The sequence below is a fragment of the Fibrobacter sp. UWH9 genome, from assembly GCF_900129715.1.
Taxonomy (GTDB): domain Bacteria; phylum Fibrobacterota; class Fibrobacteria; order Fibrobacterales; family Fibrobacteraceae; genus Fibrobacter.
Genome location: NZ_FQWP01000002.1, coordinates 173,014 through 369,314 on the forward strand (window position 1 = coordinate 173,014; position 196,301 = coordinate 369,314).

Sequence of the window (196,301 nt, forward strand, 5' to 3'; positions counted from 1 at the left end):
ACCAGAGTAATCCCCGGCATTGCCCGGAGTAATGGAATGCTGAATGCCTTCCCAGTCAGCAACCACAAAACCGTCAAAGCCAAGTTCCGTTTTCAGCCAACCTGTAAGGCGCAGGGAATCCACATGCTGATGGACACCGCGGATAGTATTGAAGCTGGCCATCACACTTTGGGCACCCTGTTCTACAGCAGCAATGTAAGGCGGCAAATGGGTTTTACGAATCTGGGCGTCAGTAGCCTTAACGTCGCCGCGATCCCATCCCTTGGCCGTACCACCGTCACCAATAAAATGTTTGATGGTTCCAGTAACACGCCATTCTGCGTCAAAATGATCCCCCTGCAAACCGCGAAGGTATGCGGAACCCAGTTCAATGGCCAATTCCGGCTTTTCGCCAAAGCCTTCGTAAGTACGGCCCCAACGTTCATCCTGAGGAACGCTCAAGGCAGGAGCGAAATTGTAGTCAATGTGAGCCGCCCACATTTCTTCTGCGGTAGCCTGGCCAATACGACGAACCAGGGCAGAATCTCGAGTAGCGCCAAGACCAATGTTATGAGGATAAACCGTGCCATTAATAAGGTCAGCGGCACCATGAACGCAATCCTTTCCATAAGTCACGGGAATCTTCTGAGCCCAGGCATTCTTGTAGAATTCAGCAGCGTAAGCGCCACCGCCCTGCAAGGCAGAACCGCAAATGCTGTTACCGCATTTTACATTTGGAACCATGGCCTGGGTCATCTGGGCAATCATGTCATCGATGGTCATGCCAGACATCAAAGTGTCAATCTGGTCTTCGATGGGATCGCGTTTCAAAATAATCTTGGCCGGGTTCTTGGGATCGACGACAGCGGCCACAGACAAAGTTTCCGGCAAGAAACCGGTCTTGCGGACAATCAAAACCTGAGGATCGGCAACCTTGTCCTTGATAGTGAACTTACCCTTAGCATTGGAAAGGGTGCGGGCATCGGGTAAAAGATTGGGCAAGGTCTTAATGCTAACCACAGCATCCTTAATGGGAGCTCCCGATTCATCAAATACAGAACCTTGAACAGCAGCGTTGGCTGCTGTGCTCAAAAACAAGGTAATAGCAGCAGAAAGGAGACGATTTTTCTTCATATCCTAAATTTAAGCAAAATCAGGTCTAAATTCACTAAAAATACACCAAATCAAGTGTACAATTGAAAACAAGTGAATCGACGTTCCATTTTTTGGGTATATTGTATAAAAAGGTGTAATTATGGGATGTTTGAAGAATTGGTTATTTGGCGGATTAGTGTTCGCTCTTTGCGGCACGTCCTTTGCAGACATTGTCTATCAGGGAAAGCGAGTTCAAGCTTGGCCCGACGAAGCAATCACAAAGTTTGACAACTCGCGAGGTGCCTGGAAAAATTCAGGGACGACAAGCGTGATGTTTGCTCCACCAATGGAAAAAAGCCACTACTCCTCCCCCAAGGGCAAAATCTACGGGCTTACCCTGCTGGTGGACTTTTCAGATCAAGTCGCCCCTGTCACCAAGGAAGAAATTTCCGACTGGCTGAACAAGGAAGGTTTCAATCGTGACGGTTGTAACGGTTCTGTCCGTGATTACTATCTGGATGTCTCCAATGGCCAACTGGATTTTACCAACGAAGTCTTCGGCTGGTACCGAGCCAAGTATCCCAAGTCTTATTACGAAGAACTGGAAGGATATTCCGGTTCCGATGTTTTGGTCAAGGAAATATTCGAGTACTTCGATTCCCAAGTGGATTACTCCCGCTACGACAACGACAAAGACGGCATTACCGAAGCCATCAATATCGTGTACGCTGGTCCCGGTCTAACATGGGGACAGGGACTTTGGCCTCACGCCGGCTGGTCCAACGAAATTCGCGACGGCGTCCGCCTGCAAAAGCACCAGATGACCGACATGCCGGGCAAATTTTCCATCTATGTTTTCATTCATGAAAATGGACACATGGTCTTTGGCTGGCCCGACCTTTACTGGTACGGCGACTACTGCACCATGGGCAACCGCGCAAACGACTGGAATCCGGTTGCAATCAACGATTTCTACCGCGCAGACCAAGGCTGGATTCCCTTTGTAGATGTAACCGCAGAAGATCTCGGCAAGATTTCTACAACTGCAGGGGAACAGTGTTACCGCTTCAAGAACCCCGCCCGTCCCGACAAGGAAGGCTTTGTCTGGTCCTACGTTAAAAACGATGGACGAAACAAATCGCTGACAGGCAGCGGCATTCTGATGCAGCACTACGACTTTTCCATCTCTGGGAATTCTGCCGCAGATAAACTGGGGCTGCGAATTGTACACGCAGATTCCAAGGGCAACAGCAGCGATCCCGAAAACGACCAGTGGCCCTCTCCCGGCAGCAGAACCAGCGCATTCTTTAATGCTACAAATTCCTACAGTGCATTTTCAGATGCGCTCTACCCGGCAATCCGCTGGTACAGTGGCGCAGAAACTGGGCTGAAATTCACGGACGTCAGTGTTAGCGGAAACAGCCTCAGTTTCTGCCTCGGTGGCGATTGCACCGATTACAATGCAGAACCTTTCGTAGAAACCGAAATTACCCTCGCCACCGAATTGCCCATCAGCGACAGCTACGCCCCTGTGACCGTCGATTTGCAGGGAGCAAAGGTCGCCGAAGCTCTCGGAATTGCACAAAACGAAATTGCAACCAAGGCTAGTTTCTACGCCGTTGAACCCGATGGTTACCTGAACAGCGAAACCACCGGCGAAGGCACCGGCCACTGGTTTGATACCAAGGGCGCCGTTGCCCAGTGGAATACAAACGGCCCCAGTATCGTATTCTCCAACGTGAATCTCAACACCATGACTACCAAGGTTGGACACATGCCTAACCTGGTAAAGCCGGGTGACACCTTCACCATCAAGCAAGCCTTAGTCTACAAAAACAAGCAGGTGACATTCACAATTACCATAAAAATTCCCGTCGAAGAAACCGGCAGCGATTCTGGCGAAAATTCTGGCAAGGATTCTACAGTTGTTTCAGACTCCAGCACCACAGCCATCGCCCAGCTTCGCCACAATTCTCTGGATTTGTCCGATGCCACAATCCAGTACTTTGACATGAACGGAAACGCCCTAAAGGCTTCCCCCAAGCAGGCCGGCGTCTACCTAATGCGCGTAACAAAAAACGGAAAGGCACTGCGCCAATCCGTCATTCGAATCCGTTAATCCACCAATTCAAAGAACATTAAAAAAGGGCCGCACCAGCGACCCTTTTCAAGTTCGTAACGACAGTGCCGGCTACTTCTTGATGGCCGCCAGGAAGTCCTTTAGGCGCTGGTCCTTGGGATTGTCAAAGATTTCAGCAGGGGTGCCATCTTCCTTGATAATACCGTCAGCAAAGAACAGCACGCGATTAGCCACTTCGCGGGCAAAGCCCATTTCATGAGTCACTACCAGCATGGTCATGCCGGATTGAGCCAAGTCCTTCATAATCTTCAGAACTTCACCCACCATTTCAGGGTCCAAAGCACTGGTGGGTTCATCGAACAAGATGGCTTCGGGATTCATGGCGGCGGCGCGGGCAATAGCCACACGCTGCTGCTGGCCACCAGAAAGCTGAGCGGGATAATGATCCCCACGATCAGCCAAGCCAACACGTTCCAACAATTCATTGGCAAGTTTTTCCCCTTCAGCCTTAGTCACACGACCAAGCTTTACAGGAGCAAACATGATGTTTTCCAAGGCAGTCATATTCTTGAACAGGTTGAACTGCTGGAACACCATGCCTACACGGGCGCGGATAGTGGGCTTGGAAATCTTCTTGTCCAAAATGCTCTTGCCGTCCAGCAGAATATCGCCACTAGTAGGCTTTTCCAGCAAATTCAGTTGACGCAGGAAAGTGGACTTACCGCAACCGGAAGGTCCGATAATGGCCACCACGTCACCCTTATGAAATTCAACATTGATATTCTTCAGGATCTGCTTTTCGCCGTAAGACTTACAAAGATCCTTCACTTCGATCATTACTTGCTTTTCACTCATTGTCGCACCTCCTTAACGTTCGTTCTTCTTCAGTCTCTGTTCAAGACGGGAGACGCAAGCGGAAAGGCCTGCCACGATGATGAAGTAAACGATAGCCACAGAAATCAACGGGAACATGGCTTCGTAAGTCAAACTACGGATAATGTCGCCGCCGCGGGTTAAGTCAGTCAAACCGATGTAGCCGCAAATAGAAGTTTCCTTGATGAGGGAAATAAATTCGTTAGTCAAAGCCGGCAGAGAATTCTTGAATGCCTGGGGATAAACTACATGGATCATCACAGTTCTGAACTTCAGACCAAGACTGCGGCCAGCTTCAATCTGCCCCGGATCCACAGCCTTAATGCCACCGCGGATAATTTCAGAAACGTAGGCACCGGAATTAATACCGAAAGCGATAATCGCCACCAGCAGCTTATTCACGTTCACAGAAGCAAACACGATGTAGTAAATAATCAACAGTTGGACCATCATAGGCGTACCGCGAATCACTGCCAGGTAAGCCTTGCAAATCCAGTTGCCAATCTTGCACTTGCCGTTAAACTCGTGGTTCACGCGGACCATGGCCACAATGAAACCAATCAAAATACCGAGAAGTGCGGCACAGAAAGAAATCACCAAAGTATTGCGGAGACCTTCGCCAATATACTTCCAGCGGTTATCCTTGATGAAGTTCTTGTGGAACTTTTCGCCAAAACTTTCCTGGGAGGCTTCCACTTCGCCAGTACGGACCAGAATCACCACCTTGTTGTCCACCAGCTTATCGGTGAAGTTAATGGACTTCTTACGTTCTTCCGTAACGGTAAAACCAGAAAGACCAATGTCTGCCTTGCCAGAACTTACTGCATTAATGACCGCATCAAATTCAATGTCCTGGATTTCCAGCACGCGGCCCATCTTATCGGCCAGGTAGTAAGCCAACTCGATTTCAAGACCGACGATGAATTCACCTTCATGATATTCATAAGGCGGGAACTGGGCGTTGGTAGCCAGCACCAGAGGCTTTCCTTCCTTCACCTTCTGGGCATAATGGTAAGAACCGGTGCCGCCAATATATGTAGCCATCAAGGAATCAAAAATGCCGTTTTCATGCATTTCCTTCAAAGCCAAATTGAAGGTATCCAGCAAGCCCTCATTACCCTTGGCAATAACACCTGCGTAGGTTTCCTCAACGAAAGCTTCATCCAAAACACGGAGAGTGGGATTCTGCTTCACAAAGAAAATAGCCGGCTGATCATCCAGAAGAACAGCATCAATCTTGCCCTGCTTCAAAGCCTGAACTGCATCGGCCAACTTGGTGAAACGTTCCACATCGATCTTGGCGGTATCGCCACCATATTCAGAGGCGTAAATATCGGCAGTATTACCAATCTGCACACCCACCTTCTTATGACCAAGATCGCTAACTGCAAAAACCTTATTGTCAAGTTCGCTAGCCTTAACATCGCTGCGAACCATGACGACCACCTTATTATCCACCAGCTTGTCGGTAAAGTTAATGGACTTCTTGCGTTCCTCAGTAACAGTGAAACCAGACAAGCCAAGGTCAGCCTTGCCAGAACTTACCGCATTGATTACAGCATCAAATTCAATGTCCTGGATTTCCAGCACGCGACCCATCTTATCGGCCAGGTAATAAGCCAACTCGATTTCAAGACCGACGATGAATTCACCTTCGTGATATTCGTAAGGCGGGAACTGGGCGTTGGTAGCCAGCACCAGAGGCTTTCCTTCCTTCACCTTCTGGGTGTAATGGTAAGAACCGGTACCGCCGATATAAGTAGCCATCAAGGAATCGAAAATGCCGTTTTCATGCATTTCCTTCAACACCAGATTGAAGGTGTCCAAAAGACCTTCATTACCCTTGGCAATAACGCCAGCGTAAGTTTCCTCGACAAAAGTCTCTTCCAGAATGCGGAGGGTGGGATTCTGCTTCACAAAGAAAATTGCCGGCTGGTCATCCAGAAGAACAGCGTCAATCTTGCCCTGCTTCAAAGCCTGGACAGCATCAGCCAACTTGGTGAAACGTTCCACATCGATCTTGGCGGTATCGCCACCATATTCAGAGGCGTAAATATCGGCAGTATTACCAATCTGCACACCCACCTTCTTGTGGGCCAAGTCGGAAACCTTGTGCACGCGGTTTGCCAAGGCATCGTCACCACCAGCCGAGCAGCCCATAAAAGCCACAGAAGAAATGGCCAAGGCAAGGGCCACCACCATCTTAAAAGCGTTACGAACCATAATCCGATTCCTATGAAAAAAATAACGCCTCAAATATAAGTAATAAGAACAGTCTTCTTTATTTATTTGATGGACGTATAATTTAAAAACGCTAACTAGAATAAAAACATCCAAAAACATTTGGGAAAAAAACGTTTGTTTTCTACATTTGGTGCCGCTAAAAAGAAGGGACGCACTTATGGATCTGAACGAAGATGAAAAGTTTCAGCTAGAATGGATCATGAACCACCGCATGGAAGACAAGGACAAGGCTCGCCAGCAGGCAGAAGAAGCTGAGCTTGCCTCTCGCCCCCAGACCCGCGGCCCCCGCGGCAAGAAAATGCGCCGCAGCCCCTCCAGCTGGGATCTTCCCGTCCCCGAAGACGAAATCGACCTCCACGGAATGACCTCCGACGAAGCAGCAGCAGCCGTAGAGCGCCGCATCGATGACCTGCTCATTGCCGGTCTCAGCGTCCTCCGAGTCATCCACGGCGGCGGAAACCCCGAATACGGCAACGTCAAGCATATTATCGACCGCAAGGCCCGTTCCGAATGGAGCAACCGCATTACCCTCTACAAGGTAGAACCCGACAACGCAGGTTCCAGCATCATAAAACTAGGCAAACCCACCCCAAAACTCAACTCAAAAGGCAAGCCCAGGGCAAAAAAATGATTTTTTTACCCTAAACCCCTTTAAAAAGTTCCTGACACATTCTATATTTGGTCTCACCAAAACGGAATATAGCTCAGTCTGGTAGAGCGCTTGCTTCGGGAGCAAGAGGTCGTGAGTTCGAATCTCGCTATTCCGACTAGAACGAAGAAGACCACTCAAAGAGTGGTCTTCTTCGTTTTTATGACCGAGGTGAAGCGTCAGAGGCTACGAAGTAGCCTCATCTCGCGCTGTCCCCCCGAAGACGTAGCCTCATCTCGCGCCGTTCAGTTAGCAGTCCACCCCTACTTCACGCATCTCACAGAAAATCCGAATTCCTTGGGTTTGCTCATATACCCAAAGGCCATGCTCTTGCTGGTCAGATACCACACACGGGCACTCCCCGGAGCAATCCCTTCCAGCTTATCGTCGCTGCTCCAGAAAAAGGCAAACTTCATCATATTGCCATAAGTCTCATCGTCAAAACGATTCCCCGCCGGCATGGCACTAAACTTTAGAGTATCGTTCCCATTGGTATCGCCATTCCAGCCGTAATCCGTCTTTAGCAGGTAGCCTGCGTTAAAGTCGGCACCGGCCGCAGTCCACAAGCTTTCAAAATCTTCATGAGTTGGCAGACGGAAGCCTGCGGGGCAGGCCTTCTGAGCAGCCTCCCAAGTATACAAGCGTCCATAAGCCATGCACTGATCTTCTTCATCCTTGTAGCAGAAACTGCCCTCGGTCTTAAAATTCAGGTTGTCGGCCATCCATACGCGGTTATCCACCGTAATGGTGCGGTAGCTCTGCTTATCCCGCTTATCCTTGATTTCATTTTTCTTTGCCTTTGGGGCGGCAAAAGATGTTCCCACAAGCATAAGGCAAATCACGCCTACGACAAATCCACGAAATTTCATACTGAACCTTAAAAAATTAGACTTTCAAGTCCCTCAAATTTACCTAATAAAACAGCACCTGGCTTCCGGCGCTTCCTTATTTCCAAAACGTCTTTCGGGATTGGGGCAATGCTGTTCCGAGCCGTCGGGCAAAATCCACAATTCTTCTGCAAAGGGGCAAGTTCCCGCCTCAAGAGAATATCCGCGGGCGTTCTCGCCAGAGGTCAAGGCAAATACACTACCCTCGTTTCTCAGCGAACTCCCGCACATTCTGCAGCAATTTAAAATGTATTCCCGCAGTTCGCCTACACTCCGGTCCAGCTCAAATTCACGCCGCAACAGAACATCGGCCTCACTCAGGAAAACCACCATATTCCACTTGATCCGTTCAACGCCAATAACGGTCGCCCAGGCAATCAATTCGGGAATCATCATCAGATTTTTTTGATGTAACGTCACCTGAATCGAAACGGAGGCCGCCTTAGGCAAGCCCTGCCGAATTTTCAACAGACGTTCCACATTCCGCTTCCAGCCATCAAAGCATTCCGAAGCAAGACTGCTAACCTTGATATCGCTGCAACCCTGCAGCAAGCGGATCATGTTGGCGTTTTCATTCCACATTCCAGGAAAGGTCCCGTTTGTGGTCAAGTTCATGGGCACCCCCAGGGAACCGCACAATTCCAGCAGGTCCTCAAAGCGGGAATAAAGCAAGGGCTCGCCCATGGTGCTGGGAATTACTTCTCGTAAAATCCGTTTGCCGTTTTCATCCTGCGTCAACCCATATTTTTCAATGGCCGCCTTGGCCACGTCAAAAGGCATCTCCCCGGTAATTCCAGAAATTTCACCGAAGGTCGCCCTCCGCTGATACAGGAAACACAGGGGGCAGCGCAAATTGCAGACGTCCGGATTAGTCAGCAGGGTTATGCGACGAACGGCAACCAAAGCTGAATCCTAGCGGTTTTCCCTAAGGTACTTGATAGCAGCCATTGCAGCGCGAGCGCCTTCGCCCACAGCCACAGAAACCTGCAAGATGCCGCCGGTGCAATCGCCAGCCGCATAAAGCCCAGGAATCGTGGTCTGCAGATCTTCGTCCAGCACAAGCTTGCCCTGGTCAAAAGCGGCGCCAGCCTTCAAAGCCAGATCCGTTGCATTGGCACTTCCCAGCGCAACGAACAAGCCGTCAAATTCAGCGGTGGAGTCATCGTCAAAAACGACACCCTTAAAGGAACCTTCTCCAGTTAGACCTTTCAATTTGCGGTCAACCACCTTCACATTTTCAGGGAAGTTTGCCGTCAGGGGAACCCCATTGGTCAGAAGGGTCACGGAATTCACCACGTTCAAAAGTTCCATGGTTTCGTGCAGGGCATACTCGCCGCTTCCCATGACAGCCACGTTTTTCTGTCTGTAGAAAAAGGCATCGCACACTGCGCAATAGCTTACGCCATGACCTTCCATTTCGGCCATTCCCGGCAGGGGCTGTTTCTTGCGGGCAGCGCCTGTGGCCATGATACAGACCTTTCCGCGATACTCGCCGTTCAAGCCCGTGGCCACAAATTCGGAACCGTTGAACATCAGGTCGGTCACTTCATCTTCGGCAATTTTGGCACCCAGATCCAGCGCCTGTTTTTTACCAACCTGGAGCAATTCTTCACCGGTCAGAGGTTTCTCCAAACCGTAATAATTTTGTATCAAATGAGCCTTTCCAAGGGCCCCACTATCCTTGCCCACCAGTTGAACATCCAGACCTGCACGCAGGGCATACAGGGAAGCGGACACACCAGCCGGGCCATAACCCAAAATCAATACATCAGACATAATACCTCTCATTTTTCTATCCATAATTTATTTATTTTGAAATAAAGTTTTTGTTTTACTTCAGTAGGATAGGACGATGGAACGTAATAAACCTAGAGACATGTTTGTAGAGGCAGGCTACGGCCCAAACTTTGCAAGGCAGCTTATACAGAATGCCTATAGCAAGCTCTTTGAAGGCGATCCCATTGACGAACGAATCTGCTTCGATGCTTCCGACGACATGAGTTACATCATCGACATCGGACACGACGATATCCGCTCCGAAGGTATGGGTTACGGCATGTTCATTGCCGCACTCACCGGTCACGAAAAACAGTTCGACAAACTGTGGAACTTCACCAAACGTTACGTCCGAAACAACAGCGGTCCCCACGTCGGTTATTTCTCATGGCAGCTGTCCACCATGAACTTCGGCATGATCGACCCCGGTTCCTCCCCCAGCGCTGAACAGTATTTCGCCATTTCACTTTTGATCGCCGCCGAAAAATTCGGACGCCCCGACCTTAAGGATGAAGCCGTCGACTTGATCAACTGGCTCATTCACAAACCCCATTGCGAAAACGTGGGCCCCATCATCGACCCGAACCAGAAGATGATTCGCTTCTCTCCGGTAGACGGAAACGACTTTACCAATCCCAGCTACCACGCCCCCGCTTTCTACCAGGCTTTTGCCGAGGCCTCTGGCGACGACACCTGGCTGACCATCGCTGAAAACAGCCGACAGTTCCTCAAGAAGGCCGCCCACTTTGAAACAGGCCTCTATGCCGACTACACCGAATACGACGGAACACCGGTATCCAAGCCCTGGCATACCGAAGCCAACTGCTACAGCGGCGACGCCTGGCGTGCGGCGTTGAATTTGAGCTTAGACTATGCGCTGTTCAATGGCGATCCAAGCGAAAAGGACATTTGCGAACGCCAGCTGTTCTACTTCGAAAGCAGGAGACCTTACCTGTCCGACTACGCAGTCGACGGCGGAGACTACCCTCGTCGCGGGCGCCCTGCCACCCCAGGTCTAATTGCCATGAATGCGGCCGCCACTCAAGTTCTCAATTCCGGCGATTCCCTGATCAAGCCCTTTGTAAAAGACTTGGCAGCCCTGTCCGTCCCCTTTAGATTTTGGCGTTACTACGACGGCATGCTCTACATGATTGGCCTGTTAGCCACCGCCGGAAAAATTTCATTTTAAGAAATGAGAAAAATCGAGACAAGTAAAAATCAAACAAAAAAAAGGGAGTTAGAATGAACATCAAGAGAATCGCTTGCGTTGCAATCGCTTCGGCACTCTTTTCCATTGGCCTTACAGCATGTGGTGACGACATCCGCGTAGAGAAATATCCTAGCGGTAAGGTTCGCACCGAAACCACCTACGTCAACGACAAGAAGCAGGGACCAGAAAGAGAATTCTACGAGAACGGCAACCTCAAGCGCGAAGTCAGTTACGTCAACGACCGCAAGCAGGGCATTTCAAAGGAATACTACGACGACGGCTCCCTGCAGGCCGAATACAACTACGAAGACGGCTATATCGATGGTATGGTTGTACGTTACCACAAGAACGGAAACGTATCGTCCAAGGCCGAATACAAACAAAATAAGCAAGTTGCATTCGGGGAATACTTTAACGAAAAAGGCGAACCTCTCACAAGCGGAAGCTATAAGGACCCTCGTGATGGTTACGCCTACGAATGGATTCGCATCGGTTCTCAGCTCTGGGTTGCCGAAAACATGAACTACGCAACAGCCAGCGGTTCCGTCTGCGCCCAGTGCAATCATTGGGGCCGCCTCTACAATTTCGAAAACGCCAAGAAGGCATGCCTTGATGGCTTCCACCTCCCCACCAAGGAAGAATGGAACATCCTGTTGACCTACGCCGGCACCGGCAGCAAGGTTGGCACCGCCCTTAAGGCTGGCTACGGCTGGGATCCGCTGAAGGGTACCGGCATCTACGGCAACGGCAAGGACGAGCTGGGATTCGGCGCCAAGGCTGGTGGCGGACATTTCGCCAAGAGCGACGTTCCCATGAAGGATCGCAAGTTCGAAGGAGCCGGTCAAAAGGCTTACTTCTGGGTTTCTAACGGCGAAGTGGTGGTTCTCTTCCACGACAAGGATACCGCCAAGTTCGAAAAGTTCAACCCCGAACACGGCGCAAGCCTCCGTTGCATCAAGGATTAAACCTAACGAAATTCCTGAAACGATTTTTACTCCTGGATTTATCCAGGAGTTTTTTTTGACACTAAAATGTCAATTTGAAAATTTAGATTTTGAAAGAACGTTACAAGGAGGATCGTCTTTATGGAAATTGCAGCAATCATCATCGGCTTAATCATCGGTGTATTCCTGGGAATAACCATCGGGATCTTGATTTCAAAAAGTAAGCAGGCGGTCCTGCAAACCAAATTGGAAGCAGCCCATCAGCTGAGAACGCAATCCCTTCAAGATCAGCAGATCCGATTCGACGAAACCATCGCCAAAGTCCAGGAACAGCTTAAATCCACCACCAACGAAATGCTGAAACAGCGCCAAAAGGAATTCTCAGAATCTAGCGGCCAAAGCATAGAACAGATCGTCACCCCCCTCAAGGAATCCATCAAAAAGATGGAGCAGGCCATGAATAATTCCGCCAGGGAACAGTTTCAGCTGGGAGGAATTCTAAAGAATCAAATCGAGAACGCCATAAAAATGAGCGAATCTGCAAAGGCAAGCGCCGAAGAACTGAGCCGGGTTTTCAAGCACGATTCCAAGATTCAGGGCGACTGGGGCGAAACCGTCCTCAGCAATCTTCTGGATGGACAGGGTGCCCATTACGACACACAGGAAACCCTCCGCGACGCCCAGGGTAATCTCATCAAGACTGAAGATGGCCGCAGTTTACGCCCCGATGTCATCCTCCATCTCGATCACAAGCGAGACGTCATTATCGACTCCAAGGTTTCCATGACCGCCTTCATGAATTACGTCAACGCAGAAACCGATGATGAGCGCAACGCAGCCCTTACAGCCCACATAGCAAGCCTCAAGAAACATGTAGACGAATTGGCCAAGAAGGATTATTCCTCCTACGTCAAACCGCCCAAGGTAAAAATGGACTATGTCATCATGTTTGTCCCTCATTCCGCAGCCCTGTGGACCGCATTGAACGCCTCCCCCACCCTCTGGAGCGAAGCCATGGCCAAGCGGGTCTACATCGTTGACGAACAGACTCTCTACGCCGCCCTCCGTATCATTGACCTGACCTGGACTCAAATCGCCCAGGCTCAGAATCACGAAAAGGTCTACGAACTAGCCAACGAAATGATCGATCGCGTAGGTCAGTTCATGAAAAAATACCAAGCCCTGGGAAGCGCATTGGCTAATGCACAAAAGGCATTTGATGATGGCGAAAAGAAGCTGGCTCCAACAGGTCAGAGCGTTCTTACCACATGCGGAAAACTCATCAAGCTAGGGGCAAAGCAAAGCGAAAAGAACCCCATCCCGGAGCTGGTAGACATAGAAGACGCCCTAACAGAAATCCAATAAAAAAAAGAAACCCTCGATCAAATGTCGAAGGTTTCTTTTTGCAATTAGAAATTACGCGATGTATTCCTGCATGTAATTTCTGTAGCCGGAGGTTTTATCCCTCTGACGAACGACAGAAATTTCTCTGAGTGTACGCGCTGTGTTCCTGCGTGTAATTTCTGTAGCCGGAGGTTTTATCCCTCTGACGAACGACAGAAATTACGTTGTATATTCAGCGTTGATCTTCACATAGTCATAGCTCAAGTCGCAAGTAAATGCGCTAGCGCTTGCATGACCAATGTTCAGTACCAAAGTCACCTTGTATTCGCGCTGACGGACAACAGCGTGGAGTGCATCCTGCTTTTCCTTAGACAGAATCACCGGACGGCCACCATCCAGAACCTGAACGTCACCGAAGAACAGGTCGGTATGTTCTGCAATCATGTTGCAGCCGCTGGAACCAGCAGAGCTCAGGATACGGCCCCAGTTGGGGTCTTCACCGAACATGGCGCACTTGGCCAGGTTGCTGGTACCGATGAAACGAGCCATCTTCAAAGCTTCTTCGTGAGATTCAGCCTTTTCGATGCAAAGTTCAATAAGCTTGGTCGCACCTTCACCGTCGCGGACAATGTCCTTTGCCAGGGACTTCATCACCAGCATCAGAGCGGCGCGGAATTCACCCTGTTCAGAAAGGGAAAGATCTTCGTACTTGAGACCGCTCATGCCGTTTGCCAGCATAATGCAAGTATCGTTGGTGCTGGTATCGCCGTCAACGGTAATGGCGTTGAAGGAGTCTGCAATGTTTGCACGGAATTCAGCAAAGAAATCAATGGGCAGAGCCAAGTCAGTGGTAATGAAAGCCAGCATGGTAGCCATGTTGGGGTGAATCATGCCACTACCCTTGCAAGCACCGCCGATAGTCACCACACCCTTTTCGGTCTGGATTTCAACGGCATGGGACTTCAGAGCAAGGTCGGTAGTCAAAATAGCACGGCCAAATTCTTCGGAAGCATCAGCATGAAGACCTTCAACCAGGCGAGGAATACCGGCTTCAATCTTATCCATGGGCATCAGGTGGCCAATGACACCAGTACTGCAGACAAGAACGCTCTTGGGAGTGAGCTTCAGAGCTTCTTCGGTAAGGGTAGCCATGCGTTCTGCATCAGCCAGACCCTGTTCACCAGTACAGGCGTTGGCGTTACCGCTGTTCACGATAACAGCAGTAGCAAAGTGAGCATGTTCCAGTGCAGCCTTATCGTACTGAACCGGAGCGGCCTTCACCTTATTGGTTGTGAAAACTGCAAAGCAACGGGCAGCCTTTTCGCTCTTGAGCAGGGCCATATCCGCATTGCCGCTAGCCTTGATGCCAGCGCAAATACCAGAAGCGGTAAAGCCCTTGGGGGAGCAGACGCCGCCTTTTTCCAACACAGTGTACATAGTGTCTCCTATTGTTTTTACGCGCTAAATATACAACAAAAAAAGCGACTAAACTAGACCTTTCCTAGCATTGCCCCCTAAAAAAATTCTAATTTAAGGCCATGGCAAAAACACCCTGTACTCAAGAAACATACGACAAGCTGGTTGAACGTTACAATTTCCTTAAAAAGACGGAACGTCCCCGCGTTGTCGACGAAATGGAAGAAGCCCGCAAGCAGGGCGACCTGAGCGAAAACGCAGAATATCACGCCGCCAAGGAAATGCTGGCACATATCGATTCTGAACTTCCCAGACTGGAACAGCAGATTGCTGATTCCATCATCATCGAATTTGACGCGAACTCCGACACCGTCCGTTTTGGCGCCACCGTTACCGCAAAGAACCTGGCAACCAAGAAGGAAGTCGCCTACCAGCTGGTAAGCCCCGAAGGCGTCGACCCCATGAACGGCAAGATCAGCTTCAAGAGCCCCATGGGTTCCGCATTCATGGGCAAGAAGAAGGGCGACATCGTCGAAGTCGTTACCCCCAAGGGTAAGAACCGTTTCGAAATAGTCGACTTCAAGTAAGCGCTATGATTGTAGCCCTCATCGGCAAAGACCAGTTTTCCAAGGACCAGCAGGTAGAACAATTCCTGCAGGATGCCCTTGGCGAAAACAAGGATGACCCGCTGTCTAAGCAGGTCGTGTTCGCTACCGATACCAACATATCCTCTGTAGCAAACGTCATCATGGAATGCTGCGGTACGGTGTCTATGTTCGCACCGGAACAGGCCGTCGTTGTCCGCAACGCCGAAGCCATGAAAGCCGATGACACAAAGACTTTGGCCCGCTGGCTGAAAGACGCTCCCGAGTGCAAGCTGTTGCTTGACTTTGGCGAACTCAAGGCCAGCACAGAACTTTACAAGGTTCTTGCCAAGGTGGGCAAAGTCGAAAAGTACGAAGAACCCAAGCAGTACAATATGCAGAAGTGGATCGCTACAATGGTTCCGGCCCACTTCAAGAAGCCTATTGAACCCGCTGCAAGCCAGTATCTGGCCGACGCCCTTGGCACCAACACCAAGCTAGTTAGCGAAGAACTGGAAAAGGTTCTGCTGTACCAACCGGATTGCACCAAGATCACATACGATCTCGTAAAACTGCTAATCATGCCCCAACGAGAAATTCCGCCCTATGAGTTGCAGAATTTCTTTGGAATGCGAGACGCCAACGGTTACACTAAAAAGCTCCACGAAATCCTCTACGGCGGAGGCGATGCCATCCAGGTCGTCAACTCCCTTTACAAGCATGCCGTGGACCTTCTGAACTTCATGTCCCTTACCGCAAAAGGCATGAGCCAGGCAGAAGCAGCCCAGGCCATCGGCAAGAACGAATACGTTTTCGTAAAGCAGGGGAACGCCGCTGCCTGCTGCACCCGATGGGGCAAGGCCAACCTCTGCAGAGCCATCCGCAGACTGGCAGACCTGAGCTACGAATTCAAGAGTTCCAGCTGGACCGTTATCAGCCAGGAACTGGCCTTGGCCGCCCTGGTCGTCCGTTAAGCTACACTCAGTTTAACGTCCTAATTCCGCAATAATTTCCCACATTTTTTAAGCAAAAAGGCTCCGCAAAAGCGGAGCCTCTGTCATACTGTTTTACAAGGCGTTATTCCCAGTCATCTTCATCTGCAGGAGCCGGAGCTTCAGGAGCAGAAGCCGGTTCGTCCATCAGAGATTCTTCGACCGGTTCATCCACAACAGTTTCTACCGGAGAGGGCTGAGGAGCGCTCTGCTGAGCTGCGGGAGCGGCCTGCGGCTGGGCAGGAGCTTCAGCAGGCTGAGCCTGAGGAGCGGGCTGAGCCACCGGCTGTGCTACGGGAGCGGGCTGGGCGGCCGGCTGTGCAGCAGGAGCTGCCTGAGGAGCCTGAGACAGATCCACATTGCCAATGTAGTTGCGAATGATTCTCGGAGTAACGAAGATTACCAGGTCCTTCTTCACGACGGACTTACGAGAATACTTGAAGAGGTTACCCAGCAGCGGAATATCCTTCAGGAACGGAATACCACGTTCAGATTCCTGAGTTTCGTTACGGGTCAAACCACCGATTACCACAGTTTCACCGTCAGCCACAACGACCTTGGTTTCAGCTTCCTGGGTGCTAATCACAACTTCACCCTTGGAGTCATAATCGTAGGAGTTGTTTTCGGGATGGAGGTCAAGCAAAATGCGGTTGTCGCCAGAAACGTGAGGAGTAACAGTCAGCTTGATACCAGTTTCCACCATCTGGGTAGAAGATTCACCGCTGTTATCGATAACGCGGATAGAAACCTTATCACCCATGAAGACCTTAGCTTCGGTATTATCCAAGGTAGAAACCTGGGGGCTAGCGAGAACTTCGGTAGAAGCGTCACCCATAAGGTTGCTGATTGCAATCTGGAGGTTATTATCCAAGAGGCTAGCAGTAATAGCACCGGAACCAGAACCCACAGCCGGAGAAGAACCGTTGGGGAAAGACTGGATAACGGCACTGGTACGAGAAGCACCGGCAGCACTACCAGTTGCAGCGGCTGCGGTACCCGGAGTAAGAGCGGTGTTACCCATGGTAGCAGTCCAGTCCACACCAAGTTCGCGGGCCTTTTCGCTGTTCACCACGACCAGCTTAGCGGTAATCATGATCTGCAGGGTTTCAACATCAAGTTCTTCCAGAGCCTTTTCCATCTGATCAATCTTGGTATCGGTATCGTAGACGATAATGGAATTGGTACGTTCGACCGTGGTAATACGGCCACGGTTAGACTTCATGCTTTCAAGCACCTTGACCAGTTCGTCAGCCTTGGCATGATGAACCTGGAAGTTCTTTCGGACCAGAGGAGCATTCTGTTCAGCCTGAGCTTCTTCATCGGCAATCTTCTTCTGTTTTGCCTGATAGGTAGCCAAGCGCTGAATGGTAATGTACTTATCCTGAATGACCCAGGTCAGATCATTCATGCTGCAGATAATGTCCAGAGTTTCCTGCCAAGTCTTCTTGGTGACGCGAAGGCTTGTCTTACCCTTTACATCGGGAGCCAGCAAAATGTCCACACCGGCAATAACGGAAACAGAACGGAATATGGCTTCATAGTCCATGTTCACGAAATTGAAATCATACAATTTCTTGTTCGGAGCAACAGAACCTTCGGCAGGGGCACTCCAAGATGTTGCGATACCGGCAACAAGAAGAAGAACAGTCAGAATTTTTGTCAACTTTTTCATTACTATTTACCCCCAAACTTATCGGGAAGGCCCATGGAGTAGCGACGGCTCACCCCGAATTCCTGAATCAGGAAGAGAACGTCAGTTTGTGTAATTTTCAAGACTTTACCATTAAGGATCTTATCGCCTTCCTTAATAGTGTAGGAAATAGCAGGATTCTTGGTTTCAACAAGAATTGCCATCGGAACGTCAGATTCCCAAATAATACCAACCAGTTCAACCTGGTCAATATTGATACCTTCTTCTACAAGGCCCTTAATTTCGACGAAGGGATCTCGACGACCAAAGGAGCTATAGGTAACGCGATCTTCATACAGACCATCAAGCTGGCTACCAGGAACAGTACCGGGATTTTCACCATCACTGCCACGATCCTTATCGACCTGCTTAAGACGCTCCATCTGTACAGCAGACAGTTCATCAAAGAAACTTACTGCACGGCGGTTCACATAACCGATACGATTACCGAACTGCACCTTGCGATACAGACCAGTCATATCTAGGCTAACCAGGCGGTCACCAAAAATGAGACGCTGAAGAACCTGAGCATTTTCGTTAGGTGCAGCGTAGAATTCAATTTCATCGGCAACAACGATCAATTCGCGAACGACAGGACGAAGGTGGAATGTCTGGGAACCAGAAACAATCTTCTTGCTATCCTTTTCCAGCTTCTTCACGAAAGTTTCAAAGTTAGGCTTTTCTTCGTTGGCCTTCATCCAGTCACGAATGAAGATACCTGTGGGCTGAGCAGACCAGAAGATAAATCCATCCTTCTTGACAGCAGTTTCAGCAGCCTGAAGAATCAAGGCGCCATCCTGCACCAATACCACCGGGTTCACACCAGTCTGCAACTGAATCTTGATGCCATTAGCACCCCAGGTAACGGACTTCACCAGGGAACCGGCACCAATCTTGAACACAGGGGATTTCTGAGGACCAGGCAGTCCAACGGTAATGGCGAAAGCCTTGTCCGGATTAGAAACGTTCTTGATATTGATCGGAGTTTCGGTAACCAGACGGAACTGTTCCATACCCGAACCAATCAAGACGGTCATTTCCTTGATGCCAGGGAGAAGGGCAGATATTGCACCGCCTTCCTTAATAGCCTTGTCCAGCAGTTTCTGCTGTTCGGCAACAAGCTTTTCCTGTTCCTTGGCAGCCTTTTCGGCAGCCTTCTTGTCAAGGAGAGCCTGCTTTTCGGCAGCCTTCTTTTCTTCGGCAAGACGCTTCTTTTCTTCAAGGGCGGCCTTAGCAGCAGCCTTCTTATCCAAGGCGGCCTGCTTTTCAGCAGCCTTTCTTTCGGCAAGAGTCATCTTCTCGTTAGCCTTCTTCTCGTCAGCCAAGCGCTTCTTTTCTTCAAGGGCAGCCTTTTCTGCAGCTTTCTTGTCAAGAGCGGCCTGCTTGTCTGCAGCCTTCTTACGTTCAGCAAAAAGCTTAGACAGAACCCAGGACTTACCGCCCTTATTCTTGAACTTAACCAGGAAGCTGGACTTGTCCAGAGAAATATCGTTCTTGTCAGAAGAAATGGAATTACCAACAGAAAGTTCAATTTTCAAGAAATTGGTTCCGCGGAAATTCTCTCTGTATACACGCATGGCCTTCACGAACTTGGAATCGGCATCCACATCGTAGGTACCTTCACCAAGGGCAAAGCTCGTTTCAGAAAAACCAAAAGTCAGTTTCTTACCGGCGGCATCATACTTCTGATAAAACGTCGGCAGATTCTTGTCGGATGCAAAGGCAAATACCATCTGGCAGCCCTTACCATCGCAAGCAAAACGAACATCCTTAATCTGCGCAGCATAACTAGCCGCAGCGGCTACTAGGAACAAAACAAGGAATTTCAGCTTCATCATCTTCCCACCTTCTTGGATGTATAAGTGGTCAGGTTAAAAGACACGGACATGGTAATAGGAGTCCAGCCATGGGATTCAGCCTTTTGGATTTCCGCAGCAATTCCAGAATAGCGATTCAATCTCAGGTTAGTGATTGTCGTAGGATAGTTGAAGTTTGCAATTTCCGCAAACAGGTATCCCAACATATGATAACCCGAGTTGACAGCGATGGAATAACGGTTCTCGATATAATGTTCTCGTTCAGAACGGCCTTCCGGATTAAACTTCTGAATCTGGACGCCAGAACTGCGGAGCACTGAATACAGGTCCTGCAGTCGGAGAGGGACCTTTTCCTCTTCGGGGAACATTTCCTTCAGCTTTTCAAAATCCTTTTCTGCCTGGACAAGCATCATTTCCAATTCCTGGACACGATGCCTCTTGGCATTGATTTTGTCTAGTTCGGACTGGGCTGTGTTCAATTCGCTTTCAAGGTTACTACGATCCTTGACAAACGGATTCCACACGTAGTCATAGACATAATACCCGGCCAAAAGCAAAATTGCAATAATCGCAATGGCGTATATGTTCTTTTTATCTTTAAAATCAATATTACCCATACTAGCCCTCCCCTGCGCCAAGGTTTCTATTCAAGACAACCTTGATAGTAAAGTTATAGGCTTCTTCACCATCTACCTTAGTGGTAGAAATAGTCACCAGGGAAACATTCTGGACACTGACCTGCTTTTCCAACTTTACCATGTATTCGGCAACTTCAGAAAAGTCATAAGTCATACCCTTCATTTCGAGGTCATATTCACCCATCTGACCAATACTGGTCACCCACATGTTGGGCGGCAAGACAGAGGAGATGTTCTCGAAAAGAACGATCCAGCGTTTTTTGCTAACCTGAATAGACTTCAGTGCGTTGATTTTCGTGTTGACGACACCCTGCTTTTGTTCAAGATCGCTGATCTTTGTAAGCAACGGACGTTCACGTTCAACTTCGCTCTTGACTCTAGCAACTTCACTCTGCAAGGCAGTTATCGTTTCGGTAGTAAACGTGTAAAGCATGCCAATACACACAAATGCTGCGATCAGGAGCAACGTCGGCCAGATAACACGTCGGTCGGTCAGCCAAGTGAAATCTTTCTGCTTCTTGCGATATTCCGGAGGAAGCAAGTTAATAGAAATGGCCAAGGCATTTCTTGTGGGTTCTTTTTTCTTAGACGCCATTAGAACTTCCTCATAGCCAAGCCCAACGCAGGAGCATAGATGTTAGACAACGCAACCGAAATACCGTTCGCTCCAAAAATCTTGGCATCGCATTCAGCCAGTCGGAAAGGATTAACGGTATCGGTTTCTACACCAGAACGTTCAGCAACAAATTCTTTAAGGCCCGGAATAGCGGCACCGCCGCCACCCAGTAATATTTTATTCAAAGACTTAGAATCTTCAGAAGAAGAGAAGTAACGAATACCAATCTCGATCTGGGCCATCAGGTCTTCGTAGGCAAGTTTCAGGGCTGCTTCCACTTCGGCTTCAGAGAATCCATCCACAATAGCCAGATCGCCCTTGTCAAAGATTTCGTGGCACTTTTCAGCATCGATATCCAGGTTCATGCAAGTCTTGCTGATCACCATGTCCAGCGAACCGCCGGCCATGGAACGCATTGAATGGAACTTGCCATCCTGGAAGAATGCCACACTCATTTTCTTTTCGCCGATATTGAAGATTGCCACGGTAGACTCGGCATCGGCAGGATTCATCGTAACGGTATAGGCATTCAGGAGGCCGAAAATATCCACATCCATAGCGGAAAGCTTTACGCCCTTTCGAATAAAGAACTTTGCCCAGGAGTCCAGAAGTCCGCTCTTGGCTGCAACGACGTTCGCCTTGACATCTTCATTTTCACGGGAATAGACTTCGTAGTCAATCACGTTATCCTGATCATCGAAGGGCGGACGGGACTGTGCAGTCTGAAGAATAATGGCGGCTTCATTACCGTTCTTGGGAACCTTGGCAGACAAATGGTCAACCAGCACGCCACCGGCACCGGCACCGCAATTCACAGAAACGACAACATCACAGGAATCGTCGATAGGATGACGCAGCAAAAGCTTGTTCAAGGCTTCGCCAACGCCCTTCGCGCCAGAATTCGATTCATTCTTTTCGGCGGATTCGGCATTTTCTTCTGCCGCGACAATTTCGCCATTGACGATAGCACCATCCGGCACCCGTTCTAGGTCGGCATCCACCACAATCTTGCCACCGCGAGAATTGTGCAAGACTTTGACCAGTTTGATGCTGTAATGGCCAACATCAATCCCGACAGTCTCGCGCTCACCGCGAATTTTTGCAATCAGTCCTAAAGCCAAAATAAACTCCGATTGGAAACAATACCTTGTAAATTCTACCTTTATAAGAGGTAAATGTCAAGCAGCTTTTCAGCTAACTCATTGAAAATTAAGTAGTTACGCACTCTTTTCTGCATTCTCCGACTCTTTTTTCAACTTATTTACCTCAAACAGATACTGGAGAACCCTCTCCTGGGTCCAACCAAAAGCACCTGTAAAGGAAGCCGTTAAACAGTTATATTCCGGATAATCCTTGTTCCGACGTCCCAAATTACGTCTTATCTCCACATCCACAATTTCTTCGCCAAAGCTAGGCAGGTCAAACCTTAGACGCACCTGCTGGCCCGAAAAACAGTCAGAAGGAAGGCCCAACATAATACCACCAGCAGACAAATCCAAGAGCATTCCGCCACAAGCAGTACCGTCAAGGAAAGTCGCCTCAACAGGAATCTCAACCGGTTCACGAGCCCAACGACGAAGCTGTTTCTTATCGAGCACAGACGAGTGAGGTAGAATCAATCGCCCGGGAATACAGGAGCGCACCACCAGGTTGGTCGAGTAAACGGCATCATCGGGCCTAGTCCAACGGACCAGGACTTCTCTTTCAACAAAGTATTCCGCAGGGCCGCAACTACCATCGTAAGAAATAGCCCAATCTCGTTCATTCCTTGCAACAATCATGGAATGCTTGAACACCGACCCTTCTTCAAGATAAAGATCGATGCGGTCGCCAACATTAAACTGTCTTGTAGAACAAACTTGCGTCAATGAATTCGACGCCGTAAAATCCATTTTTTTTCGAATGCTTTCTACGGCGGCTACAGTTTCATCGCGAACGGTAAACACATCACGAAAGTCATAGAAATTCGTTACCGCAGCTTCAAAAAGTCCAGACGAATTAAGAACCGCATCCTTATTTTCAAAGGATGAAGCTCTAACCAGTTTCTCTAAAGTCCGGCGCTCCTTGTCTGTGAGTCCAAAGGCTTTCACCTTTTCATCGAACTCATTCGCCCCGAAAATTTCTTCGTTTTCTCGGCGATAATTGATGCGATGGATTTCCAACAGCACCAACAAGATAAGCACCAGGACTACGACAAACGCAATCCAGACTAATTGAATCGGTAAAATCATTCAGTCCACACACCACCGATGTAGGAGCCGATGATAGTCGCAGGAACTTCCTTGCCAAGGAGCGGCGTGTTGCAGACATGGCCAGCAATTTCAGAAGCCTTCACCACGTGAGACTTTTCGGAAAGTACAACCAAGTTCACACGCTTTGCGTCCGGTTCTACGCCAGCAATCTTTGCCGGAGCGGTAGAAAGAAGTTCAATAGTCTTAACTTCTCCAAGACGGGCCACCAGTTCCTTCCAGATGGCGGGCAGGGCCACTTCCAGAGAAACTGCGCCAGGCAGGGAATCTTCGAAGTTCACATCCTTATCCTGATGGAGGATCGGAGTGTGATTCATGCTGATGGCGTTAACGGTACCGTCGGCAAGACCAGCCCACAGGGCTTCGCGGTCTGTGGCGGCGCGGAACGGCGGCAGCACATGGTAAGCAGAATCCAGAGTAGTCAGGATGGAATCGTCAAACATCAGATGATAGATGTTCACGTCGCAGGTTACGTCGATGCCCTTCTTACGAGCGTCGCGGATCAGGTCCAGAGTTTCGCCGCAAGTCACCTGCTTGAAGTGAACGGGAACCTGCAGGAAGCGGGCCAGTTCCAGAACGGTGTAAGCGGAAATGGTTTCTGCAATACGGGGAATGCCCTTCATGCCAAGCATGTCGGAGTAAGCCCCTTCGTGAACGCAACCGCTCTTGCGCAAAGTCTTGTCCATGGGCTGGAAGAAGAAACGCTTGCCGGTCATCTTGCCGTATTCCATGGCGAGACGCATAAAGCGGGTAGACGGAATGCTTGCGTTACCATCGCCGAAGCCAGCCACGCCACATACATCCAGTTCTTCGGAACCTTCAGCCAGTTCCATCATTTCAGCCAAATGATCGCTGCCGAATTCAATGCTATAGGCGCCAAGAACAGCAAACTTCAGGTCCTTGCCTGCCAGACGGTTTTCAAGAGCGGCCAGCTTTTCGCTGTCATCCACCGGGTTGGCAGCACTTTCATAGAGGGCTCCGTAGAAGCCACCCTTACGCATAGCATTGATACCATCCTTGATGGTATAGACGTCATCGCGGAGCGGTTCCTGGAAATCCACACCCAGAGCAAACAGGGCGGGAATGGCAAGAGCGCCTTCGCAATCCACAACAGCGGCAGGTTCACTTGCGTTATCGAAATAATTCTTGTCGGCAAGATAGCCATCGGCAATGGCCACCTTATCGTTCATCACGAACTGCTTGCCGTCCCACATGCGGACGTTCTTCAAAACAACATTATTCATAACATTAGGCTTGTTCATTTGCGCGACCTCCAGCCAACAGGAAGAGTACGGCCATACGGACAGCAACGCCGTTGGTCACCTGATCAAGAATTACGGAATGTTCACCATCGGCGATGTCGGAATCCAGTTCCACGCCACGATTGATGGGACCCGGATGCATAATGATCACCTTGTCCTTACAGCAGGCAAGAACTTCTTCCGTGATACCGAAGAAGTTGCGGTATTCACGCATGCTGGGGAGAAGAGCGTCATCCATACGTTCCTTCTGGAGACGCAGGGCGATAACAGCATCGGCATCCTGAACAGCCTTCTTTACGTCAGTTTCCCAGCTGACGGAGCCAGCCAGTTCGGGATACTGGAGAAGTTCAGTATTGCGGGGAACCAGAGTGGAAGGGCCGCAAAGGGTGACATGGGCACCCATGGTGGTCATACCCCAAATGTTGGAACGGGCCACACGGCTATGGCGGATATCACCGATAATCGCCACCTTCTTGCCTTCAAGTGTACCCAGCTTTTCTTCGATGGTCAACATGTCCAGCAAGCCCTGTGTGGGATGTTCGTGGGCGCCATCGCCAGCATTCACGACAATTGCATTGCTATGGTCTGCCAGGAACTTGGGAACGCCAGTACCCTTATGACGGACAACCACGATATCGATCTTCATGGATTCGATATTGCGGAGGGTGTCCACCAGAGTTTCACCCTTCTTCACACTGGAGCTTGCAGTAGTGAAGTTCACAGTGTCAGCGGACAGACGCTTTTCGGCCAACTCAAAACTGGTGCGGGTACGGGTGCTGTTTTCGAAGAACAGGTTCACCACGGTAAGACCGCGAAGGCTGGGCACCTTCTTGACGGGGCGTTCCAGAATTTCACGGAACTGTTTTGCATTATCCAAAATGGTGCGAATGTCCTGCTTGGACACGCCCTGGAGCCCGAACAAATGCTTGATTTGCAAAGCGCTCACTTTAAGCCTCCACTTCTACGAGAGTAACAGAATTTTCTTGGTCAATAGGTTCAATCTTTACGCGGACTTCCTGATTCTGGGCGGTTTCCACAGCCAGGCCCACGCAATCCGGAGCAATGGGAAGTTCACGGTGGCCACGGTCCACCAGCACACAGAGACGAATTGCAGCAGGACGACCCAGGTCCAGAATAGCACGCATGGCAGCCAAGGTAGACCTGCCAGTATAAAGAACATCGTCTACCAGGATAACGGTCTTGCCTTCCACGGAGGCAGGCATTTCGGTAACGCGCATTTCGGTGGAAACGTGGTTGCGGAAATGGAAGTCATCACGGTAGAAAGTAGCGTCCAGGCTACCGAATGCGACAGGGCTACCAAACTTGGCATCCAGACGGGCCTTCAGCTTCTTGGCCAGGGGAATGCCACGACTAGCCATACCGAGAATCACCAGATTGTCGGCGGCAGGATGGATCTTTGCGATCTTTGCAGCCATCTCGTCCAGGGCAAATTCCATGGCCTGGGCAGACAGCAGTTCACGAATAATCTTGCAGTTGTCTTTCATAATATTAGTAAACAGTGGTTAGTAGACAGTGGTCAGTTTTTCGCGGTTCTGTAATGACATTCTTACCAGCCACTAAACACTAACCACTAATCACTTTTTTTATGAAATTAGCATTTTCGTGAGGTTTTGGCGGGTTTTATAAGAGAAAGTAGGGATAAAAACAATCCTAGACAAGGCACACGCAATTTTACCTGCATTTTGCGTCGGTTTGCTTGAATTTATACTTGCATTTTCAGTCATTTTATTTAATTTTATACTTGCACTTTACGTCATCATTTTTTCATTGAAAAGGATTAAAATGCTCAAAAGAAAAGCCTACAGCGCTCTCCTAGAATGGAAAAACACCTGCCAAGGTTCAACGGCCATGCTAGTCAACGGAGCTAGGCGTGTGGGCAAAAGTTTCCTTATCAAGGAATTCGTCAAAAACGAGTATAAATCCCACATTTTCATTGATTTTTCCAACGCGCCCAAAAGCGTCATTGACATTTTTGAACATAACACCGACGATTTCAACCTTTTCTTTAGCAAGCTTTCTGTCATCTATGGCGTTCAGTTATTTGAGCGACAGTCCGCTTTTGTATTTGACGAAGTACAATTTTACCCTAGAGCCAGGCAAATAATCAAGCACCTTGTTGCAGACGGCAGATACGACTATTTGGAAAGCGGTTCCCTGATTTCGCTTAGGCAAAATGTCAAAGACATTCTCATCCCCTCCGAAGAGGATTCCATCAATTTGTACCCTATGGATTTTGAGGAATTCCTTTGGGCCGATGGTGACGAGGTCAGCTACCCATTCTTAAAGATGTGCTTTGAAAAGCGGATGCCGCTAGGGCCCGCCCTTCACAGAAAAATGCTTAACAGATTTCAAGAGTACATGTTGGTTGGCGGTATGCCGCAATCAGTCCTCGCCTATCAAGAAACCCATGACTTTGCCAAGGTTGACTCCATAAAAAGAAAAATTCTAAAACTTTATCGCGATGACGTTCCAAAATTCGCCAAGGGCTACGAATCAAAGGTTCTTTCTGTCTTTGACAACATTCCCGGGCAGCTTTCTAAAAAGGAAAAACGTTACAAATTTGCAAGCCTCAAGCAAAATAGTCGTTTCAAGACCTACGAAAATGCATTTACCTGGCTCAACGAGGCTATGATAGCGAACTCTTGTTTCAACGCAACAGACCCCAATGTAGGCCTTGCCTTAAGCGCAGATGTGGCAACTCAAAAATGCTACATGGCGGACACTGGTTTACTAGTTACACAGACCTTCATGGAAAAGTCTTATACAAGCAACGAGTTATATCGGGCAATCCTTTTCGACAAGCTGGATATAAACGAAGGCATGCTCATGGAAAACATCGTTGCGCAAATGCTTGTCGCAAACGGACACAAACTTTACTTTTATTCAAGATCAGATTCCGCAAACCGAAAAAACAACATCGAAATCGATTTTCTGCTTAGAACCCAAATTGGTCTCAAGGAAAAGATCTGCCCCATCGAGGTCAAGTCCGGCAGTTACAAGCAGCATGTTTCCCTGGACAAGTTCTGGGGCAAGTTCCACAAGAACCTGACTCCCCCCTACATCCTGTACACCAAGGATCTTGAAGTCCGCAAAACGGACTACGGAGAAATCTTACACCTGCCGCTATATATGGCAGGATTGATTTAACAAAACAACTTTTGTACCAACAACACGCAACATATTGCGCATTCATTGACAAAACCTGTGCGTTTTTGTATTTTGAAACCAAATTAAGCAACATATTGCACATTATGGACAAAATTTTTGAAAATTTGCAAAAACGGCGGGAGTCCCTTGGGTTAAGCCAGAGGGATCTTTCGGAAATGTCCGGAGTTTCACTGCGGACCATCAACGCCATCGAAAACGGCGGCGCAAACCCGTCCATCGAGGTACTTTGCAAGCTTGCGGAACAGCAGGGATTGAAACTTTCCTTAACAGAGAGAGTCGTCAATGGTTAAGCAGGCATCGGTTTTCTGCAACGGCTTTCTAGCCGGGGCCTTGACCAAGACTAGGGACAGTTTCATTTTCACTTACGACGAAATCTACCTTGCGTCCAGGCGCCCTGCCATTGCACTGACATTGCCTAAGCGACAGGAGCCTTACAAGTCCAAAGAGCTTTTCCCGTTTTTTGAGGGTTTGCTGCCTGAGGGCGAAAACCGCAAACTTTACTGCATGTCCTTGAAGATAGACCCCAGGGATTCCTACAGGCTGTTGCTGAAACTTGCGGGAAAGGAAACCATCGGCGCCATCACCGTGATGGAGGACGTATGACAGGCGCCACCTCCCCCACCATGCAGAACCGTTGCCACAGCTGTCTCAAGGAGACACCGCGAGATTTTTGCCCTGCCTGCGCCAAGCAGCTCTTTGGCGTAAAGAAGTTTAACGCCACGCTGGATTTTTCCTTACCCGAAATCAAATCCAACAAAGGTTCCATTCGTAGGATTTCCATTTCTGGCGCACAGCCCAAGTTTTCGCTAATGGTGAACGAAGGCCGGCTGGAGCCTACCGAAAATGGCGGCACCTTCATCTTAAAGCCCGCGGTAGAAGGACTGTTCGACAACACAAAAGACATGCCCGCCAACGAGCACCTGACCATGCAAATGGCCCGACAGATTTTCAAGATTGACGCAGCAGACAATGCGCTAGTTTATCTTAAAGACGGCACACCCGCCTACATCACCAAGCGATTCGATGTTCTACCCGACGGCAACAGGATCTGCCAGGAAGACTTTGCCCAGGTGGCAGGCCTTACCCCAGGCGAAAAAGGTTCCAACTACAAGTACGACTTTAGCTATCAGCAAATCGCCGACCTGCTGAAGCGATATGTAAGCACCTACCCTACCGACGTTGAAAAATATTTCAGGCTGATTCTGTTCAACTACTTGGTCTGTAACGGCGACGCCCACGTCAAGAACTTTTCCATCTACTCCCCAAATGCGGATGGGGTTTACAAACTGACTCCCGCCTACGATTTACTGAACACATCTCTACATGTTCAGGAACTTGGCCGAACCGCGCTTGAACTTTTTGTGGATGACTTTGAAACAGAATTTTTCAAAGCCAACGGTTTTTACGGCAAGCCGGACTTTATGGAACTGGCCCGCCGCATTGGCATCAAGGAAATCCGGGCAGAACGCTTCATTGCAGAAACTTGCAGCCATTTAAGGGAAATGGACGCAATGATAGACCGAAGTTATCTAAGCAAGCAAGGAAAAGCGCTGTTCAAGGCGCAGGTGGAGGACCGGGCGAAGGCTCTGGGTATCTAGTTGGATAGCGAATTAATTCGTTTTGCCATCATCCAAATGCCGTCCCTAGGGTCTCCCTTTTCATTTACCAAAAGATGAAAACGGAAAGACAATCCGCATCGACAAGGAAATCGACTTTGTGGTGAACCGCGGAAATTTCCAGTGCTACATCCAATCCGCCTTCCGCATGGACGACGAAAGAAAGATTGCCTCGGAACTGGCTCCGTACAAGGCCGTCGGAAACTCCTTCAAGAAAATCATGGTAACAAGGTTCGAAGCCTCCCCCTGGTACGATGACAACGGAATCTACCACATTGGACTAGCCGACTTTTTATTAGCCAGCGACGAACTTTTCTCGTAGAAAAACACCCCAGGGGTTTGTGCCTCTGGGGTATCAATATCAAGGATTTGCCGTTGCCGGGATGGCGGGGACGCTTCGCAGCCCCCTCGTTTTCTGAGCCTTGAATTTTTTCCAGTCGGTCATGATCTATATCGAGGACAATCTTGTTAATCCGTTCATCCCCAAGGAGACTCCCTATGAGCGAGCGCATTTGATTATTACGCTCCACTTTTTTTCACGTTGCCACTGTTTATAAGCCCTCCTGGCACCGTAAATAGCAAGGCCGACACCCGCGATTTGGGCACCTTCCGCTATATTCGAAATTAAAGAAAAATCCATATTTTTTTCCCAAGTCAATACATCCGCTCACACAAACGTAAACAAAGAAAAACAATGCCAAGTATTTTTGCCGAAATCGGCAAAAAATGGGAGCATATTCGGAAATTTCTTCTTTTTATATATATATTGCGTAAAAAGCAACCTTTGGACCCCATTTCGGACCAGGATTGCCGCGCCTGCGGCACGCAATGACGTTTGAGGGTTCCAAAACAATAATCCACAGGAGATTTCCATGGCTTTTAATCAGCTGGACAAGCCCCAGGCAGGCGAAACCATCGCCATTATGACCACCAACCACGGCGTGATGAAGCTGCGTCTTTTCGAAGAACGTGTCGGCGAATGCGCTACCAACTTCATTGAACTGGCCAAGCAGGGCAAGTACGATGGCGCTCCGTTCCATCGTATCATCTCTGGCTTCATGATCCAGGGCGGCGACTTCACCAACCGTAACGGTACCGGTGGCCACGCTGCAGGCGGTCCGGGCACCACCATCGGCGACAAGTACGATCCGTGCCTCACCCACATGCGCGGCGCTCTCAGCTGGGCAAAGACCATGATGCCCCACTCCATCGGTTCCCAGTTCTTCATCGTCCACGGCGAAGACGTGCACTTCCTGGACCATCCGGCAAACGGCGGCCCTGCAGAGGGTTACTCCGTGTTCGGCCAGCTCTACGAAGGCTTCGAAGTTCTGGATGAAATCGCCGGCGTTAAGACCGACCGTCGTGACGCACCGTATGAAGACGTGATTATCGAATCCGTGAAGATCGAGAAAGCGTAAAGCGGAAAGGATAAAGGTTAAAGGACGCAGGGTAAAACCTGCGTTTTTTTTGCATTCACTTATGTTTTCTCATAATTCGTAATTCATAATTGCAAAAAAAATCAAATTTTTTTTGCATTCCCCCTTGACAACTTCAAAATAATTTTCAATATTTGGCGTACCCGAATGGGGTTATAGCTCAGTTGGTAGAGCGCCTGCATGGCATGCAGGAGGTCAGGAGTTCGAATCTCCTTAGCTCCACTAAAAAAGACTCGCAGAAATGCGGGTCTTTTTCTTTTATACCACATTCGATGTTTACCGGGAGAAACGGATTTTCCACCATCCCTCCCCTACGCCTGTTGCAGTCATTGTAGCAAATTTGTATCTTTCCTGTCACTATGAATAAGGTTAGGTTAACGACAAACAATTTTCTGAGAGGAGCCCTGGTCCTTGCGGCCGCGCTACTCCCCATCCACGCATTCGCCGAAGAATGCAACGAAGAAACCATGGACGCCTTCGCCTACGAAGATTGCGTCAAGGAGCAGCAGGGAATCTCCGTCAATAACGAAGATTTCAGCAGCACCGCCGCCCTGAAGGCCGAAAAGGAAGAAAGGGAAGCCGCCGCCAACAAGGTCGAACCTAAATACAATCCTTTTGGACGGGACGCCTACTTGACTTCAAGTTTCGGTGAAAATCGCGGAACCCGTTACCATGCCGGTCTGGATTACTCCACCCAGATGGAAGAAGGCTGGCCCATCTACGCCCCCGAAGACGGCGTGGTCAAGGAACTGAAGGTCTCCCCCTTCGGCTACGGCAAGGCCATGTACTTCCAGGGTCGTAGCGGCAAGACCTGGGTATTCGCCCACCAGAGCAGCTTCGGCGTGTTGGACGACCTGGTATCCAAGCAGCAGTACGCCACAAAGAAGAATGATGTAACCGTCAGACCGGGAACCGCATACAAGAAGGGCGACGTCCTGACCTATTCCGGAAGCACCGGCATCGGCAACCCCCATCTTCATATCGAAACCCGCCTGGACAACGACCGCGTCATCAACCCGGCACTGTCCAACATCGAATTTTCGGACACCATCGCCCCCCAGATTTTCGGCGCCGCCGTCTGGCAGGACAATGAATTGGCATTCACCGCCCCCGAAGCCATCGAAAAGGGCTGCATTGTCACCCCGGTCAAGAACGAATTCAGCCTGAATCTGGCGGTAAAGATCGCTGACTACAGCCGCACTCCCAAAGAAAATCCCATGTCAGTCCGCCGCATCACCATGTGGCGTTACGACGAAAAGATTTTCGACGAACGTCTGGATACCTTGCGTTTCAGCCGCATGACCAATATCCGCAATCAGCTCCTCTGGACAGAAGAGGCGGACACCGCAGGCGACTGGCATTACATCAACGCAAAGATTGCCCCCCTTTCCACCTACACCATGGAAATCGAGGACTTTGCAGGAAACGTCACCAAGAAGAAATTCAGCTTCCGTTCCAAGTGCAAGGACAATCGAGATTTGCAGTTGACAAAGACTCAGACAACGCCGCTGTTCACGGCCATTGCCCGCCCCATGATCGACTTCTTTAACTGCAAGAACGGCATGCAGTTCTCCGCCATCGGAAAGGACGGTGTCATCGCAGAAGACCTGTGCAAAGTCTTTGAACACAAGCCTATCGCATTGGCCAAGGTGGTAGACACCTACCCCAACATGACCACCATCCACTATTCCGCAAGCGCTTCTCAGTCTGGCGATGGCAAGGCTGTTGACGAAGACATCCAGCTGTTCACCTACAAGAAATACCAGACCAGCATCAACTGGAATACCAAGCTGGGCAACGTAGCAATCAGCCAGAAGATTTCCGGCATTCCCGTTGCAGGCGATACCGCCATCCGCGTCTTGGCAGTCACCCGCAACCACACCGACAGCCTGGACTTCATCGAATTCCACCCCAAGGGATTGCAGCTGAAGAACTGGAACGTCTGTATCGAAAACCCCGACAATTCCGCTCCGCTCTACTGGCTGGGCGAAACCAGCCGCAACTGGTTCATTTTCAGCAAGCAGAACAAGGGCAAGAAGCGCTGCGCCAGCGCCAATGAACTTCGCGACATTGCCAACATCGACAATCCCGACGCACCCACTCTGGGCTTCCCCTACTGGGCCGACATGATCATCAGCGGCACCCGCCAGACAGCCCTCAGGATTCCCCTGATGTATAAGTACGACGGCATTGAATCCGGCAACGATATCACCGTCAAGGCAGGTAACAAGTGGATCGCAGTCGAATACGATTCCGAACCTCGCGAAATCGTCCTGGAAAGCGAAAAGCTCCCCGACGCCGGCGAAGACATCACCATCCAGATCAAGGATGAAGCCGGTCACAAGGCCAGCTACACCATCACGATTCCCGGAATGTAACGTAGCGACCATCGCAAAGTTAAACCTATAAAAGACCTCTCCGGAGGTCTTTTTTGCATTGTAAAGCACTACAACGTTTTTCATTAGAGCAATCATTTTTCCATTGGCAAACCACCCGCCAACAGCATATATTTTCCGTACACGTTTAGGGAATTATAAAGGAGCCTAAAATGAATATCAAGGGAATCTCTTCTATCGTCGCACTGGCTGCAACTTTCGGACTTGTAGCTTGTGGCGATTCATCCACCTCATCCTCTGCAGAAGAACCTGAAGTTTCAAGTTCCAGCGTCGAACCTGCGGAAGACCCGAACCAGCCCACTTCCTCTGCAGACGCAACCGACCCGGCATCTTCTGCTGCAGAAGCAGATACTCCGGCATCTTCCGCCACTCAGGCCGAAGAAAACCCGAACGAAAACAACAAGGACGAAGGCAATAAGGGCGACAACCCCATTGGGGACTTTGACCCAAGCACTCTCGACTCCCTCTTCAACAACATCGATACCACGGGCTGGGGCGACTTCGCAAACCAGTTCGAAAATATGCCGGAATGCACCGCCGCCAATGAAGGCGAAACCACCTCCACGACCATGATGGGCATGGAAATAACATACGTCTGCAAGGACGGCCAATGGGGCATCGATAACTCCTGCACCGAGGGCGCAACCCAGGAAATGATGGGATTTTCGATGGTCTGCAAGGACGGCGAATGGCAACAAGGCGATAACTCCTGCACCGAAGAAGGCGCCACCAAGGAAGTGGACACCGGCCTGGGCATGAGCTTCACCTACGTCTGCAAGGATGGCGAATGGACCATGGACTTGAGCGGCTGGGGATTCGGCGGTGACGGCGACAACAGCGGCTTTAACTGGGGCGAAGGCTCCTGGGGCGGATTCGGTGGCGGTGACGCAGAAGTCACCCCGGTTGTGGATCCCGCAGAATAAAAAAGTCTGACATTAAGAAAAGGCCTCGTTTTTTGAACGAGGTCTTTTTTTGCGGGAAATTATCGCTAGATCCTTCGATGCCTTACGGCATCTCAGGACGACACCTAAAGGCGATCTTTAGGTGGGAGCGAGGCCGTTCGCGGTTTATTTAGCAGCAGCAGTCAGCAGCTTAGTAATGGCGCTGACGTATTCTGCCGGGTTGGGCAGCGGGCTACCTTCAGCCAAGAGAGCCTGACCGTAGAGAGCCTTGGGCCAATCACCCAGATCAGAACCTGCTTCAGCCTTAGCCTTCAGCATTTCGCAGATGGGGTGCGTCGGGTTGATTTCCAGAATGCGCTTGGACTTAGGCACGTTGGCCTGGCCCATGGCCTTCATCATGCGTTCCATCTGGGCGCTCATAGCGTCGTCGCTGGTGACGAGGCAGCAGGGGCTGTCCTTCAGACGGCTAGATACGCGGACTTCCTTGATGTCTTCGTCCAGAACCTTCTGGAGGTTTTCGCAAAGACCCTTGAAGAGGCCCTTGTTTTCTTCTTCAGCCTTCTTTTCTTCGACCGTCTTTTCGAAGTCCACATCACCGCGGGAAACGTCGTGGAACTTCTTGTCGCCGAATTCCATCAGAGAAGACATCATGAATTCATCAATGCCATCGCTCATGAGAAGCACTTCGTAGCCCTTGGCCTTGAAAGCCTCCAGCATGGGGTTAGACTTCACGGCGTTCTTGTCGCCAATGAGGTAGTAGATTTCCTTCTGGCCTTCCGGCATGCGGTCCACATATTCCTGGAGGCTAACAAGCTTGCCTTCTTCGGTCTTGGTGCTTTCAAAGCGGAGCAGCTTCTTCAGTTCATCAAGATGTTCCCAGTTCATGTAGAAGCCTTCCTTCAGAACCATGCCCAGTTCCTTCCACCAGGCAGTGTACTTATCGGCTTCCTTGTCGGCCATGTTCTGCAGAGCGTCAAGAACCTTCTTGATCACATGCTTACGGATGTTGGTGACAATCTTATTGGACTGCAAAATTTCGCGGCTCACGTTCAGCGGCAAGTCCTCGGATTCCACCACACCGCGGACAAAGCGGAGCCAAGGCGGCAAGAGGTCCTTGCAGTCGTCCATGATGAACGTCTTCTTCACATAGAGCTTCAGACCATGGAGAGCATCGTTCTGCCAAATGTTGTAGGGAGCCTTAGACGGAATGTACACCAAGCTCCAGAATTCCAGGGAACCTTCGGCGTGGCTGTGGCTCCAGCAAGCGGGTTCGCCACCATCGTGACCGATGACCTTGTAGAATTCCTTGTATTCTTCTTCCTTCACTTCCTTTTCGGACTGACGCCAGAGAGCAGTCTTGTCGTTAAGACGTTCTTCTTCCTTGACTTCAATTTCGCCCTTGTCGTTCTTGGTTGCTTCCGGGTGGAAGTAAATACCGTAGTTCACAAAGCCGCTGTACTTCTTGACGATGTCCTTGATCTTCCATTCGCTGGTGAAGTCTTCAGCGTCTTCGTCGTCCTTCAGGTACAAGGTAATCTTGGTACCCACTTCGTTACGGGGGCATTCGGAAATTTCAAATTCGCCGGTACCTTCGGAGCTCCACAGGTAGCCCTGGGTTTCGCCAGCCTTCAAGGTCAACACTTCAACCTTCTTGGCCACCATGAAGATGGAGTAGAAGCCCACACCGAACTGACCGATGAGATCCACGCTGGACTTATCGGAATCCTTCAGGTTCTTGATGAAGTTCTTGGTGCCGGAACGGGCGATGGTGCCCAGGCAGTTGATCAAGTCTTCCTTGTTCATGCCGATACCGTTATCGGTAATGGTCAGCTTCTTCTGCTCCTTGTTTACATCAATATCGATGCGGAGCTGGGTACCATTGGGCAAAAGGCTTGCATCGGAGAGGGACAGGAAGCGGCGCTTGTCCAGTGCGTCTGCAGCGTTGGAAACCAGTTCACGAAGGAAGATTTCCTTGTTGCTGTAAAGGGAATTGATCATCAAGTTCAGCATGTCGCGAACTTCAGTTTGGAACTCCATTTTTTCAGTTGCCATTTTTATCTCCTAGTAGGTCGCACTTCGTGCTTTCAGCACGCTTCGCTTTCAGGTGTGAGGTCGGGGCAGTGCCCCTCTCAGGCCTTAAGTCAGCGTCGTCTTCGTTCACGAAGGCTCTATGTTAAATTTTCAAACGCTATCGCTTGTTCAAAGTTTCATTTTGAAACAAAACTGCCGTTTTTCTTTGTTTTCGCAGGTACAATTGCAAGAACCGTGCCAAGATTAGCAGAAAGCGGAAAGGAGAAAGGATAAAGAAAAAAGGCCGCCGATGAAGCGGTCCTTTTCGCGATTCCCCGCACTTGCGAGGGCCTTGCAGCAAACTACTTAATAAAAATCAATCCCAAGATACCGGCAGCCCACAGGTAGTAGCTGAAGTAGTGGAACTTACCCTTCTGTACAAAAGCCATGAGCCACTTCAGGGCGATAACGCCGAAGATGAAGGCAACGACCATGCCCACCAGAAGTTCCGGAGTAAAGCCGCTGGCATCGGCGCAGGCCAAGGCCTTTTCGGGCTTTTCGATAGCATAGCGTGCTACGGTTTCGGGATCCTGGCACTTCACCCACTTGATCACATCCAGGAGGGCTGCGCCACCTACGGCGGGGATGCTCATGAGGAAGCTGAACTCGCCGGCATACTTGCGGTTGACGCCCAGGAAAATCATGCCACTGATGGTAGAACCGCTACGGCTGATACCCGGGATGCAGGCGATTCCCTGAACCACGCCGGTCACCAGAGCGCGCCACCAGTTCATCTGGACTCCTTCGCATTCCGGATGCTTACTGCCGGTCTTACCCCACTGGGAAACGAACAGCAAGGTAGCTGTCACCAGCAAGGCGCAGCAAACGGCGCGGGGATTTTCAAACAGGCTTTCCAGAGGCTTCTTGAAACCGATGCCGATAATAGCAGTAGGAATGGAGGCCAGCACGATGTAGCCCACTTCCTTCAACTGAGTCTTGTCGCGGCGGATGCAACCTACGATCATGTCCACAATCTTCTTGCGGAACACGACGAAAATGGAAAGGAGAGTTCCTGCGTGAAGCATGATGTCAAAGAACATGCCCGCTTCTTCCATGCCCAGCAATTCCTTGCCGAGAACCAGGTGACCCGAACTAGAGATAGGGAGAAATTCTGCGAGGCCCTGCAACAGGCCTAAAATGATAGATTCAATCATGGACGGAAATATAGTTTTTATTATCTTAGAGCCATGGCCGCAAAAAAATTTCTTCTGTGCTTTCACGATTTTAGCGTCTGGAACTACCAGACCGTCATGCCGATTCTAGAAGACTTAAAGGAATTCGTCGGCGCCCCATTCAGCGTACTGGTCATTCCCGACACTGAAAACACAGAAGAGCCCGCAACCGCAGGCTTCAAGGCAGCACTCGCCCAACTAAAAGACGAAGGCTTCGAGCTTGCCCTCCACGGCTTTAAGCATAAGGCCGAATTCAGCCAAGGCAGAAGCTACGCCGGTCTTGCCGCCATGTCCATGACCAACCGCGAGGCGGAATTTGCCGGTCTGAGCGAATTTGAATCCAGCAGACTTCTGCAACAAGGCCTCGCCGCATGGAACAATCTATTTGAAACCGCGTCGGGCACCCCGACCAAACCGATCGCTTTCGTGCCGCCCACCTGGTGGAGCAACAAGTACCTACACCTGCAGGTCCGCGGCGAAGGCATGCTCTACGAAGACCGATTCTCCTTGACCAACAAGAAGGGCAAGCGCTACGCCTCCCCCGTGGCAAGCTTTGCAGGCATCCCCGACTTTGCCGTAAACCCCATGTTCAACCTAGGCGAATTTTTCACAAAGATTCCCGCCGGAATTTTGCGAATTGCGTTGCACCCCACAGACTTCCCAACTCACCAAGCCCGTATAAAGCACTTGATCCGAGCCGCTCTAGGAAATGGACGGGTTTTAACGCGATACGAGAACCTCTAATTTTTTATTAAAAAATATAACGTAAAGAAGGTGGCTTGCAAAGCCACCTTTTTCTTCTGCCTAAACCCAAATTGGGCACTTCCCGGGCACTTCTTGGACACTTCAGAAACGAAAAAAGCCCTGCAACCTAGACGGTTACAGGGCTCAAAGTCAGATTAGACTACTTGCACTCTACGAGTGCAGTAATCTGCACCTCGGTCATGCGAACACAAGTGCTCGCGCGACGCTCGGTTTACGATTACTTGACTTCGAAGTAGTAGGTCTGCAGAGTCTTGCCGTCCTGAGACAGCTGGATGATCTGCTTGCCTGCGGGCAGGTTGCCCTTGACTTCGAACAAGTTTTCAGCCTTGTATTCAACAGTCAGAGCAGTGCTCTTGGACTTGTCAACAAAGAGACCGTTCTTTTCGTCGGCGCCAAAACCCTTACAGTCAGCGTGGTCAGCAATCTTGCCTTCAACAGCGGCGAAAGCAGTAGCAACCAGCGGAGAGGTAACGGAGCTTGCGTTCACATAGTAAACGTCAAGTGCGCTGCCCATGGCCAACGGAGCGGGAAGGTTAGAAACCTTAACAGCCTTAGCCGGCTTCTTCTTCTTGTCCTTCTTGCCAGGAACCTTGCCAGCATCGGTATCGATGGGCATGGTCAGACGATAACCAGCAACAGATTCGTTACAGGTGGTAGAGTAGATCACCCACTGGTTTTCAATCTTTTCGGGACCTTCGGTGGTACCAGTCTTGTACAGACCCGGCTTAACCTGATCGCTGTATTCATACAGGGTCACGGAAATGTTCGGGTTTTCGTCGGCGGTAGCAATGCGTTGCTGGCCGAGGATGTACTTAGAACGACGAGCCTTGATCAGGTAGCTGCCAACGGGAACCTTTTCAAACTTGAACTTACCTTCCTTCAGTTCACCCTTGTACGGATACTTGGGATTCTGGGTACCGTAGATGGTAGAGTCCATCCAAACGGTGGGCATTTCGATAGCCTTGCCAGTAAACGGATCAAGGACAACACCTTCGATGGTGCCAGTCTTTTCGCAACCGGTCATTGCCATGGCAATGAGAGCAGCGGCGCAAATTGTGAGTTGCTTCTTCATAACAATCCTAGTTGAGTTTATTGATAAATCTTATGGTGCTGCAAAATTAAAAAAGCCTCCCTTTGTTTGGAAGGGAGGCAGCGGAACAAGTCCAATTATTCAGCGTCAGCTGCCGGGCGTTCTGCCTTGCGAGTCTTGCGCTTTGCACCAGTGATGTTGCCGGCGAAACGCTTGTTGAAGCGATCGATACGGCCAGCGGTATCCACGCGATGCTGCTTACCAGTCCAGAACGGATGGGTATCTGCAGTAATTTCGAGAGAGATCACACTGTACTCTACACCATCGATAGTCTTCTTTTCGGCGGAAGACTTCGTGGAGCGGGTGATATATTCTTTACCCGTATTCGCATCGACGAACACGACCGGTTGATAGTTAGGGTGGATACCTTCTTTCATTGTATAACTTCCTGTGAAGTAGTTGTTTAGAGAACCTAAATTTAGATGTTTTTCGCCATTTTGGCAAGGGAAATTAGTATTTTTGAACCCATGAAACGATTTTTTACAGGTATTTTGCTGGCAGGATCCGCCTTTTTCGTAACCGCAAACATGGTTGCCTGCGGAAATGACACCCCCATCGCCAAAATCATCGTCATTAACCAGAAGATGCCCCTAGTGGAGTGGCCCGACAGCACATACATCGCTAACCTGGAAGAAATCCTGTCACAGGAGCCGGTCAAACAGAAAAAAGAGGCCGAAGCCAACATTTCCATGAACACTTTCAAGGCTCCCGTGTTCCAGTTGCCAGGTTCAGTCACCGGCAAGAAGGAACCCAAAAAGGGTTTCGCAAACCAGGTTGCCAAGAATTCCGCCAAGAAGAACAACAACGTCTTCGCCAATAGCCAGAGCGCCGGCGCCGAGAACTTCGCCAACAAGTTCAGCGAAGCCCTCTCCAAGTTGCAGTCCGACCCGTCTAACTCCAGCCTTTACAAGACCGTTACCGCAGCCGACGGCGACGATTTGTTCAAGCTTCTCAAGAAGACCTATGGTGCCGGAGTCCAGAACCTCCCCCGCTTCTACGTACTTTCGGCCCTGCAGTCAGTAAACGCAGGCGTCGCATTGGAACACCTGAACGCAGGCGACAAAGTCAGAGTCCCGAAGATTTAGAGGGCGGAGCCTGCGGCTCCTTTCAGCAGTGAGTTTTCAGTTGTGAGCTATGAGTTTTTATAGTCGCGCCGGAGGCGCCTGGCTTATTAATTCGTAGAAGGCTTGCGGGCGAATGCCGCAAGCCTTCTTTGCTTTAATCTTTTAGTTCTTTGCTCTCTTACAGCACGCCCTTGGAACTGGGAACGCCTTTCACGTTGCGAGAGGGAGCCACAGCCATAGCCACGGAACGGGCAAATGCCTTGAAGATGCTTTCGAGGCAATGGTGGTTGTCGTTACCATAGAACAGTTCCACATGCAGATTCATACGAGCATTTTCGGCAAGACTCTTGAAGAAATGTTCGAACATGCTAGCTTCGATACCACCGGCGGTAGGACCAGGGAGCTTCACATTCCACACGAAACCGATGCGGTTGCTAAAGTCAATGCAAACGCGGCTCAATGCTTCGTCCATGGGAACAAAGTAAAAACCATAGCGTTCAATACCCTTCTTGTCGCCCAGGCATTCAACCAGTGCCTGACCAAGAACAATGGCGATATCTTCCATGCTGTGGTGCATGTCCACTTCGACGTCACCCTTGCAGGTCAAATCCAGGTGGAAACCACCATGGCACTGGAACAGATTCAGCATGTGATCCAGGAAGCCATTACCGGAACTAATCTTGCCGTGGGTGCAATCGTCCAGGTTCAAAGTCAAGGTGATGTCAGTTTCGTTAGTCTTTCTAGAAATAGAGGAAGTACGCATAGGAATCCTTTACTTTACGATTCTGCCACCAAACACGCGGAAACGGGTCACGCGGCCAAACTTCATTTCGGGCAGGGCCGTTTCAACGCCATTCAGATACATCTTGGCAATAGCCTTGGGATCGCCAATGGTAACGCACAAGGTATCAGTAGTATTGTAGACCATCTTGACACCGGCGCGGGAAATGTTGGCTTCCTTCAGGAAGGCGTTATCGCTTTCACGACGCTTGAGGCCAACCCAGGAAAGGGATTCACCGGAACCCACCAGCAGGAAGTTGGTCTTCTTGGTCTTGGGGGCCTTAGCTTCTTCTGCAGCGGTCTCTTCAACCTTAGCCGAATCAGTCTTGGAATCAGAAGAGATAAAGATGGTTGCAGAGGCGGGCAGGTCAGACTTCTTTACAGCTTCGTCAACAACAGCCTGACTTACAACATTTGTCTTTTCGGTAGAATCAACAGCAGCGGAATCCTTCTGCAGGGAATCAGCGGGAATCACCTCGGCACCATCAGGAATTTCCTGAGAATCGGTGGTGTCTTCAACCACGACTGCAGTAGCCGGTGCCGGAGAAGAAGCCTGCTCGGCAAGAGCTTCCAAATCAAGGAAACGAGAGGCGACTAGGAATGCCAGTACGAGCAAAAGAATAGCGATAGGCACGGCCTTACTCTTTTTCCTGGTTTCCGCTTCAGTCACCGGAGCAATTCTCTTTCCGTCAGAAACATCGGCAAAATCATTGCTCAGCTTGGCACCGCTTTCGGCAGCATAGCTAGACAAAACCTGGGCGGAATCCAAATTCAACTTAACGCTAATGGAATTCAAATAACCGCGTACATAGGCAGCCACCGGGAAAGCCTTCCAGTCGCCGGCTTCAATAGACTTCACATAAGACACAGCCACCTTGGTAGCTGCAGAAAGCTCTTCAACAGACATGCCGCGAGATTCACGAACTCGCGCAATATATTCGCCCAGACGTTCTTCAGGTCTCTTTTCTTCAACGTTCATAGACTTCTCTACACCTCAACCTTCAAATCACTCAACATCTGCAAGGTCCGCGCCACAGGCAGACCCACAACGTTGTAATAACATCCGTTAATACCTTGTATAAGTCGGGCGCCTGCAGTCTGAATACCATAAGCACCAGCCTTATCCATAGGGTCTCTAGAATTTACATATTCTTGAAGCTCTTGTAATGTGTTGTTTCTAAAAACAACCTCTGTTTCCTCTTCAGATGCCGCAAGAAGCTTTCCATCACGAGCGATAGCCACCCCGGTAATCACCTTATGGCCACGACCGTTCAACTTTGACAACATATCAAGAGCATCCGCCTCGCTCTTCGGCTTTCCAAGAGGAACCCCATCAAGGAACACCAAAGTATCAAAGCCAAGCACCACCGCCCCCCTTTCCATACGGGAAACCGCAAGGGCCTTGATGGTCGCATTTTCCCTGGGGAATTCCAGAGGATTGGTAGATTTGGGATTTTCCTCTTCGTTGGAAACCACCACACGAAAATCTACACCGATCAGCTTCAGAATTTCAGAACGGCGGGGAGAACCGCTACCTAGCACAATCTGACTTTTCATATAAACTTACCAAACAGTTATTTTGACGTTTCCGTACTACCGGCATTCAGCTTCAGGTCAGGCAAATCACGCACATAAATGGAGAAGCTCCATCCAGCCGCAGGTCCCGTGGGAGTCCAGCTAAAGTCAAGTTGCCAGCAATGCAGTACACGGTTAAAGGTAAAGCTATGGGTCACAAAGCGGCCTTCGTTATAGTTGTAACGGGTGCTATAAGTCATTTCCCAGTTACGCGTCGGCTGAAGGCTTGCGCTAATGCCTGTAGAATGGGTCACCTGATCCTGGAACAAATCCCTAGAGACTCGGCTACTGCTAAAGGAATAACTGTAATCGAGGCCAAAAGTCCATTTCAGCATTTCATACTTTTCCATCTGCGACGGAAGACCACCGTTGAATTCACCACTCCAGCTAAAATGCTTGGAGAAGTCATAACCCCAGTAAGTCAACTCAGGCTCCTGGACCTTATTAGGTTCCTCGGTATACTTGTGATAGAAACTGTGACGGGTATTGATGGTAAACAGGTAATCCGGCAGAATCTGGAAGCCAAAGCTAGACGTAATATCCGAGAAGTTCAGGGAGTCTGCGGCAAAGTTGTAGGACACGTTATGGCGAGTCGTCAAGAGACGACGGGTACCATACTGATCTTCAACAGCCTTGGCGGTATCGCCCTTTGAAGTATCGGGCTTGTAGCCAGCCACCTTCAAGTACTTAATGTCAAAGTCATTATTCAGGCCAAAGCCAACCGTTTTCTGCTTAGTCTGATAGGGAGTCTGCCCCAGCAACGGATGAGGAGCGAACTTCTTGACCGTATCGATTTCAGGAGCGTAAGTGTAAGAAACGCTGGGAGAAAGCACATGACGCACACCGGTAAACCGCCCAATTTCGGGAACCCAGATACCATAGAGTTTCGTATCGGCAGTAATGCTGTAATTGTGATTGTAGGCGAACTGACCGTAGTCATCGTGTTCGGGATCCAACAGATAACGCTTGCGGTACTTCAGGGAATCTTCGGGATTGATCCAGCCCGTACCCGTCCAATAACCCGTGAAGGTGGCGCGAGGCGTCAGGTTGATTACGTCGAAAAGATGACCGGAATAGTCTAAAGAATAAGTTCCCGTGTAACCCACATACTGAGCCGTCGTATCCGTCTCGTTGATGGTATCCTGGGCCCTGCGGGTGTAGTAGTTAAAGCGGTTGTTAAAGCTATAGTTAAACTTTTCCAGGTACGACTGGATAGATCCATCTTCGGCAGCGATTTCGTCTTCGTCGACTTCGAACTCGAAAAGCTGGCCGCTCATGCGGTACTGCACGTCAGGAATCTGACGTTCCATAAGGTCCGTCACCAAGTTGTGCTGTTGGCTAGCCTTTACCGTCAAGCTCTTGTTGGTTCCGAATTTTCCGGAGTAAGTCAACTGGGCGTTGGCCTGCTGGTTCAAGATTGTTTCGGCATCCAGGGCGTTATCCTTACGGACACTCTGGCTACTGACGAAGGAGCCGGAACCGCTCAAGGTGTGCTTGCCATCGGGCGTCAAGTTCTGATTATGACTGAAGCGGATATCGTAGCCGCTATTTCCAAAGTCAAACTCTTCCAGGTAAGACGTATAGGAGATGTTTCCATCCAGCACATAACGCTTCCTGTATCGGACTTCCCCGGTCAAGGTTGAACGTTCAAATCTTGCTTCTTCACCTTCAATAATATCGCCCTTCACCGTGGCATCCCAGTAGTCGTTGGGCGCGTAGTAGAAACCCAGGTTACTCATGTAGTAGCCCTGCTTCTGGTCGCCACCGAACTTAGGAGTCAGAATACCGGATTTACGGCCACTCTTCAGGGGAGCCACAATCATTGGGAGTACGGCCACAGGCACGTCGGCAATGTTCAGCACCACCGGTCGGGCAGTAATGGTTTCCTTGGGTTTCACCACCATTCGACGGCCATAGAAATAGAAGTGCTGGTGCGTGGAATCGTTACAGGTACTAAAGTCGCCACGGGCAATCTGAATTCGCTGGTCGGGCAAACGTCTCACTTCCATGCCGTTCAGCTGCTGGTTATCCTGGTATGTCGTAGCGTAATAGATTTCACCGATGCGGCTCTTCATGTTGTACTTCAACCGCATACCCGACAAGGAGGGATTCTTGGTCTCCCTCAGCACCGGATCGCCGCTGGCCATAAGCACCGCATTTTCCTGGTCGAACATGATGGTGTCTGCATCCAGGGTGGCCGTCCTATACTTCAACTGGGCGCTGTTGTTCAAGTTGAACGTTGCCGTTTCCACATTATATTCCAGATCCACAGCTCGATACTCAATGGTATCCGTCCCTGTGGTATCATTCATCCAATCCACTTCTGTGGTGTCTTCTTCCACCTGTTCCCGCTCCTCCAGTTCAAAGCGGGTCAACTCCTGACCGAACACGGCAGGAGCCAAGGCTGTCAAAAACAACAAAACAGCCCACAGAATTGCACTAAAGTGCCTATGGGTTCTAGATAAAATCACTTCGGCGGGGAAATTTAGAATAATGGAAAAAAAGAATTTTTTTACGATATGAAAAAAGCCTGCGAATTACCGCAGACTTTTATTGTTAATTTGTATAAAAGCAGATTGTCTAAGCCGAAATTACTTCAGCACGGCATTCTTACCGCTTACAGAACCATTCAGTTCGATGGTCACCATGTAACGGCCAGCCGGGGTAGCTTCGCCATTCCACTTCACGGTGTTGAAGCCCTTCACCACGTTTTCCTGGAGGCGGGCCACTTCGGCACCATCGGCATTCATGATGGTAATGTTGGCAGTACCTTCAGACTTAACATTGAAGCTGATTGCAGAGCGGGTAAAGCCCTTCAAGGCAGCAGAGCCAACCTTGCCGGTAGAAGCCTTGACCTTGGGAGCAAATTCGTTTGCCTTTTCTACATAGATGCCGTTCAGGTTGGTGGCGTTTACCTTTTCGCCGGAACCGATGGCATTACCATGCTTCAGCACGGCCACCAGTTGCTTGTCGGACTGACTTGCGCTGGCGTAGGTTTCCAATTCGGCAGCTTCGAATTCAGTCTTGTTGCCATACCAGGCTTCTACGTTCTTGGAGTCCAGATCCTTAACGGTAATCTGGGCACGGCGGATGGTAGCGGTATAGGTTTCGCCTTCGCTGATATAGGTGATTTCAAGAGGCTTGTTCACCTGACCGCGGAGCTGTTCCTTAGAAAATTCAATGTCCTGACCCTTCAGGCTGACACCGTCTACAGCAGTAATCACATCACCGGCCTGGAGCTTGGTTTCGGCAGCGGGGGTTCCCGGAATCACTTCGGCAACCTTAACACCATCGCGGAGCTGATAAATGGTAACGCCAATACCACCGAAAGATTCACTTTCGGCGAAAGCGGAAGAGGCTGCCATACCGAATGCGGCAGCAAACAAAGAAGCCTTGATAACACTCTTCATAAAATTCTCCTTGATTAAACTTTCTCTACAGATATATATAAAAAACTACTTGGATGGTCAACAGCACCTAGGGCTATTCCATCATCATCCCCTCTTCTTCTTCGCCATCATCGTAATCATCCATGGTCTTTTCGCCAGGAACGATCACCAGACCCAGGGTAACAGGTTCCCCCTTGGAGTTTAGGTAAGCTTCCAGGTACAGCGAACTGGATAGACGGAGCAGTCGCAGGTCCAGCATTTTGCCACCCTTATGGATGCTCTTGGGATTCAGGTCAAAGAAAAGGAAGGTGTCGTTGATATATTCGAAGCGGTCTTTCTCGTAGTTGATGGACCATTCCGTGTCGCCATCGTTTTCCTGACGGTAAACACACTTGTCATGGTCGATGTCGCATTCAAAGCTGGCGCTTTCCTGATACTTCTTGTTCCATTCACGGCTAAAGGAACAGGACTGCACACGGCCGGCGCCGTTGCGTTGCTTGTTCAGCTGGTCGTTAATGACAACATAATCCATCTTGAAGTTCTTTACCTGTTCATACACATTGCGAAGAATGATGTAGGCGTCGATATCCTTGGGGCACTTGCCAGAAATGTTCACATCTTCGTGGGCCTTCAGCAAGGTCTGCTGCATATCGATATCGATGGCATCGGGAATCTCGCTTTCCTTGATTTTATCCAGCACCTTCTTGGGCGGAATCACCACCACCTTGTCGCCCTTCTTGACGGCATAGCCCAGCTGGTCGCGAACGTAGTCAAGGCACTGCTGCACGTGGATATGAACCGTATTGGAACCGCCAGACACAAAGTCCACGCCAATGCTCACATTCCATTCGCCGGCGGAACTGCCGGAGTTCTTGTCCAGGTTACAGAAAGGTTCTTCGCGGATACCGTCAATGTAGATCACACGGGCGTTCAGCTTGGTCACCAGGGAGGCTTCCTTATCCATCATACCGCCCAGGCTCCAGAAGTTAGGATTCAGGCGGAGCACTTCGGCAAAAGCCTTGTCGCCATCCAGGGCCGGCAACAGGGAATCGTTGCGGGCATTCTTCTCTTGCAGCAATTCGGAATACTCGGTCTTGACGGTCATGTTGCTGAAGCCGTTACGGGAAGCAGGTTCCGAAAAGGCCACCGCAGCCGCAATGAACAGCGAACAATGAGCCACCAACAGAGCAAAAAACAGACTTGACTTTTTCATTTAGAACTCCTTAAGCCCTACGCAATTTCTTTACGGCAAAGTGAAGCGCATAAACAAGGACGCCACAGGCAATGATTGTCGGCCCCACCACAAAGTTCAACTGGCAGGCCAACATAAGCCCGGTCACCACAAGGACCAGCGAAAACACCACCGACATGACCATCATCTGGGCCAGGTTCTTGGCGTAGCATTCCGCAATGTAGGCGGGAATGGTCAGCAGGGCAATCACAAGAATCATGCCCACAGCCTGCACCGCAATAACCACAGTCAAGGCAATCAGCGCAATCAGGGCCATATAGTAAGTCAACACAGGCAATCCTTGCACCCGGGCAAATTCAGGATCGTAGGAGATGGCCAGGAACTTCCGGAAGTTGACCACCACGGCCACAAGAATCACCACAAGGAGTGCCACCATCCAATACAGCAGTTCCGAAGGTACCGTCAGAAGACTACCGAACAGAAAACTCATCATTTCGCCACTGTAACCGGGAGTCAAGTCCGTGAGGATCACGCCCAGGGCCATACCGCCAGCCCAGATGACGCCAATAAAGGTATCGGAGTTCTTTCGGTCTCGCCAGGTGAGAATGCCCATGAGCATGGCACAGGCCACCGCAAAACCCAGGGAGCCCAGCATAGGAGAGAATCCAAGTAGAGCCGCCAGACCCACGCCGCCAAAAGAGGCATGAGCCACGCCCCCAGCCAAGGAAGTCAGGCGGTTCACCACCACAAAAGTTCCCATGACGCCGCAAGCCACAGCCACCAGGACTGCCGCCACCAAGGCGTTCTGCATAAACTCCATCGACAAAAGTTCAAGCATATTACTTCATTCTCTTTGCCAATTCCGGCAAGATACTTGTCAAATGCAAAAGGGAGGGAATATAGAAGTTCACCCAGCTAGGCACGTCGGGAACTGGGTTCACCAGAATGGTGGTCCAGCCGCGACGATGGGCAGGTTCCAGATTGCGGACAGAATCGTCCAGCAGTACAATCTGGGAAGGATCCGCCGGAGTGCCGTTGGCAAAGAACATCTCGGGGACCTTCTTGGCCAACCAGCGTTCCGCCTTTTCGTAGGCGCTGTCGTGGGGCTTTCCAATCCAGTCCATCTGCTTCAGGTCGAAAACATCCTCGAAGCACTGACGCACACCCATATGTTCCATGCCCGCTTCGCTCCAGTCCCTGCGGCCATTGGTAAACACGAAACGGTGTCCGGCAAGCCCCATAATCAGGTTCGCCTTTGCCGGAGAATGCTTGGGGTAAGTCAGATATTCCGGTTCATGAATGAAATCGAAAAAGGTTTCCGGATCCACACCGTGCATAGCCTGGAGGCCCGCCAATGTGGTACCAAAACGCTTCAGGTAATCCTTACGGATCTGGTGAGCCGTTTCAAAATCAGTACCGGTTGCCTTCTGCACCATCAACGAAATGCGATGGTCCAGGGAATCGATGACATTATGTTCATCGGCACCATAAATGGTAAGGTCATAGTCAAATAGCCAAATCATAACACACTCTTAGTAACCCATGGCCAAGCCGCCAATCTGGCGTGCCAAGTAGGTTGCATAATTATCGGTCATTCCGCTGACAAAATCCAGCACCTGGTGGTAGGCTTCGGCGGCCGTTACGCTCTGGCCGATTTTCGCCTGGCCGATCAGACGTACAATTCGGTCTGCGCGGTAGGAATTCTTACCGTTCTTGCGGAAGTCATAAACACCATTGATGAAGGCGTCCAATACGGTACTCAGGGTGGTATAACTACCCACTTCCAGTTCCGTCTTGCGGCGGTCGGGATAAATTCGTTCTACGCCCAGGCGCTTGGCAATCTTGATGCCGTCCATCACCTCGGACTTAGACAGGTCCGTCAGATGTTTTACCGGTTCGCCATTCATGATTTCTTCGTAATGCTTTACGAAAGTCACAGCCACATCATCAATCAGATTCTGGATGGCCAGGCCGCGGATACTGCTGAGGAAGTCACGGAAGTTCTGGCCGTTTTCCTGATATTCGCGGTCAATATCTACGTCCGGTCCACACAGGTAGCTGAACATTCCCCTGACGTCACCGAAAGTCAAAATGCCAAGTTCAATGGCGTCTTCCACGTCCAAAATACTGTAGCAGATATCGTCGGCCGCTTCCATCAGGTAAACCAGCGGATGACGGACCCACTTGCCCGTTTCCAGTTCCGGGAGGCCCAAGGTGTAGGCCGTCATGCGGTAAAGATCCGCCTCGGTAGAGAAAAGGCTGGTGGGAGTTCCAAACTTGGCCAACTGGGGATACTTGATCATGGCTCCAATAGTCGCATAAGTCAGGCGCATACCACCATCAAGGAAGTGGTATTCCAGCTTGCTCAAAATGCGGTGGCCCTGGGCATTACCGTCGAAGTTTTCGAAGTCGGCGATTTCGTCGGGTTTCAAATCCTGCATGGCCGGGGAATGGCGGTTCTTGCGGAACCATTCGCGAATGGCGGCTTCACCGGCGTGACCAAAGGGAGGGTTGCCAATATCGTGGGCAAGACAAGCTGACTGTACAATGGTACCGAACTGGTATTCGTTAATGTACTTGGGCAGGTACTTCTTGATCAGGTGATAAACTGTAATGGCCAGGCTACGGCCAACGCTACTGACTTCGATACTGTGGGTCAGTCGGCTGTGAACATGGTCATTTACAGAAAAAGGATGCACCTGGGTCTTGCGGCCCAACCGCCTAAATGCCGTAGAAAAAACAATGCGGTCATAATCGCGGTGAAAATCAGAACGGTTCGGGTCCTGATCAGCAGGGTGCCCATAACGCGTAGCAGAAAGCAAAGTATCCCATTGTAGCATGGAATACAATTTAGAAAATTACGAAGTACGGATTATGATGTACGAGAGTAAATTAGTCGGCTACGCCGAGATTTTCCATTTCGTAATTCGTAATTCATAAATCATAATTTTAAAGTTCCCCGGTTATGACTATTCAAATAAAAAATCACACCAAGATTAGCTAGAATAAAGATCAAAAGCCATATGACGGTTCCGCTTTGGAAGCCATAACTATGAAGCCCAACACCCAGCAAGTTAATGCCAAACCAGCAAAGGAATGTGATAATCACATTAAAGCTATTCAACAGAGCGAAGGTCCGTTCGCTAACAAGGCGACCGCCACGAAGATGCAAGGTCAGCATGGCCCACAGGCAAACAAAAAGGGCTCCGCATTCCTTAGGGTCAAACCCCCAAAAACGCCCCCAGGCATAATCCGCCCACACGCCACCAAGCAAGGTTCCCAAAATGGAGAATCCTGCACCGAAAACCAAGGTACCGAAAAGCAGTTTGGAAATGTTCTGGATTTTTTCTGTAGCCTCAGGATATCGAGTCTGGCGGAACAGCGCCACATGGGCTACAACGCCAGAAAGAATCATTCCCGCAAAGCCTAATGCAATGGTAAAAACGTGAAGGGTTAGGAACACACCGGAATTCAAAACAGCAGGAATGGGCTGGAACAAATCGCCCGGTTCCAAGATAAACTTAGCGAAGAACAGCAGAACCGCAGCCATCAAGGTCACGGGAATAATTAGGGAGAACGTTCGCTTTTTGCAAAAAATGAACGCACCAAATTCAAAGGCTTCCAAAAGCAAGGCCACCAACAGCACGATTTCATACAAACTAGAAAGAGGCGAACGGCCCGTAATATAAAGACGCAGGGCGAAGGCAGCAGCCAAGGTGGCAGCCGTCGCGGCAGCCATGGAGTTCGCCGCCACATCAAGCGCACGTTTTTTGAAAATGGAATTGACGGAGGCTAGTACGCAGCCCAAGAAAGCCAAGATAAAGGCGATGAGGGCGAAATTGACGTGGTTATAGAAAACTTCTGCCTTAAATTTTTTTGTCTGTTCCGGAGTTGTCTCAGCTACCTTAAAGTCACCACGTTGTATAGCTTCAAAAAGTTGAAGATTGGCAAGGAGACGTTGCATTTCCTGTGTGGCGGGATGACCGTCCTTACGGCTAGCGTAAATTTCCAGTTGAGAGCGGGAGGCATTTAAATCATTGTAGCTGACATAACGTTTGTTTTCTGGCAAGTGAAGAGCCTGCAGCACATCGCTACGGAGAACCTTAAAGATTTTTTCTTCTAAAACAAACTTCTCAAAATCTGAAATTTGAATAAAATACAGGATCTTACAAGCAGAGCCATCTGCAATGCGGCCTTTATGAGTCACGCGACCACTAAATTCATTCAACACCCCACGAGCAAAAGAATCATAGGGACGCAAAACACCATTTACAAGCACAGGATCTTCGGGTGCATCGAGAACTCCAGCGGTTACACTATCAGGGATAAAGACAATTTCAGTCGCATTTGCTCTAGGCGTACAAATCATGCCTGCCATGACGATTAAAAGTGCCGGTAAAACCTTTACCACATTCATTCCAGGCCCTGCGCGGTTCCCATGACTACGGCAGACCTTTACAGCATAATGGAAAATGGCACTTAACAAAAACAAGGCCATGAAGGCGTACGGCACAAATTTGAAGGGATCATAGGTAGCGGTATAAAGATCCACCTTCATGCCGAACATATCCACCTGGCCCTTGTAGAACGTAAAATAGGGATAGCCCTCCCCTACCTCCACCGCACTTGTATTCAGGCTATCGTCAACAGTGTAGAATGTAATGGGCTTTGAGGATTCAGCAGCGCGAAAACCATTGTATTCCTGGCGGAACTCAGAACCCACAAGGCTACCCACCAAAAGAACCAGCAGGGCAATGTGCATCCCATAAAGCCCTAGGTTACGCCAACCTGAGGGAACAAGCCTGCCCGAGTCCACCCGAGAGAAAATCCGCGGCATGCGGTACATCATGGAGGCAACAAGATGTAAGGCCCCCACAACCGCTAACGTTTTAAAAGCAGGTAGCGGTACTACGCCTAACGCCCATAAAAAATAACTACCGAAAAAACGATCCGCCGCCAAAGCGGCCCCCTCGTTCCCAGCAGCAGCCTGCCCTAAAGTCCCCCAGAAAGTCAGCAACAAAAAAGCCACCAGCAAAACGCAGGTTACCTTCAGGGAGGCAAATTTCCTTAAAGCGGCGGAGATGCGGGTCATCGTCCGACCCACACGAATTTAGATTCGTCCAGCTTTTGTTCCCCGTCGAAGCGGTAGCAGGCCAGCCGACCATTTCCAAGGTGCCCTGCGATACTAAAGTCCAGGCAGCAAACGTTGTGACGAATCAGGCGGGGTTCACCCGTCAGCCAATAATGTCCAAAGAATACAGGGCGTTCGTCCTCCCCATAAAAGCCGCGAGAACGAATTTCCGGTTTTACGTCACAACCCTCGGGCATGGTCACACCCGGCTGTAAACTCAATTCCTGCAAAGAGGCCTTAGCAGGGTCCACCCACCAACGCAAGCGGGTCCTGTAACGCTTAACATTTTCACCATCAAAGAAGAACTGACGATTAGGCAGTTCCATTTCCGGTCCCTTCAACAGCATATCGATAGGCCAGAAAAGGGAATCCCCATATTCATTGTCTTCATCATTGGCACGGAAAATCAATTCGTCAAAATTTCCGTCGGCAAAGCAATGGATGCCCGCAGCCTTCAGCAGCTCAACAGCCCGCGGATGAAAACTGGCGTGCTGAGCCCTGAAACTTTCCGTTTCCAGGTAGAAGGGCAAGGTCTTGGCGAATTCCTTCATCTCCTTGAATTCATCCTTGCGCCCCACAAAATCCGTCACCGTCCTGGAATGAACCGCCACCTTGTTGAAGGTATGCTCACGAAGATAATTCTGCCCCACCTTTTTCAGGTAGCGGGGCCCTTCGTTCTTCTGCCAAAAACTGAGCATGTTGAATTCATGGTTCCCCATAAGGGCAATGGCAGAACCCGCATCCCGCATGGCCCGCACCAAATTCAGCGTGGAACGCACATTTGGGCCGCGATCCACATAATCCCCAAGGAACACCACCATACGTTCATTGCCCGGGTAACGGAACGCACCCGCAGACTCCACATAGCCCAGCTTTTTCAGCAAGGCCTTCAGACACTCACAATGCCCGTGGATATCACCAATGAAATCGATGGAATTCTTACAAGTCACAAGACAAATATAAAAGTTTTGAGAAAAGAGCCAGCGGGATTTCCCGTCTGGCTCCTTGTTTTGAATGTCGGATTATATTTTAGTCCTTGCCACAATCGGGCATGGTTTCACCCTCGTCACAACGTTAACAAAGATTAAGGATTTCATCACACCCTTAAACAACTTTGTCTACGATTCCGAGGGAAATCTCATCGAGGACCGTTCCAAGTCCCTGAAATCTCCTATGATTGGATCTATGGACTACTTCGGCGCCCGTTATCTCGACCCCATGCTCGGATTGTAGACCAGCGAGAGAAGAACGTTTTGACTATTGCTTTGAAACATACCCGGTGTTTCCCCCTTTTGATGTGCTATTGCACTGATACATACCCATGTGTTCATGGCTAGAAAGCAGATACGAGTTATCAGATACCAGATATGAGTCATCATAATCGCGCCGGAGGCGCCTAACTTTATAATTCGTAGTTCATATCTCATAATTCATATCTAAGTCCCTGGATTCTTCGACTCCGTGCTTCGCACTCCGCTCAGAATGACGCCACACTCTTCACCATTCACAGTCCACTATTCACTAATTCCCCTCTCTTTTCTAAATTTGCGTTCATGTTTCACCCTATCCGACATTTCATTACCATCACAAGGCACAGGAACGAAGTGATTCGCCTCTGCTTCAAGGCGGGTATCGGTTTCCAGGGGCTTTTCCACGATCTTTCCAAGTACAGCCCCACGGAATTCATTCCCGGTTGCAAATATTATACCGGAAAGGAATCGCCTAACAATGGAGAGCGTCGGGATACAGGTTACAGCCTGGCCTGGATGCATCACAAGGGCAGAAACAAGCATCATTTTGAATTCTGGTACGACTACGAAATGGCAACGAAGAAAATCGTGCCCATGCCGATGCCCGACCGTTACATCAAGGAAATGTTCTGCGACCGCGTGGCCGCCTCCAAGACCTACGGCGGCAAGGATTACGACCGCACCGCACCCCTGATGTACTTGACCAAGAGTACTGCCCGCGAAAAGATGGAAGAGAACACCTACAAGAAACTTCTGTACCTCTTGACCATGCTTGCGGAAAAGGGCGAAAAAGAAACACTGGCTTTTATTAGAAAAAACAGAGTACTCCCTACGGATTAACGAATCCATCAAGAGGAAAACATGAAAGAAAAAATCGCAAAAATCGCCTTTGTCGCATTAATTCTTGCAGCCTGCTGCCCCCGCGTAGCATCCTGGATGGCCCTCATGGCAGGTATCGTCTACGCCTTTGTTTTTGGCGGTCCAGCCTTCCCCAAGTTCGCCAAGAAGACCCAGAAGTATCTGCTTCAGGGTTGCGTGGTTGGCCTGGGCTTCGGCATGAACCTGCAGGCGGCTCTCGCCAGCGGTAAGGACGGCATGATGTTCACCATCATCTCTGTGGCTACCGTCATGGTTCTGGGTTTTGTCGTAGGCAAGATCATCAAGGTGGATTCCAAGACTTCTTACCTGGTCAGCAGCGGTACCGCTATTTGCGGTGGTTCCGCCATCGCGGCAGTCGCTCCCGTTGTAGACGCCGACGACAAGCAGATGAGCATGTCCCTGGGCACCATCTTCGTGCTGAACGCCTTGGCTCTCCTCATCTTCCCTCCCCTGGGCCACTTCTTCGGTCTCGATAACCAGCAGTTCGGCGAATGGGCTGCCATCGCTATCCATGACACCAGTTCCGTGGTGGGTGCAGCAGCAGCCTACAGCGACGAATCCCTGCAGGTGGCCGCCATGGTCAAGTGCACCCGCGCTCTCTGGATTTTGCCCCTGGCTCTTGTTACCATGCTGTTCTTCCGCAAGAACGCCGGCAAGGGCAAGCTGAATGTGGTCCCCTGGTTCATCTTCCTGTTCGCCATCGCCATGGTCATTAACACCTACCTGTTCCCGGCCATCGGCGTTCCTGCAGCAGTCGGCACCACCATCGTCGCCATCGCCAAGCGTGGCTTTGCCGTTACTTTGTTCCTTATTGGTACAGGCCTCTCCAAGGCTGCTCTCCAGAAGTGCGGTCCCAAGCCCTTTATCCAGGGCGTGATCCTGTGGCTCGCCATCGGCATCGGAAGCCTTCTGGTAATCAAGGGATTCTAATTTTCAGAAACCATTCCTCTTGATTTTAAAGAGAGTTTAGATGGGTAAAGCGAAAATTTTTCTTAAAATAATTTAAAACAAAGGGTCGCGCCATTATTGGTGCGACCTTTTACGCTTTTTAAGAATTTATATTACAGGGCTTTTATCTCTTCGGGGGTAAGGCCTGTTTGTTTGGCAATAACTTCTAATGAAATTCCCGCATCACGAAAGCCCTTGGCAAGTTCCTTGCAGGCCTCGGCACGGCCCTCTTCACGACCCTCTTCACGACCCTCTTCACGTTCGTCTTCAAGCATGTCTTTAAACGTCATGTAGTCGCTCCTTGTCTTAGGGTCCTTGTGGTAGAAATCCACCTTGTCGCTGATGGCTTTCGTTGCTGCAGATGAGGCTTCGTCGGTTGCGAAATACTTGAGGTAGTCGCGAACGGATTCATCGGTTACAGCGCCGTACCTGCTAAAATTACAAAAATATTTGTAGGTGAGATCGCCCAAAGTCAAGCTAGGATCGTTCTTCTCACGATTTTCGAATTCGTAGATGGGACGTTCCTGTCCGAAGATGTCCGTAGGGCACAGAAAAATAATGTATTGTTCCTTGAGTTCCTTGTACTTGTGAGTGTTTCCCATGGTTTCAGTATCGCTAATTCCCTGGTAGTATCGAGCTCTCAACGGCAATTCCTTGGTATCGACCATCTGCATCTCCAGATCGAAAGTGCGACCAATTCCATTGCACTCCTCCTTGACCAAAACGTCGAAGCGGATGTATTTCTTGTTCGGGTCGGCCTGCTGGTGGGCCTCGCCGACGACACTTACGCGTTCGATCTCAATTTTCAGAAGAGCCTTTAGGAAAGGCTTTGCAATCGCCTCGTCGCTGAAAACTTTCACAAACATGAAATTGTCGCGAATGGTGAGTTCTTCTAGAGGCTTGTATTTCTTCTTTTTGCAGTCCATTTTTCCTCCACGTTAAAAGTTCTGCATACTATTAACACGCAGGAAAATTCCTAATGACTCAGTTTTTGTAGAAAAATTTTGTTTACCTGAATTATCTGAAGAATGCAATTTCCTATGATTGGAGAGTCATGATTTATGAATTAAACGCATGATGCTCTTGGGAGAAGTCTTTAGTGAAAAATTCAAAGAGACGAAGACAAAGTTTTCCAAGTTGGGTATATCCGTCGGATTTACTTTTTTAGCGCCACCAGGTCCGTCTTTTCGTAACGGTTATGTCCGATTAAAGACTTCTTGTATTTCCAGCAACAGACGGCATCTTCCAGGGAACGGCCCTTGTTGTCGGCAAAGAAGTCGCGGATGTAGGCGTTGTATTCCTGCAGGTTTCCTACAGGAGACTTGTGATCTTTCTTTTCTTTCAGGATGCGTTCGTAGGCGCAGATGGCTTCCTGGTAGGTGCGGCCTGCATTGGACTTCAGCCAGTTCTGGAACTGCACGTTGAAAGAGAATGCCTTGCCAATATGCATCTTGAAAAAGGCGCGATGCTTTTCGGAGCAGACAAAATCGTCTTCGATAAAAGTCTGCAGGCCGATGGTTTCCACCGCAGGCTTTGCGGTGCGCACACGATTCTGCGCCGACATTCTTTCTTGAGCTATTCTAAGTTCCATTTGTTTTTACCACCTAACACTCCCCCACCTCATCTAGGAAGGGGGCGCCAAATATACTATATTTTGTAGAAGTCGGCTGTAAAATATCACAGTTGCAACAAATAAAACTGAACGGAAAGGCTTTTTTATGGATCTCGGAAGATATAACCGTGCCCGCGTAGAAGAAATTACCCCCCAGGGCTACTACCTGGAACTGGAAAGCGGCGACCGCGTGCTGCTCCCCGGCAACCGCGAAAAATTCACTCTTGAAGAAGGCGAAATCCTGGACGTGTTCGTGTACACCGACAGTGAAGACCGCCCCATCGCCACTTTGGAAAAGCCCTACGCCCAGGTAGGTGAATTCGCCGTGCTTGACGTCAAGGACGTAAACCGTTTCGGCGCCTTCCTGGACTGGGGTCTGAACAAGGACCTGTTCCTCCCCTTCAAGCAGCAGCTGGGCGAACTGCAGCGTGGCGACCGTTGCGTGGTGTTCATTCTTGTTGACGACAAGAGTAACCGAATCGTGGCCACCGAAAAAATCAAGAGCTTCCTGGATCCGGACACCAGCGAACTTCATGTGGGTCAGCGCGTCCAGCTGGCCGCCTACGAAGTCACCAAGGACCACGTAGACTTCCTGGTGGATTACCGCTACACCGGCCGCCTCATGCTCACTCCCGGCATGGAACGTATCTACATCGGCGACACCATGCCCGGCTTTATCCAGCGCTTTACCGCCGATGGAAAGATCACCTTGAACCTTTCCCCCATCGGCTACAAGGGCCTTATGAAGAGCGACAGCCCGGCAGCCATCCTCCGCAAGCTTGAAGAAGCGGGCGGCAGCCTCCCCTACGGCGACCACACCGACCCCGAAGTGATCCGCCAGGAATTCGGCATGTCCAAGAAGACTTTCAAGAAGCTTCTGGGCACCCTCTTCCGCGATGGCAAGATTTACATCAGCGAAGACGGAATCAGCCTGGTTTAAAAAGCAGTCTATAAAACAGCTTATAAAAAGACGAAGGACTTCCCATAAGGAAGTCCTTTTTTAATAGTTAGACGTTCTGACCCGAAGTCAAAAATAATTCTTGGAAATTATTCTTCCGAAAGAACCACCAGTTCGATACGGCGGTTGGCCTTGCGACCTGCTTCGGTGGAGTTGTCGGCCTTGGGCTGGCTGGAACCATAACCGTTAGCCTTGAGGCGACCTTCGGAAATACCCTTGCTCACCATGTAATCCTTGACGCTGTAGGCGCGTTCCTGGCTCAGGCGATCGTTCAGTTCGTCGCTGCCTTCGGAACTGGTATGGCCCTGGATTTCCACGAGGGCCTTGGGGTTGCGCTTCAGGCCTGCAATGGCTGCGTCCAGAGTCTTGAGAGATGTGGGCACCAGTTCGGCACTGCCTGCCTTGAAGGTGACGCCAGTCAGTTCGGCACGGGTATCGTCGAAGGTAACGGTGATGCCGCCGGAGCTTGCGGTCTTGGAAACATAAGGGGTATTACCGCATTCGAAGGGGCCGGTCAAACTTTCACAAAGGATGGTGTAAGTTTCTTCGCGGGGAATGTGGAAGCTGGCTTCGCCATACTGGTCAGTGGTAATGACAAGCTTGTTCTTGGGATTGTTCTGACCGACGAAAGTCAGCTTCTTGTGAGACTGGGGAACATCGTCGTAATTGGTGTAGGTCACGTTCAAGACAGCGTGAGTCTTGTTGGGAACAAGGTCCCTGGCAAAAGCGGCACCAAAGCCAACCAGAACGGACATCGCAAGAGCAAAAAACTTCCTATTCATAGCACATCCCTTTAAATGTATGCAATTCCATTTTGCGACCCAAATTTAATTAATTCTTGAGGCAAGAACTAGGCTTGAACCCTTGCAAATGTTATTGTAAAAGCTAATTTTACCATCGAAAATTTTCGCCTTATTATAGGAGTTCTTATGAAGTTCAACAAGATCGCAGCAGCCCTCGTCATGAGCCTTGCCGCAAGCACCGCGGCATTCGCCGCCGACGCCACCGACAACATGAGCCTCAAGGGCAACGTCCAGACCCAGGTCACCAAGTCCATCGCCGACGAAGACAACAACTTCAGCTCCGGCTGGATCCGCGCCAACATCGGCGGCCAGTACAAGAGCGAAAGCCTTGACGGTTTGATCATGCTCCGCATCTTCGCTCCGGAATTCGGCAACAAGCTCTCCAACGGCGAAAAGGCCTCCAACTACGACAAGATCCTGGCAGACCTCTACTGGGTAAACTACAAGTGGGCTCCCACCGCCAACGACAACGTCAACCTGAAGATCGGTCGCTGGAAGACTGACTGGTCTCAGTCCACCAACTTCGGTACCTATATCGACAAGGACCTGACCAAGCGCGGCCTCTGGATGCGCGATTACAGCCACAACGCTGTTGAACTGGGCTGGAAGCACGGCCTGAACCAGTTGAACGCCATGGTCGCCACCAAGAACGGCACCGCCAACCAGGGCTACATCCGTGTCGAAGACGACATGAAGTTCACCTTCCCCCTTGAAATGAAGGTCGCTTACCGTTCTAACCTCATCGACGTGGTCCAGAACACCGCCGCCATCACCCACCGTGTTGCAGCATACGCCAGCTACACCTTCGCACCCAACCTCCGCCTCTACGGTGAATACGCCTGCCTCTACACCGAAGACCAGGACATCAATACCGCCGTCGAAAACTACATCGCTCCGGAATCCAAGTACTTCACCCAGGGTGACTACGTCCAGCCCTTCTACGCCGGCGTTGAAATTCCCACCTTCGGCATCCTCAGCAACCTGATGTTCGAAATGGAATACATCAAGGACCGCGAAGAAAAGATCCACTTCGCCAAGGACAACAAGATGGATGACCTGGCATGGACCGTGGCTCTCGTGAAGAACATCGGCAAGTCCAAGCTCCAGTTCAGCGTCTACAGCGAAGACGAAGTGAGCGACGTGGGCCTGGCATTCCGCCTGACCAGCACCATCAAGTAATTACAAGCCGAGAGTCGCGGGCAACCCGTGAATCGAAGCAGGCCGTGAATCGCGGCGAAAAGGAGTCGGTACCCCGGCTCTTTTTTTGTTTCAGAATTAAACAGCCTTTTGTTTCAAAAGTGAACGTTTACTCCATATATAAGGGCTGCAGCCCCCATTTACGGCATTGGCACAAAAATTGCTAAATTTGGACGAAACAAAAATAGGTCCCCAAGGCCAACAGTTTAAACAATAGGGTTTCCCGAACGTGGAGCCCGCAACAAAGGACAGAAAAATGATCAAGCCTTTAGCAGATCGCATCGTTGTAAAGCCGGCTGAAGCCGAACAGAAGACCTCCTCCGGCCTCTTCATCCCGGATAACGCCAAGGAAAAGCCCATGCAGGGTAAGGTCGTGGCAGTAGGCCCGGGCCGCAAGACTGAAAACGGCGAAACCGTTGCTATGGAAGTCAAGGTTGGCGACGTGGTTATCTACGGCAAGTACAGCGGCACCGAAATCTCCGTCGAAGGCGAAAACTACCTGATCATCAAGGAATCCGACATCTTCGCTACTCTTTAAGAGTGATTAGTAAACAGTGGTCAGTAATCAGTTTTTGCAGGAAGGACCCGCACCCACTAACCACTAAACACTAACCACTAACCACTTTTTAAATAAGGAAAAAGAAAAATGGCAAAACAGTTGAAGTTTGATGTGGCTGCCCGTGAATCCCTCATGAACGGCGTCGATAAGCTGGCAAACGCAGTTAAGGTTACTCTCGGCCCCAAGGGTCGTAACGTCATGATCGCCAAGGCATTTGGCGCACCCAACGTCACCAAGGACGGCGTTTCCGTCGCTAAGGAAATCGAACTGGAAGACGCTTACGAAAACCTGGGCGCACAGATGGCCAAGGAAGTAGCAAACAAGACTTCTGACACCGCTGGCGACGGCACCACCACCGCAACCGTTCTCGCTCAGGCAATCACTCGCGAAGGCCTCAAGAACGTTGCCGCAGGCGCAAACCCCATGGACATCAAGCGCGGTATGGACGCTGCAGTTGACGCTGTCATCGAAGAAATCGGCAAGATGGCTGTGAAGATTAACGGCAAGGAACACATCGCTCAGGTTGCTACCATTTCCGCTAACAACGATCCGGAAATCGGCGACCTCCTGGCCAACGCTATGGAAAAGGTCGGTAACGACGGCGTTATCACCATCGAAGAATCCAAGACTGCAGAAACCATCCTCGACGTCGTCGAAGGTATGCAGTTCGATCGCGGTTACCTGTCTCCCTACTTCGTCACCAACACTGACAGCATGGAAGCAGCCCTCGAAGCTCCTTACATCCTCCTTTACGACAAGAAGATCTCCACCATGAAGGACCTCCTCCCCATGCTGGAATTCGTCGCAAAGCAGGGCAAGCCTCTCCTCATCATTGCTGAAGATGTTGACGGCGAAGCTCTCGCAACTCTCGTTGTGAACAAGATGCGCGGCACCCTGAAGGTGGCAGCCGTTAAGGCTCCGGGCTTCGGCGACCGTCGTAAGGCAATGCTGGAAGACATCGCTATCCTCACCGGCGGTATGCTGGTTTCCGAAGACACCGGCGCTAAGCTGGAAGACGCTCCGGTTACCGTCCTCGGTCAGGCAAAGTCCATCGTTATCACCAAGGACAACACTACCATCGTCGAAGGTGCTGGCGACGCCGCTTCCATCAAGGGCCGTATCGCCCAGATCAAGAAGCAGATCGAAGCTACCACTAGCGACTATGACCGCGAAAAGCTCCAGGAACGTCTCGCAAAGCTCGCTGGCGGCGTTGCAGTGATCAAGGTCGGTGCTGCTACCGAAGTTGAAATGAAGGAAAAGAAGGACCGCGTTGACGATGCTATGCACGCTACCCGCGCAGCCGTCGAAGAAGGTATCGTTCCGGGTGGTGGCGTTGCTCTCATCCGCGCAGCCAAGGCTGTCGAAGCCCTCAAGCTCACCAACGACGACCAGAAGACTGGTGCCGCTATCATCAAGCGCGCTATCGAAGAACCTCTCCGTCAGATCGTCGCAAACGCTGGTGGCGAAGGCTCCGTCGTTGTGAACAAGGTTAAGGAAGGTAAGGACGGCTTCGGCTACAACGCCAAGACCGATACTTACGAAGACCTGATCAAGGCTGGCGTTATCGACCCGGCTAAGGTCACCCGTACCGCTCTCAAGAACGCATCCTCCATCGCTTCCATGATCCTGACCACCGACTGCGTGATCACCGAAAAGAAGGAAGCCAAGCCGGCAGCACCCGCTATGGATCCTTCCATGGGCATGGGCGGCATGATGTAATAAAGCCTTCTCGCGGGGTCTCCCCCGCGATCTAGGATTTTTTCCCTTTACGAACAAAGGGCTGCGGTTTTAAACCGCAGCCCTTTTTCTGTATGCTTTGTTCTTTCTGGCTACTTCTTCTTAAGCCATGCCTGGCAAAGGAACATGGAGAATACCACGCTGGTAATCAGGAAAATGAAGATGCCTAGGCAAGCCAGGTCACCGATGCCCTTCAGGCCGCGATGGGTGGTAAAGAGGAAGCCCACGAAGCCGGCGATAGTGGTCATGGAGCTGGCCATCACGTTACGGCCGGTGTTGTCCATAAGCTGGCGGAGGGTCATGTTCTTGTCGGACATCCAAGAGGTAATGAAGTGGATGGTGGCGTCGATGCCGATACCCAGGGTCATGGGAATGACGATCACATTATAAATGCTGATCTTGCCGAAATCCAGGAAGTGGGTCAAGGCGCCAAGTACGCCCAGTGTCAGCAAGGTGCCCATGCCGAAGGAAATGCAGCCGCTAATGAAGAGCTTGGGCTTGCGGAAGGACACGGCCAAGGTTCCGAAGATCACCAGGATGATGGCCAGGGCCAGGCGGAAGCTGTCCTGCTTCACGGATTCAATCACGTCAGAGAGAATGAACTGGGAAGAGAAGGTGCGCAGGTCTTCGCCGTCGAAGTTCCAGTGGCCATAACGTTCCTGGAAGCGGTGCAGGGCGTGGGCATCCCAGCTGGGGAAGTCACCGTAGATAAAGCCGATCTTGCCATAGGAGCCATCCTTTTCGCGGAGGAGGTCCAGAGTCCAGCTAGGAACGTCTTCGGGAGTGAAGGATTCCTCGACCTTGGCCAGCTGACGGAGAGAAGCGATGTTTGCGGAATCCTCGCCTTCGGCGCGGTCAAAGACACGGGCTTCTGCCAGGTCGCGAATTTCCTCGATGATTTCGAGGCGGGCCTTCTGGGAATCCATAGGCGGCACAAAGCTCTTCAAGGTCAGGAAGCTACCCAGGGTAGAATCCTTTTCCACATGGAGTCGGACCATCAAGGTATCGTACAGCATATCAAGCTGTTCGGGCTTGGAACCCATGACGGCGGCCGGAGTGGATGTCACGGCACGGTTGGTGGCACGGGTCACCTTGGTAGAAATCTTGTTCTTGGAAGTCTTTACCGTGGTAGAAACGCGGCGCAGGTTGCGCATGTTGTGTTCGAAGTCCACATCCTGGGTAAAGTACAGGGAGATGCCACCAAGAATGAAGCCGATAATGGCCGCATACTTAAAGAAGTTAAAGACTTGCTTGTCGCTCCAGGACTTGGGAAGCAGACTGTTATTAGGTGCAGCGGGAATACCGCCCATGCATCTGATAAATACAGGCAGCACCAGCAAGGAGGTCAGCATACTGAACAGCACACCGCAAGAAGCCACCACGCCGAATTCATAGAAGCCGCGGAAGTGTGCAGCAAGCAAGGTCAGGAAGGCTGCGATGGTGGTGAAACTTGCCAGAATGAAAGGCTTCATCATTTTCTGCTGGGCCATTTCCAGCACTTCTTCCAAAGAGGCGTTCTTGCTCAGCAGCTTTTGTGCCGTACCCAAAATATGGATGGAGTAGTCAATACCGATACCCAAGATAATGGAAGCCACAAAAACGGTAAAGGGGTTCATCTTGCCGTACAGCAGGGCGGTAAATGCCAGGGTAGGAATGCAGGCGTACAGCACAGAAGCTGTCACCAGCACAGGACCCTTCACGCTGCGGAAGAACACCATGGTCAAGATGAAGATCAGGACAAGGCTAATGCCGAAGGAGAAGATACTGTCGTTAGCCACTTCATCCACTTCCTTCAGACCTTCGTAAGTACCTTCAACAGTAAAACGGGTAGGCACGGGGTAAGTCTTGGAACCGAAGTAGCTCAACAGGGAATCGGTGCTTGCCAGAATATGGGTCACGAATTCATAGTCGGTAGAAGGCTTGATCAGTTTGGCGTTCACCACACCGTTAAAGAGGATCTTGCCATCATAGTCTTCCGGAGGAGGAGTGCCGATCAGGCGAGTTTTCAGATGAGCCGGCAAGAAAGCCTTGGGATTCCATTCTTCGCCAGACTTTGCCTGCTGCAAGGTATCATCCTTGGCCTTCTTCTTGAAGAAGGAATCAAAGGCGCTAACCGCTTCTTCGGGGAGGCCCAGTTCCTGCGGGAGGTTGGCGTCAAACCAGACACGTTCTTTCTTTTCGGCAGAGGCAGAACTGTCGGACAGACCATCCATCAGGTCAACCACCAGAGGACCATTCTTGCGGCCGATTTCCAGCTGCAGATCTTCAAGATTGTCGCGGATGCGTTCCAGATGCTTCGAAGGCAGGTAAAGCAGGGCGTTATCCTTGAAGAACTGGTTGTCGTTATCGACCTGAGTCGAGACGAAATCGCCAGTCCAGTTCTTGTGGATGTATGCACTGATAGAATCCTGCAGGGCGGCAACGAGTTCGACGTCTTCGCTCTGGATGGCAATCATGAAACGGTCCGTACTACCGAAACGGCTGAAGGATTCCTGCAGAGCCTTGACGCTAGGCGTATCTTCCGGCAGCAAGTGGGACAAGTCCGCATCCAGCTTAAGACCAGGCTTAAACAGGATGGGAATGGCACAGAGTACCGCCAACACCAGGTAGAAGGCCAGAGCCTTGAACTTGTTTCTGCAAATCAGCGGGATATACCAGCCAGAAAATTTTTCAGTAAACGATTTCTTATTCATTTTACCATCCATCAGAAGACCTCCTATCCTCTTCTTTTCAAACACTTTTCCTAGAACATCTTGCGGGCTTTCTTAGCCCCACCGGCGGACGTGGCCGGGCTGCTTACCGCACCCTTGTTACTAAAGAGGGTGGCATCGTCAGCAGACTTGGTCTTCACTTCGAAGTGGTTACCGTCGCAAGTTTCAGTAGGAGCATAACCAGCGGTATACAGGCAGACGGTCTTTTCGGAGCAGAACTCACCGGCAGCCTTACCCGTGTGGTTGCAAACGCCCTTGCTTACAACGCCGGAGGGAACCGGGAAGGGCTTGCGGGGCAGATCCTTATGCAGTTCCTTCATCACGGCAATCCAGACAGGCAGGGCATCTTCAGTACCGGTATGACCTGCACCCAGGGAACCCGGATTATCGGAGCCAACCCAGACACCCATGGTGTACTGCTTCGTGAAACCGATATACCAGCAGTCCGTGTAATCGTTTGTGGTACCCGTCTTACCACCACTGGGATGGGTAAAGCCGTTGGCATACACACGGGCGGCAGTACCGCGAATGTTCACGTCCTTCAGAATGTCCACCATCAGGTAGGCAGAAGCCGGGCGCAGCACTTCGTGTTCCACCTTGGAGTTACGTTCGATCACTTCGCCGTTGCGGTCCACGATAGATTCGATCATGTAAGGTTCAATACGGTTACCGCCATTGGGGAACACTGTATAGGCAGACGTCATTTCCATCAGGGTTGCACCCACGGAACCCAGAGCCAAGCTAGGCACAGCCATCAACGGAGCGCGAACGATACCGAACTTGCGGGCGTAGTTCACCACATTGTTCAGGCCGTACTTCATACCCGTCAAAATAGCAGGCAGGTTCTTGGAACGGTACAGGGCGCGGCGGAGCGTCATCATACCTTCGAAGTCATGTTCGAAGTTGGCCGGACGCCACACCTTGTTGGGGTTCTTGTCATCCGGGTCGGGAATGCTCACAGGCTGGTCGTTCACGGAGTCGCAGGGGCTTGCGCCGTTATCCATTGCAGTGGAATAGACGATGGGCTTGAAAGAGGAACCAGGCTGACGCAAGGACTGTACGGCACGATTCCAGCGGGAGGCGTTCCAGTCGCTACCACCCACCATGGCACGGATTGCGCCCGTCTCGTTTTCGATAAGGATGGCGGCCACTTCGGCATGATGATAGCGGATACTATCCGGATAACGGCGCTTGGTCAAGTCGGCAGCGGTATCGGCAGCCAGATAATTCTTCTTGAAATCGGCATAAATGCTGTCGAAGTGTGCCACCACGCTATCTTCGGGCATATCATACTTCTTGGTCAAGAGCAGACGGCGTGTGGTGCGGTACTTGACGCGGCGGCGAACCTTTTCCACCTGCACGCGGGCAACGCTATCGGCATAAGCCTGGATGGCCGGGTCGATGGTACTATTAATAGTCACACCATCGGCATAGAGGGAGTTTTCGCCATACTTCTTTTCCATGTACTTACGGATTTCTTCGTAGAAGTACAGGCCGGCATCGTTATTCACTTCCTTCTTGGCCAGGGTGATCGGAGTTTCGATATACTTATGATAATCATCATTATTGATGTAGCCGGCATCGCGCATGGCATAGAGCACCGTGTTGCGGCGTTCCAGTGAAGCCTTGGGATGACGGTCGGGGCGGTAAGCTTCCGGACGCTGGAGCATACCGGCAAGAACAGCATATTCAGGAATGGTCAGACTGTCCAGGGGGCGACCGAAGTAGAACTTGCCTGCAGCCTGGAAACCATAGTTACCGCCAGACAGGTAAACTTCATTCATGTAGAATTCAAGAATTTCCTTCTTGGTATAGGTCTGTTCGATGCGGATGGCGGTCATCATTTCCTTGATCTTACGGGAAATGGTTCGTTCCGGCGTCAGGAACAGGAGCTTGGTCAGCTGCTGGGTCAAGGTAGAGGCACCGCGGAGCTTCTTGCCCGAGGTCGCACTTTCCAGAATGGCAGACGGAATCGCCCACACGTTCATACCCCAGTGATCATAGAAGGCACGGTCTTCGGTAGCCATCACCGCATGGATCGCATCTTCCGGAATCGAGTCGAAGGGAGTCCATTCGCGACGTTCCACGAAATACTCGTGGGCAATTTCGCCGTTCATGTCGTTAATCTTCGTGACCAGCTTGGGATTGATCTGCTCCAGCTGAGAAAGGGAGGGCAGCTCCGGCGCAAAGTGGTTGTACACCGCCACAACCGTCACAAAAGCGATAATCACCGGCAAAGCCAGGATTCCGAGCCAAATCAGCACCTTTTTATCGGTGAACCAGCCCTTCAAAATCTGAAGGACATTCATTAGGACAGCTTTAACTTTATTCATTATAATATATAAGGTTAAAAATTTTGGGACAAAGATAGCTAATACGAGAACATCATACCTTTAAGGAACATGAAAAGAGGGGTCTAAAGCCCCCCATAAAAACTTTTTTCAAAAAAAATCATTTTTTTTAGGAATTACCCTTGACAAATATCGTGAATAATCTATCTTTGTGCGCGTTGAAAGACGAGAGTCAAACAACAAAACAAAAACGCGGATGTAGCCCAACTGGATAGAGCGTTTGGCTACGAACCAAAAGGCTCCAGGTTCGAGTCCTGGCACCCGCAGAAAAAAGCAGTAAGAGAAATCTTACTGCTTTTTTTCGTTTTATACCTCCCCAGGCATTTTGTTTCAAAAACTTTTCAAACAGTCCTTCATTTTGCAAACAGTTGTTTGCACGGCGCGTTTAATTTTATTCTAAATTTACATACAAGGTTAAAAACAGGAACACATTATTACCCATACCACGCCGTGGAGGAAAAATGATCTACAAGCAAATCATCTTATCGAAAGTCATCCAGCACATTTTTCTCGCCAAACGTCAAAAAACAGGGCTAACCCAGCTGGGACTCGCCCTCAAATCCCATATTACCCGCCAGTTCATCTCCCAAGTCGAAAGCGGCAAGAGAGCCCCCTCTATTTTCACCATGAGCGTCCTAGCCACGGCCTGCAAAATGACCCTGACCGAACTATTCCAGGAAGTGGACAAACTGTACAATTTTTACGAAATGGAAGACAAATGCAGGGCTTCGGAACCGGCCAAGATCGCTGCTTCGCCAAACCGTTGCAACGACTACATCGAAAACATCAGACACAAGTCACAGCCGTAATCTACGACCCTTAACAAAAAGGCTATTTTTTACTATCTTTGCGACCTATGGAATGGCCGCGCAACATAAAAACACTTACCACAGACGAACTGAAAGCTTGGCTTAGGGACGTCGACGAAAAGCCTTTTAGAGCAGACCAGATTCAGAAATGGCTGTTCTGCCAGCAGGTCCGTTCCTACGACGAAATGGTGAATATTTCACCCGCACTTCGCGAAAAGTTGGCAAACCAGTTTGAGCTGCGTTCCCTCAAGGAAGACCAGCACATGGTTTCCGTAGACGGAACCGTCAAATGGTTGTTCGAAACCCATGACGGATATCACATCGAAACCGTGATGATCCCCGCCAACGGTCGTTTTTCTGTTTGCGTTTCTACCCAGGTGGGCTGCGCCATGAACTGCGCATTCTGCCGCACCGCCAAGATGGGCTTCTTCCGTAATCTCGAAGCCGGCGAAATCCTCGAAGAAATCCTGAACGTCAACTGGTACCTGAAAGACAACAACATCTTCAACGAAGAAGGTCAGATCGCCCAGGTCACCAACATCATCTTCATGGGCATGGGCGAACCCCTGAACAACCTGGAAAACGTACACCGAGTCTGCTGCACTCTGCACAACCAGAAGCTGTTCAACATGGGTTCCAAGCGCATGACCGTCAGCACCAGCGGCGTCGTCCCCCGCATCAAGGAACTGGTGGACCGCAACACGCCCTGCTGCCTGGCCATCAGCCTGAACAGCACCAATAACGAATACCGCTCTTCCGTCATGCCGGTAAATGACCTCTGGCCCATCGAAAAACTTTTGGAAGCGGTAGACGAATATATCCGTAGAACCGATAATTATGTGACGTTCGAATTCGTTCTGATCCAGAACATCACCTGTACGCCCAAGGCCGCCAAGGAACTGATCCGCATTTGCGCTCCCCGACGCGTCAAGGTGAACGCCATCATCTTAAACGATGGCGACGACCCGAACCTGCACGCCCCTACCCCCGAAGAAGTGGACACCTTCCTCGCCGCGGTTCGAGCAGCCCAGGTCCAGATCACCATCCGTACCGCCCGTGGCCGCGACATTCTGGCCGCCTGCGGACAGCTGGCCTACAAGAAGAACAAGGACAACCAGGAAGCATTTGAAAGAGGCCACAGCCTCCCCGACGCAAAGCCCAGGCAGGACTGACAAGGTTCGGCACAGGGCTCCAGGACGGAATCAAATTTGGAATTAGGATAAGTAATTAGCAAGAGAAACAAACAGGAAGGTAAATAATGTTGACACAAAACCTCCCGGAATTTTGGGATAATCTTTACGCAGAAGGCAAGGACTATTGGAACACCAAGAAGGCTACCCCTGCCCTGCTGGAATTTTTCAAGAACCCCTCCTGCCCCGCTACCGGCTCCGTGCTGGTTCCTGGCGCAGGCTTTGGTTACGACGCCGAAGCATGGGCCATGCGCGGCCATGACGTTCTGGCAGTAGATTTCGCAGCAACCGCAGTCGATGAACTGGACCACTTGAGCCGCAAGCACAAGAACCTCCGTTCCCTGGACCTGGACCTGTTCACCCTTTCTCCCAAGGATCAGAAGCGTGGCGGCCAGCAGTTCGATATCGTGTACGATTACGGTACCTTCACTGCAATCCATCCGGGTCGTCGCGACGAATTCTTCGAAGTCTGCTACAAGATGCTGAAGGACGACGGCGTGCTGATTTCCCTCATGTACCCGCTGATGAACGGCAAGACCCTGCAGGGTCCTCCGCACTGCACCAGCGAAGGCGAACTGATGGCTCGTCTCGGCGGCGTTTTCGATGTGGTTGAACGCATCCCGGCCGTAAACAGCCTCCCCGACCGTGCAGGTAAGGAAGAATTCTGGATTCTCAAGAAGTGCCTGTAGTAGCATAAAGGTTATAGGCGAAAGGATAAAGGAGCGCGGTCATCCCGCGCCTTTTTTTTCGCCGTAAACAGCCTACCGCCTTTAAACTTTAAACTTTATCCTTTAACCTTTTTTCTATCTTTTTCGCTGTAAATTTTTCACACTTTTAACGAGGTTATTATGGCTCAAGATTTATGCCCCTGTGGTTCCGGTAAAGAATATTGCGAATGCTGCGAACCGGTCATCAAGCAGACTGCTCTCGCCGCTTCTCCCGAAGCACTGATGCGTTCTCGCTACACCGCTTACGCCAAGCACGAAATCGCATGGCTCAAGGAATCCCTGGAAGCTACTCAGCGTTCCGATTTCGACGAAGCTAGCGTCGAAGCATGGAGCAAGGAATCCGAATGGCTGGGCATCGAAATCAAGCAGACCAAGACCGAAGAAGAAAAGAACATCGGCTGGGTCGAATTCGTAGCTCGCTTCAAGCAGGGCAACATCACCCGTAACCACCACGAACTGGGCGAATTCCACAAGGTTGGTGGCGCATGGTTCTTCTACGACGGCCGTGCAGTCAAGCAGGAAACCGTGAAGAAGACCGGTCCGGATGTCGGCCGTAACGATCCGTGCCCCTGCGGTTCTGGCAAGAAGTACAAGAAGTGCTGCGGCGCTGGTAAGTAACAACGGTATGAGGACGCACCTGCGGTGCTCTGAGGCATGAGGGCGGGCCAAAGGCCCTTTGAGCTAAGGAATAGCGGCTTCGCTGCGACAATTTAACTTACCTCTAGCGAGCACAGCGAGCGACCTCAAAGCGACATCGTCGCGACCTCATCCCTGATTTCCTAAGGAATAAAGCAATGTTCAAGATTTTTGTTGATGGCGAAGCTGGTACCACCGGTCTTCAGATTTATGATCGACTCGCAAAGCGTAACGATATCGAAGTTCTGCGCATTTCCCAGGAACTGCGTAAGGATACCGCCGAACGCCAGCGCCTGATCAATGAATCCGACGTGACTTTCCTGTGCCTGCCCGATGCAGCCGCCGTGGAAAGTGCAGCGCTCTGCACCAATCCGAACACCGTAATCATCGACGCTTCCACGGCTCACCGTGTGAACCCGGACTGGACTTACGGCATGCCCGAACTTTCTGCAGAACAGCGCAAGGCCATCAGCACAGCAAAGCGCATTGCTAACCCCGGTTGCCACGCCACAGGCTTTATCCTTGGCGTACACCCGCTGGTCGCAAGCGGCATTCTCCCCAAGTCCACAAACTTGGCAGCCTACAGCATCACCGGCTATTCCGGTGGCGGCAAGAAGCTCATCGCCGAATACGAAGACGAAAGCGCTCTTGGCCACAAGGCAGGAGAATCCCTCCCCATCATGGCTCCGGCACCTTACGCCCTGGCCCTTTCCCACAAGCACATTCCCGAAATGAAGAAGTACTGCGAACTGGAAAACACGCCCTTCTTCAATCCGGTGCTTGGCCCCTACTACAAGGGCATGGCCGTAACCGTAGCCCTCTTTGCAAACCAGCTTAGCAAGAAGGTTGGACCTCAGGACCTGACCGACATCCTCAAGGAACACTACGCAGGCTCCAACTTCGTAACCGTCATGCCTTACGAAGCAACCCCTGCAGAGACTCCGGCACTGATCAACGGCCGTCTGAACCCCACCATCTGCAACAACACAAATAATGCTTGCATCCAGGTTTTCGGTAACGAAACCGTCATGCAGGTTACAACAATCATCGACAATCTGGGCAAGGGCGCCAGCGGTGCCGCCATCCAGAACATGAACATCGCTCTCGGTCTCGACGAAACGTTAGGACTCTAACCCTGCGGCGAAGCCGCCTAACTCAAACTCAAAGGAGCGAAGCGACGAGCTCATACCTCGGACCTCGAAACCTGTTATGTTTTTAGACGAAAAATCAATCGAAGTGCGCTCCGGCAAGGGCGGTGACGGCATCTGCAGTTTCCACCGTGAAAAGTTTGTACCTCTGGGCGGCCCCGATGGCGGAGATGGCGGCCGTGGCGGTCACGTTATCCTCCAAGTCAACGAACAGTATTCCACCCTGCTGGACATGGGTAACGCACGTCTGTACAAGGCACGCCCCGGTCAAGCCGGCGGCGCCAAGCGCTGCACCGGCAGATCTGCAGAAGACCTCATCGTAGACGTACCCAAGGGAACTATCGTCAAGGATGCCGAAGGTCGAATTCTTGCAGACCTTACCGAAGACGGCCAGCGCTGGATTGCTGCCCGTGGCGGCAAGGGCGGCATGGGCAACCAGCACTTCGCCACCCCTTCTAACCAGGCACCTCGCAAATGCACTCCGGGCGAAGCAGGCGAAAAGCGCGAACTGTTCCTGGAACTGAAGCTCATGGCAGACGTCGGTCTGGTTGGCTTCCCCAACGCAGGCAAGTCCAGTCTGGTGAACAAGATTTCCAGCGGACGTCCCAAGGTGGGCGACTATCCCTTTACCACTCTGGAACCGGTGCTTGGCATCGTGCAGATGAACGGACATAGCTTTGTGGTGGCCGACATTCCGGGTCTCCTGGAAGGCGCCAGCGAAGGCAAGGGTCTGGGTCACCAGTTCCTGAAGCACATCGAACGCACCCACACTCTTTTGTTCGTAATTGACGGTTTTGCAGAAAACGCCTACGAACAGTTCACGGTTCTGAAGGGAGAACTGGCGGCATTCCACCCGAAGCTAGCCAAGAAGCCCTACGTAATCGCCCTGAACAAAAGTGACCTGGGCATCGAAGAGGCCATCAAACAGTTTGCGGAACATAAGGAAAAGGTTATCATCACCTCTGCCTTTACCGGTGAAGGTTGCATGGAACTCCGTGACGCCCTGGATCAGGCAGTCCCCCACGTCCAAAAGAAAAAGGTGGGCTGGGAAACCAGGAAGGTAGAAGCACCTGTCAAGAAGGCCGCCGCAAAGACTGCTGCCAAGGCAGAACGCAAGGCAGCATCCAAGACCGCAGCCAAGCCCGCATCCAAGACCACAAAGGCTCCTGCCAAGAAGGCTCCCGCAAAGAAGCCTGCCGCAAAAAAGTCCAAGTAAGGTAAAAGTCCATGGCAAAAAAGGAACAGTCAACACCCGTCATCCAGAATAGAAAGGCAAACCACCTTTACTTCGTGGACGAAACCTTCGAGGTGGGCATCATGCTCATCGGTTCCGAAGTCAAGTCCATTCGCGACGGCAAGTGTACCATTGGCGAAGCCTGGATTGACATTGACGAAAAGAAGAACGAGCTCTGGCTGGTAGGTGCCCGCATCGACGAGTACCTATTCGCCAACCGCTTCAACCACATTCCTGCAAGACGCCGCAAGCTCCTGGCCCATGGCCACGAAATCGAAAAGATGCGCAAGGCCAAGGAACAGAAGGGCTGCACCCTGATTCCTCTGAAGTTGTACTTCAAGAATCGTCGCGCCAAGCTGGAAATGGGCATCTGCCGCGGTAAGGACCAGCACGACAAACGTCAGACCATTATGGAACGCGACGCCAAGATGGAAATGGATCGCGCAGCAAAGGCACACAAGTAATGAACAAGGTTTTGTGGGTACTGCTTTTCTGCCTAGCAACCGCCTCTGCGGTGTGGGCCGGTAAAACGGACGTAGAGAATTTCGCCCAAAGTAAGGGCGCCTCTTTCCATTGGTATCCCGTTCAAAAAACGTTCACCCTAGAAAGAAACAAGGACACGGTCAAGTTCGCCATCGGCCTCCCCTACGCAAGTCTCCACGGCAAGACAATCAACCTTGCAGCAGCTCCAGTTCTTTCTGCAGGCCGCATCCAAATTGATTCCGTCGACGCAGCAAAATTTTTTGAGGCAGAACAAACCGCAAAAAGTTCCGCCCAACAGGCAGCCGTTTCATCAAGCAGTGTAAAGGCAGCCCCCGCAGCAACAAATACAACAACCACAGCCCAAGCACCCGCCCCCGCAAAAAATGAAACCGCAGGCACCCGCGAAGTCAAGACCATCGTTATCGACCCGGGCCACGGCGGCAAGGACTCAGGCGCCATCGGTTCCAAGTCTCAAGAAAAAGACATTGTCCTTACCGTAGGCAAGCTCCTCAAGAAGGAATTGGAAAAGGAAGGCTTTATCGTCAAGATGACCCGCGACAAGGATTACTTTGTCGAACTGGGCCAGCGGGCCAATCTAGCAAACCAATGGGATGGCGACCTCTTCATCAGCCTCCACTGCAACGCCGTTGACGCCACTCCCGAACGCAAGAAGATTATCAAGGGCTACCACGTCTACGTACTCCGCGCTCCCGAAAGCGAAGAAGACAAGGCCATCGCCCGCCGCGAAAACAAGGTGGCCACCCTCTACGGCGAAAAGAACGCCAAGGAAGAACTCTCCCCCATCGAATGGTTTAAGCTGGAAGCCCGCCTCGAAAAGTACAAGCAGAACAGCTACATGTTCACCGAAGAACTTCTTAAGGCTAACGATGGCTACAAGATTCGCAAGCAGGCCGGCGGCGTAGGCGGTGCTGGCTTCATGGTACTCGTGGGTGCGTTAATGCCCGCAGTGCTTTACGAAATCGGTTTCATCAGTAACCTTGAGGACGAAGCCTACATGATGAGCGACGCCGGACAGAAGGATATCGCCGAACGCATTTCCAAGGCAGTCGCCAACTACAAGACCGCAGTCCACAACTACCGCGAAACCCTGGGCAGGTAAAGGTTAAAGGTTAAAGGTTAAAGTATAAAGAGAGGTGACTCCGGTGGAGTCGCCTTTTTGACAAGTCCGCGGCACCTATTTTTTACGTCGTATGAGTAAAAAGTCCTCGGTCTAAACCGAGGACTTCTCAAATTCGCGAAGTTCGCTTTATAGGTTACAGAGGATTACTCAGCGTCCATGTCAGCTTCGTCGATTTCAGCGTTGTGGTAAACGTCCTGAACGTCGTCGTGATCTTCGAACTTGTCGATGAGCTTGAGCAGCTTCACAGCGTCGTCGTGGCCCAGCTTGACGGGGTCGTTAGCGACGTAGGTGATTTCAGCGCTCATCATTTCGATGCCAGCACCTTCAAGAGCGCGGGTAACGGCGTCGAATGCTTCCGGAGAGGTGGAAACTTCGTGGATGCCGTCTTCAGTGCTCATGTCGTCTGCACCAGCTTCCAGAACCAGGTCCATAACCTGATCTTCGCTGTACTTTTCTGCATCGATAACAATCATACCCTTGTAGGTAAATGCCCAAGTAACGGAACCGGTTTCGCCCATGGCGCCGCCGTTCTTGTTGAAGATGTTACGGATTTCAGCAACGGTACGAACCTTGTTGTCGGTCATGCACTGCACCATGATGGCAATGCCTGCAGGACCGCGACCTTCGTACAGCGGTTCGGTAACGTCTGCACCACCGTTAGCGCCAGTACCCTTGGCAATAGCACTTTCGATGTTCTTGGTGGGCAAGCTCTGAGACTTGGACTTGATGATAGCAGCACGGAGACGCGGGTTTGCATCCGGGTTGCCGCCGCCAAGCTTAGCAGCGATAGAAATTTCCTTAATCAACTTGTTCCATGCCTTAGCACGGGCAACGTCAGTCTTAGCTTTCTTACGTTTGGTGGTGGCCCATTTGGAGTGACCGGACATAAATTACCTCATATAGGTTGCAAAAGTTTCGGGTCAAAAAATAATTTTTTTTTGGACGTCTGTCCTTAAATTCCGCAAGTTTTATATAAAAAATCAAGAAAAAAGCCGCCACCCTTCTCTACGAAAGGCAGCGGCATTTATAAGTTTCGAACTACAAAGAAGATTATTTCTTCTTACGCATAGCGCACTGGCGCTTTTCCTTGACGCTCAGGCTCGGATCATCGCAGCCATCACCAGAAGAAACCTTCTTGTGCTTATTCTTCTTGACAGGAGCCTCATCCTTTACAGCCTTGCCCTTCTTGGCCGGCTTCGTAACGGGAGCTTCTTCAGCTTCTACACGACGCTTGCGGGTAGAAATGGTTCCATCGTCATCAGAAAGTTTGCGGTTTCCGTTCTTCTTCTGAAGAGCTTGCAACTTCTTCTTGTCCATAGGATCAGCGGAAGCCTTGGTAATGGCGCGGTCATACTTACCGCCCCACACGTTACCAATCAAGGAACCGGATTCCAGAGCATCCTTCAGAATGCCCTTAGCCCATTCATCGTTGGCCGGAGGCAACAGTTTGAACTTCAGGTTACGAATACGGGTAGGTTCTTCTTCATAATAAAGCATCATGTCAAAGAAACCAACCTGATATTCCTGACCGTCGGTACCAGCAGCCGTAGAGGGAACGTATGCGAGAACCGCATAAAGTTCACCGTCAAAGAGACCGGTAATCAAGACATCGCCGTCTCCACCCGGAGCCTGGACTTCACCCGTAGCCTGGAAGGCCCACGGAGCGACATCCACCGTCAACTGGAACTTGTGGAAACCCTTTTCAACCTTCTTCAGTTTAAGCAGCGCCCCAGAGAAAGCCTGGAATTCAGGCTTCAGGTTCTGAGCAGAGCAAACAACTGCAAAGGCCAGAAAGAGAAATGCAAGTAACTTCTTCATAATTCTAATCCTCTTTTAATTCGGGTTAGAAACCCAATCCACTAATCAAGACTTAGTTCTTGTAGAACAGAGCCTTGGCTGCTTCGAACATGGGATCCTTTTCATCCGGGTTGCGGCATTCGGTATAGATACGAACCTTGGGTTCGGTACCGGACGGGCGAACCAGCATCCAGGAATCGTCTTCGAAAATGATCTTCACGCCGTCGAGAGTGAGCAACTGCTTAACGGTCTTTTCGGTGTTGCCAACCATGACCTTAGCACCGACCTGTGCGGCTTCGGCAACAGCGTTCACCTTGGCGATGAGCGGAGCACCGACCAGGGACTTGTCCACTTCGAAACCAGCGCGGCTGGGGTAGAAGCGGCCATATTCAGCATAGAGGGCATCCAGGTATTCACCCAGGTTCTTGCCGGTGGTAGCCATGATTTCGAGAGCGATGAGAAGGCCGAACTGAGCATCCTTTTCCAGGGTGTTGTTGAGGCCGGAAATACCATCAGATTCTTCGAAGGCGACCAGAGCCTTATCCTTGGCATTGCGAGACAACCAGGGGCGGAAGTTCTTGAAGCCCACCGGAGTTTCCATAACGGGAACGCCCAGCTTTTCAGCAATGATGTTCACGAAGTTAGAAGTAGCAACAGACTTTGCAACCACGCCCTGTTCCTTGCGCCAGGTAGCCATGTAGTGGAAAGCGATTGCGCCGAACTGGTTCATGTCGATTTCGCGAGAACCATCGTAGAAGCGGATACGGTCACCATCCGGGTCAAAGATTGCGCCCAGGCGGAAGAAGGACTTGCTTTCGTCCAGAGCCTTGCGGACCATTTCCAGGTTCTTGGAAGACGGTTCCGGAGCAACACCGCCGAACAGGCTGTCGTCTTCGTTACGGATGGTAACGAGGCACTGGGGATTGTCCAGGAGAGCGGCCGGACGACGACGGGTAGAACCGTGAACGTGGTCGCAGACCAAAGTCAGACGATCCTTCTTGATGAAGTCCTTGATACGGTCAAACTTGATGGTGCCCTGCTTGATCAGGAATTCCTTGTAGATCTTCAGGGAGTCGATGATTTCCCAGTCAACCTTGGAGACCGGTTCGAACTTCCAGGTGCTCATCATTTCGTTAGAGAGCTTGGTAATCACGTTGGTGATTTCCGGACCTGCAGGACCGCCGTCTGCGGGGTTGAACTTGATGCCGTTGTAGTGGCTGGGGTTGTGGCTAGGAGTCATGTTGATGGAGCAGGCAGCACCCAGCATTTCGATTGCAGCGGAGAATTCCGGAGTCGGCATTTCGTTGCCGTAGTAAACCTTCACACCGGCCTTGGCGAACTGGTCAGCCACAGCTTCGCAGAATTCGTGACCCAGGAGACGGTTGTCGTGGCCAACCACAACGCCGCGCTTCTGAAGTTCAGCGAAGTCCTTGACGCCAAGAGCTTCGAACATGGCAGCATCAGCTTCCTTGTAGAGGCGGACGATAGCTGCGCCTACGACCTGCAGATTACGGAGAGTGAATTCAGAACCGATTTCGCCACGCCAGCCGGAAGTGCCAAAGCTAACCTTTGCCGGTTCCTGAGAGGTGAGAGCCACCTGCTTGACCTGTTCTACCAGAGCCATGTCGGTAGCGGGGTTAAATTCGGGGGACTGGATCTTCTTCCAAATCTGAGTAATGTTTTCCATAGTGGTTCCTATTTTAAAGTTTTCGGGCATTAATTTACAAAAATTTTGTTACAAACGATACCCCTCCCCACCAAAAAGGGGCTTATCTCGCCCCTGTATATTTTAATGTTATTTTTTGACATAAAAAGAACAGCATACGGTAAAAAGAAAGGTAAAAATCCAGGTCATTACGTCCTTAAAGGCACCAAATCCCCCGTTTACACCGATTTTCGCGAAAAATAATGGGGGTAAAGCGACATTTGCAAGGTCCAAATCTTCATTTTATAGCTATTTTTAAGGCATGCAAATTACAAAAGCTTCTCAACTTACTGGTGTTTTTCCCGCATTGTTCACTCCGCTGATGAACGATGATCCTAAGAACCTTAACAACTCCATCGACTACAAGAAGATGGAAAAGATGATTGACGACCTCATTGCCTCTGGCGTTTCCGGTATTCTCCCGGTTGGCACCACTGGTCAGAGCGCCACCGTCACTCACAAGCAGCATCTGGACATCATCAAGTTCACTCTGGACTACGTAGGCGGCCGCGTTCCCGTTATCGCAGGCGCAGGCTCCAACTGCACTCGTGAATCTGTGGAAATGATTCAGGAAATCCTGAAGATTGCTGAAGTCCCCATGCTCTGCGTGACCGGTTACTACAACAACCCGTCCCAGGAAGGCATCGAAAAGCATTTCAAGACCTTGAGCGAAGAAACTGGCGCCAAGATCATCATCTATAACGTTCCGGGCCGTACCGCTAGCTACGTCCACCCCGACACCCTCATCGCCCTTTCCGAAGACAAGAACATCATCGGTCTCAAGCAGGCAGTTGACTTCCGTATCGGCGAAAAGTTCCACGAAGACACCAAGCGCGTCATCAACGAAACCAAGAACAACGACTTCGCAGTTCTTTCTGGCGAAGACGGTTTCTTCATCGACATGCTCGAAATGGGTGGCCAGGGCCTCATTACCGCAACCGGTAACATCCCCGAAGCAGCAAAGATCTTCTCTGACCTTTACAAGGCTTATGTAGCCGGCGACGCATCCAAGGCCAAGGACCTGCAGAGCGCCGCCCGCGACTACGTGGAAGCAACCTTCTGCCGCAAGAACCCCATTCCTCTGGGAACCATGTTCAACAGCCCGTTGTTCCAGCCCATGACCAGCGTCAAGGACACCGCCCGCGGCGAAGAAGCCGTAGAACGCATCATGAAGCTCATCAACGAAAAGGCAGAAAGCCTCAAGAAGTATCACGTTTAAAAAGAGTGATTAGTGGCTAGTGGTTAGTGATTAGGAATCCAAGAGAATTCCGCCCTCAAGTTACTGTTTACTAGCCACTGTTTACTAACCACTATTTCAAGGAGAATATCATGGCTAAGAATCAGAAAGTTCAGAAGTCCATTAGCGACGAAGTCTGCGCTTACATCAGCAAGCAGAAGCTCCTCCCCATCCCCGTTCAGACCCTGAACGAAGAAGTGGAAGCAACCCGCTACTTTGGTGGCGACCTGAAGGAATTCATCGAAGCCGCAAAGTCCCTGGGCGCAAAGAGCATCTTTGTCGAAACCCTGTACCTTGAAGAAGACGAATTCTTCTATGACAGCGGTATGGATGACGAAGAATATCTGGAAACCTACGGCGCCGACTGCAATTGCGGTTGCCAGTGCGGCTGCTGCTGCGAAGACAAGGCCGAAAAGAAGGCAGACAAGAAGTCCAAGAAGGCCGCTAAGGTTGAAGAAGAGGAAGAAGATGGCGTATGGCTGGAACCGGAAGACCTGGACGGCCTGGACCTGTCCCTCCTGAAGCCGGAAATCGCTTCTTACATGGACCGCGTTGGCGAAAGTTGCGGCGTCCGTCTCACCGTTCCCGGTGTTGACCACCTGGAAGTGGAAATCTTCGCAGACTGGTACGACGAATTCGCCGAACTGGTAGACGAAGCTTCCGAAATCATCGAAGACGATCCCGTTGGCGCTCTGGAAGAAATGCAGGCCGCATTCGACGAAGCTGAAGCTGCAGCCGAAGCCGAAGAAAAGGCAGCACTCGAAGCCGAAAAGGCCAAGGGCACCAAGAAGATTGCAGCTCACCCCCCGAAAAAGGCTAAGTAATATCAGACTAACGAAGCTTTAAAGAACGACCGGTTTATGCCGGCCGTTTTTTATATTGGTTATCATGAAATCCGTAAGCACAATCTTGTTTATTCTCCTACTCGCATTAAATTCGTTTGCGGCCACCCCTATTGTAACGCATGAATCTAGAATTGTGCAATCCATTCCTACTAATATAGAGAATTACGTCCACGACACAAATTACGACGGTGATTATTCCGATCACAGCCCTTTTTTGAGATTTATGGGTTACCTTTATTCTGTCGCAGGAATACTTGGCGGAATTATGGTGATTGGTGTTGACGTAGGTTTAAACAGTGGTAGTGCAACAGGCATCGGAGCTGGAGCAGGTCTAATCGCCCTTGGTACCACAGGAATTGTTTTACTTTCATGGTAACTAAAAAGTCTCGGATTACTCCGGGACTTTTTTAATTGAAATCTGTGCGACGGTAAGCCGAAGCTTTAAAGCGAAGGATTACCTTGCTTAGGTGTGGTACAACTTGGATGTCTGATAATTCGGTTCAGAGGTCAAGTTCACACCCAGGCGGCGGAACACGCCAACATCCACCTGAGACAGGATAACGCTTGCGTGGACTTCGCAATGACGGAGTTCCGGAAGCTTTTCCAGAGCGATCTTTGCGTTGTAATCGGTAAGGGCGCAGACAGACAGAGCCACCAGCACTTCGTCCATATGGAGACGAGGATTGGTGTGGCCCAGTTGCTTGGTCTTCAGGCTCTGAATAGGTTCAATGACCATGGGAGAAAGCAGACGGACTTCATCAGGAATACCAGCCAGGTGCTTGAGGGCATCCAGAAGCATGGCAGAGGACGCACCCAGCAAGGAAGAAGTCTTTGCGGCAATCACAGCGCCATCCTGAAGTTCAATAGCAACGGCGGGGCCGTTAGTTTCTGCGGCACGCTTGAGAGCGGCAGCCACCACCGGACGGTCGGCGGTGCTAATGTGAGCCTGTTCCATGACCAACTGCTGCTTGTAAACCTGATCCTGATCAGCGTTGCCCTTACGGACATCGCAGAGGGTGTTGTAGTAGCGGCGGATGATTTCCTGCTTGGCGGCTTCGCTAACAGCGTCATCATCGATGATGCAGTTACCAGCCATGTTCACGCCCATGTCAGTGGGGCTCTTGTACGGAGATTCACCAAGGATGCGAGTGAACAGAGCGTTCAGAACCGGGAACACTTCAACATCACGGTTATAGTTGATGGTGGTCTTGCCGTAAGCTTCCAGATGGAACGGGTCAATCATGTTCACATCGTTCAAGTCTGCGGTAGCAGCTTCGTAAGCCAAGTTCACCGGGTGCTTCAGAGGAATGTTCCAGATGGGGAACGTTTCGAACTTTGCGTAACCGGCCTTGACGCCGCGGGTATTTTCGTGATAAATCTGGGAGAGGCAAACAGCCATCTTTCCACTTCCCGGACCCGGGGCGGTCACCACCACAAGTTCGCGGGTTGTTTCAACAAACTGGTTCTTGCCGTAGCCGTCATCGCTCACTACCAGAGGAATGTTGTTGGGGTAACCAGCGATGGGATAATGGCGGTAAACCTTCAGACCTAGACCTTCCAACTTCTTCTGGTAAGCCAGGGCGCTAGGCTGGTCCTGCCAGCGAGTCAGCACCACGCTGCTCACATAGAGACCGTAACCGCGGAAGGCGTCGATCAGACGGAGAACGTCCTGATCGTAGGTAATGCCGAGGTCGCCACGGACCTTATTCTTTTCGATATCGTTGGCATTGACGGCGATAATAACTTCGGCCTTGTCCTTCAGCTTTTCGAGCATGCGGATCTTGGAATCTGGGGCGAAGCCAGGCAGTACACGGCTTGCGTGGTGGTCATCAAAGAGCTTTCCGCCAAATTCAAGGTAAAGCTTTCCACCGAACTTTGCAATACGTTCGGCAATCTTCTCGGACTGCGTTCTCAAGTACGCGTCGTTATCAAATCCAACTTTGAACATATATGCTCCACATGCATAAAATTTATCGGGTCAAAAATAAAAAATTGGAGCCGTCTCCCCTAGGGTTGTAATCTAAAAAAAAGACGCAATTCACAAGGAATTGCGCCTTTAAGGTCAGACATTTTACATAGAATGAAATAATTATTTCTTATTCCCCACGGTCATCAATCCACCACCATGGTGGCAGATCCATAGGCCTTGACAGGGCGACCATTTTCATCAAATTCCGTGGTATAACGGACATGGAACGGGATCCTCTTTTCGGTCAACGGAATGATGCCTTCCACACTAGCGAGGCCAGCGTCAATCTTTCGATGCCATTCACGGTACATATCCGCAAAATCCGCAGGGAAAAATCCATTTTCAATAACAGGCTCCGGATAATTACGAACCAAGGGAGGCAAGCCAAGGTCACGCTGACAGCGGAAACAGGGGCGCATTTCCTTGGTAGCCACAGAGTACTCCCAGAAATAAATATTAGCCTGTTCACTGGCGGCCTTAAAGCGACGCTCTGCAGCCTGCATCTGGAGCAGCATATTCTTTTCGACAGTAATGTTTCTTATCGTCACAAAGAAGAGACGGCTAACCTTGCTCACGCCAATCAACTGAATGCAGCTACGCACGCAAAGCCGTTCAAAGCCGCAGCAGGCCGAGCGCACATTTCTCCAGGTTTCACATTCCTGTTCCTCTCTCTTTTCTGCCGCCTTTTCCAGACACTCCATATAGATCTTCATGTTAGAAGCATCCATCGTCTTGACCGGATTCGAGTTCACCAAGTCTTTTTCAGACAAGTTCATACCCATTTCGCGAAGGAACTTAGGATTCACCCGGAGAACTTCCAGAGAATCGCCACGCTGTTCAAGAATAGCGGCGGCTCCCACAAAGTTGCTGAAAATCAAGGTTTCAAGAGAATCAGGATCCCAGAATTTACCCGCATCCAGGACACTGTTCAAATTCATCTGCGGTACAATGGAGCCCACAGAATTGCCATTCAAAAGTTTCTCATATTCAGAGATAGGAACAGGCTTGGAGTACAGAAAACCTTGTACGTAATCGCAACCGACACTCTTCAAGAAATCGGCCTGTTCAACGGTTTCAACACCTTCGGCAATTACAGGAAGCTGCAGCCACTTGGCCATACGCACAATGGAGCTCAGGATCGTTCCGCCGCGTTCGTTACCGATACTTCCCGCAATAAATTTCAGGTCCAACTTGAGAACGTCAAAATCAATATCCTTCAGCACATTCAGCGAAGAATACCCACTGCCAAAATCATCCATTTCGACAGTGTATCCCAGTCGATGCAATTTATCGATGGTATCAATGATAATCTGGGAGCCCGAAATTGCAGCCGTTTCTGTCAATTCCACATGAATGAGCTTTGTAGGAACATCATACTTGCAACGGAGGGCATCCATTCTCTGGATGTAATCCTCCCGCAAGATATCATTTCGGGACATGTTCACCGAAATGCGAACTAAAGGCAAATTAGAATCTATGCTATGGCGAAGAAATCTGCAGACCCGTTCAAAGACATAGAGATCAATCTCGGGAATACGTCCCTGCTCTTCAAGAACAGGAATAAAATCAGCAGGAGAAACAAAACCGAACTTAGGAGACGCCCAACGAACGAGCGCTTCCGCACCAATCAGCATCCCAGTAGAATGGTTATACTGCGGCTGAAAATAAACTTGAAATTCCTCGCCGGCTATAGCCGAGTCCAGATTCTCCAAAATTTCTTTTGAACTGATCATAGCACTTACCCCAAAAGATTCCCTATGGTCTAAACTACAATAATCCCACCTAAAAAAAAATAGTGCACAAGGACTTTCTAAAGGTTCTTTATATTCCAATCAGGAATATACGTAACCAAAACGAAACAAAAAATCCCGCTAGGCAAAACCTAACGGGACATAAAATCGTTAACAAACGAATGTTGGTATTACACCACGCGGGTCATACCACTCATTCTGGCTCTCAGCCATGCACCGATTTCTTCAACCGGGTGCTTGCGGATGCTTGCATTGACCTTGATGAGTTCTTCGTTATCAACAGCGGTGGACTTGCCTTCGCCAAAGATAGCGCCGATATCTTCCTTAGTGACTTCCTTAGCCATGAAGTCCTTCAGCAGAGGCACGCACTTGTTAGCGAACAGGTAGCAGCCGTATTCTGCGGTGTCGGAGATAACGCGGTTCATTTCGAACAGCTTCTTACGAGCAATGAGGTTTGCAATGAGCGGAGTTTCGTGGAGAGATTCGTAGTATGCGCTCATGGGCTTGATGCCGACGGAGCACATGGTTTCGAATGCCAGTTCCACACCGGCCTTGATCATAGCGACCATGAGGACGCCGCGGTCGAAGTATTCCTGTTCGGAGATAGCCTTGTCGGTAGCTGCAACCTTTTCGAATTCCAGTTCGCCAGTAGCTGCACGCCATGCGAGGAGGTCCTTGTCACCAGCTTCCCAGTCGATCATCATGGTAGAAGAGAACTTACCGGAGATGATGTTGTCCTGGTGTTCCTGATAGAGGCCGCGCATGATGACCTTCATCTTTTCGGAGAGTTCGTTTGCACGAACCTTAGCCGGGTTGGAGAGACGGTCCATCATATTGGTGATACCACCGTGCTTCAGGGCTTCGGAAATGGTTTCCCAACCGTACTGGAGGAGCTTGGTTGCGTATGCCGGTTCAACACCGAATTCCTTGACCATCTTGTCGTAGCAGAGGATGGTGCCGGTCTGGAGCATACCGCAGAGGATGGTCTGTTCGCCCATGAGGTCGGACTTCACTTCGGCGACGAAAGAGCTTTCGAGAACGCCCGGACGGTCGGCATGGAGACCAGCGGCGTAAGCCTTGGCATAGTCCCAACCCTTACCTTCGGGGTCGTTTTCGGGGTGGACAGCGATCAAGCAGGGCATACCGAAACCGCGAACGTATTCGGAACGGACTTCGGAACCCGGACCCTTGGGAGCCACCATGATAACGGTAATGTCTTCACGGATCTGCTGGCCTTCTTCAACGATGTTGAAGCCATGGCTGTAGGAGAGAGCTGCGCCCTTCTTCATGAGCTTCATGACAGCGGGGATCACGTTGTGGTGCTGCTTATCCGGTGTGAGGTTGCAAACCAGGTCAGCAGTGGGGATCATTTCTTCGTAGGTACCGACGGCGAAACCGTTTTCGGTAGCGTTCTTCCAGGACTGACGCTTTTCAGCGATTGCTTCCGGACGGAGGGTGTAGGAAACATCGAGACCGCTATCACGCAGGTCGAGACCCTGATGGAGACCCTGAGCGCCGCAACCGACGAACACGATCTTCTTGCCCTTGAGGGCTTCTACACCGCGAGAAAATTCAGAAGAATCCATGAAACGGCAGTGACCGATTTCTTCCAGCTGACGACGCAGAGGAATGGAATTGAAGTAATTGATACCCATGATTATTTAACCTCTTTTGAGTAGTATTTAAAGTTTTTACGGGGGTAAATATAATAAAAGGCGAGTGATACGGCAAAAAGCATTACGTTTTTTGGGCGTTCCAAGCCGATTCCTCTACTTTATTTTTTAAAATCTGCGTTCCCGGCCCGCATTCCCCATATTTTTTCCTATAAATGGGTGAAAGCAAAAAAGGACTGCATACAATATGGAAAACAAAGAGGAAATTCGGGAAATCAAGGTCCACGGAATCTATAGGCACTTCAAAAATCGTTTTTACATCGTAGAAGGGGTGGCCAAGCATTCCGAAACTCAGGAAGATTACGTCATTTACCGCAAACTTTACGGCGACAACGCCATGTGGATCCGCGAAAAGTCCATGTTTTTAAGCGAAGTGGACCACGAAAAATACCCGGAAGTCAAGCAGAAACACCGTTTCGAGTTGGTCGACCTCTCTGAAAAATCATTTTAACTTCAACAAACTTGCTTTTCTACAAATTATTAGATAGTTTTGGGAGTCAAGAGGACAAAAGATTATGGGAAAAACTTTACTTTGTATCGCAGTATTGGGATTAGCTCTTCTTTGCGGATGTAGCGAATCCAGTTCTTCAGCATCTGCCACTGGAACGCAAACTTGCGGTAGTGGCAAGGCTTCTGTCACCATGACCTGCGACTTCGACCTTTGCGAACAGTACGACGCCTACCGCAAGGAAGCCAACAACTCCTTGCTAATGCAGACAAGTCCGGACCTGTTCGCCGGCCGATTCATGGAACGAATGACCGCAGCCGGTTGCACCAACTAGGCTTTTCTAATTCTTATCCAGCACATGGCGCCGCCACTTGCCGCTCTTCCAGCGCAAGTAGAACAGGACTGGCGCCGTGCTATACACGCACACCACGATAATCCACGCATAATGGGGCGGCACTTTTATGATATAGGCCGCTACGTATAGGGCTATGGTGTTAAACCAGTTCATAACGGCACAGGCGCACATGACCCACACCGTGTCTCCAGCGCCGCGCAGGGCACCACAGTAAACTACCAGCAGTACTTCCACGAAGATATACAATGTTGCAAAACGCAGCATAAAGATCCCCATGGGACGGGCAGATTCGAATATGGCTATAGCCTCTGCAGAGGCGGTCACGTCGGGCCTAAACACGTCGGCCAGAACGCCTGGCAAGAATATCAAAAGGACAGCAATCAGCAGGGAATACCCCCACCCCACCTTTAGACCTGAATACGTAGAGCGGGAGGCCGCGGCAGCACTTTTTGCACCAACATAACGTCCGACCAAACTGGTAGACGCTACTTCCAGACCCATCAATGGCACATAGGCCACCATATCCCAGTTAAACATGATGGAGGCCGCCGTGGCCGCTTCGGCACCAAGGCCGTGGAACAGCAAAATCATCAGCTGGAACGCCGCCATATTCAGGAACATTTCTACGCCTGATGGCATGCCTCGCTTAAGCAGTTCCTTCACCTGAGCCAGATTAAATTTTAGGTTCGACCTTGTTCCGTAAAGCGAATGGTACCGCTTGCCAAAATAGACCACAAACAACATCACCGTCGAGACGATATTACCAGTGACTGTACCATAGGCCGCTCCCGCCACACCTAGACGCGGACACGGGCCCACACCGAAAATCAGGAAATAGTTACAGACGATATTTACCAGCATACCCGCAAAGGCAGCCTTCATGATAATCTTCGTCTCACCGATTCCGCTAAAGAAACAAGGAGCCGCATTTCGAACCAGAGAAACAATTCCGCCAATCATCAAAATATTAAAGTACAGTTTCTGATAAGCCAGCTGGTCCGCCGCCAATCCCTGCTGTTCAAAAATCAAATGCCCCAGGGGGATCATCAAATAGAGAAAGGGCACGCAGGCAAGGGATAAATACACGGCCTGCATGAACACGCTGGCGCATTCCTGCTTCTTTCCGGCACCAAAACGCTGGGCAACCATTGCCGTCGTATAGCTGATCATACCCGTGAAAAAAGTGATCAGGACAAGGTTCATGCCGCCCGCACCAAGGCTGGCGTTCATTTCGGCAGGACCCAACCGACTCAAGAAAAGACGGTCTACAAAGGTCATCAAGGTATCAAAGGACATGGAAAGCAGCATGGGCAACGCCACCACCAGCACATCCTTGATGTCGCCGTTCTTTCTGAACTTGATCTTTGGAGTTTTTTCGATATGTCCGGTAAATTCATCAATCATGAGACCGTCTCAAAGCAGGTGCACAATTTAGCAATAAACTTTTGAACCAACCATATTTTTTCTAAAAAATCAGATTTTACCCTCCCCCTCTCTCGTAATTCGTAACTCGTAATTCATCTCATAATTCATAACTCATAATTCATAATTACTATATTTGCCCCCACTATGTTTTCACAGTTGACTGATTCTCTAGAAAATACCCTCAAGAACCTGCGTGGCCAGGGCAAGCTTACCGAAGAAAACGTTGCGGAATCCCTTCGCGAAGTCCGCCGCGCCTTCCTGGAAGCCGACGTAAACTTTAACGTAACCCGCGACTTCGTGAAGGCCGTCAAGGAAAAGGCCCTCGGCAGCGAAGTGCTTACCTCCGTGACCCCGGGTCAGCAGATTGTGAAAATAATCCACGACGAACTTGTTGCCGTCATGGGTGGCGAAACTAAGGAAATCAACCTTTCCGCCCCCGCTCCCGTGGGCATCATGATGGTGGGCCTTCAGGGTTCCGGTAAGACCACCTTCGCAGGAAAGATCGCCCTGTGGATGCGAACCAAGAAGAAGCGTAAGCCTCTCCTGGTGGCAGCCGACGTATACCGCCCCGCCGCTATCAAGCAGCTGCAGGTGCTGGGCAAGTCCATCGGCATTCCCGTTTACGACGAAGGCCAGGGCAATCCCGTAGAAATTATCAAGCATGGTTACCAGTACGCCAAGGACAACGGCTTTGACCTGGTAATCTACGATACCGCAGGCCGTCTGCAGATCGACGAAGAACTGATGCAGGAACTGGAACAGGCCCAGGAAGCCGTCCACCCCGACGAAGTGCTCTTCGTTGCCGACGCCATGATCGGTCAGGAAGCCGTAAATGTCGCCGAAACCTTCTGGCAGCGACTGAAGTTCACCGGCGTCTGCCTTTCCAAGATGGATGGCGACACCCGCGGCGGTGCAGCCCTGTCCATCAAGAAGATGACCGGCGTACCTATCTGCTTTATCGGTGTCGGCGAAAAGCTCCCCGAAATCGAACTGTTCCATCCGGACCGTATGGCAAGCCGTATCCTCGGCATGGGCGACGTGGTCTCTCTCGTGGAAAAGGCACAGCAGGTCATCGACGAAAAGGACGCCAAGGACCTCAAGAAGAAGATCCTGAACAACACCTTCGACCTGAATGACTTCTTGAACCAGCTCCGCACCATCAAGAAGCTGGGCCGCCTCAAGGACATCCTGGGCATGATCCCCGGCCTGAACAAGCTGCCCATCGACCAGATTGACGAAAAGGAACTTGTCTACGTAGAAGCCGTCCTCAGTTCCATGACCCCCAAGGAACGCAAGAACCCCAGCATCCTCAACGGCAGCCGCAAGGACCGCGTGGCAAAGGGTTCCGGCACCGAAATCGGTCGCGTGAACGCCGTGCTCAAGCAGTACGAGACCATGAAGGAAATGTTCAAGAAGGTTGGCGAATTCGCCAAGAGACAGAACGGCGGCGCCCAGATCGGCTCCAACTACACTCCCCCCAAGGATAAGAACAAGAAGAAAAAAAAGCACTAAGGTGAGAGAAGCGAAAATGAGGTAACTCATTTTCATTTCCGAGCCGACGTTTTTGGGTCCGAAGGACCAAAAAACACTAATCTTTTTCTTTTAAAGTCTGACTATGTGAAAAGGAAGTCGCCTAGGGCGACTTCCTTTCTTCTCAACCACCAAACTTGGCTAAAGGCGAGTCTAATTAAACAAGGAAGATGTAGGAGCAGAAGCCCACTACGACCAATGCTCCCCAAATGGTTTCAACAATAGGAGCATACATCTTTACAGTTTTCTTTTCCATATCCAAAACCTCGTTTTAAAGTTTACCGCGGCACCACCCGCTTACACTTATAATTTACCCACTGGTGTGAGAATTTTCACACAGACAAATCCATGTCTTGTTGATAAAAAATCAACGAGTACTAACCGTTGGAATATTACACCGGGTAATATTACGCAATGGAAAATTCCAGCCTGGAACAATGGTTTTCGTCAGAAAAGCAAGGTCAAACCATAAAAAACATGCTGAAAACGCACAGAAAAACGTCTGAAAAGAATTCCTGCGGCTAGTCCGACAGCAAGGCGTTTTTCCCACACAAAAACCCAATTTTTGAGCGAATTTCGCCAATTACCAGCTTAAACGCCTCAAAATCATCTCCATCCAATAAATACTTTGTATGCAAAGAACGGATTTTTTTTCGTTGCCGTCCTTTACACACAAAAGCAATGTTACTATATTTGGCCAAAACAATTGAACAACCCCGTTTCGGCAGGTTCATCCCCGAGACAATATTTAAAGAGGTTAAAATGGCAACCGCTATCCGTCTTTCTCGCTTTGGTAAGCGTCACAACCCGATCTACCGCGTAGTCGTTATCGACAGCCGTAAGGCACGCGACGATAGCTTTATCGAACAGGTCGGTTTCTACAACCCCAACACCAAGACCCCCGAAATCAAGTTCGATCAGGAAAAGGCTCTCAAGTGGCTCTCCACTGGTGCTCAGCCCTCTGACACTGTTCGTAACCTGATGAAGCAGGCTGGTATCATGGAACTCTTCCACGAAATGAAGGCTGGCCGTTCCATCGAAGGTAAGGTTGCTGCTCCCAAGGCTGTTAAGGAAAAGAAGGCAAAGCTCGGTCCTAAGGCTCTCGCCAAGATCGAAGCTGAAAAGGCTGCCAAGGCTGCTGCCGAAGCTGAAGCCGCTGCCGCTGCTGAAGCACCCGCAGAAGCACCTGCAGAAGCTTAATTCAAGCATTTTGAAAGGGTCTCGTGCAGTGAACCTGCGCGAGGCTTTTTTAAACGGAATCGAAAGGTTCCAGCCCCTTTGCAATCACCTTCCATAAACAGTATCCGCTTTTTAGTTTACTGTAGTCAGATTCCCACCCACGTCTTTAATGTCTGAATCCGAAGCACAAGAAGAGTTCATCACCGTCTGCCAGCTCATGCGCACACATGGCGTAAAGGGCTATATCAAGGCGATGCCTCTGACTCACGACCTTACCCGTCACGAGAAGCTCAAGGATGTGATGCTAAAAAAGACCAATAGCGAACTGGTTAAACTGACGGTGGAAGATTCCAAGCTGGCAAACAACTTGTGGTTGCTGAAATTCAAGGGGTACGACACCCCCGAATCCATTACCCACTTTGTCAATGGCGACTTGATGATTCCTGAATCCGAGCGCATTCCCGCCCCCGAGGGCGAATATTACATTGACGACCTGGAAGGATTCCGTGTCAAACTGGAAGATGGCAGAGAAGTTGGCGAGGTCATTGAGGTTCAAGAACTCCCCACCGTCTATGCCTTTCAGATCAAGTTTGATCTGGAGTACCAGAAAGAGTTTTCCGCTCAACCCATTCTAGCCCCCTGGGTCGACGACTGTGTTGTAGAAGTCGACGAAGAGGACGAGAGCATTACCTGCGACGCAGACTACCTCAAGAGCATGTGTCCGGGGGAAAAATAGTCCAGTTATGAAAATTGACTGCATCACCATTTTTCCGGAAATGTTCACCCCCATGAAAACTTCTATCATGGGCAGGGCTCAGAATAAGGGGCTTATGGAATTCAATACAGTCTACCTGCGAGACTTCGCAATCAACGATTATGGTCAGGTAGACGACGTCCCCTACGGTGGCGAACCGGGCATGGTCATCCGACCGGAACCCCTGGCAAACGCAATCCGCAGTACAGGCGTCAAGGAAGACGGCGGCAAGGTCATTTACTTGACTGCAGACGGCGTTCCCTTTAACCACAAGATGGCCCAGGAACTTTCGAAAGAAAAGCACCTGGTCCTGATCTGCGGACACTACAAGGGAATCGACGACCGCATCCGCCAGTCCGAAGTGGATCTTGAAATTTCCATAGGCGACTTCGTTGTCAGTGGTGGTGAATTGCCCGCCATGCTGGTAACAGACGCAGTTGTCCGCCTGATCGACGGCGCACTGGGTAACAGAGAATCCGGAGACACCGATTCTTTCGCCCAGGGAGTCCTCGGCTGGCCGGTTTACACGCGTCCAGAAGTTTTTGAAGGGAAAAGAGTTCCAGATGTGCTTCTCTCGGGCCATCACAAGAACATAGCGGCTTGGAGGCGTCAAGAATCGTTAAAAAGAACGGAAGAAAGGCGCCCAGACATCTTTAAAAATCTCGAAAGAGATACTAAATTTGGCATCAAATAATTAACGAGGTACATTATGTCCCTGAATATCGAAGCAATCCAGAATGAAAACGTGAAGACCGACCTCCCGGCATTCCGCTCTGGCGACACCGTCACCGTGAACGTCAAGGTTATTGAAGGCACCAAGGAACGTATCCAGCCGTTCAAGGGCGTCATCATCCAGGTCAAGAACTCTGGTATCTCCAAGACCATTACCGTCCGCAAGATGTCCAACGGTGTTGCCGTTGAACGTATCTTCCCGGTCAACTCTCCCCGTATCGCTTCCATCCTTCTGGATCGCCCGGGTAAGGTTCGCCAGGCTCGCATTTACTACATGCGCGACCTCCGCGGTAAGGCTGCTCGTATCGACGAACGCCAGTAATCGCAAGGCGTATTTAAGGCGCGTATAGGCGGTTTTCTCCATGAATTCCAAGAAATCAGGAGATTCCCGACAGCAAATCATCCCGCCCACCCGTTTAAACGTGGAGGCGGGATTTGTTGTATATACTCCCAACGGACCCAATCAAGTTAGCGTTGCCGCAGGCTCTTCTGACGTAAACCCTAAAAAGGAACCCGAAAGGAGCATCGTCATCCTCAATGACGGGGAACTTATCGCAAGAGAGAAGGACAGCCCAGAAGACATCGTATTTACAATGCATCCAGGTGACCTCGTTGGCGTGGCCGCCCTTTTGGAGCGTGAACCGTTCAAATACGAAATCGCCGCCACCAAAAAGTCCGACATCACTCTAGTGAACGAAGAGTGTATGGAATCAGAACTAAAACGCCTTCCCCTATGGCTCCTTGCCGTAATCAAAAGTCTGTCAAGCAAGACTCGACGCCTTAAGCAGGCCGCCCAGCAGCCCCGCGTCGAAAACTCAATAAAGAGTCTCGCCCTATTCCTAAGCAAGAAAAAATCAAAAAGTTCCAACGGTCCTATTTTATACAACGTTGCAGAACTGATTCAGGAATTTTGCTGGATTACAAAATTAGACTTTACCACGGTCCAGCTAGACTTTAAGAGCCTCTTCCGTCGCCACCTCATTGAAATTTCCAAAAAAGAGGGAGTCGTCGTCTGCAAGATTATAGACGCCGAACTTTTGAGGATATTCGTAGACTTCCAGGAAGTAAGTGACGCAGGTCAGCCATTTGAGCCCTATAAACTGACTCTGTACCAGAAAAAGATGCTGGTTCTTCTTTCGGCCATGTCCGAAGACACCCTTATGGACAGCCCCGGCTGGCTTGCGTTCATCAGAAAGCACGACACCAACGCCGACGTTTCGGAATGGATCCGTCTGCAGAAGTTAGGCTGGTTCAAGCCTGCAGGCAATCAACAGTATAGCATCAATTTAGGGACGATTAAATACTACCTGAAGGCCCTGCGATACGAAACCAATGTTCGAGGAGTTCTATAATGATTCTGAACGCTGGCGAATATCTATGCACCGAAGGCGACAAGAACAACACCCTCTTCATTGTCAAGAGCGGCGAATTGGAAGGATCGTCTTCTAAAAAGCCCAAGATCCGGCTATACGGACCGGGTTCTATCATTGGCGAATTCAGCCTGTTGGAAGGAGCCGCAGCCAAGGAAACCCTCAAGGCAAAAACACAGTGTGAACTGCAGGTCATCAACCCTGCGGGACTGCAGGACGCCCTGGCCAAGGAACCCAGCTGGCTTATGTCCATCATCACCTTCCTGGCCAGCAGAACCCACATCGCCAAGAACAACCTTATAAAGAGCAATAAGGTAAAAGCTCTCCCCGCATTACTTTATCTACTAAGTTCCCGAGGTACTGTCACACCGGTGCAGGAAATCTGCGAAGAAGTCCACCAGCTTTTCAATATCGATGACGACGAAACAATGGGACTACTGCAGACTCTGCAGAGCATAGATGTCCTCAAGGTCTTAGGCGACGAAATTCGTATTGAGAGCCCTCGCGTCATTTCTCTGCTGTATAAGACCATCTGCTACCGAGCCATCCATAAGAAGGTTTCGCCTAGCATCCTATCCATGACCGAACAGATGGTTCTTACCGCAGTTACCAAGACGGTCCAGGAAAGCAGAGACCCGCTGAAAAACGGAACATTCACCGTACAGACCGAAACACTGATGTCTATCGCCAAGAAGTCACTTCATCTGACCTTGACCTTGCGGACCATACAGCCCTTGATTCAACGCGGTCTTCTCATTCCCTCTGCACAGGTAGCCTCCCCGAATTCCGACGCCCCCCTGGAAAGCATCCAGTCCTTTAGAGGGGACTTCGAAAAGGTTCTGGATTTACTGGAACTCAACCGCATTTTCCCCATGCTAGACAAACATCTAGTTTCTTAGTTTACTATCTTTTTAATGAATAATTCAACCATCAAGGAAAGGTTTCAAAAATGAAAATTTCTGCTCTTCTCGTTACCCTCGCTTCCGTTGCCGCATTCGCACAAGACGCCGCTGCAGAACAGCAGCAGGGTGGTCTCGCCGGTTTCCTCCCCCTGATTCTTCTCTTCGTCGTAATGTGGCTGTTCTTCATCCGCCCCAAGAATAAGGAAATGAAGCAGATGGAAGCCATGCGCAAGGCTCTGAAGAAGGGTGACAAGGTTATGACCACTGCAGGTATCATCGGCGTCGTCACCAACATCGACGAAACCTCTACCACTGTTACCGTACGTACCGGTTCCACCACCCTTATCGACTTCGAAAAGGCCGCAATCATGCGCGTTCTGAACGCCGAAGCCAAGCCTGTCGAAAAGACCGAAGAAAAGAAGTAATCTATGGCATTGCTCCCTATTAGAACTTATGGCGATCCGGTGCTTCGCAAGAAGTGCACCCCCATCACCGAAATCACTCCGGAGCTGCGCCAGTTGGCAAAAGACATGCTGGAAACCATGTACAAGGCTCCCGGCTGTGGTCTTGCCGCACCGCAGGTCGGTCTGAACATCCGACTGGTGGTTATCGACACGTCCATTCCCGACGAAGAGGAACCCAACCCCTACATCATGTTCAACCCGGAATGGGAAGCCGAACCTGACGCAGAAATGGTGGACTATGACGAAGGTTGCCTCTCCGTTCCCGACATCTTCTGCAATGTGGTTCGCCCCAACAAGGTGTGTGTCCGCTTCTTCGACATCAATGGAGAAGCCCAGGAAATCCATAACTGCGACGGCCTTTTCGGACGCTGCATCCAGCACGAAGTGGATCACCTGAGTGGCGACCTGTTCGTAGACAAGATTTCTACAGCAGACCGCACCATGACCCAGTCCAAGCTGAAGAAGATGGCCAAGGACACCCAGGCAAAGCTCAAGGGCAAGCATTAAATAACAGAGGGTTTGTTGGCCAGACTGTTGACATCCCTCTGGTTTGCAGCCAGCCTGCTAAGTTCCGTTTATGCGGAACCGCAGGCTGTTTCTGTATCCGACGGTTTCGATCTGCCAGGAGATGTAGAAGAAACCGAAGTCATACGCTTTGTTCCCATCGAAGCCTCCAACACTGCGGAAGCCCAATTTTCTAGTTCAAGCCTCGCTGCCAACTCGGCAGGTAGTTCCGCAGCAAATTCTATCGCCAGCTCAGCCAACATGGTGGCCAGTTCAGCCAATGCCGTCAGCAGTTCCGCCAGCGTAGCAACAAGTTCCCCATTCGTCCCAATTTCCGCAATTTCCACCGAAGGAACAGATCCCCTTCAGGAGACCGCGGTAAAATTCGAAGAGCGCAAGGTTCCCCAGGATTTAGACCGCCCTCTCCGAGTCGGGGTGCTTATTGGAGCCAAGGAAGCCTACCTAAAATACGCCGACGACATTATCAAAATTATCGCCAACGGGAAAAGCATAAAACTTTCCAGCAAGGGCCAGTCCATGGAAATGGAATCCCGTGAATTCGGCAACGAAGACGGATCCTGCATCGCCTTTGCAGCAGATACCAAAAGTCTTCAGCGGGCATGCTATCCGGGTACAGTCCTTTTCAGGGCAAGCAACGGCAAGGTAGATGCTATCAACTCCGTAGACGTAGAAGATTACCTACGCGGCGTCATTCCCTACGAAATCGGCAAACTTGACAGCGGTCGCATCGAAGCCCTGAAGGCCCAAGCTGTCGCAGCCCGCACATACGCCTACAAGCATTACAATAGCCGCGAAGCCCAAGGGTTTGACGTCTATGCCGACACCAAGGACCAAGTCTATAAAGGACTAGAAGGCGCCACCCCCCTTACAGACGCCGCCGTCAAGGCCACCGCAGGCGTTACCATGATGTACAACGGAGAATTCATAATCGCCTATTACCATTCCACCTGCGGCGGAACCACAGAAACCCTAGCCACCTGGAATCGTCCAAACCTCCCCTACCTCCAGAGCAAGCCAGACCGTCGTAACGATGGCACCCCCTTCTGCAACGAATCCAGCTACATGAAATGGGAACGCCGTTTTGCAGACAAAGAAATCGCCGACCTAATCAAGCGCAATTTAACCGAATCAAAAGCCAAGCTATCCTCCGTCGCAACCAAAGATTTCAAGAAAGTCAAGGAAATCACGGTCAAGAACAAACTAAAAAGCGGTCGTATTCAGACCTTGGTTGTAAAAACCGACAAGGGCGACATCGAAGTTCTTACCGACAGAACCCGCTGGCTCTTTAAAAAGAACAACTCCATCCTCCCTTCATCATTCTTTACCATCAAGCAAAGCGGCAAGGAATGGATCCTCACAGGTACCGGCTTCGGCCACGGAGTCGGCATGTGTCAGATGGGAGTCCGCGCCCGTGCCCAGGCAGGACAATCCTACCAGGAAATCCTCACCCACTACTACCCGGGAATCACCCTTGAAAAATTCGACCGATAAACCAACCCTTTCCGTCATTAGCCAGGGATGTGCTGCAAATTTTGGAGAGGGCGAAAAAATCGCTCGACTTTTTGACAACGAATTTAACGTCACCTTTGGCCTCCCCAAAGAAGGCCTAGAACCAGCCGCATTTATCCTGAACGTATGCACGGTCAAGGGGAATTCAACGGCACTAAAATTACTGCGCGAGGCAAAAGCCATTGCACCCCAGGCAACTTTCTTTGTAACAGGCTGCGCCCCTAGGGATCTGCAGGAAGAGGTTCGCAAACTTTTTGAGGACGTCAGATTTACAAGCCTCAACGAATTAAGCAAAGAAAGAACATCCCAAGAAACACTTATCCTCAAGCCGGGAACCGTTCTTCGCGAATCCCCTCTCGTAGGTATCGTCAACATCGAAGAAGGCTGCCTAGACGCATGTGCCTACTGTTCCACCCGCCTAGTCAAAGGGCGACTGCGTAGCTTTTCTGCAGAATCTATCGTAGAGCAGGTACAGCGACTCGTTTCTGACGGTTGCATCGAAATACAGCTTACAGGCCAGGATTGCGGTTGCTACGGATTTGATTTTGCAGGGAACTCCCGCGCAGAATTTCCCGCCCAAAACCTGGCTGAACTGGTTCAGCAGATACTCGTCAAAGTTCCAGGCGATTACCGCATCCGCCTAGGCATGGGCAACCCGCGGCACATCAAAAGCTACCTGGAACCGCTCATGGAATGCTTCCAGGACGACCGTGTCTACAAATTCATCCACCTTCCCGTCCAGAGCGGATCCGAGCACGTTCTGCAGTTGATGAACCGCAAACATACCGCCAAGGATTACCTGGAGCTGGCAAACGAGTTCAACAAGCGATTCAGCTTGTTCACCCTCAGCACAGACCTTATTGTCGGCTTTCCCGGCGAATCGGACCAGGACTTCAAGGACACCTTAAACATCCTCCAGGAAACACACCCTACAGTCTGCAACATAACCCGCTTCGTCAGCCGCCCAGGTACGGTAGCAAGCCGTCTAGAGCCAATCGTGCCCGACACCGTTAAACACAGTCGATCTGCAGAACTGGCCGCCGCATTCCAGGCCATCGCTACAGAAAATAACGCCCGCTGGATTGGTCAGACAGAGCGTGTGACCGTAGAAAAAGCAGGCTATCGCCAAGGCACCATCATCGCCCGCAACGACGCCTACCGCCCAGTTGCTCTGAGCGAAGGTCTTCAACCAATAAAAGCTGGCACCCGCCTACAAGTCAAAATAACGGTCGCCGAACCATTCGCCCTCATTGGTTCTATAGTTTAATTCCAACATTTTTGCATGTCTGCCAGAAGGCTTTTACGGAACTACCGGCTACGCCGGTAGTTTTCTCTATGCAAAAAGCCTCGGCATTGAGCCGAGGCTTTTTAAACTTTGCTAACCGCTATTACTTATTCTTATGACGGCGGTAACCGAAACGATAAGTATCAGAGGTACGCTTGTAAGTGTTGGTCTTGATCTGACCAGCTTCGTCAGCATCGCCGCCCTTCACGCAGTACTTGTAGTCTTCCTGAATGAAGGTAACCTGGTAGATGTACGGGCCAGTTGCAATCATACGGCCGCTCTGAGAAACAGGATACATCTTGATGGTCATCCAGCCCAAGCCAGTAGAACCGTACAGCGGATATTCCTCGCCGCAGGCGCCAAGCTTAGCAGTTTCGCCACCCAGAGCCTTATGAATTTCGTCAGCACTCATACGCTTCTGGTACTGGCTAACAAAATGGCCCATATGGTCGAACACGCGAACGTTAAGGCGGAACGGACCAGAAACCGGATAAGAAATACTTGTGCAGCTTTCAACACCAGATTCATCGCTGAAGCACATAGAAGATGCGCTTGCCTTACCACCGACGTAAGCCACAGAACCGGCACCAACAGTACCATTAGCACCAGCCTTAGAGAAGGAGCTCTTATCTTCGTTGGACAGCACCAGCGGGTTACCATTACCAGCAGAAGTGGGGATAGAGGTAATGATCAAGTCAGCGGTAAAGTCAGCAGGCAATTCACCACTGTTGTTCTTGGCAACTTCGGTCAATACAGCAGCCTGCTTATCAAATTCAGGACGGTCAATATTCTTGTCAAGAACGAAGGTTTCGACGTTGGGGTTACCCACGAACTGAGTAACAGACCAATCGCTAGGAGTATCCGGGAAACCAATCACCTTCTTTCCAGAAGAAGACTTGATATCGAAACCAGCGGCGTCCATCTTCTTGGTCCAGGAAATCATCTGATTCCAAGCATCAAGACCCACGGTAGACACATAAGCAGCCTTCAGTTCTTCGTCGTTGGCAATTTCGTTTTCAGGATCGCGGAAATTGAATGCAATCTTGTCGTTACCGGAAATGCCAGAAGTCATAACATTACCATCAGCATCGACCAAGATACCTTCCATATCGTACTGAATACCAGAAGGACCAAGGTTAATACCATCAGAAATAGAGGTAATGTAGTAGCCATAAACCTTAGTAGAAGAAGCACCGGTAGAATCATAGACCGTTCTCATCACCAGCAAGACCGGAGCGGTGCCTGTTGCGGCAGCGTTTCTGATGTTAATCAAGGAGGATTCATCCAGAGTAGTATTCAGGGTCACGCTGACAGTCTGCTTACCAGTACTGTCGGTAGTCACCACAGACTTACTTACAGAGGGCTGACCATAGCGAGACGGAGCGAGTTCAGAAAGAGAACTGCGGATACGGAGGTTAGAACCATCGGTCTGACGGTCAGCATAGAAGAAGTGGATATGATGCCAGGAGCCATCCTTCCAGGTACCATCAGCATCAAGCTTGATAGAGCAGGAGTCAGCCTGTTCCAGAGGATCGCCCGGCCAGCAACCATGAGCAAAGCCACCTAAACCGGCGACACCAAACTTCTGACCAGAAAGGTAGTCCATGTCAGCCTTACCAGCTGCAGCCAAGTGAGTACCACCCAGGTCAACCACCAGAACGCCGTCCACGTAAATCCACATGTCATCGTCACCAGTGAATTCGAACACTTCACCAGCACCCTTCTTGTACTTAAATGCGGCGTAACCCATCATGGTAAAGCCATAGTTGCGCAGGTGACGCAAGCCAATTTCAGAAGTGGCAGCAGCCTGATATGCGGCAGCACCAACCTTGGGACCACCATTACGCTTCCAGGCATTGCAAAGTTCTGCAGTATTCGAACCCTTAAAGTCGGTCTGGTCCTTTGCATATCGATATTCATAAGGCGGGCAGAAAATGGAAAGAGACTGAGCGCCGTACTGATTCGGATACTGGGGTTTGGGTCCCAGCCAGGTAAATTCGCCATCATCAGAAATGGAATCCAGCGGGAAGTAACCACCATTGTTCCAGTTCTTATCGATTTCAAAGTACTTCGGATCACTAGGATCCTGATCCAGGATCAAGGTGGTATTGGTACGCAGGTTGACATTATCTACATCCGCATACCACTGGCTGAAATACTGGTTATCACACCCTTCACGCTTAGCGGAAATTATGGGAGAATACATGTCCAGACCGCCGTTAGGATCGTTGGGATCCTGAACGAACTGCAGGTTTCGTTCAACAAGGCCCGGAGTCACGTACACAATCTGTGACCAGGAGTGCCCCTTACAGACCTTACCTGCGGTACACTCCTTTTTGCTGTCGGCCATATTGGCGGCCCAAGTCGAAGAAGCGTCGGAGCACAATTCAGACACAAGACCACGCATAGTCTTTAGGCTAAGGGGATTCAGCTTAGCATCGTAAGAGCAATCCTTGAATTCACCGTACCAGGCATAACCCTGGTTTGTAACTCTAGAAATAGCGGTAATATAGTCGGGAACCGTAGAAACGGCACCGGACTTGGTCATCACGGAACCATCGGCGTTAGCCTTGGGATAGCCTTCGGTACCTACGGGGAGACCGTAATCAGGAGTCTGGGTATTACCGCAACCATATTTACCATAGTTAGATCGACGACCAGTCCACGTCGGATCCGTGCTGTATGTAGCCAACCAGGAACTCGGCTTAGCATCATCCTTGCCAGAAAAGATGCTGTAATAAGCTTCTTCCTGGAAGTTTTCAAAGTCGGGATGACCCACGTCAAAGTCGCGGACAACAATATCCAGTTCTCTCTGGTTATCTTCAACAACCGCAAAGGACGAAACCACCCCAGCGAGTCCAAACATCATCGCGGTAAGAGATATCCGTTTAAAACGATCCAATTTCATATAGTCCAATCTCCACCTGTGCACAGGTTATGAATATTCAACGCTAAATATACACCATTTTAGACTATATATTAAAAATGAAAATTGAAAAATATCTGTAAAAAAGCAATAAGGAACGTTCAAAGCCATAAAAACACACCTTTTTTCGCCCACAGCAGGAACTTTCGTTTCAAAAAAGGCATTTTCCCCCTTCATTTTTCTAAAATAGCACCCATTATGTCATTTACCATGATTTTACCCATCATAACCGCACTAATTCTATTGAGAATTTTTTGGCTTCGCGTCAAGGCAGCAAACGCACATAACGAAAATTTCAAAAAGTTGCCTTCTAAAGATCAGCTAGCCGTGCTAAAGGAATGCCTCCTGAACAATCCGTCAGAATCAAATCTGCGTAATCTTGGGAATTTTCTGAAAAAAAACGGTCTAGACCAAGATGTGGAGTCTTACCGTCCCTTCCTAAAAAAGCAGCTGGAATTACGAAATAAGGCAAACGCCCTGGAAGAAGACAACCAACTGTTCGAGCAAGAAGCGGACTGGCTAGACCAGATAACGCCCCCGGAATTCAGCGAAGCCGACCAAGAACGGCAGAACGGCAACAAGGAAGCACACATCTGCCTTTGGCTAGAAGGAATCAACCGGCTCTATTCCGACAAGGCAATCCAGGAACGCCTATCAAGCCTCATCCCCCACTACCCTAAGGCGGAACTCCTGGCAAGGCAGTACACTGAATTAGCCGAACTGAGAGACAACAGCGCCGCAGATGACGCCTCCCTAGAAAAGATCCGCAAGGCTAAGGACGCCTGGATTCAGGAATTATTAAATTACGAACCGTAAAAAATTTGCACTATATAAGAAGAAGGCTCGCCGAAGCGAGCCTTCTTCTTATATCTATCGGATTCTCTAAATATTAGAACCAGCGCCAGGTCAGACCGAAGAGCACCATGTTCTTAACCTGAGCATCTTCATCCTGATCCAGGTCGTAAGCCATATCGAAGCCAACCTGCAGTTCGATCAGCGGGGCAATCAGAACAGTCAGCAAGTTTTCCCAACGACCGTCAATTGCGTTGACACCTTCAAAGTTGGTGAATGCCCACAGACGGCTCTTGAAGCTAACCACATCAGAAAAGCCGTACTTGAATTCAGTAACGGATTCCAGACCCGGTTCATCCTTCACGGTCTTAAGATGGTCGCGTTCGCCACGAGCAATCTTTTCGGCACCGTGTTCATCAGCGTAGCCGTAGCCGTTAGAAATGGTCATGCGGTTTGCAAAACCGAGACGCTGGCTAAACATATCGTTAGGAATATAGGCAAGACCGGCAACCTGAGTTTCGTAAGCAGGGTCCATAAAGCTGGAGACAGCCTTCTTGACTTCGTTACCATCTTCATCTTCGCTATAGGTGTAGCCGGCAATCATCTGAGTTTCAAAACGGTTTCCGACGTAGGGCTTCAGCACTTCGGTCATGTTGAAGTCAAGCATGGATTCCCAGAAAAGACGGTCAGAGGACTTACGACGGCCCTGGCCATCGGTCCAAGTCTGTCCGAGATCGATATCCACCAGGTTACGCCAGTTGGCAACCTTCCACTTACCCTGCACGTCTGCATCAAAGGTCACCAACCAAGTGTAGTTGGAAGTACCATCCTGCTGCCAGTTGTGGAAGTTGTAATAGTTATACTTGACACCGGCAACAACATCAGCAGTCCAGTTTTCGGGCAGAGCGCCTTCGAACATGCCACCTTCTGCCATAGCAGGAGCAGCCAAAGCACATGCTGCAACGCAAGACATAAAGAAATTCTTCAACTTCATATGTTTTCCTTTTTTTTGAGCCTGGCATACGCCGCGGCGGTTAAGTTAACGAAAAGATAGAACTTTTATTTTTATTATAAACCCCATTTTTTTATATCAACGCCCTCATTTGTGCAAATAATCACGAGGTTTACTATAATTGTCAGTATGAATCACCTCCCCAAAATGATAATACCTTTCGGATTAACCCTTTTGGGGGCGGTTCATTCAGGCGCTGCCGAAGCACCCAAACAGCCCTCCGATATAAAAATCGAAGTTGGGATCGGCACACGGAACCAGGCTCCATTGGTACTGGTCGCAGGCCTTGACTTCAGAAGCCTTGCCTTTAGAGTGCAGGGCATGGGCATGCATTACGGCGAAAATGATTTTTGGGCCAGCATCAGGGGAAGCCTCCTCTGGACTTGTTTTAGCGAACTCCCCTTCAAATTCGATGTTGGCATTGGCGCAGGCTACGAATACGCCGAAGCCCCCAACAAGATGCACCAGGCCATAAACAACGCCAACAAGAAAAAGTACGTGTACCCGTTCAACTACAAGGAAGAACTGGACATTTCCATGGAAATGTGGGTCCACATGTACGGTCTATATACACAAATCAGCGTGCCGTTTTACCAGTTCAAGGATCACGACGCCCAAAATGTACTGTGGGGCGTAGGCTTTACCTACACCCTTTAAATATAGACGAAGCCTCAAAAGGACAACGCAAACTTTTGGGAAATAAAAAAAAGAGACTCCCAAAGGGAATCTCTCTTTTTTTCGTTGAGTTACCAGGATTCGAACCTAGACAAACAGAGTCAGAATCTGTTGTGCTACCGTTACACCATAACTCATCGTTGGTGAGCCAAAGTTAACTAATAAAATTAACCTTGGCAAGGGGTTTTATTCATTTTTTTCAGAAAAAATGCTGAGATTGATTGGACTATAGGTCATCCACTGTACCTGTTGGACACTTCCCTCGGGCAAAGACACCGCATTCTGGGTCACATAGTACATCATGGGGACCTCCATCTCACGCAATTTTGCCACGACCTTGGGGTCGCCGGAATAGAGAATCACATCCTGTACGCCCATAGGCAGATCCACTAGAGACGCCTCATCGTAGCAAGTGACGTCGCGAACAAAATGGGATGTACCCTTAATACCCACAACAACGCTATTCAGCATGCAGTCACTAGACTGGGTCGTATCTTCGCGGTCAACAACCAGGGCAACACCATAAGACAGTCCCGACGGCTTGCTCAACGTGTCTACACCGACATCCAGCGTGTCCTTCAGATTCTTGACTTCACCAGCCATCACATAGCGGGACACGCCAACCTGGACCGGGAAGCCATCCATCATCAATCGATATTCAACTCTGAAGGAATCTTCGGGAACGGATTCCGGAACGGGCAACCACCAGCGGCCAAGGCTATCCGTCTTCGCATTTACAACAAATTCAACAGAATCACCTTCGACAAAGTCAAAGCCGTACAGATCCGTAATCAGCATGACTTCCACACTGTCACAAGGCTTACCGCTCTTGCAAATAACGGTACCGCTAATACGGGATACGACCTTAGCGACTTCTTCCTCTTCCTTGATCAGGGAATCCACGTCAGACTTAATGCTCCAGATGAACGGTCCCTGTGTAACGGTATCTCCGGCAGCAACAGAGTCCTTCAGTTCCCAGCGGCGATAAATCAGGCTGTCCGCGACACCGGAATCCTGCAGCTTGGCAACAATCTCCGGGTCCCAGGGGAAGAACGACATCCAGCCAGTACCAGCGGGAATCATCAAGCTGAACGAATCGCCTGCAAATACGCTCTGGAAGAAGGGCGTTCCTGTCAGGCTAACAATAAAGTGGGAGCCAACCTTCACTGCAGAATCGGCTTCTTCATAAAGGAGAACGCCGTTAAACAAGGCGGCCTTTTCTAGCCTGATGGAATCGTAATCGTCAGACTTCGAAGTCGTATACGGCAGGTAGAAAATTTCAGATGTCAAGGAATCAAAAACAGCCAACTGGAAGGTGTCAGCCATTGCAACGGCAAAGGCGAACCGACCTGCAGAGTCCGTCACAGTATCCCTAGACTCGGGGATTTCATAAGAATCTGCCTCAGAGCTTGCCAACCTGGCCATCCTGACAGTAGCGTTCACGGCAACAGAGCCATCGGCACGATGGACCACGCCGGCCACTTCAGCTTCAGTTGTAGCAATGGTATTGCCCGTATCGGTCACAGTTCCTGCAGTACTGGAGTCACTGGAACAGGCACTCACGAAAGCGAGCCCGGCGACGCAAAACGCCACCAGCATCAAACAATTCAAAAAGCGAGTCCTCATGCATCCTCCTCATCAGGTTCCGGAGGCAAGGCAACCTTTTCCTTACTCAGCGGAAAGAACTGAATATTCATCTGGGCAATCATAGTCTCGCCTTCGTCGGAACGGACAATGTCGACAACTTCCTTGCGGAACAAGTCAATCTTGCTGATAATACGTTCCAGACCTTCGGCAGACACGCTCATTGTCATGCAAGATACATTTCTACGTTCGGTGCTGTAGTGATCCAGGGCATCTTTACCCAAATCAATCATCTGTTTCTGGAACTGATGAACGAACAGCGGAGCGATTTCGGACCCACTGAAGATGGCCTTGTTCACAGAACGATAGCAACCGGTAATATCCAATTCGATCAACTGCAGGTTCAACAGGAGCTGAATAGCCTGTTTTGCCTGCGGGAGCGTGATCTTCGGGTTCAGGAACAGCGCCAGTTCCTGAATATTCTTCTCGCCAATATTCAGCACGGAAAGGGCTTCGCGAACAGCCACATAATACCACTTGCTGTAGTATTCCTGCTGGTTCTTGGTCAAAGACTTGATGGCACTGGGCAACAGAGCAGACATCTGCTCGAAGATAGCCTGCTTGGATGCCGGAGTAGTAGCATGAGTAAAATCAACCATCAAGGTAAAATAGCGGCCTTCCTTCTCGTTCAGTCCCAGCGCCGCAATAAACTTCGGCAGCATCTGGGGCGTAAGAGACTTACGGCCACGAATCAGGTCTAGATAGAATCCAGAAGACGAATACCCCGCCTTCTTGGCAAAAGACCTATAGGAAAAATACCGCTGGACAGACTTCCGGTAGTCATAATAGTCCTGCAGGTACTTCCTGTAATTGTAATATGCATAAACGTTCATCAGCAGGAAATATAATTTTTTCGGACATTTTTGGGAACACCTTCTTTGTAAAAAGCACCCCCTTGACGATGTAAAAAAAGCCGCTTTACTACTAGTATCAGCCTAGAGAACACCTAGAGAACACTTTCGTGAACACCATGCATTTTTCCTATACCCACCTTAAAAAAATTAGCCTATATTTAGGGAACACCCAATCCCATCCCTCGGACTTCCGCTTCACTCCAAGCGGAAGTCCTTTTTTCTTTATAATTTTCCTTGTAAGATTCCATACGGGAACAGTCCACGTCCGTATACAGAACTTTATAAGTTACTTTTATTATTTCATCCTTATTTTTCTATCTTTGTATACATGAATTCGTTCAAACCATCATCTATAAAGGGCTTTTTCCTTAGAATATTACGACTTTTAGGTGCTCTCGCCCTCATTTACTGCAGCATGGTATTCTACCTTGCACTTACAGAACGCCAAATCGCATTTCCGCGGGCAATTACCCACAAAGAAGCCAACGCAGCGATTCAGGGCAAGGCAAAACAGATTTCCTGCACGCTGGAAGACGGCAACATTTTAAGCGGTTGGCAGCTCGGCTCGGATAACAAGTCCATTCTGCTCTATTTCCCCGACACAGATGAAGATGGGGCCCAATTTCTCGCCGAAGCGGGAGAAAATGCACAAAGCACGCTAGTCACATTCAATTATAGAGGCAGCGGAAACAACAAGGGAACCCCCTCCTCAGAGAATTTTCTAGATGACGCCAGGCAAATCACCGCTTGCGCAAGCCAAATTACCGGCAGGGCGCCTGAAATAGTCGCCGGAAGGGGAATCGGAGCTATTTTAGCCGCAGAACAACTTAAATACACAAAAAAAAGCAGTTTATTTTTAATTGACCCCATCAGCAGCATTGCCGACAAGATCAACGAAAAATACAGACTTCTTTATCCCAAATTTTTGATACGGACAAAAGTCGACATGCCCGACTTGAACGAAATAGCTATTCCAGAACAGGTTATTCTCATTCAAGATAGACAAAATAGGCAAGAAAGCAACTTGATTTTCGAAAAAGAACACCCCAATTTCAAAAAAATCAAGGCTCAAGGCAGTCCCTTAAGTAATAAATTAAACCAAGCCTTACAACATCTTACTGCCCAAACAAGGTAAAAAAAGGCATTTTTCCCCAGTTATCTATGTGATTTACCTTACATAATGTAGCCTTCACAACAGGCATTATTGTTTTTTTTCTTATAATCATTGCATTTAAGGTTTAAAAATTGTTAATTTACAAGCAAAACAACAAATAAAAGAGGTGTAATAATGGACGGAATTATTGTTAAAATGGACATTCGTGGCTTCATCCGCTTCCCGGCAGAAGCTATTCGAACCATGAAACTCGACAAAATGGCCAAGCAGACAACTGGTCCCCGTGGCGAAACAATCGATGTTGGCCCCTATGCAGATATCGAAGTTGACCCGGTAGGCAAGCGCGTGGCTATCACTCCCGTTAAGGAAGCAAAGGCTACTTCTTTCCGCTTCATTCTGGGTGTCAACGGTTCCAAGTCCAAGTTCCTGTATTTCAAGGGTGCCCTTAACGCCATCGGCGAAAAGATCGTAACTGGCCCCTACATCCTGGAAAAGGAAGGCAACAAGTATATCTTCACCAGCAAGAACGCCTCCTCCAAGAAGAAGGGCGAATGGAAGCTTATCGCATGCCGTAACTCTGTTGCAAACAAGACCATGCTCTCCATCGACTCCCGTGGAACCATCATTTTCGACCGCAACTCCAAGAATGCAGTCAACACGGCCGTAAACAAGACCATGGTTGCAGAATACGACAAGACCAAGAAGGTGTTCTCCCTGACTTTCAGCAAGGACAAGGGATTCATCAACGTTCGTACTATCGCTAGCCACGCAAACGCCTCCTTCATGGGAACTCTTTCTTCTCATGGAATCGCTCTCCCGAGACAGAGCTACCGCACCGAATGCAAGATCGAAGGCAAGGTCCTGTCCTTCAGCGTTGCCTCCCTGGTCGCAGAACAGAGAGCGGCAGCAAAGGCTAACAAGAAGTAAGCCTTAAGCGAGGGGATCGTCATGATAGATGTTCTTAAGGCATTTTATACCGTACACTATAATTTTGGAGCCATTTGCGTGCTCCTCGCGCTTCTTTGTATCTTTTTTCTCACGAAAAAGAACTTTAGAGGCGCACTTATAGCCCTCGCGGTTATTATCGCACTGAATGTTTTCATTTTCAAGAGGACCGACGGAAACGCCTGGACCATAACTATAGAGCTTCCCGAAGAAACCAACAGTTATGGATTTTCCAGCAAGCCCGATCCGATTGTGATGACTTTTTCAGCGCTCAAGAATTGGACTATCACCGACGCCAAGGGCGAAGTTCACCATTGGTGCTGGGTAGACGCTTACTGGGATAGCTTTGCTAGCATGGATCTCGTCGCCAAGATTTGGGGTTCAAACTCTAGCAAGAAGATGATGCATTCCACAGAGAGTCGCGCAGACGCCTTCAACGGGAACTAAGCCCCTACAAAAAATCCTTTAAAACTAACTCACCTGCTTCCATCTGGACGTAGGTGAGTTTTTTCATCCAGTCCCCGGCAGAAGCGACAACACCATTCTTAACAGGCCATACTCCCGCTATATGGTGATGCCCCAGAACGCAGTAGTCACAGCAGTTCTTTTTCATAGCGCCGCCGGCCCATTCCAGATACTCGTCCATATTGATGACTCTTGTTTCGCCAGCCTTGCGGCTACTGCTGCCAACAAATCGAGCGAGACTCATCCCCCAATCCGGATGGATCAACTTAAAAAGTTTGCGGTTTAGCGGAAAATCAAGGATTTTTCGCATGACGCGATAACCCTTATCAGACTTGGCAACGCCATCGCCATGGCAACAGAGGACCCTTTTCCCCTGAACCTCAAGAATAACCTGCTTATGGACTTGAACGCCCAGCGTTTTGGGGAAGAAATCCTCATAGGCAAAATCATGATTTCCCTGAAGAAGATGAACTTCCACACCGGATTTCACCAATTCCCGAAGAGAAAAATACAGTTCAAAATGGTTTCGGCAAACGTAATCTCTATACTCAAACCAGAATTCAAACAGGTCGCCCGCAATGACCAAGTGAGAAATTTTACCGCGTAGCTGATTTAAAAACTGCACAAGTTTCTCTTCGCGATTAGCAACACAGAACGGAGTGTTCACACCCAGATGGGCATCAGATATAAAGACTACTGGTAAATCCATATCCGCAATTTAATAAAACAATAGGAACTCCCATACTTTTGTATCTTTACAAATGATGTTTTACACGAGAAGCAAAAGAAAAATCAGCGTTTTGATCGCTACGATACTGTTGGCCTTTTTATCGGGCTGTTCCGTAAATCTGCAACAAGGAAATCTAGAGAACATTCCCTTAACTCAGGAAAAGTTCAGTTTCTTTGGAAATATTCCCTTCGTTTATGGCGGAGACAGCCTGGAATTAAGCCAAGATTTGCTACGTGCTTACACGGCAGCGGCAACGCCAGAGGATTATCCAAGAAATTCGTGCCGAGGCAACGCCGAAATCATCGCATCAGTCAAGCAGGAATCGGCCCCGAGTTCATGGACTTTGGGAGCCGTGATTATCCCCTTTTGGCCAATCCTCCCTGTAGATGAAACCTTAAGCTTTACCCTCCGCGCCCGCATTTTCTGCAATGGCACTCTGGTCAAGCACGTTGAATTTTCGGAACAGGAACAGATCAAGGCCACCGTATACGGCCGCATGCGAAGCGACCTGATTAACAACGCCGCCAAGGAAATGCACCGCAAATTAATTCAGAGGCTCCGCTTCGAGTTACAGGGTTCCCGTCAGGCAGATTTAAATTCCGTACTCAGCTACAACACCTCATTATAAAGATTTTTACCATGGCTCATACACTATACATTGTCGCGACTCCCATCGGCAACATGGAAGACATCACCTATCGAGCAGTCCGTATTCTCAAGGAAGTTCCTCTGGTTCTGGCAGAAGATACTCGTCACAGCCGAATCCTGTTCGATGCCTACGGCATCAACACGACCATGGAACCTTATCACGATTTCAACAAGGAAAAGGTCACGCCCAAGTACGTTGAATTTCTAAAAAACGAGGGCAACATTGCGCTGATAAGCGACGCAGGAACCCCAGGCGTAGCCGACCCGGCATTTAACCTAGTTAGAGAATGTGTCCGTGAAGGAATCGACGTTCGAGCCATCCCCGGCCCCTGCGCCATGATTACCGCCCTGATCAGTAGCGGTATGCCTACCGACCATTTTGCATTCCAGTATTTCTCCCCTAAGAAGAGCGCCCAGCGCATCCACTTACTAGAAAAACTGAAGGATGAGGAAGCGACCCAGATTTTTTACGCCAGCCCCCACAACATCGACAAGTTCGTCGAAGAAATCAAGCTCGTATTCGGAGACATCAAGATCGCCCTCATGCGAGAATTGACCAAGAAGTTCGAGGAACATCTTATTGGGACGCCGACAGAAATTTCTGCCCACTTTAAAAGTCATCCGCCCAAAGGCGAATTCGTATTAGTTTTCAACCCTCAGGACAAGAGCGGTCTTTAACGAGTTTTTTCATGGAAAAGGTCAAACGATATATTTGCGAATTGCCGAAAGCCTACAAGATTTACGCTGCGGTAACCTTCATTGCTGAAATCATTATTTTTGCAGCAAGGGCTGACGAACCTGGACTCTACACCCAGAACATCCAGTGTATTCCCTTTATATTGGCACTTCCGTTTCTTTTTGTCAAAACAATCCGAAAGAACTTTACTCGTTGGATTTACACGTACAGCGTCCTATCCTTTTTAAATCTGGCCATAGACTACAATACTGCCAACTATAATGGAGCCGGCCATGCTGGTATCGTCCAGATCGCCATGACGTTCTGCCCAGTCGGCCTGTTCTGGCTAGTCAATTTTTTCCGCTGGAACATACGCAGAATCAAGGAACAGGATTCACGAACCGCCTTGATGCTATGTACTTTCTCCTGGGGACTTTATGCGTTCGCCTACCCGCCCATGCCCCTTGGCCCGGCAGCGTTATTGCTGCTAGTTCCCTGGTTTATAGTCCTTAACCGTTACGGAAGGCAACAGGCCCTGTTCGCCACATTCTGGTCAGCCATCCTATACAATACAATCAACTACTACTGGATTTACAATGTAATGCATGTAGAAACAGCTCCGTCGGGATTGATATTGTTCGGACTGTTCCTACTCATCGCCTACTTCAGCATATACAACGTTCTTGCCGCGTACGTCTACACTCTAGCAGCAAAGGCCTCCATCAAAGGCCATCGTTTACTACTCCCCCTTTTCCCCGTATTTTACGCAGGTCTTGAAATGACTCGTACCCGAGGGGATTTCAGTTTTCCATGGAGCCACCTAGGTTACACCTTCGGAAACCATCTGGAACTTCTGCAAATGCTCCCCTGGGTCGGCATCTTTGGTTACACGATCATGGTCGTTGCCTCCAACCAGGCCGTCGCCCATGCCTTGGCCAACTGCAAAAATCTCAAAAAGGCACTTCCCATTTTCTCGGTTCCCGCAGTCATTTTCATACTGCTTCTAATTCAGGGTTCAATTGTTCTTTCTTCAAAGGAAGCCCAACCTTTCAACAACGCTGATTCCCCCGAAAATCCATCAATTGCCCTGGTCCAGCCCAGTATCGCCCAAGGTGCCAAATGGAGCAAGGACCGTTTTGACTCCATCGTCAACAAGACAATCGGCATGGTAAACGACAGCGTGCGTGCGGGAGCAAACCTTATCGTCCTCGCAGAGACCGCCATTCCCGACCACATCAGAAGGCAGCCCGCAGTCATCCGACTCCTCAACAAGACGGCCACACTGAAAAACGCACAACTGATGACCGGAGCCCTAGATTATAAAAGAAACCCTCCTGGCAGCATTCGCAAGTTTGACATTTATAACGCCTCTTTCCTGTTCAGACCCGGCGAATCGGGATACAGCCGATATATCAAGAAGCATTTGGTACCTTTCAGCGAAAGAATCCCCTTTGACGATATATTCCCCATTTTGAATTATGTGGACCTGGGCGAAGGTGATTTTGTTCCTGGCAAGGAAACCCCCGTATACGGACCTTACGACTGGACTCCATACATTTGCTATGACGCCATTTTTGGTGATTTAATTCGAGAAGCCATCCGCAGCGGTTCCCGCCTTATGGTGAACATCACCAATGACGGTTGGTTCGGCAGAAGTACGGCCCCCTACCAGCACTTGAACCTGGTTCGCTACCGCGCCATAGAAAATGGAATGCCCGTAGCAAGATTGGCCAACAGCGGTGTTTCTGTATTCATCGACCAATATGGGCACTTCGATCTAAACACTAAACTTTTCACCGATGCCGTCATACAGAGAAAGGTACCTCTTAAGACAAGAGATACCTTATATAGCCACATCGGCGATCATGTAGAAACAGGCCTTTTAATATTCTTCCTGGCGTACTTGATTATCGCCCTGACATTAAACTGCCGTTGCTTTCGTAAAATTAAAGCATAAGCATCGGAGGCCAATGGCCGGCCTTGGGGCGTTCCTTAAATTCAGCATTGGGCAAGAATTCTTTCAAACCCAACGTCAAACTAGGTAAGACGGCCTGGTTCATACGTCCAAACAGGACCTTTGTTTCTCCGTTATCTTCAATTTTTGAATCAATTTTATTTCGCACAAGATAATTCAAGCCATCACCAAGTGCGTTTTTATCCATTTTCAAGGCGGCACTGAACCATTCATCCTGCCATTCGCCAAACTCATTTTCCAGGAACTCCATAAAAGCATTCAAGGTCGGTTCAGCAGCATTTCGAACCTGCCTGGCCATAAAAGTCAAAGTTTGATCGGTCCAGTTGCTTTCTTCATCACAAAAATCTGCATAAGGCGACAAAAGAATCCACTTCTGACCGCAAGGCTTATTCTTGGCATCCTTAAGCAAAGCCAAGGCGCCAAGCCCCCAAGCGACAACAGTTGTCGCCTCGGAAAGACCCTTTAGGCCATACATTCCGTCTAAACAGGAAACCATGTCTCCATACGAGACAAAGACGTGTTCAGCCTCCGGATTTGCACTGATAAGATCATCCTCCCACAGACTCAAATCCGAAGCCCAGTCGGGAAGCCAAAACCATTTTTCCATTATAGCATCCTCATGCAACGTCTTTATTAAACCATTAAACCTGTTTTAAATATATAGTGTTTTTAGGGAATGGTATACTTGTCATTAAAAAAACGCATTGTTCATTAAAAAAAGTTTACTTCCACTTTGACATATGCCAAATGATTGGGTAATTTTATTCATATGAACTTTGTAAATTACGCAATTGGATTTCTGGTACTTTTTGCATCGATTGCCGCAGCAGATAACGGCACGGTTTCTACACGTAAGAACGCAAATTCCGCATATAAGGAATTAGACGGCTCCTCAACCGCCAAGAAAAGCGGTGGAGAAATCAAGCATACAGATCGCTATTCCCAATATGAGGGAAAATACGCTCCCAAGGATCAACCCCAGAGTCAGCCCCAGGTCATAACATCCATTCCCGAAGATTTTCCACATCCGGTCATTATGGTCATTCCCGCCTTAAATTCTAAGGGGCTAAGCGGTCTTCAAGTTGTAACAAACAATCCCCTTGCCAGGGCGGCCATGGACGGAATTAACGAATACTTGACTCAACGTCGGTATGAAGTCAAGTATCTAGAAGGAAATGAAGCGCTAGATAAAGTCATCCAGGTACAGAACAGTCTGGCCAGTTCCGATGAGGATTTGGCCTACTTGGCCAGTCTCGTGCTCAATGCCGATGTCTACATCAAGTTTTCAGGCTCTGTAGACCGCCGTGGTATTGTTACCGTAGAATTGAACGCCTACGAGTCTTCAACGGCTAGACTTCTAGGAACCCAGAACTCCACAATCGACAGCCACGGCAGAATGGAGAAAATTGACCAGCAGGCAAATTTGAAAACTGCCGCGAAAAAAGCCATGCCCGGACTGGAATCCAAAATTTACGCCTACTGGGCCGATGACCTTCGAGAAGGCAATAAATACAAGGTCATCATGAACATCCGCGGCGATTACGACGACAGCCAAATTGAGGATGTTGAAGAGGACATTGTCCAGAACGTGAAAACCAAGTTCAAAAAGGCAAAAGTCAACACCATGACTGCCAAAACCATCGACATGGTTGTCTACAGCGACTCTGACGACGTAAACGACGTCTATAGCCAAATTCGCAAAGCCGTAAAATCAACCGCCTCCACAAAGAAGATCAACATCACCAAGAAGCTGATCATAATGGATGTTCTATGAAGACTCTTAAAATGGTAGCGCTGTGTACTATGCTTGTCGCCTACGCCCAGGCAGGCAAGATTATTACCTATACAGCCACTTCGCAGGAATCCCAGGAAGAGGCAAACAATGCCGCCATCGCAGGCGTTGCAAAGCAAATTTCTGCACAAGTCAAAGTCAATCAGACTTTAAACAAGGAAGAAATTACATCTGGAAAAGAGAGTTCCTTCAGCGAAAGTTTTCTCTCTAACAGCAAGGTTTCCAGCGACATCCAGGTTAAGGGAGTCGTTGTAAAAAAGGAACCTGCCGCCAAAGGTTTCAAGGCTACGGCGACACTGGACCTTGATGAATTCACCGCAGACATTCAATTCAAGATGAAATCTATCCAGTTAGATGTTACAAAACTGGAAGAAACGGCAAGGGACGCCCTAAACAAGGGAAGGTTCGATAGTGCAATCGAGGCCATCGAAAAAGCAAAACCCCTTCCTGCGCAATACAATGTCCTGGTCAATGAACTGGGCAAGGTATACCCCATAAACGAAAGTCATCGTTTAAAGCATGACCTCCAGGGAATAAAATCAGACATCGTCCGTGAACTTTCCAAATTAAAATTTGAAGGTCCTAGTCAACCGCTACAACTGTCAAAACCTGAAATTTCGCCCCTTGAAGTAACGGTATCTAACGAAAAAGAATTCATCGAAGGTTTCACGCTCGTCGCAAAACAGGGGCGAACAGTTCTAGATGAAAGACGAACTCAAAAGGACGGAACCGCAAGATTCAACATAAAAAACATTGACATCGACAAAGGTCCCTTTGTCATTGTAATCGAGCCAAACCTGCCTGAAGATTACCTCACCGCATCTGGCTTACGCAAGAAAATTGAAATCGATTTCAAGGTTTCCCAGACCCGCTGCAACATAAATGTTCAATGTAAGGAAGACGCAACGATTTGCAGTGCCCTTGAAAAAGGGTTGGCAAAAAAATCAATTTTTATTGATTCCGATGTAAAATCACCCATTCTAAAATTAAACATTTCAACAAGTGCAGGAAAACCCATAGAATATGTTCCGGGAAAGTTCACAACACCTTATGACGTGAATCTGTCCCTAAAGGGAGACAATATTACTTTCCTTACATCGGGCCATGAAAACGGCAAACGAGAAATGGATGCCACTATTGCTGTCATAAAGAAGATCAACTTTACGCCGTTAAAGAAACAATTAGACGATTATTGTAAATAAGATAAAAAACACATTTAAACGCAAAAATACACCCTACATTTTTGAAAAAAAAAGTTCATGGTCTAACATCAGTCCATGAACTTTCTATTTTCAAACCAATGAGAAAGAAGAGTTCCGTTTCATCAATAGCAATGTGGGCGATACTTTTATGTATAGCCCTGGCCTCAACTGCTTTTGCGGGGATCGGCTTAAAAAACAGCAGCGATAAAGAACTGCCAGCCCGTCCTGTAAACAGCTATGTCTACGACGAAAATCGTTTAATGAGCGCACAGGAAGTGCAACAGTTCAATCTGATTGCAGAAGAATTATACAGGAAGGCCGGTGTAGGGTTAGCGGCCGCCCTTATGAACGACATTGGGAACAACGACTACAGGGACTTCGCAGTCCGTACGGCGCAGAACTGGGGCGTCGGTGGAAAATCCAATGAAGGAATTTTGATTTTCGTCGCCCAGAAGCAACGTCGACGTAGCGTGGAAGTCGGTTATGGAGCCGAAGGATACCTGCCTGACGCCCTTGCAGAAAGGTTGCAACAGGCAACACTAGTTCCTGCATTTAGGCAACAAAAATACGGAACGGGAATTTTAGCTCTAGCCTGGGAAATTGCACAAGTCATCGCAAAAGAAAAGAACATCCAGCTAAATATCGGCGAAAACCCAGTTCCCGAAGAAAGCGGAGTTCCTGCACGCATGGTGCTGTTCATCATGTTTGTCGCCTTTATGCTGATGATGGCCAAGTTTAGTGGAGGCCGCGGAAATGGTTGCCTCTGGTTTATGCTGGGCAATGCCATCGGTAACGCTAGCCGAAACAGCGGAAGCCGCGGTGGCTTTGGCGGAGGATTCGGCGGTCGAGGAGGCTTTGGTGGCGGATTCGGCGGCGGAGGCTTTGGTGGCGGCGGTTCCGGCGGAAGCTGGTAATAATTTAGCGCAACACAAACAAAAAGCCCCATATGATTTTTGCAATCCATAAATGGATATAACTTGAATTTTTAAATAGGCATTTGATATATGAAAAAGAACTTGAGCGTCATCGAACTACAGAATTCCGACTGGCCCCGCCTTCTGCAGGAAACTTTAGGCGACAACCTGATTTCGGCTTTCGCCCACGGCGACTGTCTGATGGAAGGTTTCAATTCCATGGAATCCCCCTGGACTATCAGCTTCATTCTGAGGGACAACTCCAGCGAAAAGATCGCCCCCCTGCAGAACCTGCTGAAAAAGGCCAAGAAAGAAAATATTGAATTCCGCTATTACTTCACCCTAAAGGAAATCCAGTCTTCAGAAGACGTCTTCCCGTTGGAATTTCTGCACATCGCCCATCGCAACGCAGTCATTGCCGGTGCAGCTCCCCTCCCCAATTACGAGCCCAACATGGAATGTCTGCGTCTGGAATGCGAACGCGAGTTGCGCGGTTTGCTAGTCCATCTGCGCAGGGCCTTTACCTATCTCAAGGAAGATCGCAACCCCCTGGGATTCTTCGTACGGGCAAGTTCCACCATGCTTCCTACCATGTACGGAGTATACTACCTGAACCACAGGGAATATCCCGAAAATCACCAGCAGATCTTTAACGACTACCCAGCCTTGCAGACTCCCATCAGCAGCAAAAACGAGAAACTGTTCCTGGACAGCGTGAATAGCTATATTAGTACCGTCACAGAAATAGTCAACCTCGTCGACACCATGGAGGTGGTATGAAAAAGGTAATTATCGGCACTCTCGTTTCCGTCATCTTGCTTGCAGCAATCATTGTTGGCAAGTCCGTTAGCGTCTATAACAATATTATCGCCTTGGACGAAGGCGTAAAGGCCCAGTGGGCTCAAGTCGAGAACACCTACCAGCGCCGTTTTGACCTGGTTCCCAATCTTGTGGCTACCGTGCAGGGTGAAGCCGACTTTGAAAAGAGCACCCTGACTGCCGTTGTGGATGCCCGCAGCCATATGGGCGGCGTCGTTAAAGTTGACGAAAACGTCCTGAACGACGAAGTGGCCATGAAGCGCTTTCAGGAAACCCAGGCTACCCTGGGCGGCGCCCTGCAGCGTTTGATGGCTGTCAGCGAAAACTATCCGAACTTGAAGAGCAACACCAGTTTCCAGGAACTGCGCGTGCAGCTTGAAGGTGCAGAAAACCGCATTGCCGTGGAACGTAAGCGTTACAACGAAGTGGTCATGCAGTACAACACCACCATCCGCATGTTCCCCAACAGTCTGATTGCCGGATTTGCAGGAGCCAGCCCCAAAGTGCAGTTCTCTGCAGACGCAGGCGCAAGCACCGCTCCTACAGTAAAGTTCGACACCAAGTAATTCGAGTTTTGCCCAATGAAATGTACCCGAATTTTAGGCACAACCCATCACGGCAGCTATAAGAAAGTCATCGACGTCCTCTTTACCAAGGAAGAACTGTCGATGCGAATGAATCGCAAGACCGCCAGGGACGGAGTAGAAATCGAAATTGAAGTTTATGAAGACCTGCAGGAAGGTGATATCATTGCCGAAAACGACTCCTACGCCTATGCGGTAAAGCTATACGTGCCTAAATTACCCAAAGAAAATCTGAATCCTGAAATAAGAGTCAAAAATTACCTCTAGCACAAAAACTCCCGCGGATTAAATCCATGAAGAGGCCTTTTTTGTAAATTGAGGTACAGGAGTTGTTTATGGAAAAGTCTTTTCAGAAAAACATTTTAGTCAAATGGTTCCTTGCAATAACCTTTGCACTCATGACCTTCTCGGGAAGCGCCAAGGCGGCAGACTATTCCGCAGAGGAATTGGATACATTGGTCGCAACCATCGCACTTTATCCAGATCCGCTGTTGGCCCACGTTTTAACGGCATCAACCCACAATGACGAAATTCCATCGGCAAGCCTCTGGGCAAACGCCCACAAGGGTTTCAAAGGTGAAGCACTCACGGCGGAAATGCAGCGCGCTGGCCTTGATTACGACGCCAGTGTTCTAGCCCTGATTCCCTTCCCGACGATTCTTGCCACCATGGCAAAATACTCCACCTGGACATCTCAGCTGGGCAGAGCCGTAAAGAATCAGAATGGCGAAGTTATGTTTGCAGTCCAGCGTATGCGCCACGCTGCTTATGACCACGGGAATCTGAACTCTGACCAATACATAAAAGTCGAACGGGATGTATACATTACAATTGAACCGGTGAAAAAGGAATACATTTATGTTCCTGTCTATAACCCCTCTGTAGTGTATTATGTTCACACAGACCGTTATGTACCGATGCACTATGGCCATGTGGTCTGGACTGGATACTGGTATAACGATTGGGTTTGGGGCGACACCTGGTTCGAATGGCATAGCCACACCATCCGTCACCATCCGCGTCCACCTAGACCGCGCCACCATTACAATGCACAGCCCCCAAGGCATGGCGGACATTCCTACGCACCGGCCCCATCCCAGCCCCAGAGCCATCATCGCCTTCCTGTTAGGGAAACTAGTCCCAAGCCTTCAACAAAACCGCAACCTGCAAAGCAGGAACAACAAAGACCTACATACACGAAAACAGAAAATGTACATCCTCAGGAAGAATATAGACCTGTCAGCAATCCGCAGAACTTGACAAGAAACAAGAAGACGAATTCTTCCCAGAGTTCAACCTATAACGACGACCGTAAATATGACGATCGCCGCAACGGAGACGATCGTTCACGAGAATCAAACAGCCAAGGTAATGGCGGTTTCCGCAGAAGCATTCGTCGTTAGATTTTCCTTTTTCCCAATTATCACTTGGTAACCAGATGTCACTATACAACAGCATTCTTGAAACTATCGGTAATACCCCCCTTGTCCGCATAAACAAACTGAATAAGGGAGATGCCGAAGTCTACGTCAAACTTGAAATGTTCAACCCCCTGGGCAGCGCCAAGGACCGTGTGGCTCTAGAAATGATTGAAGCCGCAGAAAAGGAAGGCAAACTGAAACCCGGCGCTCTGATTATCGAACCCACCAGTGGAAACACCGGCGTAGGCCTCGCCTATGTTGGAGCCGTAAAGGGTTACAAGGTTGTGCTGACCATGCCCGACTCCATGAGCATGGAACGACGCATGCTGCTGAAATCCCTGGGAGCAGAAGTAGTCCTTACTGAAGGTGCCAGGGGAATGGCCGGCTGTATCGAAAAGGCAAACGAAATTGCGGCAGCAAATCCTGGGAGCTTTATTCCCCAGCAGTTTGAAAACCCCGCCAATCCCGACGCCCATTACAAGACCACCGGTCCCGAAATCTGGAGAGATACCGAAGGCAAGGTGGATGTATTTATCGCTACGGCAGGCACAGGCGGAACTGTCAGCGGAACCGCAAAGTACCTCAAGGAAAAGAATCCCAACCTGCATGTAATCGCTATCGAGCCCGACGACTCCCCTATGATTTCCAAGGGCGTTGCTGGCCCCCATAAGATCCAGGGTATCGGGGCAAACTTCATCCCCAAGATTTATGACCCCAAGGTGGTGGACGAAGTCTACCTGACCAGCACCGAAAAGGCTGGCAAGGCCGCCCGCGATGCAGCGGCAGAAGAGGGAATTTTTGTGGGTATTTCTTCCGGTGCAGCCCTGGAATGCGCCCTTACCGTGGCAAAGCGTCCTGAGTTCAAGGGCAAACGCATTGTGGCCCTGCTCCCTGATACCGGCGAACGCTACCTCAGCACCTGGCTGTGGACAGAAAAGTAAAGGGATTTTTCTACATTTTTCCCGTAAAATTATGGCAAAAACCTAAAAGGTTAGAAAATGGATATTCCTGAATCTTCGAATTTTATTCAAGACATCATTGTCAACGATTTGCAGACCGGTAAGCGCAACAAGGTGCTGACCCGTTTCCCGCCGGAACCTAACGGCTACATTCACATTGGCCATGCCAAGTCTATCTGCCTGAACTTCGGCACCGCCCAGAAGTTTGGCGGTTTCACCAACCTCCGCTTCGACGATACCAACCCCACTAAGGAAGATGTGGAATATGTGGATTCTATCCGCGAAGACGTGAAGTGGCTCGGTTTCCAGTGGAAGGAAGAATTCTTCGCTTCTGATTACTACGACCAGATTTACGCCTTTGCAGAAAAGATGATCGAAATGGGCAAGGCTTACGTTGAAGACCTGACCCGCGACGAAATGCAGGAATACCGTGGTAACGATGCTGGTAAGCCCTCTAAGCCCAGCCCCTACCGCGATCGTAGCGTTGAAGAAAACATGAAGCTGTTCCGCGAAATGCGTGACGGCAAGTATGCCGATGGCGAAAAGTGCCTCCGTGCAAAAGTTGATTTGGCTAGCCCCAACATGAACATGCGCGACCCGGTGATTTACCGTACCAAGCACTGCACTCACCACCGCACTGGCGACAAGTGGTGCATCTATCCTATGTACGACTTCGCTCACCCCATTAGCGACTGGATCGAAGGCATTACTCATTCTATCTGTACTTTGGAATTTGAAGCCCATCGCCCGCTGTACGATTGGTTCCTCATTGAACTGGGTCTGGAAAACCGCCCCCAGCAGATTGAATTCTCCCGCCTGAACTTGACCTACACCATGATGAGTAAGCGTAAGCTCTTGGAACTGGTGGAAACCAAGGCAGTCCTTGGCTGGAACGACCCCCGTATGCCCACGGTCTGCGGCTTCCGTCGTCGTGGTTTTACTCCCAGCTCCATCCGCGAATTCTGCAGCCGCATTGGAGTGTCCAAGGCTGAATCCATGGTGGACGTGAACCTGCTTTACTTCTGCATCCGTGAAGAACTGAACCAGAGCGCCAAGCGTGCCATGGCAGTCATCGACCCGGTGAAGGTTGTCATCGACAACTGGGAAGACGGCAAGGTGGAAATGGTTGAAGTTGAAAACAACCCCAACGATCCGAACGCAGGCACCCGCATGGTTCCGTTCTCCAAGGAACTTTACATCGAAGCCGAAGACTTCATGGAAGAACCTCCCAAGAAGTATTTCCGCTTGAAGCCGGAAGGCGAAGTTCGCTTGAAGGGCGCCTACTTCGTAACTTGCAAGAGCGTCGAAAAGGACGCAGACGGCAAGGTGACCGTCATTCACTGCGAATACGATCCTGCCTCCAAGGGTGGCGAATCTCCTGACGGTCGTAAGGTGAAGGGCACCATCCACTGGGTGAGCGCCGCTCATGCTGTAGATGCAGAAGTCCGTCTCATCGACAACCTGTTCACTCTTGAAGATCCGTCTGATGTTCCCGAAGGCGAAGATTGGCACAACTACCTGAATCCTGAATCCATGGTCATTAAGCAGGCTAAGCTGGAACCCAGCCTGGCCGACGCCAAGATGGAAGACCGCTTCCAGTTCCTGCGTCTCGGCTACTTCTGCCTGGATTCCGACGATTCCAAGCCGGGCAAGCTGGTGTTCAACCGCACCGTTGGCCTGAAGGACAGTTTCAATCCTGCAAAGTAATTTGCGGAACGATTCTACGTTCTTGAAAAAAAAAATATAAGAGAAGTCCATCGGCTTTGCCGATGGACTTTTTTTGTTGGAAGAAAAATCCGTACAAATTATCTGGAAAGCATCTTCCCGTTAAGGATAGCGATCCAATGCTTATTCTGAGCCTTGGCAGGAACCTTCATGGATGTAGAGCCCACCTGAATTCTAGTCTTGTAAAGAATAGCTCCGTTCAAATCCATAATGGCGAATGTGCCGCCAATATCTGTTTGAATTTCCAGGTTTGATCCGTTTACGACAAAGAAATTCGTGGGAGACAACCGGCTGTAATCAACAGCCAACGTCTGCGAAGATACAGTATCCTTCTTATCTTCGATGGTGGGAATATGAATCACCGGTTCCGTCACAATGGGATTGGCGGGCTCGGTGAAACCGAGCTGTTCATCCATCCAGGCCATACGTTCCTTCATCTTCTTGCGAAGGTGCTCCACTTCACCATCCCAAGTGTCAGCGTTGTAACCACCCATGGCCATTCCCATGCCTCCGCCAGATTGATTGCAGTACTTCATAGGCTGAGGATCATTATCGTTCTGACCGCTAGACTTTCCTAAATTCGGCCAACGTTCAAAGTTACGGTCGGCAGCATTTTTCAAGTAGACCTTCATGGAATCCAGATAGGCATCCATAGTCTTGGTATGCCATACGCCACTACGCAATTCGGCCCAGCGTTTTTTCAATTCGCTTTGGTAACTCTGATTTTTCCACATGCTGGTAAGCCAACGAGGAGCCTTCAGGGAACTTCCTCCGAAGCCACCCCACATGCCGCCACCGCCATTTCCGTCGGCAATTTGCTTACTGCTGTTTTCGATTTGCCAGCCCGTGGTTCCCGAACTTCCGAAACCACCCATGCCACCGAAACCACCCATGCCACCGAAGCCGCCCCACATACCGCCGCCATTGTTCTGGCCTTCGGGAGAGGTACCGTTGCTCATCGCCAAGTTGAAGTCCCAGGGAGGACCTAAAGTGACCTTGCCGCCCTTGCTATCCTTATCTTTATGCAAGAAGAAGCTACACCAGTAGGAGTCGGCATTGTTCGTAACTTCTTGATGAAGGACGTAATCGACAGCGGATCCTACATCCACGTAGTTCTCGTAGCCAGAGCCACTCTTTCCGTCCTTGAAAAGACCTTCAAGATCGTTCAGGTACTTCTTCAGGTAATTTTCCTGCTGCTCCTGGATATTGTCTTTTTTAGGATAGTGGAGAATGACATTCAAACCGTCCGAAGTACTGAAACCTTCGTTATTGACATCACCGCTGCCTGCGCCGCCGGTGTTAGTGCCGGTCTTGTCGAATGCCCAGATGTAACCACCGGTCAATTCATCACCTTCAATGTCTTCTTCCTTGAGTTTGGCCACATCCACACGGTACTTACCACGCTTGATTTTTTCAATTAGCACATACACACCGCGGTAAACACCATTGATATACAAGTCAAAATGCATGGTACGGGGGCTATAGCGGCCGGCCTGCCTAAAAAGCCAATGGGCCAGGGAGTTACGCATCATGCTCTTGTCCACGTAGGGACCATGGAACACCCAGTCGTCTGCTGCGGGGAGACCTAACATGCTTACATCGATTTCTCCACCAATGGAATCACGAACTTCAACACTATAACCCGGCTTTGGGAACAGGGCGGAAGATTGCCCTCTCACCTTAATTCCGATATCATAGAGTTTTCCCTTGGCGCTATCAGCTACAGAATTTGTAGCAGCATCCAAAACCCTCATAGTGGCAGGAATTTTTTCGGAAACGTTCTTGTCCAGACATTTTTGCTTTGTATCCACAAAGATAATGGGCAAGTCGTAGGTCTGGGCTATAGCCGCATTAGCAACGACCAAGCCAAACATACCTGCAAGAATTCGATTCTTGAAGTCCTTTTTCATTTTATTCTCCCAATAACAACATTCCTACCCTAAATTTAAAGTTTGTACAAAAAAAAGATTAATCGAATTTCGTTTTCGCGTTGTAAGGAGAAACAACGGCATTTTTGGAAAAGGAAACCGTACTTCAGCCATTTTTCATGGAAAAATACCCTATAATGTCTAACCAATCACTTTCTGTAAATTTCTAGTTAAAAAATAAGCTACATTAACTTTGAGTATTTTTTTGAGTTTGAGGCTGCCCTATGGAAAGCGCAAGAAAAATAATTAATCAGTTTTTGAAAGGTAAATTCAGCGGAAACGAACTAAAGGCCGAACTGTATAAGGCCGGTGTTGCCGCCATGGAAGAAGAATGGACCTTTATGGACGCCAGCTTCCAATTGGGTGGCAAAGCTCGCGATGAAGGCATGGATGGCGACGAAGTCGAACAGACGCTCCGTCGAGCATTCTCTGCAGAAAAACGTTCCTCTGAACGCCCCGCAGAAGCGGCACCCGCAGCAGCTCCGGTAGCACAGGCCCCTGCAGTGGAAGGTGGAGCAGCACCGGCCACTCCCCAGACTGTAGCCATGCCCATAATCTCCCCCCTTTCGGCGGGAATGATTTCCATGGAACAGATGCTCGCCATGGGTCTGGACACCCAGTCTCTTGAACTTCTGCAAAACTTCAAGATTGACCCCGAAGCCCTTTCCATTCCCTGGCCTGCAGCCGACTGGCGAAAAGACTTGGCCAAGTTGCTGGAATCTACTTTCGAACAAGATGAAACCATCGAGTTCAAGATTTCCAACACCTCCAACAGTACCGAAGAACTGGTGTCCAACATCGTTGGCCAGGATGACGCCATTAAGAAAATCATGAAGAGCCTGGACAGTCCTGAAGGCGCTCTTCTGTGCATCAATGCCGTTAAGGGTGGAGAAGATGCCTCCGATGAATCTTGGCATTACCGTTATGTCGTCGTCGACAACCCCAAGATGAGTCTTGCCAAGCAGTTGGCTTACTACAAGGCCTTGAACCTGCCTTGTGCCGCCTTGGTCAACACAGGCGCCAACTCCGTGCAGGCCTGGATCAAGATTTTTGCAAATGACGAAGAAGAATATAACGAACGCGTAGACTTCCTCTTCAAGACCTTGGATTCCCAGGGCTTTAAAGTAGATTCGTCCAACCGAAATCCCCATATGATGGTCCGCATGCCGGGCGTACTTCGTGGCGGTAAGCAGCAGTACCTTATCGGACTGGAACAGGGCGCCAAGAACTTTAAGGAATGGCGTGAATGGGTGGAATATTCTCTGGATGGCAAGCCGCTGATTGAGCTGGCTAGCGACAGTGAAGAAGCGCCGAAAAAAGACCAGACCATCGTGGAAAACATGCTCCGCGCTGGCGAATTCTTCCTCTTTACGGCACCTCCCAAGAGCGGCAAGTCTCTTGCATTGATGGACCTTGGTCTGTCCATTTGCTACGGGGAAGACTGGTTCGGTAATACCACCACATCCAGTGACGTTCTCTTCATTAATTTCGAACTTACTAAATCGGTGTTCCTCAACCGCCTTCACCTGTTGGGATCCAAGCGTGACCTGAATGCCAGCACCCCGAAGTTCGGTTTCCTGAATCTTCGCGGAACTGCACTTTCTCCGATTGAAACAGCACAGCTGATTGCCAAGAGAATCCAGGGTGCCAAGAAACTGGAAAACCACGATTACCGCGTTGTCGTGATTGACCCGATTTCTTCTGTGTTGCACAATCCCAAGTCTACCCGACTGAGCGGCTCTCCCCATCAGATATTGATGCAGATGATCGATACAATCATTGCACTTACCGGATGCGCCGTTGTATCCAGCTGCAACATTGACGAATTCCCATACCTGGAAGCCCGTGCAGACTCTGTCATGAAGCTGACCCCGGTTGAAGGTAGCCTCAACTTGTACCAGATTAACGGAAACTTCAGAGAATTCCCCAAGATGGTCGCTCGCGAATGCTCCTGGATTTATCCGCGATTCCTGGTATAAGCTCATACTTTATAGAAAAGATTTAACAAAAAGATATTGACATGTATAAGCCGCAAAGAAAGCCCTTTAAGACAAATGAAAGACGCGAAACCGTAAGACGTCCTGCCGCGCCTCTTGCCAACAAACGTGTTGCTGCCAAGGCCACGGTTGACGAAGAAGTAAAACCGGCAAAACCCGTCGAACGAGTCATTCCAACTTTCGAAGATCTTAAGCGTCAACTCGCCGCCTGGGCAGAAACCGAAAAAATTCCTGGAAAAATCCAAGCCTGGTATACTGCGGAAACTCCTGCAGAAAATTGCGACTGGCGCATTGTAAAAATCATCAAGGGCGCAAGCGAAAAACTCGTTATTGAAGCTCCCGTCAAGGACATGGAACGTCCTGAAGTCGTTACACGAGTTAATGAACAGCTGAAAAAGGACCACCTCCGTATTTTCGGCAAGGCCCTCCGTCAAATTTGCTTTAGGGCTACAGGAGACGGCCAGTTCGCCCTCTTGGTCCAGGTCAATCTCAGAGGTAGAAATTCTGCACACGGCTACAAGACATTTGTAGACTTCCTGGAACGTTCCTGCCCGGAAATTATCAGTTGTCACCACGTCCAGTGCACTCCGGATTACATGTTCGATCCCACCGGAACCACCCCCATGAAAGTTGAAGCCAAGAGCGCCTTCGGCAGCGACTTCATTTCTATTGGCGGAACCGGCATCTATATGCATGTGCTCGACTGGGCTCCCAAGGCAAGGAATGCATGGATCGGCCTTCCCATGCGAATCGAGAGTGCCATTCACCCGAACCAGGACGACTGTTTCTTTGAATTCTACTCGGGTTGTTCCTTTGTCAGTGCCTCCCTGGCAAACCGATTCAAGAAGGTGGCCTCGCTGGACTGCCGCGAATACGCCATGCAGTCTTCACGTTTGAATGGTCGAAACGTCCCCGACGAAAACATGCGATTCTATCGCGGTCATGTGGATGCGGATTTTTTCACCAAGTTCTTTAACAAGGAAGAAAACGAAGGTCGTTGGACGTTCTATTTCAACCTGCCCGGAGACGAGTCCCTGGCCTCCAATGTGGAACAGATGGCAGCCCAGTCCAGGCCGGAACGAATTCTTCTGCAAACATCTAACCTGGAAGTGGCAACCAAGGAAATCAAGCATTTCCGTCGTGAAGGTTATATGCTTCGCAAGAGCATCCCGCTGTACCTTGAACCGGGAAGCGGTAAATTCGAGATACTGTTCCTGTTTGTGCCCGACAGAGCCGGAATTCTTGGACAGAACCCGGCACAAAAGGCAAAATCTCGTAATGTTCAGCGTCCTCAGGAACGTGTAAACCGCCAAAATAGCGCAGAAAGGCCGCATTTTGCCCAAAGTGCACCCACGTTCAAACAGAGAAAAGGTTAAATTTCAATAAAAAGCTATTTCAGCCTGCAGGGTTTTATATGCGTTTTTCAAATATGCGTCTTTTGAAGTATCTAACAATCGGCTTGGGATTTTCAGCCCTTGTTGCATCCGCCTATATCGTCAAGGAAGGCGACACCCTGTGGGACTTGAGTGACGAATTCCTGAAGGATCCCTTTGCATGGCCCGATCTCTGGGAAAACAACCGCCACATCCAGGACCCGCACTGGATTTACCCGGGTGACTCCATTTACCTCGGCGACAGCACCCGCGAAGAAGCGGTTCTCCACATTGACCCTGCAATGAAAAAGTATCCCTGCGACGCTGCAGTGGCCGACTCCAACCTGCCGAAAGGAATTACTTCTGCAGGCTGCGATGACGGTGACGAAAGAAACGCAGACTTCGAAAGCATGTTAGGCGATCTTCGTAGCAAGAACAAGAAGGAAAAGAAGCAGAAACCTACAGATTCCTACTACTACAAGCAGCGCCCCGAACCCAAGCTGTTCAATGGATACTACCAGATTCTGGCACCCGAGATCTACACCCTGGACTCCCTTAAGAAGGACAGCGCCTTCTTCTCTATCCGTTCTGGAGAAAAGAAAGAACCTCTGATCCACCTTCCCGAAAGCGAAGTTGTCGTAGGAATCGGTAAAAAGACCAATAGCAATCTCAAGAAGGGAGACCTCATTGAAATTGTCGATGCCAAGGCTATTGACGTTCCCGCATCCAAGGGAAGAAGTTTTGACAAGTTCGCCTTGTTGAGACTGTCAGGCATTGCAAGAATAACCGCTATCGGCGACACCTTGTCTCGTGCCCAGATTGTACAAAGTTTCCGCGAAATCAAAATCAACCAGTCTAAAGCACGTCTGAAGCAGCCTCTTGCACCCATTAACGTAACAGGTTATACGGCAGAAAAGACAGCCCAGATGGATTCCCTTGCCATTATTCGTTATTCCATGGACCCCATGCTGATTATCGGAGCTTATTCTTACGTTCTGATTGATGGTGGTTTCGCAAAGGGATACAATACCGGCGATGCTGTGGCAATCTGGGAAGAAGACAAGTCTGATGCAAGCATGCCTCCTCGCCTTCTCGGTAGAGGCGTCATCGCTCGCGCAGCAGAAAACGAGTCCTCGGTGCTGATTCGCGAAATTTATTCCAACAATCGCCGCGTCGAAATGGGACATAAGGTTTCTGTTACCCATAGGGCAAACGTAATCAAGTGATTCGTCCGCTATTGTCCATCTCCCTTATTGCAATTGCCTTGCTGCTCCTGCTAATGGCAGGAAGCTTGATCGTGTTGCAGTTTCCGGGATTGTCAGTATACCTTCCGCTATAAAAGAAGCTTATGCAGGTTTCCCGCAATAATCTGCTATTTATCCTCTTATTTGTCGGAGGCATCATTCTACCCACCGCCATCCTGGCGGTGCTCAGTTTTCGTAATATTCAAAACGAAATCTTTCTGGCGCAAAAGAATTTCAACGAAAACAGGACTGCATTTCAGAATGACGTTGAAGAAAGCGTTCTAAAAGAGCAACACAAGGTCTTTCTGGAAACAAAGAACGCATCACTTTTTCTCTATGAACAGCCCCAGCGACTTCTAGACTTTGGGCATGCGTCCGAATTCAAGTCTGTCGACGGAATTGAAGCCATATTCCTTTTCAATCAAGGTGCGCTGATCTATCCCGACATTTCGTCAAGGCACTTTTTCAAGTCCACAAATTTCTCAAACAAGGTCGCCACCTTAAAAGAGAAAAAGTTGTTCAGCGAAGAATTCTCCGGACTTACAGAAGAAAACAGCCGAAAGAACTACATCAAGAAGCGTTCAAAATCGCTTAGGCCCAGCCTCTATTTGTTCGACCCCTCCGAACAGACCCAGGATTTATTGGGTTTGATCCGACTGTACTACAAAGAAAAAAAATATGACGACGCCTTAAAGCTAGTGGAGTTTCTGGAACAAAATCCCCACCAGCAGGGCTACCTTCACGCCGACCTTACATGGTCGGTCCGACTGCTGCACTTCGAGATTCTTGTCAAACAGAAAAAGCATCAGGAAGCCCAGGACTACTGCCTTGCCGTGCTGGCAGAATTCTTTGAAGGGTCCAGTCTAGAAAATATTGCATCATCCAGATTTTTCTTTGAATCCGCCTTTACACAGATTCTGTCATTTGAAAAACTTCCCCAGGACAAGCGCGAAGCCTTCTGGAATTTACGTGAAAATTTCAACAGGCAACTTGGATACATGGACATCCTCTACAAGCACAAGGACCAGTTCCAGGACATCCTAGAGAATACCCCCGCAAGTAAGGACGGCATATCGTTCAAATCCAATGAAGATATCATTCTCTTCAAGATGTCATACCCCTACCTTTCTGGGGACCAGGTCGTCATTGCCAAAATTGACAAGGAATCCTACAAAGACAGAATCCTCGGCAAACTCAAAAGCGTAGCTCAAAGCTGGAAGAACATCCCCTTCTCCGTTATTGACAAAAACGATCTTGTCCTTCTGGGAACCGCCCTCGACAGCACAACGATAATCAACCAAGTACACCTGGAAGACGCGCTCGGTCTTGAGTTGATCCTTTACGAGAAAGACATGCAGGATATTCGAAAGGAAACCCGCCATCGGATGTTCCTAATGTATGGTTTGATGCTATTCGCCCTGATTACGGTAATATTCGGATCTTTCTTCATGTTTAAGTTCATTACACAGGAACGAAAACTCCTGTCCATGAAGGCAAACTTTCTCTCCAGCGTTTCTCACGAACTGAAAACACCGCTGACCTCCATCAAGATGTTTGCCGAAATGATGGCCAGGGGACGAGTTCAAAAAGTGGAAAAGGTACAAGAATACTCAAACCTTATTGGTAAGGAAGCGACCCGACTGGAAAACCTCATTGGGGCTATTCTCAACTACACCCGCATGGAACATGGAACCGGAGCATTCAAATGGGAACGGTTAGACTTTTCTATTTGCGCCAGAAAAGTCTTTGACGCCGTTGAAGACATCGGAGTCGAGAAGGGACTTACGTTCCACACCATATTCGACCCTAACGTATTCGTCATGGGCGACTACACCGCATTATATAGTCTCGCACAAAACTTGATCGAAAACGCAATCAAATATACGAACGCTCCCGGAGACATCACAATAAAAACCTACACAGAAGATTCATGGTCCGTTTTTTCTGTAGCAGATACTGGTGTCGGCATCGCTAGTTCAGAACAAAAAAATATATTTAATGATTTCTATAGAGTTGGTGACGAAATGACTCGCAGTACCAAAGGCTCTGGCCTAGGTCTTGCCATTGTAAAAAGAGTGGCAGAAACTCATCGAGCCACAATTTCTCTCGTCAGCAAACCAGGGAAAGGATCCACATTCACCATAAAATTTAAAAGGGCGGAGTAAGAATGGCACAAAATTTTAAAATTCTCATTGTTGAGGATGAAGAGATTATCCGATTTGGTTTGCAAGACAACTTCGAAATGGAAAATTACGAAGTAGAAACAGCCTGTGATGGAGAAGAGGCCATCGAAAAGACTGATTCATTCCAGCCGCAGTTGGTTCTGCTTGATTTGATGATTCCCAAGAAAAGCGGCTTTGAAGTATGCCGCTATATCCGCAACAAGCATCCGGAATGCTATATCATCATGCTCACGGCAAAAACCGAAGAAGCCAGCAAAGTTGCAGGCCTGGAAATGGGCGCAGATGACTACGTGACCAAGCCGTTTTCTATTCTGGAATTGCTGGCTAGAGTCAAGGCTTTCCGACGTCGAATCGAACCCCAGGCCGGTAACGGAAATGTGGTGCCGGACGTTCTTGAATTTGCAGACTTGAAAGTGGATATCAAGAAATTCTCGGCCGTCAAGAAGGGCGTACCCCTGGACCTTACAACCAGGGAATACCAGATTATTAAATATTTCTGGATGCACCGTGGTGAAGTTGTTGAACGAGAAGACCTACTCAAGGACATCTGGGGTTATACAGATGAGAACATGCCATCTACAAGAACGATCGACAACCATATTGGAAACCTGCGTAAGAAAATCGAAGACGACATGACAGACCCCAGAATCATAATTTCTGTTCGAGGAGCAGGCTACAAGTTCGATGTTGAATAGATTCAAACAATTTGCCGGTTCCGCACTCATCCTGCAGCTTATGGTCATACTGACCTTAAGTGTCTTTTCTCATGCAAGTAAAATGGAAAGCTTGATACAAGAAGCCGTTTACATGTTTGAAATGAAAGGGGACGTGACGGAAGCTATCCGCATATTGGAAAATGTAGCCGCAGAAGGTGATCAGGAAGATCAGGAATCCGCCTACTTCTATTTGGGAAAAATCCAGGAATTGTCCGGAAACAATTCCTCGTCGAACTTCTATTACAAGCAAAGTCTATCAAGAACCAACGAAACAACTAAATCTTATTGGCTAGCCGAACGTGATGCGGCCACCAGCAAACAGATTGAAAGTTTCCTACTCACCCCAATCAACTTAAGAACCCGCATCAAGAGGTTTTTTGGAGAGGGGCCAACTTACTGTCTATTCCAGGACGAAACGGTTGGCAGAATAGACAACGGGAAGATAATCCCTATTCCGACAACACTGCCCGGCGCCTCTCAGATACTATTTATTACCGGCAAGGGTATCTGGTATCAATCCGCAGATGGAGACAGCCTGCATTTTCAGAAATTCCACACAAGCGTGCCTCAAGTCAGCTACGGCATAGCCAAGGCAACAGACTACCTGTTCCTTGACAATCACGCCATCATTCAAACCAATACGCAACTGTACATTATCAATAAAAAAGGTATTGTCGCCAACATCGCTGAAAAATACTCAAACTGCACTATTGAAGGCTTCTACAAACCGACAAACGATTTCATACTCAACTGCGCCGACAATGCGCTTCATTTTGTGTCTTCCGAAACCGGAAATGAAAACATCAGCATAGCCCAATTTGACGTTATTAAGCAGACTATCATCAGTAGGGACTTGCTATTCCTCGTTTCAAACGGAAACCTTTATTGTTACGTACCCAAAAAAGGAAACAATCCCATTTGGAAAACCTCCATTAACAACGTGGAGTCCATGTTCAGCTTTGAACGCAACCTTGTCGTACTGGAAGCTTCAGGCAAGGTTTCCCTTTTTGACCAATTAAGCGGCTTCACCCGGGCGTCAATCCGTAGTGACGCAACCAAGATTTATCCCCTCGCCAAGGGAACCTTAGGATTATTCAGCGAAGAAGGTACAATTACAGCCGTAGACACTTTGTTGTACCCTCTTTGGAATTTTAGCTTCACCACCCCGATTGACGCACCCCCCGTCCATACTGAAGACGGAATCTTCCTTTACTTTGGCGAACGAAAACTGTACCCCATTCAACCCCGTTACTACGGTAAGAAAATTCTTCGTTCCGAAGTATTCGCAAACAAGGCCATCGGCCTTTACGAAAGGGGCATGTGGGATTCCCTGGCCCCCGTGCTAGACACTCTATTCAGCCTGGAACCCGGCAACGCAGAAGGTTGGTTCCTAAAAGCCCTCTACCTCGAAAACAAGAAGAGCAGCAATAAGGAAAAGCAAAAAGCCTGGTCAGAAGCAGTACGACTTTCGGCCAGCAATCCTCGCGCTACAAACCTTATTCTGAGCCAGTACGGGAAATCCATTGGAGCAAAACACATCAACCTGCTTCCGATTTCACCGAAAACCCGCTACCCCCAACTTTTCGGCAACAAGAAGGACCTATTTACGATAGATCCTGCAGCCGATAGACTATTCTGCATCAACACCGAAAACGGGGAGCTGAAGTGGTCTAAGAAAATCAGCCATCTTGAAAATACACCTGTCATCGCAAGCGATGATAGGAACCTAGTGGTTGCCTCCGGCTATACAGTCAACTTTTTCGAGTTCAGTAAGGAGTCTGTACCCACAAACATCCAGCTTCCCGGGAAAGCCTTCGAAGCCAAGATTCTCGACCAGGCAACATACATTACTACATGGAACGGATTTATTCTCAAGGCAATGAAACCCGACAATAAGCTGGCCTGGTCAAGAAAGATTTATTCCACCCCCTTCTTTGCCGTTAAGGATCACAATTACCTATACACCTGCAATCTGGAAGGCGAGTTCAACGCGTTGGATGACGCATCGGGGCAAATCATCAGTGGATTCTCCAGACGGATCCAGGGACCTGTTTCCCATATGGTCACCGCCGATTCAATAATGGCAATAGCCTCTAGCAACAATAAGCTGATCCTTTTCAACCCCCATCAAGGAGAAAAACAGCCTGTCCAAATTTTGGTGGAAGCCCCTATCGTTTCGCTACAGTCGATAAGACATAATGATGAAAGCAAACTGATTATAGGTTTGTCAGACCAGACTCTAATGCTTTATTCCAAGGAGGGCGCACCCATATGGAAATACAAGGGTGAAAACTCCATTTTCACGACCCCATTTGTCAAAGATGGAGAAATATGGATCGACCAGGGAAATGAAATTGTTTCTATTTCGTTAAATGACGGGAAATTCATCCGAAAATTCAATACCCCCGGAGGTGCAGGAACCCCGTTTGTCATGAATCAAACCCTGTTCAGCGCCTCCCCGAAACGCATATTATACGGTTTCTCTCTGTAAATTTTTTAGAAACATCCTCTAAATAGCCCAAATTTTAGGACTTGTAAACAAAATTTGATAACTTTTTCATAAAAAACTCACTAAATTTCTAACGAATATTTCTTATGGGCATTGGAAGATGAGCAAACTTTTTAAAACTAGCGTTTTCTCTGCATTCGCAAAAACGATCATGGCAATCGCCGCGGTCGGTTTGGTGGCTTGCAATGAAGACAAGAATGAAGTCGTAGAAACAGAATCCTCAGAATACCCCCGCAGCGAAACGCTCTATATCGGCGGCTTTGACTGGGCCCCCCCGTCCACCTTCAATCCGCTGGATTACGACCCCAACTTCCCGATTGACGGAAACTGCAGACTTTCCTACGAGGCCCTTCTAGCCTATAACCAGCTTAGCGGCGAACTGGAAGCCATGCTTGCCGACAGCTATAAGAGCAGCGAAAATTCCATTTCTGTTCACCTGGACCCCAGGGCCAAGTGGAGCGACGGTACACCGGTTACAGTCGATGACGTGCTCTTCACGTTCCGCATCGACTCCCTGCTGCCCACTCCTAGACACGGCAACTGGAACTTCCTGAGCAAGATTACCGCAGACGATAAGAACAATGTGACCTTCCACTTCGGCAAGAACAAGAACCCGCTCATCATCTTGAACGCCATTGCGGAAACCTCCATTCTTCCCAAGTCCGTATTCGAACCTCTGATCAACTCGGCTAAATCCGGCAAGGATTATGATATGGCCAAGATTACCGAGTTCAAGAATGATGATCAGCCTGTTGTTTCCGGACCGTACAATCTGAAGGCCTACTCTCCCGACCAGATTGTCCTGGAACGTAATGACAACTATTGGGGCAACGCCAAGTATAACAACCAGAAGCCCACGCCTCGCTATATCATACATTCCCTCTACAACGGCAACAATCATTTCAACAGCGCCATGACCAAGGGCAACCTGGACATCTCGTCTGTGTTCCTGCCGCGCATTTGGGATAAGGCCCGCGATAGCATCCGTGCCTGGAGCAGAAACGAACCGTACCACCAGCCCGGGTCCATCACTACCCTCCTTATCCAGCAGCAAAGCGCTCCGTTTAACGACGTTGCACTTCGCCGTGCCATGATGCACGCCATCAACTTTGAAAAGATCAAGTCCAGGGCAGTTTCCAACTATACCCCCGCCGTTCAGCCCGGTTTCATCCTGCCTTTCGGCACCGAATCTAAGTATTTCTTCAAGGAAGACGCCGACAAGTACGGTTACTACTACGATATCGAAAAAGCCAAGGCCATTCTCGCAGAAGCTGGTTACAGCTGGGACGACTCCGGCAAGTTACTGGACAAGAGCGGTCAGCCCCTTAGAAACTTCACTATCGAATGCCCCCAAGGCTGGACCGACTGGGAAGACGTCATCAAGGTTTCCGTGGAATCCCTCAAGGAACTGGGTCTGTCTGCAGAAGAAAAGTTTGTGGACTACAGCACTTGGGACAAGGACCTCCGTCTCGGAACCTTCGACCTGGCCATGAAGACCCAGACAGCAGAAATGTCCGCAGCTTCCCCCTGGAACCGATTCGACCAGATTATGGGTAGCGTTTCTTACAAGCCTGTGGGAGAAGAAGCCTTCGCCAACCAGGGTCGTTACAAGAATGCCGATGCAGACAAGTTAATCAGCGCTATTCCTGCAATGACCGACGAAAAGGAACTGACCGAGGCATACAGAGAATTGAACAAAATCTTTATGGAGACCATTCCCGCCCTGCCGGTTATGTACCGCCCGACCCAGTACTACCAATTCTCCACAAAGCACTGGACCAACTTCCCCAGCGAAGAAAACCCCTACGCTCCGCCCCAGATTCTGGTGATTGCAGCAGGCGTCAAGGCTCTTTGGGGAATCAAGCCCGCCAAATAAGGCGTCAAGTACGATTTTTTTCAGAAAACGTTCCCTCGGGAACGTTTTTTTTCGTAAAATGGATAAAAAATAAGCTATTTTTCAGCCAGCACTTTTATAGTGGAGGATATAATGGGAAAGACTCGTTTCATTTTGCCTAACGCATTCACCAGTATGAATTTTTTGCTGGGAGTATTCGCTGTTTGTTGGGCAACGGGTGCATTCAGTTCCTTTACCACGGCAGACCCTATCCGTATGGGTGGCTATTTTATCGTTCTTTGTGTTCTGCTGGATAAGCTGGACGGTTTTGCCGCACGTCTGGTTAACGCCAGCTCCGAGTTCGGCGCTCAGTTCGACAGCCTTGCAGACCTTATCGCTTTCGGCGTCGCCCCGGCATTCACCGTGTTCTTTGCCTATAAGAACTGCGCTCCGGAATGGTTCCAGACCAACGCCGTGCTTTTGATTGTGACTTTCTCTATTTACGTATTGTGCGCCGCTATGCGTCTGGCCAAGTACAACGCTTGCGACTCCGACACGTTCCACCACCACTTCTCTGGCCTTCCCTCCACTTTCGCAGGTGCTGTTAACGCCATCCTGGTGGTCTACCTGAAGTCTAAGGGCGTTTTTGCAGATCCCAACGGCGCTTTCATCTTCGTGCCGATCCTGGTTATGCTCGTTACCGGTCTTCTGATGGTGAGCCCCCTGTTCCTCCCCAAGCTGCAGCCCCGCAAGAGCGTCGCTCTCAACTTGTTCCAGGCAGTTCTGATTGTACTCACCTACATTAGCGGTTTCTTGTTCGTTTCTGAAAAGATTCCGTTCATTACCGAATACCTGTTGCTCTTGATGAGCCTCTACATGATTATCGGTTTTGCTCTTGGCCTTGTGCAGCGCAAGAAGATTATTGCAGAAGCAGAAGCACAGAAGTAATTCTTATAAAAGGTTTAATGCGAAAACTGCGAGTCCATGACTCGCAGTTTTTTTCGATCTAACTTTTAATATTTGCTTTCCAAAAATTCGGCAAGGGACGTTCCAAACCGGTCAAAAAGTCCCTCCAGGGACATTCTAGGCAACTCCAGCGTAACGCATTGTTTCGGGCCGCCAGACGCCATATTTTCTTTGCACCAGGTTCCTAGGCTGCCGGGAGTGGGATAGCCAATATCGGGCATCCAGGGAAGGTTAAAAACGTTGCACAGACCTTCAACCAGAGAAGTGCGCTCAGGTGCATCGAGGCAGCCAATGGGCGCATGCATCGAAAGGATTTCTTCCGGTTTCAGCTTTTCTAGCAGATCCAGCAAGCCAAGGACTTCAGGTTCTACGGGAAATCCATCCGCACTGCAAGAACGTAAAAGCGTATCTCGGGGAGCCTCCAGCACGGAACGGGAATAGACATAGCCTTCCGGCTTTACGGATACGGGAAAGTTTCGATTCAGGTCCACGCCGTTATAATTCCCTCGGGTGCCCAAGGTCATGCCATCGGGATTGGCACAGAGGACAAAGGCGGCGCGTTCCAGGGGCGCACTTATCAAGCGCAAAACACGACTGAGCAAAAAAGTCGTTTCAGGTTCTTCACCGTGAATTCCCGCAATGACAAGCAGTTCGCATTTGCCTTTGCAAGGGACATATCGAAGATCCGTCCCCAGAACTGATTTGCCGTAGGTTTCCAGCGGTAGCCTGAAAAAACCGCGAGTCCGTTCATCCAGATTCATAGCACTACACAAAATAGGGGTAGATATATTCTTGCGCCAGCTTATCCAGATTATCTAAAAGAGCGGACTTGCAGGCGATTTCTGTCTTCTCGTAGATTTGCTTGAGGCGGTCTAGGGAGAAATTTTCAAGGTAGCGTCTGGATGTGGGCAAATGGGCGATATGCCACATTTCGGGCTGAATCTTGCCGCGGCCGGGAACGAAAACCCGCTGGAAGCCGGCGGATTCCCCGGAGTCCATCAATTCCGTCAGACGTTTATGGAAGGGGGCGAACATCCCGTTACATTCTGCAGGAGTCAGCTCCACTTCATAACCTGGCGGGCAGGCGTTACCGTCGACAACGTCCAGGTCGGTGCCTAGGTGATGGCGGCTGGCGCCCGGCAGGGCGGACCAGGTCAAGATGGCATACATCAGCTGTTCTTCATCCTGGGGGCGTTCCATGGGGATTCCGTTGGCGTCTAACAGCTTTAATTCGCCAGAGGCCTTGCGGTTCCAAATGCTGAGCTGACGTTCAAAGGGGCGGTATGCGGATTCCAACCGGAGTAAAAAGCCTTCCTTCGCCAGAGTTTCTTTTAATTTATTGTAAGCGGGAAGGACGTTCTTATCCATCATGTATCCTTCCATTTCTATAAAGTCAGACGAACCGGCCTCACGTAATCCATAACAAATTAAATTTTCATTTTTACAACTCATTGGATCGTGCCTCCCATTTTCTCAATCAGGTCCATCCACTGTTTGGTAGTCGCCTTTTTCTTTCGGCTGGTCAGGGATTTCTTCTTGCCGCCGGCACTCAGGATCGCCGTAGACATGGGGCTCGGATTGGCGTGGGTCCAGGCAATGGCCAGGGCATCGGACGCATCCAGGGGAAGGTCACTTCCAGAGATTCCCAGGCGGGCAAAAATCATGTTTGCGACCTGTTCCTTTGCGGCACTTCCATCTCCGGTAACGGCCTGTTTAACCACCTTGGGCGGGTATTCACTGTAGGAAAGTCCACGCTTGCGGCAGGCCACCAAAATTGCGCCACGGATGTGGCCGAGGACAAGGGCGCTGCGGGCATTTTTCGCAAAGAATACGCCTTCCATGCTCAACGCATCGGGGCGATATTTGTCTAGAAGAACTTCCAGTTTAGAGACAATATGCAAAAGGCGGTCTTCTAGTTCGTGGTCTGCAGGCGCATGAAGCACTCCATATTCCAGAACTTTCAAGTTTTTGCCGTCTGAATCTAAAAAAGCATAGCCGGTAGTGATAGAACCGGGGTCAATCCCAAGGATAATCATGTCTTGAAAGTTAAAAAAATCTAGATTGTCTTTCTAGAAAGTAAGAGGTATACAATGCTTATCGATCAAGAACGCATGGGTATGATTATGCGGGCGAAAACTCATCCCCGCCAGCTAGGAATTCCCCTGTCTCGTTGGGGCAGGAACCTTATCGCCTGTTGCCCCTTCCATTCTCCGGAAGAGACATCCCTGTTCTTTTACGATGCCTTGGGTTATTGGCGTTATCGTTGCCTGCAATGCGGTAGCGAAGGAGACCTTGTTGAATTTGTAATGCGCAGCCGCTTTAACGGTTTGGATGAGCAGGCCGCCAGAACTGAAGCGCTAGACTTTTTAGGTACGTTGGAACAGGAGCACGAAACCCAGCCTGATGAACACCCATGGATCAAGGAAATCGGTGGCGAGAAATCCAAGGTTCTGGAAAATTTCGTTCGATACTGTCACTGGGCCGCTTGCAAGAGTCCCTCTTCTGCAGAATTTTTAGCTTCCCGCGGCTGGAGTATCGGACAGGCCCAGCTCTATGGTATCGGTTACTATAGTGGCGACCCGGAACCGTTCATCAGCTACTGTATGCTCTCCGGTATCGAAAGACACCAGATTAGTTTCTACCTGGACAATCTGGAAGCCTACCACGAACCCCGCATCACGATCCCGGCCCGCAACTCCAAGGGTCTGATCCATTCTGTTTATGGCCGTCTGATTGATGATGCAGAGGCTACTCACCCGTATGTGTCCTACGCCTCGGGTCCCAGCGACATTCCTTTCAACATCCAGTCGGAAATTTCTAAGCCCGTCATTGTCGAAGGATTCTTTGACGCGCTGACTGCAGACTTGGCCGGCATTCCGGGCGTCGTGTCCACCATGTACCAGGAACTGAGCCTAAGCCACCTCTATAAGTTGAAGGCTTGTGGTGCGGATGCCGTTACGGTTATCCTCCGTCGTGAGCAAGACCGTCGCGAACAGGAATTCCGAATTCAAAAGTATCTGAAGATGGCCGAAGAACTGAATTTGAAGTTCAAGTCCATCGTCCTTCCTGCAGGCGAAACTGTAGACCAGGTGGTACGCAAGAACGGTGCCGACCAGCTCATCTCTCTTGTGGACCAGACTGAAGAAGATACGGTCCATACCCACCGTCGTTCCATGCTCCTGCAGGACATCAAGGAAAACTTTGATACTGCCATGGGTTGCCCGCCGGAAGTCTCCGTCGGCTACACGCTGAATACCTTCCCCAAGCTGACGAGAGAAATCGACGGTATCCAGTCCGGTTGCTTCTACGTTTCTTCTAAGCCCTTCGGTTTGAAGACCACCCTGCTTTCCAGCATCGGTCTAGACCTGCTCCAGAGCAACCCCAACTTGAAGTTGATTTATATCGCCCTGGAAACGCCCCGCCGCCAGATTTTTGACCGCATGGTGGCCATGATGATTGGCGAATCAGTCCTTACCGTTCGTAAGCAAAACGAAGACGAAGCTATTAACCAGAAGATTCTGGAAGCCACACGAGACTTGATGGGATTCGTCCGCAACAACCGTCTGGAAATCTGGGAAGACCAGCCTACCCTCGACAACATCGAGTTGGCAGACATCCTTAAGGACGAAGTAAAGGAACACCCGAACCTGGTAGTCATCATCGACGGCATCGATCACCTGAAGGTTTCTACCCATATGGACCTGTCGGATATTTACCAGAGACGTTCCTCCGTCATTCTGGACCTGTACAAGACATTGGACATTCCCATGTTCCTTGGCGGCGAGCTGATCGATTCCGATGGCGAACTGGTTGGCCCTCGCGCATACCTCCGCGATTCCGATGCGACCTACTGGCTGGAAGAGAAGGGTGCAGACATGGTACTGAGTGTGGATTCCAAGCGTCTCGGAAACAACAAGCTATATCAGGGCAACCTGCACATAGACCCTCTTTCTAACCGTATGGAAGAGGAACCGTGTTTACTGTAGTCGACTTCAACAACTTTTGGAGTCCCTCGGGAGGCGGCGTTCGTCGTTACCATCTGCAGAAGATGGAATTCTACAAGCAGCAGAAAGATGTTCTTCTGGTGTTTGTGATGCCCGATGGGAAAACGTATACAGAACAGGTTAGCGACAGTCTGATTATCGAACATGTGGAAGCCTATAGATTCCCAGGCAACTGGGAATACCGCTTCATGTGGAGACAGAGCCAGATTCAGCCCGTACTCAAGAAGTACATGCCCCAGGTCATCGAAGTTGGCAGCCCCTACATACTGCCCACCGTCGTTCGCCACGCCGCAAAAAAGATTTGCCCCAAGGCAGCCCTTCTCAGTTTCTGGCATGCGGACTTCCCCGTTACCTATGTGGGCCGCCCCGTCGCAAATAAACTGGGCAAGGCTTTAGGTTCCGTTGCAGAAAAGATTGCCTTCTGGTACGCCCGCCGCGAATTCACACGCTTTGACGCAGTAGAAGTTTCTTGCAAGGAAGTAATGGAACGACTGGAACGAAACCATCTGCCGCACCCCTACTGGGTTCCTCTTGGTTGCGACATCCGGATGTTCTCTCCCGAGAAGCATGACGCTACGTTAGCTGCCGATTTTAAAGGCGGCAATTCCGATCGTCTGACCATATTCTTCCCACACCGTTTTTGCGAAGAAAAGGGAATCGAACTTTTACTTGGTGCCTATGACGAATTGACCGCAGAACTTGGTGTGGAACCGGAATTGATCCTCGCAGGAACAGGGCCCTACTTGCCGCAGGTGCAGGAAGCGGTCAAGACCCACCCCCATATCCGTTACGTGGGATTTATCAAGTCTATCGACGAAATGGCCCGCCATTATGCAAGCGTTGATTTAGGCCTAGCCCTTTCTGGCTGGGAAACCTTCGGTCTCTCGATTCTTGAAAGTATGGCCAGCGGGAACGCCCAGATTGGAGCCGCTACAGGAGCCGCTTGCGAGCACGTAAAGGAATCCGGAGCGGGAATCATTCTTGAAGAAAGAACGCCTCACGCGCTGGCCCAGGCGATTATCAAACTTTACAAGTCTGACCTGACAGACAAGAAACTCAAGGCCCGTCAGTACGCAGAAAAATTCAGCTGGAACGATTGCTTTAAACGTCAGCTGGACCTGTATAAAGAAATTTCAACAAATAAGAACAACTAAAAAAAGGAAATAACATGATCAGACATATCGTTTGGTGGAAGTTGAAGGCCGAAGCTGAAGGTGCAACCGCTAAGGAAAACGGCGAAAAGCTTGTTGCCGCCTTCCACGCCCTTGAAGGTAAGATTCCCGGTCTCGTCAGCATCGAATCCGGTTTGAACTTCAACAAGAGCGAACTGGGCAACGGCGACATTGAATACGATATCGCACTGGATACCACCTTCCGCACCAAGGAAGCTCTGGACTTCTACCAGGGTCATCCGGATCACCAGGCTATCGTAGGCTTTGTGAAGAAGGTTGTTGTAGAACGCCGCGCTGTCGATTTCGAATATTAATTCATAAAAAATGGCAATTATCATTTCTTTACTGAATAAGATAAAGAGCCATATCCAGAGTCACAGGAATCTCGTATTCCTGTCTCTGGCTTTTTGGGTGGCTCACATCATTCTACGCGTTTTACTTCTGTTTAGAAGTAACCCCTACGGATTCCCTTTTGTTAGCAAGCCGGACTGGTACATTTTCCATGCCGTTTGTCTGGACTTTATCTGGATTTCCAAAGCCCTTGTCATATTCCTTGTTATTGCAGGAATCCTAAAGGCGATCAAGCCTCAAAAGAATTTTTCAAACGTTCTGCTAGTTATCTACGCAGTTTTTCAGTACCTGCTTTTTGACCTGACATTATTTGATAACGAAGTTCAACGATTCCTTGGATGCCACCTGACTTTCGGCATCGCAAATACCTACAAGGACACATCTTCGCTGGTCATGCTCTGGGACTATGTCGCCAACGACTATTCCATTCCCTTTTTGCAATTCATTCTCCCCTTCGCCATCATCCCATTCATTTTTGTCATCTACAAAATACTAGGCCGTAAGGCAGAACAAAAGGTAAAGGGCATTTCCATCGGAATGGTGATATTCTTTATTATGTCCTCCCTGTTCATCAATGTCATATGGACAGGAAACGCCCGCATGACAAAACTTCGCCCCGTTGTAACCTTGATTTATAACGAAATCGTTTCGGACCATCATCAAGGTTTGACGTACAATGACATCAAGGCCTACAGCAGGTTCTATCAAAATTTATGGACACAGGTAGAAGGCGATTCCCTCTGGAATTTCACAAATGACGAAAAGGGCAATCCCCTTTACCGCACCCCTTCTAACGAACTTCTACAAAGTGAAAAGTTGCAATCCCAGCGAGCCCAAAAACCAAACTTCATCTTGGTCTTTATGGAATCTCACCGTGGTTGGAATACCGGTTTCCTGAACCAGGGAAAAACATCCCCTACCCCCTATTACGATTCCCTGGCACAGCACTCCCGCATTTGGGAAAGAATGCACACCAGCGGGCTTCCCACGACAGGTGGCGTACTGACAACCCACATCGGCATTCCCCACCATTCAACGCTAGCACAGGCAACAGATCTGGCACACATCACCTTGCCTAGCTTCGCCTCGACCCTGACGGATTCCGGATACGCAACCCATTATTTCTCGGCAGCCGACCCGGCCTGGGATAATCTGGGCGTATGGATGTCTAAGTGGTACACAGCACAGCATTACGACAGAAACCGCGAAGACGACTCCACCTTCTTTGATCACGCCACGGAATACGTTCTGGACACACTTTCAAAACAAGGGAAGCCCTTCCTGGCCACATTGATGACTCGATCCAACCACTACCCCTTCAATTTTGCAGCGGGTATGACGGATGAACAAAAGCAGCTGCCTCTAACCGAGCGCATCAACGTCACCATGAACTACGCCGACCGTCAGCTGTCCCATTTTATGCGTGCCGTAGAAAAGCAACCCTGGTTCGACAACACCTATGTCATCATCATGGCAGACCATGGATTCCCCCTAGGCGAAAACGGAGTTTCTACAATGAATGGCGGAGCCTATTCTAACGCCACCTGGATTCCGTTCCTCATTTACGGCAAGGGCATCGAACCGGCAAGAGACACGGCAACGACAGCACAAATGGATATTGCCCCCACCATTCTTGAATTGGCAGGTATTGCAACGCCAAATATTTTCATGGGACACAACTTGCTTCGCGGTTACGGCGACGGACTTTCTCTTGGAGCCTACGCAGGAGTCGCTGCAGTCGGTTACGAAAATCGCAGACTTATCGAAAAACTGCCCCTGGGCACCGGTGACGTACAGGGCCTTTTTGCAGAAGGCGATACCCATCAAGAAAAGAACCTGGCCGATTCCGAAGCGCAGACGACTTCGAGACTGAAAGCCATGCTGGACTCCCTGATTACAATTTCTGACTACTCTCTGGAACATGGAATTTAACTTGAAAAAACTGAATCCCTTTGTCATTATAACAGCCATAGCTCTTGTAATCCAGAGCTACATGCTGGTGCTTTTCTATAGCCTACCCGACCCGCTGGGACTCTCCCTTTCGGAAATGTTTTCGGGTCGCACCATTTGGCAGATCTGCATGGCATTTGGCGCCGTTCTCGTAATGTCATCCATTTTCACCTTCCTGAAGAAACCCCGGGCAATGGTGATCTTTTACGTGTTCTATTTCTTCATAGCCATTGCCGACTACGAGGTTTTCAGATTTTCACACCAGCGACTTTCCTATTCCTTTATACGTACTTATTTTCACCTGTCCAACATCGTTGACGAAACTACAATCACAACCTTGGGTGGCGACCTAAAAGGAACCATCCTGTGGGTAGGTCTGTTATTATTGATTGTGCTGGGCGGTACCGCATACTGTATATACGAAACATTAAAAAGAAAGAAATCCAAGAAGCAGGGAACGCTAGTCGAATACAGTTTTACAAAAAAACTTCCTATCAGTTTCCTTACATCAGGTCTGATTCTTTCGATTATACCGCTCATCTTGTTCCTGACTGGGGCTCGCGGCGAATACACGATTCCCGTCATCAATACAAAGGTGGACATCCGCTTTACCTTAGGCAAGCATACATTAACAGCACCAATCCTTCACATTGCCGCCGTGGAAACCTTTGAATTCGTCCGCGACAACTACAGCATTACAGACGAACTCATCGATAACCTGGATTCCTTTTTGCCGGCAGATTTCAGCAAGTCACGTCAAGATGCAGAATTCCCCGGCTATAGAAAGACGCCAGCCCACGCCTACAAGGCCCAGCACCCCTACAACATCGTTTTCATATTCGGCGAATCCTTCAAGGGCCGCATCATCAACCAGATGTTAGAAGGGGATACAACACTCGCCCCAAGCCTCTGGGATCTCGCCAATCGCGGTAGTTTCTGGTTCAAGAACGCCTTTAGCGGCGGCTACCCAACCGTTCGCGGAACTATGGCAACCTATCTGGGATTCCCCTCCCACCCCAACCGCGACTTGCCCAGTTTCTACGCTTCAAACCATTTTACCGGATTCCCGGAACTGCTGGAAAACTACACCCGATACTACGTCACCGTATCGAACCCTGTTTTTGACCACACGCTACCCTTTGTAGAAAAATTCTTCGGCGACAACTGGAGACTCCCCGAAGACACGAAAATCCCAGGAACAACAGACAGCCTCGGCGTAGACAAGGCCATTGAAGTTCTAGACAGCCTTCCTACAGATTCCCGTTGGCTGCTGACATTCAATACCATCGCCACCCACATCCCCTTCTTTGGCTACCCGGATGAATTCGCCCCGAAGCCTGACGATGCCATGGAGCGTTACCGCAACGCCTTGCGATACACCGACCAGCAATTGGGACGTTTCTTTGAAAAGCTTGCAACTCGTGAGGATTACGAAAACACCGTCGTAATCATTCTTGGTGACCACGATACACCGGTGGACTCCATTGACTACGCTGTTCCCCAGCCTCTGGGCGTTGCCACCACGCGAATTTTCATGGGAATTTTCTCTGCCGACACAAACTTAGTACAGGGTCTGAACGTTCGCGAAGACGTAGCCTCGCAACATGACGTAGGCCCCACCATTATGGACTTGGCCCAAGTTCGCAAGCCCAACCACTACTGGGGTTACGATTTGCTGGCCCAGGAACGCCCCGCAAATCAACCGTCTATGTTCTTCTCCCAGAACTCCTACTATCTGGGATTCCGGGACCATGTGATTATGGGCGGCCTGGATAACGAAGAAGTTTATCGCGGCGAAAAGGAACACTTTGCACAAACCACCGACAAAAACGATTTGGCCTGGAAAACAAAAGCTGTGGGAGCCAGCAAGGTTTTACGTTCTCTGCTGCGCAACGATACGATGCAGCCCAAGGAATAAAGCATACAGAAAATAAAACGTAAAGGGAGCGCCCTAGGGCGCTCCTTTTTTATGTTCTTCTTTACCGTATGCGGTTTACGTTTCTGACTTCAAAATCCAGGAAACAGCCTTTTGCAAATCATCTTTCTGACGTTTGCTCACCTCGGCATAACGCTTCAGGGCACGCTCCGCATAAAGGCCGTAAATGGATCCGTCCAAAAGTTGGATCATGCGGTTTTTCATTTCGCTCACAGAATAAGGATCGAAATAGAGAGCCGCATTGTCGCAAATTTCGGGGATGGACGTAGAACCGCTGGCTGCCACAGGCACGCCGTAACGCATAGACTGCATGGGAGGATAGCCAAAGCCTTCGTTCAAACTGGGGAATATAAAGGCGTAGGCATTCTTGTGTAAAAATTCCAGTTCCTTGGATTCCACGTAACCCAGGAGTACCAGGCGATCCTTGTGCCTGACATTTTTCAGATAGACTTTAGGATTGGTTGCTCCAGTAATGACAAGCTTGAAATCAAAAGCTTCCCCTTGCGATTCCATCATGGAAACCAGCTGGTCGAAAGCCTTTACGGAACGCAAGTTATTCTTTTCCCAGCGGGCACCACTAGTGAGCAAGAAATACTTCTTGGGCAAAACATTCGGCGGCAGGAATCCTTCCGGTTCGTATTCGGTCATGGGGCTGTAGAATACGGGAATTTCCTTATGGAGCAGTTCCGGGAAGAAGGACTTGATAGACGCACGGCTGTGTTCGCTGACGGTTATGGTATCGACACCGCCTTCGGCGATGCATTTAGCTAGGGCCTGATATTTAGGCTTATAGTAGTACTTTTTCCACCATTCACGGTAGCGGAAAAGGGCCTCTACCTTCTGGGACAACTTCTTGGCAAAGGCGACACCCTGACATTCGTAAGGCATTTCCAATGCACGAACGCCGTGCCAGGTAAACACAAAACGTTTAACATTCACCTGCCACTTCGGACTCAGAGAATAGAGCGGAGTGTAAAAATCAGTAATGTTATTTTCGTCGATAATCTGCTGAGGAGAGCTGACGCTCAGATCATAAAGCGGAACGCCATTAGATTCGCAGGCGGCAAGGATATCGGGAGACAGGTATTTACGGCTGTCATAAATACAGCTGAATTTTGCACCTCGATTCACCATGGCCCAGAAAATCACTTCGCCATAGGAGCCCCCGCCATGAAACTTGGCGCTGTGAATGGGCTGAACCGCTTCCAGATTGAAAAGCAGACTCATAGGATCTTACCAATCAAGGAAAGCAACGGCAAGACAAAAGGCATCTTCTTGTACACAAAACCCAAAGACTTGGCAAATGCGTAGGAACGGATAATATCGGCACCCAATTTACCGGCATGCTTTGTCTGATAGAGGAAAGCATCCTTGGCATGGGCAATGACGTCATCGTAATATTCGTTGATGGTAATGCTCTTGTCGGCATTGACCTTCACGGGAATATTCTTCAGGTCGGTGTAGAAGTTCTTGCGCAGGATCTTGGGCAGGAACAGGTCCATGCTATCGGGAACCTTACGGCCACAGGTGTTGATAATGCGAGATCCGAAAAAGTGGAACACCTTTCCTGTGGGAATGTAATCGCGGGCATAAGCCATCTGGCAGTTCCATTCACCCGGCATTTTCTTGGTGACATAATTGAACTTGAAGTTGGCTTCGGCCAGAGAGGCCATGTCATAGGGGAAGTTCTTGGTCAGGCAATACAGCCACAGTTCATGCCACTTTTCAAAGAAGGCTCGAGCCTCGGGCGTATCGCTGGCAAACATGACGCCACCGTTGAAAATCTCATCGTTCAGAATCGGAGAGAATCCCAGCATCTTGGCATTGTTCAGAATCTTCTTGCGATTAATGGCCTTATGCAAATTGGTGTGGAAGTCAAGCACCGCATAAATTCCGCCGCGCCATTCATCAGGAATGGAAAGGTCGCCCACAATGGCGATGTCAGAATCCATATAGAGGAAATCGCCATCCACCACGTTACGCATCACCGTCTTCAGATAACGGGAACGCATCATGGGAGTAAATTTTTCATCGATTTCCAGAGCCACCAGTTCGTCTACAGCCTCTTTCAGGGCGGCTCGGGGGCCAACGAGAGTCGCTGCAGTTCTGTCGTCAGTCAGAAGCGTAACAAATGCTCCCGGGTTGTGAACACGCAAAGATGCAATGGCCACCAAAGTCTGTTCGCAGAAGAAATCCTTCTCGGAACTGGTCAAAACAAAAAGATACTTTGTCATAGACTTAATACTTGATCAGGCTCTTAGATTCGTAATCATTCAGGGTTTCTTCGAGAGACTTATTCTTTTTACCGATCTTGCAAATAATAATCGGCAAACGTCTAAAGAATCGCACGATACGATGAGTGAAAGGTCTCCAGCTACCACTGGTTACATGAATCGCATACGGTTTAAAATTCGTTTCATCGCAGCTGGGCAAGAAGACCTTGCTGGGCAAAATCATCATGTTATTTTCAAGTTGCTGCAACTTATCCTTGTACACAAAACCGAAATCCTGCGCCGTATGGGCATACACATAAGGTGCAATATTTTCGATGTTCAGCTTTCCGTTAGGCAAGATGAACTTTTCTCGTTCATAGTAAGCCATGGCCTTCTTCAAGAAGGGATGATTGGCCTCGGCACCAAAAATGGCAGCCTGCAAGGCAAGTCCCGGAAGGGGAATCTTGTTGGGATCCTTTTTCGTGCCATCTTCGTTCAGCATCTTCCAAGACTTATTTCTCTTAAAATGAGACGTAAATTCAATATTGGTAAAGTAGCCGTTACTTAAAAATTCATCAAAGCTCTGGTAGACAAAAACGTCACTATCCAGATACACGCCACCTTCTGTATAAACCGCATAAAGTCGAATGTAGTCACTTGCGAAAGCCCACTTAGACATGCTAACCGCTTCGCGAACAAAAGGAACCGTATCAATAATCTTTTGGCAACGAGCCATATCCCAATGGATGATTTCATAATCGGGACAACGGCGCTTCCAGCTATCAAGGCAAAGTTTTGCAAGAGGAGGCAGCGGATCGTTAGAAAGCCAAATGTAATGTATCTTTTTCGGAATCATATCAACAATATACCTAATTCACGAGGTGGACTAAGATTTCTTTTTCTTACGAGACCCCATTTCGCCAGCAAGACCCTGTTTAAAGAAGGTCAACACAATCAAAAGAATGATGCCTACATAAATGGTGGCCTTTATCCAAAGGGAAGGAGCCCAGACCGTATTCAAGACAACGTAAGAAATAATCAGGAGCAGGATCCAGGCAATCTGAATCAACAGGTTCAGCCTAAAGGGCCAATATCCCATTTTGCGCAGGTACAGACACATCCAGACATTCTGCAGAATTTGATAGGCCATAGAAGAAATGGCGGCGCCAGCAATGCCAAAAATGGGAATACACATACGGTTCATGATCGTGGCAAACACCAGGGAAACCATATTCATGAAGAGCATAAAACGGCTCTTGCCCAAGGCGTTGATTACAGATCCGGTAAGGCCAAAGAAACCATTTATCAAGTTACCGATAATCAGGATGCCAAGTACGGCAACCGGGTTTTCGTCGGTCACAAAAGACTTTCCTGCAATCATCATGGTCTGCTCGGGGAACAGCACAATGAAAAAGCCAATGGTCAACTGGATCAAGGTCACCATGGAAACGCAATAGGAAAACACCGGCTTTAAGTCCGTGTCAAGGCGTTCCTTGGACATTCCCGCGACCACAGGTTGCAAAATAGGATCGTAACTACTGCGAACTGTCTTGAGGCCGTTAGAAATGGTAACCATCACCGCATAGACACCGGCGGCTTCAGGTCCAATCAAGGCCAGCACCATCCACAAGTCCATGCGCAAAAGGAAGGAAGCGACAATTTCTGTAACACCCAGGGGAATAGAAAACTTCAGAAGTTCCGACGGAATCTTATCCTTGATAAACCAGCGGATCTGGGTAAACTGTCTATTGATCAGGAAGATGTAGGTTATAACGCCAAACAGGTTAGAAACAAAGAATCCCAAGGGCAGGGCCAGCTTATCCTGGAATCCGGTAAAATGCAAAGCCAGGGCAATAACAGGAGCGAGAGTCGTTACAGCAAACTCATTGATAAAAATCTTGTATTGCGGACGACGGTTCCCTTCGGATGAAGCAGCAAACAAAAGCAAGGACGTGTAGGGAATGATAGAAAGAACATAAAGCGATATTTCTGCCGACGAAAGCATGGCCAGGCCCGTGGTAATCCGCTGCAGGTCAAAGGCGGCACCACCCCACATGACCACAGAAATCACCAAGGCGAAGAAAAGCGTACGCCACAAGGATTCAATAATACCCTCATGCTCCGGACGACCGCAAACCTTGTTTTGCGGAATGTATCGCAGCATACCTTTATCAAGGCCAATCACCGCAACACGACTAAGGCTCAAGATCAAAAGCTGAGTAGAAACATATATTCCGAATATTTCCTTACCAAAAACTCGTGCCACCACAATCGTGAGGACTGGAGCGGCAACCTTCAAGGCGGAACCGGCAAAGGTAAAAAGGGTACTTTTACGTAAAAATTTTTGATCAGTCTGTACAGAATTCATTTCGGAGGTACAAGATAGCTTTTTGAAGAGAAATTCCCAACGGAGCCAAAAAATTTACTACATTACGGGTCATGGTACAATTCAGTCAGACTTCGTGGCAAGAATACTCTCTCGCAAACCTGCTAGAGACACTTAGTTGCGCCCCTATGAAAGTGGCTGTAGGTACCACTCCCGTCATCTACTATACCCTTCCCGAGACTCTGGAAAAGGGTGATGTGGTCAAGTACACTATGATGGTGGGATTCAAGAAAATCACCTGGACTGGCCTCATCAGTGCCTTCAGCGACAACAAGTTAACGATTCGCCTGGGCAACGGTCCCTTCCGTGGTTTTACGGCAAAGCATGAGTTTGTCGCAGACGGAAGTCTGACCCGCTGTTTCGACAGTTTTGAATTCCAGGGTTTTATCGGCGGTCCCGAAGAAGTTTTTTCAGGTCTGATAAACAAGGCAAACCTTGTATATGCTGTTGCTAGCCGCAAGGAAGCCATCAGCATCAAGGCAGCCATCGTCGCCAAGAAGCAGACCCAGAGTTTCAGCGCACTAAATCAATCCTCTACCGCCGGTTAATACCGAAGATCGGGGTTCCCATGTACAAATCCCTTGAGCAGGCTCTGCTGGACTTAGAAAAGGCCGGCATGTTGAAGCGCATCCACCAGGAAGTGGACCCTAATCTAGAAATGGCAGAAATTGCCCGCCAGGTTTTTGAAAACAATGGTCCCGCCCTTCTTTTTGAGAAGGTCAAGGGAAGCCCTTTTAGAGCGGCCTGCAATATTTTCGGAACCCAGGAAAGATTGGACTTCCTATTCCGCAAAACCATAAAGGGAACCCAGACGGCAGTCCAGTTCAAATCTAACCCCGTCCAGTTCTTCAAGAACCCCAATCCGGTCAAATTGCTGAGAGCGGCCTGCACAGGCATTAATGCCCTCCCCCGCCGCAGCGGATCCATCAAGGATTTTGAAGAATGTACACTGGCGGACCTTCCGCAAATCAAGAGCTGGCCTTTGGATGGCGGCGCCTTCATTACGTTACCGCAGGTAGCGACCCGCCCTAGCGAAAACGCAAGCGTCATGACCACCAATGTCGGCATGTACCGAATCCAGATTTCCGGAAACGAGTACGTTCCCAACGAAGAATGCGGCCTTCACTATCAAATCAAGCGCGACATCGCCAGACACCACCGGAAAGCCATTGAAGAAAATCGCCCCCTTAAAGTCAGCATCTTTATAGGCGGCACTCCGGCGCAAACTGTAGCCGCAGTCATGCCCATGCCCGAAAACCTTTCTGAGCTGGTTTTTGCAGGGATGCTGGGAGGTAGACGTTTCCGGTATTTCATTCACGATGGTTACTTGATTTCTTCTGATGCCGACTTCTGCATTCTTGGCGAAATGGAACCGGAGCTGAAACCCGAGGGACCTTTCGGCGACCATATCGGATACTATTCCGACAAACATGATTTCCCCTGTCTTAAGGTAAAAAAAGTCCTTTGCAAGAAGAACGCCATCTACCCCTTTACCGTCGTAGGCAGGCCCCCCAAGGAAGACACTCTTTTCGGTAGCTTTATCCATCAGATAACAAAGCCTATGGTTCCCGCATCGATTCCGGGGCTTCACGCCATTCACGCTGTAGATGACGCCGGAGTTCATCCCCTTTGCCTAGCATTGGCCAGCGAACGATTCGTGCCCTACGCCAAGGAGCGGGAACCCATGGAGCTGCTGAAAACCGCCAACGCCATTTTAGGGTTCAACCAGGCAAGTCTCAGCAAATACCTTTTAATCGCCGCCAAGGAAGACAACGCCAACCTGAACGTCAACGATGTACCCGCCTTCTTTGCCCATGTGCTGGAGCGCCTGGATTTCAGCAGAGATCTGCATTTCCAGACCGCCACCACAATCGACACATTGGACTATACAGGAGGACGTTTAAACCACGGTTCCAAATTGATTATGGCTGCCGCCGGAGAAAAGCGTAGGAATCTTCGCCATGATATGCAGGACATAGAAATTCTGCAGTTACCGGATGCATTTACCAATTCACAAGGAAAGACGTCAAGAAATCTTATCAAGATGCCCATGGCAGGAGTTCTTATCATTCAAGCGCCTGCGTTTAACGAAAATGAAAGAGAAGCCATTTTCATGCAACTGGAATCCGCCCTGGACAAATGGGAGTTTAGAGAGAATTATCCCTGGATTTCAATTGTCGACCAGGTATCCGAAATCGACAACGAACGTCTGGATGGAAGCAAGCTACCCGACTTCTTGTGGTTAACGTTCACCCGTTCAGACCCGGCCCGTGATATATTCGGCCTACAAAGTTTCATACAAAATAAACATTGGGGTTGCCATGCGCCGATAATCGTAGACGCCCGAGTAAAACCTCATCACCAAAAAAGTCTGACGATTCCCAACGAAATAAAAAAACGTGCAGCTGAAATTCTTAAGCAGGAACTCTAACATGATTGCTAGATACATCGCAACACTTCTGTTTATTGCAATGGTGCTTTGTACATCTGCATATTCTCGTAGTGTCTGCGGAACAGAATTGATGATCAAAAATCGTCATGGTCAAAGCCTTGCAAAACCGTCTGTTCAATCAACATCAATTTCACTCTGCAACAGCGAAGACCTCTACGACAGCGTCTATACAAGAACGACAGACCACTTCCAGATTTTCTACACCCTTTCTGGCCCCCACAAAACAACAGCCGCCTTTGTAGATTACTTGGCGAGTTATGTGGAAGAAGCACGAAAATTTCACACCGAAAAAATGGGGATGCAACCCCCTCAAGGCATTTCAGAAACGCATCATTACCAGAAACCCGTAAAAGAGGGGCTCTATCCCGTTGAAATTTTGGACATTTCTCTTGTGAGAAATTCACATTCCGTTTTCGGGCAAATCTGTAATGAATGCTATGGAGCAACATATTCTCCCGAAGAAAATAACGAGAGCGAATTGATGATTGAAAACGATTTCCGTCATCAGCCTTCCCTCCAGGTTGCTTACGACACCATTTCAAAAGACAATCAAGGTTGCGTCTACCCCCGTCCCACCGTCGAGTTCGAAAACAAGGCTCACGGTTACTCCTATGCCGAACATTGGAAAGAAGGCATCCGGGTTACCGTCATTCATGAACTGTACCACGCCATACAACTCGGGTATCACCCTTTCACAAAGGAAACCTTTTGGTTCGAAGCATCAGCATCGGGAATCGAAGAAATCGCAAACCCCGATATCGATGATTACTTCAGCTACCTTTCCTCCATGTCAACCAAGGTAGGAACGCCACTTAACCAAATGGGCCAACCCTACGGCGCAGGCATTCTACTGATTTACCTCTATAATTTCGTCGACAAGAAAATTGACAAGGCCATATGGGAAAACTACAAGAAAAATCCCAACAAGCTTTTCCCCGAACAGCTCAAAGCGGTGATTGATCAAAAGAAACTTTCTGTAGATTCCTTGTTTCAGGACTTTGCGACAAGACTTTCTTTTGCAGGGAACCGCAGTACATTCATAGACTCCACGGAACTCATTTGCAAGGATGAACCCAGGTGGCCAGAATTCTCATACATCCAGTTAAAAACCAACGGCGACAACAAATCGGTAAAGCCCGCGATCAACGACCTAGCCTATAAATTTTACAGCAATGGCTCCCCCATTTTAGAAGATTTTCTGGGGCAGGTTTCTGCAGTCGCTTACCAGGGAAAGTCCGCTCAAATTGAGAATTTTAAGACAACCAACGATGCAGATCTATTCTACGCCCAAGCCTCGGCAAATTCAAGCATCGATTCTATCGCGTGGATCTTTAGCAATTTCAATAGTCAAGAGTACCTCCCCACCGTCCTCAAGGATTCTACCCTGCGAGCCTATCCTGTTCCCTGGCGAGAAGGTTATCTGTGCTTTACCCCGCTCCCCCACGACAAGCACTTCATAGAAATCCGCAATCGTCGCGGAAACCTGATTTCCCGAGAAAAATATGAAGGTTCAACACTCTGCCTCGAGGAATCCCGAGTGAGAGAGTTGATGGCTCCAGGAGTTTACCGCTTTAGAGTCGGAAACAGCGGGAAAACAAAGGATTTTATTATAATCTATTAATTAAAGCCAGCTAAAGATGCAGTCATCCTTTTCCAACTTGGGAAGGATAGACGAAGGCGCCAGCTTATCAGAATTCTTGAGCACAGCCTTGCAGGCTTCTGCAAACAGGGCATGCCCATTGTTGTAATGTTCATCAAGACGGCGGCGGGCATAGCCTTCCGCAGAATGATTGTGGATCATGAAAGCCCAGTCAGAAGACTGGAACAGCATCAGTTCACGTTCCATCTGCTTGATATAACGGCTCATCAATTTGCCGTTCTTCTTACCAAGGGCACCCATTCGTTCCTGAATAGATTTCAAATGCTGAATCATGGCGCGAAGACGATAGGACTGCGGATAATACTGATCCGTTTCGCCGTTAATCCATACGGAACCAAAGCCTCCTTCACCCCAGCTAGAAAAAGCCGGTTCATGAACTTCGGGATCTGCAGACGAAGTCATCACCTGATCAGCACCAGCAAACTCAATCACATTAGACGAGGCGGCACGTTCCAGCATCGCTTCAAGGAACAAGGGACCTTCAAACCACCAATGGCCAAAAAGTTCAGCATCGTAGGGGCAAAGCATGCAAGCCTTATTTCCTTCCATGTTCACCAGCAACTCAGAAATTGTGGTTTCTCGATTAACTACGAAAAGGTGGGCATGATCGCGAGCCAGACACATGGCATTCCAAGGCCTATAAAGCTCCTTGTTTTCGGAACCCGTAATTCGATTGTACTTAAAACCGGAATCAATGGGTGTTTCACCGGCAAAGAAATAATCCCCGAGATAATCCTTCGGACGTTCCTGAGCGATATCCTTAAAAAATTCGCGGTATTCAGGATGCCCCGGATAACCAGTTCGGCGACTCCACACCTCCATGGAGCTCTTCTGCTCGCGGCCCATACAATACAGGCCCTGAGTGGTTTTAAGCGGAGTAAAAACGCCATACTTAGGAGGCGGAGAAGCAAGCAGGGCACCGTGAGTTTCCAGGAAGAAATAGCGGATACCGAATTCAGCCAGGTACTTATCCAGTCCCGGGAAATAACCACATTCCGGAAGCCATACACCCTGCGGCTTACGGCCAAAGGCCCTTTCAAAACATCTAACAGAAACATCTAACTGTAGACGAATCGATTCAGGATCGCTCTGGTATGCCGGCAGGAACGGATGCGTTCCTACGCAGGTCAGCAAATTCAGTTTGCCCGCATTTTCCAGTTCAAGAAATTCACCCAGCAAGTTACGGTTAATACGGCGTTCCCACGTATCAATCAAAGTTTTCTGACGTTCCAGATAGAACTTCGACAACGATTCCTGGGGTTTACCTTCGTTAAGGCGAACTTCTTTCTGAATGAGTTCCAACTGCTTGTTGAGATGTTCCGAAAACTTATCTATGAGACGTTCATTGGAAAGCATCTCGATCAGCGGTGCCGAAACACTCAAGTTCAAAGTCCCGGGAACCCCCTTTTCCAGAAGACGACGCATAGCCTGAACCAATGGCAGATACGTTTCTGCCATAGCTTCAAAAAGCCAGTTTTCTTCAAAAAAACGATCGTATTCAGGATGATGCACGTAGGGCAAATGAGCGTGCATCAAGAAGAGGATTTTACCAGGAGCAGACATAGACAAGTACGAGTTATAAGTTATGAATTACGAGATCTTATAAGGCGGCTAAACCACCGTTACAAATCTCATAATTCGTACTTCTTAATTCATAATTAAGCCGCAGGCTTACTCCGTGCGCTTTACAACGATAGGAACGATTGTAGTGGGGAAATCGCCATCCTTATCGGTAGCAAAGACAGGAATAACCTTGGTCACATCGGGCAGGTCTTCTTCAAAGCTGAAGGTTCCATCCGGATTCAGGGGGAAGTCTTCGCCGCGAACCTGGAGATGGGCGTCGGGACGAGTGCCACCGTAAACGATGAGACGAGTCTTTACCCACAGGAAGAAATCCTTACCGTAGCTAACGGAATCCTTAGGAGCGGCAATGGAAAGAGAACCGTTGCTCTGGAGGGCAGCACTGGAAAGTGCGCCAGAGAACATGGATTCAGAGGAGCTACCAAAGTTTTCGCTCAAGGACTTGAGCCAGGATTCAGCAGTCTGGCTAGAGAAGCCGGAACTCATGAAGTTGCCCAGAGTATTGCCGCCCAGGGAAGCCTTGGCAAAAGCATCATCAGAAGCGGGAGCTGCTGCAGACTTGTCGAAAGTCATGACCGGAGCAGATTCCACGATAGGCATAAAGTTGTTGCCCTGAACAGCGCCAAGAACGGCGACGCAGGACTTGTTGGACGGATTTTCCACGTACCAGCTGCGAGCATCAGCAGGAACTTCGATATCGCGGAACTTGCGCTTCTTGCTACGCTGGACAGTCAGGTCGGAAGCAATGTCGAACAAACGGAGGACCAGCTTTCTCTTGCCCTTCTTGGCCTGCTTGATACGGTTTTCGGAAACTTCCCAGAAGGCATGCATCCAGTTAGGATCCTTCTGCATGAGAACCAGGTATTCAGCGTCAAAGGACTGAGCCATGGAAGCAACGTCAGCAGACTTTTCAGAAGCGTTTTCAACTTCTGCAGAAGCGGCCTTGGCCTTTACACTTTCTGCGGCAGCCTTAGTTGCCTTAGCGGTCTTTGCAGTGGCCTTAGTAGTCTTTGCAGCGGTCTTGGCGGTTGCAGCCTTGGTAGTCTTGGTAGCCTTTTCAGTCTTTTCAGTCTTTTCTGCCTTAACGGAAGCCTTAACAGCCTTCACCTTAGTTGCAGCAGCCTTTGCCACCTTGGAAACCTTTGCCACGACCTTTTCAGCCTTGGCTTCAGCTTCCTTCAGGGTATCGACGGTAGCCTTGGAGGCAGCCTTTTCCCCTGCAGCCTTCTTGGTCGTACGAGTTTTCTTAACTACTTCAGCAGTCTTTTCAGCAACGCTCTTCACAGCGCTCTTGATCTTAGACTTTACTTCTGTTTCTTTCTTAATTGCCATTTTCGGCCTCCTTCATAAACACTTCTATCTGCGAGTCTGACCCCAGTTTCCAATACCGGTCAATCCAATTCGAATGGCAAAGAACGTTTCGTCCCATTCGTTATTGGAGTCAGCAAATCGCATGCCACCCTGGAACGCCAAATCTAAAGTCGTTCCCTTGCGGCCCAGGGGGAAACCTGCTCCCAGAGAGCCCCCTGCTTCATAAACATCCTTAATGTACCAGCTCTTGTACCATGCACCTACACGATAATTGATACGTGTCCAATACGGGTCATAGAACAAGGGACTTCCATCACACTGATAACCTACCGATGCCATAAAATCACTCTGGGTATCGGTAACCTTAGTCATGTCCCAACCGCCAGCAAGATTTTCAATTTCGCTATCCCAGGCGCGCCACTGCAGGTCGAACATGACATTGTGGCGCTTGTTCAGACGGTAGTTGATACCCGTGGCAAACATAGCCGGCACGTCAATTTCGCGAGTATAATGGGTGGTTGCCAAAGTGTCGTTTTCATTGAATCTGAAATCATATTCCAATGCATTCGACAAAGTGTAACCGGTCGTATAAGAGAAGAAATAGGATGCGACACGACCACGATACTGCAATGCCATCGTGTAATAGGCCGGATGATCCTTAAGTTCCCAGGAGCCTTCGACATAGTCGGTCAGGGTATAACCACGAGCACCCCAGACATCCTTCTTTTCGAGGTCACCTGTATCGGTGTTCAAGGTTAGACTGCGAGAGTTGCTACCCATAACAAAGTGAGCGGATCCACCAAGAGAAATAGATCTCAGGAAAGGCAGTCTAAGAGCATAAGTGGGAACCAGCTCATACACGCTACCCTTGTACTCGATCTTCGTGGTGTTTTTATCATCATCCGTATATTCTTCATTCATCGTGGCGGCATAGTGCTGCCACAAAGAAAGGCCCATTGCGCCAAAGCCTCCCATGGGGAAAGACAAATTGAACGAGGGCATAGAAAGATTTCTGCCGATGTAGCTGGCACCGTCGTTACTTGCGGCATCCATTTCCAGGAGGAAGTTCAAGTTGAAGACAACCTTGGTATCGAAAGCAAGGCGGGCCGGGTTCACCACAGAAAGGCCTTCGGCGTCACCCGTTTTGGCATTGCCGGCAAAACCACGACCAGCAGCGGAGGCTGTTCCTCCCATAACCTGTTCTTCGCCCAGGGCATCCATACCGATCATGGAACCAAAGGACAGTCCTGTCAAAACGCAAAGTGTACTAATAAGCTTTTTCATTATTCATCCCCCCGCTTAGTAGCCAACCAAAGTTTCAGCGTTGCAGGACTCTTCATAGAAGTTCCAAAATCGTAGCGGGCGTAATCCATGTAAGGCAGATACCTGAAGGAAGTATCCTTTGTAGTCTTGTTGTAGTAATCCAGGTAAGTGGGATCCTTTTCCTGCAGGAACGGATAACCCATACGAATCATCATCTTGAGCGTTCTGCCATCGCTGGCCTTATTGATGAAATCACGAACTCCATAGGAAATCTGCAAGGTCAAGGAATCCCCTTCGTGGAAAATCAAGTTCTGGTGACCACGGTCCTTGATGGTTGCAGAATCCAGACGGTATTCTTCCATTCGACGAACCTGGCCGTCTGCACTATCCACATAGGAGCCAACCACAACCTGAATAGGAAGTCCTAGTTCACTGCTCCCCTTGGAGTCATCACGGGCGAACGTCATACGGGCAAGAATAACAGCTTGACGGACGTCGTTGCTGTCCCCCGTCACAAACGGGAACTCGTCACCATAAAATTCAGACAGTGCCTTGAGAATTTCTGTAGAGGGGTATTCCACCACCAACGAGTCAAAAACACCGCCATGCAGCACAAGGGCATCCTCATCTTCCAGGTTAGAAATCAGAGAAGCCATTCGGAAGGGATAGAAATCCTTGTATGCAGAATCAGACAAGGTCCTTATACGCCAAATCGGAGCATGCTTAGAGGAGCTTGCACCGTAGAAACGATAGATTCTGGAAGCTTCCGGTGCAGAAAGACGGAGCTGCAAGCGGCAGGCAGGGCCGACCTTCTTCAGACGTTCCACAAGGGCAATCGGCAGGTCGATCTTCAACACGGTATCCTTCTTGCCCAAAGAAATGGAATAAGTCGTGTCGACGGTAGTATCGGCATTCCAGCTGGCCAGGTTTTCGTACCATACGGAAGCAGAGACTCCACCGATGCTGTCCACAAACTTTTCAGAAGAACCCTTGTGCAGAATCCAGCTGACATCAAGGTTCAATTTTTCCTTCAGCGGCAGGGAATCCTTCGGGAAATTCTTGTTGTTGTAGAATTCAAGCAAGGGATACAGCGCAATAAAGGAAGCTGCAGAATCCGACTTATACAAATCAGCAAAGAATTCCTTGTTGTGGAAAGCGAAATCAAAAACCAGATCATGAACCAGGTTAGACTGTTTTCCCAGAACGCCATAAGTATTGGCTGAATGGGCAGAAGTATCCAAAAAAGTTTCGAAAGCCACCGGGGACAGGCCATCAACGCTCAAAGTCTTGACCTTATAGGAAGAAGGCATTCCGTGGTCAGACAACCAGCTATTCAACCCATTATCGTCAGATTCAAAAAGGCAGGACGTCAAGACAAGGGCAAGAACACCCAACAATCCGCTAACAAAAATGCTTTTTCTCTTTTTCACTCGGAACTCCGAATACAATCTATATAACATCGGTTATTAAAACTTCGTGACCAAATATAGCAAGTTTAGGGTAAGCAAATAAGAACATCTAACGATACAAGGCACCCATAAAGGGGCTACATCCTGTACGCAGCACCAAATATTTGTTAAATTTGCATACGTTAAAATTTAGAGGAAATTATGACTCAGTTCAACGCTCATTTTAGAAACATCAACGGCGACGATACCTACCCGGTAACCGACGTTATTTACCGTTCCAAAGTCGACAACAGCCTGCTGGAAGTGGAACACGACCGCAAGGCCCTGGCAGAACGCAGCCCCGAAGAATGGAAGAAGCTGTTTGCCGAACGCCGCATGAGCTTTGAACCGGCTGACCAGAGTGGTATCTGGAGCAAGCGCGAAATGGTTCTCCCCGATATGCCGGTGGAAGACATCGTCACCATGCGCGAAGGTTGGAGCCCGCTGTTCGACGCCGCTCCCATCGCCAAGGAACTGGGCATCAAGAGCCTGAAGGTCAAGCTTTGCGGCAACTCCCACACCGGTTCCTTCAAGGACCTGGGCATGACCGTTCTGGTAAGCCAGGTGAACCACATCATCAAGAAGAACATTCACCCCATTGACGCCGTCGCTTGCGCATCTACCGGTGATACTTCTGCAGCCCTTTCCGCTTACTGCGCCAAGGCTGGCATCCCGTCCATCGTGTTCCTGCCCGCCGGCAAGACCAGCGTTGCTCAGCTGATCCAGCCCATCTCCAACGGCAGCATCGTTCTGGCTCTTGACACCGACTTCGACGGCTGCATGAAGATCGTTCAGGAAGTCACCAAGGACAACCGCATTTATCTCGCCAACTCCATGAACAGCCTCCGCGTAGAAGGTCAGAAGACCATCTCTCCGGAAATCTGCCAGGAAATGGGTTGGAAGGTTCCCGACACCGTAATCATTCCGGGCGGCAACCTGGGTAACGTTTCCGCTCTGGCCAAGGGCTTCGAAGACTGCAAGGCAATGGGCCTCATCGACCGCATTCCTCGCATTATCGTGGCTCAGGCCGAAAACGCAAACCCCTTCTACCAGGCTTACGAACGCGGTTTCGACCAGCTGGTTCCCATGCAGGCCAAGAAGACTCTCGCTTCCGCCATCCAGATCGGCAACCCGGTCAGCTACCCCAAGGCAGTTCGCGCTATCCAGAAGACCAACGGTATGGTGGTCAGCGTCTCTGAAGAAGAACTGGCAAACGCAGCACACCGCGGCGACCGCATCGGTCTGTACTGCTGCCCCCACACTGGCGTGGCTCTCGGCGCCCTGGAAAAACTCTGCGCTGCAGGCAAGATCGACAAGGACGAAGAAGTGGTTGTCATCAGCACCGCTCACGGCCTGAAATTCACCGAATTCAAGGTGGGCTACCACGAACAGAAGCTGGAAGGCATCTGCAGCAAGTACGCAAACCCCATCTTCAAGGCTCCCGCCGAAATCGGCCCTGTCATGGATATCCTGAAGAAGGAAATGGCTGCTCGTAAGCGCTAATTGGCGAAGGACGAAGTCCGAGCAAATGGCGCTTAGTAAAGCGCTAATTTTTCGCGGACCGGTTCCGCGCAACACAATAAAATTGAAGAAGCCTCGGAAAAAATCCGGGGCTTTTCTATCTAAAGACGTTGCAAAAAGACCGCACTATGGATGAATCAAAATGCCACCATTAAATTCATTCCACCACCAGCATGAGCAAAGTCTATGGTAGGAACAATACTGACACTAACTGCATTAGGATTTCCGGCAGCCCTACGACGCTTGTAGGCATTTTCAGATTTCAAATACTCATCAAGTTGTCTAGCATGAGCACGATGTTCATTCAAGTAATAGATATTATACCCTAAAATCGGGCCACCAACAAGCAACAGCGGAACAGAAGCAACCAAAGATACCAAAAACATTCTGGCCATAGCGGGCTTCGGGAATTTCGTTCAAAACCAGCTGACGATAAATTTCCGTACTATCAATGCTCCAGTCCATTGGCGGGAGTTCCAACACCTGTTCATCCGTCAAAGTGTCTTTTGCGGAGGGATAAACAGATGGTCCATTCCTCCCAACCGCATTCTGCTCATGAGCAAAAACCAACGAAACAAAAAGAAAAGCGAACAAAAAAACTCGCATAATGATCCTCCTATACGCACCCAAAATACATTCATTTCCAGAAAAACACAAAAACGAGTGCAATGTTAAAAAATTTCCCAATATACGTACCAGCCGAGTGTCGCGGGAGGTCGCTTGCGGACTCACAGGACCGAGGCGAAGAACAAGTTTGTTTTGGAGGGGTTCGGCCATTTGGGCCCTTAGTCTTGTTAAAGAAAGGGCTCCCCGAAGGGAACCCTTTCCTAAGAAGGAGAAAATATGAGCGGAATCCGGAACCTTGAACTTACCAGGAGGGGAGCAATGATAGAGTTGTTTGAGGATTTACCCTTTTCCCGTTCACGATTCTAAATATACCATTCTTTATGCAGTAGAGAACTACCAATTATCTTACTTTTAATTACATAAAATTATTAAGAATAAGCATATTTTTTCAGTCATCTTTACTGCAATAAAAAATAAACCGTTTCCAACAAAATAGTCGTACACGGCTTATTTTAAGAATCGTTTACGCTACAGGATTATTCTTCGCGGAAAATAATCTTGCACTTCGGAACAAAGCGGAAACCGCCGCGGCGATGACGTTCAATTTCGAAGAACTTCTTAACGCCTTCAGTCGGCTTATCCGGATCATCAGAACCGTTAATGTGAGCAATCACGCGGTTCAGACGGCTTTCAAAGTTGGGGCGCAGCGGATCCATGCAGATTGCCGGATCTCGCTTGAATTCACGGTTTTCGTATTCTTCACGACCGGTAGCAGTATATTCGCGAAGCAAGTTGCGGAGGATTCGAGCAGGAACGTTACGCATCAAGTGCTTGCTGTTCACAGAAATGGAATCATCGCTCTTGTAGTAGATAATGGTCACGGAGTCGTTCATGGCTTCCAGGAGCTGTTCCTGAGCGCGCTGGATGGGCTGCCAGGAATCAAATTCCTGCTTAACAACAGCGCTCATCAGCTTGTTGAAAGGCTCCGGTGCAACAACGTTTGCCTTATAGTCAAGGAAGACCACACTTGCCGGACAGCCGTAGTAGCAGCCCTTGTGGATCAGTACAGCACCAGTCTTTTCGTCCACCACGTCTTCGATAGCCTTGATACAAGCCATCTTAGTTTCGGCTTCGACTTCCCATTCCAGTCCGTACTCGGACAGGCAGTCGCCAAAGGTCATGTACTTACCGACCTTGATACCAGAAACGTAGATAAAGCCATCATCGCGCATTTCTGCGGTGGCACGGTTTTCAAGAGCTTCAATGAAGGAGGTCTGTGCAGCCTTGAACTCAATGTGTTCGTAAGCCGGAGTGTTCAGGAGGATGGGGCCAATCTGGACGAGGCCGATAAACCAGCGCATGGGGTTGGTCACCAGAACACCCGGAGAGTCAAAGCGGAAGGAGAAGTATTCCTTGCGGTTGCCATCAACGAGTTCACGACGCAGGAACTTTGATTCGTTCAAAAGCGGATAACGCTTGGGAATGATGTCGAGGCAGAGCTGACGGACATCTTCGGTAGCGTAGAACTGGGAAACGTACGGGAGGTAGGAACGGAGCACGCTACGAGCCGGAACAGCTTCGAAGGCGGCGCAGCGGTCGATGATGCGCTGAACGAAGGTATCCGGATTTTCACCGCGTTCGTACAGCCAGCTCACCACATTGTTCATAACCAGGCGATGTGCACTTTCATCTACGAAGGAATCTTCAAAGTAGATGTCATTAAGCATCTTCACGTTAAAGCGAGAGTCCCGCTTAACGAGCGTAAGAATATCCTTCACAGGATAGGAAATCAACAGTTCGATATGAGTAAACTGCAAAAATAGATTTGAAAGCACTTTTAACCTCACTCCAGTGGTTTCTTTCGACTAGATGCACAAAATTCCAGTTGGTTCCACTAAATTAGCAAAAAAAACAAGATTCATCACACAAATGGCTATATTTTGGGCATGAAAACCGCCGAAATCCACTTTTTGCCAGACGAAATCATCAATAAAATCGCTGCAGGTGAAGTTATTGAGCGTCCGGCATCCGCTGTAAAGGAACTCATCGAGAACGCAATTGATGCGGGAGCCACCCGTATTCAAGTCACTATCGAAGAAGGCGGAAAGAAAAAAATCCAGGTTTCGGACAACGGGAAGGGCATGAGCAGCGCCGACCTGGACATCTGCTACCTGAGGCATACTACATCTAAACTAAACAATGCCGACGATCTTTTTCATCTAAGAACAAACGGTTTCCGAGGCGAAGCCGTGGCTTCAATCGCCGCCATTTCTAAGCTGACAATCACCAGCGCCACAGACGATGGCGAAAGCGGACGTCTCATTCTTAAAGGAGGCGAACTGGTAGAAAAACAGGATATTCAGGCAAGTCGCGGAACAACCTTCCTGGTAGAAGATCTTTTTTACAACACTCCAGTCCGTCGAACGTTCCTGAGTAGCGAAACTTCAGAAAGCACTCGAATTTTTGACGTCATCCTTAAGACAGCGATCGCCCACCCGGAGATCCGCTTCGATTATAAGGTTGGAGGCAAATCCGTATTTACAGGCGTCCCCGGAGAGCTCCGAAGCAGAATCGCCGAAGCCATCGGTTCTAAAATTGCAAAGGCGCTGCTCCCCGTGGACTACACCGAAGCAGGCATCCACGTCACAGGCTTTGTCTCCCCCACGACCGAAACAAACGGCAAGCGCAACAACCAGTATTTGTTCATCCGCAACCGCCCCATCGAAAGCAAGATGGTCAGCAAGGCGGTTACCCAGTCCTACGAGCCTTACGGTGCCCAGTGCAAACCTGTATCGGTACTCTTCCTGGACATGCCCGACATGGAGTTCGACGTAAACGTTCACCCGGCCAAGCGAGAAGTCCGCTTTGCCAACGGGAACCTAGTCTTTCTGGTCGTCCTCCACGCCATCCGCGAAACGTTCAAGCAGGACATGGAAGCAAATTCCCCGTTTATCGACTTGAGCGATGAAATGAGTTCGCCCGCCCCCGCAGCGTCTTCGTTTGCGGAGACTGCGGCACCGACCAGTTCCTTTGCCCCTCCCTTACAGTTTGCGGCACCTGTCAGCGAACCCACACCCCCTACAAGTTTCAAGGATCCTGGCCCTAAGCAGCCTTACACGCCCTCTTACACGCCCCCTTCGTTCAGCAAGTCCTGGATTTCTCCTAAGCCGGTAAAGCAACAGCGCGAAGACGACTTGAACCAGGACTTGTTCAGCACCCCCGAAGCAGGAAAGGTCATCTCCCTGGAAACAGAGAAGAAAGCCGAGGTCAAGGCTCCTCCCGTCTGGAATCCCCCTGCCTTTTTCCAGATCGCCAACACCTACATTGCCGGCGAAGACGTCAACGGTTTGCTCATCATCGACCAGCATGCCGCCCATTCCCGCATCCTGTACGAACAGGCTCTGGAGACTTTGCGAAACGGTTCCGCCCTGGACAGCCAGGAACTTCTGTTCCCGGAACATCTGGAACTCAGCAAGATCGAGGCCCAGGTTCTCAGTTCTGTCGAAAGCCAGTTCCAGCAGTTGGGCTTTTACATCGAACACTTTGGCGGAGACACTTACCAGATCCGTTCTATCCCCAGCGCATTGCCGCTGTCACGAGCCATCAAGGCGGTACGAGACTTTCTGGACAGCATCGACGGCAACAGCGAAGGCGACATGGTAAAGGTGCAAGACATTATCGCCAAGGCCTGGGCAAAGACCAACGCCTACCAGGCTGGAGACAAGTTGAAACCTGAAGAAATGGCCACATTGATGGGCCAGCTCATGACCACCGACGAACCGTTGAAATCCCCCTACGGAACGCCGACCCTGATGCGTTTGACATTAGAAGAACTGAGCAAGAAATTCAGACATTAACTGTTCTGACGACAGTCCTTCAGACAAATTATTCCGCAATTCTGATTCCAGTTTTGCGGATTTTTTTTCGCGTAATGACATGGCCGACTTTAAGGCTTCGGCGGCCTGTTCGTAAGACGAATCATTCCAACGGTACTTTATAAATTCAGCAGTACTCGCTTGCGATAAAACAATATTAGGGAGAGAAAAATAGGACGTCCTGACAAGACGTTTCCCTAGGGCATAGGTCAATGCATCCGGCTTGGTACAGACGACCAGGGGACCCCCGGACAAGGCAAGTTCCAAGGTAGCCGTTCCCGGAGCAGAAATCGCCCCCTGGGAATTTCTATAGAAAGCACACCGTTCCTGGGGCAGAGAGGGAGCCTCGACCACCTGAATCCAGGAGGGAACCTTTCCGTGGAAATAACGGTTTAGGCAGTCTTGAATAAGGGCCACCAAACTTTTTCGGGCCGCGACGAAAGCAAAATTTTGATCCTGGAACTTCGATGCAATCTTCAGGAAAACAGGAATATTGCGCAGAGTCTGCCCCTTACGGCTACCCGGCATCAGCAGGATTTTTTCGTGAAGATTTTTTTGTTCGGAAGAGTTCGTCACTTCTTCATGGGTGGATTCTGCAAAAGGGTGCCGCAAACGAGAAACGGAGCATCCTTCCATCTCATAAGGGGCTTTCTCAAATTCAAAAAACACAGCCAGTCGTGTCTGAGGAACAACCGCCAACTGCTTGGCACGTTTCGCCTTCCAGGCCCACACCTGGGGCGGCGCCACATAAAGGCTTGGTTTTCCGAGACGCCCCGCCAGCTGGACTAGCTTCATGTTGAACCCGGGATAGTCAATGGCCACCAGCCCCTTGCAGGCAGGATTAGCCAACACCGTTTCCAGAGTCTTATAGTCTCGACGAAGTTTCAGATACTTAGGAAGCACATCGCCAAAACCGGATACCGGCAAATCCTCATATTCCACAAGAGCGCGCAGACCCGCCCCTTGCATGCGGGGGCCACCTGAGCCCAAGGCATCAAACTGATGCGCCCCTTTTTTGAAAAAGGCAGAGACTAGGCTTTCACCAATGCAGTCTCCAGAATCTTCACCCGCACAAAAAAGGATGTACGGTTTACCTTCTTGCATTGCTAGAAACCCACACCTTGATAGCGCCGAGTTCTTTACGAAGTTTTCCAAGAAGTTCCGGAGAATAAACCACCTTGCTCTTTTTAAGAGCAAGCACATGTACGTTGCCAGATTCAGATTCCACATGACAAATCAGGTCACAACCCCGTTCTCCTTCTTCTACGAAGGGGGCGTTACGTTCCATCAAGTCCTGCAGTTTCTCGGCAAATTCTTCATCCACCATGTTCGAGAGAATGGCCATATGGATGTATTTCACCATATCGAAGCGGACACGATCCAACTGAATGACTTCCTGCACAACAAGCTGGAGGCCATCAGACATTCGTTGCGGTTCCAGGGAGCCTTTCATCAGAACGCGGTCATCGATGGTCACGGTATCGCGGAACTGTTCCCACATATCCTTCTTGAAGAAGACATCCAGGTCTCCGTGGAAATCCTGAATGGTGCCAACACCAATGGTATCGCCCTTCTTCGTTTCGATGGACTTCAACTTGATGACCACACCGCCAACGGCCACGGCGGCATCACCCACATGATGGCTCAGCTCATCTTCAGCCAGGGAACAGGTGCTAAAGCCCTGAAGTTCCGGACGGAATTCATCCAGCGGGTGGCCCGACAGGAACAAGCCCAGAATATCCCGTTCCTTGTTGAGCATTTCCATGGCGGTCCATTCTTCCGCTTCTTCAAGAACTTCGGCGGAACTATCCATAGCCGGTTCGCCACCGCCCATATCGAACAGGGAAATCTGACCGCGGTCACGGTCTTCCTGCTTTTTCGCAGCCACGTCCATAGCTTTGTCTACAGAGGCCATCAAGGCGGCGCGGCTTCCAGGGAAATCGTCCAACGCACCAGCCATCACAAGGCTTTCAATCAGGCGTTTGTTCATGGGCGGGCGTTTTTCTTTCTGGGAAGCCTGATATTCTACAACGCGTTTGCAGAAACTGAACAGATCGGTATACTTGCCGCCACGTTCACGTTCTGCAACGATGTCTTCCACAACAGCGGAACCCACATTGCGGATACCTGCAAGGCCAAATAAAATTTGACCTTTTTCATTAGCGATAAATTCACCCACAGAAGCGTTGATATTAGGCGAAACCACTTCAATATCCAGGCGTTTACATTCCAAAATGATGGTCACGATATCTTCGGTCTTACCCATCTTGGAAGTCATGGATGCGGCCATGTATTCGGGGCCGTAATGGGTCTTCAGGTAAGCGGTCTGATAGGCAACGTAAGCGTAGGCAGCAGCATGGCTCTTGTTAAAGGCGTATCCGCAGAAGGGAAGTACGGCGTTCCAGACCTTCTGAATCATGGCCTTGTCGTAGCCCTTGTTAACGCACTTTTCGAAGAATTCCGGTTCAAGCTTAGCCATCTTCTCGGGCATCTTCTTGGCCATGATACGGCGGATATTGTCAGCGCCACCCAGCGTGTAGCCACCCAGAATCTGGGCAAGCTTCATCACCTGTTCCTGATACACGATAACGCCGTAAGTTTCACCCAGAACTTCTTCCAAGTCCGGATGGTAACAGTCGATTTCTTCGTTACCCAGCTTACGGGCAATAAAGTGGGGAATCTGATCGATAGGACCCGGACGATACAGGGCGTTCATAGCGATCAAGTCACCGATACGGTTGGGCTTCAGTTCACGGAGGTATTTCTGCATACCCGGAGATTCGAACTGGAACACCGTAGTGGTCATACCCTTACTCAAAAGATCGAAGGTCGCCTTGTCATCCAGAGGGATATGGCTCATGTCCACTTCAATCTGGCGATTCTGCTTGACCATTCGGACCGTATCCTGAATGATGGACAAGTTGATCAGACCAAGGAAGTCCATTTTCAGAAGGCCGATGTCTTCTGCGTAATGCTTATCGTACATCACCACCGGAGTATCTTCGGGGGCGGCGCGATAAAGGGGAGCCAAGTTATAAATGGGGGTCGGCGTAATCACAACGCCGCAAGCGTGAACGCCTGTCTGACGGGGCAAATCTTCCAACATCAGAGCCGTATCCCAAAGGGTCTGATACATGGCGCGGGACTTGATCAGAGCCTGCAGCGGTTCCGGGCTATAATCATCTTCCAGGTTGTTACCCTTCTTGTCCTTACCGGTCCAGGCTTGCTTCAAACTGAAGTTCAAAGTACGCTGGGGGAACAGTTTCGTAACCGCCTTGGCATCGGCAGGAGCAATTCCAAGAACACGGGCCACGTCCGTAATTACCGCCTTGGACTTCAGCATACCGTAAGTAATAATCTGGCCCACGCATTCCTTGCCGTACTTCTGGGTCACGTAATCAATCACGCGGCCACGGTCACGGTCGGCAAAGTCCGTATCGATATCGGGCATGGACACACGTTCCGGATTCAGGAATCGTTCAAAGAGCAAGTCAAACTTTAGAGGGTCAATGTCCGTAATACCGATGATGTAGGTAACAAGAGAACCTGCAGCAGAACCACGACCCGGGCCCACGGGAATACCGTTGTTACGGGCCCAGTTAATGAAGTCCCACACAATGAGCAGGTAGCCAGCCACGTTCATGTTTCGGATACAGTTCAGCTCCTTGTACATACGGGCGCCCACGTCCGTCGTATGTTCGGGGAACTTGAAATTTTCTTCGGGGAAGCGCCACTTCAAGAAGCCATTACAAAGATGGATGATATAAATGTCAGAGTCAGAGCCCGGCTTACACCAGCGATGAACAGCCTTGTCCCAAGCCTTGTTATCATCTTCGTTAAAGAATTCGGGAGCCGACAGACGATCAATTTCAGCCTTGTCATCATCAGTTAGAGCGTCAGGTTCGATTCCCTTTTCGGCACAATACTGTTCCTGGACTTTTTTCTTCTTGTCCTTGATGACGCCCTTCAATTCGCGTTCACGAACTACGGGATATTCCGCATCGTATTCGGCTTTCATGATGGCCTTGATGTTCTGATATTCTTCACCTTCCAGGAAGTCCTTGGGAATGGCAAATCGAGGCCAGAATTCATCACCGATACCGGTCTTGACGGTATAGTTACAACGTTCTGCAATCTTTACGGTATTTTCGATGGCACCGGGAATATGGCCAAACTTGGCCACCATTTCTTCTTCGGTCTGATAGTAGAATCCATCGGTAGGGAATCTCTTGTCACCGGCATCATTCAAAGTCGTCTTTGTAGAAATGCAACGAAGGATTTTATGAGCCTGGGCATCTTCCTTGTTGATGTAGTGGACATCGCCTACGGCCACAACCTCACGGCCTAATTCATTTGCCAGCTGAACCGTAAAATCGTTTACCAATTTTTGTTGAGGAACACCGTTGTCGCACACCCCGAAATACAGATGGTCGTGATCGAAAATCTTATCGAGACTTTCCATGTATTCGCGGGCAACGGAATTACGACCTGCGGCAACACTTTGACCGTACTTACTGAAAAAGTCACCTGCGATGGCAATGATACCTTCCTTGAACTCTTCCACCGTCTCTAGGGGAACAGAAGGAATTTCAGCCCAGCGGTCACCATCTTCGTAACGGTAACTGACGATACGGAGCAGGTTATAATACCCTTTTTCATTTTCAACCAGAAGGGTCAGGCGTTCATATGTCAGGTTATCCTTGCTGGTTGCGCTGGGGGTATCAATATAGACATGGCATCCGTACAGAGTTTTCAGAGGAGGCTGGCCGTCACCCTTGCGTTTTTTGTTAAGCCCCTGTCCACGAGTCTGGAATTCCAGAATACCAAACATGGCACCATGGTCGGTAAGGGCGATAGCCGGTGCGTTATCTTTTGCTGCGGCAGCAAGAATATCATCAAGACGGGCAGATGCCTGAAGAACAGAAAATTCGGAATGGGTCTGAAGATGTACAAAAGCCATAGCCGCAATATAAAAAAAGCAGCCTCCCCTTTCGCGAAGGAATTCGCCGAATATTACTATCTTTAAAACTATGAAAAGAGCATTGATTACAGGTATTACTGGCCAGGATGGCTCCTATTTGGCAGAGTTTCTTTTGGAGAAAGGCTACGAAGTCTTCGGTTTAGTCCGTCGCAAGAGCAAACTGGACTTTAACAACGCCGAGCACCTCCAGGGTAAGGTAACGTTTATCTTCGGTGATATGACCGATTCCGCCTCCCTGCTGAGAGCCATGGAAATCGCCAAGCCCGACGAAATCTACAATCTGGCAGCACAGTCCTTCGTGACTACATCCTGGGAAACGCCCCTCTCTACCGCAGACATCAATGCCATCGGTGTTACAAAGCTTCTGGAAGCGGTACGTCTGTGCAAGCCCGACACCCGCGTGTACCAGGCAAGCACCAGCGAAATGTTCGGAAAGGTCCAGGCCATTCCGCAAAACGAAGAAACGCCGTTCTACCCCCGCAGCCCTTATGGCGTATCCAAGCTGTACGGACACTGGATTATCAAGAACTACCGCGAAAGCTACGGAATGTTCGCCTGCTCCGGCATTCTCTTCAACCACGAATCCGAACGCCGCGGAGCCGAATTCGTAACCCGTAAGATTACCATCGCCGTTGCCAAGATCAAGGCTGGCCTTCAGGATTGCGTCGAATTGGGCAATATGGACGCCAGCCGCGACTGGGGTCATTCCGCAGACTATGTACGCGCCATGTGGCTTATGCTCCAGCAGCCCACTGCAGACGACTTCGTCGTTTCTTCGGGCGTAACTCATACGGTTCGCGAATTTGTGACTATGGCCTTCAAGGCTGCCGGTATGGAATTGACCTGGCACGGACAGGGCGTCGACGAATTCGCCACCCGCAAAGACAACGGCAAGGTCGTGGTCAAGGTCAACCCTCAGTTCTTCCGCCCCGCAGAAGTAGACCTTCTCATCGGCGATTCCAGCAAGGCCCGCAAGGTTCTCGGTTGGAAACCCGAAATCAGCTACGAAGACCTGGTTTCCCGCATGGTCGCAAGCGACATCAAGCTTTTGGCCGAAGGTAAAATTTAATGGGCAGGGCTCTCATTGTCGGAGCAGCAGGTTTTGTGGGCAAATACCTGACCCGCGAACTGGAAGAAGCCGGGCACACTGTTTTTCCAACGGACATGCCCGAAGTCAACCTTCTTGACAAGGCCAGCCTAGAAGCTGCCATCCGCAAGAGCAATCCCGACTACATCGTAAACTTGGCCGCCATCAGTTCTGTTGGTGCCTCCTGGAAAAATCCGACCTTGACAATGGACGTCAATGTTAAAGGTACGCTGTACTTGTTGGAAGCAATCCAGGAACTGGCCCCCCACGCCAAGACCCTCCTGATCGGAAGCGCCGAGGAATACGCCCAACAGGAATCCCCCCTCAAGGAAAGCGATTCCCTGCAGGCATCAAACCCCTATGGAATTTCCAAGATTGCCCAGGAAAATTTTGCAGACCTTTTTCGCAAGAAATACGGAATGCAGATTATCTGTACCCGTTCCTTTAACCACACTGGCGTAGGACAGGTAGAAGCCTTCGCCATTCCTAGCTTTGTCGGACAGGCTGCCCGCATCGAAAAAAGCGGCCAGGAAGGAACCATCAAGGTGGGCAACCTAAGCGCCTACAGAGATTTTTCCGATGTCCGCGACGTGGTTCGAACCTACCGTCTGCTTCTTGAAAACAAGAACGAATTCCACACCTATAACGTGGGGTCCGGAAAGGCCCATAAGGTCGAGGACTTGCTACAGACCATCGTGAGTTTTGCAACGGTCAAGATCAACGTAGAACAGGATCCCGAAAGGATGCGCCCCGTCGACATGCCCTACCAATGTGCGGATAACAGCCGCATTGTAAACGCAGGCTACTGGCGCGGCACTCCCATCCAAGAAACTTTGAAGTGGATGTTTGACAATGAAAGAAATGCCTAAAATCGCAATTGACGCACGCATGGTCAGCCGTTCCGGCATTGGCACCTGCATTCAGCATTGGCTGAAGGACGTCGGCTACAAAATCGCTCTGGGCGACCCCAAGGAACTTGCAGAATATCCTGAAGTTCCAAAGCACATCCCTTTCATCAGCGGCATTTACGGGTACAAGGAACAGTTGAAGTTCCCCTATTGCAAACTTCGCCGTGAAAAGCCAGACGTCCTGCACATTCCCCATTGCAATGTGCCCCTGTTCTACCGCGGCAAAATGATGGTCACCATTCACGATTTGACCCACCTGGTCTATCCAGAATTCCTGCCCTCAAAAATTGTCCACCTCTACTTTAAATTTATTTTCTGGTTTGTCTGCAAGCGCGCCAACCGTATCATTGTCGATTCCGAAAGCACAAAGAACGACCTGGTCCGTTTCTACAACGCAGACACAAGCAAGATTACTAAGGTTCTTCTGGCAGCCGGTAAGGAATTCATCCGCAAGCCCAAGGAAGACGTGGAATACCTTTACGAAAAGTTCAACATTCCCCGCGACAAGAAGATTCTCCTGTATGTAGGCAACCTTCTTCCTCACAAGAATTTGAACGGACTCCTTGACGGTTTCGCCCAGATGAAGGGCAAGGAAGATTGCCGTCTCGTTCTCGTAGGCAAGGCCTTTGCCGGGCGCACCAACGCCACCAAGGAATCTGACTTGGGAATCGCTGACCTGACAATTCACGCAGGCATGGTAAGCCAGGACGACCTGGTAAATCTGTACAACCTGGCAGACCTTTTTGTGCTCCCCTCCCTGTATGAAGGTTTCGGCCTTCCCGTTCTGGAGGCATTCGCCTGCGGTACTCCGGTCGCCTGTTCCAACACATCTTCGCTGCCTGAAGTTGGCGGTGACGTGGCCACCTATTTTGACCCCAAGGATCCTTCCAGCGTAGCACAGGCTCTCGAAAAATCCATTGACTCCAAGGGAATGTTCGACGACAAGATTGATGCCTGGGTGAGCCAGTTTACCTGGGAAAAGAGCGCCAGGGAACTTGCAGAAATTGCCGCAGAAGTCGCAGGGAAATAATCCATGCAGAGCCAATCCAACCTAAAGAAAAAACTGCTGAACCTGCTGAAGGTCGTTGTAAGTGTGGGCGGCCTTGGCTTTATCTTTTACAAGGTTCCCTTCGCAAAGGTCAGCAGCCATTGGACGGAACAGGCTCTCCCCTGGATTGGACTTATCCTGATCTGCACCGTTTTTAGCATGGCAATCCAAGCCAACCGATGGCGTTGTCTGCTTCTTGACGAAGGCAAGAAAGTCCCCTTCAGAATTTTTTACGGTTACATCGCCCTGGGCTATTTCTTCAACAACTTGCTTCCCAGCGGATTTGGCGGGGATGCCGTAAAGACAATCGCCTTCGGCAAGCGTTTCGGCAACACGGCAAATTCCGTCGCCGCCGTCGTCATATCGAGAGTGATGGGGCTTTTGGCCATGTTCCTCTGCTTCTTCGCCATGTTCCCCTTTGTCATTACCAGACTGCAAATTCCCGCCATTTACACGGGAGCGGTTTGCGGAGTGGCCCTCCTCAGCATCCTGATCATTACGGCCGGGCTATTTTCAGACAAAATAAAGATTCCCGACACACTAGGCCAGAAGATTCCATTCCTCCTGAAACTGCAAAACGCCTTCAGCATTTACCGCGGTTACAAGAAAGCCTTCATCCTTTCGGGTGTGGATTCCATCTGGCTGCAGATTTCTTCGATTCTAATCCACTACGCCTACTTCCAGGCCGTAGGCTCCCCTGTTGACTTGGCCACCATAACCATATTCATGACCATCACCATAACGGTTTCCATGTTGCCCATTTCCATCAATGGGATAGGACTTCGCGAAAGTGTGAACGTCAGCCTGTTTACAGGTCTGCTGGGAATTCCCGCAGACATCGTCCTGGCCGCGGCCCTGATCGGCTACATCCCCATGATTTTCCAGGCCGTGCAGGGGGCTGTAGCATTTGCAGTCCTCAAAGGGAACAAATAATCGCGCCGGAGGCGCCTGGTTTTATAACTCGTAATTCATAACAAAGCAAAAAAGTCCTGGTATTTCACCAGGACTTTTTGCTTAAGCTTTAGGGTGGAAGTTAGTTCCAGTTTTCGGCCTTCAGGTCACGGCCCCAAATTTCGTCGAAAACTTCCTTCACGGTCTTGCCACCAAAGAGAAGGTCGTAGACTGCATTCACGATAGGCATTTCGACGCCAAGCTTGTCGGCCAGAGCCTTGGTGCTACGGCAAGTGGGGACGCCTTCGGCAATCATCTTCATGCCGCCGAGAACCTGATCAATGGTTTCTCCCTTACCGATGTGTTCACCCACATAACGGTTACGGCTATGCTGAGAAAGGCAAGTCACAATCAAGTCACCCATACCGGCAAGGCCAGCGAAGGTTTCGGGATTGGCACCCATGGCACGACCCAGGCGGCACATTTCTGCCTGACCGCGAGTGAGGAGGGCTGCACGAGTATTGTCGCCAGCGCCAACACCATAAAGCACACCAGATGCGATGGCAATCACGTTCTTCACGGAACCGCAAAGTTCCACACCGATAATATCGGTAGAGGTGTACACGCGGAGGTAGGAGCAGCTCATAGCCTTCTGCACCAGCTTTGCAGACTCTTCGCTAGTAGAAGCGGCAACGATGGCAGTAAGCACATGGCGGCTAACTTCTTCTGCATGAGACGGACCGCTAAAGGCAACCATCTTGTCGTCGGTGAGCCAAGGAACATTTTCAAGAAGGACTTCGCTCATGAGCTGATTGGTACCTTCGAGAATACCCTTGGTAGCGCAAACCACCACCGGTTCCTTACCCTTTTCAGGGGTCCACTGACCAAGATTCTTGGCAACACCGCCCATGAACTGGGAAGGCACCACGATCATCACCATTTCTGCGCCTTCGAGGGCGGCATTCATGTCGGTGGTATACTTAAAGTCAGCGGGGAAAATTACACCGGGAAGTTTATCCTTGTACTGATGTTCAGTAGAAAGCAGATCGACTTCAGCCTGGGAATTGGTCCAAAAAGTAATGTCGTTCTTATTTTCGTAAATCACCTGGCCCAGGGTAAGACCCCAGCCGCCGGTACCCAAAACTGTAACTTTCATAATAAAAACCTCGTTTACAAAACAATCTACAAAATTAACGTTTATTGTTTGGGAGTCTTGCGCTTGCTACCAAAACCGTTTTCGGTACCATTCATCAAACGTTTGATGTTGGACTTATGCTTTACAATCACAAAGACAGCAACAATCACGGCAAGAATCATCTGACCGAGATTGATGGATTCCAGATAATGTTCGGGAACCAGGTAGCCGTACACAGACAGAAGACCCAGAACGGCGCAGCCGCCAATGCTACCCACAGACACATACTTTGTAGAGAAGGTCAGGATAATCCAGGTGGCAAAACCGATAAGCACGGTAATGGGGCTAATGGCAAGGAACACGCCCAGTGCAGCCAGAACACCCTTACCGCCGCGGAAACCGGCAAAGCAAGTGAAGCTATGGCCAAGAATCACCAGAAGACCAGCAACCAGGGGAACCCAGCTAGACCAGTCGGCACCACCGGCTTCAACCTGGGCCTTGCACATGAGAGCGGCAATGAAAGGTCCAAAGAAACCCTTCAGCAAGTCCATGAACACAACCGGCAGGGCGGGCTTCCAGCCCAAGACGCGGAATGTATTTGTAAGGCCGGCATTCTTCGATCCGTATTCGCGGATATCGAAGTCCTTACCTTTCGCGATTTTTGCGATCCAAATGGCGCTGGGTATCGACCCCAGCAAGTACGCTATTGGAAGACTCAGTAAACTGTTCAAGTTCTTCATCCTTTCTAAGGGTTAATTTCATATCGAAGTTCAAACGGAGAGGAGCGCCTTGCAGCTGGAATTCCTCAAAGAACTTCTTCATCAGGTAGCGCTTGTAAGACTCGGCCACCAAATCAGGGGTGCGGGTCTCGATAGCGATTACAGGGGGTTCCACCATGATCTGGCAGGCACGGGTCAGCTGAACCGTACGGGCGTTCTGGCTAGGCACCGGATTTTCTTCGATGAACTTAGCGAAAGCCTGGGCAACATTGTCGCGGCCAAGAACTCGGCGGCAGTTGGCATACACGGTCTGAATAGCCTGAATGACGCGGTTGATGCGCTGGCCTTCCTTGGCACTGATAGAGAGAATGGGAACGTATTCCAGCATGGGTTCGCGTTCCATCATTTCCTTAACCATGTGGTCAAAGGACTTTTCGGTCTTGTTGGGGAGAATGTCCCACTTGTTCAGCAACAGGACCAGGCCCTTGCCAGCCTTGCGAATTTCGGTGATGATGCGGAAATCCTGAATTTCGAGACCGCGGGTGCAGTCCACCATCAGCACAGACACGTCGGAACGGCGAATGCTTTCCAGAGTGCGCATGTTACTGAAGATTTCCACTTCGTCGTCGACCTTGGCCTTCTTGCGGAGGCCAGCGGTGTCGGTAACAACAAACTTCTTGCCATCTACAACAAAGTCGCAGTCAATGGAATCGCGGGTGGTACCCGGAATATCGCTGACCACGGCACGTTCTTCGTTCAGCAGGCGGTTGAGCAAGGTGCTCTTGCCGGCGTTGGGTCGACCGAGAATGGCAAACTTGATGGGGCGTTCTTCACGACGTTCACCGCGAACCGGAGTCGGAAGCACAGCGATGATTTCATCGAGAAGGGAAAGGCAGGCGTAACCGGTCAGGGCACTGATAGTGCGGGGCTGACCAAAACCCAGCTTCAGGAATTCATAGCTTTCCTGACGGTCGCCACCGTTTTCGCTCTTGTTGGCCACAAGAATCACCTTCTTGTCCAGCTTGCGGATCAGGCGTGCGAACTGCTGGTCCAGCTTGGTAATGCCCACACGGACATCCACCATGAACAGCACCAAGTCGGATTCATTGACTGCATTAAAAATCTGGGTGCGGACGCTATCGGCCAGCACATCGATGGTGTCGTCGGGCAGGAATCCGCCAGTATCCACCACGGTAAATTCATGACCCTTGAAACGGGCATTCTGGTAATGACGGTCGCGGGTAACACCATCACGGTCACTAACCACGGCGGCACGACGGCCGAGAATGCGGTTAAACAGGGAGGACTTGCCTACGTTGGGGCGTCCAATGATACATACAATAGGTAACTTCATTATGGGGGAAAATATAGAAAATGAGCCTATACCGCAATAGAGGACATCTAACTTTATAGTGTAAATGTAAGGTTAGAACGCCTCTATAGCAGAAACCACATCTACATCGGCAGGGAGCCAATCCAGACCATGAAGCTCCTGGGGCCCCAACCAACGAGACGCTTGGTGTTCTAATAAAGTAACACTTCCATTCACAATGGAACAGAAATAGCAATGCATGGTCAAGTGAAATTTAGGGTAATCATATTCCACCGTGGTAATGAACTGCCCCACCTCCACATCAACGGCCAGTTCCTCTTTTAGCTCTCGGGCCAAGGCCTGTTCTGGGGTCTCGCCAGGTTCCATCTTTCCACCGGGGAATTCCCAGCCGCCTTTTTGATCGCCGTAGCCACGCTGGGTAGCAAAAAACTTTTTCGTCCCGGCGGATTCGTCGCAGATGACACCAGCAACAACTTCTATTGTTTTCATGAGAAAAATGTAATAAAGGTCAATCCTTTACGCAACGGACATTGGAGACATCGCCTTCACGTAGAACTGAGCCAAAGTGAAGAGACGTTCGTTGAGAAGCAAAAACCGCTCGCCAAACGTGATTGGGAACGTCATTTGTTCGAATCGAAGAATCCAATGTTGACGTCAAAAAGTACGCATACAAGCCATCATCCCTTCTCTTGGCGAGAGATGGTTGCATATTAAAACCGCAATCATCATACCCATTAGCAGAGTCTCCAGGGTTCAAAGGAATCCAGCCAGACACACTTTTCAAATGCAAGGCGGCATTCCCTGATCCATCAACACTTTTCCCAAGAATCTGCCATTCATCCATAGATGGCAAATGCCAGCCAAGTGGGCAGCTTGCACTGTCATACAGGTAAAAACGCCCCACAGTATTACAGCCATCCTCTTCAAAGTAGCATACGCTCCATGCCTCAGTCTTGTAATTCAGATTCTCGGCCATCCACACCTGGTCTCCGATGGTCGTGTACTTGTAAACGCGGCTGTCGCGTTCGTCGGTAAACGTGCCGCGGTTCGGCATGCCATAGGCGTTCGTGCCGATGTCGGGGCACACCTTCTCGGCGCTCCATGCCTCGTCGGAGTCAGTGAGGCAAGAAGAGAAAAACAGTGCCAGCAAGGCGAACAAAAGCGAAGCCATTACCTTTTTCATAAGAGTTTCCTTTTTTCAGTTTCCTAGAATTCAAACAACTTATCCGGAAACTTGGCGGAGCTGCGGAGCGCGAGGATTTTCGTTACCACCTTCGTCTCGATACCCGAAACCATCACGGAGACCACCATGGATTTCAGGTTATTCTCGGAATCGTAGGCGAACGTCGTATGCACGGACTTTTCTGCATCATCGTTTTCAAGCTTTTCGATGCGTTTTTTCTGGGAATTGTAGTAAAGCGCACCCTCGGCACCCTCGATCTTGTATAAGTTTTCGGACACTCTCACCGGGGATTTCCATTCGCCGGCGTCGAGGGGGTTGAAGTTCGTGTACTTCTGGGCCTCCAAAGCCTCTCCGTTGTACGGCAAAATCTGGAACTTATTCGTGTTCAAGTCAATGACCTTCATACGAGAGCCGTTTACGATGCTGCGCTGGTTCATGAACGACGTCTTCATCTCGGTGTAGGTCTTGGAACGGCCCTTCTGAACCATGTAAATGGAAACCACCTGCCTGCCTGCCGGCGTGTTCACCGTGGTGCGGATGCTCATTTCCACAGAATCCTGCGAGAGGGCGCGGGATTTAAGGTCGGCACGCACCTGGTCAAGGGTAAGAGCGAAGGAGGAAACGGAAAAAAGAAGGATGGATAGCAAAAATTTTGGCATGATCAATCCTTGAGGCAACGGATGGAGATAAAATTATGCGATGTAAAAGCCATATTCCCAAATTCCATAATCATATTCCACGCAAAGAGTTCGTTTTTAGCCGTCGTTGTTGCAAATGCAGATGTAATTGAAAATCGCTGCATTGCGCCATTCATAAAAAGGTATCCATTAAGTGGCACCGAATAGCCACAAGAATTATCTGGCCTTTTATACCATTTTTTCGTTTCCGAATCAAGTCTATCATAGGATTCTTCTTCTAAAAGTCTCAACTCATCATTTTGAACAGATTCCATCAAAACTTCCCATTCTGCTTTGGACGGCACACGCCACCCCTGCGGACATATCGTATCCAACAGAACCCTGTCCAAGAACCCCTCCTTTTCCCCATTTTCATAAAGGTTATAATACCTCCCAAATCGTTCGCAGAATTCGTCGGCGATGCATTCGTTTGTTGTGCAGGTGGTGTTCATGCGTTGGCCGATTTCGGCGAGCTTGGATGTATCTTCAACACATACTGTATCACCAACAGAATCACCACGCCATCTTTGTTTCCAATAACACGTCTTTTTGCCATAGCACATGCTGTACGGATACGGCAGTTCGTACTTTAAATTTTCTGCCATCCACACCTGGTCTCCGATGGTCGTGTACTTGTAAACGCGGCCGTCGCGTTCGTCGGTAAACGTGCCGCGGTTCGGCATGCCATAGGCGTTCGTGCCGATGTCGGGGCACACCTTCTCGGCGCTCCAGCTTTCACCCTCGTCGTCGAATATGCAAGAGGTAAGGGAAAAGGCCGCAAGCAAAATTGAGAATAGACAAACCAACTTAAGTTTCATCTCGATCCATCTTTTTTTATTTGAAAATCTGCCAGTTGAGAATCACGTTGCCGTTGCGCAGCACCAGGTAGCCGCCCTGCTTGAGTTTGTCGGCAGGGATCACCACCATGTGGGTGCCCTCGCCCCACTTGCCTTCGAACAGTTTCGCCTGCGGGGCGCCGACTGCATTCACAATTTCAAGGGTGTAGTAGCCCTCGGCGTCGATTTCCACATAGACTACGTCGCCCACGCGGGTCACGCGGCTCTCCGAAACATTTTTCACTACCACGCTGTCCGCAAATCGGGGCTGCGGAACGCCGCCGTAGAGCAGGTTCCCGTTCCTGTCGAGCACCACTATGGAGTCGGCCACGGCAAAATCCCTGCCCAGGCCATGGTGCGACGGGTCGTCATTTGCATTGAATCCGTCACCCCAGTCGGAGTTGTGCAAAGCGAACTTCGCGCCATTGCCGAACGCATTGCGTTCACCCGGATTCAAGACAACATTTTTATACATAAACGAAATGTAGTAAAGGTCGCCGCCGGCCGCAACATGGGATGCCTTCGCGAAGGTGGTATCGTAGTATTCCGGGTCGGCCACGTCGCCCTGGGCATCGCGATAGTAATACAGGACTTCGAAACCATCGACAGCGACGGTGCCGTCATTTTCGACAACTACCTGCACCTCGTTCCTCCTGTTCAGCTCCCAAGACAAATCTTTGGCAAGAACACGCACCGAGGGCTTAGGCCGTTCGGCGGTTTTTCCGTCGTCATGGCAGCTCCAGTCGTTCAGCAGCCCGCCATCTTCGTCAAGGAGCGCCACCCCCTTCGCCAGCACATACCCACTCTCGGCCCCCTGCTCGTACGAAGGGTCGTCCAGGATGTTCCAGGGCTGATAATAGTCGGCACGGTGCAGGCCAAGCTGGAGCTCCCCCTTGCAATCTACGAGGAACTGAGCGCCTTCAAGCTTTACATGCTCGACATCGGACTCCTGGGAGCCATGGTAAATACCGAAGCGTCACAGGTTCTTATCGACGACAGTGTATTTACGGAATACAAAGGCGGCGTAACGGAGCAGTTTATTTATCAGCAAATCAAGTGCGAACTAAACACTCCGACATACTACCACACAACCGATGATTCCAGACTTGAGGTGGACTTTATCGTTCAATACAAAGGGAATATGCTTCCCATCGAAGTGAAGGCAGGCAGAAATGTTCGCGCAAACTCATTGAGCATGCTCCTCGCAAAAACTCCAGACATGCGAGCCGTACGTTTTTCCATGCTGCCTTACAAACAGCAAAGCCAACTGACAAACATCCCTTTATACGCAGCTCCGATTATGGAGTAAAAAAGAAAGCCCCATCATCGTGACGGGGCATTCTTCTTTATTTGCAGTTTTCCTTAACGGACAATAACGCTTCTTGTCTGATTGCCGATACGAATCAGATAGTTCCCTGCTCTGGGAACAGCGATATTGAAGTTATCGACATTCACACGGCCCTGTTTCAATACGCGTCCCTGCACATCAAGAATCATATAGGCAGACCCAATTCTTGCGGCGCTAATCTGAATGTTGCGTCCCACAATTTCTACGGAGAAGTGCGGAGCGGCAGCCATTTCAATAACAGCCTCACCCTTTTCGGAACTGGAGCTTTCATTCTTAGCGCTGGAAGAACTTGCCGGTATTGCAGAACTGCTTGAAGTCGGTTGTGAACTACTGCTGGCTGGAATGGAGGAACTGCTGAGTTTTTCATATTGAGCAGTCACATCAGTATTCTTCACGATTTCATCAAACGATTTATCCCAACCGGTAAACTTGTAGCCGTCTCTTTCAGGATCAGCAGGAGCGGTAGCAGCAGCGCCGTACTTCACATTCTGGGATTTGAGTGTAGAACCATCATAATCCAGGAAGGTTACCTTATAAGCGTTCAGCACGCTATTGTAAGAAGCTTTATAGGTGGCATCGCCTGTTACCTTGACAATTCCCGGAGTCCAGCCAGCAAACTCATAGCTGTACTGGGCTGTAGAAGCCTTGGTCGGTTCTGCCGGTGCAACAGGAGACTCGCCGTAGGCAACAGCACTCTTGGAAATTTCAGAGCCGTCTTCATCTACGAAGGTGATTTCGTAGGTCCTTACCTTAGAAGTATAGGTTGCCGTATAAGTTGCATTGCCGCTGACTGCAGTCACAGCCGGAGACCAGCCTGCAAATTCGTAGCTGTACTGGGCAGTAGAAGTCCTGGTCGGTTCTGCCGGTGCAACAGGAGACTCGCCGTAGGCAACAGCACTCTTGGAAATTTCAGAGCCGTCTTCATCTACGAAGGTGATGGTGTAGTTTCTCAAGGCAGAAGTAAATGTAGCCTTGTACGTTGCATCACCTGTCACCTTTACAAGCTCAGGAGTCCAACCAGCGAAAGTGTAGTTGTACTGGACTGTTGCAGCCTTTGTCGGTTCAGTTGCCGGAGCTGTAGGAATTTTGCCATAGGCCACACTGGAACTAGAAAGAGCCTTGCCATTTTCGTCTGCGAATGTAACGGTGTAATTTCTAACAACAGCATTATAAGTTGCTGTATAAATTGCATTGCCAGAAACAGCGACAAATTCCGGAGTCCAGCCAGCAAACTCGTAGGTGTATTGGGCGGTAGAAGCCTTTGTCGGTTCTTTCGAAGCTGTAGGCATGGAGCCAAACTCAACGGAGCCAGATTCTATTACAGAGCCGTCTTCATCGACAAAGGTAATGGTGTAAGAAAGAATACTATAGCGAGCTTCAATGGAAATATCTGCCGAAATCGTAATGACGTCTCCAGGCTGGCCAAGGCAATTTCCCTTACTGTCGTACCAGCCGTCAAATTTGTAGCCAGTTTTCTCCGCGGCAGAAGGCAGGGTAAATTTTCCGTTTTCTTCAACATCAACATTATCTATGATTTCGCCATTTTCTTCCTTAATAGAAACAGTACGGTAAACAAGTTCTTCAAACATAGCCTTAACGGTCAGATCAGCCGTAATGTTGCCAAATTTTGGTGACCACCCAATAAATTTATAACCAACTCGTGTCGGTGTTACAGAAGGTGTTGCAGCAGAACCATACGGAACCTTCAAGGTTTCCAAGACCTCCGTACCATTCATAAAGGTAACAGTATACTCAACCTTACTTGAATCATAAACAGCAGTATAAACGGCTTCTTCTGTAACAGCGGTAATTGCAGGATCCCACCCGACATGCGAGTAATTCCATTCAACAGAGGATGCTCTAGTCAATTTCTCTGAGAAACGCGGTGTTGCGCCATATTCGTATGTTAAAGACTTCAATTCCTTCTTATCATAATCCTGGAATACAACCTTATAGGAATTCATGACGGAATCATAAACCGCATAGTAATCAAAATTCTCTGTTGCGTTGGTCGGCTCAACATTCCAGCCAGCGAATATATAAGTGTACTTAGCCGTGGCAGGGATAGAAGGAGTTTCACCGTGATAATCCACAATACTTCCATGTTGTAAAGTTTGGCTGCTCAACAACGTGGAATCTGCATTATAAAAGTTTATATTCCAGAAGACATCTGATGCATCTGTATATACAGCATTAATGGTTTGATCCATAACAAACACCATAGAAGGCTTCACCTTCACATCTTCACTATTAAACCAACCACTAAATATGCTACCTTCAGCAGGTTCCGGATCTTCAGGGAAAACTACAAATCCTTGATAATTGGTATATCTATTGGATGTTATCCCCTCATCATTGAAAACGACTCTATAGATCGGCAGGGAATCAGCATTGGCAAATGTCGGATACCCTTCGGTACCTCGGGTCCAGACACCACTATTTTCTTCCGTACCATTGCTAGTATTGAGCATCCATGCGAACTGCGCGTTTTGCATGTTTGTTGCAACGCCAGAGTATTTTGTATTATTAAGCCAATATTCAAATTTTACAATGTCAAAAGAACTATATACCGATTCATTATTGAAGCCAACGATGCCATCTGAATAAGCTCTAGAAACCTCTTTTGCTGTAACGGGATTACCCGACGCATTAAAATACCCGGCAGAAGAGGTTGATTCTACATGCACCATTCCTCTATTTTGACTATTTGATACGTACCCCAAACCATTATAACCAACAATACCACCAGAGAAGGCGTATGAGTAAGCCGTTGTAGCAGAAGAACCCACATTAAGAGTTTCTTTAACTTTCTCGCCAGAATGATCATACATATGAATTCCAGATTGTGCTATCGCCTTCGATGTTGATTCAATTATTCCATCATTGCGAACTTTAGAAACAACACCATCATTATAACCAGTAATTCCTCCAGAATAAGAAAAAGAATTTGCTATTGCCTTTGCTCCACTGGTATAGTTCTTATATTGACTTGATAAAGAGGAAACAGGTCCTAGATTGACACACATAGAAATTTCGTTTTTATTATACCCTGCGATTCCACCTGAGTAGGCAACGGAAGAATCAGCGTTTTTAGTAGTATCATTGGAGTATACATATCCAGAATTTTCGCAATCAGAAATAACCCCAGTGTTATACCCAGCAATTCCGCCCGAATAAGTAGCTCGTCTATTCGTCGATTTATTAGAATAAACATTTCCTTTATTAGAGCTATTTAAAATTTTTCCTTTATTAAATCCAACCAAGGCACCGGCATAGGCGACATACCCATTTGTTCTCAAGATTAAAGAATCTTTGTTTTCTACATTTTTTATTGTACCGTTATTTACAGCCACTATATTCCCAGCATAAACACCTGAATAATTTTGGTGATTAATAGTTCCTGCAGACATTTTTAAATTGTTGACAATACCATTTTCCGAGAGATATCCAATAAGGCCCGAATACTCTAAATTCTTTACATACAATCCATAAATTGTATGACCAGCACCATCCAGCGTTCCCGAAAATTGGTTTGTAGAATTTTTTCCTATGGGAGTCCAACTGACCGTACTTGCATTTTTTTCACTAGAACCAAACACAATATCGTTTGCCAGCACTGCATTAATATTTTCCCGGCCACCATTCACCTGCTCTGCAAACCAAGCAAGTTCATCGGCACTAGTAATCACATAAAAGCCCTTCCCTTCAATTTTCCTCACATTTTCCGGTTCACTAGTAGAACCAGTCCAAGCCGCTGCAAAACAGCAACTTGCAGCCATCAGCAGCATCGCTAGAATTTTCGTTAGTTTTGTCATATCGTCCCCTTTATTTTAATGTCACCTTTTGAATTTCCAAAGGCTGCTTTGAGTTATATTCGCTCTTGTCAAAATCGTCCTTTAGTTCCACAATTACCTTTTGATGATTTACCTTCGCGGCAACAAGCATCTGGTATTCCCACTGATGCCAGTCATTAGGCATTTTCAGCAAACCAGAAGATTCACAAATAAATACATCAACGTTTGCTTTATCATCTTTGGATTCATCATTCCAAAACACATTGTACTTCTTTTCGTCCTTTTCCAAGGAGTATCCATCCCCGCCCCGAATTGTAAAACACCCATCCGAAGAGATTGTCTCCACATAACCTTCAATCTTAAACATCACATCTCCTTCAAAAATTCTTTTGAATCCAGTCTTTGCTTTGTTCCTTTCCAATCGGGATAGACCACATCAATGGTCACGCCCAGCATCTGCAACTCCTTGAGCAACGGCTTCTTGGCTTCTGCCGGGATTCTGATTTTTCGGCGAATCATTCCGTTACGAGGGTTATCCTTCCATTGGGCGAGCTTGGTACGATCTCCATCAATGCCATAAATCATAAACGCACCTTGCTGCGCCCGAATCCGGGGGTTGTTCAGCAAAGGATGAACACAGAATACGCCTTCCATATCTTGCTTTTTTATCCATCCCACAAAATGAGGTTTTTCGGCCTTAATTTCATGAAGCAGGTACTTTATAGGTCCACTTTCATTGAACCTTTTGCGGTCATGTTCCTCGTCAGCATCAAGATTGCGAATGTCTAGATTGTCTTCGTGCTGATACACAGCAATATTCGCCAAAATGCTAACCGCGTCGGAATGATAATTCTTGATTTTGTCTTCGGGAACCTCATACACATATACAACACCATCCCTACAGCCTTCTTTTTCGTCACTCATACCGTAATCGGGGTCGTTATAGCAAGCAAAAAACACTGCCTGCAGCGCACTTGTGGTAACATCCAAAAGACGGGTGGGAATCTGGTAATGTTGCATCAGGACAAGTTTTTCGAAAGTTGACTTGCATGCAGCAAACTCGTCGGGCAGGCGCCGTTCTGCCTCGCGGAAAATCTTCGCTTCCTTTTTCAAGCGATCTTCTCTCGCGATGCAAGGGGTCGCTCCCGTCGGTCCGTAATCCTCCGCCTCGCCGCGATAATAATACCGAACATTATCACGACGGCCCTCCAGGCCTTCGCGTTCTATCTGTTTCAGGCAGTCCAAAAGTTCTGCAATGGAATGAATCGTGCGCACGATTTGAATGTAAAAAAAAAAAAACAATGTCAAGTATTTTTGCCGAAAACGGCAAAAAACTTGACTTTTTTCGGTAATTTTCACAGAAAATTCATGACTTTTGCCACCATTTTGACACTTTGTGACAAGAATTTGTGTGTACATTTGATTGCGGCGAAATTCGCGCAGATTTCAAACCGATTTCTGTTTTTTAGATAAGCAAAACCGAAGCACAAAACCGTCGCTTTTTATGCATGTAGCGACAGGAGGAACGATGAGTACACAAGTAATGTACTTGACATTTTGTATCCGATTAGATACATTTAGGAGGATAAGATGTTTTCAATAGAGAAAACTGAAACCTTCTCAAAATGGTATGCGGACCTTAAGGACAATCGGGCAAAGCAGAGAATATTCTCTCGATTATTGAGAGTTGAACTAGGAAATCTTGGTGATGTCAAAAACATTGGTGACGGGATATCCGAAATGCGATTCGATGTTGGACCTGGATATAGGCTCTACTACGCCATACGGGGACAGGTTGTAATCATTCTCCTATGTGGTGGAGACAAATCAACACAACGGCGAGACATTGAAAAGGCAAAGGAAATGTGGAGGACGATTCAAAATGAAAACAAGTAAGCTGGATTTATCAGAGCTTTTGGATAACGAGGAGGTTATCGCGGGAGTCATCAGCGACGCATTGCAGTCAAACGACAGCACCGTTTTGTTGAGGACCATTGGATACGTAGCCAAAGCTCGCGGCATCGCACAAATTGCAAAAGCAACAGGCCTCGGCAGAGAAAGTCTTTACAAGGCGCTGAATGAAGATGCTCACCCCCGTTTTGACACCATTTTACGCGTATTGAACGCACTAAATGTTCAAATGATCGCGGTTCCTAAAGTTCCTACAAAGAGAAAGGTTACCCGCAAACTTGCCGTGGCCGAAAAGAAAGCCGCTTACAAAGCTTAGGCAAATGTTTCGCCGAACTTAAACCATTTTTTGATAAATAAAACCGTAGCACAAAACCGTCGCTTTTCAGCATGTAGCGACAGGAGGCTAAATGACCAAAATACCGCTCGCAGATAGTACCATTATGGTACTTTTATATCTATATTTTCATTGTAACAGATTCTTCTGCTTTTGAGGAGGCATTCTGAATGGAACACCTCGGCAAAGCACACTATGACAACCGACGCTGACACAACTCTTTGGCAAGATGTATATCATTCAGTCGACACAAAAGCAGATGGTTCTTGCGTAAAGTTGTACATCAAAATTCAAATAACAAAAAATGGAAACGGAGTTGTCATTTCGTTCAAGGAGCTATAAATGATTATCAAAGAATGTCCCATTTGCAGCGCAAAAGTGAACCGAAAAAAAGTAAAAGAAACCTACACCTACAAGGGTAAATCCATCACAGTAAACAACCTTCCAATTTTCCATTGTACCGGATGTGGAGAGGAATTCATTGACGAGGAACGCGTCGGTCCCATCAACAAAAAGCTAGATGCTCTCTACAGGGAAGCGGAGGGCTTATTGCAGCCCCAGGAAATCGTAGAAATTCGCAAGAAGTTCGGTTACTCCCAGGAAGAATTTGCAGAAATCGTAGGTGGCGGACCGAAGGCCTTTGCCAAGTATGAAAAAGGAACCGTAACACAGAGCCGCTCCATGGACAACCTGCTTCGCATCCTGCGGGATTCCACAGACGCCATGGCCATTCTAACAAGTCAAAAAGCCCTCTGCGCCTGCGAAGCCAAAAGTGTTTATCAGGTAAAAAAAGACAAGAGTTCGTCCTGTTCAAAGACATCTCAATCGTGAAGTTCACTGTTTTTTTCTAAATTTGCCCACATTAAGAAATTATTTGTGGAAGTAAAAAATGGAAATATAGACAAGGCGAGTGTCGCGACAGAATGTTTACATTCTGGCATGACCGAGCCGAAGGATATTATGGAAACACGTTATAATTCTTCAGAAGTTGAAGCCCGCTGGCACCAGACCTGGGCTGACAAAAATAGCTTTGCACCTAGCGGTAAGGGCGAACCGTTCTCTGTCGTCATTCCGCCTCCTAACGTGACCGGCGCCCTGCACCTGGGCCACGCCTTGAACGACACCCTTCAGGATATTTTGGTACGCTACCGCCGTAAGACTGGCCGCGACACTTTGTGGATTCCGGGTACGGACCACGCCGGTATCGCAACCCAGGCTGTTGTGGAAAAGCGCCTGTTCCAGGACGAACACAAGACCCGTCACGACATTGGCCGCGACGCCCTAGTGGAACGCATCTGGAAATGGAAGGAAGAATATGAAGCCCGCATTACCAAGCAGCTGAAGAGCTTGGGCGTGAGCTGCGACTGGAGCCGTCAGCGCTTCACCTTGGACCCCATCTGCGCCAAGGCTGTTCGCCACGCCTTCTTCAACCTGTTCAAGAAGGGCTTGATCTACCGCGGTAAGCGTCTGGTGAACTGGGACACCAAGCTCCAGACTGCCGTTGCCGACGACGAAATCTATTACGAACATGTGAAGGGTCACTTCTGGACCTTCAAGTATCCTCTGGCCGACGGTTCCGGCTTCATCCCGGTTTCTACCACCCGTCCGGAAACCATCATGGGCGATACCGCTCTTGCTGTGCACCCCAGCGACGAACGCTATGCACAGTTCATCGGCAAGACTCTGAAGGTTCCTTTCGTCGATCGTGAAATTCCGGTGATTGCAGACGCCATCCTGGTGGACAAGGACTTCGGTACCGGTTCCGTGAAGGTGACTCCAGCTCACGACCCCAACGACTATGCTACCGGTCTCCGTCATAAGCTCCCCATGATCAACATCATGAACGACGACGGTTCCTTGAATGAAAACGCCGGCAAGTTCCAGGGCATGAAGGGCGCTGCCGCTCGTGAAGCTGTTGTTGCAGGTCTCGAAGAACTTGGCCTCCTGATCAAGGTGGAAGACCACGAAATGGACGTGGGCCATTCCGACCGCTCCAAGACTGTTATTGAACCGTACCTCAGCGACCAGTGGTTCGTGAAGATGGACGTTCTTGCCGAAAACGCAATGAACGCCGTGAAGTCCGGTGAAATCAAGATTATCCCCGAACGTTACGCCAACAAGTACCTTGACTGGCTGGGCGAAAAGCGCGACTGGTGCATTAGCCGTCAGCTCTGGTGGGGCCACCGCATTCCTATCTGGCACACCGACGCAAGCGAAGAAGAACTGAAGGCCGTATTCGGCAACCGTGAAGACATCTTCTTCTACAAGGCAGAAAACGGCGGCTACCTGGTCTGCTCTCAGGAAGAAAACCTTGCAGAAGACGCAGTTCCGGGTCACGTCCTCAAGCAGGAAGACGACGTTCTGGACACCTGGTTCTCCAGTGGTCTCTGGCCCCACTCTACCATGGGTTGGCCAGAAAACACCGACACTCTTAAGAAGTACTACCCCACTTCCGTGCTGGTGACCAGCCGCGACATCATCACCCTCTGGGTGGCTCGCATGGTGCTGTTCTCCCAGGAAAACATGGGCACGATTCCGTTCCACACCGTTTACATCCACCCGAAGATCCTGGACGGCAATGGCATGACCATGAGTAAGTCCAAGGGCAACGGCGTGGACCCCATGGACATCGAACGCAAGTACGGTACCGACGCTCTCCGCTTTGTGATGGCAAGCCTCTGCACCGACAACCAGGACGTTCGTCTGCCGGTGAAGAAGGAAAAGCAGGAAGACGGTACCGAAATCAACACTTCTGAAAAGTTCGAAATCGGCCGTAACTTCTCCAACAAGATTTGGAACGCTTGCCGCTTCCTCTACCCGCAGCTGGAACAGGCTGGCGCACTTGCCGCCGAACTTCCCATGGACAAGAATTTGTTCGCACTGGAAGACAAGTGGATCCTTTCTCGCTTGCAGACCACCATCAAGGATGCTACCCGCATGCTGGAAGAATACCACTTCGCAGAACTGGCAGGCTTCCTCTACCGCTTCGTGTGGGACGACGTTTGCAGCCAGTACCTTGAAATCAAGAAGGCTGTGATCAACCAGGAAACTCTGGACGCCGAAAAGAAGAACGCCATGGCCATCCTCAGCTACGTGCTGAAGAATGTGCTTGACCTTCTCCACCCGGTAATGCCCTTCATCACTGAAGAACTGAACAGCATCCTGTTCCAGGGTTCCGAAATGGTGATCAGCCGCCCGTGGCCCACCGCTGATGAATCTCTCATCAACAAGGACATCGAAGTTGCATTCGACCAGGCATTCGCCGTGGTGGAAGCAGTTCGCGGTGTCCGTGGCCGTTACAGCGTTTCTCCGGCAACCAAGCTGAAGGCCGTTGTTTCTGTGGACGACGCAGCAACCGAAGCTTCCGTGAATGCATGCCTCGCCATCATCACCGAACTGGGCGGCATTGAAAGCATTACCGTTGGCGTTAAGGCTGAAAAGCCCAAGTTCAGCGCCAGCGCCGTTGTGCCCGGTGGCGAACTCTTCATCCCGCTGGAAGGCATCCTTGACCCGGCTGCAGAAATCGCACGCCTCGAAAAGGAAATCGAAAAGGCCAAGAGCTTTGCCGCAAGCATCGAGCGTAAATTGTCGAATGAAAAATTCGTCAATGGAGCACCCGAAGCAGTCGTTAATGCTGAGAAGGTAAAACTTGCAACGCAGCAGGACATTATTGCTAAGAATGAGAAGGCTCTAGCTGAATTGAAGTAAGAACGACAAGTACGTAAGCCGAGTGTCGCGGACAAATTCATTTGTCCATGACCGAGGCTAGTACTTGGTACATGAGCGTAGCGAATGTACAAACTGCTCTGCAGGACTTGCGATAATTTTCTAGACAAAAACCTTAAAGGTCAAGAAAGCTACTTAAGGTATAATCCATTTGATAAAAGAAGAGTCCTATAAACAGGACTCTTTTTTTATTCACAAAAAAACAGTTGAATTCTCAGCAATCAAAAGCATTTCCTTTGCCAAGATTGCATTGTTCGCATTTCGTCTCCAAATTATCGGCAATGGTTTCTCCCCCCTTCGACCACGGAATTATATGGTCTACATGTAATTTTACCCCCAATTCTGTTACAGGACTTCGACCACAAGTTTTACAAGTAAAACCATCTCTCATCAATATCTGAAAACGTAATCTATCAGAAATATTTCTTTTCGTTTTACGAACAACTTCTTTATTTTCTTTTGAAAGTTTCTTAACTTTGCAGTTAGATTCGTTATCTTTAGATTTATTTTCAATTCCGCTAGACACATATTCCACAAATTGCTTCAAAGCACTTCGAAAACTGCCAAACCTTTTTTCATATGTGCCGACAGAATATTCTGAAAGAGGTTTTCTCATTTCACAATATTTCGGTTGTCGTCCTAAACTAGTCCAAACCTTCTCTAAATTCGAAAATAATTTTTCTTCTGAAATGTTCAAACAACTCCGACTAGCATCTAAATTACACACTTCCATAACTTTAAACCAGGAACCAAATCTTCTTTGTAGCGTACTTGGATGGAACGTTCCATATAGCTCATATTCTGCTATCGTTACTGTATTTTTTTCTAGTTGTATGGCAACTTTCTTTACATCGGCAATAAGGTCTTCATCCGGCGTATTTCTTTTATAATCGCTTAAAACAAACAGATTTTCTATATCATCAGTAAACGGCATAAGAACGTTCCACTTTTAGATTGCACTTATATTTAAAATAAAAAAAATGCGTTAGGGATAGTGACCCCTTGGGGCGGAGACTTGCGATGCAAGGCTCCGTTTTAGGAGGTTGGCGATAAGCGAAGCGCAGACGGCAGCCCCTAAAATATAGCCCGGCCTTGCGTAAGCAAGGGAACGCCCATAAAAACAGAATTCTTCGTGTGGGATGACGCTTCGCTGTTTGCAGCCAGTACCTTGACAAATGCACAAGCCGAGTGTCGCAGACAAATATATTTGTCCATGACCGAGGCTAGCATTTGGCGCTTGCGCAAATCAAGAAGGCTGTGATCAACAGCGAAACCCTCACCGCCGAAAAGAAGAATGCTATGGCCATTCTCAGCTACGTGCTGAAGAACGTGCTGGACCTTCTCCACCCGGTGATGCCCTTCATTACTGAAGAACTGAACAGCATCCTGTTCCAGGGTTCCGAAATGGTGATCAGCCGCCCGTGGCCCACCGCTGATGAATCTCTCATCAACAAGGACATCGAAGTTGCATTCGACCAGGCATTCGCCGTGGTGGAAGCCGTTCGCGGTGTCCGTGGCCGTTACAGCGTTTCTCCGGCAACCAAGCTGAAGGCCGTTGTTTCTGTGGACGACGCAGCAACCGAAACTTCCGTGAATGCATGCCTCGCCATCATCACCGAACTGGGCGGCATTGAAAGCATTACCGTTGGCGTTAAGGCTGAAAAGCCCAAGTTCAGCGCCAGCGCCGTTGTGCCCGGTGGCGAACTCTTCATCCCGCTGGAAGGCATCCTTGACCCGGCTGCAGAAATCGCACGCCTCGAAAAGGAAATCGAAAAGGCCAAGAGCTTTGCCGCATCTATCGAACGCAAACTTTCCAATGAGAAGTTTGTTAGCGGTGCCCCGGAAGCCGTGGTCAACGCCGAACGCGTGAAGCTCGCAACCCAGCAAGATATCATCGCTAAGAACCAGAAAGCTCTTGAAGAGCTGAAGTAATTCAACGCGGTCTTTAATGCGAAAAAGAGGAAGTTCCCAAGGAACTTCCTCTTTTTTATTTCAGGTTTGCGGTTTTAATTTCCGACTTAACCCATTTTATTTTTTGTCAGATTTTTTTGCAGCCTTTGCTGCAGGTTCCGCCGTTTTTACAGCAGTGGGTTCTGCAGTTTTCACAGCCGTTTCTGCTGGCTTTGCAGCCACAGGCTTTTCTTTCAGCAGCAGGCCTGCAACGCTGTGATCGCGGACGAAGGTCTTCTGGGCGGCTTCCTGCACAGAGGCGGCGCTAACCTTGTTCAGTTCGTCGGCCCAGGTGAGGTACATGCGATAGTCGCCGAACATTTCATACCAGGCCAGATTGGTTGCCACGTTTTCCATGTCGGTAAGGCTACGGACCAGGCCAGCGTAGGCACGGTTCTTCACCTTCTGGAATTCACGTTCGCTAACCGTTTCGGTCTTCAGTTTTTCCAGTTCTTCCCAAACGATAGCTTCCACCTTGGCGGGGTCGGCATCGGGGCGCATGTTCACGGTGACGCTGAATTCAGACACATACTTGTTGGGGCTGTTGCTTGCGCCAGCATTCACCGCCAGCTTTTCCTGTTCCACCAGACGCTTGTAAAGTTTGCCGCTGCGACCATTCAGCACGCCCTCGGCAATATCCAGAGGGTAAAGAATCGGGTCGCCCACTTCGGGAGTCTTGAACACCAGAGTAAACAGGTTGGGAGCATCGGGGCGCTTTACCGTCAGGCGCTTTTCGCCAGCCTGTTCCGGATCGCGGATGGTCAAAGGCGGAAAAGCTTCGCCGGCAGGAATATCCGCAAAATACTTCTTCACCATTTCCATGGTAGAGGTGGTATCCAGGTCGCCAGCCAACACCAAGATGGCATTGCGGGGCTTGTAATACTTGCGGTAATGTTCGTCGGCCATTTCGCGGGTCAGGTTGGCAATATCACTGGGCCAGCCAATGGTAGGCACGCGATAGGGGAAGGCCTCGTAAATCAGGGAATTCAGACTTTCGTAGTAGCGGCCCGTGGGCTTATCGTCGTAACGCATGCGGCGTTCTTCGCGGACCACATCACGTTCGGAATAGAATTCACGGAGCACCGCATTCTGCATACGGTCGGCTTCCAGCCACATGAACAGTTCGATCTTGTTCTTGGGCAAGGTCACAATGTAAGCCGTCATCAAGTCCGTGGTAAAGGCGTTCAGCCCAGTACCGCCGGCGGCCTGGTAAGCGCCCCACAATTCATCCTTCACAAAAATCTTGCGGTGTTCGTTCACAATGGAATCGTGCTCCGCAGTCAACTTGCGGACCGTGGCCGTATCACCTGCATTCTTTGCCGGACGAATCAAGGCCTGCAGACTATCCTGCAGTTCCATAAAGCGGACATCGGCGATGCTATCCGTAATGCCTACCTTTTTGGTTCCCTTGAACAGTTCATGTTCCAGCAGGTGAGCCAGGCCAGACTTTCCCGGAACCTCGTGGACAGAACCCGTCACATAGAACAGGCGGCAGCTCACCGTAGGAGCCTGCTTATTGGGGTGCAAAAGAACCGTCAGACCGTTAGGCAAAACTTCCTTATGCACGGCAAGATTCACTTCGGCAAAAGCACTGGACACGCAGCAAGCCAAGGCTGCGCACACGGCAAAATTCTTGAACGAAAACTTCATACCCCGAAGATAGCATTTTTGATTGAATACGCCAAAGAGATCCCCCCTAATCTTCCATATACAAATCAATAGTTACATCCGGAGTCATGGCGTACCAACGATTTTCATGAACAGACGCATAAACCATCTTTCCCGCATCCATCAAATTGGCCACCACAACATTATTTTTCCGGGGAACATAACCAAGCTTATTCCCTTGAGAATCCTTGACCATGATAGCATACTTATCATGTCATTCTTTGAAGCAAAAATCAATTCCGAGGATTATATCGACTTACTGAAATCCCGAAAAAGTTAAGATGTTTGAGGCATCATCAACATGTGTGGAAGCATTTAGGCAGCCTTGCTAGATGATTCTCTCGATTCCGATTCCCATTCGTAGGCAATCTTTACATCTACATAGGAACAGCTCAACATTATCAGCGACAGCATGTTGTTCATATTCCTGAAGCCATAGGCAGTCCGTATCAGTAGCTTTATCTTGTTGTTCGTCGCCTCGATCCTTGCGTTTGACACGCCCAGCCTGATTGTGTTGAG

General features: G+C 49.5%; 174 protein-coding genes and 4 tRNA genes (1 of these 178 running past the window's edge). 97 read left to right on the forward strand and 81 right to left on the reverse strand.

Annotated elements, in window-relative coordinates; all coding sequences use genetic code 11:
- Positions 1–1,113: the 5' portion of a glycoside hydrolase family 3 N-terminal domain-containing protein gene (locus tag BUB94_RS02490; RefSeq protein ID WP_073233974.1), read on the reverse strand. Its footprint begins 927 nt before the window's first position; only the first 1,113 of its 2,040 coding nucleotides appear in the window; its start codon is at positions 1,111–1,113; its stop codon lies beyond the left edge, outside the window.
- Positions 1,114–1,243: 130 nt separating this feature from the next.
- Here BUB94_RS02490 and BUB94_RS02495 point away from each other — a divergent pair, with 130 nt between their 5' ends.
- Positions 1,244–3,193, forward strand: a complete 1,950-nt coding sequence (locus BUB94_RS02495; protein WP_254793641.1) for a M6 family metalloprotease domain-containing protein — start codon at positions 1,244–1,246, stop codon at positions 3,191–3,193.
- A 72-nt stretch (positions 3,194–3,265) separates the two neighbouring features.
- Here the strand turns inward: BUB94_RS02495 and BUB94_RS02500 are convergent, their stop codons facing one another.
- Both BUB94_RS02500 and BUB94_RS16130 read right to left on the reverse strand, forming a co-directional pair.
- Positions 3,266–4,009, reverse strand: coding sequence for an amino acid ABC transporter ATP-binding protein (locus BUB94_RS02500; protein ID WP_073233980.1), 744 nt, complete (start codon positions 4,007–4,009; stop codon positions 3,266–3,268).
- 12 nt (positions 4,010–4,021) lie between these two features.
- Positions 4,022–6,250 carry an ABC transporter permease subunit gene (locus tag BUB94_RS16130; RefSeq protein WP_175549673.1) on the reverse strand — a complete coding sequence of 743 codons (2,229 nt, stop codon included), beginning with the start codon at positions 6,248–6,250 and terminating at the stop codon, positions 4,022–4,024.
- 178 nt (positions 6,251–6,428) lie between these two features.
- Here BUB94_RS16130 and BUB94_RS02515 point away from each other — a divergent pair, with 178 nt between their 5' ends.
- A complete protein-coding gene (locus tag BUB94_RS02515) occupies positions 6,429–6,902 on the forward strand; it encodes a Smr/MutS family protein (RefSeq protein ID WP_073156378.1) in 474 nt (157 codons plus the stop codon).
- A 62-nt stretch (positions 6,903–6,964) separates the two neighbouring features.
- A tRNA-Pro gene (locus BUB94_RS02520) sits at positions 6,965–7,038 on the forward strand.
- A 145-nt stretch (positions 7,039–7,183) separates the two neighbouring features.
- Here the strand turns inward: BUB94_RS02520 and BUB94_RS02525 are convergent.
- From BUB94_RS02525 to BUB94_RS02535, 3 genes are read right to left on the reverse strand one after another with little or no spacing between them, the layout of a single operon-like run.
- Entirely contained in the window at positions 7,184–7,789 is a 606-nt protein-coding gene (locus BUB94_RS02525) for a fibrobacter succinogenes major paralogous domain-containing protein (protein WP_073156375.1), read from the reverse strand.
- A gap of 39 nt (positions 7,790–7,828) precedes the next feature.
- The gene (locus BUB94_RS02530; RefSeq protein ID WP_073233982.1) at positions 7,829–8,710 is read right to left on the reverse strand and encodes a radical SAM protein; all 882 of its coding nucleotides are present in this window, start codon (positions 8,708–8,710) and stop codon (positions 7,829–7,831) included.
- A gap of 9 nt (positions 8,711–8,719) precedes the next feature.
- On the reverse strand, positions 8,720–9,583 hold the full coding sequence (locus BUB94_RS02535) for an NAD(P)/FAD-dependent oxidoreductase (protein ID WP_073156369.1): 864 nt from the start codon (positions 9,581–9,583) through the stop codon (positions 8,720–8,722).
- 76 nt (positions 9,584–9,659) lie between these two features.
- On the opposite strand from BUB94_RS02535, the gene BUB94_RS02540 reads away from it, so the two are divergent.
- From BUB94_RS02540 to BUB94_RS02550, 3 genes are all read left to right on the forward strand, one after another.
- A complete protein-coding gene (locus tag BUB94_RS02540; protein WP_073156367.1) occupies positions 9,660–10,772 on the forward strand; it encodes a glycosyl hydrolase family 8 in 1,113 nt (370 codons plus the stop codon).
- A gap of 53 nt (positions 10,773–10,825) precedes the next feature.
- Positions 10,826–11,758, forward strand: coding sequence for an FISUMP domain-containing protein (locus BUB94_RS02545; RefSeq protein ID WP_249269328.1), 933 nt, complete (start codon positions 10,826–10,828; stop codon positions 11,756–11,758).
- Between the two features lie 120 nt (positions 11,759–11,878).
- Positions 11,879–13,102: a DNA recombination protein RmuC gene (locus tag BUB94_RS02550; RefSeq protein WP_073233985.1), complete on the forward strand. Its 1,224-nt coding sequence runs from the start codon at positions 11,879–11,881 to the stop codon at positions 13,100–13,102.
- A gap of 198 nt (positions 13,103–13,300) precedes the next feature.
- Here BUB94_RS02550 and argJ read toward each other — a convergent pair whose 3' ends face one another.
- Positions 13,301–14,518 carry a bifunctional glutamate N-acetyltransferase/amino-acid acetyltransferase ArgJ gene (gene argJ, locus BUB94_RS02555; RefSeq protein ID WP_073156364.1) on the reverse strand — a complete coding sequence of 406 codons (1,218 nt, stop codon included), beginning with the start codon at positions 14,516–14,518 and terminating at the stop codon, positions 13,301–13,303.
- Between the two features lie 101 nt (positions 14,519–14,619).
- Here argJ and greA point away from each other — a divergent pair, with 101 nt between their 5' ends.
- Positions 14,620–15,084 carry a transcription elongation factor GreA gene (gene greA / locus BUB94_RS02560; protein ID WP_073156362.1) on the forward strand — a complete coding sequence of 155 codons (465 nt, stop codon included), beginning with the start codon at positions 14,620–14,622 and terminating at the stop codon, positions 15,082–15,084.
- A gap of 5 nt (positions 15,085–15,089) precedes the next feature.
- The gene (gene holA / locus BUB94_RS02565; RefSeq protein WP_073156359.1) at positions 15,090–16,055 is read left to right on the forward strand and encodes a DNA polymerase III subunit delta; all 966 of its coding nucleotides are present in this window, start codon (positions 15,090–15,092) and stop codon (positions 16,053–16,055) included.
- A 103-nt stretch (positions 16,056–16,158) separates the two neighbouring features.
- Here the strand turns inward: holA and BUB94_RS02570 are convergent, their stop codons facing one another.
- The 9 genes from BUB94_RS02570 to pyrR all read right to left on the reverse strand — a co-directional run bounded on the left by BUB94_RS02570 (position 16,159) and on the right by pyrR (position 25,850).
- A complete protein-coding gene (locus BUB94_RS02570) occupies positions 16,159–17,745 on the reverse strand; it encodes a secretin N-terminal domain-containing protein (RefSeq protein WP_254793642.1) in 1,587 nt (528 codons plus the stop codon).
- A 2-nt stretch (positions 17,746–17,747) separates the two neighbouring features.
- Complete coding sequence (locus BUB94_RS02575) at positions 17,748–19,601, reverse strand: hypothetical protein (RefSeq protein ID WP_249505611.1); 1,854 nt, start codon at positions 19,599–19,601, stop codon at positions 17,748–17,750.
- A complete protein-coding gene (locus tag BUB94_RS02580; RefSeq protein WP_073156357.1) occupies positions 19,598–20,197 on the reverse strand; it encodes a type IV pilus inner membrane component PilO in 600 nt (199 codons plus the stop codon). Before BUB94_RS02580 ends, BUB94_RS02575 begins: the two co-directional genes overlap by 4 nt.
- A 1-nt stretch (position 20,198) precedes the next feature.
- Positions 20,199–20,813, reverse strand: coding sequence for a PilN domain-containing protein (locus BUB94_RS02585; protein ID WP_073156354.1), 615 nt, complete (start codon positions 20,811–20,813; stop codon positions 20,199–20,201).
- Positions 20,813–21,955, reverse strand: coding sequence for a pilus assembly protein PilM (gene pilM / locus BUB94_RS02590; protein ID WP_073156351.1), 1,143 nt, complete (start codon positions 21,953–21,955; stop codon positions 20,813–20,815). The genes BUB94_RS02585 and pilM overlap by 1 nt, the downstream gene beginning before the upstream one ends.
- Before the next feature lie 96 nt (positions 21,956–22,051).
- Positions 22,052–23,065 carry a PilZ domain-containing protein gene (locus BUB94_RS02595; RefSeq protein ID WP_073156349.1) on the reverse strand — a complete coding sequence of 338 codons (1,014 nt, stop codon included), beginning with the start codon at positions 23,063–23,065 and terminating at the stop codon, positions 22,052–22,054.
- Positions 23,062–24,345, reverse strand: a complete 1,284-nt coding sequence (locus BUB94_RS02600) for an amidohydrolase family protein (RefSeq protein WP_073233988.1) — start codon at positions 24,343–24,345, stop codon at positions 23,062–23,064. Before BUB94_RS02600 ends, BUB94_RS02595 begins: the two co-directional genes overlap by 4 nt.
- Complete coding sequence (locus tag BUB94_RS02605; protein ID WP_073156343.1) at positions 24,332–25,291, reverse strand: aspartate carbamoyltransferase catalytic subunit; 960 nt, start codon at positions 25,289–25,291, stop codon at positions 24,332–24,334. Before BUB94_RS02605 ends, BUB94_RS02600 begins: the two co-directional genes overlap by 14 nt.
- A gap of 1 nt (position 25,292) precedes the next feature.
- The gene (gene pyrR, locus BUB94_RS02610; RefSeq protein ID WP_073156341.1) at positions 25,293–25,850 is read right to left on the reverse strand and encodes a bifunctional pyr operon transcriptional regulator/uracil phosphoribosyltransferase PyrR; all 558 of its coding nucleotides are present in this window, start codon (positions 25,848–25,850) and stop codon (positions 25,293–25,295) included.
- Positions 25,851–26,148: 298 nt separating this feature from the next.
- On the opposite strand from pyrR, the gene BUB94_RS02615 reads away from it, so the two are divergent.
- The 9 genes from BUB94_RS02615 (at position 26,149) to BUB94_RS02660 (ending at position 33,905) form a co-directional block, all read left to right on the forward strand.
- Positions 26,149–27,513, forward strand: coding sequence for an ATP-binding protein (locus tag BUB94_RS02615; protein WP_083538049.1), 1,365 nt, complete (start codon positions 26,149–26,151; stop codon positions 27,511–27,513).
- Positions 27,514–27,617: 104 nt separating this feature from the next.
- On the forward strand, positions 27,618–27,824 hold the full coding sequence (locus tag BUB94_RS02620) for a helix-turn-helix transcriptional regulator (RefSeq protein WP_073234198.1): 207 nt from the start codon (positions 27,618–27,620) through the stop codon (positions 27,822–27,824).
- Positions 27,817–28,137 (forward strand): HipA N-terminal domain-containing protein, encoded by a 321-nt coding sequence (locus BUB94_RS02625; protein ID WP_073233991.1) that lies wholly within the window; start codon positions 27,817–27,819, stop codon positions 28,135–28,137. Before BUB94_RS02620 ends, BUB94_RS02625 begins: the two co-directional genes overlap by 8 nt.
- Positions 28,134–29,132 carry a HipA domain-containing protein gene (locus BUB94_RS02630; protein ID WP_254793644.1) on the forward strand — a complete coding sequence of 333 codons (999 nt, stop codon included), beginning with the start codon at positions 28,134–28,136 and terminating at the stop codon, positions 29,130–29,132. Before BUB94_RS02625 ends, BUB94_RS02630 begins: the two co-directional genes overlap by 4 nt.
- A gap of 121 nt (positions 29,133–29,253) precedes the next feature.
- On the forward strand, positions 29,254–29,472 hold the full coding sequence (locus BUB94_RS02635) for a hypothetical protein (RefSeq protein ID WP_139260109.1): 219 nt from the start codon (positions 29,254–29,256) through the stop codon (positions 29,470–29,472).
- Positions 29,473–30,022: 550 nt separating this feature from the next.
- Entirely contained in the window at positions 30,023–30,568 is a 546-nt protein-coding gene (locus BUB94_RS02645) for a peptidylprolyl isomerase (protein WP_073156333.1), read from the forward strand.
- Between the two features lie 167 nt (positions 30,569–30,735).
- Positions 30,736–30,808 (forward strand) — tRNA-Ala (locus BUB94_RS02650).
- A gap of 137 nt (positions 30,809–30,945) precedes the next feature.
- Complete coding sequence (locus BUB94_RS02655; protein WP_073234000.1) at positions 30,946–32,964, forward strand: M23 family metallopeptidase; 2,019 nt, start codon at positions 30,946–30,948, stop codon at positions 32,962–32,964.
- A gap of 170 nt (positions 32,965–33,134) precedes the next feature.
- A complete protein-coding gene (locus tag BUB94_RS02660; RefSeq protein ID WP_073234002.1) occupies positions 33,135–33,905 on the forward strand; it encodes a hypothetical protein in 771 nt (256 codons plus the stop codon).
- A gap of 144 nt (positions 33,906–34,049) precedes the next feature.
- Here BUB94_RS02660 and htpG read toward each other — a convergent pair whose 3' ends face one another.
- Both htpG and BUB94_RS02670 read right to left on the reverse strand, forming a co-directional pair.
- Positions 34,050–35,936 carry a molecular chaperone HtpG gene (gene htpG, locus BUB94_RS02665; RefSeq protein ID WP_073234005.1) on the reverse strand — a complete coding sequence of 629 codons (1,887 nt, stop codon included), beginning with the start codon at positions 35,934–35,936 and terminating at the stop codon, positions 34,050–34,052.
- 320 nt (positions 35,937–36,256) lie between these two features.
- Positions 36,257–37,108: an undecaprenyl-diphosphate phosphatase gene (locus BUB94_RS02670; RefSeq protein ID WP_073234008.1), complete on the reverse strand. Its 852-nt coding sequence runs from the start codon at positions 37,106–37,108 to the stop codon at positions 36,257–36,259.
- Between the two features lie 33 nt (positions 37,109–37,141).
- On the opposite strand from BUB94_RS02670, the gene BUB94_RS02675 reads away from it, so the two are divergent.
- Positions 37,142–37,870 carry a DUF2334 domain-containing protein gene (locus BUB94_RS02675; protein WP_073234011.1) on the forward strand — a complete coding sequence of 243 codons (729 nt, stop codon included), beginning with the start codon at positions 37,142–37,144 and terminating at the stop codon, positions 37,868–37,870.
- Between the two features lie 238 nt (positions 37,871–38,108).
- Here BUB94_RS02675 and BUB94_RS02680 read toward each other — a convergent pair whose 3' ends face one another.
- Both BUB94_RS02680 and BUB94_RS02685 read right to left on the reverse strand, forming a co-directional pair.
- A complete protein-coding gene (locus BUB94_RS02680; protein WP_073156244.1) occupies positions 38,109–38,963 on the reverse strand; it encodes a hypothetical protein in 855 nt (284 codons plus the stop codon).
- Between the two features lie 95 nt (positions 38,964–39,058).
- Complete coding sequence (locus tag BUB94_RS02685; RefSeq protein ID WP_073156242.1) at positions 39,059–39,358, reverse strand: type B 50S ribosomal protein L31; 300 nt, start codon at positions 39,356–39,358, stop codon at positions 39,059–39,061.
- A gap of 90 nt (positions 39,359–39,448) precedes the next feature.
- Between BUB94_RS02685 and BUB94_RS02690 the strand changes: the two genes are divergently transcribed.
- The gene (locus BUB94_RS02690; RefSeq protein ID WP_249269325.1) at positions 39,449–40,066 is read left to right on the forward strand and encodes a hypothetical protein; all 618 of its coding nucleotides are present in this window, start codon (positions 39,449–39,451) and stop codon (positions 40,064–40,066) included.
- Positions 40,067–40,223: 157 nt separating this feature from the next.
- Here BUB94_RS02690 and hisB read toward each other — a convergent pair whose 3' ends face one another.
- The 11 genes from hisB to BUB94_RS02745 form a co-directional block, all read right to left on the reverse strand.
- A complete protein-coding gene (hisB, locus tag BUB94_RS02695) occupies positions 40,224–40,808 on the reverse strand; it encodes an imidazoleglycerol-phosphate dehydratase HisB (RefSeq protein WP_073156236.1) in 585 nt (194 codons plus the stop codon).
- 9 nt (positions 40,809–40,817) lie between these two features.
- Complete coding sequence (locus tag BUB94_RS02700) at positions 40,818–41,804, reverse strand: helix-turn-helix domain-containing protein (RefSeq protein WP_073156234.1); 987 nt, start codon at positions 41,802–41,804, stop codon at positions 40,818–40,820.
- Between the two features lie 8 nt (positions 41,805–41,812).
- On the reverse strand, positions 41,813–42,382 hold the full coding sequence (locus tag BUB94_RS02705) for a Maf family protein (RefSeq protein ID WP_073156231.1): 570 nt from the start codon (positions 42,380–42,382) through the stop codon (positions 41,813–41,815).
- Between the two features lie 17 nt (positions 42,383–42,399).
- Positions 42,400–44,871: a putative LPS assembly protein LptD gene (locus BUB94_RS02710; RefSeq protein ID WP_254793646.1), complete on the reverse strand. Its 2,472-nt coding sequence runs from the start codon at positions 44,869–44,871 to the stop codon at positions 42,400–42,402.
- Between the two features lie 120 nt (positions 44,872–44,991).
- On the reverse strand, positions 44,992–45,810 hold the full coding sequence (locus BUB94_RS02715; RefSeq protein ID WP_073156227.1) for a S41 family peptidase: 819 nt from the start codon (positions 45,808–45,810) through the stop codon (positions 44,992–44,994).
- A 73-nt stretch (positions 45,811–45,883) separates the two neighbouring features.
- On the reverse strand, positions 45,884–47,002 hold the full coding sequence (locus tag BUB94_RS02720; protein ID WP_073234022.1) for a hypothetical protein: 1,119 nt from the start codon (positions 47,000–47,002) through the stop codon (positions 45,884–45,886).
- 10 nt (positions 47,003–47,012) lie between these two features.
- Positions 47,013–47,819 (reverse strand): metal ABC transporter permease, encoded by an 807-nt coding sequence (locus BUB94_RS02725; protein WP_073234024.1) that lies wholly within the window; start codon positions 47,817–47,819, stop codon positions 47,013–47,015.
- A gap of 1 nt (position 47,820) precedes the next feature.
- Positions 47,821–48,504 carry an HAD family hydrolase gene (locus BUB94_RS02730; protein ID WP_073234026.1) on the reverse strand — a complete coding sequence of 228 codons (684 nt, stop codon included), beginning with the start codon at positions 48,502–48,504 and terminating at the stop codon, positions 47,821–47,823.
- 9 nt (positions 48,505–48,513) lie between these two features.
- Positions 48,514–49,821 (reverse strand): deoxyguanosinetriphosphate triphosphohydrolase, encoded by a 1,308-nt coding sequence (locus BUB94_RS02735; RefSeq protein WP_073156215.1) that lies wholly within the window; start codon positions 49,819–49,821, stop codon positions 48,514–48,516.
- A gap of 101 nt (positions 49,822–49,922) precedes the next feature.
- On the reverse strand, positions 49,923–52,073 hold the full coding sequence (locus BUB94_RS02740; protein WP_083538054.1) for a cytochrome c biogenesis protein: 2,151 nt from the start codon (positions 52,071–52,073) through the stop codon (positions 49,923–49,925).
- The gene (locus BUB94_RS02745; protein ID WP_254793648.1) at positions 52,070–53,062 is read right to left on the reverse strand and encodes a metallophosphoesterase; all 993 of its coding nucleotides are present in this window, start codon (positions 53,060–53,062) and stop codon (positions 52,070–52,072) included. The genes BUB94_RS02740 and BUB94_RS02745 overlap by 4 nt, the downstream gene beginning before the upstream one ends.
- 64 nt (positions 53,063–53,126) lie before the next feature.
- On the opposite strand from BUB94_RS02745, the gene BUB94_RS02750 reads away from it, so the two are divergent.
- The 3 genes from BUB94_RS02750 to BUB94_RS02760 all read left to right on the forward strand — a co-directional run bounded on the left by BUB94_RS02750 (position 53,127) and on the right by BUB94_RS02760 (position 55,171).
- Positions 53,127–53,345: a hypothetical protein gene (locus BUB94_RS02750; RefSeq protein ID WP_073234032.1), complete on the forward strand. Its 219-nt coding sequence runs from the start codon at positions 53,127–53,129 to the stop codon at positions 53,343–53,345.
- 320 nt (positions 53,346–53,665) lie between these two features.
- Positions 53,666–54,202, forward strand: coding sequence for a DUF5662 family protein (locus tag BUB94_RS02755; RefSeq protein WP_073156207.1), 537 nt, complete (start codon positions 53,666–53,668; stop codon positions 54,200–54,202).
- Positions 54,203–54,223: 21 nt separating this feature from the next.
- Complete coding sequence (locus BUB94_RS02760; RefSeq protein ID WP_073234034.1) at positions 54,224–55,171, forward strand: YeiH family protein; 948 nt, start codon at positions 54,224–54,226, stop codon at positions 55,169–55,171.
- Between the two features lie 131 nt (positions 55,172–55,302).
- On the opposite strand, the gene BUB94_RS02765 is transcribed toward BUB94_RS02760, so the two are convergent.
- Both BUB94_RS02765 and BUB94_RS02770 read right to left on the reverse strand, forming a co-directional pair.
- Complete coding sequence (locus tag BUB94_RS02765; protein WP_073156202.1) at positions 55,303–56,115, reverse strand: Rpn family recombination-promoting nuclease/putative transposase; 813 nt, start codon at positions 56,113–56,115, stop codon at positions 55,303–55,305.
- Positions 56,116–56,345: 230 nt separating this feature from the next.
- The gene (locus tag BUB94_RS02770) at positions 56,346–56,780 is read right to left on the reverse strand and encodes a DUF6434 domain-containing protein (protein WP_175547626.1); all 435 of its coding nucleotides are present in this window, start codon (positions 56,778–56,780) and stop codon (positions 56,346–56,348) included.
- A 127-nt stretch (positions 56,781–56,907) separates the two neighbouring features.
- Here BUB94_RS02770 and BUB94_RS02775 point away from each other — a divergent pair, with 127 nt between their 5' ends.
- Positions 56,908–57,741: a CvfB family protein gene (locus tag BUB94_RS02775; protein WP_073156200.1), complete on the forward strand. Its 834-nt coding sequence runs from the start codon at positions 56,908–56,910 to the stop codon at positions 57,739–57,741.
- Positions 57,742–57,848: 107 nt separating this feature from the next.
- Here BUB94_RS02775 and BUB94_RS02780 read toward each other — a convergent pair whose 3' ends face one another.
- Positions 57,849–58,541 (reverse strand): OmpA family protein, encoded by a 693-nt coding sequence (locus BUB94_RS02780; protein WP_073234036.1) that lies wholly within the window; start codon positions 58,539–58,541, stop codon positions 57,849–57,851.
- A 147-nt stretch (positions 58,542–58,688) separates the two neighbouring features.
- Here BUB94_RS02780 and BUB94_RS02785 point away from each other — a divergent pair, with 147 nt between their 5' ends.
- The 3 genes from BUB94_RS02785 (at position 58,689) to groL (ending at position 62,037) form a co-directional block, all read left to right on the forward strand.
- The gene (locus tag BUB94_RS02785; protein ID WP_073156196.1) at positions 58,689–59,741 is read left to right on the forward strand and encodes a hypothetical protein; all 1,053 of its coding nucleotides are present in this window, start codon (positions 58,689–58,691) and stop codon (positions 59,739–59,741) included.
- A gap of 274 nt (positions 59,742–60,015) precedes the next feature.
- A complete protein-coding gene (gene groES / locus BUB94_RS02790; RefSeq protein ID WP_073156194.1) occupies positions 60,016–60,297 on the forward strand; it encodes a co-chaperone GroES in 282 nt (93 codons plus the stop codon).
- A gap of 108 nt (positions 60,298–60,405) precedes the next feature.
- A complete protein-coding gene (groL, locus tag BUB94_RS02795; protein WP_073234038.1) occupies positions 60,406–62,037 on the forward strand; it encodes a chaperonin GroEL in 1,632 nt (543 codons plus the stop codon).
- A gap of 110 nt (positions 62,038–62,147) precedes the next feature.
- On the opposite strand, the gene BUB94_RS02800 is transcribed toward groL, so the two are convergent.
- Entirely contained in the window at positions 62,148–64,760 is a 2,613-nt protein-coding gene (locus tag BUB94_RS02800) for an efflux RND transporter permease subunit (protein ID WP_254793650.1), read from the reverse strand.
- Between the two features lie 38 nt (positions 64,761–64,798).
- A complete protein-coding gene (locus BUB94_RS02805; RefSeq protein ID WP_073234040.1) occupies positions 64,799–67,099 on the reverse strand; it encodes a penicillin-binding protein 1A in 2,301 nt (766 codons plus the stop codon).
- A 210-nt stretch (positions 67,100–67,309) separates the two neighbouring features.
- Here BUB94_RS02805 and BUB94_RS02810 point away from each other — a divergent pair.
- From BUB94_RS02810 to BUB94_RS02850, 9 genes are all read left to right on the forward strand, one after another.
- Positions 67,310–67,383: transfer RNA gene (locus BUB94_RS02810), tRNA-Arg, on the forward strand.
- Between the two features lie 195 nt (positions 67,384–67,578).
- The gene (locus BUB94_RS02815) at positions 67,579–67,926 is read left to right on the forward strand and encodes a helix-turn-helix domain-containing protein (RefSeq protein WP_073234042.1); all 348 of its coding nucleotides are present in this window, start codon (positions 67,579–67,581) and stop codon (positions 67,924–67,926) included.
- 47 nt (positions 67,927–67,973) lie between these two features.
- Positions 67,974–69,098 (forward strand): dual-specificity RNA methyltransferase RlmN, encoded by a 1,125-nt coding sequence (gene rlmN / locus BUB94_RS02820; RefSeq protein WP_073156184.1) that lies wholly within the window; start codon positions 67,974–67,976, stop codon positions 69,096–69,098.
- A gap of 86 nt (positions 69,099–69,184) precedes the next feature.
- The gene (locus BUB94_RS02825) at positions 69,185–69,805 is read left to right on the forward strand and encodes a methyltransferase (RefSeq protein ID WP_073156181.1); all 621 of its coding nucleotides are present in this window, start codon (positions 69,185–69,187) and stop codon (positions 69,803–69,805) included.
- A 159-nt stretch (positions 69,806–69,964) separates the two neighbouring features.
- Positions 69,965–70,462, forward strand: a complete 498-nt coding sequence (locus tag BUB94_RS02830; protein WP_073156175.1) for a YchJ family protein — start codon at positions 69,965–69,967, stop codon at positions 70,460–70,462.
- 176 nt (positions 70,463–70,638) lie between these two features.
- Positions 70,639–71,613, forward strand: coding sequence for an N-acetyl-gamma-glutamyl-phosphate reductase (gene argC / locus BUB94_RS02835; protein WP_073234051.1), 975 nt, complete (start codon positions 70,639–70,641; stop codon positions 71,611–71,613).
- Between the two features lie 76 nt (positions 71,614–71,689).
- Entirely contained in the window at positions 71,690–72,844 is a 1,155-nt protein-coding gene (gene obgE / locus BUB94_RS02840) for a GTPase ObgE (protein ID WP_083538056.1), read from the forward strand.
- An 11-nt stretch (positions 72,845–72,855) separates the two neighbouring features.
- On the forward strand, positions 72,856–73,326 hold the full coding sequence (gene smpB / locus BUB94_RS02845) for an SsrA-binding protein SmpB (protein ID WP_073156171.1): 471 nt from the start codon (positions 72,856–72,858) through the stop codon (positions 73,324–73,326).
- Positions 73,326–74,465, forward strand: coding sequence for an N-acetylmuramoyl-L-alanine amidase (locus BUB94_RS02850; RefSeq protein ID WP_083538057.1), 1,140 nt, complete (start codon positions 73,326–73,328; stop codon positions 74,463–74,465). Before smpB ends, BUB94_RS02850 begins: the two co-directional genes overlap by 1 nt.
- A 164-nt stretch (positions 74,466–74,629) precedes the next feature.
- Here the strand turns inward: BUB94_RS02850 and BUB94_RS02855 are convergent, their stop codons facing one another.
- From BUB94_RS02855 to BUB94_RS02865, 3 genes are all read right to left on the reverse strand, one after another.
- Positions 74,630–75,373, reverse strand: a complete 744-nt coding sequence (locus tag BUB94_RS02855) for a YebC/PmpR family DNA-binding transcriptional regulator (RefSeq protein ID WP_073156169.1) — start codon at positions 75,371–75,373, stop codon at positions 74,630–74,632.
- Between the two features lie 163 nt (positions 75,374–75,536).
- The gene (locus BUB94_RS02860) at positions 75,537–76,304 is read right to left on the reverse strand and encodes a hypothetical protein (protein WP_073156166.1); all 768 of its coding nucleotides are present in this window, start codon (positions 76,302–76,304) and stop codon (positions 75,537–75,539) included.
- Between the two features lie 52 nt (positions 76,305–76,356).
- Complete coding sequence (locus BUB94_RS02865; protein WP_073156164.1) at positions 76,357–77,970, reverse strand: phosphohexomutase domain-containing protein; 1,614 nt, start codon at positions 77,968–77,970, stop codon at positions 76,357–76,359.
- Between the two features lie 280 nt (positions 77,971–78,250).
- Here BUB94_RS02865 and dapA point away from each other — a divergent pair, with 280 nt between their 5' ends.
- The 3 genes from dapA to BUB94_RS02880 all read left to right on the forward strand — a co-directional run bounded on the left by dapA (position 78,251) and on the right by BUB94_RS02880 (position 80,446).
- Positions 78,251–79,207 (forward strand): 4-hydroxy-tetrahydrodipicolinate synthase, encoded by a 957-nt coding sequence (gene dapA, locus BUB94_RS02870; RefSeq protein WP_073234054.1) that lies wholly within the window; start codon positions 78,251–78,253, stop codon positions 79,205–79,207.
- Between the two features lie 110 nt (positions 79,208–79,317).
- Positions 79,318–80,049 carry a hypothetical protein gene (locus BUB94_RS02875; RefSeq protein WP_073156158.1) on the forward strand — a complete coding sequence of 244 codons (732 nt, stop codon included), beginning with the start codon at positions 79,318–79,320 and terminating at the stop codon, positions 80,047–80,049.
- A gap of 64 nt (positions 80,050–80,113) precedes the next feature.
- Entirely contained in the window at positions 80,114–80,446 is a 333-nt protein-coding gene (locus tag BUB94_RS02880) for a hypothetical protein (RefSeq protein WP_139259076.1), read from the forward strand.
- Positions 80,447–80,533: 87 nt separating this feature from the next.
- Here the strand turns inward: BUB94_RS02880 and BUB94_RS02885 are convergent, their stop codons facing one another.
- From BUB94_RS02885 to ilvC, 3 genes are all read right to left on the reverse strand, one after another.
- Positions 80,534–82,018, reverse strand: coding sequence for a DUF1846 domain-containing protein (locus BUB94_RS02885; protein WP_073156152.1), 1,485 nt, complete (start codon positions 82,016–82,018; stop codon positions 80,534–80,536).
- 164 nt (positions 82,019–82,182) lie between these two features.
- Complete coding sequence (locus tag BUB94_RS02890) at positions 82,183–83,772, reverse strand: EAL domain-containing protein (protein WP_083538059.1); 1,590 nt, start codon at positions 83,770–83,772, stop codon at positions 82,183–82,185.
- Between the two features lie 188 nt (positions 83,773–83,960).
- Positions 83,961–85,445: a ketol-acid reductoisomerase gene (gene ilvC, locus BUB94_RS02895; RefSeq protein ID WP_073156147.1), complete on the reverse strand. Its 1,485-nt coding sequence runs from the start codon at positions 85,443–85,445 to the stop codon at positions 83,961–83,963.
- Between the two features lie 205 nt (positions 85,446–85,650).
- Between ilvC and BUB94_RS02900 the strand changes: the two genes are divergently transcribed.
- Complete coding sequence (locus BUB94_RS02900) at positions 85,651–85,914, forward strand: DUF1653 domain-containing protein (protein WP_073234063.1); 264 nt, start codon at positions 85,651–85,653, stop codon at positions 85,912–85,914.
- A gap of 64 nt (positions 85,915–85,978) precedes the next feature.
- The gene (locus BUB94_RS02905) at positions 85,979–86,245 is read left to right on the forward strand and encodes a hypothetical protein (protein WP_139258154.1); all 267 of its coding nucleotides are present in this window, start codon (positions 85,979–85,981) and stop codon (positions 86,243–86,245) included.
- A 6-nt stretch (positions 86,246–86,251) separates the two neighbouring features.
- Here BUB94_RS02905 and BUB94_RS02910 read toward each other — a convergent pair whose 3' ends face one another.
- Complete coding sequence (locus tag BUB94_RS02910; protein WP_073234065.1) at positions 86,252–87,670, reverse strand: MATE family efflux transporter; 1,419 nt, start codon at positions 87,668–87,670, stop codon at positions 86,252–86,254.
- Between the two features lie 165 nt (positions 87,671–87,835).
- Between BUB94_RS02910 and ffh the strand changes: the two genes are divergently transcribed.
- The 11 genes from ffh to BUB94_RS02965 all read left to right on the forward strand — a co-directional run bounded on the left by ffh (position 87,836) and on the right by BUB94_RS02965 (position 97,923).
- Positions 87,836–89,203 (forward strand): signal recognition particle protein, encoded by a 1,368-nt coding sequence (ffh, locus tag BUB94_RS02915; protein WP_073156136.1) that lies wholly within the window; start codon positions 87,836–87,838, stop codon positions 89,201–89,203.
- Positions 89,204–89,983: 780 nt separating this feature from the next.
- A complete protein-coding gene (gene rpsP / locus BUB94_RS17365; protein ID WP_073156133.1) occupies positions 89,984–90,421 on the forward strand; it encodes a 30S ribosomal protein S16 in 438 nt (145 codons plus the stop codon).
- A gap of 148 nt (positions 90,422–90,569) precedes the next feature.
- Positions 90,570–91,136, forward strand: a complete 567-nt coding sequence (rimM, locus tag BUB94_RS02925) for a ribosome maturation factor RimM (RefSeq protein ID WP_073156130.1) — start codon at positions 90,570–90,572, stop codon at positions 91,134–91,136.
- Between the two features lie 7 nt (positions 91,137–91,143).
- A complete protein-coding gene (trmD, locus tag BUB94_RS02930; protein ID WP_073156127.1) occupies positions 91,144–91,848 on the forward strand; it encodes a tRNA (guanosine(37)-N1)-methyltransferase TrmD in 705 nt (234 codons plus the stop codon).
- A gap of 15 nt (positions 91,849–91,863) precedes the next feature.
- Entirely contained in the window at positions 91,864–92,208 is a 345-nt protein-coding gene (gene rplS, locus BUB94_RS02935) for a 50S ribosomal protein L19 (protein WP_073156125.1), read from the forward strand.
- Positions 92,209–92,248: 40 nt separating this feature from the next.
- Positions 92,249–93,238 carry a cyclic nucleotide-binding domain-containing protein gene (locus BUB94_RS02940; RefSeq protein WP_073156122.1) on the forward strand — a complete coding sequence of 330 codons (990 nt, stop codon included), beginning with the start codon at positions 92,249–92,251 and terminating at the stop codon, positions 93,236–93,238.
- Positions 93,238–94,155, forward strand: coding sequence for a cyclic nucleotide-binding domain-containing protein (locus BUB94_RS02945; protein ID WP_073234068.1), 918 nt, complete (start codon positions 93,238–93,240; stop codon positions 94,153–94,155). The genes BUB94_RS02940 and BUB94_RS02945 overlap by 1 nt, the downstream gene beginning before the upstream one ends.
- A 50-nt stretch (positions 94,156–94,205) precedes the next feature.
- Positions 94,206–94,583, forward strand: coding sequence for a preprotein translocase subunit YajC (yajC, locus tag BUB94_RS02950; protein ID WP_073156117.1), 378 nt, complete (start codon positions 94,206–94,208; stop codon positions 94,581–94,583).
- 3 nt (positions 94,584–94,586) lie between these two features.
- Positions 94,587–95,129: a peptide deformylase gene (def, locus tag BUB94_RS02955; RefSeq protein ID WP_073156114.1), complete on the forward strand. Its 543-nt coding sequence runs from the start codon at positions 94,587–94,589 to the stop codon at positions 95,127–95,129.
- A gap of 15 nt (positions 95,130–95,144) precedes the next feature.
- Entirely contained in the window at positions 95,145–96,638 is a 1,494-nt protein-coding gene (locus tag BUB94_RS02960) for a SpoIID/LytB domain-containing protein (protein WP_254793651.1), read from the forward strand.
- Positions 96,619–97,923, forward strand: coding sequence for a MiaB/RimO family radical SAM methylthiotransferase (locus tag BUB94_RS02965; RefSeq protein WP_073234071.1), 1,305 nt, complete (start codon positions 96,619–96,621; stop codon positions 97,921–97,923). The genes BUB94_RS02960 and BUB94_RS02965 overlap by 20 nt, the downstream gene beginning before the upstream one ends.
- Before the next feature lie 121 nt (positions 97,924–98,044).
- Here the strand turns inward: BUB94_RS02965 and BUB94_RS02970 are convergent, their stop codons facing one another.
- On the reverse strand, positions 98,045–100,849 hold the full coding sequence (locus BUB94_RS02970; RefSeq protein ID WP_083538062.1) for a fibro-slime domain-containing protein: 2,805 nt from the start codon (positions 100,847–100,849) through the stop codon (positions 98,045–98,047).
- A 321-nt stretch (positions 100,850–101,170) separates the two neighbouring features.
- Here BUB94_RS02970 and BUB94_RS02975 point away from each other — a divergent pair, with 321 nt between their 5' ends.
- Positions 101,171–101,683: a hypothetical protein gene (locus BUB94_RS02975; RefSeq protein WP_139259075.1), complete on the forward strand. Its 513-nt coding sequence runs from the start codon at positions 101,171–101,173 to the stop codon at positions 101,681–101,683.
- 73 nt (positions 101,684–101,756) lie between these two features.
- On the opposite strand, the gene BUB94_RS02980 is transcribed toward BUB94_RS02975, so the two are convergent.
- Positions 101,757–102,653, reverse strand: a complete 897-nt coding sequence (locus tag BUB94_RS02980; RefSeq protein ID WP_073156104.1) for a DUF3078 domain-containing protein — start codon at positions 102,651–102,653, stop codon at positions 101,757–101,759.
- Positions 102,654–102,818: 165 nt separating this feature from the next.
- Between BUB94_RS02980 and BUB94_RS16340 the strand changes: the two genes are divergently transcribed.
- Entirely contained in the window at positions 102,819–103,328 is a 510-nt protein-coding gene (locus BUB94_RS16340; RefSeq protein WP_073156743.1) for a hypothetical protein, read from the forward strand.
- A gap of 84 nt (positions 103,329–103,412) precedes the next feature.
- On the opposite strand, the gene BUB94_RS02990 is transcribed toward BUB94_RS16340, so the two are convergent.
- The 3 genes from BUB94_RS02990 to BUB94_RS03000 form a co-directional block, all read right to left on the reverse strand.
- Positions 103,413–103,483: transfer RNA gene (locus BUB94_RS02990), tRNA-Gln, on the reverse strand.
- A gap of 49 nt (positions 103,484–103,532) precedes the next feature.
- Positions 103,533–104,972 carry a hypothetical protein gene (locus BUB94_RS02995; RefSeq protein WP_073234080.1) on the reverse strand — a complete coding sequence of 480 codons (1,440 nt, stop codon included), beginning with the start codon at positions 104,970–104,972 and terminating at the stop codon, positions 103,533–103,535.
- Complete coding sequence (locus BUB94_RS03000) at positions 104,969–105,823, reverse strand: TIGR02147 family protein (protein ID WP_073156099.1); 855 nt, start codon at positions 105,821–105,823, stop codon at positions 104,969–104,971. The genes BUB94_RS02995 and BUB94_RS03000 overlap by 4 nt, the downstream gene beginning before the upstream one ends.
- Positions 105,824–106,172: 349 nt before the next feature.
- On the opposite strand from BUB94_RS03000, the gene BUB94_RS03005 reads away from it, so the two are divergent.
- The 3 genes from BUB94_RS03005 to BUB94_RS03015 all read left to right on the forward strand — a co-directional run bounded on the left by BUB94_RS03005 (position 106,173) and on the right by BUB94_RS03015 (position 108,350).
- Entirely contained in the window at positions 106,173–106,979 is an 807-nt protein-coding gene (locus tag BUB94_RS03005; RefSeq protein WP_101478800.1) for an alpha/beta hydrolase family protein, read from the forward strand.
- A 153-nt stretch (positions 106,980–107,132) separates the two neighbouring features.
- Positions 107,133–107,885 carry a hypothetical protein gene (locus BUB94_RS03010; protein ID WP_073156093.1) on the forward strand — a complete coding sequence of 251 codons (753 nt, stop codon included), beginning with the start codon at positions 107,133–107,135 and terminating at the stop codon, positions 107,883–107,885.
- 21 nt (positions 107,886–107,906) lie between these two features.
- Positions 107,907–108,350, forward strand: coding sequence for a hypothetical protein (locus BUB94_RS03015; protein WP_073156090.1), 444 nt, complete (start codon positions 107,907–107,909; stop codon positions 108,348–108,350).
- A 4-nt stretch (positions 108,351–108,354) separates the two neighbouring features.
- Here BUB94_RS03015 and BUB94_RS03020 read toward each other — a convergent pair whose 3' ends face one another.
- Positions 108,355–109,077, reverse strand: a complete 723-nt coding sequence (locus tag BUB94_RS03020; RefSeq protein ID WP_073156088.1) for a UDP-2,3-diacylglucosamine diphosphatase — start codon at positions 109,075–109,077, stop codon at positions 108,355–108,357.
- Positions 109,078–109,168: 91 nt separating this feature from the next.
- On the opposite strand from BUB94_RS03020, the gene BUB94_RS03025 reads away from it, so the two are divergent.
- Genes BUB94_RS03025 through lnt form a run of 3 tightly spaced genes read left to right on the forward strand, consistent with a single transcriptional unit; the run spans position 109,169 to position 112,379 of the window.
- Positions 109,169–109,726, forward strand: a complete 558-nt coding sequence (locus BUB94_RS03025) for a hypothetical protein (RefSeq protein WP_249269320.1) — start codon at positions 109,169–109,171, stop codon at positions 109,724–109,726.
- An 11-nt stretch (positions 109,727–109,737) separates the two neighbouring features.
- Positions 109,738–110,424, forward strand: coding sequence for a 16S rRNA (cytidine(1402)-2'-O)-methyltransferase (rsmI, locus tag BUB94_RS03030; protein WP_073234085.1), 687 nt, complete (start codon positions 109,738–109,740; stop codon positions 110,422–110,424).
- 11 nt (positions 110,425–110,435) lie between these two features.
- On the forward strand, positions 110,436–112,379 hold the full coding sequence (lnt, locus tag BUB94_RS03035) for an apolipoprotein N-acyltransferase (protein WP_083538069.1): 1,944 nt from the start codon (positions 110,436–110,438) through the stop codon (positions 112,377–112,379).
- Here the strand turns inward: lnt and BUB94_RS03040 are convergent.
- Positions 112,369–113,004 (reverse strand): alpha/beta hydrolase, encoded by a 636-nt coding sequence (locus tag BUB94_RS03040; RefSeq protein ID WP_249269319.1) that lies wholly within the window; start codon positions 113,002–113,004, stop codon positions 112,369–112,371. The genes lnt and BUB94_RS03040 overlap by 11 nt on opposite strands.
- 162 nt (positions 113,005–113,166) lie before the next feature.
- Here BUB94_RS03040 and BUB94_RS03045 point away from each other — a divergent pair, with 162 nt between their 5' ends.
- The 9 genes from BUB94_RS03045 to BUB94_RS03085 all read left to right on the forward strand — a co-directional run bounded on the left by BUB94_RS03045 (position 113,167) and on the right by BUB94_RS03085 (position 121,795).
- On the forward strand, positions 113,167–114,171 hold the full coding sequence (locus BUB94_RS03045) for a hypothetical protein (RefSeq protein ID WP_139259072.1): 1,005 nt from the start codon (positions 113,167–113,169) through the stop codon (positions 114,169–114,171).
- The gene (locus BUB94_RS03050; RefSeq protein WP_073234090.1) at positions 114,168–115,391 is read left to right on the forward strand and encodes a hypothetical protein; all 1,224 of its coding nucleotides are present in this window, start codon (positions 114,168–114,170) and stop codon (positions 115,389–115,391) included. The genes BUB94_RS03045 and BUB94_RS03050 overlap by 4 nt, the downstream gene beginning before the upstream one ends.
- A 98-nt stretch (positions 115,392–115,489) precedes the next feature.
- Positions 115,490–116,305, forward strand: coding sequence for a TPM domain-containing protein (locus BUB94_RS03055; protein ID WP_073234234.1), 816 nt, complete (start codon positions 115,490–115,492; stop codon positions 116,303–116,305).
- Positions 116,306–116,395: 90 nt separating this feature from the next.
- Entirely contained in the window at positions 116,396–117,085 is a 690-nt protein-coding gene (locus BUB94_RS03060) for a hypothetical protein (protein WP_073156077.1), read from the forward strand.
- Positions 117,082–117,690, forward strand: coding sequence for a LemA family protein (locus BUB94_RS03065; RefSeq protein ID WP_073234093.1), 609 nt, complete (start codon positions 117,082–117,084; stop codon positions 117,688–117,690). Before BUB94_RS03060 ends, BUB94_RS03065 begins: the two co-directional genes overlap by 4 nt.
- Positions 117,691–117,705: 15 nt before the next feature.
- The gene (locus BUB94_RS03070) at positions 117,706–117,975 is read left to right on the forward strand and encodes a hypothetical protein (protein ID WP_073156072.1); all 270 of its coding nucleotides are present in this window, start codon (positions 117,706–117,708) and stop codon (positions 117,973–117,975) included.
- Between the two features lie 68 nt (positions 117,976–118,043).
- On the forward strand, positions 118,044–119,111 hold the full coding sequence (locus BUB94_RS03075) for a DUF3300 domain-containing protein (RefSeq protein ID WP_073156070.1): 1,068 nt from the start codon (positions 118,044–118,046) through the stop codon (positions 119,109–119,111).
- Between the two features lie 35 nt (positions 119,112–119,146).
- A complete protein-coding gene (gene cysK / locus BUB94_RS03080; protein ID WP_073156067.1) occupies positions 119,147–120,070 on the forward strand; it encodes a cysteine synthase A in 924 nt (307 codons plus the stop codon).
- Between the two features lie 57 nt (positions 120,071–120,127).
- On the forward strand, positions 120,128–121,795 hold the full coding sequence (locus tag BUB94_RS03085; protein WP_073234095.1) for a glutamine--tRNA ligase/YqeY domain fusion protein: 1,668 nt from the start codon (positions 120,128–120,130) through the stop codon (positions 121,793–121,795).
- 98 nt (positions 121,796–121,893) lie between these two features.
- Here BUB94_RS03085 and BUB94_RS03090 read toward each other — a convergent pair whose 3' ends face one another.
- On the reverse strand, positions 121,894–123,723 hold the full coding sequence (locus BUB94_RS03090) for a CotH kinase family protein (protein ID WP_083538071.1): 1,830 nt from the start codon (positions 123,721–123,723) through the stop codon (positions 121,894–121,896).
- Positions 123,724–123,965: 242 nt separating this feature from the next.
- On the opposite strand from BUB94_RS03090, the gene BUB94_RS03095 reads away from it, so the two are divergent.
- The 8 genes from BUB94_RS03095 to BUB94_RS03130 all read left to right on the forward strand — a co-directional run bounded on the left by BUB94_RS03095 (position 123,966) and on the right by BUB94_RS03130 (position 136,545).
- A complete protein-coding gene (locus tag BUB94_RS03095) occupies positions 123,966–125,720 on the forward strand; it encodes an AAA family ATPase (protein ID WP_073156061.1) in 1,755 nt (584 codons plus the stop codon).
- A 41-nt stretch (positions 125,721–125,761) separates the two neighbouring features.
- A complete protein-coding gene (locus BUB94_RS03100; protein WP_073156059.1) occupies positions 125,762–127,114 on the forward strand; it encodes a hypothetical protein in 1,353 nt (450 codons plus the stop codon).
- A gap of 38 nt (positions 127,115–127,152) precedes the next feature.
- Entirely contained in the window at positions 127,153–128,337 is a 1,185-nt protein-coding gene (locus BUB94_RS03105; RefSeq protein ID WP_249505582.1) for a LysM peptidoglycan-binding domain-containing protein, read from the forward strand.
- A 122-nt stretch (positions 128,338–128,459) separates the two neighbouring features.
- Complete coding sequence (locus tag BUB94_RS03110) at positions 128,460–130,520, forward strand: sensor histidine kinase (protein WP_073156056.1); 2,061 nt, start codon at positions 128,460–128,462, stop codon at positions 130,518–130,520.
- 2 nt (positions 130,521–130,522) lie between these two features.
- Positions 130,523–131,233, forward strand: a complete 711-nt coding sequence (locus BUB94_RS03115; RefSeq protein WP_073156053.1) for a response regulator transcription factor — start codon at positions 130,523–130,525, stop codon at positions 131,231–131,233.
- Positions 131,234–131,345: 112 nt separating this feature from the next.
- The gene (locus BUB94_RS03120) at positions 131,346–133,745 is read left to right on the forward strand and encodes a PQQ-binding-like beta-propeller repeat protein (RefSeq protein ID WP_175549674.1); all 2,400 of its coding nucleotides are present in this window, start codon (positions 131,346–131,348) and stop codon (positions 133,743–133,745) included.
- Between the two features lie 118 nt (positions 133,746–133,863).
- Positions 133,864–135,639, forward strand: coding sequence for an ABC transporter substrate-binding protein (locus BUB94_RS03125; protein WP_073234100.1), 1,776 nt, complete (start codon positions 133,864–133,866; stop codon positions 135,637–135,639).
- A 111-nt stretch (positions 135,640–135,750) separates the two neighbouring features.
- Positions 135,751–136,545: a CDP-alcohol phosphatidyltransferase family protein gene (locus BUB94_RS03130; protein ID WP_073156045.1), complete on the forward strand. Its 795-nt coding sequence runs from the start codon at positions 135,751–135,753 to the stop codon at positions 136,543–136,545.
- Between the two features lie 65 nt (positions 136,546–136,610).
- Here BUB94_RS03130 and mpaA read toward each other — a convergent pair whose 3' ends face one another.
- The 3 genes from mpaA to ruvC are packed head-to-tail and all read right to left on the reverse strand — an operon-like array spanning position 136,611 to position 138,599.
- A complete protein-coding gene (mpaA, locus tag BUB94_RS03135; RefSeq protein WP_073156042.1) occupies positions 136,611–137,324 on the reverse strand; it encodes a murein tripeptide amidase MpaA in 714 nt (237 codons plus the stop codon).
- Positions 137,325–137,328: 4 nt separating this feature from the next.
- Positions 137,329–138,015 carry a M15 family metallopeptidase gene (locus tag BUB94_RS03140; protein WP_073156039.1) on the reverse strand — a complete coding sequence of 229 codons (687 nt, stop codon included), beginning with the start codon at positions 138,013–138,015 and terminating at the stop codon, positions 137,329–137,331.
- Complete coding sequence (gene ruvC / locus BUB94_RS03145; RefSeq protein ID WP_073156036.1) at positions 138,012–138,599, reverse strand: crossover junction endodeoxyribonuclease RuvC; 588 nt, start codon at positions 138,597–138,599, stop codon at positions 138,012–138,014. Before ruvC ends, BUB94_RS03140 begins: the two co-directional genes overlap by 4 nt.
- Positions 138,600–138,653: 54 nt before the next feature.
- Here ruvC and BUB94_RS03150 point away from each other — a divergent pair, with 54 nt between their 5' ends.
- Genes BUB94_RS03150 through BUB94_RS03170 form a run of 5 tightly spaced genes read left to right on the forward strand, consistent with a single transcriptional unit; the run spans position 138,654 to position 145,958 of the window.
- Positions 138,654–140,549, forward strand: coding sequence for a CHC2 zinc finger domain-containing protein (locus BUB94_RS03150; protein ID WP_073156034.1), 1,896 nt, complete (start codon positions 138,654–138,656; stop codon positions 140,547–140,549).
- Entirely contained in the window at positions 140,537–141,721 is a 1,185-nt protein-coding gene (locus tag BUB94_RS03155) for a glycosyltransferase (RefSeq protein WP_073156031.1), read from the forward strand. Before BUB94_RS03150 ends, BUB94_RS03155 begins: the two co-directional genes overlap by 13 nt.
- Before the next feature lie 14 nt (positions 141,722–141,735).
- On the forward strand, positions 141,736–142,053 hold the full coding sequence (locus BUB94_RS03160) for a Dabb family protein (protein WP_073156029.1): 318 nt from the start codon (positions 141,736–141,738) through the stop codon (positions 142,051–142,053).
- 10 nt (positions 142,054–142,063) lie between these two features.
- On the forward strand, positions 142,064–144,022 hold the full coding sequence (locus BUB94_RS03165; RefSeq protein WP_073234102.1) for an LTA synthase family protein: 1,959 nt from the start codon (positions 142,064–142,066) through the stop codon (positions 144,020–144,022).
- Entirely contained in the window at positions 144,012–145,958 is a 1,947-nt protein-coding gene (locus BUB94_RS03170; protein WP_249269315.1) for an LTA synthase family protein, read from the forward strand. The genes BUB94_RS03165 and BUB94_RS03170 overlap by 11 nt, the downstream gene beginning before the upstream one ends.
- A 75-nt stretch (positions 145,959–146,033) precedes the next feature.
- Here the strand turns inward: BUB94_RS03170 and BUB94_RS03175 are convergent, their stop codons facing one another.
- Genes BUB94_RS03175 through BUB94_RS03190 form a run of 4 tightly spaced genes read right to left on the reverse strand, consistent with a single transcriptional unit; the run spans position 146,034 to position 150,557 of the window.
- Positions 146,034–147,203 carry a glycosyltransferase gene (locus BUB94_RS03175; RefSeq protein ID WP_073156025.1) on the reverse strand — a complete coding sequence of 390 codons (1,170 nt, stop codon included), beginning with the start codon at positions 147,201–147,203 and terminating at the stop codon, positions 146,034–146,036.
- On the reverse strand, positions 147,200–148,210 hold the full coding sequence (locus BUB94_RS03180; protein ID WP_073234104.1) for a glycosyltransferase family protein: 1,011 nt from the start codon (positions 148,208–148,210) through the stop codon (positions 147,200–147,202). Before BUB94_RS03180 ends, BUB94_RS03175 begins: the two co-directional genes overlap by 4 nt.
- A gap of 4 nt (positions 148,211–148,214) precedes the next feature.
- Positions 148,215–149,045, reverse strand: coding sequence for a glycosyltransferase family 32 protein (locus BUB94_RS03185; RefSeq protein ID WP_073156019.1), 831 nt, complete (start codon positions 149,043–149,045; stop codon positions 148,215–148,217).
- Between the two features lie 30 nt (positions 149,046–149,075).
- The gene (locus tag BUB94_RS03190) at positions 149,076–150,557 is read right to left on the reverse strand and encodes an oligosaccharide flippase family protein (protein WP_073234106.1); all 1,482 of its coding nucleotides are present in this window, start codon (positions 150,555–150,557) and stop codon (positions 149,076–149,078) included.
- Between the two features lie 71 nt (positions 150,558–150,628).
- On the opposite strand from BUB94_RS03190, the gene BUB94_RS03195 reads away from it, so the two are divergent.
- From BUB94_RS03195 to BUB94_RS03205, 3 genes are read left to right on the forward strand one after another with little or no spacing between them, the layout of a single operon-like run.
- Positions 150,629–151,123, forward strand: coding sequence for an SRPBCC family protein (locus BUB94_RS03195; RefSeq protein WP_139260111.1), 495 nt, complete (start codon positions 150,629–150,631; stop codon positions 151,121–151,123).
- Positions 151,124–151,143: 20 nt separating this feature from the next.
- Positions 151,144–153,006 (forward strand): UbiD family decarboxylase, encoded by a 1,863-nt coding sequence (locus BUB94_RS03200; protein WP_073234108.1) that lies wholly within the window; start codon positions 151,144–151,146, stop codon positions 153,004–153,006.
- A 1-nt stretch (position 153,007) separates the two neighbouring features.
- Complete coding sequence (locus tag BUB94_RS03205) at positions 153,008–154,648, forward strand: hypothetical protein (RefSeq protein ID WP_073234110.1); 1,641 nt, start codon at positions 153,008–153,010, stop codon at positions 154,646–154,648.
- On the opposite strand, the gene BUB94_RS03210 is transcribed toward BUB94_RS03205, so the two are convergent.
- The 4 genes from BUB94_RS03210 to BUB94_RS03225 form a co-directional block, all read right to left on the reverse strand.
- Complete coding sequence (locus tag BUB94_RS03210) at positions 154,649–156,250, reverse strand: glycoside hydrolase family 57 protein (protein ID WP_073156721.1); 1,602 nt, start codon at positions 156,248–156,250, stop codon at positions 154,649–154,651.
- A gap of 108 nt (positions 156,251–156,358) precedes the next feature.
- Positions 156,359–157,600, reverse strand: coding sequence for a DUF4912 domain-containing protein (locus BUB94_RS03215; protein WP_073234113.1), 1,242 nt, complete (start codon positions 157,598–157,600; stop codon positions 156,359–156,361).
- Positions 157,601–157,624: 24 nt separating this feature from the next.
- Positions 157,625–158,863 carry a porin family protein gene (locus tag BUB94_RS03220; protein WP_073234116.1) on the reverse strand — a complete coding sequence of 413 codons (1,239 nt, stop codon included), beginning with the start codon at positions 158,861–158,863 and terminating at the stop codon, positions 157,625–157,627.
- Complete coding sequence (locus tag BUB94_RS03225; RefSeq protein WP_073156001.1) at positions 158,863–160,272, reverse strand: hypothetical protein; 1,410 nt, start codon at positions 160,270–160,272, stop codon at positions 158,863–158,865. Before BUB94_RS03225 ends, BUB94_RS03220 begins: the two co-directional genes overlap by 1 nt.
- A gap of 180 nt (positions 160,273–160,452) precedes the next feature.
- Here BUB94_RS03225 and thrC point away from each other — a divergent pair, with 180 nt between their 5' ends.
- Positions 160,453–161,793, forward strand: coding sequence for a threonine synthase (thrC, locus tag BUB94_RS03230; RefSeq protein WP_073234119.1), 1,341 nt, complete (start codon positions 160,453–160,455; stop codon positions 161,791–161,793).
- Between the two features lie 155 nt (positions 161,794–161,948).
- Here the strand turns inward: thrC and BUB94_RS16345 are convergent, their stop codons facing one another.
- The gene (locus BUB94_RS16345; protein WP_139258150.1) at positions 161,949–162,206 is read right to left on the reverse strand and encodes a hypothetical protein; all 258 of its coding nucleotides are present in this window, start codon (positions 162,204–162,206) and stop codon (positions 161,949–161,951) included.
- A 708-nt stretch (positions 162,207–162,914) separates the two neighbouring features.
- Positions 162,915–164,213: a hypothetical protein gene (locus BUB94_RS03240; protein WP_073155994.1), complete on the reverse strand. Its 1,299-nt coding sequence runs from the start codon at positions 164,211–164,213 to the stop codon at positions 162,915–162,917.
- Between the two features lie 111 nt (positions 164,214–164,324).
- Here BUB94_RS03240 and mutL point away from each other — a divergent pair, with 111 nt between their 5' ends.
- On the forward strand, positions 164,325–166,235 hold the full coding sequence (gene mutL, locus BUB94_RS03245; protein WP_073155991.1) for a DNA mismatch repair endonuclease MutL: 1,911 nt from the start codon (positions 164,325–164,327) through the stop codon (positions 166,233–166,235).
- Here mutL and BUB94_RS03250 read toward each other — a convergent pair.
- On the reverse strand, positions 166,203–167,357 hold the full coding sequence (locus BUB94_RS03250) for a glycosyltransferase family protein (protein WP_073234123.1): 1,155 nt from the start codon (positions 167,355–167,357) through the stop codon (positions 166,203–166,205). The genes mutL and BUB94_RS03250 overlap by 33 nt on opposite strands.
- On the reverse strand, positions 167,344–171,213 hold the full coding sequence (dnaE, locus tag BUB94_RS03255; RefSeq protein WP_073234126.1) for a DNA polymerase III subunit alpha: 3,870 nt from the start codon (positions 171,211–171,213) through the stop codon (positions 167,344–167,346). The genes BUB94_RS03250 and dnaE overlap by 14 nt, the downstream gene beginning before the upstream one ends.
- 70 nt (positions 171,214–171,283) lie before the next feature.
- On the opposite strand from dnaE, the gene gmd reads away from it, so the two are divergent.
- The 4 genes from gmd to BUB94_RS03275 are packed head-to-tail and all read left to right on the forward strand — an operon-like array spanning position 171,284 to position 175,210.
- Complete coding sequence (gene gmd, locus BUB94_RS03260) at positions 171,284–172,303, forward strand: GDP-mannose 4,6-dehydratase (RefSeq protein ID WP_073155982.1); 1,020 nt, start codon at positions 171,284–171,286, stop codon at positions 172,301–172,303.
- Positions 172,303–173,190 (forward strand): GDP-mannose 4,6-dehydratase, encoded by an 888-nt coding sequence (locus tag BUB94_RS03265; RefSeq protein WP_073155979.1) that lies wholly within the window; start codon positions 172,303–172,305, stop codon positions 173,188–173,190. The genes gmd and BUB94_RS03265 overlap by 1 nt, the downstream gene beginning before the upstream one ends.
- A complete protein-coding gene (locus BUB94_RS03270) occupies positions 173,183–174,259 on the forward strand; it encodes a glycosyltransferase family 4 protein (protein ID WP_170932277.1) in 1,077 nt (358 codons plus the stop codon). Before BUB94_RS03265 ends, BUB94_RS03270 begins: the two co-directional genes overlap by 8 nt.
- Before the next feature lie 3 nt (positions 174,260–174,262).
- Complete coding sequence (locus BUB94_RS03275) at positions 174,263–175,210, forward strand: lysylphosphatidylglycerol synthase transmembrane domain-containing protein (protein ID WP_073234129.1); 948 nt, start codon at positions 174,263–174,265, stop codon at positions 175,208–175,210.
- 100 nt (positions 175,211–175,310) lie between these two features.
- On the opposite strand, the gene BUB94_RS03280 is transcribed toward BUB94_RS03275, so the two are convergent.
- The 8 genes from BUB94_RS03280 to BUB94_RS17020 all read right to left on the reverse strand — a co-directional run bounded on the left by BUB94_RS03280 (position 175,311) and on the right by BUB94_RS17020 (position 181,847).
- Positions 175,311–176,324, reverse strand: a complete 1,014-nt coding sequence (locus tag BUB94_RS03280; RefSeq protein ID WP_073155970.1) for an NAD(P)H-dependent glycerol-3-phosphate dehydrogenase — start codon at positions 176,322–176,324, stop codon at positions 175,311–175,313.
- Positions 176,325–176,365: 41 nt separating this feature from the next.
- The gene (gene plsY / locus BUB94_RS03285) at positions 176,366–177,001 is read right to left on the reverse strand and encodes a glycerol-3-phosphate 1-O-acyltransferase PlsY (protein WP_158535408.1); all 636 of its coding nucleotides are present in this window, start codon (positions 176,999–177,001) and stop codon (positions 176,366–176,368) included.
- Positions 176,949–178,376 carry a ribosome biogenesis GTPase Der gene (der, locus tag BUB94_RS03290; protein ID WP_073234132.1) on the reverse strand — a complete coding sequence of 476 codons (1,428 nt, stop codon included), beginning with the start codon at positions 178,374–178,376 and terminating at the stop codon, positions 176,949–176,951. The genes plsY and der overlap by 53 nt, the downstream gene beginning before the upstream one ends.
- A 72-nt stretch (positions 178,377–178,448) precedes the next feature.
- Positions 178,449–178,844, reverse strand: a complete 396-nt coding sequence (locus BUB94_RS03295) for a (deoxy)nucleoside triphosphate pyrophosphohydrolase (protein WP_073234135.1) — start codon at positions 178,842–178,844, stop codon at positions 178,449–178,451.
- 19 nt (positions 178,845–178,863) lie between these two features.
- The gene (locus BUB94_RS03300) at positions 178,864–179,538 is read right to left on the reverse strand and encodes an FISUMP domain-containing protein (protein ID WP_073155960.1); all 675 of its coding nucleotides are present in this window, start codon (positions 179,536–179,538) and stop codon (positions 178,864–178,866) included.
- Between the two features lie 23 nt (positions 179,539–179,561).
- Complete coding sequence (locus BUB94_RS03305; RefSeq protein ID WP_073155958.1) at positions 179,562–180,197, reverse strand: hypothetical protein; 636 nt, start codon at positions 180,195–180,197, stop codon at positions 179,562–179,564.
- A 2-nt stretch (positions 180,198–180,199) separates the two neighbouring features.
- Positions 180,200–181,033, reverse strand: coding sequence for an FISUMP domain-containing protein (locus tag BUB94_RS03310; protein WP_073155955.1), 834 nt, complete (start codon positions 181,031–181,033; stop codon positions 180,200–180,202).
- Positions 181,034–181,049: 16 nt separating this feature from the next.
- The gene (locus BUB94_RS17020) at positions 181,050–181,847 is read right to left on the reverse strand and encodes a hypothetical protein (protein ID WP_217653111.1); all 798 of its coding nucleotides are present in this window, start codon (positions 181,845–181,847) and stop codon (positions 181,050–181,052) included.
- A gap of 72 nt (positions 181,848–181,919) precedes the next feature.
- Here BUB94_RS17020 and BUB94_RS17025 point away from each other — a divergent pair, with 72 nt between their 5' ends.
- The gene (locus BUB94_RS17025; protein ID WP_217653112.1) at positions 181,920–182,360 is read left to right on the forward strand and encodes a DUF4143 domain-containing protein; all 441 of its coding nucleotides are present in this window, start codon (positions 181,920–181,922) and stop codon (positions 182,358–182,360) included.
- Positions 182,361–182,413: 53 nt separating this feature from the next.
- On the opposite strand, the gene BUB94_RS03325 is transcribed toward BUB94_RS17025, so the two are convergent.
- The 3 genes from BUB94_RS03325 to BUB94_RS03340 form a co-directional block, all read right to left on the reverse strand.
- On the reverse strand, positions 182,414–185,089 hold the full coding sequence (locus tag BUB94_RS03325) for an InlB B-repeat-containing protein (protein WP_073234146.1): 2,676 nt from the start codon (positions 185,087–185,089) through the stop codon (positions 182,414–182,416).
- 1,135 nt (positions 185,090–186,224) lie between these two features.
- Positions 186,225–186,560, reverse strand: a complete 336-nt coding sequence (locus BUB94_RS03335) for a hypothetical protein (RefSeq protein ID WP_073234151.1) — start codon at positions 186,558–186,560, stop codon at positions 186,225–186,227.
- Entirely contained in the window at positions 186,560–187,552 is a 993-nt protein-coding gene (locus BUB94_RS03340; RefSeq protein ID WP_217653113.1) for an FRG domain-containing protein, read from the reverse strand. Before BUB94_RS03340 ends, BUB94_RS03335 begins: the two co-directional genes overlap by 1 nt.
- Before the next feature lie 231 nt (positions 187,553–187,783).
- Between BUB94_RS03340 and BUB94_RS03345 the strand changes: the two genes are divergently transcribed.
- The 5 genes from BUB94_RS03345 (at position 187,784) to BUB94_RS03365 (ending at position 192,146) form a co-directional block, all read left to right on the forward strand.
- Positions 187,784–188,089: a type II toxin-antitoxin system RelE/ParE family toxin gene (locus BUB94_RS03345; RefSeq protein WP_073234156.1), complete on the forward strand. Its 306-nt coding sequence runs from the start codon at positions 187,784–187,786 to the stop codon at positions 188,087–188,089.
- Positions 188,076–188,420, forward strand: a complete 345-nt coding sequence (locus BUB94_RS03350) for an addiction module antidote protein (protein ID WP_073234160.1) — start codon at positions 188,076–188,078, stop codon at positions 188,418–188,420. The genes BUB94_RS03345 and BUB94_RS03350 overlap by 14 nt, the downstream gene beginning before the upstream one ends.
- 213 nt (positions 188,421–188,633) lie before the next feature.
- Positions 188,634–188,780 (forward strand): type II toxin-antitoxin system MqsR family toxin, encoded by a 147-nt coding sequence (locus BUB94_RS17440; RefSeq protein WP_083538078.1) that lies wholly within the window; start codon positions 188,634–188,636, stop codon positions 188,778–188,780.
- Positions 188,781–189,269: a type II toxin-antitoxin system MqsA family antitoxin gene (locus BUB94_RS03360; RefSeq protein ID WP_073234163.1), complete on the forward strand. Its 489-nt coding sequence runs from the start codon at positions 188,781–188,783 to the stop codon at positions 189,267–189,269. It abuts the gene before it with no gap.
- A gap of 129 nt (positions 189,270–189,398) precedes the next feature.
- Positions 189,399–192,146: a valine--tRNA ligase gene (locus BUB94_RS03365; RefSeq protein ID WP_073234243.1), complete on the forward strand. Its 2,748-nt coding sequence runs from the start codon at positions 189,399–189,401 to the stop codon at positions 192,144–192,146.
- Positions 192,147–192,378: 232 nt separating this feature from the next.
- Here BUB94_RS03365 and BUB94_RS03370 read toward each other — a convergent pair whose 3' ends face one another.
- A complete protein-coding gene (locus BUB94_RS03370; RefSeq protein WP_083538079.1) occupies positions 192,379–193,098 on the reverse strand; it encodes a homing endonuclease associated repeat-containing protein in 720 nt (239 codons plus the stop codon).
- Positions 193,099–193,394: 296 nt separating this feature from the next.
- Between BUB94_RS03370 and BUB94_RS03375 the strand changes: the two genes are divergently transcribed.
- The gene (locus BUB94_RS03375) at positions 193,395–194,096 is read left to right on the forward strand and encodes a class I tRNA ligase family protein (RefSeq protein ID WP_073234166.1); all 702 of its coding nucleotides are present in this window, start codon (positions 193,395–193,397) and stop codon (positions 194,094–194,096) included.
- 96 nt (positions 194,097–194,192) lie between these two features.
- Here the strand turns inward: BUB94_RS03375 and BUB94_RS03380 are convergent, their stop codons facing one another.
- From BUB94_RS03380 to BUB94_RS03390, 3 genes are all read right to left on the reverse strand, one after another.
- Positions 194,193–195,764, reverse strand: coding sequence for a M16 family metallopeptidase (locus BUB94_RS03380; RefSeq protein ID WP_083538080.1), 1,572 nt, complete (start codon positions 195,762–195,764; stop codon positions 194,193–194,195).
- 46 nt (positions 195,765–195,810) lie between these two features.
- Complete coding sequence (locus BUB94_RS16350) at positions 195,811–195,978, reverse strand: HIRAN domain-containing protein (protein WP_139258148.1); 168 nt, start codon at positions 195,976–195,978, stop codon at positions 195,811–195,813.
- Positions 195,979–196,097: 119 nt separating this feature from the next.
- Positions 196,098–196,301 (reverse strand): transposase (locus BUB94_RS03390; RefSeq protein ID WP_139258420.1); only part of this gene is annotated, 204 nt, incomplete at its 5' end.

Bases quoted from the DNA above. Each gene is read 5' to 3' on its own strand.
- BUB94_RS02500 (WP_073233980.1), bottom strand. From the start codon at position 4,009: ATGAGTGAAAAGCAAGTAATGATCGAAGTGAAGGATCTTTGTAAGTCT.
- BUB94_RS16130 (WP_175549673.1), bottom strand. From the start codon at position 6,250: ATGGTTCGTAACGCTTTTAAGATGGTGGTGGCCCTTGCCTTGGCCATT.
- BUB94_RS02515 (WP_073156378.1), top strand. From the start codon at position 6,429: ATGGATCTGAACGAAGATGAAAAGTTTCAGCTAGAATGGATCATGAAC.
- BUB94_RS02525 (WP_073156375.1), bottom strand. From the start codon at position 7,789: ATGAAATTTCGTGGATTTGTCGTAGGCGTGATTTGCCTTATGCTTGTG.
- BUB94_RS02535 (WP_073156369.1), bottom strand. From the start codon at position 9,583: ATGTCTGATGTATTGATTTTGGGTTATGGCCCGGCTGGTGTGTCCGCT.
- BUB94_RS02540 (WP_073156367.1), top strand. From the start codon at position 9,660: ATGGAACGTAATAAACCTAGAGACATGTTTGTAGAGGCAGGCTACGGC.
- BUB94_RS02545 (WP_249269328.1), top strand. From the start codon at position 10,826: ATGAACATCAAGAGAATCGCTTGCGTTGCAATCGCTTCGGCACTCTTT.
- BUB94_RS02550 (WP_073233985.1), top strand. From the start codon at position 11,879: ATGGAAATTGCAGCAATCATCATCGGCTTAATCATCGGTGTATTCCTG.
- argJ (WP_073156364.1), bottom strand. From the start codon at position 14,518: ATGTACACTGTGTTGGAAAAAGGCGGCGTCTGCTCCCCCAAGGGCTTT.
- greA (WP_073156362.1), top strand. From the start codon at position 14,620: ATGGCAAAAACACCCTGTACTCAAGAAACATACGACAAGCTGGTTGAA.
- holA (WP_073156359.1), top strand. From the start codon at position 15,090: ATGATTGTAGCCCTCATCGGCAAAGACCAGTTTTCCAAGGACCAGCAG.
- BUB94_RS02570 (WP_254793642.1), bottom strand. From the start codon at position 17,745: ATGAAAAAGTTGACAAAAATTCTGACTGTTCTTCTTCTTGTTGCCGGT.
- BUB94_RS02575 (WP_249505611.1), bottom strand. From the start codon at position 19,601: ATGATGAAGCTGAAATTCCTTGTTTTGTTCCTAGTAGCCGCTGCGGCT.
- BUB94_RS02580 (WP_073156357.1), bottom strand. From the start codon at position 20,197: ATGGGTAATATTGATTTTAAAGATAAAAAGAACATATACGCCATTGCG.
- BUB94_RS02585 (WP_073156354.1), bottom strand. From the start codon at position 20,813: ATGGCGTCTAAGAAAAAAGAACCCACAAGAAATGCCTTGGCCATTTCT.
- BUB94_RS02595 (WP_073156349.1), bottom strand. From the start codon at position 23,065: ATGATTTTACCGATTCAATTAGTCTGGATTGCGTTTGTCGTAGTCCTG.
- BUB94_RS02600 (WP_073233988.1), bottom strand. From the start codon at position 24,345: ATGAACAAGCCTAATGTTATGAATAATGTTGTTTTGAAGAACGTCCGC.
- pyrR (WP_073156341.1), bottom strand. From the start codon at position 25,850: ATGAAAGACAACTGCAAGATTATTCGTGAACTGCTGTCTGCCCAGGCC.
- BUB94_RS02615 (WP_083538049.1), top strand. From the start codon at position 26,149: ATGCTCAAAAGAAAAGCCTACAGCGCTCTCCTAGAATGGAAAAACACC.
- BUB94_RS02620 (WP_073234198.1), top strand. From the start codon at position 27,618: ATGGACAAAATTTTTGAAAATTTGCAAAAACGGCGGGAGTCCCTTGGG.
- BUB94_RS02625 (WP_073233991.1), top strand. From the start codon at position 27,817: ATGGTTAAGCAGGCATCGGTTTTCTGCAACGGCTTTCTAGCCGGGGCC.
- BUB94_RS02630 (WP_254793644.1), top strand. From the start codon at position 28,134: ATGACAGGCGCCACCTCCCCCACCATGCAGAACCGTTGCCACAGCTGT.
- BUB94_RS02645 (WP_073156333.1), top strand. From the start codon at position 30,023: ATGGCTTTTAATCAGCTGGACAAGCCCCAGGCAGGCGAAACCATCGCC.
- BUB94_RS02655 (WP_073234000.1), top strand. From the start codon at position 30,946: ATGAATAAGGTTAGGTTAACGACAAACAATTTTCTGAGAGGAGCCCTG.
- BUB94_RS02660 (WP_073234002.1), top strand. From the start codon at position 33,135: ATGAATATCAAGGGAATCTCTTCTATCGTCGCACTGGCTGCAACTTTC.
- htpG (WP_073234005.1), bottom strand. From the start codon at position 35,936: ATGGCAACTGAAAAAATGGAGTTCCAAACTGAAGTTCGCGACATGCTG.
- BUB94_RS02670 (WP_073234008.1), bottom strand. From the start codon at position 37,108: ATGATTGAATCTATCATTTTAGGCCTGTTGCAGGGCCTCGCAGAATTT.
- BUB94_RS02675 (WP_073234011.1), top strand. From the start codon at position 37,142: ATGGCCGCAAAAAAATTTCTTCTGTGCTTTCACGATTTTAGCGTCTGG.
- BUB94_RS02680 (WP_073156244.1), bottom strand. From the start codon at position 38,963: ATGAAGAAGCAACTCACAATTTGCGCCGCTGCTCTCATTGCCATGGCA.
- BUB94_RS02685 (WP_073156242.1), bottom strand. From the start codon at position 39,358: ATGAAAGAAGGTATCCACCCTAACTATCAACCGGTCGTGTTCGTCGAT.
- BUB94_RS02690 (WP_249269325.1), top strand. From the start codon at position 39,449: ATGAAACGATTTTTTACAGGTATTTTGCTGGCAGGATCCGCCTTTTTC.
- hisB (WP_073156236.1), bottom strand. From the start codon at position 40,808: ATGCGTACTTCCTCTATTTCTAGAAAGACTAACGAAACTGACATCACC.
- BUB94_RS02700 (WP_073156234.1), bottom strand. From the start codon at position 41,804: ATGAACGTTGAAGAAAAGAGACCTGAAGAACGTCTGGGCGAATATATT.
- BUB94_RS02705 (WP_073156231.1), bottom strand. From the start codon at position 42,382: ATGAAAAGTCAGATTGTGCTAGGTAGCGGTTCTCCCCGCCGTTCTGAA.
- BUB94_RS02715 (WP_073156227.1), bottom strand. From the start codon at position 45,810: ATGAAGAGTGTTATCAAGGCTTCTTTGTTTGCTGCCGCATTCGGTATG.
- BUB94_RS02720 (WP_073234022.1), bottom strand. From the start codon at position 47,002: ATGAAAAAGTCAAGTCTGTTTTTTGCTCTGTTGGTGGCTCATTGTTCG.
- BUB94_RS02725 (WP_073234024.1), bottom strand. From the start codon at position 47,819: ATGCTTGAACTTTTGTCGATGGAGTTTATGCAGAACGCCTTGGTGGCG.
- BUB94_RS02730 (WP_073234026.1), bottom strand. From the start codon at position 48,504: ATGATTTGGCTATTTGACTATGACCTTACCATTTATGGTGCCGATGAA.
- BUB94_RS02735 (WP_073156215.1), bottom strand. From the start codon at position 49,821: ATGCTACAATGGGATACTTTGCTTTCTGCTACGCGTTATGGGCACCCT.
- BUB94_RS02740 (WP_083538054.1), bottom strand. From the start codon at position 52,073: ATGACCCGCATCTCCGCCGCTTTAAGGAAATTTGCCTCCCTGAAGGTA.
- BUB94_RS02750 (WP_073234032.1), top strand. From the start codon at position 53,127: ATGTCGGATTATATTTTAGTCCTTGCCACAATCGGGCATGGTTTCACC.
- BUB94_RS02755 (WP_073156207.1), top strand. From the start codon at position 53,666: ATGTTTCACCCTATCCGACATTTCATTACCATCACAAGGCACAGGAAC.
- BUB94_RS02760 (WP_073234034.1), top strand. From the start codon at position 54,224: ATGAAAGAAAAAATCGCAAAAATCGCCTTTGTCGCATTAATTCTTGCA.
- BUB94_RS02765 (WP_073156202.1), bottom strand. From the start codon at position 56,115: ATGGACTGCAAAAAGAAGAAATACAAGCCTCTAGAAGAACTCACCATT.
- BUB94_RS02770 (WP_175547626.1), bottom strand. From the start codon at position 56,780: ATGGAACTTAGAATAGCTCAAGAAAGAATGTCGGCGCAGAATCGTGTG.
- BUB94_RS02775 (WP_073156200.1), top strand. From the start codon at position 56,908: ATGGATCTCGGAAGATATAACCGTGCCCGCGTAGAAGAAATTACCCCC.
- BUB94_RS02780 (WP_073234036.1), bottom strand. From the start codon at position 58,541: ATGAATAGGAAGTTTTTTGCTCTTGCGATGTCCGTTCTGGTTGGCTTT.
- BUB94_RS02785 (WP_073156196.1), top strand. From the start codon at position 58,689: ATGAAGTTCAACAAGATCGCAGCAGCCCTCGTCATGAGCCTTGCCGCA.
- groES (WP_073156194.1), top strand. From the start codon at position 60,016: ATGATCAAGCCTTTAGCAGATCGCATCGTTGTAAAGCCGGCTGAAGCC.
- groL (WP_073234038.1), top strand. From the start codon at position 60,406: ATGGCAAAACAGTTGAAGTTTGATGTGGCTGCCCGTGAATCCCTCATG.
- BUB94_RS02800 (WP_254793650.1), bottom strand. From the start codon at position 64,760: ATGGATGGTAAAATGAATAAGAAATCGTTTACTGAAAAATTTTCTGGC.
- BUB94_RS02805 (WP_073234040.1), bottom strand. From the start codon at position 67,099: ATGAATAAAGTTAAAGCTGTCCTAATGAATGTCCTTCAGATTTTGAAG.
- BUB94_RS02815 (WP_073234042.1), top strand. From the start codon at position 67,579: ATGATCTACAAGCAAATCATCTTATCGAAAGTCATCCAGCACATTTTT.
- rlmN (WP_073156184.1), top strand. From the start codon at position 67,974: ATGGAATGGCCGCGCAACATAAAAACACTTACCACAGACGAACTGAAA.
- BUB94_RS02825 (WP_073156181.1), top strand. From the start codon at position 69,185: ATGTTGACACAAAACCTCCCGGAATTTTGGGATAATCTTTACGCAGAA.
- BUB94_RS02830 (WP_073156175.1), top strand. From the start codon at position 69,965: ATGGCTCAAGATTTATGCCCCTGTGGTTCCGGTAAAGAATATTGCGAA.
- argC (WP_073234051.1), top strand. From the start codon at position 70,639: ATGTTCAAGATTTTTGTTGATGGCGAAGCTGGTACCACCGGTCTTCAG.
- obgE (WP_083538056.1), top strand. From the start codon at position 71,690: ATGTTTTTAGACGAAAAATCAATCGAAGTGCGCTCCGGCAAGGGCGGT.
- smpB (WP_073156171.1), top strand. From the start codon at position 72,856: ATGGCAAAAAAGGAACAGTCAACACCCGTCATCCAGAATAGAAAGGCA.
- BUB94_RS02850 (WP_083538057.1), top strand. From the start codon at position 73,326: ATGAACAAGGTTTTGTGGGTACTGCTTTTCTGCCTAGCAACCGCCTCT.
- BUB94_RS02855 (WP_073156169.1), bottom strand. From the start codon at position 75,373: ATGTCCGGTCACTCCAAATGGGCCACCACCAAACGTAAGAAAGCTAAG.
- BUB94_RS02860 (WP_073156166.1), bottom strand. From the start codon at position 76,304: ATGAAGAAGTTACTTGCATTTCTCTTTCTGGCCTTTGCAGTTGTTTGC.
- BUB94_RS02865 (WP_073156164.1), bottom strand. From the start codon at position 77,970: ATGGAAAACATTACTCAGATTTGGAAGAAGATCCAGTCCCCCGAATTT.
- dapA (WP_073234054.1), top strand. From the start codon at position 78,251: ATGCAAATTACAAAAGCTTCTCAACTTACTGGTGTTTTTCCCGCATTG.
- BUB94_RS02875 (WP_073156158.1), top strand. From the start codon at position 79,318: ATGGCTAAGAATCAGAAAGTTCAGAAGTCCATTAGCGACGAAGTCTGC.
- BUB94_RS02880 (WP_139259076.1), top strand. From the start codon at position 80,114: ATGAAATCCGTAAGCACAATCTTGTTTATTCTCCTACTCGCATTAAAT.
- BUB94_RS02885 (WP_073156152.1), bottom strand. From the start codon at position 82,018: ATGTTCAAAGTTGGATTTGATAACGACGCGTACTTGAGAACGCAGTCC.
- BUB94_RS02890 (WP_083538059.1), bottom strand. From the start codon at position 83,772: ATGATCAGTTCAAAAGAAATTTTGGAGAATCTGGACTCGGCTATAGCC.
- ilvC (WP_073156147.1), bottom strand. From the start codon at position 85,445: ATGGGTATCAATTACTTCAATTCCATTCCTCTGCGTCGTCAGCTGGAA.
- BUB94_RS02900 (WP_073234063.1), top strand. From the start codon at position 85,651: ATGGAAAACAAAGAGGAAATTCGGGAAATCAAGGTCCACGGAATCTAT.
- BUB94_RS02905 (WP_139258154.1), top strand. From the start codon at position 85,979: ATGGGAAAAACTTTACTTTGTATCGCAGTATTGGGATTAGCTCTTCTT.
- BUB94_RS02910 (WP_073234065.1), bottom strand. From the start codon at position 87,670: ATGATTGATGAATTTACCGGACATATCGAAAAAACTCCAAAGATCAAG.
- ffh (WP_073156136.1), top strand. From the start codon at position 87,836: ATGTTTTCACAGTTGACTGATTCTCTAGAAAATACCCTCAAGAACCTG.
- rpsP (WP_073156133.1), top strand. From the start codon at position 89,984: ATGGCAACCGCTATCCGTCTTTCTCGCTTTGGTAAGCGTCACAACCCG.
- rimM (WP_073156130.1), top strand. From the start codon at position 90,570: ATGTCTGAATCCGAAGCACAAGAAGAGTTCATCACCGTCTGCCAGCTC.
- trmD (WP_073156127.1), top strand. From the start codon at position 91,144: ATGAAAATTGACTGCATCACCATTTTTCCGGAAATGTTCACCCCCATG.
- rplS (WP_073156125.1), top strand. From the start codon at position 91,864: ATGTCCCTGAATATCGAAGCAATCCAGAATGAAAACGTGAAGACCGAC.
- BUB94_RS02940 (WP_073156122.1), top strand. From the start codon at position 92,249: ATGAATTCCAAGAAATCAGGAGATTCCCGACAGCAAATCATCCCGCCC.
- BUB94_RS02945 (WP_073234068.1), top strand. From the start codon at position 93,238: ATGATTCTGAACGCTGGCGAATATCTATGCACCGAAGGCGACAAGAAC.
- yajC (WP_073156117.1), top strand. From the start codon at position 94,206: ATGAAAATTTCTGCTCTTCTCGTTACCCTCGCTTCCGTTGCCGCATTC.
- def (WP_073156114.1), top strand. From the start codon at position 94,587: ATGGCATTGCTCCCTATTAGAACTTATGGCGATCCGGTGCTTCGCAAG.
- BUB94_RS02970 (WP_083538062.1), bottom strand. From the start codon at position 100,849: ATGAAATTGGATCGTTTTAAACGGATATCTCTTACCGCGATGATGTTT.
- BUB94_RS02980 (WP_073156104.1), bottom strand. From the start codon at position 102,653: ATGAAGTTGAAGAATTTCTTTATGTCTTGCGTTGCAGCATGTGCTTTG.
- BUB94_RS16340 (WP_073156743.1), top strand. From the start codon at position 102,819: ATGATAATACCTTTCGGATTAACCCTTTTGGGGGCGGTTCATTCAGGC.
- BUB94_RS02995 (WP_073234080.1), bottom strand. From the start codon at position 104,972: ATGAGGACTCGCTTTTTGAATTGTTTGATGCTGGTGGCGTTTTGCGTC.
- BUB94_RS03000 (WP_073156099.1), bottom strand. From the start codon at position 105,823: ATGAACGTTTATGCATATTACAATTACAGGAAGTACCTGCAGGACTAT.
- BUB94_RS03005 (WP_101478800.1), top strand. From the start codon at position 106,173: ATGAATTCGTTCAAACCATCATCTATAAAGGGCTTTTTCCTTAGAATA.
- BUB94_RS03010 (WP_073156093.1), top strand. From the start codon at position 107,133: ATGGACGGAATTATTGTTAAAATGGACATTCGTGGCTTCATCCGCTTC.
- BUB94_RS03015 (WP_073156090.1), top strand. From the start codon at position 107,907: ATGATAGATGTTCTTAAGGCATTTTATACCGTACACTATAATTTTGGA.
- BUB94_RS03020 (WP_073156088.1), bottom strand. From the start codon at position 109,077: ATGGATTTACCAGTAGTCTTTATATCTGATGCCCATCTGGGTGTGAAC.
- rsmI (WP_073234085.1), top strand. From the start codon at position 109,738: ATGGCTCATACACTATACATTGTCGCGACTCCCATCGGCAACATGGAA.
- lnt (WP_083538069.1), top strand. From the start codon at position 110,436: ATGGAAAAGGTCAAACGATATATTTGCGAATTGCCGAAAGCCTACAAG.
- BUB94_RS03040 (WP_249269319.1), bottom strand. From the start codon at position 113,004: ATGGAAAAATGGTTTTGGCTTCCCGACTGGGCTTCGGATTTGAGTCTG.
- BUB94_RS03045 (WP_139259072.1), top strand. From the start codon at position 113,167: ATGAACTTTGTAAATTACGCAATTGGATTTCTGGTACTTTTTGCATCG.
- BUB94_RS03050 (WP_073234090.1), top strand. From the start codon at position 114,168: ATGAAGACTCTTAAAATGGTAGCGCTGTGTACTATGCTTGTCGCCTAC.
- BUB94_RS03055 (WP_073234234.1), top strand. From the start codon at position 115,490: ATGAGAAAGAAGAGTTCCGTTTCATCAATAGCAATGTGGGCGATACTT.
- BUB94_RS03060 (WP_073156077.1), top strand. From the start codon at position 116,396: ATGAAAAAGAACTTGAGCGTCATCGAACTACAGAATTCCGACTGGCCC.
- BUB94_RS03065 (WP_073234093.1), top strand. From the start codon at position 117,082: ATGAAAAAGGTAATTATCGGCACTCTCGTTTCCGTCATCTTGCTTGCA.
- BUB94_RS03070 (WP_073156072.1), top strand. From the start codon at position 117,706: ATGAAATGTACCCGAATTTTAGGCACAACCCATCACGGCAGCTATAAG.
- BUB94_RS03075 (WP_073156070.1), top strand. From the start codon at position 118,044: ATGGAAAAGTCTTTTCAGAAAAACATTTTAGTCAAATGGTTCCTTGCA.
- cysK (WP_073156067.1), top strand. From the start codon at position 119,147: ATGTCACTATACAACAGCATTCTTGAAACTATCGGTAATACCCCCCTT.
- BUB94_RS03085 (WP_073234095.1), top strand. From the start codon at position 120,128: ATGGATATTCCTGAATCTTCGAATTTTATTCAAGACATCATTGTCAAC.
- BUB94_RS03090 (WP_083538071.1), bottom strand. From the start codon at position 123,723: ATGAAAAAGGACTTCAAGAATCGAATTCTTGCAGGTATGTTTGGCTTG.
- BUB94_RS03095 (WP_073156061.1), top strand. From the start codon at position 123,966: ATGGAAAGCGCAAGAAAAATAATTAATCAGTTTTTGAAAGGTAAATTC.
- BUB94_RS03100 (WP_073156059.1), top strand. From the start codon at position 125,762: ATGTATAAGCCGCAAAGAAAGCCCTTTAAGACAAATGAAAGACGCGAA.
- BUB94_RS03105 (WP_249505582.1), top strand. From the start codon at position 127,153: ATGCGTTTTTCAAATATGCGTCTTTTGAAGTATCTAACAATCGGCTTG.
- BUB94_RS03110 (WP_073156056.1), top strand. From the start codon at position 128,460: ATGCAGGTTTCCCGCAATAATCTGCTATTTATCCTCTTATTTGTCGGA.
- BUB94_RS03115 (WP_073156053.1), top strand. From the start codon at position 130,523: ATGGCACAAAATTTTAAAATTCTCATTGTTGAGGATGAAGAGATTATC.
- BUB94_RS03120 (WP_175549674.1), top strand. From the start codon at position 131,346: ATGTTTGAAATGAAAGGGGACGTGACGGAAGCTATCCGCATATTGGAA.
- BUB94_RS03125 (WP_073234100.1), top strand. From the start codon at position 133,864: ATGAGCAAACTTTTTAAAACTAGCGTTTTCTCTGCATTCGCAAAAACG.
- BUB94_RS03130 (WP_073156045.1), top strand. From the start codon at position 135,751: ATGGGAAAGACTCGTTTCATTTTGCCTAACGCATTCACCAGTATGAAT.
- mpaA (WP_073156042.1), bottom strand. From the start codon at position 137,324: ATGAATCTGGATGAACGGACTCGCGGTTTTTTCAGGCTACCGCTGGAA.
- BUB94_RS03140 (WP_073156039.1), bottom strand. From the start codon at position 138,015: ATGAGTTGTAAAAATGAAAATTTAATTTGTTATGGATTACGTGAGGCC.
- ruvC (WP_073156036.1), bottom strand. From the start codon at position 138,599: ATGATTATCCTTGGGATTGACCCCGGTTCTATCACTACCGGCTATGCT.
- BUB94_RS03150 (WP_073156034.1), top strand. From the start codon at position 138,654: ATGCTTATCGATCAAGAACGCATGGGTATGATTATGCGGGCGAAAACT.
- BUB94_RS03160 (WP_073156029.1), top strand. From the start codon at position 141,736: ATGATCAGACATATCGTTTGGTGGAAGTTGAAGGCCGAAGCTGAAGGT.
- BUB94_RS03165 (WP_073234102.1), top strand. From the start codon at position 142,064: ATGGCAATTATCATTTCTTTACTGAATAAGATAAAGAGCCATATCCAG.
- BUB94_RS03170 (WP_249269315.1), top strand. From the start codon at position 144,012: ATGGAATTTAACTTGAAAAAACTGAATCCCTTTGTCATTATAACAGCC.
- BUB94_RS03175 (WP_073156025.1), bottom strand. From the start codon at position 147,203: ATGAGTCTGCTTTTCAATCTGGAAGCGGTTCAGCCCATTCACAGCGCC.
- BUB94_RS03180 (WP_073234104.1), bottom strand. From the start codon at position 148,210: ATGACAAAGTATCTTTTTGTTTTGACCAGTTCCGAGAAGGATTTCTTC.
- BUB94_RS03185 (WP_073156019.1), bottom strand. From the start codon at position 149,045: ATGATTCCGAAAAAGATACATTACATTTGGCTTTCTAACGATCCGCTG.
- BUB94_RS03190 (WP_073234106.1), bottom strand. From the start codon at position 150,557: ATGAATTCTGTACAGACTGATCAAAAATTTTTACGTAAAAGTACCCTT.
- BUB94_RS03195 (WP_139260111.1), top strand. From the start codon at position 150,629: ATGGTACAATTCAGTCAGACTTCGTGGCAAGAATACTCTCTCGCAAAC.
- BUB94_RS03200 (WP_073234108.1), top strand. From the start codon at position 151,144: ATGTACAAATCCCTTGAGCAGGCTCTGCTGGACTTAGAAAAGGCCGGC.
- BUB94_RS03205 (WP_073234110.1), top strand. From the start codon at position 153,008: ATGATTGCTAGATACATCGCAACACTTCTGTTTATTGCAATGGTGCTT.
- BUB94_RS03210 (WP_073156721.1), bottom strand. From the start codon at position 156,250: ATGTCTGCTCCTGGTAAAATCCTCTTCTTGATGCACGCTCATTTGCCC.
- BUB94_RS03215 (WP_073234113.1), bottom strand. From the start codon at position 157,600: ATGGCAATTAAGAAAGAAACAGAAGTAAAGTCTAAGATCAAGAGCGCT.
- BUB94_RS03220 (WP_073234116.1), bottom strand. From the start codon at position 158,863: ATGAAAAAGCTTATTAGTACACTTTGCGTTTTGACAGGACTGTCCTTT.
- thrC (WP_073234119.1), top strand. From the start codon at position 160,453: ATGACTCAGTTCAACGCTCATTTTAGAAACATCAACGGCGACGATACC.
- BUB94_RS16345 (WP_139258150.1), bottom strand. From the start codon at position 162,206: ATGGCCAGAATGTTTTTGGTATCTTTGGTTGCTTCTGTTCCGCTGTTG.
- mutL (WP_073155991.1), top strand. From the start codon at position 164,325: ATGAAAACCGCCGAAATCCACTTTTTGCCAGACGAAATCATCAATAAA.
- BUB94_RS03250 (WP_073234123.1), bottom strand. From the start codon at position 167,357: ATGCAAGAAGGTAAACCGTACATCCTTTTTTGTGCGGGTGAAGATTCT.
- dnaE (WP_073234126.1), bottom strand. From the start codon at position 171,213: ATGGCTTTTGTACATCTTCAGACCCATTCCGAATTTTCTGTTCTTCAG.
- gmd (WP_073155982.1), top strand. From the start codon at position 171,284: ATGAAAAGAGCATTGATTACAGGTATTACTGGCCAGGATGGCTCCTAT.
- BUB94_RS03265 (WP_073155979.1), top strand. From the start codon at position 172,303: ATGGGCAGGGCTCTCATTGTCGGAGCAGCAGGTTTTGTGGGCAAATAC.
- BUB94_RS03270 (WP_170932277.1), top strand. From the start codon at position 173,183: ATGCCTAAAATCGCAATTGACGCACGCATGGTCAGCCGTTCCGGCATT.
- BUB94_RS03275 (WP_073234129.1), top strand. From the start codon at position 174,263: ATGCAGAGCCAATCCAACCTAAAGAAAAAACTGCTGAACCTGCTGAAG.
- BUB94_RS03280 (WP_073155970.1), bottom strand. From the start codon at position 176,324: ATGAAAGTTACAGTTTTGGGTACCGGCGGCTGGGGTCTTACCCTGGGC.
- der (WP_073234132.1), bottom strand. From the start codon at position 178,376: ATGAAGTTACCTATTGTATGTATCATTGGACGCCCCAACGTAGGCAAG.
- BUB94_RS03295 (WP_073234135.1), bottom strand. From the start codon at position 178,844: ATGAAAACAATAGAAGTTGTTGCTGGTGTCATCTGCGACGAATCCGCC.
- BUB94_RS03300 (WP_073155960.1), bottom strand. From the start codon at position 179,538: ATGAAAAAGGTAATGGCTTCGCTTTTGTTCGCCTTGCTGGCACTGTTT.
- BUB94_RS03305 (WP_073155958.1), bottom strand. From the start codon at position 180,197: ATGCCAAAATTTTTGCTATCCATCCTTCTTTTTTCCGTTTCCTCCTTC.
- BUB94_RS03310 (WP_073155955.1), bottom strand. From the start codon at position 181,033: ATGAAACTTAAGTTGGTTTGTCTATTCTCAATTTTGCTTGCGGCCTTT.
- BUB94_RS03325 (WP_073234146.1), bottom strand. From the start codon at position 185,089: ATGGTGCATGTAGAATCAACCTCTTCTGCCGGGTATTTTAATGCGTCG.
- BUB94_RS03335 (WP_073234151.1), bottom strand. From the start codon at position 186,560: ATGTTTAAGATTGAAGGTTATGTGGAGACAATCTCTTCGGATGGGTGT.
- BUB94_RS03345 (WP_073234156.1), top strand. From the start codon at position 187,784: ATGTTTTCAATAGAGAAAACTGAAACCTTCTCAAAATGGTATGCGGAC.
- BUB94_RS03350 (WP_073234160.1), top strand. From the start codon at position 188,076: ATGAAAACAAGTAAGCTGGATTTATCAGAGCTTTTGGATAACGAGGAG.
- BUB94_RS17440 (WP_083538078.1), top strand. From the start codon at position 188,634: ATGACAACCGACGCTGACACAACTCTTTGGCAAGATGTATATCATTCA.
- BUB94_RS03360 (WP_073234163.1), top strand. From the start codon at position 188,781: ATGATTATCAAAGAATGTCCCATTTGCAGCGCAAAAGTGAACCGAAAA.
- BUB94_RS03365 (WP_073234243.1), top strand. From the start codon at position 189,399: ATGGAAACACGTTATAATTCTTCAGAAGTTGAAGCCCGCTGGCACCAG.
- BUB94_RS03370 (WP_083538079.1), bottom strand. From the start codon at position 193,098: ATGCCGTTTACTGATGATATAGAAAATCTGTTTGTTTTAAGCGATTAT.
- BUB94_RS03380 (WP_083538080.1), bottom strand. From the start codon at position 195,764: ATGAAGTTTTCGTTCAAGAATTTTGCCGTGTGCGCAGCCTTGGCTTGC.
- BUB94_RS16350 (WP_139258148.1), bottom strand. From the start codon at position 195,978: ATGGTCAAGGATTCTCAAGGGAATAAGCTTGGTTATGTTCCCCGGAAA.